Source organism: Pseudomonas sp. LBUM1660 (genome assembly GCF_059695935.1).
The window spans coordinates 4723591-4952417 of the sequence record NZ_CP166795.1 but is presented as its reverse complement, the minus strand read 5'-3'; the positions used below and the strand labels follow the sequence as shown (position 1 = coordinate 4952417).

Below are 228827 nucleotides of genomic sequence, written 5' to 3'. Positions count from 1 at the left end.
CGCCGTTCCCGCGCGCGCAAATCGGGGTGTTTCGCCGACGGCGCGTGCGTGGTTTTTCCTCTCGCCGTCGATGCTGTTTCTGGGCGTGCTGATTGCCGCCAGCCTGCTGGTGCTGCGCATGAGCGTGGGCACCAAAGGCGCAGAGTGGACCGGGTTCAGCCTGGCCAGTTATGCCCAATTGCTCGAACCCTATTACCTCAAATCCTTGCTGCTGACCCTGCGCCTGGCACTGATCAGCGCGGTGATCGCGGTGGTGCTGGCGATCCCGGTGGCCTACACCATGTCGCGGCTGACCTCGCCGTTCGTGCGCCGGATCTTCCTCGCCGCGGTGTTGCTGCCGTTGCTGGTCAATCTGCTGCTGCAAAGCTATGGCTGGCTGGTGATTCTCGGCCCTGGCGGCATGCTCAATCAGGCGCTGCTGGGCCTGGGCCTGATCAAGCGACCGATCATGCTGCTCTACAACCAGAACGGCGTGTTGATGGGCCTGGTGCAAACCGCGTTCCCGTTGGCTGTGCTGCCGATTGCCAGCGCCATGCGCGGCGTCGCGCGCACTTACGAAGAAGCCGCCGCCACCCTGGGGGCGAGTCGCTTCCAGGTGTTCCGCCAGGTGGTGCTGCCGATGAGCATGCCGGGGATCATCACCGGCGCGACGTTGGTGTTCGCCTACAACGCCAGCAGTTTCGTCGTGCCTTTGCTGCTCGGCGGCCGGCGCGTGCCGATGCTGGCGGTGATGGTGCATGACCAGATCGCCCCGCTGATGAACTGGCCCGCCGCGTCCGCTGCCGGTGTGGTGCTGATCGTCACCACGCTGGCGATCATGACCTTGTCCGAATTCATCACTGGCCGTCGTCGGCGCATGCTGGAGGCTTCGCAATGAGCACGTTGACCAAGAAACGTTATGGGCTGCTGCCCGGCGAGACCGGCAAGTTTGCCGGCATCCTGTCGGGCTTCATCCTGCTGCTGGCGGTGTTGCCGATCCTGACCATGATCGTGATGTCGTTCAGCGGTGCGTCGAACCTTGACTTCCCGCCGAGCAGCTACAGCCTGCAATGGTACAAGGCCGCCTGGAACACCTTCGTGTCGCCGGATTCCAGCGATGTGCTGAGCCTGGGCCAAGCCATGACCACCAGCCTGATGGTGGCGTGCCTGACAATGGTGTTTGCCACCATTGTCGCGGTGCCGGCGGCTTACGCACTGACCCGTTGCGAGTTCCGCGGCAAGGCTGTGGCGCTGCAACTGATGTCGCTGCCATTGGTGTTTCCAATGGTGGTGTTGGGCCTGGCGTTATTGCTGGTGTTTGACAGCCTGCCATTTCACATCACTACGTCGCGGCTGGTGATTGCCCACGTGATCCTGGCCCTGCCGTTCGTGGTCAAGAACTGCACGGCGGCGATGCTCTCCATCGGCAGCGAAGTCGAAGAGGCCGCGCAAATGCTCGGCGCCTCACCGCTGCGGGCGATTATCGATGTGGTGGTGCCGTTGATGAAGTCGGGGATTCTGGCGGGCATGCTGCTGGCGTTCATCGTCTCGTTCAACGAATTCACCGTGACCTATTTCCTCTACACCATCGACGTGATGACCGTGCCGATCTGGATGTACAGCCGCACCGTGTCTTCGCTCGACCCCACCGTATTTTCGTTTGCCGTGCTGATCGTGCTGATCGACTTCGTCCTGATCTGGGCGTTGGAGAAGCTGGTCGGTGAAGGTGGCGTTTCGTTCTGATTTCTTGAGGTGCAACATGACTGGTCTGATTCTGGAAAACGTCGAGAAATATTACGGCTCGGCCTGCGCGGTAAAGGATGTAAACCTGCATTTGCCGGAAGGCAAACTGGTGTGTTTCCTCGGCCCGTCGGGCTGCGGCAAAACCACCCTGCTGCGGATGATCGCCGGGCTTGAAACCCTGAGTGGCGGCGAGATTCGCCTGGACGGTGAAGACATCGGCCACACGCCTGCGCATCAACGTAATTTCGGCATGGTGTTCCAATCCCTAGCGCTGTTCCCGCACATGACGGTGGGGGAGAACATCGCCTATCCGCTGAAACTGCGCGGGGTCAGCAAAGCTGATCAGCAGGCGCGAGTGGTGGAATTGCTCGAGCTGATTCAACTGAGCGAGATGATTGATCGCCCGGTGGCCAAACTCTCCGGCGGTCAACGTCAGCGCGTGGCGATTGCCCGGGCGATTGCCGCGCGGCCGAAAATCCTGCTGCTGGATGAGCCACTGTCGGCACTCGACGCCAAGTTGCGCGAATCGATGCAGGTGGAAATCCGCCAGCTGCAACAACGCTTGAACATCACCACGATCATGGTCACCCACGACCAGCGCGAAGCCATGACCATGGCCGATATCGTGGTGGTGCTGGGTGAGCATCGGGTGCAGCAGGTGGGTTCGCCGATTGAAATCTACCGGCACCCGGCCAACGAATTTGTGGCGGACTTTATCGGCTCGGGCAACATCTTCCCGGCCACGGCGCTGGGCAACGGCAAGGTTGGATTGCCGGGTGGCGATGCGCTGGAAGTGCCGATCTGCAGCAGCATTGTGGTCGGTGAGAAGGTGAAGATGCTGATTCGCCCTGAGGACCTGCAACTGTCGCATCCGCAGGCGACGGCGGGTAATCGGTTGCTGGGCAAGGTGACGTTTGTGCGGGATATCGGCGCGACGATTGAAACCACCGTGGAGTGTTCGGGTGTGTCGTTTACCGCGCTGAGCACGCCGTGTCAGGGGTTTGGGTTGAGCATTGGCAATCCGGTGTCGGTGACGTTGCCGGCCGAGGCTTGCCGCGTACTCGGCGCCTGACTCTAGAGGTGTGTTGACTGGACTGGCCTCTTCGCGAGCAAGCCCGCTCCCACATTGGATCTGTGTCGTTCACAAATCCCCTGTGGGAGCGGGCTTGCTCGCGAAAGGGCCAGTAGCCTCACCACAAAAATCAGATCAGACGGACAACCGCAACCGCGCCAAATCCCTTAACGGCGGCGCCCCGAACAACCGGCTGTACTCCCGGCTGAATTGCGACGGGCTTTCATACCCCACCCGATACCCGGCCGCTGACGCTTCCAGCCCTTCGGCCAGCATCAACCGCCGCGCTTCCTGCAAGCGCAGTTGCTTCTGATACTGCAACGGGCTCATCGCCGTCATCGCCTTGAACCGGTGATGCAACGTCGACACGCTCAGGTTCACTTCCTTCGCCAGATCATCGATACGCAGCGGTTGCTCATAGTTGCCGTTCAGCCACTTGATCGCCTGACTGATGCGGTGGCTCTGGCTATTGGCAATCGCAATCTCATACAGCCGATGCCCCTGCTGACTGCGCAATAACCGATAAAGAATCTCCCGGCGAATCAGCGGCGCGAGCATGGCGATGTCTTTCGGGGTATCGAGCAAACGCGCCAGACGCAACACCGCGTCGAGCATCGCCGTATCAATCCGTTCGACATACAGGCCGCGGCCGGTGGGGCGGGTCGGTACGCCCAAAGGGCCGGCGTCGGCAATCAGCGCGGTGATTTCGGCCGGATCAATATCCAGTCGCACCGCGAGGATCGGTTCTTCAGACGTGACATTCACGACGCGCCCGCTCAGTGGCATCGAGACCGACACCACCAGGTAATTCAGCGGATCGTAATTGAAGTATTCATCGGCCAGCCTGACCTCTTTGCGGCCCTGGGCCATGATGCACAACGCCGGTTGCGCCAGCACCGGAGCAAAGTCATGGGACTTACCGTGACGCGACATGAACAGCGAGCCGACCGCTGTGGCATAAGTGCCATCGTCCGTTGTGTTGCGACGGATGATCGTGGCCAGTTCTGCGCGCTGTTTCTCCATGTCGGCATCCAGCGGGGCTTGAAAGTGATCGAACGACGACATGCCGGGCATCCTCGTTGAGGTGTTGGTAATGGGGCGAGCTTAAGTTTGTGCAAGACGCAGCGGTAGACACATCCTGCCTCAAGCTTGCCTGATTCTGCATGGAGTGGATCAGCGGTGCCTCTATGGCTGCACCTGCCAAGGGAAACTTGCTTGAAAGCCTTGTTTCAAAGGTACGAACATTTTTTACAGGTTGTTACAGGTATATCGGAACGCCGCGCAGGATTGTGCAAAAAGCCGGCAGGAATCGACTAACCGCACTTCCCCCTGCGCGCTTAACCTTTGATCCTGTCGCAGCCCGTCCCCCGGCTGCCACTCGACTCCCTGGGAGGGTTGAACATGTCTACGCAGATCCCCGTCAGTCATATGGCTTTTGTCCGTGCCCGCGCCGGGCGTTCGGCGGAGCTCGGTGCGCGCCTGAGCGCCTTGATCGAGCCGTCCCGTAGCGCGCCGGGTTGTCTGAGTTTTTCCCTGCAGCATTCGCAATGTGATCCAGAGTTGTGGCTGGTGTCCGGTTTCTGGACGCACCAGCAAGCGATGACGGCCTATTTCAGCACGCCCGCGATGGAGATTTTCGCCGAGCTGGTGCAGGAGATGGTGGTTAACAGCCTGGATTTTCATACCTTCAAGGACGTGTCGGCCGACCAGGCGCGGGGGCAGTCCCGGTCGTGGGTACACAAAATGGCGGGTTGAGGGTTTAATGGCTCCATTCTCAATCAGCCAGGATCCGCGACATGGCACGTAAAGCCTTTGATCATTTCGAAGCTGTTTCCGCTGTAGTACCGGGCGAGGGGGGTTACCACGCCGCTATCGCCGTCAAAGCCATCGGTGGCACCGGAGCGCCACGTTTTCACAAAGTACTTGAAGGGCAAATCTTCAAGACTGCCAACGAGGCTGATCTGGCCGCCGCCAAAGAGCTGACCCGCCTCAAAGACGTCAAAGAAGACGCCGACCTGCTCTGGTAATCACTTGACCGCCCCCGGGCGGAACATCTTGAACAATGCCTCTGGCCCCAGCTGAAAGTAATCCGCTGGCCCGCCGCCGCGCAGAATCGGTTCTGCCGCGGCGGTGTCGTACACCCCGTCTTTCAACAGCCACTTGGCGATATGCACGGCGACCACTTCGCCCAGTATCAGCCAGCTCGGCACCACGTTCCCGTCCGCCCGCTGCAATTGAATGATCTGCGTGACCTTGCACTCGAAGGACACCGGGCTTTCGGCGACCCGTGGCACCTGAATGATTTTCGAGGCGACCGGGGTCAGGCCAGACAGCTCGAACTCGTTGACCTCGGGCGGGACCATGGCGCAGCTCTGATTCATCTGCTCGGCCAGTGGCCGGGTGGCCAGGTTCCAGGCAAATTCGCCGGTCTGCTCGATGTTGTTCAGGCTGTCTTTACGGCCGACGCTGGAAAACCCGATGATCGGCGGAATGTAGTTGAAGGCGTTGAAGAAGCTGTAAGGCGCCAGGTTCAAGCGGCCATTGGCATCCTGGGAGGAAATCCAGCCGATGGGGCGCGGGCCGACGATGGCATTGAACGGGTCATGCGGCAAGCCGTGGCCGTTGGCGGGTTCGTAGAAGTGGATGTCGTCGGGCATGTAAACAATTCCTGGGCTGCATTCGGGATGCGCCAATAGTGCAAGGACGACCACGTTATTTCCAGCGACACGCCACTGTAGGAGCGAGGCTTGTCCGCGAAGGCGATTTCAAATTCAGCATCGATGTGGCTGACACTACGCCTTCGCGGGCAAGCCTCGCTCCTACAAGGGGATGTGTAGACGCAATTAAAAAGGGGCAGACCCGCTAAGGTCTGCCCCTGTTTTATTGCGCCAGCCGAATCAGTCCGTTTCGATCCGCGAATGTTTGCGGGTGTCTTTCATGGTGATGTACACCAGCAACGACACTGCAATACACGCCGTCACGTACCAGTAGTAACCGGTTTCCATGCCGATGCTCTTGAACCACAGCGCGATGTATTCAGCGGTGCCGCCGAAGATCGACACGGTCAGCGCATACGGCAGGCCGACGCCCAGCGCACGGATTTCGGTCGGGAACAGTTCGGCTTTGACCACCGCGTTGATCGAGGTGTAGCCGCTGACGATGATCAGCGCCGCCATGATCAGGAAGAACGCGCCCCACCAGGATTGAATGGTGTGCAGGGTGGTCAGGATCGGCACGGTGAACAGCGTCCCGAGCACACCGAAGGCAATCAGGATCGGACGACGGCCAACCTTGTCCGACAAGCCGCCGATGATCGGTTGCAGGCACATGAACAGGAACAGCGTAGCGGCGGAAATCGTGGTGGAGTCGGAGATGCTCATGCCGACCGTGTTCACCAGGTATTTCTGCATGTACGTGGTGTAGGTGTAGAACGCCAGGGTGCCGCCCATGGTCAGGCCGACCACGGTCATCAGTTCCTTAGGGTGGCGCATCAAGGTGCGCATCGCGCTTTCCTTGGCCTTCTCTTTCTTGGTGAACGACTCGGTTTCTTCCATGCCACGACGCAGGTACAGCGCGACCACGGCACACAGCGCGCCGATGGCGAACGGGATGCGCCAGCCCCAGGCGTACAGTTCTTCAGTGGTCAGGGTCTGTTGCAGCACGATCAGTACGGCCAAGGCGATGAGCTGACCCGAAATCAGGGTCACGTACTGGAAGCTGGAGTAGAAGCCGCGACGGTCCTTGGTCGCCATCTCGCTAAGGTAGGTCGCCGAGGTGCCGTATTCGCCACCGACCGACAGGCCTTGCAGCAAACGGGCGAAAATCAGCAGGATCGGTGCGCCGATGCCAATGGTTTCATAACCGGGGCTCAGGGCAATCAGCAGCGAGCCGAAACACATCAGATACACCGAAGCCATCAGTGCTTTCTTGCGACCGGCCTTGTCAGCGTACAGGCCCATCAGCCAGCCACCGATCGGGCGCATCAGGAAGCCCACGGCGAAGATCGCGGCGGTGTTCAGCAGTTGGGCGGTGGTGTCGCCTTTGGGGAAAAAGGCCTTGGCGAAGTACAGGGAGAAGGCCGCGTAGACGTACCAGTCGTACCACTCGACCATGTTGCCGACAGAGCCGCTGAAGATCGACTTGATGCGACTGGCGGTGGTTCTTTCTTTGGCAGGCAAGGCAGCCGACCCGAGGGGCAGGGCGTTGGAGTTATCCATTGAAGGATCCTTCGTTTAATTGTTTTTGTGGAGCGCGTTGAAACGCAGCCTGCTTGGGCTATAGCAGGAGGTGTGCCAGATCAAGGAAGGCTGGTTTAGAGGGGTTGCGGGGATTTGGTGAGCGGAAATCCGCTTATGCTGGGTTGGGCGTGAGCGGAAAATTGCTTATCTGGGTTGTGGGTTTGTATTGTTTGTATTGGCCCCTTCGCGGGGAAGCCTCGCTCCTACAGGGTTTGCGTCGTTTGCAGTATTTTCGAGCGACACAAATACCGTAGGAGCGAGGCTTGCCCGCGAAGAGGCCCGTTCAGGCACTACAAGAACATCTCCCGGCTCAACCCATGCCGCTGCATCTTTTCATTGAAGGTCCTGCGCGGCAGTTGCAGTTCTTCAAGCACCGCTTTCACGTCACCCTTGTGCCGGGTCAGCGCCGCGCGCAGGCAATGCGCTTCGAACGCCTCCGCCTGCGCCGCCAGCGACTGGCCGGGGTCGATCCCGACCGGTTCCGGCTCGCCCAACCCCAGCACCTGACGCTCGGCAACGTTCGCCAGTTCGCGCACATTGCCCGGCCAGTCGTGGCTCAGCAGATGGCTCAACTGCGGGCCACTCAACGGTGGAAACGTGCGGCCCAGACGCTCGGCGGCATTCTGCGCAAACGATTCGAACAACAACGGAATGTCTTCACGCCGCTCGCGCAAGGGCGGCAGGCGCAACTCAGCAACGTTCAACCGATAAGCCAGGTCCTCGCGAAAACGCCCCGCCCGTGCCTCATCCAGCAGATCAGGCTTGGTCGCGGCGATGATCCGCAAATCCACGCGAATGCTCTGATTGGAGCCCAGTCGCTCAAGCTTCTGCTCCTGCAGCACCCGCAGCAACTTCACCTGCTGGGCCAGCGGCATGCTTTCGATTTCATCGAGAAACAGCGTGCCGCCGTCCGCGTATTCAAGCTTGCCAATGCGTTTGCCCGAGGCGCCGGTAAAAGCGCCGCTCTCATGGCCAAACAACTCAGCCTCGAACAACTGCTCGGGAATCGCCGCGCAATTGAGCGCCACAAACGGCTTGTCCGCGCGCGGCCCGAAGTCGTGCAGGCAGCGGGCGACCAACTCTTTGCCGCTGCCGGTTTCACCACGGATCAACACATTGACCGGCAATGCGGCCAGATCCAGCACCTGCCGGCGCAAGGTCTGCAAACCGCGTGACACGCCCAGCAGCGTCGCGTCGAGTTTTGCGCGGTTGTCGGCCAGCTCATGCAAGGCACGGTTTTCCAGCACCAGCCGGCGCTTGTCCAGCGCCCTGCGCAAACTGCTCAGCAGGGTTTCCGGGCTGAAGGGTTTTTCGAGGAAGTCATAGGCGCCATCGCGCATCGCTTCGACCGCCATCGGTACATCGCCGTGGCCGGTCAGCAGAATCACCGGCAGGTCGGCATCGCGGCGCTGAACCTCGGCCAGCAACTCCAGGCCGGTCATGCCGGGCATGCTCACGTCGCTGAGGATCACGCCCGGGAAGTGACCTGGCAACTGCGCCAGGCACTCATCGGCTCGGCTGAACAGCTGCACCTCGAAACCCGACAGGCTCAGCCATTGCTCGACGGCGCTGCGAATGCTGCTTTCGTCGTCGACCACCATCACGGAATTCAGCATGGGCCGTGGGCCTCCAGATCGATGGGTAAAGTCACGGTGAACACGGCGCCGTTGGCGTGATTGTCGGCGCTCAGGCGCCCACCCGATTCGTGCACGATGGCAAACGATACCGCCAAGCCAAGGCCCAGGCCATCGCCCACCGGTTTGGTGGTGAAGAACGGGTCGAACACGTTCGGCAAGTGTTCTTCGGCGATGCCGCCTCCGTTGTCGGTGACGGTCAGGCGCCAGAGTTGCTCGTCGGCTTCGAGGCGGATTTCCAGGCGTTTGCAGGGTTTGTCCTGCATGGCATCCAGCGCATTGCGCAGCAGGTTGATCAACACCTGTTCCAGGCGAATCGCATCGCCACGGACCCACGCCGGACGCGTCAGGTGCAGCACGGTGCTGACCTGCTCATCACGCAGACGCGCGTCGAGCAATTGCAGCGATTGGTCCACCACCGCCGCCAAATCCAGCCGTTCGCGCAAACCGCTGGGGCTTTTACGGGCAAAGGTTTTCAGGTGGCCGGTGAGGGCGGCCATGCGCGTCAGCATGTCGTCCACCGGTTTCAACGCCTTGTAGGCGTCGTCGACCCGGCCGTGATCGAGCAGCAGCCTCAGCGTAGCCAACTGCATGCGCTGGGCGGTCAGCGGCTGATTGATTTCATGGGCGAGGGCGGCGGACATCTGGCCGAGGGCCGCCAGTTTGGCCGATTGCACCAGACCGTCCTGAGCGGTGCGCAGGTCGCGGGTGCGCTCTTCCACCAGTTGTTCGAGTTCTTCACGGCTGCGCTGGCGCATTTTCGCCAGGCGCCAGCGTTGATTGAGGAACAGCAACAGAAACACCAGCGCCAGCCACAGCCCGGCAGCGGCGAGCGCGGCGTTGCGGCTGTCCTCGAAGGCGACTTGCGGGCGGCGCAGCAGGTGCAAGGTCCAGCCTTCCGTGCTCAGCGGCAGCGATTCCCACAGGTAATTGGCCGTACCGTCCGGACCGGCGACCCGCGTCAGATCGCTGTTGTCGTCAAAGCGCTGCAGCGATTGATAGTCCAGCGGTGTCAGCGGTTGTTTGTCGTATTGGCGGGTGACCTTGAGCTCGGCGCGATCGCTGTCGCTCAAGGGTTTCAACAGGCGATAGCGCCAGCCCGGCTGGTTGGCGATGAAAATAATGCCGCGTGCATCGCTGACCAGCAACGTGTCGCTGCCCTGGCGCCATTCGCGCTCCAGTTCCGGAAACTCGAGCTTCACCACCATCGCCCCGAGGAATTCGCCACTGTCGCTGGTCACCGCGCTGGACAGGAAATACCCCGGAATGCCGCTGGTCACGCCCACCGCATAAAAGCGCCCGGTGCCTTGGGTACGGGTTTGGCTGAAGTAGGGGCGAAAACCGTAGTTGTGGCCGACGTAACTGCTGGGCAAACGCCAATTGCTGGCGGCCACGGCGAGGCCGGTGCGGTCGAGCAGTTCCAGGGTCGAGGACTGCGCGGCACCGTTGATTTTTTCCAGTTTGCGGTTCAGCGCGTCCTGCTGTTCGGTCGTTACCTGGCCATTGAGCGCGCCGCGCAACTCCGGGTCCAGCGCCAGCACGGCGGGCAGGGCGCGGTAGCGATCAATCAGGGTATGCAGGGAGTTGGCGTAGAGCGCCAATTGCTGATTGGCCCGCGCGGCGTCTTCGACCAACGCCTGGCGTTCGGCGTGACGCAGGGCAAAACCGGCCGCCAGTGCGGCACCGGCGAGGATAAGGAGGGTGTATAGAGTTATGCGTAAAGAGCGAGAAGACTCAAGCATGCCGGGGATTACACAAGTGTGCGGAGGGCGCGAACCATATCACGACGGTGTTGAGCATTCCCACGCTGAAATCCACCACCTTTTTGACATAGATAAATAAAGCAAATAAAAAAGGCGGCAAGAGCATAGCCCCTGTCGCCTTTTTATTTCGTCGTCGACGCGCTTACTGCACTTCGACCGCCAGGCTTTCACTGATCTTTTTCTGCCAGATGGCAGGACCGGTGATGTGTACCGACTCGCCCTTGCTATCCACCGCAACGGTCACCGGCATGTCTTTCACGTCGAACTCGTAGATCGCTTCCATGCCCAGTTCGGCGAACGCCACCACACGTGATTTCTTGATGGCTTGGGCCACCAGGTAAGCCGCGCCGCCGACTGCCATCAGGTAAACGGCTTTGTGGTCCTTGATCGCTTCGATCGCGGTCGGGCCGCGCTCGGATTTGCCGATCATGCCCAGCAGGCCAGTCTGCTCGAGGATCTGACGGGTGAACTTGTCCATGCGAGTGGCGGTGGTCGGACCGGCAGGGCCCACAACTTCTTCGCGCACCGGATCAACCGGGCCGACGTAGTAGATGAAGCGACCTTTCAGATCGACCGGCAGGGTTTCACCCTTGTTCAGCATCTCGACCATGCGCTTGTGCGCGGCATCGCGACCGGTGAGCATCTTGCCGTTGAGCAGGACGGTTTCGCCCGGCTTCCAGCTCTGCACGTCTTCCGGGGTCAGGGTGTCGAGGTTGACGCGACGAGCCGACGGGCCGGCTTCCCAGACGATTTCCGGGTAGGCGTCCAGCGGTGGCGCTTCCAGCGAGGCCGGGCCGGAACCGTCGAGCACGAAGTGCGCGTGACGGGTGGCGGCGCAGTTGGGGATCATGCACACCGGCAACGAAGCGGCGTGGGTCGGGTAATCCATGATCTTCACGTCGAGCACGGTGGTCAGGCCACCGAGGCCCTGGGCGCCGATGCCCAGTTGGTTGACCTTCTCGAACAGCTCCAGGCGCATCTCTTCGATACGGTTGGACGGGCCGCGCTTTTTCAGCTCGTGAATGTCGATGGACTCCATCAACACTTCCTTGGCCATGACGGCGGCTTTCTCGGCGGTGCCGCCGATGCCGATGCCGAGCATGCCCGGTGGGCACCAGCCGGCGCCCATTTCCGGAACGGTTTTCAGCACCCAGTCGACGATCGAGTCGGACGGGTTGAGCATGGCCATTTTCGACTTGTTCTCGGAACCGCCGCCCTTGGCCGCCACGTCCACTTCCACGGTGTTACCCGGAACGATGGAGTAGTGGATAACGGCCGGGGTGTTGTCTTTGGTGTTTTTACGAGCGCCCGCCGGGTCGGCGAGGATCGAGGCACGCAGGACGTTTTCCGGCAGGTTGTAAGCCCGGCGCACGCCTTCGTTGATCATGTCGTCCAGGCCCATGGTGGCGCCATCCCAACGCACGTCCATGCCCACGCGGACGAAGACGGTGACGATGCCGGTGTCCTGGCAGATCGGGCGGTGGCCGGTGGCACACATGCGCGAGTTGATCAGGATTTGCGCCATCGAATCGCGAGCTGCCGGCGATTCTTCGCGCAGATAGGCCTCGTGCATCGCCTGGATGAAGTCAACGGGATGGTAATAGGAAATGAACTGCAGGGCGTCGGCAACGCTCTGAATCAGGTCGTCTTGCTTGATCACGGTCATGAGTCGCGCTCCTCTAAAAGACGGGAACATTCAATAAGGTGCTTGCAGCTTGGGTGCATCGGTCGGTTGCAAGCACCTTTACAAGGCACGCCGGGGCAGCTGGCGCGACGCTAAAAAGGCGCGGCAGTATAACGCGCCTCGGTTCCAGGCACACCCGCCGGCAGTCAATCGTTGGTCGCATATCGGACACACATGGATATTCGCAGAACTGCTGTTGTGGCGAGGGAGCTTGTCGGGACTCCGCACCGTCCCACCCGGCTGCGCAGCAGACGTAAAACCTGCCAGCAAGTCATCACTGAAAGACTGCAGGGGGCCGCTTCGCAGCCCAGCGGGAGCAAGCTCCCTCGCCACAAGATTGTCGCCACTTCGGGACATGCTTTTGACGCCAGTTTTCTGCCCCGAAAATTGAATGGTCATTTATCAGACACCCCACTAAAGTGGCATTCGGTCTGTAGAGTAGGACACTCGGTCAGCCTCCTTTCGCACGGTGAGTCAACGATTGACCCATAACGCCATCCAACGGCTTTTGCTCAAACGCTTTGCCCTCGCAGCCGGCACCTACGCCCTGGCTTTGGTCTTGCTGTGGCTGGCGTTTTTCACCGGGCATTTCGATGAACCGCTGACCAGCGTGGCCATCGGCAGTGCGCTGGTGGTGATCACTCAGGGGACGTTGTTCGCGGTGTTTTACAGCGGCTGCAACCTGCGTTTTTCCGACCCGAGCCTGACCGAAGCGCAAGTGTTGATGGGCCTGGGGTGGCAGACGTGGCTGATCGCCAATCTGGATGAGGCGCGCGGTGCGTTCCTGGTGTTCTACCTGTTGATCATGTTGTTCGGGCTGTTCCATCTTTCCCGTCGTGCGTTTGTGCGATGCACCCTGTTGGTGTTTTTCAGTTTCAGTGCGATCACGCTGTGGGAGGGCTTCCACTTCCAGTTGCACGACCCGGCGCTGGCCGCGTTGCAGGTGTGCGTGCTGTTTATCGTCTTGGTGTGGCTGGAGCTTTATGCCCGTTACGTCCAGGCCTCGCGTCAACGTATGCGGCAACGACGGTTTGCCTTGCAGGCGCACCAGGACACCCTGCGCGGGATGATGCGCCAGCTCGAAGACCTGGTCGCCACCGACGAACTTACCGGGCTGTTCAACCGCCGGCATTTCCTGCGCCTGGCCTCCCGCGAGCTGAATGCGATGGACGCTGGCGTGGTGCATGGCCTGGCGCTGATCGACCTCGACCACTTCAAACGTATCAACGATGTTCATGGTCACGCTGCTGGCGATCAAGTACTGCAAGCCTTTGCCGGTGTGGCCACCGCCTGCCTGCGCGAGGGGGATGTGCTGGCCCGTTATGGCGGCGAAGAGTTCGTGGTGTTGCTGCCCGACTGCAACGCCGAACGCCTGACGTCCTGTTGCGAACGGCTGCGCATCGCGTTCACCGATGTCGAACTGATCGGACTCAACGTCGCCCACCTCAGTTTGTCCGCCGGCATGACCTTGCTGGAGCTGGGCGACGATCTCGACGACGCCTTGCAGCGCGCCGATCAGGCGCTTTACCGCGCCAAGCGCGACGGTCGCAATCGTTGCGCGGCGGCGTGGGAGAACGTCGATGCCTGAGTTGCGGGTCGGCGAGCGCCACTGGTCTGTGGTGCCGGGCAGCAACCTGCTCGATGCCCTGAATCAGAACGGCGTGGCCGTGCCTTACAGTTGTCGCGCCGGCAGTTGCCATGCGTGCCTGGTGCAATGCGTCCAAGGCTTGCCCAGTGACAGCCGTCCCGATGCCTTGAGCGTCGAACAGCGTCAGCAAGGTTGGCGTCTGGCGTGTCAGTGTCAGGTGGTCGAGGACCTGCAAGTGCACACCTTCGACCCACACGTCGACGGCCGCCCGGCGCAAGTCGCTGCCGTTGATTGGTTGAGCGCCAGTGTGTTGCGATTGCGCCTTACGCCGGAACGACCGTTACGCTACAGCGCCGGGCAGCATCTGGTGTTGTGGGCGGGCAACGTGGCCCGGCCATACTCCTTGGCGAGCCTGCCGGAAGAAGACCGCTTTCTGGAATTTCACCTCGATTGTCGCCAGCCGGGTGAGTTCAGCAACGCAGCCCGCCAACTGAAAATCGGCGACCCGATCCGCCTCGGGGAACTGCGTGGCGGAGCGCTGCAATACGACCCCGACTGGAGTACTCGACCGCTGTGGCTGATGGCCGCCGGTACAGGATTGGGGCCGTTGTTCGGGGTGTTGCGCGAAGCGTTGCGTCAGGATCACCAAGGCGCCATCCGCGTCATTCACCTCGCCCATGACGCCAGCGAGCATTACCTGGCCAAACCCCTGCAAGCCATGTGCGATGTGCGTGAAAACCTCAGCGTCGAATGCTGGACCCCGGCCGAGTTGCCACAGGTGTTGGCGCAACTGCGGCTTGTTTCCCGACAAACCCTGGCCTTAGTCTGCGGAGCCCCCGACAGTGTCGACGCCTTTGCCCGGCGTTTGTACCTGGCCGGATTGCCGCGCAACCAACTGCTGGCGGATGTCTTTGTTCCCCGTGGTTGAGCGCTGATCGTTTAACGACGCGAGACTCGCCATGACCGATGCCATCCAGCTTGAACGCGAACGCGGCCTGCTGACCCTGCGCCTGAACCGCCCCGACAAGAAAAACGCCCTGACCCGCGCCATGTACAGCCACTTGGCTGACGCCCTGAAGCTGGCCGACACCGACCCCGAAATCAACGCCGTGCTGATCACCGGCAGCGCCGAGTGCTTCACCGCCGGCAACGACATCGCCGATTTCATCCAGCAACCGCCGAGCAACCTCGACAGCCCGGTGTTTCACTTCATGGTCAACTTGCTAGAGTGCCGCAAACCGGTGATCGCCGCCGTGGCGGGCGCTGCAGTGGGGATCGGCACGACGATGTTGCTGCATTGCGATCTGGTGTATGTCAGCCGTGATGCGCGGCTGCGGATGCCGTTCGTGAACCTCGGGTTGTGTCCTGAGTTTGGTTCCAGCCTGATCCTGCCGCGATTGCTCGGGCACGCAAAAGCGGCGGAGTTGCTGCTGCTCGGCGAAGGGTTCAGCGGTGAACAGGCCGCGGAGTGGGGCATCGCCACCGAAGCGTTGGGCAGTGGTGAAGCGGCCTTGACCAAGGCGCGGGAGATGGCGTTGCGGTTTGAGTCATTGCCACCGGACGCGGTGCGCATCAGCAAGCAATTGATGAAAGCGCCGGACCGGGAATTGCTGCGCAAAGTGATCGAAGAGGAGGGCGCGTTGTTCACCCAAAGGTTGCGTTCGCCGGAGGCGATGGCGGCGTTGTCGGCCTTTATCAAACGGCATTGAATAATGCGGTGACTGGACTGACGCCTTCGCGGGCAAGCCTCGCTCCTACGGTGGATTTTCGGCGCTCACATAACCTGAGCGAGCGGTGCGACGATTCGACTTGCCCGCGAAGAGGCCCATCCAGGCGACACATCTTCCGGATCAAAAACCAAAAAGCCCCGCCATTCACATGACGGGGCTTTTGTTTTTCAGCAACCGGTCAATCAGACCATCTTGTCGCCAACGTGCAGGATTTTCATCCCGTTGGTGCCGCCGATGGTGTGGTAGCTGTCGCCCTTGGTCAGGATGACCCAGTCGCCTTTCTCCACGACGCCGCGTTTGAGCAACTCGTCGATCGCGGCCTGGCTGACTTGCTCAGGCGGCAGCGATGCCGGGTCGAACGGTACGGTGTAGACGCCACGGAACATGGCTGCGCGGGCCTGGGTTTCGCGGTGCGGGGAGAACGCGTAGATCGGCACCGAAGAACGGATGCGCGACATGATCAACGGCGTGTAGCCACTCTCGGTCAAGGCGATGATCGCTTTAACGCCCGGGAAGTGGTTGGCGGTGTACATGGCAGCCAGGGCGATGCTCTGGTCGCAGCTTTCGAAGACCTTGCCGATGCGGTGGCTGGAAGTCTTGCTGGTCGGATGCTTTTCAGCGCCGACGCAGATGCGCGCCATCGCTTGCACCGCTTCCAGTGGGTACAGACCGGCAGCACTTTCTGCCGAGAGCATCACGGCGTCGGTGTAGTCGAGCACGGCGTTGGCCACGTCGGACACTTCGGCACGGGTCGGCATCGGGTTCTGGATCATCGACTCCATCATCTGGGTCGCCACGATCACAGCCTTGTTGTGGCGGCGTGCGTGCAGAATGATCTTCTTCTGAATGCCCACCAGCTCGGCGTCGCCGATTTCCACACCCAGGTCACCACGGGCAACCATCACCGCGTCGGAGGCCTGGATCAGCGCATCGAGGGTTTCGTCATCGGCCACGGCTTCGGCGCGTTCGATCTTCGCCACCAGCCAGGCGGTGCCGCCGGCTTCGTCGCGCAGTTGACGGGCGTATTCCATGTCGGCGGCGTCACGCGGGAAGGACACCGCGAGGTAGTCGACTTCCATTTCTGCGGCGAGCTTGATGTCGGCCTTGTCTTTCTCGGTCAGGGCCGGCGCCGTCAGGCCACCGCCGCGACGGTTGATGCCTTTATGGTCGGACAGTGGGCCGCCGATCAGCACGGTGCAGTTCAGTTCAGTGGCGGTGGCGGTATCGACGCGCATCACCACGCGACCGTCGTCGAGCAGCAGCTCGTCGCCGACGCCGCAATCCTTGACCAGGTCCGGGTAGTCGATGCCGACCACTTGCTGGTTGCCTTCGGTCAGAGGATGGCTGGTGGAAAAGGTGAATTGATCACCGATCTTCAGCTCGATCTTCTTGTTGGCGAATTTGGCGATACGGATTTTCGGGCCTTGCAGGTCACCCAGCAGGGCGACGAAGCGGCCGTGCTTGGCTGCGAGGTCACGCACCAGCTTCGCGCGAGCCTTGTGCTCGTCGGGGGTGCCGTGGGAGAAGTTCAGGCGGGCGACGTCCAGGCCAGCCAGAATCAGCTGTTCGAGAACTTCCGGCGAGTTACTGGCCGGGCCAAGGGTAGCGACGATTTTGGTACGACGGACGGACATGCAAAGACTCCTGAGTTCAAGCGCTGAGTGAGGCTACTATGGTCCGAAGTTGTAGTCATTGTTCATATGCACTACTTATTCGTTTATATCTTTAACCGAACATTCCTGAAGATTTCTGCTCACGGGTCGATACAGAGCTCAAGACAGGAGATCCCCCATGCGATTCGTGCCCATTGCCGCCCTTGCCCTCAGCGTCCTCAGCGTCACGGGCTGCACCCGTTGGTCGATGAACCACCATTTGAACCTCGCCTACAGTGCTTACGACCGTGGCAATTGCGAGCAGGTGATGCTCGAATTGTCGAAAGTCGAGCGCTCCAGCCGTGCGCGGCCTTATGTGTGGCCGGAAGTGTCGATGATGCGCGGCCAGTGCCTGGAGCGGCAGAAGCTGTTCATCGATGCGGCGCAGACTTATCAGTTCATCATGGCGTCGTACCCGCAAAGCGAATACGCATACCGCGCCCGCGCCCGTCTGGAAACCTTGCAGAGCCTGGGCCATTACCCGACTCGCAGCGCAGCAGCAGCCGTGCGCCCGACGCAGTTCTGATTGCCGTTGTCATGCAAAGGCTGGCCGCCCGGCGGTGGTGAGCTATAGTCGAATGGATCGGTTTTAGAGCCATGTCTCTAGATCGAGGTCATACCTGTAACCGGCAGCCGTAAGCGTCAGCGGATTCATGGACTGACGCACCGGGAACGGGGAGAGCGCGCCAGGCTTTTTCAAAAAGAGCAAAAACAGGCACGTTCCGAAGCATTAGTGCGGCCCTGCTTAAGGGCCTTGCTGGGCCAACTGCGCATGTTTACCGACCGCCGGATCAAGCGGCATCAATTGCCGTATTTTCTGAAAGTGTTCAACAGCGTCACCGACAAACCCATCGGCTTTCTGGGCAATGTGTCCACCGACGGGCTGATGCTCATCAGCCAGTTGCCCATGATGGTGGGCGTCGATTTTGACCTGCGATTGAAAATCCCCGCCAGCGACGGTTGCCAGCAGGTCATTGACCTGACGGCGTGTTGTTTGTGGTGCCACGAAGACGAAACCCCCCACCATTACGACGCCGGGTTCAGCCTGCAACGGGCACCGCCGGAGTATGGGCAATTGGTGGAGGCGTTGACGCAGTACTTCAGTTTTCAGCCGATGCCGGCGTCTGCCTGAGTGTTGTGGTGCATCTGCAATGGCCATCGCGAGCAGGCTCGCTCCTACATGGATATCGGCTGTCCACGCATGTTGTGGTCACCGAAGATCCCCTGTGGGAGCGAGCCTGCTCGCGATGGCGTCAGCCCAGACAACAAATAAAAAGACTGAACTTTACGTCGCCTTGATCGCCTTCTCGTTATCCAGCGACCGCTCCACCAGCATCAACCCCAACTCACTCATCCGGTAAATCGCCATCGCCAGATGCCGCGGCTTGTCCTCCAGACTTTCCGCCAGGTCGAGTAGCAGAATGCTGACCGTCGAGAATGTTTCGTAGGTCTCGATGGTCAAGGCTTCGGGGTTGGCATCAGGGACAACGGTGAACATCTTCATGGCGCGTTCCTCGGTGGTGCGTTCGTTAGCAAAGCACGATTTGGTGTTTTTTTGAGCAAGATGGTGGTTCAGCGCTTTTTGGGCGGCGGTATGAAGTTTTTTTGGATCGAAAGTGGCATAGGGTGAGCGCGTAGGCTCGGAAGGGGCAGGTGTAGCCTTCGACATTGGGTTAACTCCTTGTTGGATCGCTGATGAGTAGCGATAGGAGAACCTTAATCGGGGTGACTCTCGCCCGAAGTCAGTCGGGGGCACCGCAGGTTGTAGGCAGAAGCAACTGATTATGTAGCCGTTGTACGGTTTCTTGTATATACGTGTAGGACCAGGGTGAGTGTCGGCATGGGCATGGGCATGGGCATGACCATGCCCATGCCCATTGGCCACAGCAAAGCGAGTCTCTCCACTGCATCACTCTTCGCTTCGGGCAAAGGGACTACAAAACTCGAACACCTATTCTCCTTTGAAGTCAGTTGACACAGAGAGAAGAGCCAACGAGATAAACTCTTGATTTTGATCCAGTGTTTCTAGTGCATCTCTTATGTGGCCTGCGACATTGATCGCACCTTGCTTCTCAGCCCAGATAGTGAGCTCATCTATAGCCGCACCCAACGCTAGTTGGTTCTGGTTGATCTTGATTAGCACTGACGCGAATAGATATTTATCGTCCATGATTTATTCCTTGCTAGCTATTTGGTATTTCGGATTTTCATTGAAAGTACTTACTTCAGCTTTGCTGCATTGCTGAGGCCCGACATCGCCACCTTTTTTATCGCTAAGAAATGGCTTCTTTTACGATTATCGCTATTACATAGCGCCTTCTTTCTTCCACCCCAAATACCGCGTCACCAACTCGGCCCCCAACTCTGAGGGCCGGGCATCCACCACCGGCACTCCATGAGCACTCAACTGCTCATGGAGTTGCGCCCGGTCATTCAAGTAATCCACCGTCCCGCAATAGGTCAGCGCCTCCGGCAAGGTTTGCACCGGTGCGTGGCGCAAACCGTCGAGCAAGTCCTCGCGCAGACTCGCCACCAGCACCCGATGCAGTTTGCTCAGGCGTTTGACGGCGGTCAGCAGTTCTTCGTCGTCTTCGTCGCGCAGGTTGGTGACCAGCACCACCAGCGCACGGCGTTTCTGTCGGGCCAGTAGCTGCGTGGCGGCAGCCTGGTAGTCGGCGGGGCGTTGGGTGCTGTCGAGGTCGTAGACGGTGTTGAGCAATACGTTGAGCTGGCCCGTGCCTTTGACCGGGGCGAGGTAATGCGCTCGATCACTGGCAAAGGTGGTTAGGCCCACTGCATCGCCTTGGCGCAGGGCGATGTAGCTGAGCAACAGACAGGCATTGAGTGCGTGATCGAAATGGGCCAGTTCACCGTCCTGGCTGCGCATCCGTCGGCCGCAATCGAGCATGAAGATGATCTGCTGGTCGCGCTCATCCTGATACTCGCGGGCGATGGGTGTGCGTTGGCGGGCGGTGGCCTTCCAGTCGATCTGGCGCAGGCTGTCGCCTTCACGGAATTCGCGCAGTTGATGGAATTCCAGGCCCAGGCCACGACGTTGGCGCTGGCGCACGCCAAGTTGGCTGAGCCAGTTATCCACCGCCAGCAGTTCACCGCCGTAGAGACGGGCGAAGTCGGGGTAGACGCGAGTGCTGTCGGTCACGTTAAGCAGGCGTTTGTCGGACCATAAGCCCAAGGGGCTCGGCAGGTTGATTTCGCAGTGTTCGAAGGTGAAGTGGCCGCGCTTGATGGGGCGCAATCGATAGCCGACCTGGCTCTGCTGGCCGGGTTGCAGTTCCACCGAAAGCGGCAGGTTTTCGAAGCTCAGGCCTTCCGGAACATGGTCGAAGATCTGGATGTTCAGGGATTGAGCAAAGTCATGCTCGACCTCCAGCCGCACTTCGCTCCATCGACCGAGCGCCAGGCTGCCGGGCATCTGGCGTTGGAGGCGCGGTGAGGGCAGACGTTTGAGGCGAATGGCGTCGAGAATGGCCAGGACCAGCAGTGCCAGCAGCAATCCCCAGTTGATCGACGACAGGCTCGAGGGGACGTCGAATTCCAGTGCCTGCAACGCGCCCAGCACGATGCCGATGGCCAGCAGCACGGCGAGCCAGATCAGCAACAGGCGTGACGGTTTCATCAGCGCACACCTTTTGTGGCAAAAGAGCTTTCTGTGGCGAGGGAGCTTGTCGGAACGCCGCATCGTCCCGCTGGGTTGCGCAGCAGCCCCAAAACCATCCAGCGCAGAGTGTCAGATAAAACGTGCCTTTCTGATTTGCGACTGCTGCGCAGCCGAGCGGGAGCAAGCTCCCTCGCCACAGGGTTTGTGTTGGGCAGGGATGTAATCACAGCCGTGGCGCCGGTACTTGGTCAAGCAACTGCTTGAGCACCTGATCGACGTCCAGCCCTTCGATGTCGAACTCGGGGGCGATCCGTACACGATGGCGCAGCACCGCCAGGGCGCAGCCTTTGATGTCATCAGGTATCACGAAGTCGCCGCCACGCAGCAGTGCGCGGGCGCGGGCGCAACGCACCAGGGCAATGGAGGCGCGTGGCCCGGCGCCGAGGGTCAGGCCCGGCCAGGTGCGGGTGGTGCGGGCCAGGCGCACGGCGTAATCGAGGACCTGATCGTCCAGCGGCAGGTCGCTGGCGATGCGCTGCAAGGCCAGCACGTCCTTGGCTTGCAACACGGTGCGCAGCGGTTGCACGTCGAGCATGTCGGCACGGGTCGAGCGGCTGACCTGACGGACCATGTCCAGCTCTTGCTCGGCGTCGGGGTAGTCCATGCGCACCTTGAGCATGAAGCGGTCGAGCTCGGCTTCGGGCAGTGGATACGTGCCTTCCTGTTCGATCGGGTTTTGCGTGGCGAGCACCATGAACGGTTGCACGATGGGCAAGGCGCGGCCTTCCAGGGTGACCTGGCGTTCCTGCATGGCTTCAAGCAACGCGGCCTGGGTTTTCGCCGGCGCACGGTTGATCTCGTCAGCCAACAGCAAGTTTGTGAATATCGGACCTTTGCGCAGTTTGAACTGCTCGGTGTTCAGGTCGTAGACCGCGTGCCCGGTAACGTCGCTGGGCATCAGGTCCGGGGTGAACTGGATGCGCGCGAACTCGCCGCCAAAGCAGCGGGCGAGGGCACGCACCAGCAGCGTTTTACCCAAGCCCGGCACACCTTCGAGCAACACATGACCACCGGCAATCAGTGCGGTGAGGACGTCGTCGATCACGCTGTTCTGGCCGATCACGGCTTTTTGCAGCTCATTGCGCACAGCCTGGGCCAACTGACTGGCGCGCTGGCGTTGCTGGGCGGCGTGGGTCGCGCTGCCAGGCTCGATCTGTTGACTCATAGCGTGTTCCTCAAAGTTTGCAGGTGGGCGACCTGACGGCTGAAATCAGCGCTGGACAGCCGCTGTTTCGGTCGCGGGCTCATTGCCTGGCTGATGGCGCGTGTGGGTTGGCCGGTCAGGCGCGCGAGCACCAGCCATTGTTCGGCGACGCCGAGTTGTTCGAAACCGGGATGACGGCGCCGCACGCGCCGCAGGATGTCTTGTTGCAAGGCTTGCAGCAGGTGCTGCTGCCCGTTGCGGCGCAACATGAAGTCGGCGCTGGCACGCAGGTGTTCCTGAAGTTGCCGGCGCCCTTTCGACGCCGGTGCCAGCATCGGACCCTGGCGCACTCCGACATGCCATAGCGCAAGACCGATCAGGGCGATGAGGGCGACCAACGCCTGCGGGAAGTTGCGCAGCAGCAAGGTCAGCAGACTGTCGTGATCGGTGTTGAACAGCAAGGTCACGCTCGTGTCGGCGGTCAGGTACCAGAGCAGCCAGGCGTTGTCGTATTGGTCGATGGCGGGGGTTTTCCACAGGTCGGCGTCGGTGACCACGGTGATCGAACCGAGCCCGTGGTTCAGCTGCATCATGTGCGTGGCCTTGCCACTGTTGGCCCAGGCTTGCGCGAGGTTTCTCGGGTCTTCGAGATGGAACGCGGTATCGAAACTGGCGTAGGCCGGCGCGTTCTCGTCTTCCAGATACAGCTTGGTCAGTTTGGGGAACGGGTCGTCAAGGATGTCCGGCGGCGGCTCCTTGAGGTCTTTGCTCAGCGACTGATGCACCTGCACACGATCGAGCAGCAGGTCATTGCTCTGGCCGGTCTTTTCATCCCACAGCGACTGGGCGACAAACAACAGGCGCCCGCCGGCCCGGGTCCAGTTCATCACTTGGTCGATCTGGCGTGGGGTCATGTTGTAGCGGTCGCCGAGCAACAGCAGGCTGTGCTGACGCGGATCGAGGGTGGGCAGCACGTCGAGGCTGTTGGCATGGCCGACGGTCAGGCCTTGTTTGCGCAGGAAATGCTCGGCGGCCAGATAGGGATTGGCCAGGGCTTCGGGTGTCGGGCCGTGATCGATTTCGGCCTGATAGGGCGTGGCCTTCAGGTACAGATAAACACTCAGCGCGCCCACCAGCACGGTGATGAACACGCCGACCGAAAGCCACCAGCGCCGGCTCAACGGGCGGCTCCCGGGCCGAACAAGGTTCGCCAGCCGTCACACAGTTCCTGTTGCAAATGCGCGGGTGGCAGGCGATGTCCGTAGGCCATGTTCTGCCAGTGCCCGGTCAAGGTTTTGCTGAAGGCGAGCAAGGCCGGTTGGTGCAGTTGCTCGACGCGTTGCAGCACCTCGCCTTCGGTGTCGGCGGGTTTCAGCGCCATGTTGTGATCGTGCAACAAATGGCTGAGCAGGGCGCGATAGAGCAATCCGAGGGCCGCGCGCGGGTTGGTTTGCCAGAGAGTTTCGGCGCTGGCGGCAATGTCGGCGGGCAGGGTTTCGCGGCTCAGGTCCAGGCCGAATGCTTGTTGCGGTAACGGACGCTCGGCTCTTCGGTTCAACACCGGCCGACGGCTGACGAATGCCTGCAACCAGTCGCGGTAACGCCAGATCAGCAAACCGATGGCGCTCATTACGGCGGCCCAGAGCAGCACTTCAATCAGGTTGGCTATAAAGCCGAAACGCTGGCTGTCGAGCAGACCGGCCAACGCCTTCAGCCATTCAGGTGTTTTCCCGCCGTCCGGGGTTTTGGTGTCGGGTTTATCTTCGCCAAATCGGTAGCGGGTCACCGTTTCCTTGTTCTTGAACGGGGGCTGATCGAGGATTGATTTGATGCTGTCTCTGGAGGCCTGGCTGGTCAGTGGTTGCTCCAGCAGACGTGGGCTGTCCGGGGTAATGACCGGCTCGGCGGCCCAGACGTTTTGCGTGCTCGGCACCAGCATTATCGCCGCGAGCAGCAGCGTGACCGCCGTGGTGTTGAGGCGTTGGCGCAATCGGCGGAACACCAGTTCGATGTCCCAGGCTTCCAGCACCGTGCGCCGATTCAGATAGAGGCTGAAACCGCAGGCCACGTAGATCGGTTCCCAGACAATCAGCACCAGCACGTAAAAGAAATTGGTCAGGTGTTCCAGCCAGCGCCAATCCTGGGTGGCCACGGCGATCAAGGTCTGCCAGCTCCATTCGAGTTCAACCTGCTGTGGCAGGAACATATAGAACAGCACCATCAGGCCAATCCACAGCGCACTTTCCAGGTGCACGCCAATGATCGTCAACCACTGCGCGGCGCCGGCGTTGCGCTGCAGCAGCACCCGCAAGCGCTGTTGTCGTTCATCACCCTCCAGGCCTTCGAGTTGCACCACCGGCATCAGAAAACTGCGGCTCAGGCTCAATCGTCGCCAGGTCAGGCTGGCCAACAGTTGTGGCTTGAGCAGGCGCGGCCATTGGCGCAATGCCTGTTTCAACGTGGGCGTTTCGCCGAACATGGCTTTGGACAGGATGTACAACGGCAAGCGCTCGAACGCCGGTTTCAACCACCAGAAGATGAACACGGCGAGGGAGGGTGAATCCCACAGGAAAAAGCTGAGCAGCGCGAAGATCGGCAAGGTGATGATGGCCCAACTGGTCATCAGCAACCGTCGGTGGCGCTGGCTCAGCAGCACGCCCAGGTCCATGGCTTCCCAAGAGGTGCGCGGGCGGATCACGACCGTGGCGTCACTCAGGCGCATGGCGGGTCCGTCCGGCAAACAGCAAGTAAGTCGCCACCAACAACCACAGCGCCGCGCCGACCAGGTATTTGGTCGTGGGTGCCGGCGCGGTCATCGACGACCAGTAGGCTTCGATAAACGCGGCAATCAGCAGAAACAACATGACGCCACAGATCAGCAACACGCTTTTGCGCGCCGCCAGTCGCAACGCTTCGGCACGGGGCAGGCGTCCCGGTGCGATCAACGCCCAGCCTAGCTGCAAGCCGGCGGCACCGGCCAGGGCAATGGCGCTCAGCTCGAACGCGCCATGACCGATCACGAACGACCAGAAGGTCTGCCCGAAACCGATGTGCGTCAGGTGTCCGGCCACCGCACCGATCATCAAACCATTGAACAGCAGGAAAAACGCGCTGCCCAGACCAAACAGCAAACCGCTGGCAAAGGTCTGAAAGGCAATGCCGATGTTGTGCATGATGTAGTAACCGAACATCACCCAGTCTTCACTGGCGGCGCGTTCCGCCGAGCGGCCCAAATGGCCGGCGACCGGGTCGTACATGCTTTGCATCTCATTGACCTGCTCGGCCGGGATCAGGTTGTAGACCAGGTCCGGGAACAGATACACCAGCAGCGCGAAGCCAATCAGGCTGCCAAAAAACATCAGGCCGGCGGCGAGCACAAAGCGCCATTGTTCGCGCACCAACCGCGGAAATCCGGCAAGGATAAAGCTCAGAATGTTGGCGCCCAGTCGACTGCGATGTCGGTAAAGCTGTTGATGCCCGCGCAGCACCTGTTGCTGCAAGGAGTCAATCAGGAAACTGCTGTAGCCGCGTTCCTGAGCCAGTGCCAGTTGTTGGCAGAGCCGTCGATAGTCTTTCGGGAAACCGGCAATGCCGGACGCTTCCTTGCCGCGCTCCAGCTGTTCGAGCATCACGGAAAACCGCGCCCATTCGGCCTTGTGGCGATTTTCGAAAAGGCTTTGCTTCATGCGGGCCCCAACAAACCACGAGCGATGGCGTTAAGTTCCGCCACGGCGCGTGGCGTGGGAACCTGCAAAGGTTGGGCAAGGATGGACGCGAGTTCATGGGTCCGCGCCTCGGAAAGGTCGCCTTGGCGCTCGGCAAACCCGAGGACGGCGCGTTGCTCGGGTAGCGTCAGGGCAAAGGTCGGGCGCCGAGGCTGGACGTCGGGCAGTTGCGGTCGGGTCAACGGTTGTTCGCGGTAGATGACCAGCGTGCCGGCGGCCAGGTCACCGAGGCGTTTGAAGGAGGGGTGTTGCAGGCAACTGATGGCCCCGAGGAAGTAGCCAAACGGCAACAGGTCGACGAATCGCAACAGGTTACGCAACAGCGAGGCGGACCATCCGATCGGGGTGCCGTCGTCATGTACCACGCGCAACCCCATCCATTGTTTGCCCGGCGAACGGCCTTGATTCAGCACCTCGAACAGCACCATGTACCACCAGCTCACTCCGAACAACAGGATCGAGCCCAGCCCGGCGCCGAGTTTTCCGAGAAACGCCAACACGATAAACAGCACGCCGAGTATCAGCCCGCGTAACCCGAGGTCGATGGAGAAGGCCAGCGCACGAACCATCAACCCGGCTGGGCGCAGTGGCAAGTCGATGCCTTCGGGCGTTTCGACTTGATACCGCGTGTCCAGTGGCGGGGGCAGCGTCGCTTTCCTTGGCAGTGCTGTGGTCTCGAGCATGGGCAACCTTGATGTGGCCTGTTCGGGATTCGATGTCCGTCCGATGCTAGCAGCCTCTCGGGGTGAAACGACATAACTATGTAGTGCACGTTGCGTAACCAGAGCTGATTGAATGACAAGTTACTGGCCGGGGCGGGATGTGAACGCCTAGACTTTGCCGATCTTCAGTTCAGGAACAGCCCGTGACCTCGATCTTCTGGTACGACTACGAAACCACTGGCATCAATCCCCGATGCGACCGTCCGCTGCAGGTGGCTGGGATTCGCACCGACTTCGATCTCAATGAAATAGACGAGCCGGTCAACCTCTTCTGTCAGCCCAGCGATGACATCCTGCCGCATCCGGCAGCTTGCGCGATCACCGGTATTACGCCCGGTCAACTGGCCGAACACGGTCTGAGCGAAGCCGACTTCATGACCCGGGTGCACGCTCAACTGGCGGCGCCGGGTACGTGTGGGGCGGGTTACAACACGTTGCGCTTCGATGACGAGATGACCCGTTACAGCCTGTACCGAAACTTTTTCGACCCATATGCCCGCGAATGGCAGGGCGGCAACAGCCGCTGGGACCTGATTGATGTGGTGCGTGCAGCCTATGCCTTGCGCCCCGATGGCCTCGTCTGGCCAACCGATGATGATGGGCGGGTGACGCTCAAGCTCGAACGGCTGACCGCCGCCAATGGCATTGACCACGGCAATGCCCACGAGGCGCTGTCGGACGTTCGCGCCACCATCGCCCTGGCTCGGCTTATTCGCGAGAAGCAGCCGAAGTTGTATGACTGGCTGTTTCAGTTGCGCAGCAAACAAAAGGTGATGGATCAGATTCGGCTGTTACAGCCGATGGTGCACATTTCCGGGCGATTCTCGGCGGCTCGCAGTTATGTGGGTGTGGTGCTGCCACTGGCCTGGCATCCGCGCAACAAAAACGCCCTGATTGTCTGTGACCTGCATCTGGATCCCCAGGGGTTGCTTGATCTGGACGCAGAGACCTTGCGTCAGCGCCTGTATACCCGCCGTGATGACCTGGCCGACGGCGAATTGCCGGTGCCCCTCAAGCTAATTCATATCAACAAGTGCCCGGTGGTGGCGCCGCTGTCGGTACTTCGCCCTGATGATCAGCAGCGCCTGGAGCTGGACATGGCGCTTTATCAGGATCGCGTACTGCGGCTAAGTGACGCACAACAAGTTTGGCGAGATAAAGTGTTGGCGATTTATACCAGCGAAGATTTCACCTCGAGTCAGGATCCCGAGCAACAGTTATACGACGGTTTTATCGGTGATCGGGACCGTCGGCTATGTGAGCAAGTCAGGGCCGCCGACCCTGCCCAATTATCACAACAGCAATGGCCTTTCGATGACGAACGTTTACCTGAATTATTGTTTCGTTATCGCGCACGCAACTTTCCCGATACGTTGAATTCCGAGGAGCAAGAGCGCTGGCGAATATTCTGTCAGCAACGTTTGTCGACCCCTGAGTGGGGCGCGCCCAATACGCTTGAAAGTTTCGTAGAAGCCGCAGCCCAATTGAGCGTTACTGCTACAACGTTTCAGCGAGAGGTACTGAATGAATGGCAGAATTATGTCCAGGGATTACGCAAACGTTTGAATCTTTGAAAACGAAAAATGCCCGGGCTGTATTCCGCGCATAAAAAAACGCCAGCATCAGCTGGCGTTATTTTTTGTCGCGGATAAGTCTTTGACAACCTCTTGGGCTTAGCCCAGCAGGGTAGCCCAGCCTTCAACCACGTCACCGCCCCACTTGGCTTTCCACTCTTTCAGAGTCTTGTGGTTGCCACCTTTGGTTTCGATGACTTCGCCGTTGTGCGGGTTTTTGTATTGTTTAACTTTGCGAGCACGCTTGGTGCCAGTAGTTTTTACTGCGCCGCCGCGTGGTGCTTTGGTCTTGGACTCTGGGTCCAGCAACGCGATGATGTCACGCAGGGACTTGGAGTATTCGCCCATCAGGGTGCGCAGTTTGCCTTCGAATTCCAGCTCGGTTTGCAGTTTGTCGTCTTGGGACAGGTTCTTCAAACGGGCTTGCAGCTCTTTGATAGCTTCTTCGGTGGCGCGATATTCGTTGATCAAGGACATGAGGACTACCTTATGTTGGGCACTGGATGGCAGGGTGACAGTGTCGCAATAATAGTCAGGGTGTTTCATCAAGTAAACATTTAACCGGCTTTTTATTTAAATTAGTTGCGAAGAATAGGGCGTAAATTCAACGCAGAGTTAAAAGTGTGATGCAGTCATCACAGATATTCACAATTGAGCGCTTGAAGATTGACTACAAGAACACCATCGCGCGGGTGGTGAGGTGCTGCCGGAATCTGTTCCACTGACCCGCGTGCAGGTCAATGTGTCATCAATACTGCAGTTTTGCTGCGCACTCGCTAGAATGGCGGCCTTTGCGAAGTTCTGGAGTTTCCCCCTCATGCGCACTTTTCGGCTGGTGATTGCTTGCCCGGACCGCGTCGGCATCGTTGCTAAAGTCAGTAACTTTCTGGCGTCACATAACGGCTGGATCACTGAAGCGAGCCATCACTCGGACAATCAGAGTGGCTGGTTCTTCATGCGTCACGAAATTCGTGCCGATTCGCTGCCTTTCGGTATTGAAGCCTTTCGCGAAGCGTTTGCACCCATTGCCGAAGAGTTCTCGATGAACTGGCGCATTACCGACACCGCGCAGAAAAAGCGCGTTGTGTTGATGGCCAGCCGTGAATCCCACTGTCTGGCTGACTTGCTGCATCGCTGGCACAGTGACGAACTGGACTGCGAAATTTCCTGTGTGATTTCCAACCACGACGACTTGCGCAGCATGGTCGAGTGGCACGGCATTCCTTATTACCACGTGCCGGTCAATCCACAGGACAAAGAGCCGGCCTTCGCCAAAGTCTCGCGCCTGGTCAAACAGCACGATGCCGAAGTGGTGGTACTTGCCCGTTACATGCAAATCCTGCCGCCCGCGTTGTGCAGGGAATATGCGCACAAGGTCATCAACATTCACCACAGCTTCCTGCCGTCGTTCGTCGGCGCCAAGCCGTATCACCAGGCCTCGATGCGTGGCGTGAAGTTGATCGGCGCGACGTGCCACTACGTGACCGAAGAACTGGACGCCGGTCCGATCATCGAGCAGGACGTGGTGCGCGTCAGCCACAGCGACAGCATTGAAGACATGGTGCGTTTCGGCCGTGACGTCGAGAAAATGGTGCTGGCCCGCGGTCTGCGTTATCACCTGGAAGACCGGGTGCTGGTGCATGGCAACAAGACCGTGGTGTTCTGATAGCCACACACCACGGTTGAAATTCGAAGGGCCTGGGCGTTCAATCGCTTCAGGCCCTTCGCCGTTTCTGCACTGAGGACATGACCATGGCCGATCCACTCGACAAAGCTACCTCCAAGGCCCCCGCCACAATGGGAGAGGGCTGTTTGAGTCGCTACGACCCGGATGACATGAGCCCCGAAGACGGCACGGAGTTCCCCGGTGCCGCCGAATTGTGGGAGCAGTTGCAGCAACCACCCGACGAAGAAATCGACGAAGCCTGAAAGATTGTCCGAACGTGCTCCCACTTTCGGCAGCGCCCATATGGGATATGCGGTGAATGACCCAACGCCATCGCGAGCAGGCTCACTCCCACAGGGGATCTATGCCACACCGAAGATCCCTGTGGGAGCGAGCCTGCTCGCGATGAGGCCCAAATCGGCGCTACAAATGTCCATGTAGGGGCCGTGAGTTCGGGCCGCGTTCGGACGATCTTTTCAGGCCTGCTTGAACTTCATCAGTTTCTTGAGCAACGGCCGCCCCAGCATCAGCAAAAACACCGGGCCACCCACCACCAGGTAGAAGTAATACGTCACCGCCCGCCAGATCAGTATCGCCGCCGCTGCTGTGGATTTCCCCACCATGGGGGCCAACAGCGCCGCCGAGGTCAACTCTGCCGCACCCGCACCGCCCGGCAGCAGGCTGAATTGCCCGGCACTCAGCGACAGCATCTGGATCAGAAAGCACCAGGCCCACTGCAAGTCTGCCCCCAGCCCGCGCAACGCCAGATACAGCACGCTATACCGCAGGAGCCAATGCACGCAGGTCAGGGCAAACACCTTGATCAACGTCAGAACGGGCAACTTCAGCGTATCAGTGAACGCCGCCAGGAAGTGCAGGAGCTTGCGTGCCCAGCGCAGGCGTGTGGTGCCTTTGACGTTGAGGCGAATGAGCAACCGCCCGCTCAGGCGAATCAGCAATCGATGGTAGCGCGCCACCACCACGCAGCTGAGCAACCCGCCGAACATCGAGATGGCGCTGATAATCAGCAGCCATTCCAGGCGTTCGCTGAGGTGCTGGAACAACGCATAAATCAGAATCCCGCTCAGCGCGCAGAGGAAAAACAACAAATCGCTGAGTTGGTCCATGGCGAACACCGCGCTGCCCCTTGCCGGGCGCACGCCATTGCGCGCCAGCAGCGCCATGATGGTCAGCGGGCCGCCACTGCCACCGGGTGTGGCGCAGTAGGCGAACTCGGCGGCCATCACCACGCCGAGACTCTTGACCCTGCCGACCTTGTCGCACTGATCGCCCAGCAACAGGCGCAAGCGCAGGGTGTTCACCACCCAGCACAGCAAGATCATGCCGAACATGATCAGCAATTCATTCAACGGGAAATTTTGCAGCCGCGACCACGTTTCGTTGCCACCCAGCAACAACGGAATCAGCACCGCGGCGAGCAGGGCGATAAACAGCAGAATCCCCCGGCTCATGCGGCGCGACCGAGACGATTACTGTGCAAGGAGAGCCACTGGGCCTTGGTCATCGGCACTCGCCCCTCATCGAGCAAGCGCTTGAGGGTTTGCAGCCAGTAACTCCGCGAAAATCCATGGCGCATGTCCACCGGGTGCAGACCGAGGCGAATCACCGGTGCTTGCCGCCAGCGCTGTTCACGCTGATCGCTGACGAGTTTCGACAGACCCCGGCGCCAGGCACTGCGCGCACTCCAGACCAGTCCCGGCGCATCGATGGCAGTGAAATCAGGCAGACGATAGAGATGTTGTGGATCGCTGGTGTAGCCCAGCGGTAACTGGCGTAACGCCTGCCGAGTGCCTTCGCTCATCAACCAGGCCGGGGCGACGAAGCCTTCCAGCGGCCAGTGATAACGATGGAACACTTCGATTCCCGCACGCAGGCGGGCGAGGGCGGCGGCTTGCGACAAGCTGTAAAACTCGCCTTCGTGGGTATAGATCCGGCGCATGAACCAGTCTCTGGGATTGTTGGGAGGAGGGCCTTCGTCGCAATGAAAGTAGCCGTGCAATGCCAGTTCGTCACCTCGGGCGACTCGGCTGGTCAGCCACCGACGAAATCCAGGATGCTCGTCCAGATCGTTGTGCTTGTGGAAGTTCGGCACCACCAGCCAGGTCATCGGCACCTCGCCCAGGGCATCGACGGCCTCGACAAAAGGCTGGTAATCGGCCCAGGTCTGCGGCGCAACGTCATGCAGCACGAGTAACAGGCTGGGCGGGTTCATGGGCTCAACCATTCGCAGTCAGCGGCCATTGGCTGCCGAGCACCGCGTGATAGTGCCCCAGCAGACTGTTGACTACGGTGTCCCAGGCGTAATGCTGTTCAACATGTTTGCGGGCGCGTTTGCCCAGGGCCGCGCTGCCCTGGCTGAACAACTCGCGCACCGCGTTGGCCATCGCCAGGGGATTGTTTGGCGCGCAGAGCAAGCCGCATTGATCGGTGACGATTTCCTCGAAGGCCCCGGCTGCGACCGCCACGACCGGAATGCCGCTGGCCATGGCTTCGAGGATCACCAGGCCGAAGGTTTCCTGATCGCCGGCATGCAGCAGTGCGTCGGCGCTGGCCATCAAGCGCGCGACTTGGGCGGCCGGGCAGAATTCATCGACGACGGTCACATTGTCCGGCACCACAGCGGGCATGGAGGAGCCGACTAACAGCAAATGATAACGAGGCCCCAGACGCTTCATGCAACCGAGCAGGACCGGCAGGTTCTTTTCCTTGGAGCCACGGCCGGCGAAGATCAGCAGATGGGTGTTCTCATCAATGCCTAGTTCGGCCCGCAGGCCGCCGTCCCTTGCTTCGGGATTGAATGTTTGCAGGTCGACGCCCAACGGCTGCACGAACACATTCTTCACCCCAAGACCCATCAACTTGTCGGCCATGACCTGACTCGGCGCCAGCACCCGGTCAAAGTTGCCATACAGCTTGCTGACATAGGCCTCGACATTGGGGGTCACCCAATTGCCCATTCGATTGCTGACCAGCAGCGGCAGGTCAGAGTGATAAAAACCGATCACGGGCACATCCAGTTGCCGGCGCGCATCCAGAGCCGCCCAGGCAGTGAGATAAGGGTCGCCGACTTCGATCAGGTCGGGCTGCAAATCCTGCAGGACATTTCGCCATGGCGCCAGGCGGAGGGGGAAACGATAACCCTTGCCGAAGGGCAGGGCCGGGGCTGGAACTGAGTAGACGCCATCCTGCTCACTCAAGTGTGCCCCTGGAATCAGCAAACTGTGGCGAATGCCTGGCTTGATGCTCAGGCGACGGTGCTTGGCATCCAGATACGTGCGCACGCCACCGCTGGCCGGGGCGTAGAACATGGTTATGTCCGCGATATGCACAGTGAGCATCCCTCCGGTCCGTTGTTCTCCCTTGGTTGACCTTTATGAAGGATAGATGTTCGGTTGGGGTTTTGTGGCGCGGGGGATCAGTGTGGTTTTTGCGGTGTATTTCAGACCGCTTTCGCGGGCAAGCCTCGCTCCTACAAGGATTCGTGTGAACCTGTCGGAGCGAGGCTTGCCCGCGAAGAGGCCGGGTCAGACATTAAATACGGAAACTGCCCACCAGCTGCTTGAGACGCGCCGCCTGCTGCTCCAGGTCCGAACACGCCCGCAACGTCGATTGCAGGTTCTCCACGCCTTCCTGATTGAGCGTGTTGATCTCGGTAATGTCGACGTTGATCGATTCGACCACCGCCGTCTGTTCCTCGGTCGCGGTCGCCACCGACTGGTTCATCCCGTCAATCTCACCAATACGCAACGTCACGCTGTTCAAGCGCTCGCCCGCCAGATTGGCGATTTCCACGCTGTCCTGGCTGTGGCGCTGGCTTTCGCTCATGGTGCTGACGGATTCACGGGCGCCGACTTGCAGCTCTTCGATCATGGTCTGCACCTGTTGCGCCGATTCTTGCGTGCGGTGCGCCAGGTTGCGTACTTCGTCAGCCACCACGGCAAAACCACGCCCGGCTTCACCGGCGCGTGCCGCTTCGATGGCTGCGTTGAGCGCCAGCAGGTTGGTTTGCTGGGAGATGCTGGTGATTACTTCGAGAATCTGCCCGATGTTCACGGTTTTGCTGTTCAGCGATTCGATGTTGGTGCTCGAGGCGCTGAGCATGCTCGACAGTTGATTCATCGCTTTGATGCTGCGATCCACCACTTGCTGGCCGTCCTCGGCGAGGCTGCGGGCATCGCTGGCCTGGCTGGATGCCTGGGCGGCGTTGCGGGCGATTTCCTGAGCGGCGGCGCCGAGCTGGTTGATCGCTGCGGCCACGCTGCTGGTGCGCGAGGCTTGCTGGTCGGAGTTGAACATCGACGAGTTTGATGCCGCGACCACACGCAGCGCGACTTCGTTGACCTGGCCGGTGGCTGAGGATACTTCGCGAATCGAGGTGTGAACTCGTTCCACGAAGCGGTTGAACGCCGTGCCGAGAACGCCGAATTCATCGTTGTTGACGATGGTCAGGCGTTTGGTCAGGTCGCCTTCACCGTCAGCGATGTCTTCCATGGCGCGGGTCATGACGTGCAGCGGCTGGATCAGGATGCGGATCAACATGCCCAGCAACGCGATGATGATCGCCACGGCAATGATCGTCGCGACGACTGCCGAGGCGCGGAATTCGCTGAGCATCGAGAAGGCTTTGTCTTTGTCGACCGACAGACCGATGTACCAGTTGACCGATGGCAGGCCTTTGATCGCGGTGAAGGTGACGATGCGGGTCTTGCCGTCCACCTCCACTTCACTGAAGTCGCTGCTGATGCGTGGGGTATTTTTCGGGAACGCCTCGTTCAGGGACTTCATCACCAGTGCTTTGTCCGGGTGCACCAGGATCTTGCCGTCGGCGCTGACCAGGAAGGCGTAACCCATGCCGTCGAAGCCGCGGGCGCTAAGGGTGTCGATCAGGGTTTGCAGGCTCAAGTCGCCGCCCACCACGCCCACGCTTTGCCCGGCCTTTTTCGAGGCGGTGGCGATGGAGATGATGGTCTGGCCAGTGGCCGCATCGATGTAAGGTTCGGTCAGGGTTGCCGTGCTGCTGCTTTCGGCGCCTTTGTACCAAGGACGCACCCGCGGATCGAAGCCGGCGGGCATTTTTGCGTCAGGGCGAATCGTGAAGCTGCCGGTGGCATCGCCCAGGTAGGACGCCATGAAGGTCGACGTCAGGGCTTTCTGCTCAAGCAGACTGGCGACGTTGGACTGTTCAGGGTTGACGGCGATGTTTTGAGCAAGGTTGTCGATCAGCAGGATACGGCCGGCCAGCCAGGTCTGGATGTTGTTGGCGGTAACGTCTCCCATCTCATTGAGGTAATTGTCCAGGTCTTCGCGAATGGCGTTGCGCTGTAAATAGTCGTTGTACAGTGTGAACGAGGCGAAGGCGGCAATGACAATGAGGGCGGCGGCAAGCAAAATTTTATGGCTGAAGCGCAGGTTTTTGTGGATGGGATCTTTCTATTCCCGAATCTGGCTGTAAATAATTCCCAAACGAATGGTATCGAAGTGGGATGAAGCGTGTTTAACCGGGTTGAAGCGGGTTGAAGTGAAGCTTGCTCAGCTGAGGCGAAACTTGGCGAAACGGACTGGGGGACTTTACTCCTCCAGTCCTCCGGGCTCGATGCCGCCCAAATAGTCACTTTTCAAACATGACCATCGCGCTATGAAGGACAAAGCCGTCCTTCATGGTGTCGATTACCCGATACAGCCTTCCTGTGGCGTGACGTCATTTTTTCGTCACGCCCTGTCAAACTTCACCCGCCCATCAAATGGGATGTTTTTTCGTCGACGGATTTAGGGCGATATCAATACAACACGTAAAGGGCGCTTCGTTCTAACTCGTACATTGCTACCCCTTGCATCCATGCCAAAGGTCGCGCAAAATTGCTTCGTCGCTGCAAATTCAGCGGCCTGGAATTGACGTTCTGGAATCTGAGGCGGGTACAACCGCCGCTTATAAGCGGTTTTTTTGTGCCCGCAGCATGGCTAGCCTGTAATGGACGGGCCGTGCGGGGGCTTCTTCGGAAGCACCGGCCCTCAGACCGGTACGTCAACCCTGTACGGTTCCGTCCACCTTGATTGACGTCAGGGGCAAGCGGAAAAACCGCTTCTGAGGTGATTGTCTATGCTCGCCATATCGACGGCTGCGCTGTCTCCAGCTTTATCTGCGCCACTTTTCCCTACTTTGGCTGTTACCTGCACTTCCCCCTTTTGGCTTGATGCCGCAGCACTGGCTTCGCTCGCGGAGATGTCTGAGCGTCAAGCCTGTCAGGTCTTGGCCCAGTCGGCCCAAGGCCAACCTTGGGGCGGCTCGTTGTTGCAGGTGCGCGCCGTGCAAGGCCCAGACGGTTTCTCCGTTCCGCACTACGAAGTGCAGGCCGACAGTTTGCCGGTCGAACTGTTCCAGCGCTGGTTTCAGCGGAACCCGCCACCAACGTCGCCTGCTCCGCATTTTTCTAACCGGTTGTCGTTGGGCGCCGGCCCACAGCCACTCGACCGCCTGGCCGCCAAACACCGCGAACTGGCCCTGTGGAAATGGCGACTGATTCAGCCAGCCCTGGCCTACCCAAAACATTCCGGCGCGCGTGGCGAGACGCTGCGCCGCCTATCCTTGAGCGCACATGCGACGCCCGATGGCCGCCGTCGCCAGGTCAGCCTCGACAGTTTGTACAGTTGGGTTGCGCGCTACGAAGCGCACGGCCTGACGGCCTTGATGCGTCGCCCCCGACGCGACTGTGGGCGCAAGCTCGTCGGCATCACCCGACAGTGGGACAACGCCTGCCCCTTGCCGCAGGACACCCAAACCCTGATCGCCGAACAACTGGCCGAGCAGGTACGCTCGTTATGGGCCGCCGGCGCACCGGGTTATCGCACCGTGGCTGAACTCGGCAGCGCGGTGCTGTTTGATCTGTCGCAGCGGGCGGGCTGGACCGACGTCACCTTGGCGCAATGTCAACTGAGCCGCAGCTACGTTGAGCACTTCCGCCGTTATGCCCTGCTGGCGATGCACGACAAGGACGCTCGGTTGTTTTTCGACACGCGGGTGCCGCGCATTCGCCGCCACCGCGAAGGGCTGCAACCGATGGACATCATCGTCGGCGACGTGCACCCGATTGACATCAAGCTGACCCGCGCCGACGGCACGGCGGTGATGCCACGGGCGATTGCCTGGCTGGACGTGGCCACCCAACGCCTGCACGTGACGCTGATCCAGCTGGAAAAAGGCGAAGGGGTCAAACAGGTGCATGTCGCCCAGTCCTTCGCGGCGATGTGCAGCGCCTGGGGCTTGCCGCGTCAGCTGTACCTGGACAACGGGGCCGAATACGGCTGGCAGGACATGATGGAGGGTTTTGCCCAACTGAGCCGGCTGACCGGGGCCGCATTGGATGCGCGCCTGGAGACGCCAGAGCGCCCGCTTAAGGCGGTGATTCGCGCCTGGCCGTACAACGCCCAGGCCAAACCCATCGAAGGGATTTTTGCCCTGCTCGAACAGCAGGTGCTGGCGATGCTGCCGGGCTGGATCGGCGGCAACCGCATGCGCCAGAAAACCCATAACGTCGGGCGCGCGCCCCAGGCCTTCGGCGGCGACTGGGAAGCCTTTCACCAGTCGTTTGACCAGGCCTTGGCCTACTACCACGCCCGGGCCCAGCCGCGCAGCCGCAACCTCAACGGCCAGAGCCCGAATCAGGCCCTGAGCGCCGCCATCGCGGCGGGCTGGGCCGGTGCACCCGAGGTCGATCCGCTGGCGCTGCGGGTGGCCTTCGCCAGCGAGGAGACGCGGCTGATTCACGATGGCGGTTATGTCCGCTGGAATGGCACTAGCTATTACCATGACGCGCTGATCGCCCGTACCGGTGAGCGTCTGTGCATCCGTTTTGCCAAGTGGGATGAGCGTTACCTGTTTGTCTTTGATGAACGCAATCAACTGATCTGCACCGCCGAGCCGGCCCAGACGTTCGCCTTTTTCGGCGAAGACGGGGCGCGCACCCAAGCCCAGCGGGCCAAGGTGCTGAAACGGCATCTGCGCGACCTGCGCGGCAATACCGTGCGCCTCGATTTGGAAGCGGTGATGCAACGCCGCACCGAACTGGCCGGGCCGGCGCCCACCATACCGCTGGGCCCGCGCGTCGCGTTGACCCCGAGCATGTCGAGCCTGTTGCAGGCGATCAAGGCGCATCAGGCCCAGCAGTTGACTCGGCCCCTGCCGCGTACGCCGATGACGACCTCGCAATGGTCGACCCCGGCCAATCCCCGCCTGCCCGCGCTCAGCCGTACCGAGAGCGACGAGGACTATGAGGACGTTGATCCATCGCCCATCCCCACTCCGGTGACGGCTTCGCTAGGGGGTGAACTATGAGCCCGGTGATCGAAACCCTCGCCGTGCAACAGGCGCTAACCCTGGCACAAACCCTGCTCGACGCTGACAGCAACCGGATCGGCAAAATTGACGGCAAACCCGGCACCGGCAAAAGCACTATTGCCCATTATCTGGTGCAGCAACTGGACGCGGTGCGGGTCTGTGCCTATCAAGGCATGACCACCAAAAACCTGATGCTCGATTTGTGTGGCGCGCTCGGGCTGGACGTCTCCGGCGGCAGTGCCGCGACGCAGATTGCCCGGCTGCGACCGCGAGTGAAGAATCGCTTGGTGATTGTCGATGAGGCCAACCACCTGAAGTGGCCACAACTCGAAGGCCTGCGCTTTCTGGCCGATGAAGCCGGCATGGCCTTGCTGCTGATGGGCACCGACATCATGAACCGGCAGTTTCGTACGCCGCAGACCGGGGTGTACCTGGCGCAACTGGCCTCACGGATTGGCGCCAAGACCTTGCACCTGACGCGCATGCGCCGCATCGATGAAGGCCAAGCCTATATCTTGCAACCGCTGTTCGGCCAGGTCGAACGCGCCGCCGCCAAACGCTTTATGCAGGTCAGTCAGGGCTACTGGCGCGACAGCCTCGAACTGGCCCGTGCCTGCCAGCGGCTGATGGCCCCGACCGGGCTGACGCAACTGACCCTGGAGATCATCGACACGGCCGCCGTGTGGATGGCCGAAGGGCGTCGGGATCTGGGATAATGCTCGGCTGTTGAGTCACTCTTGATCCCTTACCCGAGGCGCATGACGCATGATCGGCTGCACCGAAGCGGAACCCCACACGCCCGCGATTGCACCCACGGTTCGCGAGCAGGTCAAAGCGCATCTGGCGGCCCTCGAAGCCGAGCACGCGGTGCGGGTGCTGTATGCCTGCGAATCCGGCAGCCGGAGCTGGGGCTTGGCGTCTCCCGACAGTGATTACGAGGTGAGCTTTCTCTACGTGCACCCGCTGTCCTGGTACCTGCGCGTCAGCCCTGGGTGCGACGTGATCGAGGTGCCGGTGGGCGATGGCCTCAACCTCCGTGGCTGGGAGCTGCGCAAGGCCCTCGGGCTGTTGAGAAAGGGCAATGCCACGCTGATCGACTGGCTGAGTTCCCCGATGGTGTACAAAACGCACGCGGACTTTTTGCACGCCCTGCGCGACGCGGTCCGCCAGACGCCTCAATCGCAGCGCTTGTTTCAGCATTACGTGCACACGGCGCGCAGGATTTACCGCGAGCAGTTGGGCGGCGAGCGGGTCAAGCTGAACAGCTACTTTGAGGCCCTGCGTCCGCTGCTGGCCTGCCGCTGGCTGGAACAGGAGCACGGCGTGGTGCCGATGCGTTTTAGTGAGCTGCTCCAGGCTACGGTGCTCGACCCGGTGTTGCGTGCGACCATTGAGCAGTTGCTGGTCCGCCAGCGCGCGGCAAACGAAATGCCAGACCTTCAGTTCCTGCCGATACTCAATGCCTTTATCGAGCGCGAACTGACGCGGCTGGAATCTGTACTGCCAGTTTTGCCGGAAGGCGTTGATTGGTCAGGGCTAGATCGCTTGCTGCTGACGACTGTGTTGCAAGCGCGACACTCACTCGGCGAATGATCCGCTGGTCGGTGCGGGCACGAGAAGATTCAAGGTGCACGGCGGGGCGCGTCGCCGGAATGTCAGACCTTCCGCCCTCATTAGTTACGGGCGGGACAGAAGGCTATGCTTTGTCGGCGTAGGCGAGCCATTGGCTGATACGGCATACTCAATGACGGTTGATATAGGTGGAAGGTTTCGCCTTGGAGTACAGCACATGCCTTTGGTAACGCCGGTTGTTGATCCCCAGTATGTGGCCGAGGTGGCTGACACCCTCCATGCCTGGCTGCCGTGTCCCTACACGCGACGCGCGTTAGTGGATTGGGTCGAGGCATCTTTGCTGCTGTGGGACCTCCAGCACCAGAAGTTCGCCGATGTCCGTACAGAGCTGGAACACCTGTTACGCGAGCAGTATCGGGACTGGGTCGAAGCGCACGGTGACGTCGATGCATCGTGACGGCTCAAGCCTTGGTGATTTGTCGTGCTGTGTTGCTTTAGCTTAGGTGTGTGGCTCCGATGCGCACAGCAATTGGGAGCCTCCAACAACATCAGATGGCCGCGGTCGTATCGTGTGTTCGCGCTTAACTTTTGGGCTGCCGAACGTGCCGTCATGGCGCATTGTTGGCACCAATGACCGGCTCGTACAGTGGCTAACGGCGCTCTCCATTGATGGCCTTGTCCACATAGCCATTGCATGTACACATTCGAACCTTCATAGCCGGTGGACAGGCATTGCCCGCCGCGCTGGGACGCCGCGACATCACCTGCCACAACCTGTAGTCGGCAATTAGCTCTCTGGTTTCGGTGAACGGACCGTCGATCACCGTGCGTTGGTCACCCAAGAAGCGTACGCAGGCGCCTTTGCTACTCGGGTGCAGCCCCTCGCCCTCATTGAGGATGCCGGCCTTGACCAGTTCCTCGTCGTACTGGCCCGGTCAGTAGTGCCTCGTTTAGACAATACCACCAGCCTCGCTATCCTGGCTGGCTTTCACAATGATCATGAAGCGCGTCTTATCTCGCAGGATGTGTTGATGCACTTCAATACGCCGAAGGGGCGGCCAACGCCATCCAATCGGGCGGTCAAGTGTAAGCCCCCCCCCTGCGCGGCCTGTAGGACCTTTCTGGTTTTATTGTGAGTGCGCGGGGCTAGTTCATACTCATGGGCTGAGTTGAGGATGCCAACTCGTGGGACCCCATCAGTAGGCTGAGTCTCATTGTCCCCACCTTTCCCTTGTGGTCGAGGCGCAACATCCGAACTTCAGTGGCTCAGCATTCAGCGGTCACGTTCGCCCACTGATTTCAATCGTTTAAAGCATTTTCAGAAGTGTCCTACAGCCTGTGACGATACCGATGTCTAGAATGTAGCCGTTCACCCAGCCTGGCTCTTTACCAGTCCAGGGATGGCAAGGCCGTTAGGGCTGGGTGGGCTTTCTCACTTCGTCGGTTAAGCCGTCAGCAATCCCGTCTTCCGTCATACGCGGTTGCTACCGATGCGACGCCGAGACCCTGGGCGGAACACCGTCCGGGTTCAAAGGCGAGCTGTTCTTGCGATTTGATGGCGACCCAAGCGTGATCGTCAACACCAAGGTAGTGCACAACGACCGTGCCTACGCCCTGTACCACCCCCTCAATTGCTACGCGTCGTCGGGCCACAACAACTGCGGTGGTTAGGAGGTCGCACCAGCCGTGCGCAAGGGTTGGTTCAACAGCAACATCAAGGCCGTCGTTAGCGCGCCAAGAGGTACGCAGCCCGACGAGTCATGCGGCCAATGCACCCAATCAGGTCTGATCGTGGGGCATTATCTAGTCGACGATAACCTTCCTTATAATTACTGAGCACAAGAGATTGTTTACGTCGAAAATGATGCTTCGCCACCAACGCGTTAAAAGGTAACCGTTTGCCGCTCATCTTGAGTAGTACTGTATCACTCGCCCGCTACACGACTAAATTCACGAAATATCTTCCTCATTGGCGTTTTGACCGAATGGTGTGGCGTATGTGGGTTTTGTTCGGTAATTAGCGTGGCTATCGCCCCCCACCTCTTTAGCCGCAGGTATCAATGGTCGTTGATGGTTTTAGCCATTTTCCCACTCGTTTCTATCATTGTTCGTGTTGACGATCAGAAATCCAGCGAGCAATTAGACAGGTGTAATCGGTCATTTCAACCGGAAGTCGGTCAATGGCGTATGCCATGCACCCCTAGTCGTTCATTAACGATGCTGTTACTTCACCAGACAGGCTAGAGCATGACGAAATCATTCCCGAATCAGACCGATGCCTACGACGTTGTCGTCATTGGGGGCGGCGTTGTGGGGTGCGCGATGGCACGGCGATTCACTCTGGAAGGAGCTCGCGTGCTGCTTTTGGAAAAAAGCCCCGATATCCTTTCAGGCGCGAGTAAAGGTAATAGTGCCATTTTACATACCGGCTTCGACGCCCCGCGAGATAGTCTCGAACTCCAGTGCATGAAGGAGGGCTACCGGGAGTACCTGGATATTCACGGAAAGATGTCGCTGCCTGTACTTAAGACTGGCGCGATGGTCGTTGCATGGAATAAGGATGATCTCCAGAAGCTGGAAAGTATTGTTCAGCAAGCACATGACAATGGCATCGCGGACGTTAAGTTGATTGGTCGCCAACGTATACATACCCTAGAGCCGAACTTATCACCGACTGCGCAGGGGGCGGCAGAGGTCCCCGGCGAGTATTTAATCGACCCGTGGTCGGCCCCTTTGGGGTATTTGCTACAGGCGCTGATGCATGGCGCGCAAGTGAAATTCAACACCGAAGTTAAGGCTGGGGAATTTGATGGCGAAATCTGGTCGCTTGAGACCAGTAGCGGTGTGGTTAGAGGCAAAACCATCATCAACTGCGCCGGACTGTTCGGCGACTTGCTGGAGCAACAACTGCTCGGGGAATCGAGTTTCTCCATCCATCCACGTAAAGGCCAATTTGTTGTTTTTGACAAAGCAGCTTCGCGCTATCTGACGAACATCGTGCTACCGGTACCGAACGAGCGCACTAAGGGAATCGTCCTGACCAAAACGGTCTACGGCAATCTCCTCGTTGGGCCTACGGCTGAGGAGCAGGACGATCGCACTCATGCCGGCCTCGATGGTGAAGTTCTAAGGCAATTGGTGGACGCCGCTGTAGAGCGTATTCCCGCGCTTGAGGGAATGCCGGTCACTGCAACCTATGCCGCACTGCGGCCTGCAAGTGATAAAAAAGAGTATCGAATACGCAGGGTTGAAGGTCAGAACTGGATAACGGTCGGAGGCATTCGCTCCACCGGCTTGACGGCTGCGCTTGGTATCGCCAAGCACGTTTTCAGCCTTTACGAAGGTCGTCACCTACCGATCCCTGCGGCCAATCTTCAGTGGCCCTCACTACCGAATCTGGCCGAACACTCGCCCCGAGATTACCAGCGGCCAGGCTACGGGGAAATTATTTGCCACTGTGAAATGGTCACCCTCAGAGAAATAGAAAATGCCTTGTCCAGTGCGCTCCCGCCAGGTGACTTGGGTGGTTTGAAGAGACGGACACGTGCCTGTATGGGGCGTTGCCAAGGATTTTATTGTGGGGCGCGGGTAGCCGAGCTCAGCGCGGGCCGTCTTGCCATTCCTCTTGCTACAGGTGTTTGTCATGAATCCCATTGAAATCGAAAACGTTGATGTCGCCATTATCGGTGGTGGGCCCTCGGGGCTTTCGGCTGCGATAGAACTGCGTAAACGTGGCGTCGATAAAGTCGTGGTATTTGAGCGCGAACAAGAAGCCGGCGGCATACCGCGCCACTGTGGCCACCCTCCGTTTGGATTCTGGGAATACGGCAGGATCTACAGCGGACCCGACTATGCCAAACGTAACGCGGAGGAAGCGCTCAAGGCCGGTGTGGACATTCGCGTGAAACACTCGGTTACGCGACTTGGGAAGGGTGGCCGGCTAGAGATTGTGAACCCTGAGCAAGCACTCATCATCCAGGCAGGTCGGGTGCTTATTGCGACAGGCGCAAGGGAAACACCGCGCTCCGCTCGGTTCGTGGGCGGGGATCGCCCCCTCGGTGTGATAAATACCGGAGCCTTGCAGTCCTACCTCTACTTGGAACAGCTCAAACCCTTTAATCGACCTTTGATCGTGGGGACGGAGCTCGTCAGTCTTTCTTCAATCATGAGTTGCCGTCGCGCGGGGATCAAACCTGTTGCGATGATCGAAACCAATAATCGCGTCACTGCACGTTGGCCTTTGTCGCTATTTCCAAGGCTATGCGGTGTTCCCGTGCATTTCGGTGCGCAACTGCTCGAGATACACGGCACCGGTCGAGTTGAAGGCGTGAGCGTTCGTTTGGCCAACGGGAGCATCAAGGAGTTCGACTGCGATGGTGTGCTGCTAACCGGGCAGTTCATTCCCGAATCCAGCCTTGTCCGATTAAGTGAGTTGAGGCTTGATCTGAAAAGCGGTGGTCCAGAAATCGATCAGTATGGGCGCTGTTCCGACCCGGTTTATTTTGCAGCAGGAAATCTATTGCGTCCTGTTGAAACCGCTGGTTGGTCGTTTCGCGAGGGGCGAAAAATAGCCGCAATGATCGCGCATGATCTGCATGGACAACTTTCCGCAGCAGAACAGGCGATTGCGATTAGCTGTAAGGGGGAGCTGAAGTTCTGCGTACCGCAACGGCTAAGTCTCTCCTCCGTCGTGGGAATGAAGCATCTTCAGATGCGGGTTAGCAAGGCTGCGAAAGGACGTTTGATCGTTCGAGTAGATGGTAAAGAACTTTGGTCGCGCCGAAGCTCCACCTTGCCGGAGCGGCGAATTCTGATACCTATCGCAAGCTTGAAGGTGCCCAAGGGCGCACAGCAACTCGAAGTCGACTTTGTCGGCCAATAACAACAAAAACCTGCCGAGGAGACTTAAAAAATGCGTATTGCCGCTCTCGATCAAGGCACCACCAGCACACGTGTATTGGTTGTGACCCAGAATGGCTCTGCCGACATTCAGCATTCACTTCGTCATCAGCAGCATCATCCTCACCCGGGCTGGGTCGAGCATGATCCGCTTGAGCTGCTAAATAACCTCCAACGCTGCCTGGAATCCACAGGTCGCGTGGACGCTATTGGCATTGCCAACCAAGGTGAGAGCTGCCTGGCGTGGGATGCAAAAACGGGAGAGCCATTATCTCCAGTCATTGTTTGGCAGGACAACCGTACCTCCGCAGAGATTGCCAAGCTACGCAGCAACGGGGGCGGGACATTGACCCTTGAGCGAGCTGGACTTCCGCTTGATCCCTATTTTTCTGCGAGCAAGCTTGGCTGGATAGTGCAAAATCTGCCCGCAGCGCAGAGTGCTCTGAGTGCAGGGAGGCTGCGACTGGGGACCACCGACGCGTATTTTTTAGATCGTCTCGCCGGCGTCTTTGCCACCGACGTCACGACGGCCTCGCGAACTTCCCTGATGAACCTTTCGACCGGACAGTGGGACAGTGAACTGTGTGAGCTATTTGGTGTGCCCATCGAAACGCTACCGGAGATTCGAGACACCGTCGGGTACTTTGGCGAGATTGGCGCCACACCTGTAACGGCGTCCATTGTCGACCAGCAGGCCTCCCTCTATGGTCATGGTTGCCGTGCAGAAGGTGATGCGAAGATAACGTTTGGTACTGGGGCATTTGCTTTGACCTTGACCGGCGAGCAAATTATTCTCGCTCCGGAGAAGGGGCTTTTAGCGACCATTGCCTGGCAAATCGCTGGCAAGCCAACCTATGCCATGGACGGTGGCGTCTACGATGCGAGCGCTGCTGTTGAATGGGCCGGCCGACTCGGATTGTTCTCCGACTTTTCGGAGCTCGCAGGGTTTAACGAGCCGCCTGCTATTTCCCGGCAACTAGCATTTGTACCAGCATTGTCCGGCCTGGGTTGCCCGCACTGGGACCGAAGTGCAGCCGCTCTTTGGGTTGGCATGAATGGCGGCACAACTCGCCAGGATCTGTGTCAGGCCCTGCTGGAAGGTGTTGCACTGCGTAGTGTTGAAGTTATCACTGCCATGGATGCCTTTCTAAGTGTAACCGACCGGTTATCCATCGATGGCGGACTGGCGCGCAGCCCTTATTTTGCGCAGTTTCTTGCCAATGCTCTTCAGCGGTGCATTGTCACTCAACGGTTCGATGAGTTGACCGCTTTTGGTTGTGCCGCGCTTGCCGCTAAAGGGCTTGGTGTTGAATTAACCTCGCCACGCAACACCAGTACAGAGTTCAGGCCGAAAGTTAGCGTCGAAGATGCGATGCAATGGCGAACTACTTTCTCCGATGCGGTGACGCGCTGCAGGGACTGGCGTTAATTTCGTTGCGTCTGGCTGATGAGGAGCCGCGGAGCGGCGCCAAGCCGTGCAGGAGATCAAGAACTGGCAGTGCGTCCCCGAGTAATCCATGAGGCCCGAAATCGGGGCGTAGTGTCCTTCAACACTGAGAGTCAGAGAGTAGCGGATTTATTTCGTTTACTTGAAGCACGCTGGCGCGATAGTGGGGGGCTACACGCCCCCCACTTTGATTATTACCATTCTGATTTACTGATTGGCGGGGCTTCATGAACCTCCACACGGGCTTCTGCTAACGCTTTAGCCAGTTCGCCGACGGGTTTTCGGTCAATGATTAGTCGATCAATACGCTCCAGTGGGAACACCTGAAACAGTGCCCGCTTTCCCATTTTGGATGAGTCTGCAATCACGGTGAGATAGCGGGTACGTGCGATCATCGCCCGGGTAATCTCCGCCTCGTCTATGGAAAAGTCGAAAGCCCCATCTGAGCCCAGGGCGCCAATCGTCACAACGGCGTGCTCCGCATTGAATCTGGAAATTTGCTCCATGGCTAACGCACCGATGTTCTGTTCTGATTCAGGACGATACTCACCCCCGATTATGAATACGCGGTTGCCGCTCGAACCGATACTTCCGGCTATGAGCAACGAGTTGGTGATTACGGTAATGCGGTTGAGCTTGGCTAGTTCGCGAGCAAAAAATAGGGTGGTGGTTCCAGTATCGATGAGGACACTATCACCTGGCGCATAGAGTCCAGCGGCATACCTTGCGACTGCGCGCTTCTCTTGGGAAAACTCGTTCATCCGAGTTTGGAACGCGTTCTCATGCTCACCGCTAGGTGGCAGTGAGGCACCGCCATGGAACTTGGTGATCTGCCCATCCCCAGACAAGACGGTCAAATCCCTCCGGATCGTTTCCTGTGAGGTGTTGAGAGTCCGCGCTAATTCATCCACTGAAATACGTTCTCGTTGACGTAGAAACTCAAGGATATGTTGGCGTCGTTCGGTGGGGCGCATATGTCATTCCTCTGATGCTAGGTGAAGTGCTCCCTGAAAGCGTATTTCTGTTACCGAAAAACACAGGTGATGTGTAGGTAACAGGAGCAATGGCAGCTCAGTTCAATATGAGGAAGGAGCAAGCTTGGCATTCAGGCGAGTTACCTTCAGCGCGAGTCCATTGTGTAACGGGGGCCGGATGAAGAATACGCGGTGGAACTGCCCGATTCCAGTGGGTATAGCATTCAAAACCACAACAAAACAACGATTGGCATATGAAGTGTTTAGTAATGCGACGTGAAGTAGAGAGCGGTGGTTGAGTTAAGGCTACCTCACCGCCGCGTCAGTCCATACGGTCATTCACTATCAGTTACGGCTGATCAAGACACACCTGAAAGTACTCATGAGTTTTTGTATTCAATAGAAGGCGTGGCCGAGATCGGACGCCCCCATACACGCAGTTGACTCTGCACGCATATAGGTAAAGGCAATGGCAGAATTCGGAAACTACGTAATTTACCTGATCATGGTAGGTGCCGTAGTCGGGGCATTCGCCTCCGTGGTCAAGCCGGAAAGTGGACTGGGTAAAGAGTTCGTTAATGGCATCCATTCTATTGGGCCGGTGTTTCTAGCCCAGGCAGGCATCATGGTCGCTATCCCATATCTGTCCAAGTTCATTGAGGTGGCGCTCGGACCGTACTTTGGGGTCATGGGATCAGACGTATCAATCGCAGCCTTATCCATCATCGCCGTAGACATGGGCGGATATCAGCTCGCCGATGCACTTGCTGCAAACCGAGACATGTGGATCACGGCAATGATCGTCGGCTACACATCCGGCGCCACTATCGTTTATCTGATACCCGTTGGCCTGATGATGCTTGATCGTAAAGATCATAAGTATCTAGCTTTAGGTGCTATGGCCGGCCTCATTAGCATTCCCTTTGCCGTACTTGCATCGCTGACGATGATCACTGCTTTTAATCTACCGGTGCGTGAGATTGTGTCTACGACGTCGCCAGCGCTTCACTATTTGACCCTCGATTTCGTTGGGTGCGTCAAATTACTCGCCCCTCTATTCGTCTTCTGCTTCCTGTTGGCCGCCGGCCTACGCTACAGGGCGTCGTTCATGGTGGCCGGTTTTCTGGTCTTCGGCAAGGTGATGGATGCCTTCATCAAGATCATGTTGGCCCTTGCCATCGTGGAGCACTTCACCGGTTTTTTTATGAAAAATTTTGGTGTGTGGGGCTTCGACCCGATGTTCGCAGACCAGAAAGAGCTGTTCCGCGCAATCGAAATTGCCGGCTACATCGGCATCATGCTCGCAGGCACTTTCCCGATCTGCTACTTGTTCCAACGTCACTGTAAAAAACCAATGGAAGTTCTGGGTAAACATCTAGGGCTTTCGGCAGATGGTGCAACAGCGTTTGTGATGGTCTTTGCCAACATCATCGCGGTGTACCACTTGTTTAAAAAAATGAATGCACGGGACAAAGTTCTGTGTGTGGCTCTGGGTGTCTGCGCACAGGCAGCCATTGGCGATCATTTGGCATTTACCGCGAATTTCCAACCAACCCTAATCATGCCAATTTTGCTGGCCAAGCTCTTCGGTGGACTGCTCGCGGTTGCCATCGCAATCAGGATATCCGTACCTGCGGCCCAACGTTTTGAAACGGCGGAAAATGAGCAGGCTCAATCGGCAGCCAAGCGTGGCACCCCAGCAATCCAGGCTATCTGAATCGAGCATTCACTAATCAGGAGGGGCAGTAGGCCCTTCCATTTTTTAATGAGATAAACATGAGAAAGATCTTTCTAGCCTGTCCGTACAGCCATGCAGATGCTTCGGTAACCCACAATCGTTACATTCAATGCAACATAGTCGCCGCGACCATCATTGAGTCGGGCAATGTAGTGTTTAGCCAGGTTTCTATGTCCCATCCAATCAACCTCGCATTTGAAGGCAAAGACAGTGCCGCTATCGGAAAACTATGGGCACCGGTGGATGCTGTGTTCATGGATATGATGGACGAGCTGATCATTTTGGATCTTCCGGGGTGGGATCTGAGCTCTGGTATCAAGCGTGAAATCGAGTTCTACAAAAAACGGGGCCAAAGAGTAAGTCGGTGGTCCGATGTAGAAAGCGAATTCAGCTAACTTGCAAAGAGAGCTCAGCCCTAAATTGATATGATTTTTTATTTTAGTGATGGCCTGAGTTAGACAGGTGTTCTGGCTGATTTCGGCCATCACCGAGTTTGAAACTGGCGAGTCGATCCCAAACGCTCAAATCATTCACTTGTTCTGTCTTTTTAGCCGCTGCAAGCACCTCGCAGCGGCTATTCCCCACATTACAGGCGTACCTCTCCTGCATTGCTCAGTAAATGCCGGTGGGCCATCCATATTCGACAGCGCAAACAGCGTTACCAGCTGTGCCATGGTCTTGAGCAAGCCAGGGAAGCGCGTCTTCACATAACCGAACTCGCGCTTGACCACCCGAAATGGGGGCTCGACCTTGGCGCGCACGTGGGCCTTGCCCTTCTCGATCTTTGCGCTTGGCTTTTTATAGAGTGTTATGCATACCCAGCTTCTTGTAAGTACTGCGGCGGGCCGCGATCTGCCAGATCACCTCGCACTCATCATGCTCGGTACGCTTTTCGACGACGGTATAACCGGCATCGGCGTAGACTTCGTTCTCCGATCGCGGTAGGGACGGCAGTTACCTGCCGCCCCCCCCCCCGCACATAGATCCGTACGTGCGGAACTACCGCATACGGCACTTGATTACACATTCGAGGCACGTGCAAATACCAATGCGCGAACAGCTCGGATTTTCCCTTCGGACAAGACGCAGCCGATGCTCCGCTTGACGTATAGAGATTCGGTACTTGCTCTTCATCCATTTGAGCAGACGCGATTTAGTCTGGAATCACCGCGCCGTGTTGATCGTAGACGGTATAGACGTCATCGTCTTCCCCGTTGGAGGTCACAAAGGTATAGCTCGCTGTTTCGCGATCTTTTGTGGCTGAAGAGCTTCGCAGGGCGCCGGGAAATGCGGCGACAGACCTGTTGTCCGGCGTAATCAGCCGATAAACGTCTGCCTCCGACGTCAACGCCGTTCCGCCCAAAAAATTCCCTGCGCTGTCGTACATGAACGGGACGACCAGCTTGCCCTGGGTGTCGATATAGCCATATTTGTCATTGTTATCTTGGACGGCCGCGAAGCCGTTGGAAAATGGCTTGATCTGTTGAAAGCCGCTTAAGTCAAGATTGGATTTATGGGCCTCGCGATTAATGTAAAAGGTGTTGTCTTTTATATCGGTGACGAGCAGCAGACCGTCTTGGCCAAAGTGATCACTAATGTCTGAGTAGGGCTCGACGTTGAGTCGTTTACCTTCAGCGTTGTAAATGTCAAAGTTGCTATAGACATAATTTCCGTCTCCATCCATGGCTTGGGTTTGCCTGGATTTTAGTTGCTTGGGTGTGCGAATTTGGCTGTGGGTAACAATGATGCCGTCGTTAATCGCGAGGTCATAAAACTGGCCATCAAGAATCATTTTGCCGTTGCTTTGTAGATAAACTTCGCGCTGAAAGACGTCGCTGCTGTTTTGCCTACGGTGCTGGCTCGTGGTAATGAACGGGCCTTCAATGTCAATACTGTCGTATTTCAGCGGCAGAATGACTTTATGGGTGGTCGTGTCGACGAGTCCTTTTACCTGGTTGTGGGTGGGGTCTTTGTTGATCACCACGTAGCGGTTTTGATGCAGCGTGTAATCCATGATGTAAAAAGGCTGTGGGGTCAATGTTTTTGCCGAGTGATCTAACAAGTAGATTTGGCTATCGCCCTTGGCATTGGTGATGCTGTAGTAATCATCAACCACTTGATCGAGGCGAGGATAGGTTGGCTTGATCAGCCATTGCCCTTGCTCATCGATCAGTCCGTAAAAGTCGAGGTGGTCGCCGACAGCTGCAGTCAGCCCGTTGACGTAGTTGTCTCGTGTCTTCGTGACGGTGAAGCGGTACGTGCGCTGATGTGACGTGGGCTTGAGAAAAACAACGACTGAGGTGGGCGTGCCGCTGAATTGATAAGTGGCGAGGGTTTCAGGTGGGTGTTCTTTGGCGATCTCTTCTTTCGAAGGAAGGTGGTCAATGTAGTAGCTGGCCAGTTGCTTTGTATCGCTAATGGTGCCGCTGTCTATACGTTTAATGGTTTCCATTAGGAAGGCATTGTATTTTTCAATGTAGTACGCATCGTTGGTGTACGACGAGTGGCCATTCAGCTTCAGGGCTTTGCCCTGTGCATTAAACGCTTGCACGTTCAATAGCTTGTCGTGTTCACCGGCCGGCATCATCAGGCTGACCTCACCGTCTTTTATCGATTGCAGCGCGATGCCTTCCTGGCGAGCTTTGAATTTCTCGTCAAAGGTCAATTGCTTGACGGCGCCGGGTGACGTGTAAGTAGCCGATAGGTCAACGGCGACAATACGCTTGTTGGCATTGACAATCGTGACATCGTCGCTGTCCTTGGTTTTCGGGATTAATGTGGTGCCATCTTTAAAGTGGACTAATAGGGTCTGAAGTTGTACGGGAGGATACTGGTATTCGTCATAGCCAGGGGCTAAGGCATTGAAGCCGTACTCGCTAAAGTCAGTCTGCACATAAGAAAAATCACCGACAATTTTCTGTCCAAACTCCAACGAGTTTAAATACTGATCAAATTTGGCCTGTATCTGCGCTGCGCTGGGCGAGCTGAAGGGGATGATCTCTTCGCTGTCACTGTCATCCGAGGAGGCCGCTGATATTCGAAGGCTGGCGAGGCTGGATAGGTCATCCAGTGATTCAATCTGCTCGCTGAGCAGCGCTTTTATCTCGGTCAGGGATCTATCCCCGAGTTCGCTTTCCAGTTCTGCTTTTACCGCCAGATTGGCGGCCTGCAAGGCGGCCTGCTCGGATTCACGCTGCACTTGCGTGGCTTGGGTCTGAAGGTAAAGGACTAACAAGCCAATCGAGCAGACTGCGCCCAGCAGTAGCCATAAATACGTTGATTTGAGGCTTTTAAAGGTGTTGGTGATCATGGCAGTCTCCTACAGATCTAATACGGCAGCGTCGTGGGGGCAATCAGCTGCCGTTTCAGACGGTGTGAGTAAGCTGTTTACGTATTCTTTCGCTTTGGTCAGGGCTGAGCGTCGGCTGAGCCAGGTGAGTTCGGCCTGGGCCTTCTGGGAGCTGTTGGCTGCCGCTTTATGGAGCCAGAGGCTTTCCTGTTGTCGATCCATCGGTAAGTCACCGCGACCGGTGTCATAGGCCTGGCTGAGTTCATACTGGGCTTGAGGCAGGTTGCTGAGGGCCGCCCTGCATAACCAATAGTTGGCTTTGGCTTCGCTGCCGGCATAACGTCTCTCTAGGTCGCTGTCGGTGGAAAACTGGATCTGTGTCGAGCCGGCCAAGTAGAGAGTACTCAGGGCATATTGCGCCTGCGCGTGCCCTTGATTGGCGGCCTGCTCATACCAATACATGCCTTGGGGAACATTGCTCTCAACGCCGGCGCCGTTGGCGTATTGATCGGCCAGTTCAACTTGCGCCAGGTCCAGACCCTGTTCGGCAGCGCGCACCAACCAAACTTGGGCTTGTTGATCAGCCCCGCTACTTGCATCCAGCAGTCCGTTGCGATACATCGCAGAGATTATGAGCGCGATACGGCTGTTACCTCGGCTCGCCACTTTTTCATACCACTGCAATGCCTTGCGATAATGCTGCCTGGAGTAATAGAAATTTCCGAGGTTTTCAGCGGCGCACGTATCACCTTTGGACGCATCGGTGAGTAGACTCTGTTCCTGCTCTGTGCTCAGTGCGTATTCAAGCGTACAGGTACCAGTGTCGTCGGCTTGGGCGGTGAGGGCGAACAGTGCGGCGGTGATAGCCATCATGCAGGGGATTGCGACGCGTGTTCTGACAGTTAAGTGGATGGCCGTTTTTTTAAGGACTTTACGATTCATAACGGTCTGCATGATGAAAGTGGAATACCTAAGGTCGGATATCGGTTCTTGGTGCTGCTTGATTTGATCAACATTAATCCAAGGAGCCGTGGGTGGCAGGGTAGCGGTGCTATGAACAAGGGGATGTAAGAAGTTTCCGAAAAGCTAACGGGCCATGCACTTTGGGTTATGACGACGTCAGGCGCACCTTAAAATGGCGGCCCGAGGCGCTGATACCCCCGGTGTCATACATGGACGCTCCAGTTTGCCAAGCCGTCTTTTTGTTAACGCAAGAGCAGGGTTGAGATTGCAGTCATACATCCGGACTTTTACGAGGCCGTCGCCTCTTTCCCTGATAGAATTTGCTGATTGGCGTCTCAATCAGGATATCGCACTCAAGGTGCCCCGGCACCGACCCGAAGCCTCAAGTCAAAACGAACGCCGAGCTTATCTCATTCGATTTACCTGTACTCGCCCTGCCCAAGTAGGCGATCATAGCTATCGGTCGGTATTTTTTAAGAAATAGGCGCCCGGAATGTGCAGTGCTACATGGGACTATATTAATTGAAAGCGTACAAACCAATAGGCCACATATATGTTTGAAGGAATTGTCAAGCTGGCGCTAGTTATTTTTAATATTGCCGTGGTTGTATTGCTTGTCATCCTCAGCGTTAAAATTATTTTATGCGATGATCCCTCTGATCTAGGTAGAGCGGCTGCATTTATACCTAAATTTAGGCTGGTGCTTATCTATATTGTCGGAGCAGTTGGAGTCACCTGGATTGTTGGAAACGTCATTTTAGTTATTTTGTTCAGGGTGGCCGCAAAAAACTGAGTGCAACACCTGACCATTTCGGTACGGTGTTGCCTACCTAAAATCGAGCGCAATACAATGTCTTTGAGTAAATGGAGTTATCTGCTTTGCTGTGTTTGGCTAAGCGGGTGCAGCGATAAAAGGGGGCGATAGAGAAAACGGACAAAATCGTACGCTAAGCATTCGGGTTGTCAGGTTGAGGGTGTCGGCGCTGATGCGATTTTGAACCAGGGCGACTGATTTTGACTAACCCATTTACTGTCTCTAAAATATCCGGCAAAACACCATTTTTTAGCATTCGGGGGGGGCAAAAAACTCCGACAGATTGGTTCAAAATCGCATCAACGACAACAGTGATACTTTCTCGTCGCGTTGGAAGAATGGTCAGGTACCGCACTCAGTTTTCCCGGCTGCCAATTTAAGGAACGTTAATACTATTTTTTATATAAAATATTATTGACTCTTCATTTTCATAAGTAAAGTGCTCCTCTTCACCTTCTACGAATCCTTCAAAACTGCTTAGATGTTCATCAAATTCGATTAATTTGTTAGTGGTCAATTTATTACTAGAGCCTTTTTCATAGCCATAAACCTTATAATAAATTCCATAATGCACAGCAGTACCGTGATCTGTTTGGTCCCAAGAAACCAATACAAGCACGTTCTGTTTTCCTTGGACTGGGTAGAAAAACAGTGACTTGATCTTAGGATTCGCGCCATGTGCAGCGTATTTATCTACAAGACTTCTCTTCTTGCTTTTATCCGCCTCGGCCACTTCTAGTATCAGCGAGATAGGAAGCTCAGCGTCTCCAGTTTCCAAAAACGAAAGCTCGCCATTCTCCACTATTCCCGTCTTAAATGGACCTTCTATTATCTGTCCCTGCGGCAGTGAACTGGCCCGTCACGCCGAAATCACGGCCCACACTGGCATGAAGATTTACTTTGCAGATCCGCACAGCCCATGGCAACGCGGAGTAATGAAAAAACCAATGGCTTGCTGCGCCAGTATCTGCCCAAAGGCACTGATCTCTCACTGGTCAGCCATGAGCGACTGGACGAAATTGCCAACATGCTGAACACTCGACCACGCCAGACGCCGGGTTGGAGATTTCCGATCGAAGTACTGGTTGATTACCTTCAGCTATTAGCGAGCAACAAGCTCGAAACCATTAACTGACTGTTGCACTTGGAACCTGAGGCCGCCGCACCGATCTAACTTACGTAAGACGAGTTGGGCTGACGCTTACACGTCAGTCGCTTTCTGAAGTAACTTGATCGATGAGAACGTAAGTTTAGCTATTGGTGCTCTCACGGTTGTGGTGGACGCAATCATTGTATTCATCCGTTTCTTTTTTTCCATGCATCTTTCCACTTGACCCCATCTGTTGTGCGATAGCTCGCACGTGAAGTACAGCAGCCACCGGCCCCAAATGCTAATCGGCCGAATTCAATCGTGACGGCTCCTTTTTCCACCGTGAGTGACTCTAGATGACAAGTGGAGAAAGGGTAGAAGTCCGTTTCGAAAAGTTTAATTGCCTCCATGCTCTTTGATTCCCCTTTGAGTTCGTAGGCCGCACAGTTGTAAACAACTAAATGGAGGTTCTTCCCCGCCAATGTGCCTTTAAAAATCTGCTCCGGTGGTGCATTACGGAGCAAAAACTCTGCCTTGCTGAGTTCTGGTTCCGCTGGTTCCGCAGCTTTTGGTGCTGGTAGTATGAAAATAGCCGCGCCCAAAACCAACGTATGAACGACAATAGCAATACACAGACGCCGACGCGATGACGTTGTGACACCCTGAAGCGCCACTTCTAGGCATTGCGTCAGCATACTGCGCAAGAACTGACCCTCAGCACCAGACACAACTGTTTCGGGTTCAGTTTGAGATTGTTGCCAGCGGGGCAGAAAATCTGACGGTACTCGTTTTAGTACAAGCCCTATCAAATTACGCACCATCTTACCCTCACCCAATTCAGCACTAAGAGAATCGGCGGAAATCAGATTTTTTATGCGCGAATCCGCCAGCGGGAATGGCATAGACTCAACGCGAGTGACGATAGCGTCGACAAGTTGCGGTCCGAAGGTGCTTGCGTACGCTTTAAATGCCCTCTGTAGATTAACCGCACGCGCATGCATCGTTCCAATTATTAAATAGAGCGGAATGAATAAACAAAGCAACACAAAAAGCATCAGACCAACGAGCGCCAATGGGGAAAATAAGTCGAGCGTAGAAAAGCCCGTTTCAAAAACAAAATAGACAAGTGCTCCGCCTCCTAATAGCAGTGCTAACAGCGCGCCCTGAATGAAGTCGCTCGCAAATGCAGCTACTGACGGGTGGCACGTATATGCGGCGGAAAGGGCCTTGGAAACCATGGAAAGCGCTCTTGATAATGATAGTAATGTGATACATGTGATCCATAACCCGCTCGCTTTAAAAAAGGGGGGCTTATGTATAACGTAACATCCTTTCCGTACAGTTTCGCGACATTAAGGTTTCGTAGCCTTTTACTGACGAGGTCTGAAGCAAGCGCCCCACTGCGAGGCGCAGCCACGAGCTTCACGGGCGGAAACAGATGTCTTTGCCAGACGCTTACTTACATTTAGGTCCTTCGCTGTAAACAGAGCGCCCCGCCTTCGAGCGGGTCGCTCTCTTTGTATTGAGCCCCCCCCTTCGAAAGTGACGTCATGGTCGCAGCTGCTGTTTCCGAGCGGGCTGTATGGCAGGAATGATCACGAAAGGTTTGGGTGCTCCGATGCCCTTTGACGGGCTCTGGTGTGGGGCCTGCCGGAGAGGCTGGTAGCGAGCGGTGGAGTGTGAGTGCGGTGTTTCCTGTAAAGGGCTGCGCTCGGACAAAGCCGTGTCATCTGAGCGCGACCAATGATGAACGCAAAAAAGTGTCGCCGAAAAACTTCCGGATGTTTGCGCACAGCCCTGAATGGTGAGCGCCATTCAATGTGAAATCATCTTGGGATATTTCCCACGATTTTGCCGGAAAGGTCTGATGTCGGGGCCGCTGACAGGTGGCTACTCTGTCCTGCTCAATCAAGGCCCGCTTGTTGGCCCTCTCACTTACGCCACCTTGATGACGTCGCCCTGTGCTTCGAAGGATCGAACATGCTTTCCCCCACCCTCATGGCGATGATGTTCTTTTTGGCGCTGTGCTTATCTGGCCTGAATCTGGCGCAGGCCGCACCCACACCCGCTGACATCGACTTCATCCATGAACGTCAGGATCGCCTGCTCGAGGAGCAGCGTCGACGTCTAGAAGAGCTCAAGGAGTTACCCGGCAAGGCAGCGAAATCGACCCAGTCAGCTGCCTCCGCCGACAGCCGCTGCTTCCCCATCCAGGACATCGAACTCCAAGGCGCCGACAGTCTCTCCTATAGCGAGAAAAATCGCCTGCTCAAGCCTTACATCGGCCGATGCCTGGGCGTCACCCAGCTCAATGAGTTGCTGAAAGTCATCACCGATCATTACCTCGAAAAAGGCCTGGTCACCAGTCGTGCTTACTTGCCGCAGCAGGACCTGTCTGCTGGCCAACTAAAGGTGTTGGTGGTTGAGGGCCATCTGGAAAAGTTGCAGTCCGCCGCGGACTCTGGTCTGTCCCCACGCGAGCTGGCCATGAGTTTCCCGGGGCGCGAGGGTGAGTTGCTCAACCTGCGCGATATCGAGCAGATGGTTGATCAGTTGAACCGCTTGCCGTCGAATCAGGCGCAGATGGAATTGGCCCCTGGCCAGGCCGTCGGCGGCAGCGAGGTGCTGGTCACGAACTCCCTGCAAAAGCCCTGGCGTGTCGGGTTGTCGCGCAGCAACGACGGCCAGAAAAGCACCGGCGAGCAGCAGTGGAGCACGACGTTCGATTGGGACAGTCCGCTAGGGCTGGCCGATCAGTTGCTGCTGCGTGGTGGCCACGATGCGCTGAGCGATCACCAGCACACGTCCAACAACGCGATGCTTTATTACAACCTGCCGTGGGGCTGGTGGAACTTCAGCTACAGCTACAGCCAGAGCGAATACCGCTCCCAGGCGCAAGCCAACGGTTTTAACTTCAAGCAGACCGGCGATAGCCAGAATCACCAGCTGCGTGCCGAGCGGGTGATTCATCGCGACGCGCTGAGCAAGACTTCGCTCAGTGCCGGCCTGACGACCCTGCGCAGCAATAACTTCATCGAAGACAGCAAGCTCGACCTGAGCAGCAACCGCCTCAGCGAAGCGCAGTTTGGTTTCAACCATGGCCGCCGTATCGGCAGTGCCTTCGTCAACCTCGACCTCGGCCTGCAGGACGGCATCGGCGCCTTCGATGCTCAGTCCAACGGTCATCCCGGTCCGGGCGAGCCGGATGCGCGTTACCGCAAATACACCGCGACCCTGAGTGTCTTGCAGCCGTTCAAGCTGTGGGGTGAGTCCTTCAGTTTCAGCAGCCTGATGACCGGCCAGCACAGTGAAGACGTGCTGTTCAGTCCGCAACGCACCAGCCTCGGCGGCCTGTCGTCGATTCGCGGATACCAAGATCAAGCCTTGTCCGGCGACAGCGGCGGTTACTGGCGCAACGACCTGCGCTGGAGCCGTCCAGTGAGCCTGGAATGGCTGCGCCCGGTATTCGCCGAATACGGCGTCAGTCTGGGCTACGACCAAGGCGTGATTCAGCACGACCGCTACAACGGTGACCAACACGGCCGGGTCTCCAGCAACTCGCTGGAACTGTTCGCCCGCGGCCAACACTTGGCCGCCAGTGTGACCTTGGCTCACTCCCTGGAACGCCCAGACGCGCTGACCGAGCACGAAGCGCCGATCTATTTCAGCCTGAGCGCTTTCCTGTAAGTCGCTGATTGAGGTCGGCGCTCGCGGTACCTGAAGCCATACAACCAATAAGAACTAGAGATAAAGGACCATTCACATGATGGGCAATACATCGAGAACGTGGTGTCTCGGGTGGGGCGTACTGCTGACGGTCATGACCCTGACGGGCTGCAAACAAAAACCGGAGCGCCCCCCTGAGAACAGTTATTACCCTCCAGCGCATCTGCAATTCCAGGAAGACGCCGCACAGGAGCAGATCGAGGCTTTGGAGGCAGACGTGGAGGACATCAAGGCGCAAGGCGGTGTGGTGCCGCCCGGTTACTACGCCCAGCTTGGCCTGTTGTATTTCAGCTTGGGAAAAACCGAGCAAATGCGCCAACGGCTCAAGGCAGAACAGGATGCTTTTGCAGACGCCACAGCTTACATGAACGACCTGCTCAACAACACCAAGACGGCGGAGCCTCCTGAGCCGCTCGATACGCCAAATCCGCCCGAGGCGCGGATTGAAACCCCGGCGCGGACCGATGTCAGCCTTGAGCGGTTTTCTTTCGTTTACGCCTTTCCTCGCGGCAACGCCCGGCCCCTTATTTTTTGAGAGATGCACATGGACGTTCGTCAATTTGCTTTGCTGGTTCGCCAACCCTCTGCCGCGTTGTTGCCCCGAGAGCAATTCCTGGGCATACCCAAGCGCGGCTTGGCGTTCCTGCTGGCTAACGTCATGTTCTGGCAGCCCATCTGGGCCCAGGCCGATGGCATTGCCATCAGTGGTCCCGGCACGTCCCTGGACCAGGCCGGCAATGGCGTACCCATCGTCAACATTGCCGCACCGAATGCCAGCGGTCTGTCGCACAACCAGTTCCAAGACTACAACGTCGGCGCCAACGGGGTCATTCTCAACAATGCCACGGTGCGCACGCAGTCGACGCAGCTCGGCGGCATCATCCTGGGGAACCCCAACCTCAACGGGACAGCGGCGCAAATCATTCTGAACGAGGTGAACGGCGGGCGCCCGAGCCAGCTCAACGGCTACACCGAAGTGGCGGGGCAATCGGCACGCGTGATTGTCGCCAATCCGTATGGGATCAGTTGCAATGGTTGCGGTTTCATCAATACACCACGCGTCACCCTGACCACCGGCAAGCCGGTGCTGAATGGCGTCGGTGGTCTCGATCACTATCAGGTCGATGGCGGCAGCGTGACGGTTGACGGTGCGGGACTGAATGCCAGCAACGTCGACCGCTTCGAGATCATCACCCGCTCGGCCAAACTCAACGCCGACCTGCAAGCCAATAATCTGGCGATCATTGCCGGGCGCAACGACGTCAACGCCGAGACCCTCAATCCCACGCCACGCCCCCCTGACGGCAGCGCACCGCCAGAGTTGGCGATCGACAGTTCGGCGCTCGGCGGCATGTACGCCGGGGCGATCAAGCTGGTCGGCACCGAGGCCGGTGTCGGTGTGCGTTTGGCCGGCAACCTCGCCGCCAGTGCCGGCGACATTCAATTGGATGCCAACGGCCATTTAACCCTGGCCCAGGCCGCGTCGGCCAATGCTATCACCGTCAAGGCAGCGAGCCTCGACGCGCAGGGGCCGGTGTATGCCGGTAGCTCGCTCACTGTGCAAAGCCAGGGCAGTTTGAGTAACCAGCAAAGCCTCGCCGCGCGAGACCACATCAGCCTGAGCAGCGCGGGTCAGCTAAGCAACAGCGGCATCATCGAAGCCGGCGTGAATGCCGACAACAGCCGCAACACCAAGGGCGACGTCAGCCTGTCCGCACAAAACCTGCGCAACGCTGGCAGCGTGGTTGCCAGTCGCAACCTCGACGTCGCGGTGAGTCAGGGCGTCGACAACCGCGGCGGCACCTTGAGTGGACAAAGCCGTACCCAGCTCAGTGCGACGACCCTGGACAACCGTCAGCAAGGACGATTGCTCAGCAGGGACAGCCTCACACTGAACGCCAACCAGGTGTTCAACCATCAAGGCTTGATCAACAGTCGTGGCACCCTAGCTACGCAACTGGGCTACCTGGACAACAGCGGCGGCACGCTGAGCGCGTTGTCGGCCCTGAATATTCAACTCGACGGCGCCCTGAACAACCTCAACGGGCTGATCAGCAGCGAGGGTACGCTGACGGTCGGTGCGGGTAGCCTGAACAACCGCCAAGGCAGCCTGTCCAGTGCTGGCCTGCTGAGCCTGAACAGCCGCGGTGCAATCGACAACCAGGGCGGGCAGTTGGTGACGGACGCTGGCCTCGACCTGCACAGCGCCCGCCTGGACAACAGCCAGTCCGGCTCCATCAGCAGCCAGGGCCCGCTGCGCCTCACGACCGGGCCCCTGGACAACAATCACGGGGGGGGCCTGACCAGCAGCAACACCCTCGACCTGACCGCCACGCAAGTGACCAACCAGGACAATGGTCGTATCGCCAGCGACCAGGCGTTGACCGCCAGCGTCACCGGCCTCGACCAGCAAGGCGGGTGGCTGTTCAGTAACAACAGCGTGAGCCTGAACCTCAATCACGGCCAGTTGAACAACCAGAACGGCCTGATCACGGCCCCGCTCCTGGTACTGAGCAATCTGAATGGGGTCAATAACCAAGGCGGTGAAATCTCCAGCGCCCAGGCGTTTACCTTGGCGGCCAATAGCCTGAACAATGACGACGGTCAGTTGCTGAGTAATCAGCCCCTAACCCTGCGCATCAGTCAGGCGCTGAGCAACCTCAAAGGCCTGATCGCCGCCGCGGCACTGGATGTACAGGCTTCCAGTTTGGACAACACCGGCGGCACCCTGACCAGCCGTGGCAACCTGAACCTCCGGGTCAGCGGTCTGCTGAACAACCAGAACCAGGGGCTGATCAACGCCACGCAGCAACTGACGATCAATAGCGCCGCGCTGAATAACCAAAATGGCGGCAGCCTGCTTGGCAGCGCCATTGCCCTCGATTTTGGGGCGGCCGCGGGCGATTTGAACAACGCCGGTGGTTTGATCACCAGCAACGGCCAACTGTCGATCCAGCACCTGCGTGATTTGAACAACCAGGGCGGCGAGATCTCCAGCCAGCAAAGTTTCTCCCTGACCGGTCGTGACCTGGATAACCGCGCCGGCAAGTTGATCAGCAGCCAGCAACTGAACGTCCAAGGCACAAGTCTCACCAACCAGAACGGCCTGTTCTCGGGCTGGAACCGCCTCCAGGTGAGTGCGGCTGAGCTGGACAACCGCAACAACGGCACGCTCTCCAGTCGCAACGGTGACCTGTTGCTCGATGTCAGCGGCAGCCTGCTCAATAGCAGCGGCGGTGCCGTGGTTACCCAAAAGCAACTGACCCTCCACGCCGGCGATCTCGACAACAGCCAGGGTGGCATTCTCTCCAGTGGCGGCAACCAGACCCTGTCCGTTGCCGGTCTGCTCAACAACCGCCAAGGCGGCTTGATCGACAGCGGCGGTGAGCTGACGCTACAAACCACCACCCTCGATAACCGCAGCGGTACGCTCAACGCTCAGCAGGCGCTCGCCGTCACGGGCACGGCAGTGGACAATAGCCAGGGTAGCCTGATTGGCAACGGTGCCGTCAGCCTCACCCTGTTGCAAACACTGATCAACAGCAACGGCAAACTGGCCAGCGCCGGGCCGTTGCAACTGAGCGCGCAGCAGGTCAATAACCAGGGCGGTCAACTGGTCAGCCAAGGCTTGCTGACCCTGCTCACCGGGGGCCTGGATAACCGTAATCGCGGCACCGTCGCCGCCAATAATTTATTGACCTTGACCGCCACGGGCACCGTGGACAACGGGGCCGACGGCCTGATCTACAGCCAACAGGGTGATGTGAGTCTGCGCGCTGCCAGCCTGGTCAACGACCAGGGCACGCTGCAAAGCCAGGGCGCGCTGACCCTGGCGGTGACCGGCGATATCGATAACCAGCGGGGACGTCTCCTCGCCCAGGACGGTGAGCTCACCCTCAATGCGGCGAATCTCGACAATCAGGGTGGCGTTTTGGCCAGCCTGCACGCCACCCTGACCGCCACTCTGAGCGGCTGGCTGCGCAACGGCTTGGACCTGCTTAACCAGCAGGGCGGGATCACCCAGGCCGAGCGCCTGAACCTCACGGCACTGGCCGGAATCGACAACCAGGGTGGGCGCATCGCCGCGCAAGCGGGTGATGTGAGCATCAGCACTGGCAGCCTGGATAACCGCAGTGGCGGTCTGTATGCCGCGCAGCGGATCAACGTCAGCGGCACCGACCTGGATAACCGCAGTGGGCAGATTGCCGGGCAACAGATTGACCTGAGCCTGGCCGGGGCCTTGAGCAATGCTTTAGGCATCGTCGAAAGCGACAGCACCCTGAGCCTCGGCGCGGGCAGCGTCGACAACCAGCATGGCCAACTGCGCGCCCTCGGCACCAGCGGTGCCACGGTATTCCAGATCGGCGGCCTGTTCGACAACCGTAATGGTCGCCTGGAAAGTGCCAACACTGATGTGAGCTTGGCCCTCGGTGGCTTGTTGAACACCGACGGCACCCTGCTGCATGTTGGTACCGGCACTTTCGACATCGCCACGGCCAACGTCATCAATGCCGGGGGCAGCCTGATTACCCGTGGTGGTCTGACCCTCACCGCCGACAACTGGACCAACAACAGCATCATTCAGGCCGGGCGGTTGAACGTTAACGTCAACCACTTCACGCAAACCGCCAGTGGCCAACTGCTGGCCGCCAACAGCCTGGTCGGCACGGGCATGAGCTGGAACAACGACGGCCTGATTGCCAGCGACGGCAGCCTCGATCTGGGGGTGAGCGGGTTGTACAGCGGCAATGGGCGCCTCAGCAGCCTGGGCGATTTGAGCCTGTCCGCCGGGCAACTGGAGCTGGCCGAGCCCGCGAGCATCGCCAGTGGGGGCGACAGCCTGATCACCGTGGACGGTCTGCTGAGCAACCGCGGTCGACTGACCTCAGCCGCCGACCTGACCCTGAGCGCCGGCGGCGTAAACAACTATGGCACCTTGGGCAGCGGGCAAGACCTCACGCTCACGACCTCCACCTTGCTCAACGATCACGGGCTGATCTTCAGCGGCTGGGACATGGGCCTGCGGGTGGGCTCGCTGACCAATAGCTACGCCAGTATTTATAGCCTGGGCGATCTCGCCATCGACCGTGATGGTTTTGGTGGCTGGGCGACGAGCATCGTCAACAGCTCCGGCTTGATCCAGAGCGACGGCAGCTTGAGCCTGGCGGCCAGCACGATTCAAAACATCCGTGCGCTGTTGACCGTGAGCACCGGCGGCATCTACACCGCCAAGATTGAACAGATCCAGTGCATCGAGACCGTTAACGCCGGTGACTGCAGCGGTAAGCAAAACCGTGTCTGGGAGATTACCCAGCGCGACAAGCTCGAGGTCACCGCCGCCAGCGCCGCGTCCAATATCACCGCCGGCGGCAACCTAACCATCAACGGTGGCGATCTGCTCAACGCCAGCAGCACTATCGCCACCAGCGGCAACTTCACCGCCACGCTGAACAACCTGAGCAACACAGGGGTGGAAACCTCCGACACCGAAACTGTGCGTGTATTTATGACCGAGCGCTCCCGGGGCGATAGCTGGTCCGGTCCCGCGCAAGACTTTACCGATCGCTACTGGTTCGAAAGCAGCGGCTATGACGCCAACAACCTCGGCGGCCTTGAACAGGCGATGGCCAACTTTATCGGCACCACCGAACGAGAGTGGACGCAATTTGGCCGGACCACGCAATTGGCCACGGGTGATCAGACCTACGCCGCAATCATTCAGGCAGCGGGCAACGTCAGCATCACCACGCAAAACAACTTCGACAACAGCGTGGTGCGCGGTGGTTTTGACTACGTCGGCAGCGGTCCGCGCACTGATACCACGACACCCAACAGCGAGTTCTCCACCCGCATCACCCTGAACCAACAACTACCGCCGGATTTGGCACAACAGCAAGTCAACCCGTTGGCCCTGCCAGGTTTTGAGCTACCCACTGGGAAAAACGGCCTGTTCCGTCTCAGCGGTCAAGGCAGCACTCAGGGGGATAGCGGTCCCACCAGTTGGAACCTGAGCGGGGCCAGCGTCGGTTCGGCTCAGCGTCAGCAAGATGTGCCAGGTACCTCAGGCCGTGACGTCAACAGCGGCACGCCCGCCACTCCGGGCATGACTGGCCCATTGAGTGTGGCCAAGGTCCAAGGCCTGCCGAGCATCCAGGGGCATTCCAATCCGCATAAATACCTGATTGAAACCAACCCGGTGCTCACCGATCTCAAGCAGTTCATGAGCTCGGACTATTTGTTGGGCAACCTCGGTTATAACCCGGACGACAGCGCCAAGCGTTTGGGTGATGGCTTCTACGAACAGTCGCTGATCCAGCAAGCGGTGGTTGCGCGCACCGGTCAGCGTTTTCTCGATGGTTTGACCTCCGACGAGGACATGTTCCGTTACCTGATGGACAACGCCATTGCTAGCAAGGACGCCCTGCACCTGTCGCTCGGCGTGTCCCTGACCGCCGAACAGGTCGCCGCGCTGACCCATGACATCGTCTGGATGGAAACGGTGGTGGTCAATGGCGAAGAAGTGTTGGTGCCGGTGCTGTACCTGGCCCAGGCCAAGAACCGCCTGGCCGCCAACGGTGCGTTGATCATGGGCAAGGATGTCAGCTTGATCGCCGGCAAAGACTTGAGCAACGCCGGTACGCTCAAGGCCAGCAATAATCTGGCGGCGATGGCCGGTAACAACCTGATCAACAGCGGTCTGGTGCAGGCCGGTAACCGCCTGGACTTGCTGGCTGGCAATGACCTGACCAACAAGGCCGGCGGCATCATTGCTGGACGCGATGTCAGCTTGACCAGTATCACCGGCGACATCCTCAACGAGCGCACGGTCACCGGCTACGACAGCAGCAATGGCTTTAACAGCCAGCACCGCGATTTCGTCGACAACGCCGCGCGCATCGAAGCCGCCAATGACCTGACCCTTCAGGCGGGACGGGACTTCAGCAATATCGGCGGAGTGTTGCAGAGCGGGCGCGATACCCGCATCACTGCCGGTCGTGACGTCACCCTGGGGTCGGCGACAGCGATCGACAGCAACACTTACGGCAGTCATAACCGTGACCTGAGCATCAGTCAAAACGGCTCCAGTCTTGACGCGGGTCGTGACCTGGCGATCAGCGCCGGACGCGACCTCGCGCTCATTGCCAGTGATATAAACGCCAAGCGCGACCTGGCCCTCTCGGCGGCGCGAGACCTCACCGTGGCCTCGGCGGCGGACGAGGAGCACAGCTACAGCAAAACCAAAAAAGTCGAGGCTCAGGAAGACCACGTCAGCCAAGTTGGCTCCAATGTCACCGCCGGTGGTGATGTCCTGATGACGGCGGGTCAGGACTTGATGTTGATCTCCAGCAAGGTCAGCGCCGGTGACGAAGCCTACCTGGTGGCCGGTGGAAACCTGGAGCTGCTGGCCGCGCAGGACAGTGACTACTCGCTGTATGACATGAAGAAAAAGGGCGGGTTCGGCGGTAGCACCAAGACCCAACGTGACGAAGTGACCGATGTGAAGAACATCGGCAGCGAAATTACGACTGGTGGTGACCTGATCCTGGTCAGTGGCGGTGATCAACGTTACCAAGGCGCCAAACTCAACAGTGGCAACGATCTCACCCTCGACAGCGGTGGCAGTATCACCTTCGAAGCGGTGAAGGACCTGCATCAGGAGAGCCACGAGAAGAGCAAAGGCGATCTGGCCTGGAACTCCGCCTCCGGCAAAGGCAACACCGATGAGACGCTGCGTCAGAGCGCGCTGGAGCATCAAGGGCAACTGACGATCAAGGCGACCGATGGCTTGCACATCGACCTCAAGCAAATCGACCAGAAATCGGTGAATGAGACCATCGATGCCATGGTCCAGGCTGACCCAAATCTGGCCTGGTTGAAGGAGGCCGAGGCTCGTGGGGATGTCGACTGGCGCAAGGTACAAGAGGTTCACGACAGCTTCAAATACAGCCACTCCGGTCTCGGTGCGGGCGCTGTACTGGCGATCATGATCGTAGTGGCCGTCTTGACGGCCGGCGCGGCGAGCGCGGCGCTGGGCTCGGCAGCCAGCGCCACGGCCGGTTCTGGCACCGCCATGGCCGCTGCCGGCACCTCCGCTGCAGGAGCAGCGACTGCCGCTGGTTGGGGCAACGTCGCGCTGACAGCGGTGGCGACCTCGGCCGCCGGTGGTGCTGCCGTCAGTACGATCAATAACAAGGGCAACCTCGGTGCCGTCATCAAAGACGTGACCTCCAGTGACGCCCTCAAAGGGTACGCCATTTCGGGTATCACGGCGGGCATGACCGCTGGCTACTTCAATGATTGGACAGGCACCGCCACCGACCCTGTGACCGGCAAAATCACCACCAATCTCAGTACCTGGAAAGGGATTGGTCAGTTCGCGGCCAACCAAGGTTTGCAAAACGGTACCTCGGTAGCGATGAGCAAGATCATGGGGCAAGGCGGCGACCTGGGTGATGCCCTGCAAAACACGTTGTTCAATACCTTGGCGGCGGCAAGCTTCCATGCGGTGGGAGATTACGTTCCAGCTGCCGACGGTAGCCTGCAAAAGATAATGGTTCACGCCATGGTCGGTGGCCTATTAGCCCAAGTCAGCGGTGGCGACTTCAACACTGGGGCGCTGGCAGCTGGGGCTAATGAGGCCGTGGTGGCGGACCTCAATAAGCTGGTTCAAGGCAATCCGAACCTACTGAGCATGAGTTCGCAACTGGTCGGCTTGCTTGCCGCGTCTACACAAAGCGGCGCAGACGAAGACAGCCTTAAAACTGGGGCATGGGTCGCACAGAACGGCACCCAGTATAATTTTGGTGATCACCTGCCCCCAGGTTTGACCGAATATGGACAAGCGGCAACGACCCTTGTGGAGTACATGCAAAACCAGGGGGCTTCAGCCGAAGAGGTTGATCAGGTCGCACGAGCACTCGCGCAAGGCCAAGGATTTGAGGGCGTCCAGCCTGCGAACGAGTTCGTCAAGGCTTGGGGCGAATTCATGGCCGGACAGCTCTCTGGCTTAGGGTTAGCAGCCGTATTGGGGAAGGCCGGTTCGTGGTTTGCCAAAGGAGCAATCAATTCTGAGACAAAAGGTAGTAGTGTTGCTGAGGCCTTAACTGGCGTTACCCAGAAGCAGCTCGATAAAAAGTTCAAACATGCTTCTGATTTTGGAGTGGTGACTACAAAGAAAAATCCTGAAACACTTGCTCAGTATGAATCTGCGATCAAAACTCACATGGCATCCACTTCTACGTCTCAGCAAGGCACATACGGATTTGTAAAAGACTCCAAAGTGTTCTTTAATTCGACCACCAACAATGCTGTTGTGCTCGATGCGTCAGGAAATTTTGTTACGGGATTTAAGCTCTCGCCGGGAACTCAACAGCTTGATAACTTTATTAAAAATGGAGTTCTGCGATGAGTCTTACTATCTTGGAATTTTCAAGATCGTTTGTAGCGGGAAGGCTGACAGCCGAAATTTTTTCTGAGGCATATATTGAACTTTGGAAAATTGAGCGAGATAGGAATGTCCTTCAGCTCGATGAGCCTTCGTTGAGCGAGTGTTTGTCCAGCATTTTTTGTGCTGCGGACATGTACGAGCCAGATGAATCAAGGGAAGAGTATGAACTTGACGATGAAATGCTTAGATCTGAAGTCGCGAGTTTGGTGCAAAAGCTAGTCGCTGATTAGTTTGAAGGATGACATGTCACATGTTGCAGCTAGGAATGGTCTGAAGTAGCCATGTGGGTACTTCAGACCTTCCCTAGATCTCCAATCTGACCTTTTCTAAGGAAGCCCGTAATGAATGCTCAGCGCATCAGCAACGTTCGGACCTTGCTTGAGTGGCAATGGCTCTGCTTACATCGCCGAACAGACTCGACCATTTGCCCGATAGATTGGCTTGCAATCGGGACGGCACCGGTGGAAATAATTCGGCAGGAGCAATCTCTTTCCGCCCCCGATGTATTTTTTAGAAAAAATCTAATGCGAAAACAAGTCTGACACCGGGGGATTTGATTGCAGGGTACAACGAACACCGAGCAGGCCCTGAAAATGCCTTGCAGTAGTCGACCCACCATAATAACGGGGAAGGTTGATAGTGCTGAAGGATCGAGCGGCAAGCGAACTTGGTGAACGCCAGGGTAGTGGAGATGGCATATACAGAAGAGAGCTCATACGAAATGGGGAAGCCTGCCAAGGCGAAATGTCCGTCAGACACGGCCATGCAAGCAGAGCGTCTATGAGGGATGGTGCTAGCTCGGACAGGTGGCGGATGGCTCGTAGTACCGTTGAGGCAGGGTAATGCCGAAGTTGGAAAGGAGCCCTGTGACTGGGGCGCGAGTCCAAGCGGGTACAACGGCGATGATATCCGCGATGTGATGCTGGAACGTATGGAGAAGCGTTTTGGTTATCAACTTCCCATCACGCAGGTGCATGGAGGAGCGGCAACGGCTCGGCATATACCTCCGAGCGGACACGCCTGTTTGCGCGACAGATCTGCTAGCAGCCGGTGCCCCCCCAGTTCGCAACCCGCAGAGCAACCGCATGGCCGAGAACTTCGTGAAGACGATCAAGAGTGCCTACGTGACGCACATACCCCACGCCGGATCGAGAAACGGCGCTGCGCAATCTGCGCCATGGCCTTCGAACACTACAACGAGCAGCATCCCCACAGCGCCTTGAGCTATCGCTCACCGGTAGCCACATAAATTTAACAGGGAATTGGTGTCCGGTTTGTAGGGGAAAATCCAGACCTGTCTGTCTGGGGGGCATTCATCCGGCGGCCTACAACCCGTAAGGCACCATCGTCTAATGTGCCTGGATACACCGGACTACGCTAAGCTGAATGCACACTGCGTTTAACCCTTCTCTTTCTGTACAGCAGGACCTTTTGTGACGCTGAGTAAAGCCTTGCGCGCTAAACGCTCCAGAGCAGAGCCTGACAGCTACGTGGCGATTATGAGCTTGATTCAGTCAGCGCGGATGAATGGGCATGATCCGTATGCGTATCTTAAAGACGTGCTGACGCGGCTGCCTACGCAGCGAGCGAGTGATATTGCGGAGCTGCTGCCACATAAGTGGCAACCGGTTTAGTTGTGGACTGGCCCCTGCTAAACCGGACACCAATACCCCGTTAAATTGATGCCGCTGCCAAACGCCTAAACTCCCGCGGTGAACGGTATTTTAGAGCGCTGTGCGGATGCTCCTCGTTGTAATGCTCAAAGGCAACCGTCAGGTTGCGCAAGGCGGTTTCCCGGTCAGGTTTGGGCATGTGCGCGACGTAGTCGCGCTTCATCGTTTTAACGAAGCTCTCGGCCATGCCGTTGCTCTGCGGGCTGCGCACCGGTGTCGTCACCGGCTGTAAACCGATCTGTCGGGCAAACTGGCGTGTCTGTTCAGCGATGTAGGCCGAGCCGTTATCGCTCAGCCATTGCACCGGGGTGGCAGGCGGTTCTTCACCGAAGCGTGTTTCCACCGCTTCCAGCATCAGATCGCGGATATCGTCGCCGCTGTACCCCGTCGGGCTGGCCACCCAGCCGATGGCTTCGCGGTCGCAGCAGTCCAGGGCGAAGGTCACGCTCAGCTTGTCGCCGTCTTCACAGCGAAACTCAAACCCGTCAGAGCACCAGCGGGTATCGCTGGTGGCCACTGCGATGCGGCCTTCATGGCGGCGCGCCACTCCGGGCTGTTTAATTCGACGCTCCAGCAGTAACTGATGATCGCGCATCACGCGATAGACCCGTTTGACGTTGATTGGCGCCTGACTTTGTTGTTCGCGCCGACGACGGAGCAAACCCCACACACGGCGGTAGCCATAGCTGGGCAACTCACTGACTTCAGACTGAATCTCTTTGACCAAAGCGGCATCGTCCATTCTTGGACGACGCCTTGCGGGCCGTGCAGCTGGCTTGAGTCGAACCGTTAATTGCGAGCGCGCTACACCGAGACTTTCACTGATCAGCTTCACAGGTCGTCCCCCGGCAACAAGGGTGAGTGCGCAATCCATTTTCGCGACCGAGCAATCTCCACGGCTTCCTGAAGGATCTCGACTTGCATGGTTTTCTTGCCCAGCATCCGTTGTAACTCACGGATCTGTTTGAGTGCGTCGGCCAATTCAGAAGCCGGCACTACGGTCTCTCCGGCACTGACCGCCGAGAGGCTGCCATTCTGATAAAGCTTGCGCCATTGGAAGAGTTGGTTGGCATTCACGCCATGGCGCCGGGCCACGACCGAAACACTTTGTCCTGGTTGCAGACTCTCGCGAACCATCGCCAGCTTTTGCTCTGGGCTCCAACGGCGACGACGCTCCTGGCCCAGCAGCTCCCCACCCTTATCACTACTATTAGTCATATACATAACCGTTTGCCTATCCCTTATCTTAAGGGGGAAACGGTGTCCTGTCTTTCATGGGGCTCGTCCAAGTTGCACAAGAATAAAGGTCTGGACGCATACCATTTTGAAACCATTTTCCATTATTGAGTAACATCCGCATGGAAGTATTTCAATGAGATTTTCTTTAGCGTGCCGTCGGCACGCAACTTCTCGATAGCTTGGTTGACTGCCGCTAGTAGTTCAGGTTCGCCTGAGCGCAACACCACACCGAACTCCTCACGAGTGAGGAGTTCGCCGGCAAGAGCAATGCCTTGGAGCTTGTCAATCCCACCCATCATATGGGAGGGCGATCCGTCATATTTCGTAGGGCCATTGACCAATTCAAGAGCTACCAAATGATCTGTTAAGACGGCGTCAGTGAGTCCGTCGTTCAGGTCTTGGTACATAGCCTGCGCGTCGTCGTAGCTCTTAACAGTGGTTCGTGGGACGTATGTCTTGAGCCATTGTTCATTGTTGGTGTAGGCGCTTACGCCAACTTTTTTTCCGGCTAAATCAGCGGCGGTTTTGATGGTCCCTTCATTCTTTTCAAGGGTTAGCGCCTGCATCCCGGAAACGATGTAGGGTTCTGAAAAATCAAACATCTTCTCGTAACCGCTGGTTGTGCTCACATGACTGATCACTATGTCCAGCTGTTTGTTCTTCCAGTAGGGGGAGGGATGGCCATCCAGCAGCGCAAAAATGCTATCTGTCTTGCCAAATATAAATGTGGCCTTTACACCCAATTGTTTTGCTAGCGCTTCGGAGAACTCGACTTCGAAGCCAGTCGGTTTTCGCTCGGCATTATAAAAATAGAACGGTGGTGTGGCCCAATCAGAGCCGATGTTGATCGTGCCCGTCCCCTTGATCGTTTGCAGTCTCTGCCCCGCTGCGGCGTACTCGGACAGACCAAGACAGAGCACCAGCCCAAACCAAACAACCAAAGACGAATTGCTCATTGAATCCCTAAGCTCAGAAACGTGTCGAGCAATCATACATCTGCTTGAGTGATAAATACGCACCAGCTTTATCACCCTGCCGTATAGGAAGGTTTTACACGGGGTGCGAGGTGACTTCACCGCGCGCTTACGATACGGTCTTCGTATGAATACATGAACTACCTCCAGGTAGTCTAAGTTATCTACCGCCCCCCACTAGGTCAGTTTTCGGTCAGCGGCAACACCGGCCCCTTACGTTTTGATAGCAAAGGTCTATCAGGAGCCGATAGCGGGGTAGTGATGAGACCTATTCCCGGATCAACTCAACTGTAAGCGGCTATACAATGGGCTCATCCATAGGAAATCGAGCTTCCCATACTAAGTAGCCTAGAGCTGTAACCTGGATCGTTGACCACAGCCTCATTGAGCAGCAAATGTAAGGAAGCGTCCAAAGAGTGCGGCCACTGAGCGCAAACTCACCATTTTCATCTGTCAAAACCTGATGACTTTTGTGGGCCGCCAATGAGGTGTATTTGACCGTCGAATGCTCAATAGACATCAAAGAATGGCTAATTGCGTATCCTCTCGCTTTTGGGTTGAGCTCAACGAACTAGAAAAAATGAACTCAGATACGTCACCCGCATCTACGGGTATTTCTCTGAAGAATGTTTTCAGAATTTTCCTACATCAATGACTTGCAAAATAGCATTAAATCTACCTTGGGTACTATTGGGGCACAGCCAGCAGGAGCTCTAACCAGTTTGGCTTTTGCTGCCCAAAAGTACTCCTCATCAGCGGAAATATTTTACGAAAATTTTTCGGCGCGACTGTCTCTCCAGGGCCAGTCGCGTTTTTTTCCTCAGATTTAAAGCTGCCGGCAATGTTTGATTATTATTTTTTGTCGTTATCAATTGTCACGGGTTTGACGGGCAGCCTACAGCGTTCGGAAGAATTGTACTTCAGGTAGCCCAATTAGCGAGGGTAAGTAAGCATCGCTGGCTAGCAGTTTCTATCACAACTATAAAAATTCAAGGACGCCCTCATGCATGAATTCGTCAGCGTCAATCATCCTGTTTCGGGACTAATTCTTTCTGGTGGTGGGGCGCGTGCGGCCTATCAGGTCGGGGTTTTAGCATTCATTGCTGAACATCTATCGGACACCACTTATAACCCTTTCCCGGTGATTGTTGGCAGTTCGGCTGGCGCTCTCAATGCCGTAAGGTTGGCGTGCGGTGCGCAAAACTTCAGTGACGCCGTTCGTGGTCTAACCCGTGTCTGGCAGAATTTCCGGACAGATCAGGTGTACCGCAGTGATTGGGCGGGGGTACTGCGCCACGCCAGTCGCTTTGTCGGTCATGGCCTGTTCGGTTTAAGTGGTCGTGAGCCGACATCGTTACTCGATAGTTCTCCGCTTCGCGAGCTGCTAGCTCAGGAGCTGGATTTTAAAGGTATCCATGCCGCAATTGCCCAAGGGTGTCTACACGCAGTGGCCGTGACAGCAATGGGTTACACCTCCGGTCAGGCCGCGACTTTCTATCAGGGGTGTAGCCGTATTGAACCTTGGTTTCGCCATCGACGGCAGAGTGTGCCTACGCCCTTGAGCCTTGAACACCTGATGGCGAGCGCAGCCATTCCTTTGATATTCCCAGCGGTAAAGATCCATCACGAATACTTTGGGGATGGGGCGGTGCGCCAGGCGAGCCCTATCAGCACCGCTTTGCATTTAGGTGCTACGCGGGTACTGGTGATAGGGGGGAGTGGTGATCAGTCGGGAGGCGAGACGCAATGGTCGATGGAGGTTTCCAAAAGTTCGGGACCGCCGGGGTTCGCGCAGATTAGCGGGCATCTACTCAACAGCACCTTTATTGATAATTTGCAGGCTGAGATGGCATGGATAGAACGCCTCAATCATGTGAACCGACATATCGCCCCGGACTGGCACCCTGCTTCTTCAGTGCGGGGACAGGTTGAGGTGCTGGTCATCTCGCCGAGCCAGCCGTTAGAGCGCATTGCTGCACGGCACCGCCACGAGTTGCCGCGAACCTTGCGCATACTCCTACGCAGCTCCGGCCCAACCTCCGCCAGTGCGCTCAGTTCTTTGTTGTTTGAATCGGGTTATTGCAGCGAGTTAATTGAGCTCGGTTACGAAGATGCGATGGTGCAGAAAGAAGCGATACTGCGTCATCTGGGTCAAGATACGACAGGATCGACTGGACCACGAGCACGCGAGACTCGTAGCGGTATAACGGCTTAGCTGATTATTCACCAAAGCGACACAAGTGCGCTTCCGACTGGAGCAACATCAGCTTGGGAGGCCCTCGCGTCCATGACTTTGTTGCTAGAGTATCAAGGGATACAACTTATACAGGCGGAGCCCTGAGTGATGAACGATATCAAGGTCCTGATTCTTGAAGATCATCCCCTGACTCGTCACATGCTCGTCATAGCGCTTCGAGAGCTCGGTTACGCCGATGTGTATACCGCAGAAAGTGGAGAACAGGCTTTCGCAATGCTCGCTGTCGAAGGCCATTTTGATCTGCTCATCTGCGATATTAGGATGCTTGGTATCGATGGCTTGGCTTTTTTGCGGGAGGCCTACGAAATTGGTCATATCACCGCCTTGATCCTTTCCAGCGCCATAGCGGCTGACTTGCGTCTGGCTATTCAACAGCTGGCTCGACTGTCGGGTTATCAGGTTTTGGGTGACCTGGGCAAACCCTTTTCCTGCGACGAACTGGAAATGCTGATGCGGAGGTATCGTCCCGTCGCACAGCATCCGCCGCAACCGCCCCTTGAATTGTCATTTTCGGACATTGACGTGCATACCGGATTGCTTAATGGGGAGTTCGTGCCGTTCTACCAGCCCAAGCTCGATCTGCAGACCCTGAAGATAGTTGGCGCTGAAGTGCTCGTGCGTTGGCAGCATCCGCAATATGGGCTGCTGGCCCCCGGCCTGTTCCTGGATGCAGTGGCGCGGACGGACGCCATAAACACCATGACACGGCTGCTGGCAAAGCAAGCCCTGCAATTTTTGCGAGAGCAGCACTTAATCGGAGAAATGCGCCTGTCGATCAATCTGGAGGCGAGCCAATTGGCGTTGCCCGGTCTGGTCGAAGCTGTTCGTGAGGTACTTGATGCACAGCGGATACCGGTCGCAAATCTAATATTGGAAATTACCGAGGGTGGGTTGATGTTGGCCCCCATTACCAGTATCGAGAACCTGGTGCGTCTGCGCTTGCTCGGCTGTGGGATCTCCATCGATGACTTTGGGGCGGGATTCTCATCCTTACAGCGCGTCTGTGAAATGCCCTGTACCGAGCTGAAGCTGGATGCCAGTTTTATCCGCAGCATGCCGCACAATCCACGAACGCTGGCGGCGGTGGAAAGTTTATTGCATCTGGCTCATCAACTGGGTGTCGTGCTAGTTGCCGAGGGCATCGAGACGCAGGAACAATTGGTTTTGTTGCAGGGCTTGGGTTGCGCCGTTGGTCAGGGTTATCTGTTCTCCCGCCCACTCTCGGGCGAGGCCTTCATGGAATGGCTATGGCAGTACAATAAACGAAGCCGCTAATGGGGACATGCCGATTGAAATCTATGAGAAATCAGAAAATGACAACGATCCTGGCGCCGGGCGAGCCCTCCAGTCACGTGGAGGGTTTGTTCTTTCAGGGTTTAGCTCAATCCTAATATTAGGAAAATAGCTCCCTCCCCTCTATTTGTTCATGGCTTGGGGTTCCGCTAAGGTCTTAATGTCCTGAGCGTGCTTTTATAAAGGCACGCTGAATGGGCAATGTTGAAAAAAAGCTGATATTTCCATCCTCTCCTTAGGGAATTACCGACGCTATTTTCGGATTGGTCTCACAACAATTTGTATCGGCCGTGCAGGATCAAAGATTAACCATGGGTGACAAAATGCCTGACTTATCGCAACTCGTTATCGGCGCTGACCTTGCCGGCCAGCCTATCTCTCAGGCCATGCGCCTGGCGAACCGTCACGGCCTGGTCGCCGGCGCTACCGGGACCGGTAAAACCGTTACATTGCAGCGTCTGGCCGAAGCCTTCAGCGACGCTGGCGTGGCGGTGTTCGCGGCAGACATCAAGGGTGACCTGTGCGGTCTGGGTGCTGCGGGCAATCCTCAAGGCAAAGTCGCCGAGCGGATCGCCGGGATGCCGTGGCTGAATCACAAGCCTGCGGCTTATCCGGTCACCCTGTGGGACATTCACGGTCAGTCCGGTCATCCATTGCGCACCACCTTGAGCGAAATGGGGCCGTTGCTGATTGGCAGCCTGCTGGAGTTGACCGACAGCCAGCAGTCGGCGCTGTATGCCGCGTTCAAGGTGGCGGACCGCGAAGGGCTGTTGCTGCTGGACCTCAAGGATTTGAAGGCGCTGCTCAATCACCTGCGCGACAACCCTGAGTTGCTGGGGGACGACGCGGCGTTGATGACCACCGGTTCCAGTCAGGCGCTGTTGCGGCGTCTGGCGACCCTGGAACAACAAGGTGCCGAAGCGCTGTTCGGCGAGCCGGCGCTGCAACTCGAAGACATTCTGCAACCAACGGCTGACGGCCGTGGGCGCATCCATTTGCTGGATGCCAGTCGTCTGGTCCACGAAGCGCCGAAGGTGTATGCGACGTTTCTGCTGTGGTTGCTGGCCGAGTTGTTCGAGCAACTGCCGGAGCGTGGCGATTCGGACAAACCGCTGCTGGCCCTGTTTTTCGACGAAGCGCATTTATTGTTTGCCAGCACGCCCAAGGCTTTGCAGGATCGCCTGGAGCAGGTGGTGCGGCTGATTCGTTCCAAGGGCGTGGGCGTGTATTTCGTCACGCAATCGCCGGGCGACTTGCCGGATGACGTGCTGGCCCAGCTCGGCCTGCGCATCCAGCACGGTTTGCGCGCCTTCACCGCCAAGGAGCAAAAATCCCTGCGCGCGGTGGCGGACGGCTTCCGGCCGAACCCGGCGTTCGATGCCTTGTCGGTGTTGACCGAACTGGGGATCGGCGAGGCGCTGGTCGGCACCTTGCAAGACAAGGGCACGCCGGAGATGGTTCAGCGTGTACTGGTCGCCCCGCCGCAATCGCGGATCGGGCCGTTGACCGAAACCGAGCGCACGATATTGATCGCCGGGTCGCCGTTCAAGGGGCGGTATGACAAGCCGATTGATCGGGAGTCGGCGTATGAAATATTGATGGGGCGCAAAGGATTGGCGCCGGAGCCGGACGCTGCTCCCGGCAAACCGGCCGCCGAAGAGCCGAGTTTCACCGACAAGGCCGGAGAGTTCCTCGGCACGGCAGCGGGGCAGGCGCTGAAATCGGCGATGCGCCAAGCGGCCAATCAATTGGGCCGGCAGTTGGTACGCGGCTTGATGGGCTCGCTACTCGGCGGCAGCAAACGCCGATAGCCAGCGGGCACGGTCCAAATGTGGGAGCGGGCTTGCTCGCGAAGGCGGTGTTTCAGTCGACATCAACTGTGACTGACACACCGCTTTCGCGAGCAAGCCCGCTCCCACATTGGGTTTTGCGTCATTCCTTGGGTTTGGCGTGCGCCGCAAGGCGTTCCAGCGCCGCTCGCAGATTCGGATCGCTGATGCCATCGGCCGTGGCCTGAATGGTCGCGCCCGCATCCGTCGACAAACTGATGGTATGCCCCGCAGCCCCTTGCTGAACGGTGGGGGGCTGCACTTTGAACAGAATCCGCGTCAGGCTGGCGAATTCGTCGAACATCTGTAACTGGCGTTGCAGACGTTTTTGCTGGTAACGCAGGCGAGTGGCCCAATGACCGTCGGTGACGATCAGCAACAAACTGCCTTCGCGCCACGAGGCCACATGGCAATGCTCGCGCGCAGCAGGCTGCAACTGGCTTTCGAGCAGGCGTTGTAAATGACCCAGGCGTTGAGCATGGCCAAAAATGGCTTTCAGCGGTTTGGCTTCGCGAAGCAGAACGGCGGGTGCTCTGGCCGTGAGAGGGCGAAATGCCATGATCAGACACCTGAAGTAACAGAGCCGCCATGGTAGCAGAAAGCACCCCGCGCACCCGACCCATTGCTTTGCGAGCGCTTTACCCATTAAATCAACAAGTAACTTCTGCCGCGAATGGCTTGAAGTTCAGCAAAAAGCCCTTATTTTAAGTGAGCCCCGTTACAGCGCAGTGCATGCATCGTGGAATAACGCCACTTTCCTCACCATCGTTTCCGGGTAGAATGCTCGTTCGCATGCGGCCATGAGGGCTGCACGGGCGACTCACGGGGCCGCCCTCCATCCCTTTAGTGTGGAAGATCCTGCCGATATGTTTGCGCCTTTGTTAAAGAAACTTTTTGGAAGCAAGAACGAGCGTGAAGTCAAACGCATGCTCAAGACGGTGCAACTCGTCAATGCCTTCGAAGAGCAAATGGTGGCCCTTTCGGACGATCAATTGCGTGCCAAGACAGACGAGTTCAAGGCTCGCATCGCCAAAGGGGAAACCCTCGACAAGCTGCTGCCAGAAGCCTTTGCGGTCGCCCGCGAAGCCGGTAAGCGTGTCATGGGTATGCGCCACTTCGATGTCCAGTTGATCGGCGGCATGACCTTGCATGAAGGCCAGATCGCGGAAATGCGTACCGGTGAAGGCAAGACCCTGGTGGCAACACTGGGCGTTTACCTCAACGCGCTGTCCGGCAAGGGCGTGCACGTTGTGACGGTGAACGACTACCTGGCCCGTCGTGACGCCAACTGGATGCGTCCGCTCTACGAATTCCTTGGCATGTCGGTCGGTGTTGTCACGCCATTCCAGCCGCCGGAAGAGAAACGTCTGGCTTACGCCGCCGACATTACCTACGGCACCAACAACGAATTCGGTTTCGACTACCTGCGCGACAACATGGCGTTCAGCATGGAAGAAAAATTCCAGCGCGAACTCAATTTTGCCGTGATCGACGAAGTCGACTCCATCCTCATCGACGAAGCCCGTACCCCGCTGATCATTTCCGGTCAGGCCGAGGACAGCTCCAAGCTGTACATCGAGATCAACAAACTGATCCCGCAGCTGGAGTTGCACGTCGAAGAAGTGGAAGGCGAAGTCACCAAGGCAGGCCATTACACCGTTGACGAGAAGACCCGTCAGGTCGAACTCAACGAAGCCGGTCACCAGTTCATCGAAGACATGCTGACCCGCGTCGGCCTGCTGGCTGAAGGCGAGAGCCTGTATTCGGCGCACAACCTGGGCCTGCTGACCCACGTTTATGCCGGTCTGCGCGCTCATAAGCTGTTCAATCGCAACATCGAATACATCGTGCAGGATGGGCAGGTCGTCCTGGTCGACGAACACACCGGTCGTACCATGCCGGGTCGTCGTCTGTCCGAAGGCCTGCACCAGGCCATCGAAGCCAAGGAAAACCTGAACATCCAGGCCGAAAGCCAGACCCTGGCCTCGACCACGTTCCAGAACTACTTCCGTCTGTACAACAAGCTGTCCGGCATGACCGGTACCGCGGACACCGAAGCGTTCGAATTCCACCAGATCTACGGTCTGTCGGTGATGGTGATCCCACCGAACAAGCCGTTGGCGCGTAAAGACTACAACGACCTGGTGTTCCTGACCGCCGAAGAGAAATACGCGGCGATCATCAATGACATCAAGGAATGCATGACCCTGGGCCGTCCGGTGCTGGTGGGTACTGCAACCATCGAAACGTCCGAGCACATGTCTGCGTTGCTGCAGAAGGAAGGCATCGAACACAAGGTCCTGAACGCCAAGTTCCACGAAAAAGAAGCCGAGATCATTGCTCAGGCCGGTCGTCCGGGTGCACTGACCATCGCCACCAACATGGCCGGTCGCGGTACTGACATTCTGTTGGGCGGCAACTGGGAAGTGGAAGTCGCGACCCTGGAAGACCCAACCCCTGAGCAGATTGCCCAGATCAAGGCCGACTGGCAGAAGCGTCACCAGCAAGTGCTGGAGTCGGGCGGCTTGCAGGTGATCGCTTCCGAGCGTCACGAATCGCGCCGTATCGACAACCAGCTGCGTGGTCGTGCCGGTCGTCAGGGTGACGCCGGCTCCAGCCGTTTCTATCTGTCGCTGGAAGACAGCCTGATGCGCATCTTCGCCTCTGACCGGGTGAAGAATTTCATGAAGGCGCTGGGCATGCAGTCCGGTGAAGCGATCGAGCACCGTATGGTGACCAACGCCATCGAGAAGGCTCAGCGCAAGGTTGAAGGCCGCAACTTCGACATTCGCAAGCAACTGCTCGAGTTCGACGACGTCAACAACGAACAGCGTAAAGTGATCTATCACATGCGTAACAGTCTGTTGGCCGCCGATAACATCGGCGAAACCATCGCAGACTTCCGTCAGGACGTGCTCAACGCGACTGTCAGCGCACACATTCCGCCGCAATCGCTGCCTGAGCAGTGGGACGTGGCCGGTCTGGAAGCGGCGTTGCAGAGCGACTTCAGTGTGGCACTGCCGATCCAGCAATGGCTCGACGAAGACGATCACCTGTACGAAGAAACCCTGCGCGAGAAGCTCATGACCGAGCTGCTGGCGGCGTACAACGAGAAAGAAGAAGCAGCAAGCGCCGAAGCGCTGCGCACCTTCGAGAAGCAAATCGTCCTGCGTGTACTCGACGACTTGTGGAAAGACCACCTGTCGACCATGGATCACCTGCGTCACGGCATCCACTTGCGTGGTTATGCGCAGAAGAACCCGAAGCAAGAGTACAAGCGCGAGTCGTACACGCTGTTCTCCGAGCTGCTGGATTCGATCAAGCGCGACTCGATCCGTGTGCTGTCTCACGTCCAGGTTCGCCGCGAAGATCCGGAAGCAGAAGAGCAACGCCTGCGTCAGGAAGCCGAGGCACTGGCGGCGCGCATGCAATTCCAGCACGACGAAGCGCCGGGTCTCGAACAACCGGAACTGCTCGGTGAAGAGGTCGATGTCGCCCTCGCCACCGCACCGGTTCGCAACGAACAGAAGCTGGGCCGTAACGAGCTGTGCTACTGCGGTTCGGGCAAGAAATTCAAGCATTGCCACGGGCAGATCCAGTAAAACCCGTTTCATACGCTGAAATACCCGCGCCGCGACCGGCATCAGCCGTCGCGGCGTTTTGCCATTTAAACCACCGTTCTTCCTGAAAGCGGTGCTGACATCATTTAATAAGGAGCGCATTCATGGCTGTTGGTCTTGGTCCTTTGCCAACGTTGCACCCGGTTGCCGGTTTTGAACTCGGTATCGCCTCGGCCGGCATCAAGCGCCCGGGGCGCAAGGATGTCGTGGTCATGCGCTGTGCCGAAGGCTCAACGGTCGCGGGCGTGTTCACCCTGAACGCCTTTTGCGCCGCTCCGGTGATTCTGGCCAAGCAACGTGTGCAAGGCCCGGTGCGTTACCTGCTGACCAACACCGGCAATGCCAACGCCGGCACCGGCGAACCTGGCTTGGCCGCTGCCGAACGCACCTGCGCCAAACTGGCCGAACTGACCGGCGTTGACGCCAGCCTGGTGCTGCCGTACTCCACTGGTGTGATCGGTGAGCCGCTGCCGGTCGAGAAAATCGAAGGCGCGCTGCAAGCCGCACTCGATGATTTGTCGGTCAATAACTGGGAAGCTGCTGCCACCGGCATCATGACCACCGACACCTTGCCCAAAGGCGCCAGCCGCCAGTTCCAGCATGACGGCGTGACCATCACCGTCACCGGCATCAGCAAAGGCGCGGGCATGATCCGTCCGAACATGGCGACCATGCTCGGCTACATCGCCACCGACGCCAAAGTCTCCCGCGACGTGCTGCAAAACCTGCTGCTGGACGGCGCGAACAAGTCGTTCAACCGCATCACCATCGACGGTGATACGTCGACCAACGACTGCTGCATGCTGATCGCCACCGGTCAGGCTGCGCTGCCGGAAATCACCTCCGCCAGTGGCGAGTTGTTCGCCAAGCTGAAACAGGCCGTGTTCGAAGTGTGCATGGACGTGGCACAGGCCATCGTTCGTGACGGCGAAGGCGCGACCAAGTTCGTCACCGTCGAAGTCAACGGCGGCGGCAATCACCAGGAATGCCTGGACGTCGGTTACACCGTGGCCCACTCGCCGCTGATCAAGACCGCACTGTTCGCTTCCGACCCGAACTGGGGCCGCATCCTCGCCGCCGTCGGCCGTGCCGGCGTACCAAACCTGGATGTGAGCAAGATCGACGTGTTCCTCGGTGACGTGTGCATCGCCAGCCGTGGCGCTCGTGCCGCGACCTACACCGAAGCCCAGGGCGCGGCGGTGATGCAGCAGGAAGAGATCACCATCCGTATCGAACTGGGTCGCGGCGATTGCAGCGAAACCATCTGGACCACCGACCTGTCCCACGAATACGTGAAGATCAACGCCGAATACCGCACATAAGACCGAGTCGCCCCCATCGCGGGCAAGCCTGCTCCCACATGACCTGCGCTAACCTGTGGGAGCGGGCTTGCCCCGCGATGACGGACTGTCAGTCGCAACAAGACTGGCCTGCTTCCCTCATCAAAAGGTCCCGAACATGAGCCTCCACCTGATCATCGGCGACAAACTGCTTTCCTCCTGGTCCCTGCGCGGCGCCTTGGCTCTCGAGCTCACTGGCGCCCCGTACACCGAAGAACTGATCAAGCTGAATCAGCCGGACACCCGCGAACGCCTGCTAAAGCACTCGCCGACCGGCAAAGTCCCGTTGCTGAAAACCGGGGGCGGCACCATCGCGGACTCCCTGGCGATTGCCGAATACCTGGCCGAGCAATTCCCCGACGCCGGCCTCTGGCCCAAAGACACCGCCGCCCGTGCCCAGGCCCGTTCGGCTTGTGCGCAGATGCACGCCGGGTTCTTTGCCATGCGCGGCAACATGCCATTCGACCTGAGCCACGATGCACCGCTGTCGCCGACGTCTCCTGAGGTTCAGGCAGACATCGAGCGCATGCTGGCGTTGTGGGCTGAATGCCGTGCGGCGTCGACTGAAATTGGTCCGTTCCTGTTTGGCGGCGCGACCCTTGCCGATGCTTTCTTTGCACCGATTGCCGTGCGCCTGCGCACTTATCAGGTGAAGTTGCCGGCCGTGGACGAAGCCTACGTTGAAACCGTCTACCAGTGGCCAGCGTTCAAGGCCTGGCAGAAGGCTGGCCTGGAGGAGATCGGGCAGTGAAACGAGTACACGTAGCCGCCGCCGTCATCCGTGACAGCAGCGGCAAGATCCTTATTGCACGCCGTGCCGACACCCAACATCAGGGCGGCTTGTGGGAATTCCCCGGGGGCAAGGTCGAGGACGACGAATCCGTCGAAACCGCCCTGGCTCGCGAGCTCCAGGAAGAGCTGGGTATTGTGGTCAGCGCCGCGCGACCGTTGATCAAAGTCCGCCACGATTACCCGGACAAGCAAGTGTTGCTGGACGTTTGGGAAGTCTCGGCCTTTACCGGCGAACCCCACGGCGCCGAAGGCCAGCCGTTGGAATGGGTGGCTCAGCGCGATCTGCTGAACTACGAATTCCCTGCGGCCAACCAGCCGATCGTCGCGGCCGCACGATTGCCTGCACAGTATTTGATTACGCCTGAAGACCTGGAAACGCCGGCGTTGCTGCGCGGTATCCAGAAAGCCGTTGCGGGTGGCATCAAGTTGATCCAGCTGCGGGCACCCAACGGCTACGATCCGAAGTATCGCGATCTGGCGGTGGATGCGGCGGGGCTGTGTGCCGGCAAGGCGCAGTTGATGATCAAGGGCCCGTTCGAGTGGCTGGGCGACTTCCCGTCCGCCGGCTGGCACATCACGGCAGCGCAGTTGCGCAAATACGCAGCGGCGGGTCGACCGTTACCGGCGTCGCGCTGGTTGGCGGCGTCTTGCCACAACGCTGAAGAGCTGGCGCTGGCCGAGCAGATGGGCGTGGATTTTGTGACCTTGTCACCGGTGCAAAAGACCCAGACTCACCCGGATGCGTTGCCGTTGGGTTGGGAGCAGGCTTCAGCGTTGATCGAAGGTTTCAGCAAACCGGTGTTCTTGCTCGGTGGTGTTGGTCCGGCGGAACAGCAAAAGGCTTGGGAAACGGGGGCGCAGGGTGTGGCGGGGATTCGGGCATTCTGGCCGGAGGCTTGAATTACCGGTGATGCTGACGGCCTCTTCGCGGGCAAGCCACGCTCCTCAGGTTTTATGGTGTTCGCGGATTCTGTGAGCAACACAAAAAACTGTAGGAGCGAGGCTTGCCCGCGAAGGCGTCCTGATAGGCGCCGATTAACCGTGAGGCTTAGCGGTCGCCTGCCACAAAATCTCGGCAATCCCTTGTCGCTTGGCAATTAACCGCGCCACCACAAACAACACATCCGACAACCGATTGATATACGCCAAGCCAACTCCGGCCAAGGGTTCGATCGCATTCAACTGCTGACACCGCCGCTCCGCGCTGCGCGCCAGGCTTCTGCACACATGGGCTTGGGCAATCAGCGCTGAACCACCCGGCAGAATGAAATTCTCCAGCGGTCCCAGCTCTTCGTTCCACAGATCAATCGCCACTTCCAGCCGTTCGATTTCCGCTGCATTCAACGCCTGATACTCCGGCATCGCCAACTCGCCGCCCAGGTCGAACAACCGATGCTGGCAGGGCGCCAAAACCTCAATCACCTCGTTCAAGCCCGGATACGCAGCACTTTCTGCCGCCAACCCGGCCAACAGCACGCCCACCTGGCTATTCAGGGTATCGACCTCGCCAATGGCCTCGATCCGCGGGTGGTCCTTGGGCACGCGGCGACCATCGCCGAGTCCGGTTTCTCCTTTGTCGCCGGTACGGGTGTAAATCTTCGACAAGCGAAAGCCCATGGGTTACCTCGATAGCTGATTGAGTTCTTGAGAAATGACGGGGCTGCCCGCCAGCGGCAGGCGCAAGGTGAAACAGGTGCCTTGGCCGAGGGTGGATTGCACCTCCATCTGCCCCTTGTGGTTATTGGTGATGATGAAATACGAGACCGACAAGCCAAGGCCCGTGCCCTGGCCGATTTCCTTGGTGGTGAAGAACGGCTCGAAGGTGCGTTTGCGCACGTTCTCGCTCATGCCGATGCCGTTGTCCTCCACCTGAATTTCGGCCCACGGCGGATTCAGCCGGGTGCGCAGAATGATTCGCCCGGGTTCGCTGTCGTCTTCCCGTTGGTGAATGGCCTGGGCCGCGTTTTTCAGCAAGTTGAGCAGCACCTGCTCCAGTTCGTTGGCCGTGCCGGACACCGGGCCCAGAGCCGGGTCGAACTGACGGATGATCGCCTGGCCCTTGAAGTCGAACCCGATGGCCAGGTCGAAGTCGTTACCGGCGATTTCCACTGCTTGATCGATCAGCGCCGGCAGATCGCACGGCGCCATTTGCCGGGTGCTGCGACGGCTGAAACTGAGCATGTGGGTGACAATTTTCGCCGCCCGAGCGCCCGCCTGTTGAATGCCATCAAGCAGCTGCGGCACTTCGCGCGCTTGCAGGTATTTGTTGACCGTTTCCAGCGGGATGCCGACTTGCTCAGCCTGTTCGAGGTTTTTTGGCAGATCAGGTGACAGGCGTCGCCGAATGTTCTGCACGTTGTGCAGGATCGCACCCAAGGGATTATTGATCTCGTGAGCCATGCCGGCGGCGAGGCCACCGACCGAGAGCATTTTTTCTGACTGCACCATCATTTCTTCCAGCGACAAGCGCTGGGTGATGTCGTCGATCCGAATCACCACACCGCGCCCCGCCCCGCCCATCAGCGGGTAGAAGGTCAGGGCGTAATGCTTGGGTTCATCGTCCTTGAGCCAGGTCACGCGCTCGATCTTCGCCACCGTGTGCTGCTCGACGGTTTGCTTGAGCTGCGGCAGAAACGGTTTCAGCGGCTCGAAAGCGAGGAAAATCGGCTGGTTCAAGGCTTCGTCCAGACGCGTGCCGGACAGGGCGCTGGCTTCCTGATTCCACTGGGTGACGTAGAGTTGCTCGTCGAGGGCGATCAGCGCCGACGGCATGGAGTCGATGATGCTGTTGAGGTAGTTCTGGAAACCGGTGAGTTTCTTCTCGATCTTGCTGCGCACCTGAACTTCGAGTTCCAGTTTGCGATTGGTATGGCGGGTTTCTTCGGCCAGGCCCTGCGCCTGATCGTAAGCCGCCTGGGAGTCGTCCCGGGCACGTTTGAGCTGCTGCTCCCGGGCTTCGATCCGCGAAAGCATGGTGTTGAACGCCTCGGCGAGGCTGCCGATTTCATCGTGGTTGCCACGGGAAGCGCGCAGGGCGTAGTTCTCTTCGCGGGTCACTTGCCGAGACAGCTCTTCGAGTTGATGGATCGGCCGGGTAATCAGGCGTTTGATCTGCCGGGCGATCACCAGCCACAACAGCACACTGAAGATCAGAATGCCCAGGCTGGCGGTCAGGGTCCCGGTATAGAACGCCACTGGCAACTCACTGCTGGCCACCAATAGCAGGTGCCCCGGCGCGGTGCCGGGGCGGGGCAGGGTGATTACCTGGTTGCTGCGAAACTCGGTGGCCTGCCAGGCTTCGATGTGGCGGTAACGATCCGGCAGCTGCAGCTTTTCGCCATTCTGCAATTGCGCCAATCGCTCACCCTTGCCGTCATACAAGGCCGCAGCCCGCAGCGGTGAATAGCTGTTGAGTTCGTTGAGCAGGCGTTCGGCGCTTTGCGGCGACTTCAAGGCGTCGGCCACCAGGCTCGGGTTGGACACCAGTCGGCCGATGGTCTGCAAGGCCTGGGGTGCCATGCTTTCCTGGGAGATGTAATACGCGGCACTGATAAAGGTCAGGTTGGCGACCAGCAGGATGGTGATCAACAGCACGAGCAGGGCGGCCAGCAGTTTCTGGCCGACCGGAAGGTTTTCGAGACGCTGGCGCAATGGCATCAGGTTCATCGCTGAAAAGGAACAAGTGGCCAGCGTAGCCGCTGCTTAGTCGCTGGGCAATCCAAGGCTTTGAAGATGGGCAATCAGCCGCTGCTGTAACTGATTGAGGTGGGGTAGGTTCAGCTGGTGCCGCGAAGCCACTTTGCAGACATAGCCCAGCAGGTAGCTGATTTCGGTTCGGCGCTGGCTCGCGACGTCCTGGTGCATCGAGGAGTAATTGGCCGCCGTGGCATGGATCACCCGTTCGACTTCCTGTTGCAGGTCCTCGGCGGCAGCCGGCTGACCGCAGCGTTTCAGCAAGTCGGTCAGTTCGACGCAAAGGGTGGCAACTTCGCAATGGTGTTCCTGCAAACCGCCGTTGCGGCAATCGTGCAGCACCGTCAGTGGATTGATCGCACAGTTGAGCGCCAGTTTTCTCCACAGCCTGGTCAGGATGTCAGTGCTCCATGCGTGAGGAATACCGGCGGCAGTCAGGTCATCCAGCCAGATCGGCGCGACCGGATGACCGGCATCCCCCAGCCAGGTGTAACCATGACCGGCGAACACCACGCGCCAGTCGCCATCGCGAAACGCGCCCTCGGTGCTGGAAGCGCAAATGCAGCGCGCCTGCGGCACCTGTGCGGCGACGGCGTCCTGACTGCCGAGGCCGTTCTGCAACAGGATCAGCTCGGCGTCGGGCGTCAGGCGCGGCGCCAGTTGGGCGACGGCCTGTTCGGCATCGTAGGCTTTGCAGGCTACCAGCAGGCGGTGGATCGGTTCACTGTTGTGCGGTGTCTCGCCGGGAATGGCGTAGGTCTTGGCTTCGCCGTGCTCCACCAGCGTCAACCCGCCGCCCACCTGATAGGTCTGCAAGCGTTGCTCATCGCGCAGGATCAACCGGACCGGCACCCCGGCCCGTGCCAGACGGGTGGCCCACAACGTGCCGAGGCTGCCGGCGCCCAATACATGCCAAGTGGTGGACATCAGCTTTTTGCTCGGTTTGGCGCAGGCATGTGAGGCTCGCAGTATCGGTTGGAAAAGACCCGTTATAATGAGCCCGATTTTAACCGCAAGCCAAGCGCGCGCCATCGCTATCGAGCGCGCCTTTTATTGGAGAGATTACATGCCGTCGTTCGACGTGGTATCCGAACTGGACAAACACGAAGTCACCAACGCGGTCGAGAACGCCGTCAAGGAACTCGATCGCCGTTATGACCTGAAAGGCAAGGGCACCTTTGAATTCAAGGAAAAGGACCTCACCGTCAATCTTACTGCCGAGGCTGACTTCCAGCTCGAAGCGATGATCGAGATCCTCAAACTGGCCCTGGTCAAGCGCAAGATCGACGTGCAGTGCCTTGAAGTCAAAGATGCCTATGCGTCGGGCAAGCTGATGAAACAGGAAGCCGTCCTTAAAGAAGGCATCGACAAAGAGCTGGCGAAGAAAATCGTCGCTCACGTCAAGGACGCCAAGCTCAAGGTCCAGGCCGCCATTCAGGGCGAGCAAGTGCGCATCACCGGCAAGAAACGTGACGATTTGCAGGAAGCCATCGCGGCCCTGCGCGCCAAGACTTTCGACATGCCGCTGCAGTTCAACAACTTCCGCGACTAAATTCCAAGCGGGAACCTCTTGGCATTTTCGACGTCCGAGGGCCAAGCAACGGCAGAAACGATTGAACCCTTGAGGTTCGATTTTTTCTGCCGCTTATTTTTTCGCGTGCCGGATGGCCGGAAATCAGGAGAAAGTAGATGGATTTGAATACCGAAGTGGACAATCTGGTCAAGGCCTCCCAGGCCTGGATTCCGATGATCATGGAATATGGCAGCCGCGTTTTGCTGGCGGTCATCACGCTGGCCGTCGGCTGGTGGTTGATCAGCAAAGTGGCCCAAAAACTTGGCGGTCTGCTGGCGCTGCGTAATGCTGACCTCGCGCTGCAAGGGTTCATCAGCAGTCTGGCGAACATTATTCTCAAGGTTTTGCTGGTAGTCAGCGTGGCCTCGATGATCGGTGTCGAAACCACTTCGTTCGTCGCGGCCATCGGTGCGGCAGGTCTGGCCATCGGTCTGGCCTTGCAGGGCAGTCTGGCGAACTTCGCGGGTGGCGTGCTGATTCTGTTGTTCCGCCCGTTCCGAATTGGTGACTGGATCGAAGCCCAAGGGGTTGCTGGCACTGTCGACAGCATTCAGATATTCCACACCGTCCTGCGCACTGGCGATAACAAAACCATCATTGTGCCTAACGGCAACTTGTCGAACGGTATCATTACCAATACAAATCGCCAGCCAACCCGCAAAGTCGTGTTTGATGTGGGTGTGGACTACGAAGCGGACTTGCAGAAGGCCCGTGAAGTGTTGCTGGAACTGGCCAAAGATGAGCGTATTTTGGCTGATCCGGCACCTCAGGCAGTGATTTCGACACTGGGTGATAGTTCGATTACTGTTTCTCTGCGAGTGTGGGTGAAGACAGAGGATTACTGGGATGTGATGTTCATGTTTAACGAGCAATCCCGGGATCGTCTGAAAACGGCCGGTATTGATATTCCATTTCCACAGCGAGTCATTCGAGTGGTTCAGGAAGCATCGGTGAATTGAAAATGTTTTACCCAAGCCTGACTTAACAGTCAGGCTTATTGAGTAGCAAGCTAATCATTAATGCACTGTGCAATGGTTAAAAAAAAGGCCCCTCCGAAGAGGGGCCTTTTTTATGCTTGCTAACTAAACCGCTGCGATTACAAGATCGACAGTGGGTAGTCGACGATCACACGGAACTCTTTCACGTCGCCTTCACCTTCGTCGGCGTTAGCAAAGTGCCAAGCTTGACGGAAGCGTACGGACAGGTCTTTTGCCGGGCCAGACTGAACAACGTACTTGGCTTCGAAGTTGGTTTCGTTGTGCTTGCCGTCTTCACCGTACAGACCGGCGTAAGCGCTGCCTGCTGGAGTTTTGGTGCCGTCGATGTCCCAGCCCTTCACGTAACGGGTCATGAAGCTCAGACCAGGAACGCCGTACTCAGCCATTTTCAGATCGTAACGGATCTGGGCAGACTTCTCGTTAGGGGCGTTGAAGTCAGAGTACTGGATGGAGTTGGCGAGGAAGATCGAATCGCCGCCGCGGTTGTTCTTGCCGATACCGATGTAGTCGAATGGGGTATCGCCATTAACCTTTTGGAAGGCCAGGGTGATGGTGTGTGCTTTCAGGAACGAGAGAGCAGTGGCCAGCGAGAACGTGGTGTTGCTGATGTCACCGGCTTTCGCGTCACCGGTATCGGTGGTGCGATAGATGTTGAAGTCAGTGTTCAGCGACGTGTCACCACTAATCGGGGTGGTGAGGTTCACGTTGGCGTAGTACTGGTTCCAGATGTCTTCCAGCTTGGCGCCGTACAGCGATGCGCTCAGGTTGTCGGTGATGCCGTATTTGCCACCGAAATAGTCGATGGAGTTGGCAGCCACGCCGGCGTAGTTTGCGAACAGATCGCCGTCACGGGCGTTTTTGTCCTGGCTGGAACCCGAGTAGAAGTGACCGGCTTCGAGGTCAAGGTCTTTGACTTCGCTGCTCTGCAGTTGGAAACCGCTGGCAACTTGAGGAAGGATACGGGAACCGCCAACAGCAAACACTGGAGAAGTGCTTGGCGACATGTCGCCGAATTTCAGCTCGGTTTTGGAGACGCGGAATTTAACGGCAGCCCCGGCTTTACCCTGGCTGTCGTTGACGTCGCGGCCACCGTTAGCGTTGACGGTGTCGCTGCGGCTCATGTTACCCGAACCGGAAGTGCCATCGCCGCCATCGAGTTTGATTGCCAGGTAACCGAATGCATCAACGCCGACGCCAACAGTACCTTGGGTGTAACCGGAGCTGAAGGTGCCCCAGATACCTTGGGTCCAGTCTTTTACGTCGCGGGCGCCATCTTTGTTGTCACGGTTGAAGTAGTAGTTGCGAACCAGCAAGTCCAACTTGGCGTCGTCAACAAAACCCTTGGCTTCAGCCTGGTCACTTACAAAAGGTGCGGCCGTAGCCATTTGGGTGCTGGCTGCTGCTGCAACTGCCAGTGCGATCATGCTCCACTTCATCACGCGCATCGTGATTTGCTCCTTTGGTTTTAGAAGAGTACTGCCGTCCCACCTGTTTTATTATCTGGGCGGCTCTTTCTTTTTTGAGTCGGCGCAAAGTTATATCACGCAGACCATGTTGGCGATACTTGCGTATCTAACCTTTCAGCTTCTTTACGACGGTGTCGCAAACGGCTGGGTAGATGTCGCAAATTTACTGCCTCGACGCAAGCGTATTGGCAACTTTAGTGTTGTTTTCCAAGGCTTGAGCATCGGTAAAAAGAGTCCCTGGTGAAACGTTTGAATCTCCATTGGGCAACCCTGCCGCTGTTTTTATTTGCCTTGGTGCCTCCACTTCCAGCGGAGGCACCAGGGCGATGTGGGTGTGAATGCAACAAGCGTGCACAAACCGGAATTCTGCTACTGATTTTTTCCGGAAGCCTGCCTGTTGCTGTAAAAACCTCGTAAAACCGGGGGCTTCAAGCGTGTTATTTGTACGCTTGACGCCGTGCATTGCATGGTGTTGCACCCCCGAAACCGAAAGCATGACAACGAAAAATGTTACCGGTTCACCCCTTCGGTGAGTAATTCACGGATGCTGACGCACTAAGCGTAGACGCACTGTGCGGTTTTGGTGCAAAAAATCTTAATCACTGTGCTGAAATCACACAGTGCGCTCATGACGACGACTGGAACTATTCATTGGATATCAGTCATTTCGTCTTTCTGGGTGCGATCTTCGGTTCTGTCTTGGTGCATCTCGATCGAAAACGGCCCATCTCGGGGCGTTCGTTCAGCGTGATGCAAGCGCTGATCACGGGTATGCTGGCGTCCTGTCGCTTGGTGCGCGGCCTGTCTGGATGGGCGCTAAGCTGAAAAATGATGACCTGGCGGGAGTGCGCGCGGTGTTCGCTTTAGATCCACGACTTCAACAAGACACGCTTCCGATTGGCGATTTCCCGCTTTGCCGGTTGCTGTTATCCAATGATTCGAGCTACCCCTGGTTCATCCTGGTGCCACGTCGTGAAGATATCAGTGAGATATTTCAGTTGGGTGTCGCAGATCAACAGCAGCTGTGGCAGGAAACAACTGCGCTGGCGGAACTGCTCAAGGATTCGTTCGACGCCGATAAGCTGAATGTCGCGGCGCTGGGTAATGTCGTCAGTCAGTTGCACATGCATGTCATTGTGCGCAAACGTGAGGACGCCGCCTGGCCAGCCCCGGTCTGGGGCAAACACCCGGCCGTTCCTTACAGCACAGCGCAGATCGCGTCGATTCGCGAGCACCTGCGTCTGGTGTTAACCGAAGATTTCACGTTTCTGGAGGGTTGAATCATGAGCCTGGAAGATCGCGTTACCGATCTGGAGAGCCAACTGGCGTTTCAGGATGACACCATCCAGGCATTGAGCGATGTGCTGGCGACGCAGCAGCGCGCCGTTGAACGCCTGCAATTGCAGATGGCTGCATTGCTCAAGCGCCAGGAAGAAATGGCTGGGCAGTTCGAAACCTTCGAAGAAGAAGCGCCACCGCCTCATTACTAACCGCCCCTGTACTAATAGGCAGGCAATAAAAAACCGCGAACAGCCGGGCTGTTCGCGGTTTTTTTTAGCCTTGAATCAGCGACGCGGCAATGCGGCGATGACATCTTCGGCTTGCAGCCCTTTGTCACGATTCATGACAGAGAACTCAACACGCTGGCCTTCAACCAGAACACGGTGACCTTCGCCACGAATGGCCCGGAAATGCACGAAAATATCATCGCCGGAATCACGGGAAATAAAGCCGAAGCCTTTGGAGGTATTGAACCACTTGACGGTGCCGGTATCGCGGTTACTCATGTCGTAGCTTGGCGAGGCGGCGGCCGGCGAGGATTTGTAGAAGCTGATAGCCAGGTGCATGAGAACGGCGATCAGCGCAGCCACCAGGCTGAACAGAACGGCAGGTTGACCGGCGATGACAGGCATCGGCGCGAGCAGCGTCAGGGTTTGCAGGACGACGGCCAGGACCAGCAGGGCGCTGACCAGGTTTTGCAGTTGATGACGTGGGCCTTTGTTCCAGTAAGGGATAACGGGAGCAAGGGTGAGGTTGAGCAGGCCGAAAAAGGCCAGGTACAGCGCATCGGGTTGTTGCAGGTAAGGGACTGCTTCGGATCGCAGGCTAGGGATGAAGGACAGCAGCAAAGCTGCTGCGCCCATTAGCAGGTGGACGATTTTCAACATTTTGATTAACTCACGTTAAGACGGATCACAAGGAAGAGCTGATGGAGCACGGTTCGCTTCAGAACAATAAGAGGCGTTGGACACGTACCCGGTACCAGCCTATGCGCAGCCCCCGAAAAATAGGCGGTCGCGACACACGGCCTATTTAACAGCAAAGCCTGCAGCTACTCAAATCAGGCAGTCCAGCGGTGCTTCGCGGGGCTATTTGTCGCAGGTCATTGTGCAATCCCATGCTGCGAGGGGGTGGCAGGCTTGCTAGAGTGGTCCTGCACCTGTTGGATGAACTCATCACCTTTAGGGGATAAACATGGCAATCGATATCGGTATCAGTGAAGAGGACCGCAAGTCCATCGTTGACGGGCTTTCGCGTCTGCTGTCGGACACGTATGTGCTGTATTTGAAAACCCATAACTTCCATTGGAATGTCACCGGTCCCATGTTTCGGACCCTGCACCTGATGTTCGAGGAGCAATACAACGAGCTGGCCCTGGCCGTCGATTCGATTGCCGAGCGCATTCGCGCCCTCGGTTTTCCTGCGCCCGGCGCCTATTCGATTTATGCGCGGCTGTCTTCTATTAAGGAAGAAGCCGGCGTGCCCAGCGCCGAGGACATGATCAAACAGCTTGTCGATGGGCAAGAGGCGGTCACCCGTACCGCGCGTGGGATCTTTCCGCTGCTGGAAAAAGTCAGCGACGAGCCGACGGCAGACCTGCTGACCCAACGCATGCAAGTCCACGAAAAAACCGCATGGATGCTGCGGTCTCTACTGGATCAGTAATATCGTCAGTGCGCGAATGATGCCCGCCGGGCGTTGTTCGCGGTCTTTGACTTCTTAAAGTCGCTTTTACACTCGTTAAAAATCGTCTGGTTGCGTAGGAAAATGGCCGGCCTAGGACGGTCTCCATGATCGCCCTTCAGCTGTTGGCTTATCCTACGTCGATGGTCATAAAGTCATCTGGATATACCTTTGCGCCTGCGCTTTTATAAGGCCACGCAGAGTGCTCTTACAGAAGGCAAGGATGACAAAGGAGTGTCAACGATATGGATGACGAAGACAGGCGAAGCGAGGGAAGGGGCGGTCCGGTCAAGGAGATAAGGATTGATCCATTTGTCAGCGAGTTTGATATGGGGCTGGCCCGGCCCTTATCCCGGTCGGTGCGGTTGAACGGCTTTGCCACCTGCTTGCGGCTTGAGCAGGTGTACTGGGATATTCTGGGCGATATGGCCAAGGTCAATTGTTGTACGGTCAGTGCGCTGCTGTCCCATGTGGATCGCGAAGTGCACCTGCGTCATGGCGGGGTCAAGAACTTTACCGGGCTGGTGCGGGTTGTCTGCGTCGTGCACAGCCTGAAAGAAGGGGGCTGCGTCGCAATGCCCTAGCCACGCTGGTGATCGGGCAGAGTGTCGGTCTGTGCAGTCTTACGGCTGCACAGGCCGCATTTAATGGATATAATCCCGCTCTTTGCCGCAAAACCCAGTGTGTGCGGTAGCAATCTGATCGCCGAGACAACCCCATGCCGATGTACGACTATCAATGTGCTTCCTGTGGTCATCAGTTGGAAGCCATTCAAAAGATCAGCGCAGCACCGCTGGTCGACTGCCCTGCCTGCCAGGCGCCAGAGCTTAAGAAGATGCTGTCCATGCCGGGCTTCCGCCTTAGCGGCACCGGCTGGTACGAAACCGATTTCAAGACCGGTTCCAAGAAGAATCTGGCCGGCGGCGACAAAGCTGACTAAGGTCTGGAACCTGAGTTGAACGACACGCGCGAGCTCTTGCAACACCTGCAAGGCCTCCAACCGAATTTCGATTACGAGAAGTGAAACCACTACCATGATGCGCAGCCATTATTGCGGCCAACTGAACGAAGCCCTGGAAGGCCAGGAAATTACCCTTTGCGGATGGGTGCACCGTCGCCGTGACCACGGTGGGGTGATTTTCCTCGATATCCGTGATCGTGACGGTCTGGCCCAGGTGGTGTTCGACCCGGACCGCGCCGAGAGCTTCGCCGCCGCCGACCGCGTGCGCAGCGAATACGTCGTGAAGATCACCGGCAAGGTTCGTCTGCGTCCGGCCGGTGCCACCAACGCCAACATGGCGTCGGGCATGATCGAAGTCCTGGGCTACGAGCTGGAAGTGCTGAACGAGTCGGAAACCCCGCCGTTCCCGCTGAACGAGTTCTCCGACGTCGGTGAAGAAACCCGCCTGCGTTATCGCTTCCTTGATCTGCGTCGCCCGGAAATGGCCGAGAAGCTGCGTCTGCGTTCGCGCATGACCACCAGCATCCGTCGTTTCCTCGACGAGAACGGCTTCCTCGACGTCGAGACGCCGATCCTGACCCGTGCCACACCAGAAGGCGCTCGCGATTACCTGGTGCCGAGCCGTACCCACGCCGGTTCCTTCTTCGCCTTGCCGCAATCGCCACAGTTGTTCAAGCAACTGTTGATGGTCGCCGGCTTCGACCGTTACTACCAGATCGCCAAGTGCTTCCGCGACGAAGACCTGCGCGCCGACCGTCAGCCGGAATTCACCCAGATCGACATCGAGACCAGCTTCCTCGATGAAAAAGAGATCATGGGCATCACCGAACAAATGATCCGCAACCTGTTCAAGGAAGTGCTGGACCTGGAGTTCGGCGACTTCCCGCACATGACCTTCGAAGAAGCCATGCGTCGTTACGGTTCCGACAAGCCTGACCTGCGTAACCCGCTGGAACTGGTGGACGTTGCCGACCAATTGAAAGAAGTCGACTTCAAAGTCTTCAGCGGTCCTGCCAACGATCCGAAGTGCCGTGTCGCCGCCTTGCGCGTACCTGGCGCGGCGAGCATGCCGCGCAAGCAGATCGACGACTACACCAAGTTCGTCGGCATCTACGGTGCCAAGGGCCTGGCGTACATCAAGGTCAACGAGCGCGCCAAAGGTGTTGAAGGCCTGCAGTCGCCAATCGTCAAGAACATCCCGGAAGCCAACCTCAACGTGATCCTCGATCGTGTTGGCGCGGTCGATGGCGACATCGTGTTCTTCGGCGCCGACAAAGCCAAGATCGTCAGCGAAGCCCTGGGCGCGCTGCGGATCAAGGTCGGCAACGACCTGGACCTGCTGACCTGCAAGTGGGCGCCGATGTGGGTTGTCGACTTCCCGATGTTCGAAGAGAACGACGACGGCAGCTTCACCGCCTTGCACCACCCGTTCACCGCGCCGAAGTGCACCCCGGAAGAACTGGAAGCCAACCCGGCGACCGCTCTGTCCCGTGCCTACGACATGGTTCTGAACGGCACCGAGCTGGGTGGCGGTTCGATCCGTATCCACCGCAAGGAAATGCAGCAGACGGTGTTCCGCCTGTTGGGTATCAATGAAGCGGAACAGGAAGAGAAGTTTGGCTTCCTGCTCGACGCCCTGAAATACGGCGCGCCGCCACACGGTGGCCTGGCCTTCGGCCTGGACCGTCTGGTCATGCTGATGACCGGCGCCCAGTCGATCCGTGAAGTGATTGCCTTCCCGAAAACCCAGAGCGCGGCTGACGTCATGACTCAGGCACCGGGTGCTGTAGATGCCAAGGCATTGCGCGAACTGCACATTCGTCTGCGCGAAACGCCAAAGGCTGAGTAAGGCTGACCGCAAAGGCGCATCCTTCCGGGATGCGCCTTTTCTTTAGGTCGAGATTTTTTGTTGCTGGCCGACACAGCGTGCGCGGCGGGCGATGTTTCAAAGAGAAATTCGGAGCGAGATATGGCGGGTCATTCCAAGTGGGCGAACATCAAGCACCGCAAAGAACGTCAAGATGCCAAGAAAGGCAAGATTTTCACCAAGTGGATTCGTGAGCTGACCGTTGCGGCCCGTCAGGGCGGTGGCGATCCCGGTTCCAACCCGCGCCTGCGTCTGGCGCTGGACAAGGCCCTTGGCGCGAACATGAGTCGCGACATCATTGATCGCGCAGTCGCCCGTGGTGCCGGTGCTGCCGACACCGACGACATGGTCGAACTGACCTACGAAGGTTATGGCCCGGGTGGCGTGGCGGTGATGGTCGAGTGCATGACCGACAACCGTAACCGCACCGCAGCCGCTGTTCGCCATGCGTTCAGCAAGTGCGGCGGCAACCTGGGGACTGACGGTTCGGTGGCCTATCTGTTTGAGCGCAAGGGGCAGATTTCCTTCGCGCCAGGTGTCGATGAAGACGCGCTGATGGAAGCGGCCATGGAAGCCGACGCCGATGACGTGGTCACCCATGAAGACGGTTCGATTGACGTGTTCACCTCGTTCGCCGGCTTCTACTCCGTGCGGAACGCGCTGGAAACGGCGGGTTTCAAAGGCGATGACGCGGAAATCGTGATGCTGCCGACCACCAGCGCCGAACTGGATCTGGAGGGCGCCGAGAAGGTGCTCAAGCTGATCGACATGCTTGAAGACCTGGATGACGTGCAGAACGTTTACTCCAACGCGGACATTCCGGAGTCGGTAGCCGCACAGCTGGTTTGATTGATCTGCAATACTCTTGAAGCCGGAAGTGCAGGCGGTGATGTTTTACCGCCAGGCATGTCCGGCTTCTGCCTTTATGCCGAGCAAGCAATTGCCGGCAGGCATCATTTTTGAGCTGCAGGCGTTATGACTTTAATTCTTGGTATCGACCCCGGTTCGCGCATCACCGGTTATGGCGTGGTACGTGATACCGGGCGTGGCTGCGTGTACGTGGCGTCGGGCTGCATTCGCACCGGGGCCGGCGAGTTGCACGAGCGTCTGCAAATCGTCTATCGCGGTGTGCGAGAAGTCATCCAGACCTACGGCCCGGTGACCATGGGCATTGAAAAAGTCTTTATGGCGCGCAATGCCGACTCGGCCCTGAAGCTCGGTCAGGCCCGGGGCGCTGCGATCGTGGCGGGTGCCGAAGAAAGCCTGGAAATCGCCGAGTACACCGCGACCCAGGTCAAGCAAGCGGTGACCGGCACCGGCGCGGCCAATAAAGAGCAGGTGCAGATGATGGTCATGCACATGCTGAAATTGACCAGCAAGCCGCAAATCGACGCCTCGGATGCCTTGGCCATTGCCATTTGTCACGCGCACACCCGTTCCAGTCTGTTACCTCATGGCCTGGGAACGGCACGCAGTCGTGGCGGGCGCCTGCGTCTCTGATAGCATCAGCAGTCATTTTTAGGGAATGAGGGTTTTGCGCCTGTGTTGTCGGCGCAAAACCCTTGTTCTGTCAGTCGCCAGTCATTGATCTGGCCAACGCTCAAGGATCTGAAACGTGATTGGACGCTTGCGCGGCACACTGGCTGAGAAACAGCCGCCGCACCTGATTCTGGATGTAAACGGTCTGGGGTATGAGCTGGAAGTGCCCATGACCACGCTGTATCGCTTGCCGTCGGTCGGTGAACCGCTGACCTTGCACACCCATCTGGTTGTTCGTGAAGACGCGCAGTTACTCTATGGCTTCTTCGGCAAGCGTGAGCGAGACTTTTTTCGCGAGTTGATCCGTCTCAATGGTGTAGGGCCAAAATTGGCCTTGGCGTTGATGTCTAGCCTGGAAGTGGATGAGCTGGTCCGTTGCGTGCAATCACAGGACACCTCGGCACTGACCAAGGTGCCGGGCGTGGGCAAGAAGACCGCCGAGCGTTTGCTGGTTGAGCTCAAGGACCGCTTCAAGGCCTGGGAAACCGTACCAGCGATGTTTGCCCTGGTGCCAAACCAGTCGGGTGGGCCAGATGCGCCGGCCCCGGTCGCCACCGCCGAAAATGACGCGGTCAGCGCGCTGATTTCCCTGGGCTACAAGCCGCAGGAAGCCAGCAAGGCGATTTCTGCGATCAAGGAGAAAGGTTTGAGCAGTGAAGACATGATTCGTCGTGCCCTGAAGGGAATGATCTAAGTGATTGAAGCTGATCGTCTGATTGCCGCCACGCCCGGCCCTCGCGACCGCGAGGAAGTCCAGGACCGGGCGATTCGCCCTGTCAGCCTGGCCGAGTACATTGGTCAGCCGACCGTTCGCGAGCAAATGGAGTTGTTCATCCAGGCCGCTCGCGGGCGTAACGAGTCCCTGGACCACACGCTGATTTTCGGCCCGCCGGGTCTGGGTAAAACCACCCTGGCCAACATCATCGCCCAGGAAATGGGCGTGTCGATCAAGAGCACTTCGGGTCCGGTGCTTGAGCGCCCGGGTGATCTGGCGGCGCTGTTGACCAACCTTGAGCCTCACGACGTCCTGTTCATCGACGAAATCCATCGGCTGTCGCCGATCGTCGAAGAAGTGCTGTACCCGGCCATGGAAGACTTCCAGCTCGACATCATGATTGGTGAAGGGCCGGCCGCGCGCTCGATCAAACTGGATCTGCCGCCGTTCACCCTGGTGGGTGCGACGACCCGTGCCGGCATGCTGACCAATCCGTTGCGCGACCGGTTCGGGATCGTCCAGCGCCTGGAGTTCTACAACACCGCCGACCTGGCGACGATTGTCAGCCGTTCGGCAAACATCCTCGGCTTGCCGCTGGACCCGGAAGGCGCCTTTGAGATCGCCCGTCGGGCCCGTGGCACCCCGCGGATCGCCAACCGCTTGTTGCGCCGGGTTCGGGATTTCGCCGAAGTCCGTGCCAAGGGCCACATCACCAAGCCGATCGCCGACCTCGCCTTGAACCTGCTGGATGTCGACGAACGTGGCTTCGATCACCAGGACCGGCGTCTGCTGTTGACCATGATCGAGAAGTTCGACGGTGGGCCGGTGGGCGTGGACAGTCTGGCCGCTGCGATCAGCGAAGAGCGCCACACCATTGAAGACGTGCTGGAGCCGTATTTGATCCAGCAGGGCTACATCATGCGCACGCCGCGGGGGCGGGTGGTCACCCGGCACGCGTATCTGCACTTCGGTTTAAACATTCCGTCACGAATGGGCGAGATGCCCGTGGTAGACGAGTTCCTCGATGCGGTAGACGATTAATCACCTTTGCGGGCTGATTTATTCGGGATTTGCGCGGTCCTACGACCGTGCTTTTGCCAGAAAACCGTGAATCAATGAAAAACAGTTGCCTGGCCGGATTGGCAACCTGAGGAGTAAGCACTAGAGTATGCGCGCGCAAAACGGGCTTGAGCCTTTCGCACTTCGTTGTCGCGTTTATTACGAGGACACCGATGCGGGCGGCATCGTGTATTACGTCAATTACCTCAAGTTTATGGAACGGGCTCGAACCGAGCGGCTCCGGGATCTGGGTTTTGCCCAGTCCCAGCTGGCAGAAGAGGATCTGTTGTTTGTCGTGCATTCCAGCGAAGCGCGTTACCACGCGCCGGCGCGACTGGACGACGAGCTTCTGGTAAGCGCTGAAGTAATCGAATTGAACCGTGTCAGCCTGCGCTTCAAACAGCAGGTCAGGCGAGCCACGGATAATGCGCTGCTCTGCGAAGGGCAGTTTCTGGTGGCCTGTGTGCGCACTGAAAGTTTAAAACCCCGGGCCATTCCCGAAGCTCTACGTGCGGCCTTTGCCGACGTGAGCGGCGCGGGTACACACTCAAAGCAGGAGATAAAGCGTGGAAGCTAACGTCGTCGACCATTCCTCCATGTGGAGCCTGGTCAGCAATGCCAGTATCGTGGTGCAACTGGTAATGCTGATCCTGGTAGCCGCATCGGTGACCTCATGGATCATGATCTTTCAGCGCAGCAACCTGCTGCGTGCCGGTCGACGTGCCCTGGAGAGCTTTGAAGAGCGCTTCTGGTCCGGTATCGACTTGTCCAAACTCTACCGTCAGGCCGGCAGCAACCCTGACCCGGATTCGGGCGTAGAACAGATCTTCCGTGCCGGTTTCAAGGAATTCTCCCGTCTGCGCCAGCAGCCAGGCGTTGACCCGGAAGCGGTCATGGAAGGTGTGGCCCGTGCCATGCGTGTCGCCATTTCCCGCGAAGAAGAAAAGCTCGAACAGAGCCTGCCGTTCCTCGCCACCGTCGGTTCCGTCAGCCCATACATCGGTCTGTTCGGTACCGTCTGGGGGATCATGAACTCCTTCCGTGGCCTGGCCACTGCCCAGCAAGCGACCCTGGCCACTGTGGCTCCGGGTATCGCCGAAGCACTGATTGCTACCGCGATTGGCCTGTTCGCAGCCATCCCGGCCGTTATCGCTTACAACCGTTTTGCTGCTCGCAGTGAAACCCTGCTGGGCCGTTACTACACCTTCGCCGATGAATTCCAGGCGATCCTGCACCGCAAAGTGCACACCAGCGAAGAATAAGCAGGTAATTTCCAATGGCTTTAATCGCTCGAGCTCGCAAAAAGCGCAAGCCGGTTGCCGAGATGAACGTGGTGCCTTACATCGACGTGATGCTGGTGCTGCTGGTTATCTTCATGGTGACCGCTCCGATGCTCAATCAGGGCGTGAAAGTTGATCTGCCCAAGGTTTCCAGCGAAGCCTTGCCGCAGGACAACAACACCCAGGTCCTGACCATTTCGATCAAGGCTGACAAGACCTACTACTGGAACCTTGGCAGCGAAGTCGACACTGAAAAGCAACAGGACAAGGCCATGACCTTGCCGCAGATGACTGACGCGGTGACCAAGATCATTCGCGCCGGTACCGAAGGCGGCAAGCGCACCCAGGTGTTCATCCGCGGCGACAAGACCGTCGATTACGGCTCCGTGATGGGCGCCATGGGCGGATTGCAGAAAGCCGGGGTCGGTAATGTTGGCTTGATTACCGAGGTACCCTGATGCAGCAAATGCGAGAGCCGTCCGCCTCGGAAAGCTACTTCTGGCCTAGTGTTCTGGCGATTGTCTTGCACGTGCTGGTGTTCGGCATGCTGTTCGTCAGTTTCGCCTTCACACCGGAGCTGCCGCCGGCCAAGCCGATTGTCCAGGCGACCTTGTACCAGCTGAAATCGAAGAGTCAGGCGACCACCCAGACCAATCAGAAGATTGCGGGTGAGGCGAAGAAATCCGCCGCGCGTCAGACCGAAGTCGAACAGATGGAACAGAAAAAGATCGAACAGGAAGCGATCAAGGCCGCGGAACAAAAGAAGGAAGATGCGGCTCAAAAAGCCGAAGAATCCAAGAAGGCCGACGAGACGAAGAAAGCGGACGAGGCAAAAAAGGCTGATGAAGCCAAGAAAGCCGATGAAGCGAAGAAGACCGCCGAAGCCAAAAAGGTTGAAGAGAAACAATTGGCTGATATAGCCAAGAAGAAATCTGAAGAAGAAGCCAAAAAGGCTGCTGAAGAAGAGGCCAAGAAAGCGGCCGCTGAAGAAGCCAAGAAAAAGATTGTCGAAGACGCGAAGAAGAAAGCCGCGGAAGACGCCAAGAAGAAATCTGAAGCTGAAGAGGCGAAGAAGAAAGTCGCCGAAGACGCGAAGAAGAAAGCTGCTGCCGATGCTGCGAAGAAAAAATCGCAGGAAGCGGCACGTAAATCCGTCGATGAGAAAAAAGCTCAGGCCCTGGCCGATTTGCTTTCCGACACGACGGAGCGTCAGCAGGCCTTGGCGGATGAACAGGGTGATGAAGTCGCGGGTAACTTCGACGACTTGATTCGCTCCCGTGCTTCTGAAGGTTGGGCGCAGCCACCGTCGGCCCGTAAGGGTATGAAGGTGATCCTGCAAATCAACATGCTGCCTGACGGAACAATCTCCGGCGTATCGGTTGCCAAGTCCAGCGGTGATGTACCGTTCGACAGTTCAGCGGTAGCGGCGGTAAAAAATATTGGTCGATTGACCGAAATGCAGGGTCTGAAGCCAGCTGATTTCGCACCCTATCGTTCATTCAAGATGACATTCACACCTGAGGATCTAGCCTTGTGAGAAACCTTCTTCGAGGACTGCTTGTCGTCATGTTCTGCTTTGCAGGACTGGCCACCGCAGATGAAAAAAATATCCTGGTCAGCAGTGGTAGCTCCCAGGCAACTCCAATTGCCGTAGTGCCATTCGGTTTCCAGGGCGGCACCGTGCTGCCGGATGACATGGCCGAAATCATCGGTAACGACCTGCGCAACTCGGGTTACTACGCGCCGATTCCAAAGCAGAACATGATCAGCCAGCCGAGCCAGGCCAGCGAAATCATTTTCCGTGACTGGAAGGCGATCAGCGCTCAGTACATTATGGTCGGCAGCATTGTTCCAGCGGGCGGTCGCCTGCAGGTTCAATACGCTCTGTTCAACGTCGCCACCGAACAGCAAGTGCTGACCGGCAGCGTGTCGGGCAGCGTCGATCAACTGCGTGACATGGCGCACTACATCGCCGACCAGTCGTTCGAAAAACTCACCGGTATCAAAGGTGCGTTCTCGACACGCCTGCTGTACGTGACGGCTGAACGTTTCTCCGAGAAGAACACGCGCTACACGCTGCAACGTTCGGACTATGACGGTGCCCGCGCCGTGACCCTGCTGCAATCGCGCGAGCCGATCCTGTCGCCGCGTTTCGCACCGGATGGCAAGCGCATCGCTTACGTCTCGTTCGAGCAGAAGCGTCCGCGTATTTTCATGCAGAACATCGACACCGGTCGCCGTGAGCAGATCACCAACTTCGAAGGCCTGAATGGCGCGCCAGCCTGGTCGCCGGATGGTCAGCGTCTGGCGTTCGTATTGTCGAAAGACGGTAACCCGGACATCTATGTGATGAACCTGGGTTCGCGTCAGATCACTCGCGTCACCAACGGTCCCGGCATCAACACCGAACCGTTCTGGGGTAAGGATGGTTCGACCATCTACTTCACCTCCGACCGTGGCGGCAAGCCACAAATCTATAAAACCAGCGTCGGTGGTGGCGGTGCGGAACGTGTGACCTTTATTGGTAACTACAACGCCAACCCTAAACTTTCGGCTGATGAAAAGACCCTGGTGATGATTCACCGCCAGGATGGCTTCACTAATTTCAAGGTGGCGGCCCAGGATTTGCAGCGCGGTAGTGTAAAGATCCTCACTGATAGCACTCTGGACGAGTCACCTACTGTTGCGCCCAACGGCACCATGGTAATCTACGCCACCCGCCAGCAGGGCCGGGGAGTCTTGATGCTCGTGTCCATTAATGGACGCGTAAGGCTCCCGCTTCCTACCGCACAAGGCGAAGTCAGAGAACCTTCCTGGTCCCCTTACCTGAACTGACGCGGCGCTACACGTTTTACTTAACACACTGGGGTTCATTAGGAGTTTCACGATGGAAATGCTGAAGTTTGGTAAATTTGCTGCGCTGGCTCTGGCCATGGCTGTAGCTGTAGGTTGCTCGTCCAAAGGCGGCGACAACGCCGGTGAAGGCGCTGTTGATCCAAACGCTGGTTACGGCGCAAACACTGGTGCCGTTGACGGTTCCCTGAGCGAAGAAGCTGCTCTGCGCGCAATCACCACCTTCTACTTCGAATACGACAGCTCGGACTTGAAGCCAGAAGCCATGCGCGCTCTGGACGTTCACGCCAAAGACCTGAAAGCAAACGGCGCTCGCGTTGTTCTGGAAGGCAACACCGACGAACGTGGTACTCGTGAGTACAACATGGCACTGGGCGAGCGTCGTGCGAAAGCCGTTCAGCGCTACCTGGTACTGCAAGGTGTTTCCCCAGCTCAGCTGGAACTGGTTTCCTACGGCGAAGAGCGTCCAGTTGCTACCGGCAACGACGAGCAGTCCTGGGCTCAAAACCGTCGCGTCGAACTGCGTAAGTAATTCGTCATGCGAACGTGCCGTCGTGCTGTAACTGTTTTGGCTCTCAGCCTCGCACCGCTTGCGGTGTGGGCTGCGGTTCCTGTGGTCGATAACGACTCCGGCTATAACAATAGCGGGACTAGTAGTCCGCCTGCGGGTTACGGTACGAACGGCGCCTATGCCGGGGGAGGGGTTTCGGCCCCTGTCTCGGCACAGGGCGAGCTGTTCAACCAATTGCAATCCATGCAGGAGCAGATCTCACGCCAACAGGGTGTGATCGAAGTTCTGCAGAATGATGTAGCGCGCATGAAGCAAGAGAGCCTGGAGCGATATCAGGATCTTGATCGGCGCATAGGAACCGGCGTTGCACCAGCCGCGACTCCTGATAATTCTTCAACCGGTGGCAGTTTGAATGCCCCCGGTGCAGCCGCTGGCGCAGGTTCAGGAGCGGCCGCCGCTCAAGCGCCTGCTGCGGGTAGCGAGCCGGCTGACCCGGCGAAGGAAAAACTGTATTACGATGCAGCCTTCGACCTGATCAAAGCCAAGGATTTCGACAAGGCCAGCCAGGCTTTTGCCGCATTCCTGCGCAAATACCCAAACAGCCAGTACGCGGGCAATGCCCAGTACTGGTTGGGTGAAGTGAATCTGGCCAAAGGCGATCTGCAAGGTGCAGGTCAGGCATTTGCCAAGGTTTCGCAGCTGTACCCCAAGCATCCAAAAGTGCCTGATTCGCTGTACAAGCTGGCTGATGTAGAACGCCGCCTCGGTCACACCGACAAGGTCAAAGGCATTCTGCAACAGGTCGTGTCGCAATACCCGGGCACTTCCGCCGCTCAGTTGGCCCAACGCGACTTGCAGCGTATGTAAGGCTGTTTGACCCGTATTGAAGAAACCCGCGCCTGTCGCGGGTTTTTTCGTTAGAATTCACGCCCTTTTTATGAAACACGCTTTTTGGGATCTGCGCGTTGGCGGGGTTCCTTGAAGTGCCTGACGGAGGCGGACAGCCTGTTTAGCTGTTATGCCCGTGGCGACTATGCAAGACACATTGAGAATCACCGAAGTTTTCTACTCGTTGCAGGGTGAAACGCGGACGGCCGGGCTGCCCACTGTTTTTGTGCGCCTGACCGGTTGCCCTTTGCGTTGCCAATACTGCGACAGCGCCTACGCGTTCACAGGCGGCACCATTCGCCCGCTCGACGATATCCTCGAGCAAGTGGCCGGTTTCCGTCCGCGTTACGTCTGTGTCACCGGTGGCGAGCCGCTGGCACAGCCCAACGCCATCCCATTACTCAAGCAGTTGTGTGACGCCGGTTACGAAGTGTCGCTGGAAACCAGCGGCGCGCTCGACATCTCGGCGGTCGATCCACGGGTCAGTCGCGTCGTCGACTTGAAAACCCCGGGTTCGAAAGAAGCACACCGCAACCGCTATGAAAACATCGAACTGCTCACGCCCAACGACCAGGTGAAGTTTGTTATCTGCTCGCGGGACGACTACGACTGGGCCGTCTCCAAGCTGATTCAGTACGGTCTGGACAAGCGTGCAGGCGAAGTGCTGTTTTCGCCAAGCCATCATGACCTGAATGCGCGGGATCTGGCTGACTGGGTGGTGGCGGACAATCTGCCTGTGCGTCTGCAATTGCAGCTGCATAAATATCTTTGGAATGACGAGCCGGGGCGCTGAGATGACTGAACAACTGAACACTTCTGAAAAACGTGCGGTCATCCTGCTGTCTGGTGGCCTCGACTCCGCGACGGTCGTGGCCATGGCCCGTGCTGAAGGTTACAGCTGCTACACCATGAGCTTTGACTACGGTCAGCGCTCTCACGCCGAACTGCACGCCGCAGAACGTGTCGCCCGGGATCTGGGCGTGGTGGAACACAAGGTGATCGGCCTCAATCTGAACGGAATCGGCGGTTCGGCACTGACCGACAGCAGCATCGACGTTCCGGAAGTGGCGGGCGAAGGTATTCCGGTGACTTACGTGCCGGCGCGCAACACGGTGTTTCTATCCCTGGCGCTGGGTTGGGCTGAAGTGCTCGGCGCGCGTGACATCTTTATCGGCGTGAACGCGGTGGATTACTCCGGTTACCCGGACTGCCGTCCCGAGTTCATCGAGTCTTTCGAGCGCACGGCCAATCTGGCGACGAAGGCCGGTGTAGAGGGCAATGGCTTCCGCATCCAGGCGCCGCTGCAGAACCTCAGCAAGGCGCAGATCGTCCAGGCAGGCGTGAAGCTGGGGGTCGATTACGGGCTGACCGTTTCCTGCTATCAGGCGGACGATAACGGCCGTGCGTGCGGCAAATGCGACAGCTGCCGACTGCGTGCAGAAGGTTTTGCAGCGGCCGGCGTGAGCGACCCAACACCTTATTTTTGATTTATTTCAAATTAGGTGTTGAATAGTCCTTAAAAATCAGTATTATACGCGCCACCACACAGCGGGTCGTTAGCTCAGTTGGTAGAGCAGTTGGCTTTTAACCAATTGGTCGTAGGTTCGAATCCCACACGACCCACCATTTTTGTAGCAGTTTTAAAAGTCTGGAAGGCCCACGCAAGTGAGGATTTCCGGATTTTTTTTTGCCCACAATTTGAGCTCGGCTCAACGCAAAGCTGCACTGCGTGACGCAGGTCAGAATCATCTTCTGCATCCACGGAATATTCTGTAGCCTTGCTCAGCTTCATCGCTGTCCGTGCCTGATGATACTCACTCTCCCGGCGGTACCCTGAAGGGTCCGGAGCCGGGTGTATACTCGACTTTCGCGCGAAAGCGCCTGCAGGTCTTGCGAACATGACGCAAATTTCCGAACGCCTTCTGGTTCAAGCCCACCTCGACGCCAAGCAGCCCAAACCGCTGACTGTCGAGGAGGAAGCTTATTACCGCACCGCCATCGCTGCCGAGCTCAAGGCTCAGGACGCGGTACTGGTTGCTCATTTCTATTGCGATCCGGTGATTCAGGCCCTGGCCGAAGAAACCGGTGGTTGCGTCTCCGACTCACTGGAGATGGCGCGCTTCGGCAGTGCTCACCCGGCCAAGACTGTGCTGGTCGCCGGCGTGAAGTTCATGGGCGAAACCGCCAAAATCCTCAATCCTGAAAAACGCATTCTGATGCCGACCCTGGAAGCGACCTGCTCGCTGGACCTGGGTTGCCCGGTGGATGAGTTCTCGGCGTTCTGCGATCAGCATCCGGAGCGCACGGTGGTGGTGTATGCCAACACCTCGGCGGCGGTCAAAGCCCGGGCGGATTGGGTGGTAACGTCCAGCTGCGCGCTGGAGATCGTCGAAAGCCTGATGGATAACGGCGAAACCATCATCTGGGGCCCGGACAAACACCTGGGCACCTACATTCAACGCCAGACTGGTGCGGACATGCTGCTGTGGGACGGTGCCTGCATCGTTCACGAAGAGTTCAAGTCCAAGCAGCTTGAAGACATGAAGGCGCTGTACCCGGACGCTGCGATTCTGGTGCACCCGGAGTCGCCGACTTCGGTGATCGAGCTGGCGGATGCCGTCGGTTCCACCAGTCAGTTGATTGCGGCGGCACAGAGCCTGCCGAACAAGACCCTGATCGTCGCCACCGATCGCGGCATCTTCTACAAGATGCAGCAGCTGTGCCCGGACAAGGTCTTCATCGAGGCGCCAACGGCCGGTAACGGCGCAGCGTGCCGCAGTTGCGCGCACTGCCCGTGGATGGCTATGAACACCCTTGAGCGCACGCTGAAGTGCTTGAAGGAAGGGACGAACGAGATCTTTGTGGATCCGGCGTTGATTCCGCAGGCGATTCGGCCGTTGAAGCGGATGCTGGATTTCACCCAGGCTGCGCGGATGAAGCTGGCCGGTAACGCCTGAGTTGTAAAAAATGTGGGAGCGGGCTTGCTCGCGAATGCGGTGGATCAGTCACTATTAATGTTGACTGATGCACCGCATTCGCAAGCAAGCCCGCTCCCACAGTGATTTTTGTCTGCCGAAATTACTTGGTCTTCTTCGGGATGCGTACTAGCTGGGTGTTCGAATACATGTCATGCCAGCTGCGTTTCTGTTTATCGAACAGCGACCAGAAGAATCCAAGGCCAACGCACAACAGCGACGCGATCGACACCACAAACCGCAGCAGCGCCTGCCACAGGCTGATGGACGAGCCGTCAGCGTTCTGCACGCGAATGCACCACACCTGCATGCCCAGCGTCTGGCCGGACCAGGTCCAGAACTTGGCAAAAAAACCAAACAACACAAACAGCAACACCGTCGATAGCAACGGATCACCGTCCAGCGCGCCGGCTTCGGTCAGGGTGCGCATCTTGTCTTCACCGATGATCGCCATCTGGATCATCTTGTAAACGCCGCTGGTGACGATCAGCAGGGCGGTGCACAGCAGGAAGTCATAGAACATCGCTGCCAGGCGACGACCCAGGGTGGCGGCGGGAAAGTCGCCCTGGGGTTTGAGCAGGTGTTTCGACATGGCAGCCTCTGGACGGAAAAAAGAAGCCATTTTACGGATTTACGCGCACAAAAAAGCCCCTGATGTCAGCATCAGGGGCTTTTTCGTTACAGAAGATTAGGCTTCTGCTTGTACTTCGTCAGCCTGCATGCCTTTCTGGCCTTGCACAGCAACGAAAGTCACTTTCTGGCCTTCTTTCAGGCTCTTGAAGCCGTTGCCCTGAATAGCGCGGAAATGCACGAACAGATCCGGACCGCTTTCTGGAGTGATAAAACCAAAACCTTTCTCGTCGTTAAACCACTTGACGGTACCGCTCTGACGTTGGGACATTTCTTATTTCCTTTGACGCAAAAATTAATGACAGCCTCCTTCTCATGAAAGAGTACTGGGGCTGGTTGCAGGAGAGTAAGAAGACGTCGAACGGGATGTAGCTAACTTGTAGGCTACTGCCCAGGTCACGATTCCAAGCGACCCATGCAAACACAGTGAACAAACTCTACGCCAACTACGGGAGAAAAAACAAGCCCCCGCGAGAGGCCCGGTTTTGCTCAGGTTGATGGCGTTAGTGTGTCCACTAGTGCTGGCTTATTCGATAGGGCTGTTCAATTGTTTTCGAACGTTATAAGCAACGTTCATAAACGAAGCTAGAACCAAAGACATGCACTGTTTTATGGCGGTTGCGTTACACATTAGTGCACTGTTAGCGCAACCGCGTTACTTATAGAAACAGTCAATCAGCCACGATAGTAGCGTTGTGCAACAAATGGCATTTTGCTTACAAGCAAAGGCACCTTTTTCCCACGCACAATCGCCCATACAGGTGTATCGATGGCGATGTAAGCGCTGTCGAGGTAACCCATGGCCAATGGACCACCCAGGGTGGGGCCGAAACCACCGCTGCACACGGCTCCGATGATGTCGCCCGCTTCGTTGACGATTTCTGCGCCTTCACGCACCGGCGTGCGTTCCTGAGGCAGCAGGCCTACACGCTTGCGGCTGACGCCGGCTTGTTGTTGAGCGAACACGGTCTCGGCACCCGGGAAGCCGCCGGCCCGTGCGCCATCAGCGCGACGTGGCTTGGACATGGCCCACAGCAGACTGGCTTCAATCGGGGTGGTCTCGGTGTTCATGTCGTGGCCGTAGAGGCACAGGCCGGCTTCCAGGCGCAGCGAATCGCGAGCGCCAAGGCCGATGGCCGCCACTTCAGGTTCGGCCAGCAGCGCGCGCGCCAGGGCTTCAGCGTTGGCGGCCGGTACGGAGATTTCGAACCCGTCTTCACCGGTGTAGCCCGAACGGCTGACAAAACACTCGACGCCCAGCAGTTTCACACGGGTGAACTGCATGAACGTCATCTTCGCCACTTCAGGCGCCAGGCGCGCGAGCACGGTGACCGCAGCCGGACCTTGCAGGGCCAGCAGCGAGCGTTCTTCGAACAGCGGCTCAATCGTGCACTGGTCGCCGATGTGCTGGCGCAGATGCGCCAGGTCTTGGTCCTTGCAGGCGGCGTTGACCACCAGGAACAGTTCGTCGTTACCCAGGTTGGCGACCATCAAGTCATCAAGAATGCCGCCGGTTTCGTTGGTGAACATGGCGTAGCGCTGCATGCCCACCGGCAGGTCGATGATGTCCACCGGCACCAGGGTTTCCAGGGCCTTGGCGGCATTGGCACCGGTCAGGCGGATCTGGCCCATGTGCGAGACATCGAACAGCCCGGCCTGATCACGGGTGTGCTGGTGTTCTTTCATCACGCCCAACGGGTATTGCACCGGCATGTCGTAACCGGCAAACGGCACCATGCGCGCGCCGAGTTCGATGTGCAGTGCGTGCAGCGGGGTTTTCAGCAATTGTTCGGTGGACATATTCAGCTCCTGAAAAAGTGTGCGGATGCGCGTGAGCATCAGCACTCGATAATGTTGACCGCCAAACCGCCACGGGCGGTTTCCTTGTATTTGCTTTTCATGTCGGCGCCGGTCTGGCGCATGGTGCGGATGACCTTGTCGAGGGAGACGAAGTGCTGACCGTCGCCGCGCAGGGCCATGCGCACCGCATTGATGGCTTTCACCGAACCCATGGCGTTGCGCTCGATGCAAGGCACTTGCACCAGTCCGCCAATCGGGTCGCAGGTCAGGCCCAAGTTGTGTTCCATACCGATTTCGGCAGCGTTTTCCACTTGCTGCACCGTGCCGCCAAGTACTTCGCACAGCGCGCCGGCTGCCATGGAGCAGGCGACGCCGACTTCACCCTGACAACCGACTTCGGCGCCGGAGATCGAGGCGTTTTCTTTATAGAGAATGCCGATGGCGGCGGCGGTCAGCAGAAAACGCACGACGCCGTCTTCGTTGGCGCCGGGAATAAACCGCATGTAGTAATGCAGCACCGCCGGGACGATGCCCGCTGCACCGTTAGTGGGCGCGGTGACGACGCGTCCGCCGTTGGCGTTTTCTTCGTTGACCGCCAGCGCGTACAGGTTGACCCAGTCCAGCACCGACAGCGGATCGCGCAACGCCGATTCGGGGTTCTTGCACAGTTGCCGATGCAGTGCAGCGGCCCGACGTTTGACCTTCAAACCACCGGGCAGAATCCCTTCATTGCGGCAACCGGCGGCAACGCAGTCCTGCATCACTTGCCAAATGTTCAGCAGTCCGGCGCGGGTTTCCGCTTCCGGGCGCCAGGCACTTTCGTTGGTCAGCATGACCTGGCTGATGGACAAGCCGTAAGTGGCGCAGTGAGCGAGCAGGTCTTTGGCGCTTTTGAAAGGGAAGGTCAGCGGCGTGGCGTCTTCGACAATGCGGTCGGCGCCGGCGGCGTCTTCATCGACGACGAATCCGCCGCCGACCGAGTAGTACTCGCGGCTGCGGGTTTGTATGCCCGCCGCGTCGAACGCCCGAAAGATCATGCCGTTGGGGTGATAGGGCAACGGTTTGCGAATCATCGCCAAATGTTCTTTCTCGTTGAACGCAATGCTGTGTTCGCCGAGCAGGTTCAAGCGACCATTGCCGCGAATGTCTTGCAGACGGGCGGCGACGGTTTCGGTGTTCACGGTGTCCGGGTGTTCGCCTTCCAGGCCGAGCAACACGGCTTTGTCGCTGCCGTGGCCTTTACCGGTGGCGCCGAGTGAGCCGTAGAGCTCGACTTTGACGCAGGCGGTTGCAGTCAGCAGCCCTTCACGGCGCAAGCCTTCGGCAAAGCGCGCGGCTGCACGCATCGGGCCGACGGTATGGGAGCTGGAGGGGCCGATGCCAATCTTGAACAGGTCGAACACGCTTAACGACATGGTTGTTCTCCGGTTTCTTGTTATAGGAATGGCGGAATCTAGAGGTGGGCACGAACCCCTGTGGGAGCGGGCTTGCTCGCGAATGCGGTGTGTCAGGCAGCATAGATGGTGACTGATCCACCGCATTCGCGAGCAAGCCCGCTCCCACAAGGGGATGTGTGGTGTTCTTGAGTGGGACGGGATTAACCGCCCCACACTGTTTTAAGCGTAGCTTTCGATCGACGGGCAAGCGCAAACCAGGTTGCGATCGCCAAACACGTTGTCGACGCGACCGACCGGTGGCCAGTACTTGCCTTCGATCAGCGACGCGACCGGGTACACCGCTTGCTCACGGCTGTACGGATGCGTCCACTCGCCCACGATTTCCGCCGCGGTGTGCGGGGCGTTTTTCAGCGGGTTGTCTTCTTTGTCCAGCGTGCCGTTTTCCACTGCGCGGATTTCTTCGCGGATGCGGATCATGGCGTCGCAGAAGCGGTCCAGTTCTTCCTTGGATTCGCTTTCGGTCGGCTCGATCATCAGCGTGCCGGCCACTGGGAACGACATGGTCGGGGCGTGGAAACCGAAGTCGATCAGGCGCTTGGCGACGTCATCGACGCTGATGCCGCTGCTGTCTTTCAGTGGACGCAGGTCGAGGATGCATTCGTGCGCCACCAGGCCGTTGCTGCCGGTGTAGAGCACTGGGTAATGCTCTTCGAGGCGACGGGAAATGTAGTTGGCATTGAGGATCGCCAACTGCGAAGCGCGCTTGAGACCCGCGCCACCCATCATCCGAATGTACATCCAGGTGATCGGCAAAATGCTCGCGCTGCCGAACGGTGCCGCGCAGACCGCGCCTTCCTTGCGCTCCATGGTGCCGTGACCCGGCAGGAACGGCGTCAGGTGCGACTTGACGCCGATCGGGCCGACACCCGGGCCGCCACCGCCGTGCGGGATGCAGAAGGTTTTGTGCAGGTTCAGGTGGGACACGTCGCCGCCGAACTTGCCCGGGGCGCAGAGGCCGACCATGGCGTTCATGTTGGCGCCGTCGATGTACACCTGGCCGCCGTGGTCATGAATGATGCCGCAGATTTCGCGGATGCCTTCTTCGAACACGCCGTGGGTCGACGGGTAGGTGATCATCAATGCCGCGAGATGCTCGCGGTGCTCGATGGCCTTGGCGCGCAGGTCTTCGATGTCGACGTTGCCACGGGCATCGCACGCCGTCACGACCACACGCATGCCAGCCATATTGGCGGTGGCCGGGTTGGTGCCATGGGCGGAGGACGGGATCAGGCAGATGTCGCGACGATCTTCGCCACGGCTCTGGTGATAGGCGCGAATCGCCAGCAGGCCGGCGTACTCACCCTGGGAACCGGCGTTCGGTTGCAGCGAGATCGCGTCGTAGCCAGTCGCGGCGCACAGCATCGCTTCCAGTTCGTCGGTCAGTTGCTGGTAGCCGGCGCTTTGCTCGGCCGGTGCGAACGGGTGCAGGGCACCGAATTCAGCCCAGGTCACCGGGATCATTTCACTGGCGGCGTTGAGTTTCATGGTGCACGAACCCAGCGGGATCATGGTGCGATCCAGGGCCAGGTCCTTGTCGGCGAGCTTGCGCAGGTAGCGCATCAGCTCGGTTTCCGAGTGATAACGGTTGAACACCGGGTGGCTGAGGATCGGCGATTGGCGCACCAGCGCGGCCGGGAGGGTGCTGACCACGGAAGCGGCGAGGGTGGCGAAGTCCGGCAGCGCCTTACCGTCGGCGAACAGGGTCCACAGGGTTTCCACGTCGGCCTGCGAGGTGGTTTCGTCGAGGGACAGGCCCAGACGTTCAGCATCGACCACGCGCAGGTTGATCTGCTGGGCACGCGCCTTGTCGTGCAACGCGACAGTGTTGGCGCCGGTTTTAATGGTCAGCGTGTCGAAGAAGCTTTCTTGCTCGACGTTCAGCCCCAATGCGCTCAAGCCTTTGGCCAGAATCGCGGTCAGGTGATGAATGCGGTTGGCGATCTGGGTCAGTCCTTTCGGACCGTGATACACGGCGTACATGCTGGCGATGTTGGCCAGCAAAACCTGCGCGGTGCAGATGTTCGACGTGGCCTTTTCGCGGCGGATGTGCTGCTCGCGGGTCTGCATCGCCAGGCGCAGGGCCGGCTTGCCGAAGCGGTCCACGGAGACACCGACCAGACGGCCCGGCATGTCACGCTTGAACGCATCTTTCGTCGAGAAATAAGCCGCGTGCGGGCCACCGAAGCCCAGCGGCACGCCGAAGCGTTGCGCGCTGCCGATGGCCACGTCGGCGCCGAACTCGCCTGGCGGGGTCAGCACGGTCAGGGCCAGCAGGTCGGCGGCGACCGCGACCAAGGCGTTGGCGGCGTGGAAGCGTTCGGTCAGTTCGCGGTAATCGAAGACGTCACCGTTGCTGGCCGGGTATTGCAGCAGGGCGCCGAAGAACGGCGTCACGTCAGTCAGTGCTTGCTCGTCGCCGACCACTACGTCGATGCCCAACGGCTCGGCACGGGTGCGCAGCACGTCGAGGGTTTGCGGGTGGCAATGCACGGAAGCGAAGAAGGCGTGGCTGCCTTTGTTCTTGCTCAGGCGCTTGCAGAAGGTCATCGCTTCGGCGGCGGCGGTGGCCTCATCCAGCAGCGAGGCGTTGGCGATCGGCAGGCCGGTGAGGTCGCTGATCAGGGTCTGGAAGTTCAGCAGCGCTTCGAGACGGCCCTGGGAAATTTCTGGCTGGTATGGGGTGTACGCGGTGTACCAGGCCGGGTTTTCCAGCAGGTTGCGCAGGATCGGCGACGGCGTGTGGGTGCCGTAGTAACCCTGGCCGATGTAGGTCTTGAACAGCTGGTTTTTGCCGGCGATGGATTTGATCAGGGCCAGGGCATCGGCTTCGCTCAGGCCATCTTCGAGGCCGAGCACGCTGGTGCCCTTGATGCTGTCCGGGATGACGCTGGCGCTCAGGGCTTCCAGGGAGTCAAAACCGAGGCTGTTGAGCATGGCTTGCTCGTCGCCGGAACGCGGGCCGATGTGGCGGGCGATGAATTCGTTGGCAGTGCTGAGATTTACTTGGGACATGTCGGTTCCTCAGGCTTCGGCGTTGGCTTTGATCAGACGGTCGTAAGCGTCCTGATCCAGCAGTTTGGCGACAGCCGAAGCGTCGGTTGGCTGAAAGCGGAAGAACCAGCCTTCGCCCATCGGGTCTTCGTTGACCAGTTCAGGGCTGCTGTCCAGCGCCGGGTTCACTTCCAGCACGTCACCGTCCAGTGGCATGTACACGCCGCTGGCAGCTTTTACCGATTCCACGGTGGCGGCTTCGGCGCCTTTGTCGTAGGACTGCAGCTCAGGCAGTTGTACGAAAACCACGTCGCCCAAGGCGTTCTGTGCGAAGGCGGTGATGCCGACTGTGACGGTGCCGTCAGCTTCGGTGCGCAGCCATTCGTGATCTTCAGTAAAACGCAACTCGCTCATGGAAACTCCTAAGGGGGCCAGACTCGTCTGGTGGACGCGATTGAATGCTGGGCTAAAGCCCTTCTTTATAGGTGGTTACTAAGCAAGATCGTGGCCAAAGTTGTTTAGTCTTTATAAATCAATGGTTTAAGTGATTTTGGCGTGCGCGAAAGTATTGCGCCTGTAGCGAAATCGCTACAGCCAGAAGCAAAGAAAAAAGCCTAGGAGGATCAAAGCCTTGCGCAGCGGTGTTCAGAGGAGAGTGTATCGTTATCGTTCCGCTGTAGCGCTTTCAGTACAGATGGAGGTGGTTTTTGAAGAGGTTTTGGGCCGGACACAAACCCTGTGGGAGTGAGCCTGCTCGCGATGGCGGTGTGTCAGTCAACACATGCAGCGACTGACACACCGCTATCGCGAGCAGGCTCGCTCCTACAGTGATTTTGTGTGGGGCGGGAGATTGTATTTCCGGCCTCACGGCTTGTTGGGAATCCCGTACTTGCGCAGTCGATGGGCGATGGCGGTGTGGGAGGTTTGCAGGCGGCTGGCCAGTTGCCGGGTCGAGGGGTAGCTGACGTAGAGTTTTTCCAGCAGGGTCTTTTCGAACTCTTCCATCGCCTGCTCCAGGCTATCAACGTCGCTGTCGCTCTGGCGCGCCACCGAGGTGCCGGCGATGTCGAGGTCGCCGATGTCCACCAGGCTGCTTTCGCAAATCGCCGCCGCACGGAAGATCACGTTCTGCAATTGCCGCACGTTGCCCGGCCAGCGGTTACCCAGCAGTGCAGGATAAGTCCCCGGCGCGAGACGACAGACCGGGCGCTGGATCTGCGCGCAGGCCTGCTGCATGAAATAGCGCGCCAGCAGCAGGATGTCCTGACCGCGTTCGCGCAGGGGCGGGACTTCGACATTCAGGACGTTGAGGCGATAGAACAAGTCTTCGCGGAACGAACCTTCGCTGACCATTTTTTCCAGATTGCGGTGAGTCGCGCTCAGGATTCGCACATTGACCTTTACCTCGCGATCACCGCCCACTCGCCGGAAGCTGCCGTCGTTGAGGAACCTCAGCAACTTCGCCTGCAAGTACGGCGACATTTCGCCGATCTCGTCGAGAAACACCGTGCCCTGGTTGGCCAGCTCCATCAACCCCGGTTTGCCGCCCCGTTGCGCGCCGGTGAAGGCGCCGGGGGCATAGCCGAACAGTTCGCTTTCGGCGAGGTTCTCCGGCAATGCCGCGCAGTTCAGCGCCAGGAACGGCGAGCTGTGCCGAGCGCTGATGGCGTGGCAGGCCCGCGCCACCAATTCTTTGCCGGTGCCGGTTTCGCCCTGGATCAGCAGCGGAGCATCGAGTGCCGCCACGCGCTGGGCGCGTGCCTTGAGGGTACGGATCGCCGGGGACTCGCCGAGCAACGCGTCGAAACCTTCTGCGTGATCGTGGTGCAGCGCCGAGAGGCGTTCGCCGATGCGGTTCGGTTGATACAGGGTCAGCAGGGCGCCGGCGTCGGTGATCGGCGTGGCGTCCAGTAGCAGGGTCTGGCCATTGACGGTGATCTCGCGCAACGGCAAGCGAAAGCCATTTTCGAGCAATACGCCGAGCAACGCCGGGTCGGCGAACAGGTCGGCGACGCTTTCACCGGCCGGTTCGCGCCCGTACAACGCGATCAGCGCCGGGTTGGCCAGCAGCACTTTGCCGTCGCTGTCGAGGGCCAGCACCGGGTCGGTCATGGCGGCGAGCAGCGCGTCGAGCTGCAAGTGCCGGCGTTGGCCGGGAAGAATGTCGACCACCGTCATCGCTTGCACGCCACGCACGCTGAGCAACGCATCGCGCAGCTCTTCGAGCACTTCCGGGCTCAGGGTCGGAGCGTCGATGTACACGTTGGGCGGGACCATTTCCACCGCATCCAGATTGAGATTGCGCCCACCGAGCAGGGCCAGGACTTCCTGGGTAATGCCGACGCGGTCGATGAAGCTGACGTGGATACGCATGGGGCGGTTTTCAATCTGGCGAGCGGAGGGGGGCAAGTATGCCTTGGGGCGGGTCTCAGGTGAAATGCACGTGTTCAACCTGTAGGAGCGAGGCTTGCCCGCGAAGAGGCCATCAAGACCGCTAAAAGCTTCGCGGGCAAGCCTCGCTCCTACAGGTCGTGGGCCGCAGTCTTTCAGTCGGCATCCATAGCGAATGAAAGTCCGTCATCGCGAGCAGGCTCGCTCCCATAAGGGGGCGTAGGTTACTCGAAGTTCTCGAGGTTTACCGGGTCGCCGGATTTCATATCCAACTGCTTGCGGATGTCTTCAAACATCAAATCGTAATGCTTGTGAATCGAGCCGATCTGGCTGTGTTTCTTCGGAATTCCGTGTTTCTCGGCGATATTCGTCACGTTGTTGGCGAAGTTGTAAGCCTCCTCCTTGGGCAGAAAGAAGGTCTCTTTCATGTCCTTTCCCTGCATGCTGCCGTGCAGGGTGAACAGTACCCCTTTGCCTTTGTTGGGATCCTGCGTGACCTCATAGTCGAGGTGCACGTTGTAGCTGACATCATCCGGGAGCTGCGCGTGGCGCTCGATGTGCAAGTGACCGGGCTCGAACGTTGCCATTGACGTTTCTCCTTATAAGTAAGTAATGCCAGGTTTCGCCGTGCTGATGCGCGTGCCGGCCCTGCCCTGGACGATCGCTTCGATGTCCGAGAGTGAACCGATCACCGCAGTTTTTCCAGTATGGCGGGCGAACTCGCAGGCCGCCTGCACCTTCGGTCCCATGGATCCGGCGGCGAAGCCGAGTTTTTCCAGTTCGTCGGGGTGGGCCTGGGCGATGGCTTTCTGGGTCGGTTTGCCGAAGTCGATGTAGACGGCGTTGACGTCGGTGGCGATCACCAGCAGATCGCTTTCCAGCTGTTCGGCCAGCAGCGCCGAGCACAGGTCTTTATCGATGACCGCTTCCACGCCTTGCAGTTTGCCGCTGGCGCCATACATTGTCGGGATGCCGCCACCGCCGGCGCAGATCACGATGCTGCCTTTTTCCAGCAGCCATTTGATCGGGCGGATTTCGAAGATGCGTTTGGGTCTCGGGCTGGCCACCACGCGACGGTATTTGTCGCCGTCCGGGGCAATCGCCCAGCCTTTCTCGGCGGCGAGTTTTTCCGCTTCGGCTTTGGCGTAGACCGGGCCGATGGGTTTGGTGGGGTTCTGGAACGCCGGGTCGTTGGCGTCGACTTCGACCTGGGTCAGGAGGGTGGCGAAGGGCACTTCGAAATCCAGCAGGTTACCCAGTTCCTGTTCGATGATGTAGCCGATCATGCCTTCGGTTTCGGCACCGAGCACGTCCAGCGGATAAGGCGAAACCGAGGTGTAAGCGGCGGCTTGCAACGACAACAACCCAACCTGCGGACCATTGCCGTGAGCGATCACCAGTTCGTTGCCGGCATAAATCTTGGCGATCTGTTCGGTGGCGACGCGGATGTTGGCGCGTTGATTGTCCGCGGTCATGGGTTCACCCCGGCGGAGCAGGGCGTTACCGCCCAGAGCAACGACGATACGCATAATGCAGTCCTTCTACAGAGAGCGGGCCAACGACTCGGTCTACTGTGGGAGCGGGCTTGCTCGCGAAAGCGTCCTGTCAGGCAGCATGGATGGTGACTGACACACCGCTTTCGCGAGCAAGCCCGCTCCCACATTGACCATGTTTCGTCAGTGGGAGCCGGATGGGCCGTTAGATATCCGCCAGCGCCGACACCAGGATCGCCTTGATGGTGTGCATGCGGTTTTCCGCTTGCTCGAAGGCGATGTTGGCCGGCGATTCGAAGACTTCTTCAGTCACCTCCACGCCATTGGCCAGGTTCGGGTAGCGCGCGGCGATGTCTTTGCCGACCTTGGTTTCGCTGTTGTGGAACGCCGGCAGGCAGTGCATGAATTTCACGCGCGGGTTGCCCGAGGCTTTCATCATCGCCGCGTTGACCTGGTACGGCAGCAGTTGCTCGATGCGCTCGTCCCACGCTTCCACCGGCTCACCCATCGACACCCAGATGTCGGTGTGGATGAAGTCCACGCCCTTGACCGCTTCCTTCGGGTCTTCGGTGATGGTGATGCGCGCGCCGCTTTCCTCAGCGAAGGCTTTGCACTGGGCGATGAAATCAGCGTGCGGCCACAAGGCTTTCGGTGCGGCGATGCGCACGTCCATGCCGAGTTTGGCGCCGATCATCAGCAGCGAGTTGCCCATGTTGTAGCGCGCGTCGCCGAGGTAGGCGTAGCTGATGTCGTGCAGTGGCTTGTCGCTGTGCTCACGCATGGTCAGGGTGTCGGCAATCATTTGTGTCGGGTGGAATTCGGCGGTCAGGCCGTTGAACACCGGCACACCGGCGAACTTGGCCAGCTCTTCGACGATTTCCTGTTCGAAGCCCCGGTACTCGATGGCGTCGAACATCCGCCCCAGCACGCGGGCGGTGTCTTTCATGCTTTCCTTGTGGCCGATCTGCGACGACACCGGGTCGATGTAGGTGACGTGGGCGCCTTGGTCATGGGCCGCGACTTCGAAGGCGCAACGGGTGCGGGTCGAGGTTTTTTCGAAGATCAACGCGATGTTTTTGCCTTGCAGGTGCGGACGCTCGGTGCCGGTGTACTTGGCGCGCTTGAGGTCGCGGGAGAGGTCCAGCAGGTAATTGAGCTCGCGAGTCGTGTGGTGCATCAGCGAGAGCAGGCTGCGGTTGCGCATATTGAAAGCCATTTTGGATCTCCTTGGGTTTCGGTTATCCGCCTGCTTCGCGCTTTATGAGCGCGAAGCAGGGCATAAAAAATTAATAGTCGATAGGGTCGCGAATGATCGGGCAGGTCATGCAGTGGCCGCCGCCACGGCCACGTCCCAGTTCGCCGGCGCTGATGGTGATGACTTCCACGCCGGCCTTGCGCAGCAGGGTGTTGGTGTAGGTGTTGCGGTCGTAGCCGATCACCACGCCGGGCTCCAGGGCCACCACGTTGTTGCCGTCGTCCCATTGCTCGCGTTCGGCGGCGAAGCTGTTGCCGCCGGTTTCCACCACGCGCAGCGCTTTGAGGTTGAGGGCCTTGGCGACGGTGTCGAGGAAGCTGGTTTCTTCGCGGCGAATATCGATGCCGCCCGGTTTGCTTTCGTCAGGGCGCAAGGTGAAGGCGACGATCTGGTTCACCACTTCCGGGAAGATCGTGACGAGGTCGCGGTCGCAGAAGCTGAACACGGTGTCCAGGTGCATCGCTGCGCGGGACTTCGGCAGGCCGGCGACGATGACCTTCTCGACGGCTTTGTTCTTGAACAGGTTCACCGCCAGTTGGCCGATGGCCTGGCGGGACGAACGCTCGCCCATGCCGATCAACACCACACCGTTGCCGATCGGCATCACATCGCCGCCCTCGAGGGTGGCGTTGCCGTGTTCCTGGTCCGGGTCGCCGTACCAGATTTCAAAGTCGGCGTTGGTGAACTGTGGGTGGAATTTGTAGATGGCGCTGGCCAGCAGGGTTTCCTGACGACGCGCCGGCCAGTACATCGGGTTCAGCGTCACGCCACCGTAGATCCAGCAGGTGGTGTCGCGGGTGAACTGGGTGTTGGGCAGCGGCGGCAGAATGAAGCTGGAGTGGCCGAGGAAATCGCGGAACATCTGGATGGTCTTGCCACCGAAGCTGTCCGGCAGGTCATCGGCGGAGACGCCGCCGATCAGGAACTCGGCGATATGGCGCGGCTCCAGGCTGCGCAACCACGAACCCACTTCGTGGATCAGGCCCAGGCCAACCGAGTTGGCGGTGACCTTTCGTTCCAGAATCCAGTCGAGGGCTTCAGGGATTGCAACGATGTCGGTCAGCAGGTTGTGCATTTCCAGCACATCAATGTTGCGTTCACGCATCTTGGTGACGAAGTCGAAATGGTCGCGCTTGGCCTGGGCCACCCACAGCACGTCATCGAAAAGCAACTCGTCGCAGTTATTCGGGGTCAGCCTCTGATGGGCCAGACCTGGGGAGCAAACCAGGACTTTGCGCAGTTTGCCGGCTTCGGAATGTACGCCGTACTTAACTTTTTCCGTGGTCATTACAGTGATCCTCCAGATGACAAATGAGTCGTGTGTTACAGGGTCAGGAAGCCGTCATACAGGCCGTAGGCCGCCACCAGGGCGCCCACGACAACGGCGGCGAAAATCAGCTTCTCGACGTTGGTGAAAACCGGTTTGTTGACTTCCAGCTTGGCCTTGGCGAACAGGATCGCGCCGGGGGCATAGAGCAGGGCGGAGAGCAGCAGGTATTTGACGCCGCCGGCATAGATCAGCCAGATCGCGTAAATCAACGCAACGGCGCCGATGAACAGGTCTTTGCTGCGTTCGGCCGCTGCGTTTTCATAGCTCTCGCCACGTACCGCCAGCAGCAGGGCGTAAGCCGCTGACCACAGGTAAGGCACCAGAATCATCGAGGTGGCGAGGTAGATCAGCGACAGGTAAGTGCTGGCCGAAAACAGGGTGATGATCAGAAACAGCTGAACCATAGCGTTGGTCAGCCACAAGGCATTGACCGGTACATGGTTGGCGTTTTCCTTGCGCAGAAACGCCGGCATGGTGTGGTCCTTGGCGGCGGCGAACATGATCTCCGCACACAGCAGCACCCACGACAGCAACGCACCGAGCAGGGAAATGATCAGGCCAACACTGATGAACGCCGCGCCCCACGGACCGACCACGTGTTCCAGCACCGCCGCCATCGACGGGTTCTGCAATTTGGCCAGTTCCGGTTGGGTCATGATGCCCAGCGACAGCACGTTCACCAGCACCAGAAACAGCAACACGGTGATGAAACCGATCACGGTGGCCTTACCGACGTCGCTGCGTTTTTCCGCGCGGGCCGAGAAGATGCTCGCACCTTCGATGCCGATGAACACCCAAACGGTGACCAGCATCATGTTGCGCACCTGGTTCATCACACTGCCCAGGTCCGGGTTTTTCACACCCCAGATGTCAGCGGTGAAGATGTCCAGTTTGAACGCGAAAACTGCGATCAGGACAAACAACACCAGCGGCACGATCTTGGCGACGGTGGTCACCAGGTTGATGAACGCCGCTTCCTTGATTCCGCGCAATACCAGGAAGTGCACCGCCCAGAGCAGCACCGACGCACCGATCACGGCGGCAATGGTGTTGCCTTCTCCGAAGATCGGAAAGAAGTAGCCGAGGGTGCTGAACAACAGCACGAAATAACCGACGTTGCCCAGCCACGCACTGATCCAGTAACCCCAGGCGGACGAGAAACCCATGTAGTCGCCAAAACCGGCCTTGGCATAGGCGTAGACACCACCATCCAGGTCAGGCTTGCGGTTGGCCAGGGTTTGAAAGACGAACGCGAGGGTCAGCATGCCGACCGCGGTAATGGCCCAACCGATCAGCACGGCGCCGACATCGGCACTGGCGGCCATGTTCTGGGGCAAAGAGAAAATCCCGCCACCAATCATAGAGCCGACAACCAGTGCAACCAGTGCGCCGAGTTTCAGTTTTCCGGGGGTATCAGACATTGCATGACTCCAATGCAGGAGAAGAGAGACAACAGACTAAATCTATTAACTGTTCAATTAGCTGACATAGATCAGTGCATGGGCACATTCCATTGTTAATGAAAGACTTATGAACTTTTCGCGGGCATAACTGTATAAACGCAAATGCCCTTTCCAGAGGCCTCGGCTAGATTTAATGGGCGTAACCGGAATTACTTGGAGTTTTGAAGCTAGTCTGTTTTCGGGTTTACGCAAATTTTTGATGTCTGTTTTCAGTACGGAATTGCTTTATCAGGAATGACACATAAAACTGCTATGTGCCATTTGTCATAGATTGGTCGGTTATAAATAAAACTCGTTTATAGGCGTTAATTAATAAACGTTACTGCGCTTTATCTATTTGGTTAAATAATTGAACGAAGGGGAGCTCCCAATGTCGCAACCGACGCAAAAGCTTCGCCTGAGTGCGCTGATCGCCCTGGTGGTGGGATCGATGATTGGCGGCGGGATTTTTTCCTTGCCGCAAAACATGGCGGCGCGTGCCGATGTCGGGGCGATATTGATTGGTTGGGCGATCACCGCCATCGGCATGCTGACCCTGGCCTTCGTGTTCCAGACCCTGGCCAACCGCAAACCCGAACTGGACTCCGGGGTGTACGCCTACGCCAAGGCCGGGTTCGGCGATTACATGGGGTTTTCATCCGCGTGGGGTTACTGGATCAGTGCGTGGCTGGGCAACGTCGGGTATTTCGTGTTGCTGTTCAGCACCCTCGGTTACTTCTTTCCGGTGTTTGGCCAAGGCAATACGCCGATCGCCATCGGCTGCGCCTCGGTGTTGCTGTGGGCCGTGCATTTTCTGGTGCTGCGCGGGATCAAGGAGGCGACCTTCATCAACCAGCTGACCACCGTGGCCAAGATCGTGCCGCTGATCATGTTCATCGTCATCGCCGCGGTGGCCTTCAAGGCGGACATTTTTACCCGCGACATCTGGGGCCGCAGCAACCCGAATTTCGGCGGCGTGATGGACCAGGTGCGCAACATGATGCTGGTCACCGTGTTCGTGTTCATCGGCATTGAAGGCGCCAGTGTGTATTCGGCCAGGGCGCAGAAACGCTCGGATGTCGGCCGGGCAACGGTGATCGGTTTTCTCGGCGTGTTGGCGTTGTTGGTGCTGGTGAACGTGTTATCCCTGGGGATCATGAGCCAACCCGAATTGGCCACCTTGCAGAACCCGTCGCTGGCGGCGGTGCTGGAGCATATCGTCGGTCCTTGGGGGGCGCTGCTGATCAGTATTGGCCTGGCGATTTCGCTGCTGGGTGCATTGTTGTCCTGGGCGCTGCTCTGCGCCGAAATTCTCTTCGCCACCGCTAAAGACAAGACCATGCCGGCCTTCCTGACCAAGGAAAACGCCAATCATGTGCCGGTCAATGCGCTGTGGCTGACCAACGTGATGATCCAGATTTTCCTGCTGATCACGCTGTTTTCGGCCGGCACTTACACCAGCCTGATCTACCTAGCGTCGTCGATGATCCTGGTGCCTTATCTGTGGTCGGCGGCGTATGCGGTGCTGTTGAGCGGACGCGGCGAAACCTACGAGCACGCCTCGGCTGAGCGGACCAAGGACCTGATGATCGGCGGCATCGCCCTGGGTTACGCGGTGTGGTTGTTGTACGCGGGCGGGGTGAAGTATTTGCTGCTGTCGGCGCTGTTGTATGCGCCGGGGGTGATCTTGTTCGCCAAGGCCAAGCGTGAGCAAGGCGAGCCGTTGTTTACCCATATCGAGAAAGGGATTTTTACCTGCGTCATCAGCGGGGCAGGACTGGCGGCGTATGGGTTGTACAGCGGGTTGCTGTCGTTGTGAGGTGGCTGCGGGCACCGGTTTTTGTGTTGAGTGTTCCGGCCCCTTCGCGAGCAAGCTCGCTCCCATAGGTTTTGTGCTCGACGCAGATCCAATGTGGGAGCGAGCCTGCTCGCGATAGCTATCTGACGGTCACCACCACTGCGCGCGATGGGCACCCAATTCGGAAGCTGGAAGTGACCATTGCAATGGAGTCCCGGTTATTTTCAGCGGCACATGAAGCCGATGTGCCGGCCCCCAAGGCGTTTGCTCAATCAACATCCCTTGGTCGTTTTCATCTTCAGCTCGCAGCGCCTCACCCGTCCCGGCACCGTTTTCAATCAACAACTTCGCCGTGCGTGCCAACGACAACCTGGCCGACCCACCACGCCCCAACAACGTGATTGCCGCAGCCGCCATCAAATACCCGGTTGCATGATCCAGCGCCTGAACCGGCAGCGGCGTCGGTTTGTCCGCTTTCTTCCACTGCCTGCCCGCGTCGGCAATGCCGCTGCTCATCTGTACCAGGCTGTCGAAGCCGCGACGGTTCTGCCACGGGCCGCTCCAACCGTAGGCGTTGAGGCACACATCAATCAGGCCCGGCGCCAGTTTTTTCCGCTCGGCGACACCGTAGCCCAACTTTTCCAGTGCATCGGCGCGGTAGCCGTGGAGCACGATATCGGCGTCCTTGAGCAAGTTTTCGAACACGGCTCGATCGTCATTGCTGTGCAGGTCCAGCCGCGCGCAGCGTTTGCCCAACGTGACTTCAGGCACCACGCCCGGTTCGTTCCAGGTCGGTGGGTCGATGCGCAACACATCGGCGCCGAGGCCGGCGAGAAAACGACTGGCGACGGGACCGGCCAACACGCGGGTCAAGTCCAGCACCTTGATGCCTGCCAACGGTTGGGCCACAGAACCTTTCCAGGGTTTCGCGTGTTGACCTTCGTCGGCGCTGAACTGAATCAATGGCTCGGCGTTCACCGCCAGACCTTGGGGATGCGCCTGCCATTGTGCCCAGCTGCGCATCTCGGCGGCGCAACCACCGGCATCGACCACGGCCTGTTCCAGATCGGTTTTCGCCCATTGCGCAACCTTGCTCGCCATCGCCGCATGGTCGGCACAGGCGCCGAGCACGCTTTCGGCGGCGGCGCGGTGATGCGGCGTGTTGGTGTGCAGGCGGATCCAGCCATCCTGGGTCGCGTAGTCACCGGCCACCGGGTCCCACAGCGGTGGAACGCTCCAGCCCACGGGGCGGATTGAGGTGGCGAACCAGAAAGAGGTTAGGCGGCGGTCGACTTCAAGGCCGGGTAAACGACCGGTGTGTTGCTGCAGCAACTCGCTGACCGCCTGACCGGCAGCAGCGAGGCTGGCGCAGGCCAGGTCAGTCACGGCAAACGCCGAGGGCAGGGCGCCGCTCGACGTAGAGGGAATTGGCGTGTTAGGCAAGCCGAGTGCGGCTTGAATGGACGTGAGTAAACCAGTCATCGAAGGCCCTCCGGAACGAGAGCCCGAGCATAGATCAAACAGGTGATGAAGCAGATGAAATCTGTAGGAGCGAGGCTTGCCCGCGAAGAACGATAACGCGGTCTCGCAGCGCTCCCTTCGCGGGCAAGCCTCGCTCCTACAGGGCTGTCGCTGTTACACCCGGAACTGATCCATCAATTTCATCTGGTGGGTGGTCAGGGCGTTGAGCTGGCTGCTGATCTGCGCCGATTCGGTGGCCTGGCCGGTCAGGGTTTCGGTGACGGTGCGGATCGCCGAGACGTTGCGGTTGACCTCTTCGGCCACCGCGCTTTGTTGTTCGGCGGCACTGGCGATTTGCAGGTTCATGTCGCTGATCACGGTGACCGCGTCGCTGATTTTGCTCAAGGCCTGGACCGCTTGCTGGATCTGCCCGGCGTTGCTGTGGGCCTGGGTCTGGCTCGAATGCATGGTGGCAACCACGCCGCGCGTGCCAGTCTGGATGCGCTCGATCACGATGCGGATTTCTTCCACCGAATCCTGGGTGCGTTTGGCCAGGTTGCGCACTTCATCCGCCACCACCGCAAACCCGCGACCACTTTCCCCGGCACGGGCCGCTTCGATGGCTGCGTTGAGGGCGAGCAGGTTGGTTTGTTCGGCGATGCTGCGGATCACTTCCAGCACCGAACCGATCTGCTCGCTGTTGACCGCCAGCGCTTCGACTTCGGTCACGGCTTTGCTGACTTCGTCGGCCAGTTGATTGATGTCGCGGGTGCTGCGCTCGATGATCGACATGCCATCGCGCGCCGACTGGTCGGCGCCTTTGGCCGCATTGGCCGCGTTCGAGGCACTGTTGGCCACATCGTGGGCGGTGGCGCTCATCTCGTTGGACGCGGTGGCGACCTGGTCGATTTCGCGGAACTGCACCTGCATACCTTCGCTGGTCTGACGGGCGATTTCCGAAGACTGGTCGGCGGTGCCGCGAGCGTCGGTGATGCTTTGTTTGATCTGCGCGATGGTCGGTTGCAGCTTGTCGAGGAAGCGGTTGAACCAGCTCACCAGTTCGCCCAGTTCATCTTTTTTACTGTAGTGCAGGCGTTGAGTCAGGTCGCCGTCGCCGCTGGCAATCGCCTTGAGCATCTCGGCGACGCTGTTGATCGGACGGGTCACGCCGGACGCAGTGAGCCAGATCAGCAACAGACCGACCAGGCCGGCCGCGACAGCCACCAGCACTGCTTTGATCATGCCGCTTTGCTGGGCGTCATCGAGCACCGCTTGCAGCTTGACCGAATCGGCCAGCAGCACTTGTTTCGGCAGGTCGATCACCACGCCCCAGGCTTTGGAGTCGCTGATCGGGCTGACCGGGTACACCGCACGAATCAAGTCGCCTTGTTCGAGGATCTTTGGCGTGCCGCCGCTGAGCAGTTGCAGGATGTCCTTGCCGTCTGCGCCCAGGGTGGCATCGATGCTCTTGCCGACCTTGCTCGCGTCGACGCTGTAACCCGCCAGCACACCGCTTCCGGAAACGATCAGCATGTGCCCGGCGCTGTTGAACAGATCACGCTGGGAATCGACCGCGGCCGCTTGCAGGGCGTCGAGGGCGATGTCCACGCCGACCACACCGATGGATTTACCGTCCACCAGCAGCGGGACGGAAATGGTGGTCATCAGCATTTCCTTGCCGCCGACGGTGTCGGCATACGGGTCCAGCAGGCAGGTGCGTTTGCTGTCGCGAGGGCAGGTGTACCAGCTGTTGTACGGCGTGCCGCTGAGGCTCAAGGTGGTTTTGGTCATGTCGTCTTCGACCATGATCGTGTTGATCCCGGCCCCACCGGCACGGCTCCAATAACTGGCAAAACGCCCGGCTTCGTTGGATTGGCGCGCGGCATCGTTGGCGAACTCGCTGTCCTTGCCGTCCAGGCTGTTGGGCTCGAACGCCAGCCAGATCCCCAGCACTTTACTGTTGCGCTCGAACGCGGTTTTCAGGCTCTGGTTCAACTCTTCACGCAAGGCGCCGGCCTCAAGTGAGTGCTTGGCGGCCATGTTGCGCATGTCCTTGATCTGATCGGCCAGAGCAGTCACCACCAGCAAACTTTCACCAAAGGTCTTCTGCACCCGCACCGCTTGCTCGGCGGCCTTGGCCTGGAGCAGGTCCTGCACGCTGGTGGTGAGCATCTTGCGGCTGGAGGCGCTGACCAGTTCGTCGTTCTGGTTGGTCTGGTAGAAGTTCATACCGACGATCAACGCGACCACGCCAAGCAGGCACAGGCCGGACAGCAAGACGATTTTCAGGCGGATAGAGAGAGAGTCGAACATTGGGCGAACTCGCGAAAGGATGAAGTGTTGGCTGTGGGCCGATGTCGACCCGGTTCGCCAAATCCATTCAGCGCCATTAAATGCACATCGGCGTGGGACGAGGATGCATGATGGTGGCTCCGACGAGCGGTCATGGTTGAACGTTTGCGCAGAAAAATGTGCCGCAAAGCGGATTTAAAACGGGAATAAATCGCGGCGTCGATCAAGACGGTTGCGGCAATGATTCCGGCCGTGACCAGATCCACAAATTACCCAGGCTCATGCCAGCAATCGCCAGATAGATTGGCCAGCCGTGATCGAGCATCACCAGCATCAGCGTCGCACACAGCAGCATGCTGACAGTGGCACTGACCTTGGCCCGGCGGGCGATGATTTTGCCGTTGCGCCAGTTGCGCAGGATGGAACCGAACAGCGGATGGTTCTCCAGCCAGGCACTCAGGCGCGGCGAACTTTTGGTCGCGGCCCAGGCGGCGAGGAGGATGAATTCGGTGGTCGGCAGGCCGGGGATGACGATGGCTATGAGGCCGATACCCAGGCTCACGTAGGCCAGCAGGCCAAATAGGATTCGGGTGAGTGTTGAAGTGGGGTTCATAGGGCCTACGAAAAACCTGTAGGAGCGAGGCTTGCCCGCGAATGGTACGACGCGGTGCTTCAGGTAGACCGCGTTATCGTTTTTCGCGGGCAAGCCTCGCTCCTACAGGGAGGATGTTGTGTCAGGCGAGTTCTGGGGTGTAGGCCTGTTCCAGCAGCACGGTGAAGCGGTTGAAGGCATCGACGGCGGCTTGCTCGATTTCAGCTTCTTCCTGAGAGCTGAATTCCAGCGCATCGAGGGTTTTGACAAAGCGCTTCCAGCCTTCAGCGCGACCTCCGGCCGGTTCGCCCAGGTGGCGGGCGCCAAACGTTTCGCTCAAGCCCAGACCGATAGCACGCTTGATCAGGAACGCCGCGCCCAGCTTCGAACCTTCGGAGACAAACAGCCAACCCAGTGCTTCGGCTGTGCTGGGGTTCTTCACCGCGCCAGCCACCGGTGCCGGCACTTCAGTGTCCAGATCCGCCAGGTCCGCCTTGGCCGCTTCGGCCCGGCAACGAGCCGGCAAGTCCGGGACGATGGCCGTCAAATCGGCATCGTTGTACAGCGCCACCAATTCCGACTGGAACAAATACTGCGCCACCACAAAACGGGCGAAGTTGGCCTGGGTTTCAAACGGTGCGTGGGCTTTGACCAACGCATCGAGTTTGGTGTGAGGCTCGTTGGTTATCTGGTTCAAGCGTTGCGAACGCAGAGCAGGGCGTTGAGCAGTGTCCTGAGTGGTCATGAGAAATCCTTGAGAAAAAGAGGTGCTTGGTAACGAGACGAATAAGCAGGCGCCTGACAGTAAAAAAACCTCACTGCACCGCTTCTATACAAGCAGCGAAGTGAGCTGTGAGCTGTTCAGCGTCAGATGTCCCAGACCAGATTGATCGCGAAGTTGCGACCCGGTTGGGTCAGGCGGTCGAGGTTGGCCGGTTGTGTCACCGAGGCTTCGCCGACGCTGTCGTAACCGCGCACGTCATCCCACTGCCAGTATTTCTTGTTGGTCAGGTTGTACAGGCCGGCGTTGACGGTCACGTCGTCGGTCACCTTGTAGAAACCCGCCAGGTCGAGCACGCCATAGCCCGGAGTCTTGAACTGGGTGCTGGTGCCGTCCGGGGTTTTGAAGCTGGTGCTGTCGACGCGGGTCTTGCGTTTGACCAGGGTCCAGCTCAACAGGGCGCCGTAGTTATCCTGGTCGTAGCCGAGGCCGAACACGCCAGTCAGCGGGTTGATGCTGTTCAGCGGCTGACCGTTGTCATCGTTACGGCCATACAGGTAGGCCACCGAGCCTTGGGTGTAGAGGCCGGACGGGGCGCCGAAGCTGTCGAGGTTCAGGCGACCCTTGAGCTCGACGCCTTTGATGGTGGCGTGGGCAATGTTGTTGCTCTGGAAGGTGGTCTCGGTGTAGCCGGGGGTGATGGCGTTTTCATCGATGAAGTCGCGGTATTTGTTGTAGAACACCGCCACATCGAACGTGCCTGCCTCGAACTGGCCGCGCAGGCCGGTTTCGTAACTCTTGCTCTTTTCCGGTTCCAGGTCCGGATTTGGCGCGACCTGATAGCCACCCGCCAGGTTTTCGAAACGACCATACAGGGCCTTGGCCGTCGGCGTGCGGAAGCCTTCGGCGTACTGGCCATACCAGGTGTAGTTGTCGTTGAAGCTGTAAGTGGTGCCGAATTTTGGCGACAGACGATGCCAGGTTTTAGTGCTGTCGCTCACCACGCCGTTGCCGCTCTGGTCGGCGGTGGCCAGGAACTCGTCGGTGATGTGCGGCTTGAGTTCGGTGTAGTCGTAGCGTGCGCCAGGCAGGAACGTCCAGTTGCCCCAGCTGATCTGATCCTGGGCGAACAGGCTGTAGCTGTTGATGGTCGGGTCCGGGAAGTCGCTGGCCGGTTTCAGGGTGTCGGCGGCACTCGGTGCACCGATGACCCGGCAGGCACCGGCCACGGTCAGGCACGTGCCGCTGCCGGTGCGCAGGCCGGTGACTTTGTCCTGTTTGAGGGTGGTGCCATAGGTTACGAGGTGCTCGGTGTCGGCAATGGCGAACGACTTTTCAGCCTGGGCATCGAACACCCATTGGCGATCCTTGTAGTTGGTGTCGCGGTTGCGCAGCACGGTACGCGATGGCGCGTAGATTTCTTCGGTGCTCTGGTCGGTCTTGGCGATCTGGTAGTTCAGCGACCACTTGATGTTGTCGGCCAGCACGCTGTCCAGACCGAAGCTGTGCTCCAGGCCAAAGCGTTCGCGGGTGACTGTGTCGTTGCCGTTGCGGGATTTATAGAAGCCGAAACCGCGTCCGGCGTTGAACGGGCCGCCCACGGCACTCAGCTGGTTGGTGTCGCGGTCGTCCTTGTAATGCTCGTAGGTCAGACCGAAGCGTGCGTCTTCGGCGTAGTCCCAGCCCAGTTTGGCCAGCACGTTGGTGGTGCGCACGTCCTCGGGGTTGGCCTCGGTGCGGTTCAGGCCGATGCCGCCGGTTTCGCCGTAGGATTCGGTTTCATGGCCGTTGCGTTGGCTCAAGTGCAGCAAGCCGTCGAAGTCACCGGTGCGACCGGCCACCGTGCCGGAGGTCAGCCAGCTGTCATCTGCCGAGCTGTAACCGGTTTTCAGACGTGCGCCGACGTCCTTGCCCGGCTTGATGATGTCATCCGGGTCCAGCGTGTAGTAGCTGACCGCGCCGCCGATGGCGTTGCTGCCGTAAAGCACCGACGCCGGGCCGCGCAGGATTTCCACACGTTTGACGATCTCGGGATCGACGTAGTTGCGGTTGGTCTGGGCATAAGGGCCGTTGAAGAAGCTGTCGGGCACTTGCACGCCGTCGATCTGGGTCAGTACGCGGTCGCCGTCGATGCCGCGGATGTTGTAGCCCGTGAGACCGGCACGCTGGCCAGCGCCGCCGACCGATACGCCCGGCTCGTAGCGCACCAGATCCTTGATGTTATTGACGTTGTTGCGGTCCAGGTCTTCGCGGGTCTGGACCGTCACCGTGCTCGGCACGCTGCTCACGTCCTGTTCATTTCGGGTGGCGCTGATGGTCACCTGATCCAGGTTGATGGCGCCGCTGTTGCTGCGCTTTTCCAGCACGATGTTGTTACTGCCCAGTTTGCGATAGCTCAGGTTGGTCCCCACCAACAGGCGATCGAGGGCTTTTTCCGGCGGCAACGAACCGCGCACACCCGGCGAGGCGACGCCGTCCGCCAGTTCGGCCGGCAAGCCGACTTGCCAGCCTGTCACCGTGGTAAAGGCATTGAGTGCCGAGACCAGCGACTGCTGCGGGATGGCGAACGAGTAGTCGCCCATGGTGCGCGTCGGCTGCCCGACGGCGGTGGCGGCCATGAGCGGCGCGGCACCGGCCATCAGGATGGCGGCCGTCAGCAGCGACAGCACGCGGGAAGGTGAAGAGGACTGGCGGGTATGGCGAGAGGACATCGATAGCGCTCCGTGTCGCACGAATCTTTATAGGTGCTGATTGGCATGTCGAGATGCGAATCAATTGCATTGGCTATAACGAGACGAACGAGCTTCGGCTATCGAGTAAAAATAATTCTCATTTAGTTCAGGATCACCAAAGCCGGAAATTCCTGGAGTCGGGCGGAGGTGATGTGAGCGAGGGAACGGACCACGTCCAGCGGTTGGTCGAGACGGTAATTGCCGGTCACGGCGACGTCGGCCAGCTGCTCGTTGGTGTTGATGATCCAGCCCGGGTAATAGCGGCGCAGCTCCGTCAGCACCTGGCTCAGCGGGCAGTTCTCGAACACCAGGCGCCCCTGGACCCACGCCAGATCAGTGGCCGCATCGAGCTTGGCCGGGCGATCAAAACCGTTGGGGCCGATGCGCACGCTTTCTCCGGCGGACAAGCGAATCCGCGCGTCGTCGCGAGTCGCTCGCAAGTCGACATCCCCACGCTGCACCCGAACCTGTGCCACACCGTCCAGATAGCGCACCGCAAACGCGGTATCGCGCACGCTGGCCTTGACCGGGCCGGCATCGATTTCCAGCGGCTGGCCGCGATTGGCCGGCACCTCGAAAAACGCCTCGCCCTGATACAACCGGGCCACGCGCTGTTGATCGTTGATGGTGCTGGAGAACGCCGAGTTGGTATTGAGCAGGACTTTTGAGCCGTCCTCCAGTTGCAGGCGCTGGCGTTCACCGACCACGGTCAAGTGATCGGCCTGGAGGCGCATCGGCAGGTTGCTGAAACTGAACAGGCCGAGGATCAACACGGCGGCGGTGGCCAGCGGTTTCCAGTGCGGACGCAGCCGCGACAGGACCGTCACTTTCGGCGGCCGGGCGGCCAGGTTTTGGGCGCATTCCACCACTTGCGGGCCATCCCAGATTGCCTGAGCCTTGGCGAACGCTTCGGCATGCAACGGGGCGGCGGCCAGCCAGTCATGAAACTGTCGGGTCTGTTCTTCGCTCGGACTGCCCAGCACGATCAGCCAGTCCAACGCCTGGTCCATCGCGCTTGCGGGGTCCCGCGCCGGTGAGGGCGGAGGGGGGGCGGGGGGAGGCACTGGAAGCGTGTCCGTCACGGTGTTTCCTCGGCAGTGTCTGTGCACGGCTGTTTTATGAGTGAAGCTTGAAAGTGGGCAAGGGTAGCAAAGCCCGAAAGCCAGCGCAGTCGATCCCGGCAGGTAGAGAATAAACCTACAGACTCAGTCGCCGTTTAACCGCTCTGCGACTCCGATGCAGATCGCCATGATCAGCTTCAGTTCTTTCTGCACGGTGCTCAATGAGACGTTGAGCTTTTCGGCGATTTCCAGATAACTGTGCCCGTGCAGCCGGCTGAGGATGAAAATCTGCTGCTGACGATGGCTGAGTTCACTGAGGCTCACGTTCAAACGCTCCAGCAATTGTTCGGCATGGGCAGTATCCTCGGCACTGCTGGCGGGGGCGGCAACGCTTTCCAGCACGTCCAGTGGCACGTCGTCGAGCATCGTGCGCGACTGAATGCGCCGCGCACGCAAATGGTCCAGCGCCAGGTTGCGGGCGGTCTGGAAAACGAAGGGTTCAAGGTGATCGATGGCCCGTTCACTGAGCGCCCGGGTCACTCGCAGGTAGGTCTCCTGCAAGAGGTCTTCGGCGGTGCTGTGATTGTTGACCATCCGCTCCAGCGTGCGCAGCAGAGAAACTCGCTGGGCGATGAAGACGTGATTGAAGCGAGATTGACTCACGGGAGAACCTGATCCATTTCGAGCGAATGATAATGCTTATCATCCGCTCGAGTGGTCAAGTATTGATTTGTGGTCGCTATGTAAAGCCGTCCAAACCCTGTGGGACCGGTTTACTCAGCGTTGCACAGCGCCAGGCAGTTATCGAGCATGCGGTTGGAGAAGCCCCATTCGTTGTCGTACCAGGCCAGTACCTTGAGCAGCTTGCCGCTGGACTTGGTGTGGTTGGCGTCGAAGATCGACGACAGCGGGTTGTGGTTGAAGTCGCTGGAGACCAGCGGCAGGATGTTGTAGCCGAGAATCTTCGAGTGCTGGGCGGCTTCTTTCAGCAGCGCGTTCACTTCATCGGCCGACGCTTCGCGCTTGAGCTGCACGGTCAGGTCCACCAGCGACACGTTAATCACCGGAACACGTACCGCCATGCCGGTCAGTTTGCCCGCCAGTTCCGGCAGCACCAGGCCGACCGCTTCAGCGGCGCCGGTCTTGCTCGGGATCATGTTCTGGGTGGCCGAACGGGCGCGGTACGGGTCCGTGTGGTAGACGTCGGTCAGGTTCTGGTCGTTGGTGTAGGCGTGGATCGTGGTCATCAGACCGCTTTCGATACCCAGTTCGCGGTGCAGCACCTGCGCCACCGGGGCCAGGCAGTTAGTGGTGCACGAGGCGTTGGAAATGATCTGGTGCGATTGGCGCAGAATGTCGTGGTTGACCCCGTACACCACGGTGGCGTCGGCGCCTTTGGCCGGGGCCGAGATAATCACTTTGCGCGCGCCGGCCGTAATATGTGCGGCGGCTTTGGCACGGTCGGTGAACAGACCGGTGCATTCGAACACGACATCAATTTTTTCCGCGGCCCAGGGCAGGTCGGCCGGGTTGCGAATGGCGCTGACGGCAATACGGTCGCCGTTGACGGTCAGGCTTTCCTGATCGTGTTGGACATCAGCGTCGAACGTGCCGTGAACGGTGTCGTACTTGAGCAGATGAGCGTTCATCGCGCTATCGCCCAGGTCATTGATGGCAACGATCTGCAGGTCTTGGCGATAACCTTGGGTATACAGTGCGCGCAGGACGTTGCGGCCAATTCGGCCAAAACCATTGATTGCGATTCGAAGAGTCATTTAACAGGGCCGCCGTCGTTTTGTTGTTGGAATTACAAGATTATTCGCATAAAAATAGAAAACAAGCCTTTTTAATGGCAATATTTTGTTCAATCTACAACGAGTGACCTGAATCAACTGGTCCGACCGATCAAGAAAACCGTCTGTCATCCCATCGACACCGGCTCTTGCTCAGCATAGACAATCAGGTCGCCATATCCGTTAGCCTGGAGTTCTACACATGCATCCCCGCGTAATTGAGGTCACCGAACGGCTTATCGCCCGCAGCCGTGCAACCCGTGAGGCTTACCTTGCGCTCATTCGCGATGCAGCCAGCGACGGTCCGATGCGCGGCAAGCTGCAATGCGCCAACTTCGCCCACGGCGTGGCCGGTTGCGGCACTGAAGACAAGAACAGTCTGCGGATGATGAATTCCGCCAACATTGCGATTGTTTCGTCATATAACGACATGCTCTCGGCGCATCAGCCGTACGAAGTCTTTCCTGAGCAGATCAAAAAAGCCCTGCGCGAGATCGGCTCCGTCGGCCAGTTCGCTGGAGGCACCCCGGCGATGTGCGATGGCGTGACCCAGGGCGAGCCAGGCATGGAACTGAGCCTGCCGAGCCGTGAGGTGATTGCGCTGTCCACCGCGGTGGCGCTGTCCCACAACATGTTCGATGGCGCGCTGATGCTCGGCATTTGCGACAAGATCGTCCCGGGCCTGATGATGGGCGCGTTGCGTTTCGGTCATCTGCCGACGATCTTCGTGCCGGGCGGGCCGATGGTCTCGGGCATTTCCAACAAGCAGAAAGCCGATGTGCGTCAGCGTTATGCCGAAGGCAAGGCCAGCCGCGAAGAGCTGCTGGAATCGGAAATGAAGTCCTACCACAGCCCCGGCACCTGCACCTTCTACGGCACCGCCAACACCAACCAGTTGCTGATGGAGGTCATGGGCCTGCACTTGCCGGGCGCCTCATTCGTCAATCCGAACACCCCGTTGCGCGACGCGTTGACCCGCGAAGCGGCGCATCAGGTCACGCGCTTGACCAAGCAGAACGGCGACTTCATGCCGATCGGCGAAATCGTTGACGAGCGCTCGCTGGTCAACTCCATCGTGGCGCTGCACGCCACCGGCGGCTCGACCAACCACACCCTGCACATGCCCGCCATCGCCATGGCGGCCGGCATTCAACTGACCTGGCAGGACATGGCCGACCTCTCCGAAGTCGTGCCGACCCTGAGCCACGTCTACCCGAACGGCAAAGCCGACATCAACCATTTCCAGGCGGCGGGCGGCATGTCGTTCCTGATCCGCGAACTGCTGGAAGCCGGGCTGCTGCACGAAAACGTCAACACGGTGCTGGGCCACGGCTTGAGCCGTTACACCATGGAACCGTTCCTCGAAAACGGCGAACTGGTCTGGCGCGAAGGCCCGATCGAAAGCCTCGACGAAAACATTCTTCGCCCAGTCGCGCGCGCATTCTCGCCTGAGGGCGGCTTGCGGGTGATGGAAGGCAACCTCGGGCGCGGTGTCATGAAAGTCTCGGCCGTGGCCCTGGAAAACCAGGTCGTAGAAGCGCCAGCCATGGTGTTCCAGGATCAGCAGGATTTGGCCGATGCCTTCAAGGCCGGTTTGCTCGAGAAGGATTTCGTCGCGGTGATGCGCTTCCAGGGCCCGCGCTCCAATGGCATGCCGGAGCTGCACAAGATGACGCCGTTCCTCGGCGTGCTGCAGGATCGCGGTTTCAAAGTCGCGCTAGTGACCGACGGGCGCATGTCCGGCGCGTCGGGGAAAATCCCGGCGGCGATTCATGTCAGTCCCGAAGCTTATGTCGGCGGCGCTCTTGCGCGGGTGCAAGAGGGCGATATCATCCGCGTCGATGGCGTCAAAGGCACCCTGGAGCTTAAGGTGGACGCCGACGAATTCGCAGCGCGCACGCCAGCCAAGGGCCTGTTGGGCAACAACATTGGCAGCGGTCGCGAACTGTTTGGTTTCATGCGCATGGCCTTCAGCTCCGCAGAGCAGGGCGCCAGCGCCTTTACTTCTGCCCTGGAGACGCTTAATTGAAACTGGCTTTGGTCGGTGACATCGGTGGGACCAACGCACGTTTCGCGTTGTGGAAAAACCAGCAACTGGAAGCGATCCAGGTGCTGGCGACGGCCGACCATGCCAGCCCGGAAGAGGCAATTGCCCTCTACCTGAGCGGGCTTGGCCTGGCGTTGGGTTCGATCGGCTCGGTCTGCCTGTCGGTGGCCGGCCCGGTGAGCGGTGACGAATTCAAATTCACCAACAATCACTGGCGGCTCAGTCGCAAAGATTTTTGCAAGGCATTGCAGGTCGATCAGTTGTTGCTGGTCAATGATTTCTCGGCGATGGCGCTGGGCATGACCCGTTTGCAGCCGGACGAGTTTCGGGTGGTCTGCGAAGGCACGCCCGAGCCGCTGCGGCCTGCCGTGGTGATCGGTCCGGGCACGGGCCTGGGCGTCGGCACGTTGCTGGACCTGGGTGAAAGCCGTTTTGCCGCATTGCCAGGGGAAGGCGGTCACGTCGATCTGCCCCTGAGCAGCCCACGTGAAACTCAGTTGTGGCAGCACATCTTCAACGAGATCGGCCATGTCAGCGCTGAAACCGCGTTGAGCGGCAGCGGTTTGCCACGGGTTTACCGGGCGATTTGTGCGGTGGACGGTCATGAGCCGGTGCTCGATACCCCGGAATCGATTACCGCTGCCGGTCTGGCCGGCGATTCGATTGCGCTGGAAGTGCTGGAGCAGTTCTGCTGCTGGCTCGGCCGTGTCGCCGGCAACAACGTGCTGACCACCGGTGGACGCGGTGGCGTTTACATCGTCGGCGGGGTGATTCCACGGTTTGCCGATTTTTTCGTCGAAAGCGGCTTCGCCCGCTGCTTCGCCGACAAGGGCTGCATGAGCGATTACTTCAAAGGTATTCCGGTGTGGCTGGTGACGGCGCCGTATTCCGGCCTTGTCGGTGCGGGTGTGGCGCTCGATCAGGCCTGAGACCGAGTCGCCTCATTCGCGGGCAAGCCTCGCTCCTACAGAATTGGAGTCGTTCACAAAAATAGCGACCAACCCTATACCTGTAGGAGCGAGGCTTGCCCGCGAAGAGGCCGGAACAGACAACCTGGATTTACGCTCGATCAGGCATAATCCGCCCAATTCAAACAACAAGGACGCCGCCCCGTGAGCTCAGTCAACAAGTCGATTTTGTTGGTCGATGACGATCAAGAGATACGCGAGTTGCTGGACACCTACCTGACCCGCGCCGGTTTCCAGGTCCGTACCACGCCCGATGGTGCAGGCTTTCGCCAAGCGATGAACGACGCGCCGAGCGATCTGGTGATCCTCGATGTGATGCTGCCGGACGAAGATGGTTTCAGCCTCTGCCGCTGGATCCGCCAACACCCGCGTCAGGCGCAGGTGCCGATCATCATGCTCACCGCCAGCTCCGACGAGGCCGACCGCGTCATCGGTCTGGAACTGGGTGCCGATGACTACCTCGGCAAACCCTTCAGCCCTCGTGAATTGCAGGCGCGCATCAAGGCTCTGTTGCGCCGCGCGCAGTTCGGTCAGGAGCGTTCCGGCGGTGAAGTGCTGGCGTTCGATGACTGGCGGCTGGACATGGTCAGTCACCGGTTGTTTCACATCGATGGCGAAGAAGTGATTCTCTCCGGCGCCGATTTTGCGCTGCTGAAACTGTTCCTCGATCACCCTCAGGAAATCCTCGATCGCGACACCATCGGCAACGCCACCCGTGGCCGCGATCTGATGCCGCTGGATCGTATCGTCGACATGGCGGTCAGCCGTTTGCGTCAGCGCCTGCGTGATACCGAAAAACCGGCGCGACTGATCCGTACGGTGCGTGGCAGCGGCTACCAACTGGCCGCCAATGTGGTTGCCAGCAATGGCCACTGAGTTTTTCCGCACGCTCGCCGCCCGCGTACCGGTGCCGCGATCGTTGCTGGGGCGCATGTTGCTGCTGACCTTGTTGGCGGTGCTGTTCGCGCAGACCTTGTCGAGCGTGATCTGGGTGTCGCAACTGCGTGCCACGCAGCTTGAAGGCCTGGTGACCAGCGCCCGCAGCCTGGCCCATTCGATGACGGCCAGCGTCAGTTATTTTCGCTCGTTGCCGGTCGCGTTTCGTCCCTTGGTGCTCGACCAATTGCGCAGCATGGGCGGCACCCGTTTCGTGGTGACCCTCAACGACAAGCCCTTGGGCATGGACGTGCTGCCGATCACCCCGCGCAAGGAAGCCGTGCTCAAGGCGGTGGACCAAGTGTTGCGCGAGTCCCTCGGCCAAGACACGGATATCTCAGTGACCTTCGTCAGCCCCGAAGACCTGCGGATCTTCAACAGCGGGCTGAAACTCGATGAACTGCCGCGCTCCTGGGCGCATTACGCGCTCACGCTGGAGCCGGTGAACCCGCCGGTGCTGGTCACGCAAATCCAGATGGCGCCGGGCGAGTGGCTGTACATCGCCTCGCTCTTGCCCGAGCCTTACACCAGCCTTGAAGAGCAGGGCCTGCCGGCGCAGCAGGTGTGGTTCATCGTGCTTACCAGCGGCTTTTTGCTGTTGTTCATTGGCCTGCTGGTGCACTGGCAGAGTCGTCCGCTCAAGCGCCTGGCGCGGGCGGCGCGGGACATGTCCCTTGGTGCCGAAGTCGAACCGGTGGCCGAAGGCGGCGGCAGTGAAGTGGTTGAAGTGGGCCGCGCTTTCAATGCGATGCGCGAACGGATCAGCCGTTACCTGACTGAGCGCAGCCAGTTGTTCAGCGCGATTTCCCATGACCTGCGCACGCCGATCACCCGCTTGCGGTTGCGGGTCGAATTGCTTGAGGACGAACAGCTGCAAGCCAAGTTCGGCCGTGATCTGGATGAGCTGGAGCTGTTGGTCAAAGGCGCGCTGCAATGCGTGAAAGACACCGATATTCACGAAAACATCGAGCCGGTGGATCTTAACCATGTGCTCGATTGCCTGGTGGAACCGTACCTGGCGCCCAACGGCAATGGTCGCGTAACCCAGCAAGGGCGGGCGTTGGCGGCGTACCCGGGCAAACCGCTGGCGCTCAAGCGCTGCATCGGCAACCTGATCGACAACGCGTTGAAGTATGGGCAGAACGCGCATTTGCATATTGATGACGACGAGAGCGCCTTCATCCTGCATGTCGATGACGAAGGGCCGGGCGTGCCGGAGCAGCGGATGGAGCAGGTGTTCGAACCGCACTTCCGGTTGGCCGGGCAGCAGCAGGGATATGGTTTGGGGTTGGGAATTGCGCGCAACATTGCCCACAGCCATGGTGGCGAGGTCAGCCTGCAAAACCTGCGTGAAGGCGGGTTGCGGGTGACGTTGCAGTTACCTCGTTCGATCGATTGACGCAGACCCTGTGGTGAGGGGATTTATCCCCGTTGGGTGGCGTAGCCGCCCCAAAAACTGCAATTGCGGTGTATCTGGTATATCGAGTGCAATGGTTTCACGGCTGCTTCGCAGCCGAACGGGGATAAATCCCCTCACCACAGGTTCATCACTCGCCGTAGAACCCGGCTGAATGTCACAAGCCGGTGACATAACTCGCCCCCTTCGTTACAAGCCCCGCACTGCCCGTTGTTTAGACTGCCCCCAGTCAAAACAACAAAAAAGGCACCTCATGGACACCTTCCAACCTGCATTCAGCAGTTGGCTGAACGCACCTGCCCATCAGCAATGGCTCGCGGCCGAAGGCCTGCGTCTGCTGGCGTTTGCCAAGGCTTCAAAGCTTGCTGAAGGCTTCGGCAATCTCGATGAAAAGGGCCGTCTCCCGGCCAACGCCCACGCCGAAACCATGAACACCGCACGCATGACCCACAGCTTCGCCATGGCGCACATCCAGGGCTTGCCGGGTTTTGCCGAGCTGGTCGATCACGGTATCCAGGCGCTCAGCGGCCCATTACGCGATGCCGAACACGGCGGCTGGTTTGCAGTCGCCCATCACCGCGATGACAACACCGGCAAGGCGGCCTACCTGCACGCCTTCGTGGCTCTCGCGGCGAGTTCGGCGGTCGTCGCTCGGCGCCCCGGTGCACAAGCGTTGCTCGATGACGCGATCAACATCATCGACACGCATTTCTGGAGCGAGGAGGAGGGCGCGATGCGCGAATCCTTTGCTCGCGACTGGAGCGGTGAAGAAGCCTACCGCGGCGCCAACAGCAACATGCACGCCACCGAAGCCTTTCTCGCCCTGGCGGATGTCACCGAAGACAAACGCTGGCTGTGCCGTGCTCAACGCATCGTCGAGCGAGTGATTCATGGTCACGCCGCTGCCAACGACTATCTGGTGGTCGAGCATTTCGATCGCGATTGGCAGCCGCTGCGCGAGTACAACCACGACAACCCGGCCGACGGTTTCCGCCCCTACGGCACCACGCCTGGTCACGGTTTCGAATGGGCGCGGCTGTTGCTGCACCTCGAAGCGGCACGCGTGCAAGCCGGCATGCTCACGCCGGGTTGGCTGGCCACCGACGCGCAAAAACTCTTTGACCACAACTGCCGTCACGGTTGGGATATCGACGGTGCGCCGGGCATTGTCTACACCCTCGACTGGGGCAATCGCGCGGTGGTTCGCCATCGTTTGCACTGGACCCATTGCGAAGCCAGCGCCGCCGCCAGCGCGTTGCTTAAACGCACTGGAGATACGCAATACGAAACCTGGTACCGGCTGTTCTGGGAATTCTGTGACAGTCATTTCATCGACCGCTGCGATGGCAGTTGGCACCATGAACTCGACCCGCAAAACCGCCCGAGTGCTGATATCTGGGCCGGTAAACCGGACCTGTATCACGCCTGGCAAGCCGTCCTGATCCCGCGCCTGCCGCTGGCGCCGAGCATGGCCACGGCCTTGGGGCAGTTGTCCCAGAGCGCTCCTGTGTAACCATGTGGTGACATTCAAGCGTCCCTTCGTTACCTGCGAGGGGATAACTCCTGTTTAAAATCCTATGCAGCGCAAGCACCAGACTTGCATGCATAACAACAAGAAAGGTAATTCTAGATGAATGCGATTTCTCGCCTCGCTACTGTCATTTCTCTTGCCTCATTGCTTCCAATCTCTGCATTCCCTCTCAGTGCACTTGCCGCCGATTCCAAAGGTTCGGTAGAAGTCGTTCACTGGTGGACCTCCGGTGGCGAAAAAGCGGCCGTTGATGTCCTCAAGGCCCAAGTCGAAAAAGACGGTTTCACCTGGAAAGACGGCGCCGTCGCCGGTGGTGGCGGTGCTACTGCCATGACCGTACTCAAAAGCCGCGCCGTGGCCGGTAACCCGCCGGGCGTCGCACAGATCAAAGGTCCGGACATCCAGGAATGGGCCAGCACCGGTTTGCTCGATACCGACGCGTTGAAAGACGTTTCCAAATCAGAGAAATGGGACAGCCTGCTCGACAAGAAAGTCTCCGATACCGTGAAGTACGAGGGTGACTACGTGGCCGTGCCGGTGAACATTCACCGCGTCAACTGGCTGTGGATCAACCCGGAAGTCTTCAAGAAAGCGGGCATCGAAAAAGCTCCGACCACACTTCAGGAATTCTACGCAGCGGGCGACAAGCTCAAGGCTGCAGGCTTCATTGCGCTTGCCCACGGTGGCCAGCCTTGGCAGGACAGCACCGTGTTCGAAGCGGTGGTGCTTTCGGTCATGGGCGTCGACGGTTACAAGAAAGCCCTGGTCGACCTGGACAACGCTGCACTGACCGGTCCTGAAATGGTCAAGTCATTGACCGAGCTGAAGAAAGTTGCGACCTACATGGACGTCGACGGCAAAGGCCAGGACTGGAACCTGGAAGCGGCCAAGGTCATCAACGGCAAGGCCGGCATGCAGATCATGGGTGACTGGGCCAAGAGCGAGTGGACAGCGGCCAAGAAAGTCGCCGGCAAGGACTACGAGTGCGTAGCGTTCCCGGGCACCGACAAGGCCTTCACCTACAACATCGACTCCCTGGCCGTGTTCAAACAGAAAGACAAGGGCACTGCTGCCGCTCAGCAGGACATTGCCAAGGTCGTGCTGGGTGAGAACTTCCAGAAAGTCTTCAGCATCAACAAGGGCTCGATCCCGGTTCGAATCGACATGCTGGGCGACATGGAGAAGTACGGTTTCGACGCCTGCGCCCAGACCGCTGCCAAGGACTTCCTGGCGGACGCCAAGTCTGGCGGCCTGCAACCGAGCATGGCGCACAACATGGCGACCACGCTGGCGGTACAAGGCGCGTTCTTTGATGTCGTGACCAACTTCATCAACGACCCGAAAGCCGATCCGGCCACGGCCGCCAAGCAACTGGGCACGGCCGTCAAAGCTGCCAAGTAATGCTTGGCCCCTGTAGGAGCCGGCTTGCTGGCGATAGCGGACTGTCAGTCAGCGGATTTATTAACTGACACACCGCATTCGCCAGCAAGCCGGCTCCTACAAGGGATCTGCGCATAACCTCTTTTCCCTATACTGGATCTTCCCATGAGTTCTGTTGCTGTGTTCAGCAAGGCCTCGCCGTTCGATGCACTGCAGCGCTGGCTCCCGAAACTGGTGCTGGCGCCCAGCATGTTCATCGTCCTGGTGGGCTTCTATGGCTATATCCTGTGGACCTTCGTCCTGTCGTTCACCACGTCGACCTTCCTGCCGACTTACAAATGGGCGGGCCTGGCGCAATACCAGCGGCTGTTCGAAAACGACCGTTGGTGGGTAGCGAGCAAGAACCTGGCGGTTTTCGGTGGCATGTTCATCGGCATCACGCTGGTGATCGGTGTGCTGCTGGCGGTGTTTCTTGACCAGCGCATTCGTCGCGAAGGTTTCATTCGCACCATTTACCTGTACCCGATGGCGCTCTCGATGATCGTCACCGGTACCGCCTGGAAATGGCTGCTCAACCCGGGCATGGGCCTGGATAAATTGCTGCGTGACTGGGGCTGGGAAGGCTTTCGCCTGGACTGGCTGATCGACCCGGATCGCGTCGTGTATTGCCTGGTGATCGCTGCAGTCTGGCAAGCCTCGGGCTTCATTATGGCGATGTTCCTCGCCGGCCTGCGTGGTGTTGATCAATCGATCATCCGTGCTGCCCAGATCGATGGCGCGAGCATGCCGCGCATTTACCTCAAAGTGGTGTTGCCCAGCCTGCGCCCGGTGTTCTTCAGCGCGGTCATGATCCTGGCCCACATCGCGATCAAGAGTTTCGACCTGGTGGCGGCAATGACGGCCGGTGGCCCGGGTTACTCCTCCGACCTGCCTGCGATGTTCATGTATTCCTTCACCTTCAGTCGCGGCCAGATGGGCATGGGCTCGGCCAGTGCGATTCTGATGCTCGGTGCGATTCTCGCAATCATCGTGCCTTACCTGTACTCCGAGCTGAGGACCAAGCGTCATGACTAATTTCGCTGCCAAACCATCCATCAGCCTGAGTCGCATCGCCATCTACGGCGTGCTGATCCTGGCGGTATTCCTTTACCTGATACCGCTCGTGGTCATGCTGTTGACCAGTTTCAAGACGCCCGAAGACATCAACTCCGGCAACCTGTTGAGCTGGCCGACTGTGGTCAGCGGCATTGGTTGGGTCAAGGCCTGGGGCACGGTTGACGGGTACTTCTGGAACTCGATCAAGATCACCGTCCCGGCGGTGCTGATCTCCACCGCCATCGGTGCGCTGAACGGCTACGTGCTGTCGATGTGGCGCTTCCGTGGCTCGCAACTGTTCTTCGGTCTGCTGCTGTTCGGTTGCTTCCTGCCGTTCCAGACCGTCCTGCTGCCGGCCTCGTTCACCCTCGGCAAGATGGGCCTGGCCAGCACCACCACCGGCCTGGTGTTCGTGCACGTGGTCTACGGCCTGGCGTTCACCACGCTTTTCTTCCGTAACTACTACGTCAGCGTTCCCGATGCGCTGGTGAAGGCGGCGCGGCTCGATGGCGCGGGTTTCTTCACCATCTTCCGCTTGATCATCCTGCCGATGTCCACCCCGATCATCATGGTCTGCCTGATCTGGCAGTTCACCCAGATCTGGAACGACTTCCTGTTCGGCGTGGTGTTCTCCAGCGGTGATTCGCAACCCATTACGGTGGCGTTGAACAACTTGGTCAACACCAGTACCGGGGCCAAGGAATACAACGTTGATATGGCGGCGGCGATGATCGCCGGGCTGCCGACCCTGCTGGTCTATGTGGTCGCAGGCAAGTATTTCGTGCGCGGGCTGACGGCCGGCGCAGTCAAGGGGTAATCATGGCTACGCTCGAACTTCGCAATGTAAACAAGACTTACGGTCCCGGCCTGCCGGACACCCTCAAGAACATCGAACTGTCGATCAAGGACGGTGAGTTCCTGATCCTGGTCGGACCTTCGGGTTGCGGCAAGTCGACCCTGATGAATTGCATCGCCGGCCTGGAAACCATCACTGGCGGCGCAATCATGATCGATGACCAGGACGTCAGCGGCATGAGCCCGAAAGATCGCGACATCGCCATGGTGTTCCAGTCCTACGCGCTGTACCCGACCATGAGCGTGCGCGAGAACATCGCGTTCGGCTTGAAGATTCGCAAAATGCCCGCCGCCGACATCGAAGCGGAAGTGGCGCGGGTGTCCAAGCTGCTGCAGATCGAACACCTGCTCAACCGCAAGCCCGGTCAGCTCTCCGGTGGTCAGCAACAGCGTGTCGCCATGGGCCGTGCCCTGGCGCGTCGGCCGAAGATTTACCTGTTCGACGAGCCGCTGTCCAACCTCGACGCCAAGCTGCGCGTCGAGATGCGCACCGAAATGAAACTGATGCACCAGCGCCTGAAAACCACCACGGTCTACGTGACCCACGACCAGATCGAAGCAATGACCCTGGGCGACAAAGTGGCGGTGATGAAGGACGGGATCATCCAGCAGTTCGGCACGCCGAAAGATATCTACAACAACCCGGCCAACCTGTTCGTGGCGAGCTTCATCGGTTCGCCGCCGATGAACTTCATCCCCCTGCGTTTGCAGCGCAAGGAAGGTCGTCTGGTGGCGCTGCTCGACAGCGGCCAGGCGCGTTGCGAATTGCCGATGGGCATGCAGGACGCTGGTCTGGAAGACCGCGAAGTGATCCTCGGCCTACGCCCGGAACAGATCGTTCTGGCGGGCAACGAGCCGAACGGTTTGCCGACCATTCGCGCCGAAGTCCAGGTCACCGAACCGACCGGTCCCGACACCCTGGTGTTCGTCAATCTCAACGACACCAAAGTCTGCTGCCGCCTGGCGCCGGACGTCGCGCCGAACGTGGGCGAGACCCTGACCTTGCAATTCGATCCATCGAAAGTGCTGTTGTTCGATGCCAAGACCGGTGAGCGCCTGGGGGTGGCCGGTCAACCAAAAGCCGAGAGCCACAGCGCGAACGTCGCCCAATTCAAAGGCCGCTGAAGATCAAAAACTGTAGGAGCCAGGCTTGCCGGCGAAGGCGATTTCAGGGACGCCTTCGCCGGCAAGCCTGGCTCCTACAGGGGGGATATGCGGTGAGCGGCCTGTCGCGCATCGCACCTGATGTAACCGCGTTAAATAAAAACAGTTAATAACAATAAAACGAGGATGTAGGGATGAAGAAGAACAACAACGCTCAGCTTATCTGCCAGTTGTCCGCGGTTGCGGCCATGATGCTGGCCGGTAGTGTGCACGCGGCTGACGCGTTCAGCGCCGATTCCGAATGGATGACCGGTGATTGGGGTGGCGAGCGGACCAAGCTGATCGAGCAGGGTATCGACATCAAGATGGACTACGTCGGTGAAGTCGGCGGGAACCTTCACGGCGGATACAACAACGACAAGACAGCGCGTTACGCCGACCAGTTTGGCCTGGGCGTGGCTCTGGACCTGCAAAAGCTGTGGGGCTGGGATAACACCCAGGCCAAGATCCAGTTCACCAACCGTAACGGTGAGAACATCTCCAATGACCGTGTCGGCGATCCGCGTGCCGGCACCTTGAGTTCCTCCCAGGAAGTCTACGGCCGTGGCCACATGGTCCGTCTGACCCAACTGTGGATCAAGCACCAGTTCCTCGATGGCAAACTGGACGTCAAGGCCGGTTACTTCGGCGAAGGCGAAGACTTCAACACCTTCCCTTGCGAGTTCCAGAACCTGGCGTTCTGCGGTTCCCAGGTCGGTAACTGGGCGACCAACATCTGGTACAACTGGCCGGTCATGCAGGCTGCGGTTCGCGTGAAGTACAACATCTCGCCTGAGTTCTATGCGCAGATCGGCGCGTACAACCAGAACCCGTCGCAACTGGAGCACGGTAACGGCTTCAAGCTCAGCGGCAGTGGTACCAAGGGCACCGTGTTGCCAGTCGAACTGGTCTGGTTGCCGAACCCTGGCAACCTGCCGGGCGAATACCGTGTCGGTTACTACAAAAGCACAGCCAAGGCCGATGACGTTCGTGAAGACGACAACGGTAATGACGCCGCAACCAGCGGCAACGCCTATCGCAGCCACAGCAGCAAATCCGGCTACTGGTTCGTGGCGCAACAACAACTCACCACCCACAACGGTGACGCGTCTCGCGGTCTGAACATCGCAGCCAATGCCACGTTCCACGACAAGGACACCAACGTCGTCGACAACTACCAGTCGCTGATGCTGGTGTACAAGGGCCCGTTCGATGCACGTCCGAAGGATGACTTCGGTATTGGTGCCGCCCGTATCCATGTCAACGATGACGTGAAGAAAAACTCAGAGTTGGTCAACGTCTCCAACAACGTCACGGACTATCAGGACCCGCTGTTCGCGCCGCTGCGTAACACTGAGTACAACTACGAGATCAACTACGGCTTCCACGTTACCAACTGGCTGACCGTGCGTCCCAACCTGCAATACATCACTCACCCGGGCGGTGTGGATGAAGTCGACAACGCGCTGGTGGCCGGCCTGAAAATTCAGTCGGTGTTCTAACGCTGTTGCGATAAGCTCCTCTCTATGTGCGCATTTTTGCGGACAGCCCAGGCTGTCCGCTTTTTTTTGGGGCGGCGCACCCCGGGTGATTTTCAGGACAGTGGCACATGCATGAGCATCCGCTACAACGCTTCTTCAAATCCTTGCGCGAACGTCCGGTGTTTGCTTGGGAGCGCTATCAGAAGCGCGACGTGCTGGTGATCGACCATCCGCTGTGTCAGGCGGTGTTCAGCCGGCAGGGCGCGCAGTTGCTGCACTTCCAGCCAAAGGGCCAGAAACCCTGGCTCTGGTGCGCGGCGAAATGGCCGCAGGTCGGTGCGATTCGTGGCGGCGTGCCGGTGTGCTGGCCGTGGTACGGCCGTCATCCGAGCGAAAACGCCTGGCCTTCCCATGGCTGGGCACGGTTGATCGATTGGAAGCTGCTCGACAGCAGCCATGACGACGAGGGCGTGCGGCTGCATTGGCAACTTCAGCTCTGCGACTGGCAAGTGGACCTGCACGCCCACTTGGGCGAACGCATGGAATTACGCCTGAGCACCGAGCATCAGGACAGCCTGCCGTGCCAATTGAGCCAGGCGTTGCATGCGTATTGGCGTATTGGTGATGTGGGTGAGATAGCGCTGTCCGGGCTCGATGGTGCCCACGGTTACGACCAGTTGAACCGCCAGGTTTGCCAGCAGGAAGGCGAGTTGAGAGTCGAAGGCGGGTGTCAGCGGGTGTTCCAGCATGACGGTGAATTGCAGCTCAAGGACCATGCCTGGCAGCGCGAGTTGTGCATCGACACCGGTGACCATGCGGACACGGTGGTCTGGCATCCAGGGACGCGCCCACTATTGGGTGTCAGCTGGAACGAGATTTCCGGGTTTGTGTGCGTGGAAGCGGCGAGTGGCGGGACTGATAGCGTGAGTTTGGCGCCGGGGCAGAAGGCGCATTTGAGTTTGCAGGCGCGGGTTGGAGCATGATTTTTCGGTGTTGCGGCTGACGCCTTCGCGAGCAAGCCCGCTCCCACAGAGGAATGCATTTCATGTGTGGGAGCGGGCTTGTTCGCGAAGACGCAGTGCCAGTCAGCGAAAGTGTCGGGTTAATTGAACTCGTCGCCCACCGGATATCGACTCGCGTTCAGGCTCTCTTTGATCTTGCGCAAATGCGGCTGGAAATCCACGCCCCGGCGCAAGGTCATGCCGGTGGCTAGCACATCCAGCACGGTCAGCTGGATGATCCGCGACGTCATCGGCATATAGATGTCGGTGTCTTCCGGCAGCGGAATGTTCAGGCTCAAGGTGCTGGCCTTGGCCAATGGCGAACCCTCGGCCGTCAGCCCCAGCACCGAAGCCCCGTTCTCCCGGGCAATACGCGCCACTTCCACCAATTCGCGGGTGCGGCCGGTGTAGGAAATGATCACGAACAATTCGCCGGTATGCGCCACCGACGCAATCATGCGCTGCATCAGCACGTCGGCGTGGGCGGTGACCGCCAGGTTGAAGCGGAAGAATTTGTGCTGCGCATCCAGGGCTACCGGAGCCGAGGCGCCGAGGCCAAAGAAATGGATCTGCCGGGCCTGGATCAACAGGTCGACGGCGCGGCTGATAAGGTTCGGGTCCAGCGCCTGCAAGGCACTGTCCAGCGACGCGATGGCGCTGCCGAAAATCTTCTTGGTATACGCCTCCGGATTGTCATCAGCCTCGACCGCACGGCTGACATACGCCGCGCCGCTGGCCAGGCTCTGGGCCAGTTGAAGCTTGAGCTCCGGGTAGCCACTGACGCCAAACGAACGGCAGAAACGGTTGACCGTCGGCTCGCTGACTTTAGAGGCCTGGGCGAGGGCGGCGATGCTGAACCGGGTGGCCTGCTCTGGGTTGAGCAGGATCACTTCGGCGACTTTGCGTTCTGCCTTGTTCAGGTCTTCAAGGCGATTCTGGATTTGTTCCAGTAAATTTCGCACGCGGTCCATATGGTTTCCTAGGTTCGCCTACAAGAGTGCTCTGCGATGCAAGCAAGCGTGCTGCTATGCAAATTGGGACTTTGATACGGCCCCAAACGGTGGCCTATCCTACTGATGGCTCCGACCGACCACCACTCGGAATCTGTATTTTGCGAAAATGTTGTGGTTATTACTACATTTTCCCTTGAGTGATGCCTTGAAAAAAGGTATTTGTAGCTTAACTTGATAAAAGAACAAACATCATGCCTTCGATTACGGTTGAACCGTGCACCTTTGCCTTGTTCGGCGCCCTCGGCGACCTGGCCCTGCGCAAACTGTTTCCTGCCCTTTATCAACTCGATGGCGCAGGCCTGCTGCATGAGGATACGCGGATTATCGCGCTGGCCCGTGAGCCTGGCAGCGAGCAGGAACACTTGGCGTTCATCGCCACCGAACTGCGCCGTTATGTAGGTGCCAAAGAGCTGGACGAAGCTGTGGTCGAACGCTTCCTGGCCCGTTTGAGCTACCTGCATGTCGACTTCCTCAAGGCCGACGATTACGTCGCCCTGGCCGAAATGGCCGGCAGCGCCCAGCGTGTGATTGCCTACTTCGCCACGCCGGCCGCCGTTTACGGCGCGATCTGCGAGAACCTGTCGAAGGTCGGTCTGACCGAAAACACCCGCGTCGTGCTGGAAAAACCCATCGGTTCGGACCTGGAATCCTCGCGCAAGGTCAACGACGCCGTGGCGCAGTTCTTCCCGGAGAACCGCACCTACCGCATCGACCACTACCTGGGCAAAGAGACCGTCCAGAACCTGATCGCCCTGCGTTTCGCCAACAGCCTGTTCGAAACCCAGTGGAACCAGAATTACATCTCCCACGTGGAAATCACCGTGGCCGAGAAGGTCGGGATCGAAGGCCGCTGGGGTTATTTCGACAAGGCCGGTCAGCTGCGGGACATGATCCAGAATCACCTGCTGCAACTGCTTTGCCTGATCGCCATGGACCCGCCGGCCGACCTGTCCGCCGACAGCATCCGTGACGAGAAAGTCAAAGTGCTCAAGGCCCTGGCGCCGATCAGCCCGGAAGGCCTGACCACGCAGGTGGTGCGCGGCCAGTACATCGCCGGGTACAGCGAAGGTAAATCGGTCCCCGGTTACCTGGAAGAGCCCAACTCCAATACCCAGAGCGACACCGAAACCTTCGTCGCCCTGCGTGCGGATATCCGCAACTGGCGCTGGGCCGGCGTGCCGTTCTACTTGCGTACCGGCAAGCGTATGCCGCAAAAGCTGTCGCAGATCGTCATCCACTTCAAGGAACCGTCGCACTATATTTTCGCCCCCGAGCAGCGCCTGCAAATCAGCAACAAGCTGATCATCCGCTTGCAGCCGGACGAAGGCATTTCCTTGCGTGTGATGACCAAAGAACAAGGCCTGGACAAGGGCATGCAGCTGCGCAGCGGTCCGTTGCAGCTGAATTTTTCCGACACCTATCGCAGCGCACGGATTCCCGATGCCTACGAGCGGTTGTTGCTGGAAGTGATGCGCGGCAATCAGAACCTGTTTGTCCGTAAAGATGAAATCGAAGCCGCGTGGAAGTGGTGTGACCAGTTGATCGCCGGGTGGAAAAAATCCGGTGATGCGCCCAAGCCGTATGCGGCTGGGTCCTGGGGACCGATGAGCTCCATTGCTCTGATCACGCGGGATGGGAGGTCGTGGTATGGCGATATCTGAATTGAAACTGCCTCAGGGCGTCAGCGCCCATGAGTTCAAGAGCCCGGTGCTGCTGGCCGATGGTCTGGCGCTGAATGTAGCCAAGCAACTGAGTGACGCCATCGACGCTCGCGGCACCGCGACGCTGGTGGTGTCCGGTGGCCGCAGCCCGGTGGCGTTCTTCCAGAACCTGGCCAAGCAGAAACTGGACTGGTCCAAGGTGGTCGTCACCCTGGCCGACGAGCGCTGGGTGCCGGTCGAGCATGCCGACAGCAATGCCGGTCTGCTCAAGCGTTATCTGTTGCAAGGCCCGGCGGCCAAGGCTCAGTTTCTGAGCCTGTACAGCGCCACCGCGAACCTTGAACTGGCCGCCGAGCAGGCCGACCGTTTGCTCGCCGAGTTGCCGCCGATCGACGTGCTGATACTCGGCATGGGCGATGACGGTCACACCGCTTCGCTGTTCCCCAACAGCCCGAACCTGATCGATGCCTTGAAAGCCGACGGCACCCGTCGGTGCTATCCGATGCTGGCGCCAACCGTGCCGCATCAGCGCCTGACCATGAGCCGCGCGCTGCTGGCCTCGGCCAAGACCACCGTTTTATCGATTTCCGGTCAGTCCAAGCTGACCACTCTGAGTGCCGCATTGGCCGGTGACGATGTCGCCGCCATGCCGATTCGCGCGTTTCTGCAACCTACGTTAGAGATCTACTGGTGCCCATGAGCCAAGGAACAGCCGCTATGACAACCCCATCCCCGACCGTTTCCATGGCGGACAAAGTTGCCCTGATCGACAGCCTCTGCGCCAAGGCGCGGATCCTGCCGGTGATCACGATCGCTCGCGAGCAGGATATCCTGCCGCTTGCCGACGCCCTGGCTGCCGGTGGCCTGACTGCCCTGGAAGTGACGCTTCGTTCGCAGTTCGGCCTCAAGGCCATCCAGATTCTGCGTGAGCAGCGTCCGGAGTTGGTGACCGGTGCGGGTACTGTGCTGGATCGCACGATGCTTGCCGCTGCCGAAGCGGCGGGTTCGCAGTTCATCGTCACGCCGGGCATCACCCGTGACCTGCTCGAAGCCAGCGTCGACAGCCCGATCCCGCTGTTGCCAGGCATCAGCAACGCGTCCGGCATCATGGAAGGCTATGGCCTGGGTTATCGCCGCTTCAAGCTGTTCCCGGCGGAAGTCAGCGGTGGCGTCGCGGCCATCAAGGCCCTCGGCGGCCCGTTCGGTGAAGTGAAATTCTGCCCGACTGGCGGCGTCAGCCCGGCCAATATCAAGAGCTACATGGCGTTGAAAAACGTGATGTGCGTGGGCGGTAGCTGGATGCTTGATCCGGAGTGGATCAAGAACGGCGACTGGGCCCGCATTCAGGAATGCACCGCCGAGGCATTGGCGCTGCTGGACTGATCGGCTTTTACCAAACACTTCGTTGTGTGTTCTACGGCTTTACGGTGCGCTTGGTCGGTGCACCGTTTTTTTTTGCCTGATGAAATACCACTTGTAGGAGCGAGGCTTGCCCGCGAAGGCGTCAGTACAGTCAGCATTGAAGTGACTGGTCTGGCGCCTTCGCGGGCAAGCCTCGCACACAAGGGACATCAAGCGATACATAGTTACCGCCTCTCGCCGCCCATCCAGCGTTAACCTGCGTTCATCTTATGGAAGAGAGAACGTCATGGACGACAACAACTCCGTTGCACCCCCACCCCCGATTCACCTGCTGTCTCCCGAGCAAATTGCCGGCCCGTATTTCCGCAATCCGAAACTGATCCGGCGCAACATCAGCGAAAGCGCCGATGGCATTCCCCTGGTGCTGCGACTGGCGATTGTCGATGCCATGACGGGGGAGCCGGTGACCGGGGCCTTGGTCGATATCTGGCATTGCAATGCCCGTGGTGCGTATTCGGGCTGGAGCAAGGTCAACCCGGACCAGGAAGTCGATGTCGGTGACATCGGCTCGGTTCCGCGCACTGACGACGACACCTACCTGCGTGGCGGGCAATTCACCGACAAAAAGGGCGTGGTTCGGTTTACCACCATCTACCCGGGGTTCTATGCCGGCCGCACCTTGCACATCCATGTCGCCGTGCGCATCACGTCCGGCAACAATTTTCTCGAGGAGCGGCATGTTGCCTGGGTCGGTCAGCTCTACTTTCCCGAACCCGCCTCGCGTTCGGTGCTCAACGTCCGGGAGTACAGCGGCCGATCGGTCTCGCCGCTGAGCAACAATGAAGACACGTATTACCGGGATCAGGGCGGCGAGGCCTCGACATTGACGGTCCACACCCTCGGTCGAGACTCGAACGAGGATGGCTTTTTCGGGCATACGACCATCGGTATCGACACGTTCGCCGCTTCGACGCAAATCAAACCGGAGGACTTCGACAAATACACGGTATGACGTCAGCGCAACTCGCTCAGCGCACGGGCCAGCAGATCCATGTCGGCAGCGGTGGTTGTGAGCCCCGGTGTAATGCGAATGCATGGCCCGCTCGCCGCGCCGCTGCGGACCACGGTGAACAGGTTGTAGTCGCTGAGCAGCCGCTCGGCCATTGCCTGTTGATCGGTATGCCGGGTAAAGCGCATCGAGGTAATGCCGCAATACAGTCGCGGGTCATCGGGTGTCATGACCTCGATCTCCGGTAGCTCGCGAACTGCGTTGACCCAACGGTTGCGCAGGTAGTTGAGCCTTGTGCTCTTGGCAGCGGCGCCGCCCATCGCGAGATGCTCCTCGAACACCAGGGGCAGCGTCAGCAAGGCCGGGATGTTCGGCGTGCTGTAGGGCGTGCGGGCGCGAATATCGGTGACCGGGAAGTGCATCTCGCCCATGTCCGGGTCGATGTCGGCCAGGCGCTCTGGGGCAATGTAGATAAAGCCCAGCGTCAGGGGCGCGCCGATCCATTTGTGCAGATTGAAACCGGCGAAAGAAACGCCTAGCTCATCCAGGTTGAACTCAATCTGGCCGAGGGCATGCGCGCCATCGAGGATCACGTCGATGCCGTGTTCTTTGGCGGCGGCAACAATGGCCTGCACGGGCATGACCAATCCAGTGCGATGGGTGACATGGGTCAGAGCCATCAATTTGAGCTTTGGATAACGCGCGAAGGCGTCACGATAAGTGGCCAGCAAGCTGTCGAAAGTTGCGGGATGCGCGTGGTCGATTTCGATCACTTCGACGCCGTGATGCCGCGCCAGCCAACGCATCGCGCCTTTGACCGTGTCGTACTCCAGATCACAAATCAGCACCTGATCGCCCGGTTGAAGGCGATTGTAATTGCGGATCAGCGACTGCAGGCCGTCCGAAGCGTTGCGGGTGAGGGCCACGGTTTCGACTGGAACGTCGATCAGGCTGGCGAGCTGCGCCCGGATCTCAAGACTATCGATCTGTTCGAAACGCTGGCGCACATACACCGAGTTGCTTCGGTTGATCAGCTCGATGTTGCGCTGGTACTCCTCGACCACGGTGCGCGACATACGCCCGAAGTACCCGTTTTCCAGGTTGATGGGCCCGGGTTCGACAGAGTAGCGGTCGGCAAAGGTCTTCCAGAAATGTTCATCACGGGCGCGACGGGTGTTCTCGGGCATGAGCTACTCGGCTTTTTTGATTGCAATGTCAGTGGCGCGGGGCAGGTTTGCCGTGTTTGGCGCGCAGCGGTTCGAGCAGGTCCGACAGACCGTTGTGGTCGATCTCCTGCATCAGGGCCAGCAATCCGCCCAGTTCGCCATGCGGGAAACCTTCCCGGGCGAACCAGTTCAGGTATTGGCCAGGCAAGTCGGCAATGATTCGACCTTTGTATTTGCCGAAGGGCATTTCACGGGTGATCAACAGTTCGAGCTTTTCAGGGTTCATCAATCGGTCGTCTTGATTCATCAGGCTGGAAAAATACAGGCATTCTGCATGCAGGCCAATTGACAGTTCATGCAAAAAAAGCGGATACAGATTTCTTTGTTTGGCATAAGTGATTGAAATATAACGGATAAATTATCAGTTCGAAGCTGGCATGCCGGGTGCAACAGCTATTGCATCTTTCATCAACCCGCAAGGAATTGAAAAATGACCGACATGAATAAAGAAGCGATCTCTGTACTCAACGACCTGATTGAAACCAGCAAAGACGGTCAGGAAGGGTTCAAGACTTGCGCTGAAGACATCAAACACCCTGAACTCAAAACCCTGTTCGTGCAACGCTCCGCCGACTGCGCCACCGCTGCGGCCGAACTTCAGAGCGCCGTGCGTTCGATGGGTGGTGATCCGGAAACGTCCACCAGTGTCAGCGGTGACCTGCACCGTCGTTGGGTCGACGTTAAAGCGATGTTCACCGGCAAGGATGAAGAAGCCGTGCTGAACGAAGCTGAACGCGGTGAAGACCATGCGCTGAAGGCTTACAAAGAAGCCATCGAAAAAATCAACAAGCACAACCTGGTGGGCATTCGTGACCTGGTTGAACGTCAGTACCACGGCGTGCAACGCAATCACGACCAGGTAAAAGCCCTGCGTAACCAGGCTCGCGCTCGCTCTTAAGCGCTCGTAGCCTGTCAAAAACGCCAGCCAGTCTGGCGTTTTTTTGTGTCTGGGATTTAACGCTGGACGGGAGATAGATAGCTCGCTAATAATTTGTTTTTCAAGTGACTTCAGTGAACCCGACTATCGTTAAAAACGTCCTTTCAAGAGTCTTCTACGTGCCTATCACTTTGCAGGCTTTGTTTGCGCCTGACCGTCGCGCTCTACAGTTCGCAATCAAAACCTTGATCGGTGGTGGCCTGGCCCTGTGGCTGGCATTGCGCTGGGGTCTTGAGCAACCCGCCTGGGCACTGATGACGGCGTTCATCGTCGCTCAGCCATTGTCTGGAATGGTGGTGCAGAAGGGGCTGGCGCGGCTGCTGGGCACATTGGTCGGAACGATCATGTCGGTGGTGTTCATGGGGTTGTTCGCCCAGACGCCTTGGCTGTTTTTATTGGCATTGGCGTTGTGGCTCGGCCTGTGTACGGCGAGTTCGACATTGCTGCGCAGTGCCTGGTCCTATTCATTTGTGCTGGCCGGTTACACGGTGGCGATCATCGCGTTACCGGCCATTACCCATCCGCTGACGGTGTTCGACCAAGCCGTGGCGCGCTGCACGGAAATCTGTCTGGGCATCCTGTGCGCCACGGCGGCCAGCGCGTTGCTGTGGCCGATGCGCGTCGAACGACAACTGGCGGATCAGGCGCGATCCGCCTGCAACAGCGGGATGATTGCTGCGCGAGCAACGCTGGCCGGCGATGCCCAGGCACGTAAAGGTTTGCTGGAAATCCTCGGGCGGATCGTCGCGGTCGATGCCCAGCGCGAACATGCCTGGTTTGAAGGTGGCCTGGGTCGGCAACGCGCACGAGCCATCAGCGGCTTGAGCCAGAAGCTCTTGATGCTGCTACGCATCGCCCGTTCGGTGCGCCGTCAGTGGAAGCAGCTGGAACCACAAGAAGCCGAGCAACTGTTGCCGTGGATGACCGAAGTTCAGGTTGCGCTCAGCGGCGACGATACGGCGACCCTGCAAGCGTTGCGGCCGAGGTTGCTCGATGCCTCCCATGACCCGCACATCAGCTGCGCGCAGAGTTACTGCCTGGCCCGTTTCACCTTGCTGCTCGATACCGCGATGGCGGCCACTGCGGCGATGAAAGCGGTGGAGGAGGGGCGCGAAACGGTCGATCCGCCACGCACCCTGGCGCCGCACCGCGACCTGTCATTGGCGCTGGTGTTCGGCGCGCGCAGTGCCTTGGCGTTTCTGGTGGTGTCGTGCTTCTGGCTGGCGACGGCCTGGCCCGCCGCGTCGGGCGCCTTGTTGCTGACGTGCGTGGTGTGCAGCCTGTTTGCCAGTCGCGAGAACGGTGCACAGATCGGCATGAGTTTCATGCGGGGCATTTTTCTGGCGATTCCGACGGCGTTTTTCGTCGGGCAGATTCTGCTGCCGCAATGGAGCGGATTTGCCTTGCTCTGCATGGGTATGGGCGTGCCGTTGTTTTTCGGTGCGCTGGGCATGGCCAAGCCACAGATCGGCGCCACGGCCACTTCGTTCTGTCTGCATTTCATCGTGCTGGTGTCGCCGCTGAACGCGATGAAATTCGACGTCGCCACGTTCTTCAACAGTGCCCAGGCGATGGTGGTCGGTGTCGGCGCGGCGGTGCTGGCGTTTCATTTACTGATTCTGCGTAACCCGACGTGGCATGGCCGCCGCTTGCTGGCAGCGACGCTCGACGATCTGGTGCGGTTGACCCGACGTAACCTGCGGGGTGCCGAAAGCTGGTTTGGCGGACGCATGGCCGACCGCTTGCTGCAACTGGCGCGGCACTATCCCGAGTTGCCGGAGCCGGCGCGCAGTCGCTGGGATGACGGCTTGCTCGGCCTCGATATCGGCGATGAATTGTTGCATCTGCGGTTGAGCCTGGCGGTGGCGCAAGTGCCGGTCAGCGCACCTCAACGGCGTTATCTCGAGCAGCTGGAAAAAGTCCTTGAGCAGGGCCCTGCGGGCAACCGCGCCGATGCGCTGGAACAACCCAGCGAAGCTTTCTTGAAGACCTTGTACGCGTTGCCGCCCAGCGACGCGGTGAAACTGGCTCAGGGCGCCGTGCTGCAATTGCAAAGCAGTTGGCGCGCCTGGTGCCGTCAACAGGAGCAAAGCCATGGGTTTGCATGAGTGGTCGGTGGGCGGTGTGCTGCTCAGTCCGTTTCTGATTTATGTGCTGCTGGCACTGCTGGTCACCGCAGCCTTGCGCATGCTTTTGCGCCTGACACCGGTCGGCCGCTGGATCTGGCACGAAGCATTATTTGATTGCGCCTTGTACGTTTGTGTATTGACCGTGATCACCGTCGTCCTCGGACCTTTGTAAGGAGTTGAAAATGCGTACTCCAGTACGTGTCGCGGTAACCCTGTGCCTGGTGGCGGTGGCGATCTTTGCCGGCTTTCATTTGTGGCAGTACTACATGCTCACGCCCTGGACCCGGGATGCGCGGATCCGCGCCGATGTGGTGGTCATCGCCCCGGACGTCTCGGGGTGGGTGCGTGAGCTCAAGGCGTTCGATAACCAGCGGGTCAAGGCGGGCGATCTGTTGCTGAGCATCGATCGTGATCGTTTCGAAGCGGCGCTGGAGAAGGCCCAGGCGGTGGTGCAGACCCGCCAGCAACAGCTCAATCTGCGCGAACGCGAAGCCAGTCGCCGTGCCAGCCTCGGGCCGCAAGCCATCAGTGCCGAGCTGCGTGAGAACGCGCAAATCAACGCCGGCATCGCCCGTGGTGAATTGCGTGAAGCTCAGGCGGAAGCCAAGGTCGCGGAACTCAATCTGGCGCGCAGCCAGGTCCATGCGCCTCGCAGCGGTCACATCACTAACCTGCGCCTGGCCCAAGGCAATTACGTGAATGCCGGGCAACCGGTGATGGCGTTGATCGATGATTCGACCTTCTATGTACAGGCGTATTTCGAGGAAACCAAGTTGTCGCGGATTCGGGTTGGCGATCCGGTGAAGGTCTGGTTGATGAGCGCGGGCGAAGCGCTGGACGGGCATGTGGAAAGCATCAGCCGCGGGATTACCGATCGCAATACCACCCCGGACGGGCAGTTGCTGGCGGAGGTAGAGCCGACGTTCAACTGGGTGAGGCTGGCGCAGCGGATTCCGGTGCGGATCAAGATTGATAAATTGCCGGAGGGAATGAATCTGAGTTCGGGGATGACGGCGAGTGTGCAGGTGCAGGAAGGGCAGTGATACCGAGGTGTCGCCCTTCGCGAGCAAGCCCGCTCCCACATTTGACCGCATTCCCATGTTGGACACGGTCAAATGTGGGAGCGGGCTTGCTCGCGAATGGTGCAGACAACACCTTAGCCGATGCTGATCGCCGGCAGCTTCGGCAGCGTTACCGTCTGCTGCTTGCGCGGTGCAAGAATCTCGGCCTCGCCATCCACCACCAATTCATCGCGCTGGTTAAACACTTGAGTGGCAATCCGAACACGAAATTTCGGCAGTTTCTCGAGAATTTCCAGGCGCACGGTCAGGGTGTCGCCAATCTTCACCGGCTTCTGAAAACTCATCTGCTGACTGATATAAATAGTCCCCGGCCCAGGCAACTCGCAAGCCACGGCAGCGCTGATCAGCGCACCGCTGAACATGCCGTGAGCGATGCGCTCCTTGAACATGGTGCCGGCGGCGAATTCGGCGTCCAGGTGCACCGGGTTGTGATCACCCGACATCGCGGCGAACAACTGAATGTCGCGCTCTTCGACGGTCTTGCTGTAGCTGGCGGTCTGGCCTACTTCGAGGGCTTCGTAAGGGGTGTTGGTAACCTGGGTCATCTGTTTCAATTCCTGTGACAAATAAAAAATCCACAAAAAAACTATTCCGATCTGGGTGGCCGGCGGTGGCTCAGCGCCTGGGCGATCCAGTTCAACACGTCATTGATCACTTCATCGCGGTTGCTCTCGTTGAACAGTTCGTGCCTTGCCTGCGGGTAAATAGTCAGTTGCAGGTTCTGGCTCCCGGCCGCGCGCAGCGCATCGACCAGACTTTTCAGACGTTTGCCTTCGCTCACCGGATCACATTCACCGCCAATCACCAGCAACGGCAGGCCCGGATCAATCTGAGCGAGATTGGACGCTTTGCTGATTTGCTGCAACCCACCGAGCAAATCGATCCACAGCTGATTGGTGCAACGAAAGCCGCAGAGCGGGTCGTTGGCGTACAGATCGACTTCCGCCGGATCGCGGCTGAGCCAGTCGAAACGCGTGCGTACCGGTTTGAATTTTTTGTTGAACGAGCCAAACGACAGCCACTCGATCAGCGCGCTGCGGCCTTTGGGACCCTGGCGCGCTTTTTCGACACGGGCAATCTGACGTGCCGCGCGATAGAGCGCGATGGGCTGGAAGTTCGAACCGCTGAGCACCGCACCGTGCAGGCTGGCGCTGTGATGCAGCAGGTAGGCCTGGGCGATGTAGCTGCCCATGCTGTGGCCGAGCAACACGATCGGCACGCCGGGATGTTGCTGGCCGATGTGTTGGTTGAGGCTGGCCAGGTCGCCGACCACTTTGCACCAGCCATCGTCGTCGGCGAAATGGCCGAGTGTCCCGTTTTCGGCAGTTTTGCCATGTCCACGCAGGTCTGGCGCGTAAACGCCGTAACCCTGCGCGCAGAGTTTTTCCGCCAGGCGGGCGTAGCGACCACTGTGTTCGGCCATGCCATGGGCCAGCAGGATCACGGCTTTCAAAGGCGGATCGGGCAGCCACTGGTTGACGTAGAGGCGGCTGCGGTCACTCGCGGTCAGCCAGAAAGTGTCGTGGATCATGGCGATTCCTTTGCATGGGGCTGCCGTGTGGGAAAACAGCTTCGATGCATTGTATAGCGCATCCTGCGCTTGCCGTCTGATCAGGCCACGCCGCTGCAGCAAGATTCACGCGGTCAATGACGGCCATTGGCATATTTGCCTGATTCGCCATAACTGCTAGTGTCCGTGAAGCCCCGCTTTTCAGAAGTGACAGAAAAGCGGCCCCGGATAGGCTCAGGTAAAGAGGACAAGAACAATGCAACCTGATTTCTGGAATGACAAACGCCCGGCCGGCGTGCCCCTGGATATTGACCTTGGGGCCTATAAGTCGGTGCTTGAGGTGTTCGAGCGTTCCTGCAAGAAATTCGCTGATCGCCCCGCCTTCAGCAACATGGGCGTGACCCTGACCTACGCCGAACTGGAACGCTACAGCCTGGCGTTCGCCGGCTATTTGCAAGCTCACACCGATCTGGTGCCGGGGGATCGCATTGCGGTGCAGATGCCCAACGTCCTGCATTACCCGATTGCCGTGTTCGGTGCCTTGCGCGCCGGGCTGATTGTGGTCAACACCAACCCGCTGTACACCGCGCGGGAGATGCGTCATCAGTTCAAGGATTCCGGTGCCCGGGCGCTGGTGTACCTGAACATGTTCGGGCAGAAGGTCCAGGAAGTCCTGCCCGACACCGATATCCAGTACCTGATCGAAGCGAAAATGGGCGACATGATGCCCGGCGCCAAGGGCTGGCTGGTCAATACTATGGTCAGCAAGGTCAAGAAGATGGTCCCGGCGTATGCCTTGCCGCAGGCGATTTCCTTCAAAAGCGCGCTGCGTCTGGGCCGGGGACTGGGTATCAAGCCGCTGAACGTCAGCCTCGACGACATCGCGGTGCTGCAATACACCGGCGGCACCACCGGCCTGGCCAAGGGCGCGATGCTGACACACGGCAACCTGGTGGCGAACATGCAACAGGCGCGGGCCTGCCTCGGGCAGTTCGGCAGTGACGGTCAGCCGTTGTTGCGCGAAGGTCAGGAAGTGATGATCGCGCCGCTGCCGCTGTACCACATCTATGCCTTCACAGCGAACTGCATGTGCATGATGGTGACCGGCAACCACAACGTGCTGATCACCAATCCGCGCGACATCGGCGGCTTCATCAAGGAGCTGAAGAAATGGCGGTTCTCGGCGCTGTTGGGGCTCAATACGCTGTTCGTTGCGCTAATGGACCACCCGGACTTCAAGACCCTGGATTTCTCCAGCCTCAAACTCACCAACTCCGGCGGCACTGCGCTGGTCAAGGCCACCGCCGAGCGCTGGGAGCAGCTCACCGGTTGCCGCATCACCGAGGGCTATGGCCTGACCGAAACCTCACCGGTGGCCTGCACTAACCCCTACGGCGACAAATCGCGGATCGGCACGGTCGGCCTGCCGGTGCCGGGTACCACGCTGAAAGTGATCAACGATGAAGGCGTCGAGCAGCCGCTGGGCGAGCGTGGCGAACTGTGCATCAAGGGCCCGCAGATCATGAAGGGCTACTGGCAGAAACCGGAAGCCACCGCCGAGGTGCTGGATGCCGAAGGCTGGTTCAAGTCCGGTGATATCGCGGTGATCGACCCGGACGGTTTTGTGCGCATCGTCGATCGCAAGAAAGACATGATCATCGTCTCGGGTTTCAACGTGTACCCGAACGAGATCGAAGACATCGTGATGGCTCACCCGAAAGTCGCCAACTGCGCGGTGATCGGTGTGCCGGACGAGCGTTCGGGGGAGGCGGTGAAGCTGTTTGTGGTGGCCCGTGAATCGGGGGTCAGCCTTGAAGAACTGAAGGCGTACTGCAAGGAAAACTTCACGGCGTACAAAGTGCCCAAGCACATTGTGTTGCGTGAGTCGTTGCCGATGACGCCGGTGGGCAAGATCCTGCGGCGGGAGTTGCGGGATATCGCGTAGTCGGTGAATGGCCGCGCTTCGCGCGGATCGCGGGCAAGCCACGCTCCTACAGGTTTTGTGCCGTTCACCGATACTGTGAACACCATCGAACCCGTAGGAGCGAGGCTTGCCCGCGAAGCTTTTAAAGATCTGAAGCCCCCGGTTTCACGGGCTTTCGGGGCTTATATAGAATTTTTGCTCTAAAATGACTGCTAGCAATTCATGAGTCACAATTGTGACCATAGAGGCCGCTTTTGGCTCTGGTCGACCCTTGGCAAAGCTGCTACTCTCGGCGCGCTTTGTGACGTCTCGGGCTTATAAAAGCGCAAGATTCACCGACAAACACACACCAATAATAATCGCATCAAATGCGGTGCAGAATTCGCGTTGCTGAGGAGTGGGCTTCCATGAACGAAGACTTTTGGAAGGATAAGTACCCTGCCGGGATTGCTGCCGAGATCAATCCAGACGAGTATCCGAATATTCAGGCAGTGTTGAAACGTTCCTGCCAGCGCTTCGCCGACAAACCGGCATTCAGCAACTTGGGCAAGACAATCACCTACGGTGAACTGTACGAATTGTCCGGTGCCTTTGCCGCTTACCTGCAACAGCATACCGACTTGCAGCCGGGCGATCGAATCGCCGTGCAACTGCCCAACGTGTTGCAGTACCCGGTCGCCGTATTCGGTGCCATTCGCGCCGGGCTGATCGTGGTCAACACCAACCCGCTGTACACCGCGCGGGAAATGGAACATCAATTCAACGATTCCGGTGCCAAAGCGCTGGTCTGCCTGGCCAACATGGCGCATCTGGCGGAAATCGTCGTGCCGAAAACCGGCGTCAAGCACGTGATCGTCACCGAAGTGGCCGACCTGCTGCCACCGCTCAAGCGCCTGCTGGTCAACAGCGTCATCAAGTACGTGAAGAAGATGGTCCCGGCGTATCACTTGCCCAACGCGATCAAGTTCAACGACGTGCTGAGCAAGGGCCACGGCCAGCCAGTGGCGGAAGCCAACCCGGTCAGCAGCGACGTTGCCGTCCTGCAATACACTGGCGGCACCACCGGCGTGGCCAAGGGCGCGATGCTGACCCATCGCAACCTTGTCGCGAACATGCTGCAGTGCAAGGCGCTGATGGGTTCCAACCTCAACGAAGGCTGCGAGATCCTGATCACACCGCTGCCGCTGTACCACATCTATGCGTTCACCTTTCATTGCATGGCGATGATGCTGATCGGCAACCACAACATCCTGATCAGCAACCCGCGCGATTTGACGGCGATGGTCAAGGAACTGTCGAAGTGGAAGTTCAGCGGGTTCGTCGGCCTCAACACCCTGTTCGTGGCGCTGTGCAACAACGAAGCGTTCCGAAAGCTGGACTTCTCGGCGCTGAAAGTCACCCTGTCCGGCGGCATGGCCCTGCAACTGGCTGCCGCCGAGCGCTGGAAAGCGGTCACCGGTTGCGCCATCTGTGAAGGTTACGGCATGACCGAAACCAGCCCGGTAGCCACCGTGAACCCGATTCAGCACATTCAGATCGGCACCATCGGTATTCCGGTTCCGTCCACCGTGTGCAAAATCATCGACGATGCAGGCGTTGAACAGCCGCTGGGCGAAATCGGCGAACTGTGTGTGAAAGGTCCGCAAGTGATGAAGGGCTACTGGCAGCGTCAGGACGCCACCGATGAAATGCTCGACAGCGAAGGCTGGTTGAAAACCGGTGACATCGCGCTGATCCAGCCGGACGGCTACATGCGCATTGTCGATCGCAAGAAAGACATGATCCTGGTGTCCGGTTTCAACGTGTACCCGAACGAACTGGAAGATGTGCTGGCGACCCTGCCGGGCGTGCTGCAATGCGCGGCCATCGGCGTGCCGGACGAGAAGTCGGGCGAGGCGATCAAGATCTTCATCGTGGCCAAGCCGGGCGTGACGTTGACCAAGGAGCAGGTGATGGAGCACATGCGTGCGAACGTGACCGGCTACAAAGTCCCGCGCTCCGTGGAATTCCGCGATGCGCTGCCGACCACCAACGTCGGCAAGATCCTGCGCCGCGAATTGCGCGACGAAGAGCTGAAGAAGCTCAACGCCAAGAAAGTCGGCGCGTAACAAACAAGAAGCCCCGCAGATGCGGGGCTTTTTTTATAGCGCTATCAGGACCGCTTTTGTGGCGAGGGAGCTTGCTCCCGCTCGACTGCGAAGCAGTCGCAAACCCGGCGTATGCGGTGCATCTGACGAAACGGGGTTGCAGGTTTCAGGGTTGCTTCGCAGCCCAGCGGGAGCAAGCTCCCTCGCCTCAGGGGATGTGTTATTTACAGGCGAAACGGCGCGAAATTGACGTTGGTGCCCGCCGGGCGCATGTCCTGCAGGTATGAGTCCTTGTCCGCACTCAGTTCCAGGCTCAAGGCGGCTTTGCGCTTGCCTTCGTTGCGCACCACCAGGCCTTCAAGCTTCTCGCGCAGGAACACCGTCGGCACTTTCAGGTGCAGCAGTTCGTCGGTTTCCGGCGTGTGCATCAGCAGGTGAACCCATTCGTACTGACCAATGGCCAGGCGCGCCACCGGGATATCGAACCACCAGATGTTGCGGTTGCGGTTCAGTTCGGTGAAATGGCAGTTGTTGACGCCAAGCACAGCACCGCCGAGTTCCTGGTTTCTGCGGGCAATGGCCTGCTTTTTATCGAGTTTCATAACATTCCTACGGGATTGGATCTTCAGCGCCATGGCCTGAATACGTTGCGCATTCTCGGGGGTTGGTCGGCAAACATAAAGCCCAACCTGCACTGAACGATGAAATGTGTGGCTGAAAATAAATGAAACTCCGCGCAAACGCCTCCGGTCAACCTTGTGTAACGACTTTTCTCGTTCAATTGTTCACAGGAGAAACACCATGAGCAGCACTGGCGATAAAGTAAAAGGCATGGCCAACGAAGCCGTCGGCAACGTCAAGCAAGGTGTCGGCAAGGCAACTGACAACACCAAGCTGCAAACTGAAGGTAAGGTCCAGGAAAGGAAAGGCGAGGCCCAGCAAGCGGTCGGTAAAGCCAAGGACGCAATCAAGAAAGGCGTCGACAAGGCGTGATTCGGCCTTTGCTGAGCAACAGGAACGGCCATCCACGGATGGCCGTTTTTGTGTCAGCCTGAACTTGCGCACGGAAATTGTTTCAAAGTCGCCAAGTAGGCTACTTTGATGTAGAAAACGGTCCTTGAGTCGCCTCGACTTCAACCCTTTTTGCGGCGAAAGGAGACGCTAATGTTTTTCCCACACATGAAAGGCCTGCGCCTGCACCGTGTCATGGTGCGCACGGTCACCGAGTTCGTTGACGACGAGATGTCGACCTATGCCTCGGCGTTGGCCTATCAGATGCTGTTCTCGCTATTTCCCTTCATTCTGTTCCTGATCGCCCTGATCGGTTTCCTGCACCTTCCTGACTTCTTCTCCTGGCTGCGCCTGCAATCGGAACTGGTCCTGCCGCCTCAGGCGCTGGAGCAGGTGAACCCGGTCATCGACCAGCTCCAGCAATCCAAAGGTGGGTTGCTGTCGGTCGGTATCGTGATTGCGCTGTGGACCGCGTCTGCCGGTGTGCGGCTGATGATGAGCGCGATGAACGCCGCCTACGACGTGGTCGAAGGCCGGCCGGCGTGGAAGCGTTTCCCGCTGTCGATTTTCTACACCATCGGCATCGCCGGCATGCTGCTGCTGGCCGCCGCGTTGATGGTGCTCGGGCCGCAGGTGATGGGCTGGATCGCCTCGCAAGTCGGCCTTGAAGAATTCATCGTGACCCTCTGGACCATCGTGCGCTGGCCGGTGGTCGTGATTCTGTTGATGATGGCGGTGGCGTTGATTTATTACGTCATGCCCGACGTCAAACAAGAGTTTCGCTTCATTACCCCGGGCTCGGTGCTGGCGGTGGTAGTGTGGATCATCGCGTCGCTGGGTTTTGGTCTGTACGTCAAGGAGTTCGCCAACTACAACGCCATGTATGGCAGTATCGGCGCGATCATCGTGCTGTTGCTCTACTTCTATATTTCCGCCGCAGTGCTGTTGCTCGGCGCGGAGATGAATGCCGTGATCGAACACATGTCGACCGAAGGCAAGGACCCTGGCGAAAAAGTCCCCGGTGAACTCGACCACGAACCCAAACACCACGTTTCTGGACTGGGTCGAGATCACTCGATCAAGCCGCACACTGACGAAGCCATCAAATGATCCGTGAAATTCTGAAAATGGGCGATGAGCGCCTGCTGCGTATTGCTCCGCCGGTGCCGGCCGAGATGTTCGACAGCCCTGAGTTGTGGCTGCTGATCGACGACATGTTCCAGACCATGGAAAGCGTCGGCGGCGTTGGCCTGGCTGCGCCGCAGATCGGAGTCGATCTGCAACTGGTGATCTTTGGGTTCGAGCACAGCGAACGGTACCCGGACGCAGAAGCGGTGCCGCAGACCATTCTGATCAACCCGCTGATCACGCCGTTGAGCCCGCTGATGGAAGAGGGCTTTGAAGGTTGCCTGTCAGTGCCTGGCCTGCGCGGCGCGGTGGATCGTTATCAGCAGATTCGCTACGAAGGGTTCGATCCCAAGGGCCAGCCGATTGTGCGGATCGCCGAGGGATTCCATGCGCGGGTGGTGCAGCATGAATGTGATCACCTGATCGGCCGGTTGTACCCGTCGCGGATTACCGACTTCAGTAAATTCGGGTTCACCGAAGTGATGTTCCCGGACCTCGATCCTAACGCAGACGACTGAAACCACCACAAATCAAATGTGGGAGCGGCGGTGCGACGATTCGACTTGCTCGCGAATGCAGAGTGTCAGTCGACATCAATATTGACTGACATGGCCCCTTCGCGAGCAAGCCCGCTCCCACAGGTGATCTCCATCAGTCTGACGTCGGTTGTTTGGCCAGGCCCATGGCAATCATCGGTTTGCTGCGCGCGTAACGGCTCAAGCGTTCGACCATCGCATAGGGCAGGGCTGGGTCGAAGGTAAATCCACGACGCTCATAAAAGCCGCGCAGGTCCGGATGACAAAATAACCACACCGGACCTTCGACCTCCTTCACCGCCTCAGCGATCAAGGCGCCGGCGATCCCTTGTTCGCGACAAGCCGGATCGACGAACAAACCCGTCAACCAATGCCCGCCTGCCACCGGCCGTAAACACAGCGCGCCAATGATCTCCTCGCGTCTGGCGACCCACAGCTGAGCGTCGCGAACCGCTTTCATCGACGATTGGTGGGCGCGATAAAACTTGTTCATCAATGGCCATAATGGCTCGGCGAGCAGGGAGTACTGGGTGTCGGGCATGGGTTTGATCTGTCAGTGCGCAAAGCGGGCGATTATAAAAGAACGCGTGGCGGGGGATAGGTGTATACCTGATCTCACATCCCGTATGAGTGGAGTACGTATCATGGCCAAAGGCATGGATTCAAAAAAAGCGGCAAAGAAGAAACCGGCGAAAACCGCCGATGAAAAGCGCGCAGACAAGAAGGCCAAGAAGGTGGATGTGTTCGGTCATTGAGGTCCAGTCACCTTCCGTTCCCCCTGTAGGAGCTGTCGAGTGAAACGAGGCTGCGATCTTTTGATCTTCCGTATCAAGATCAAACGATCGCAGCCTCGTTTCACTCGACAGCTGCTACAGGTGATTGTCGAAACAAAAAAATAATCTGCAAGATTTCCCTGCGCCATTGCACAGAGGGGGACTGGTCCCCGATCTGAGCAACGCCATGCCCCATTACTTCGATGCCGCCCACCGAGAAGAAATCGAAACCCTGCGCCAACGCCTCACCGCTCGCACCGAATGGCCGACCTGGCTGTTGCTGGTCGGCGTGTATGTCGGTTGGTTCAGCATTGTCCTGACCAGTGATCGGTTGGGGCTGTGGTGGAGCACATTGTTGCTGATTCCGCTGGTGGTGCTCTGGTTGTCGGTGCAGCACGAATTGCTTCACGGGCATCCGACCCGTTGGACTTTGCTGAACAAACTCCTCGGCTACGCACCATTCGCCGTCTGGTATCCCTACACCCTGTATCGTGACAGCCATTTGCTGCATCACCGCGACGAAGACCTGACCCTGCCCGGCCACGACCCGGAAAGCCGTTACCTGACGGCCGAGCAGTGGCAGGGCAGTTCGCTCTTCGAACAAAGCCTGCACTGGCTGAACAAAACCGTGCTCGGGCGCTTCATGCTCGGCGCGCCGCTGGCGTTGCTGGCGCTGGCGAAGGAAGAATTTCAGCGGCTGATCCACGGTGAGCGACAGGCGTGGCTGATGTGGCTGACCCACGGCGCGCTGACCTTGCTGATGCTGGTGTTCATTGCGCGCTACAGTGTGTTGCCGGTCTGGCATTACCTGTTGCTGATCAGCGTGCCGGCGCTTTCGACAGCGATGATTCGCTCCTACTATGAACACCGTCCGCACCCCCAGCCCGAGCAACGCACCGTGCTCAACGAGGCGGCCTGGCCGTGGCGCTGGCTGTTCCTGAACCTCAATTTTCACCTGGTGCATCACGACTTGCCGGGCCTGCCCTGGTACGACTTGCCACGCGCCTACTACGCGCGCCGCGAACAATGGGTGGCGCGTAGCGGCTGGTTTCTGGTGCAGGGGTATGGGCAGTTGTGGCGGGAGAATGGAGTGAAAGCCATCGATAGCCCGCGGCATCCATTCCATTGATTTTTCATGATCGACACCTGACCCCTGTGGGAGCTGTGGCGAGGGGATTTATCCCCGCTGGACTGCGAAGCGGGCCCAAGATTTTGGGGCGGCTGCGCCACCCAGCGGGGATAAATCCCCTCGCCACAAGGGCTCGCTCCCACAAGGGCGTTTCGTAGCCGGGGAGATTTTTGATGACTGAACACATCGCCGAGCTCCTGATGTACGTCGCCCCCGAGCCGATCCGCGCGGCGAACGAGCGTTGGCTCTCGCGCATCCTCGAACACCTGGGGCACGCCCGCATGAGTGCCGAAGGTCTGTCGCTGCCCGAACTCTGGTTATCGCCGGATCTGCTGCTGACCCAAACCTGCGGCTACCCGCTGATGACCGCATTGCGCGGCAAAGTCCGGGTCATCGGTCGGCCCCGTTATGAACTCCCCGACAGCAACGGTGGCAACCATTGCAGCCTGCTGCTGAGCCGCGCCGATGATCCACGGCTGACCTTGCCTGAGTTGCGCGGCAGTCGCGGGGTGATCAATGGCGAAGACTCCAACAGCGGCATGAACCTCTTGCGGCACAGCCTGGCGCCGCTGCATCGCGACGGGCAATTTTTTTCCAGTGTCGCCATCAGCGGCAGCCACCGCGAAAGCCTGCGCTGGCTGCGCGAAGAGGGTGCAGACCTGGCGGCCATCGACAGTGTGACCTTCGCCTATCTGGCGCGGCATGCCGACAAAGAAGTCGCCGGTCTACGCGTCGTCGCTCGAAGCGCGTTCAGTCCGACCTTGCCGTACATCACGGCCGCGACGCTGACCGATGAACAGGTTGAAGCGTTTCGGCAGGTGATCAACACCTCATTGAATGAGTTGCCCGATGTCGCGCAAATCCTCGGCCTGGAAGAAGTGCTGCCCGCCACCGAGACCGACTATCAAGTGATTCTCGACTATGAGCAGGAGGCTGAAGCGTTGGGATATGGGCGGTTGCGGTAGGGGCGTGGAAGAACGCAGCCTCGTTTCACTCGACAGCTGCTACAGATGGACACCAATCTCCTGTAGCAGCTGTCGAGTGAAACGAGGCTGCGTTCTTTTAACTGATTAATGCATTAATAGAATATAAAAATGCATTTTAAGTATTTTTAAAGAATAAAGGCCCTTGCTAGGATCGCGTCACCGGATCACCGGACATTCAGCGACCCCTAACCCTTGGAGCCTCTATGTCCGGCGCCGACGCTTCCCATCGCAACAACGTGGGCGGATTGTTCCGCGCCCATTACCCTTGGCTGTGCGCACGCCTGCGCCGACACCTGGGCAGCAATCCCAGTGTCGAAGACATCGCCGCCGAAACCTTCGTGCACCTGCTCGAGTCGCCAGCGCTGACGCCAATCCGCGAGCCTCGCGCCTTGCTCACCACCATCGCCCGTCGCCTTGTTTATCAGCTCTGGCGTCGCCGCGATCTGGAGCGCCAACACCTGGAACACCAGCAGCAAACCGACCTTGTCGGTGGGCGATCGCCTGAAGAATTGCTGCAGTTATCCCAAACCCTGAACAGCCTGGACCGAACCCTCGATCGCTTGCCCGGCAAAGTCCGGGCGACGTTCCTGATGTCCCGCATCGACGGTCTGACGTACCCGCAAATCGCCGCCGAGTTGGGCATTTCCCAGCGCTCGGTCAGCGTCTACATGACCCGCACCCACGCCTTGTGCGCCCAGCACAGCGCTAACCAATCCTTGACCCAGAGGTCCGCATGAGATCGATCAAAACCCTGCTCGGCAGTTCGTTGCTGGCCCTGAGCCTGGTGGCTTCCCAGGTTCCGGCAGCCGAAAAAGCCGCACCGATTCACTTCGGTGACATCACCTGGGAGAGCGGAAGCCTGATTACCGAAATCCTGCGACTGATCGTCGAGAAGGGCTACGGCTACCCGACCGATACCTTGCCGGGCAGCACCGTCAGCCTTGAAGCGGCATTGGCCAAGAACGACATTCAGGTGATCGGCGAAGAGTGGGCCGGGCGCAGTCCGGCGTGGGTCAAGGCGTCCGCCGAGGGCAAGGTGTTTGGTTTGGGCGACACGGTCAAAGGCGCCACCGAAGGTTGGTGGGTGCCCGAGTACGTGATCAAGGGCGACCCGGAACGCGGCATAAAACCGTTGGCCCCAGAGCTGAAATCCGTCGCCGACCTGGCCCGTTACAAGGACGTGTTCCGCGACCCGGAAGACCCGAGCCGCGGTCGTTTCCTCAACAGCCCGACCGGCTGGACCTCGGAGATCGTCAACAGCCAGAAACTCAAGGCCTATGACCTGACCGCCAGCTACGTCAACTTCCGTACCGGCTCCGGCGCGGCGCTGGATGCCGAGGTCGCTTCATCGATCCGTCGCGGCAAACCGGTGCTGTTTTACTACTGGTCACCTACTCCGCTGCTCGGGCGCTTCAAACTGGTAAAACTCGACGAGCCGCCGTTCGATGCCGGAGCCTGGAAGACCCTGGCCGATGCCAATCACCCGAACCCAAAAGGCACGCGCTCGATGCCGGCAAGCCTGGCGATTGGCGTGTCCGCGCCGTTCAAGGCGCAATACCCGGACCTGGTGGCGTTCTTTGAAAAGGTCGATTTTCCGATCGATCTGCTGAACCAGACGCTGGGGCAAATGAGCGAAAAACGTCAGCAACCGCGACAAGTGGCCGAGGCGTTTTTACGCGATCAGCCGCAGATCTGGAAAGCCTGGGTGCCGGGGGAGGTGGCAACCAGGGTGAGTGCGAGTCTGTAAGTTTTCCTGATGTTTTAGCGGTGCTTGAGCGACCTCATTCGCGAGCAGGTCGCACCGTCGCTCCCACAGCGGATCTCGGGTGTACACAAATACGTTGTCCACTGACGATCCTTCTGTGGGAGCGAGCCTGCTCGCGATGGTCTTGAGACCCGCACCGACTCAGCCACCAACGCCAAATTTCCTCGCTGAACCGATTTTGTCCTCAGTACTGGCCGACTAGTGGCCTTGCTTCCCTGTACCGACTGTCTACGCTAACCCGTAGTTATCCATGTCGCTCGTCATATGACGATGGCGTCGCAAGAGTGCACACCCAAGGCACCGACACGGATCAACTAAGGAGCTGTTCGGCAAAGGGAGTTACTTATGAATACGTTAGGGCTGGCCCGGTCCCGGGCTATCAAGAGAAGGATGTCTTGATAAGAGCGTTGCTGCATGGACTCTCCGATTGAACATCATTGATCACCTGACACTTCCTCCCTTGGAGGAACGCGTGTGCCTGTTCCATAGAACGTTGTGGTGGATCCGTTGAAAGACCTAAGAACTTTCTTCAATCAAAGAACGCGCTGAAGGTGATACGACCATGTTTAACCTACATCACAAGGCTGACCTGCTGGAAATCCAACGATTCAGCTGTGCGCTGACCGAGGCCAGCGCCAAGTTGGCGGCGGTCAGTCGATCAATGGCGATGATCGAGTTCACCCCGGAAGGCATCGTGCTCGAGGCCAACGACAACTTTTGCAGTGTCATGGGCTACAGCGCCGACGAAGTGCGCGGCAAACATCATCGGATTTTTTGCGAAGAAGCTTTTTATCGCAGCGAGACTTACGCAAAGTTGTGGCGGGACCTGGCCCGTGGCGAACCGGTGAGCGGGACTTTCTTGCGCTTGAACCAGAGTGGCAAGGAGGTCTGGCTCGAGGCCAGTTATATGCCGGTGTTCGGTGCTGATCGCCAGGTTAAAAGCGTGATCAAAGTCGCCTCGGACATCACTGCTCGCATCAATCAGGAGCATGAAAACGAAAGCCTGCTGGCTGCCATCGGTCGTTCCATGGCCGTGATCGAATTTACCCCCGATGGCAAAGTCATCACGGCCAACGAAAACTTCCTGAAGACGATGCATTACTCGCTCCACGAAGTGGTGGGCCAGCACCACAGCCTGTTTTGCCACCGCGCCGAAGCTGAGTCGACGGCTTACAAGGCGTTCTGGGCGTCACTCAATCGCGGCGAATATCACTCGCATCGATTCGAACGCAAAGACAAACACGGCCATACCGTATTTCTCGAAGCCTCTTACAATCCCTTGTTCGACGCCAAGGGTCGCTTATACAAAGTGGTGAAGTTTGCCAGCGACATCACCCAGCAAGTCACCACCTTACAAACGGCTGCGGAGTCGGCGCACAGCACCTCGGTACAAAATGACGCCTGTGCGCAGAAAGGTTCTCAGGTGGTGCAGCAAACGGTGCAAATCATCCAGGACATTTCCCGGGACCTGAACGAAGCCGCGCTCAGTATCGATGCGGTCAGCAAACAATCCGACATCATCGGCACCATCGTGCAGACCATCCGCGGCATTGCCGACCAGACCAACTTGCTGGCGCTCAACGCAGCCATCGAAGCCGCACGGGCGGGGGAGCACGGTCGAGGTTTTGCGGTGGTGGCCGATGAAGTGCGCAGCCTTGCGGCACGCACGAGCCAGGCGACGCTGGAGATCGTCGATGTGGTGCGCAGGAACCGCGATCTGTCGTTGAGCGCGGTGTCGAGCATGCAGTCGAGCTTGAGCCGAACCGGACTTGGGGTGGAACTGGCGAACGAAGCGGGAGAGGTGATCCTCGAGATTCAGCAAGGGTCGCGGCATGTGGTGGATGCGATCAGTCAGTTCAGCTCGACGTTGCAGATAAACTAATTGAACGTAAACCGCCCCTCAACGAAGTTTGTTCGTCCAGGGGCGGGTGAAGGTGCGAGTTCGGCGGTTTTAGCTCGTTTGTGTTGGTGGCGTGTTTCCTAGATTAAAACGGCCTTTGATCTCTGCTGTTTTCTTAGGATCGCCCTCCCATACAGCAGTGAATTCAAACACTCCTTTAGCTCTTTTATTTTTCGAATCGTACTCGGTTATTTGGATGTGCCCTGCAGTCCCGAGCCAGGAGTTTTCTTCTCGGTCAGGGTGATAGTGGCCACCATAAGCAGGGCGGTCGGGGTTGTCGTTGTTAGGGAAATCGTATCTCTTGGCGGTTATTGGGCCTGATTTATCCCTAATATAGATTGCGACTAAACGAAGGGAGGGAGGCACCTGTCCGACGACCTCAAATTGGCTGCCGGTGATGATGGATTCAGGAACTTGTGTAGTGATTTTATGCTCAGTACCATCCGCGTTTTCAACGATGGTTGCTTCAAAAGCGTAATCGACCTGGCTCATGACTGGTTACCCTTCCTTCGGTATTTGGATCCAAAGATGTTGTGAATTAACTTCCTGAATTCGCTTAGGCAAGCGCATATGCGAAATCGAAAGCAATTCATGAACTAACTTTCAGATCAGGAGTAGGTATGATTTATCGGATCAAGACAGACGACTACTGTCAGAAATTACAGGTTGGGACGATTAGATGAAAAAAGTCGACGGATGGTTGTCTTTCGGTGGATAAGGAGAGGGCCCGCTCCAAGGGCCCTTCTTGTAGTTGAGCGCCGTTAAAGCGAAGCAAGAAACTTGTCGACCACCTGGCTGCTGCCTTTTTCACTGTTAGCGCTTTCTTTCTCGGCCTGCGCCAGTTTGATCTTGTCCTCCATGCGCTCGGCCATCTCTTTAGCGATCGCCTGCTGTTTTTCCGGTGGCATTTGCTCCACTTCTTCTTTCGTCAAACCCATCTCTTCCAGAATGGCGTCTTGCATGCGCTCTTCCGGGGTTTTGCTCATGTATTCCTTGAAGGCGTCCGAGGCTAATTGAGTCTCAGCTGGAAGTTTGGCCGACGAGGCTTGCAGCCCCACGCGTGTTTTCGCGAACGCTTCATCCACGTTGTCGCTGATTCTGCTCGCCTCACTGACTTGCTGCGTGGCGTTTTGGGTGGCCGATTGCTGTATCTGCGCGGCTTTCGCCTGAGCGTTGATTTGCATCGTTTGCAGCATCGCACCCTGAAGTCCGGCAGCGGCTTCGGCGGTAGGATCTTCGCCGGGCTTCTTGGGGAGCGGCACCGTTAACGTTTGCTGTTTAGCACTGACCAACATGATGAGTAGACCTTGTAGGCATTTGTGGTGCGGTGCTTCGAGCAAATAGTATGCCTGTAAGGAAAAATCACTATAAATCAGTCAGTTAATACGTAATGGCCGAGTGGGCTACGTGGGTTTTGCGGTCAGCCTTTGCCGCCTGACGGCAAACAGGGCGGGCATCAAGGCAAGCCGTTGCAGCCGTACTTGAGGAAGCCCGGACGTTGGGCCAGTCGTTGAAAGTACTCGTCGATGGCCGGGTAGTCGGGCCGCTCCATCGGCGTCATCAGCCAACGGTTGACGGACAGCCCGATGACAATGTCGGCAAGGGTGAAGCGTGGCCCGGCGACGTAAGCTTTGGTTGCCGCGAGCTGATGTTCGAGGATGCCCATCTTCTGGTTCCAGCCGCGCACGCCGGCCGCAATGTGATGCGGGTCCTGGAACTCCGGATCCTTGCGCACCAATGCCGTGAATGCGTAGCTCCATGAGGCATTGAGTTCGGTGGCTTGCCAATCCATCCATTGCTCGACCCGAGCGCGCGCGGCCGGTTCGTGGGGTAGCAGATCGGTGTTCTGGTGTTTGCCGGCCAGATAACGGCAGATGGTGTTGGACTCCCACAACACACCGGCGTCGTCGATGATCACGGGCACCAGCGCGTTGGGATTGAGCCGGAGAAACTCCGGCGTGTGGGTGGACGCATAACCGCCGCCCCAGTCCTCACGTTCGTAGGCAATAGCCAGTTCTTCACAGGTCCACAGGACCTTTCTGACGTTGATGGACGACGCTTTACCCAGAATTTTCAGTGCATGTTCCATTGAGCTACTCCGTTAGCGATTCGACGCTTCAGGAATCTGACAGACATTGCGCGGTTTTCAAACCGGATCCGGCAGCGCCGAGGCGGGCAAACCAAACGTGCGATCAAACAGCCAGTTGAACGCGAAGGTGTAGCACGGGATGAAAATGATCAGCGCCAAGTCCAGAAGGAAGGCCTGCACCAGGCTGATGTTCATCCACCAGGCGATCAGCGGGATGAGAAACACTATCAAGGTTAGTTGAAATCCCACGGCATGGGCGATGCGCCGTTTAACGGTGCGCGCGCGCGATGGCTGACGACTTTCCCAGCGCTCGAACAGCGTGGTGTAGATGAAATTCCAGGTCACCGCGATTGTGGTGATGATGACCGCCAACGGGCCGGTGCTGCCAGGTGAGGTGCCGGACAGCAGCGCCAGGCCCAGCGCCGAGAAGGTCATGCCAAAGACTTCGAACAGCGACACGTAGACCAGTTTGCGTTTAACGCCTTGCATGGAGTTTTGCCTCTTTCTTGCGAACTTGAAGCCAGTAGCACTGGCGAAGGCGACGAAAGATAGCTTCAATAGGCCTGACAGAAAAAGTCAGCAGCTTTCAGTTTTATTGATAGGAAGAGGAATGAATTTCAACAGTGACAGCATCGAGTTGTTCCTGGCCGTGATCGAGCGCGGTTCGTTTTCGGCGGCGGCGCGTGCGCTGGGTAAAGTGCCGTCGGCGGTGAGCATGGGCATTGCCAATCTGGAAGCCGAGCTCGGATATCCGCTGTTCGATCGCAGCCATCGCGAACCGGTGCCGACGGCGATGGCCAGTGCGCTGGTGCCGCACGCGCGGTTGATCGCCGAACAGCTCAAGCAGCTGCAGGTGCATGCAATCGAACTGTCGCTGGGGTTGGAGAGCAAGTTGTCGATTGGCGTCGTAGCGGACCTCGACAAGCGCCGTTTGCTGGCCGCGATCAAGGTCATCGCCGAGCGTCATCCGCTCCTGGAAATCGAAGTGCTCAGCGCGCCCCAGGACGATGTGCTGGCGATGCTCCACAGCGGTCGCGTCAGCGTTTGCCTGGCGTTCGCGGGGTTGAGCATGAACGTACTGGAGCGATTCCAGTTCGTCGGCACCGAGAGCGTGATCGCCACACTGGCGGCGGACAACCCGCTGTTTCAGGGCGAGGATTTGTTTCTGGAGGATCTGGTTCACGTGCGGCAAATCATCGTTGCCGGTCGCGACCTGCCGATCAGCGAAACCCGGCCTTTGGTGGGCGAATCCTATTGGCGCACCGACACCCTCGCCATGGCCCTGGAAATGGTTGAAGCCGGGTTGGGCTGGGGCAATTTTCCGCTGTCGGTCGTCCAACCGCTGCTTGCTGCCGGAAGACTCAAACGCCTGAGTTTCCGCAACATCGAGAACGGGTTGGTGCTGCCGGTGCATGCGGTGTGGCTCAAGAGCCAGCCGTTGCAGAAAGGCGCGATGGCGTTTGTGGAATTGATGGGTCGCTGAGGCAATCCCTTGTGGGAGTGAGCCTGCTCGCGATTTGGTCCTGACAGTCAACATTGATGGTGACGGACCCACCGCCATCGCAAGCAGGCTCGCTCCAACATGGGTCAGGTACTCTCGCGCACCTTCAACTCAAACCCCATGTCCTGCACCGGTTTGGCCACGGTGTTCCCCGCCAGCAAGGTCAGCATCAACTCCGCCGAGCGTCGGCCAATCGCCTCGCGCGGGGTGCTGATGCTGCTCAGGCGCGGGACCATGTGCGCCGAGGCGGGCAGGTCGTTGAAACCGAGGATCGCCACTTGTTCGGGGATTTTGATCCCGCAGCGCATGGCTTCAAGCAGGGCGCCCTGGGCCAGGTCGTCGTTGCCGAAGAAGATCGCATCCACGTCGGGATGACTCGCCATCAGTTGCAGAAACAGTTCGCCGCCCAGGCCGACGGACGACGCTCGTGGGGTCAGCACTTCCAGGTCGGGGTCATACAAACCGGCCTTTTGCAGGGCTTTGCGGAAACCTTCGCCGCGCAACAACGTGCGTTGATCCAACTGCGCGCCGATGTAGGCCAGGCGTTTACGCCCACGAGACAGCAAGTGTTGCGCCGCCGTTTCACCCGCCGCGAGTTGCGAAAAACCAACGCAATTGAGCCCGGCGGCGCTGTCCAGTTCCATCATGTACACGCACGGAATGTTGCTCGCCTCGATCATCCTCCGCGAACTTTCGGTGCGGTCGAAACCGGTCAGCAGCAAGCCACGGGGCTGATAGGCCATGTAATTGCGCAACAGGTTTTCTTCTTCATCACGCGAGTAATGGAAGTTGCCGATGAGCACTTCGAAGCCCTTGGGGCGCAAAACCTGATGAATGGCTTCTAGCGTATCGATGAACAGCAAGTTGGACAGCGAAGGCACCAAAACCACCACCGAATGGCTCTGGGCCGAGGCTAAGGCGCGGGCGGCAGGGTTGACCACGTAATTCAGTTCAAGGGCCGCTTTCTGCACTTTTTCCACCAGTTCGGTGGCCACCGTGCTGACGCCGCGCAAGGCGCGGGAGGCGGTGATCGGGCTGACACCAGCCAGGCGCGCAACTTCGTTCAGGGTAGGGCGGCCAGTGGTGCGCGTATTTTTATCGTTTTTAGGGGAGATCATCGGACGGCTTGCCAAACAAAATTCGAGGCACTAAGGTAGCGCTGTCTCGATGCAGCTGCAAATGCGTGAGCGGGGTTTGCCTGAACCTCGCTTTTTGGCCTTGGGTCCGAACATGCTGCAACCCACAAAAATGACAAGAAGGCGTCGGCAACTTCTGCTTTTGATCCAGTGTCATAACTGGCAAAGGTAGCGCTGTCTGCGCGCTGAGGTGTTACATGAATAATTCCATCACCGCCCTGGTCATCATGGGCGTTGCCGGTTGCGGCAAGACTTGCGTCAGCGAGGCCTTGTGCCAACTCAGCGGCGCGACCGCCATTGAAGGCGACACTTTCCACCCTGCCGCCAATATCGAAAAGATGAGCGCGGGGATCCCCCTGAACGACGAAGACCGTGCCGGCTGGCTCGACAGCCTGTGCGATGAACTGCGCCGCGTCGACGCTAAAGGCCAGCGCCCGGTGCTGACCTGCTCGGCCCTCAAACACAGTTACCGTGAACGTCTGCGCAGCGCCTTGCCGGGCCTGGGCTTCGTGTTTCTTGAGCTGACCCCTGAAGTCGCCGCTGACCGTGTCTCCCATCGGCCGGGCCACTTCATGCCTTCGACACTGATCGACAGTCAGTTCGCCACCCTTGAATCCCCCGTTGGCGAGCCCTTGACCCTGGCTCTGGACGCGTCGAACCACAGCGTCGAGCAATTGGCGAAGCAAGCGCATGTCTGGTGGCAGGCCCATGGCCTGAAACAGGCCGTATGAGTTTTGCTCGAAGAGATAGCGCTGTCCTGTTGGCTTGCGAATTACCCGCTTTAATAACAACAACAACCAGGAGACACCCCTAATGTTTGGCATGTCCCACGAGACGTTCCTGCTGCTCGATGCAGTGGTCACGGTGATCGGGCTTATCGTCCTGATCACCAAGTTCAAGTTTCACCCGTTCATTGCCCTGATCATTGCCGCAGCCTTTCTCGGGCTGACCTCCGGCATGCCGATCGGCACCGTCATCAAGGCGTTCCAGGACGGCTTCGGTGGGGTGCTCGGTTTTGTCGGGATCATCCTCGCGCTGGGCACGATGCTCGGCAAAATGATGGCCGAGTCGGGCGGGGCGGATCAGATTGCCCAGACCCTGATTCGCGCGTTCGGCAAGGACAAGGTGCAGTGGGCAATGATGTTCGCGGCCTTCCTGGTCGGCATTCCGCTGTTCTTCGAAATCGGCTTCGTGCTGTTGATCCCGCTGGTGTTCATCGTCGCCCGGCGCACCGGCGTGTCGATCATCAAGATTGGTATCCCGCTGCTGGCTGGTTTGTCCGCGGTCCACGGTCTGGTGCCACCGCACCCGGGCCCGTTGCTGGCCATCGGCGTGTTCGGTGCCGACATCGGTAAAACCATTCTGTACGGCCTGATCGTTGCGCTGCCGACCGCCATTATTGCCGGTCCGATCTTCGGTACGTTCATTGCCAAGTACATTCCGGGCCATGCCAATCAGGAACTGGTGGATCAACTGGCTCGCGAGCCTCAGGCCGACACGTTGCCGAGCTTCGGTATCACCCTGGTCACCGTGTTGCTGCCGGTGTTCCTGATGTTGCTCAAGACGTTTGCCGACGTGGTACTGCCGGAAGGCAATTTCGCGCGCTCGTTCATGGACCTGATCGGTCACCCGATCTCCGCGCTGCTGCTGGCGTTGCTGCTGTCGCTGTACACCTTTGGCTACAAGCAGGGCATGGGCTCGAACACGATTCTGAAATTGCTCGACGCCAGCCTGGCACCGACCGCCGCGATCATTCTGATCATCGGTGCCGGTGGTGGCTTCAAGCAGATGCTGGTGACCAGCGGTGTGGGTGACGTGATCGGCCACATGGCGGTGAACGCGCAGATTTCGCCAATCCTGCTGGCCTGGCTGGTCGCAGCGGTAATTCGCGTGGCCACCGGTTCGGCCACCGTGGCGACCATTACCGGCGCTGGCATCGTGGTGCCGGTGGTGGGGATGATTCCAGGTGTAAACCGTGAGCTGCTGGTGCTGGCCACCGGCGCCGGTTCGCTGGTGCTGTCGCACGTCAACGACGCCGGTTTCTGGCTGGTGAAGCAATACTTCAACATGACCGTGGCTGAAACCTTCAAGACCTGGACCGCGATGGAAACCATCCTGTCCATCGTTGCGCTGGGCTTTATCCTGCTGTTGTCGATGTTCGTTTAAAAGCTTCGCGGGCAAGCCTCGCTCCTACAGGGATGTGTGAGACTGTAGGAGCGAGGCTTGCCCGCGAAGGCAATTTAGTTGGCGCTGGTTTTCTGAACCAACCCATCCGCCCGAAACATCCCGCGAATCCCGCGCACAGCCTGACGAATCCGGTCCTGGTTTTCGATCAGCGCAAAGCGCACATGATCATCCCCATACTCACCAAACCCGACACCCGGCGAGACGCAGACTTTCGCTTCGGCGAGCAGTTTCTTGGCGAACTCCAGCGAACCCAAGTGCGCATAAGCCTCGGGAATCTTCGCCCAGACGTACATCGACGCTTTTGGATTCTCGACCATCCAGCCCAGTTCATGCAGGCCTTTGACCAGCACGTTGCGACGCTGCCGATACTGCTCGGCGATGTCTTTGACGCACTGCTGATCGCCTTCCAGCGCCGCAATTGCTGCGACCTGCAACGGCGTGAAGGTGCCGTAGTCGTGGTAGCTCTTGATCCGCGCCAGGGCGTTGACCAGTTCGGCATTGCCGACCATGAAACCGATGCGCCAGCCCGCCATGTTGTAGCTCTTGGACAGGGTGAAAAACTCCACCGCAATGTCCTTGGCGCCCGGCACCTGCATGATCGACGGGGCTTTCCAGCCGTCGTAGACGATGTCGGCGTAAGCCAGGTCGTGCACCACCAAGACGTCGTACTGCTTGGCGAGGGCGATCACCCGCTCGAAGAAATCCAGCTCCACGCATTGAGCGGTGGGGTTCGACGGGAAGCCGAGGATCATCATCTTCGGTTTCGGGATCGAGCCGCGAATCGCGCTTTCCAGTTCGGCGAAGAAGTCCACGCCCGGGATCAGCGGCACCGAACGCACCTGGGCGCCGGCAATCACGGCACCGTAGATGTGAATCGGGTAGCTCGGGTTCGGCACCAGCACGGTGTCGCCCTGGTCGAGGGTGGCCAGCATCAGATGCGCCAGGCCTTCCTTGGAACCGATGGTGACAATGGCTTCGGTTTCCGGGTCGATGTCGACCGCGTAACGATCCTTGTACCAGTTGGAAATGGCCCGGCGCAGACGCGGAATACCCTTGGACGTTGAGTAACCGTGGGTGTCTTCGCGCTGGGCGACGGTCACCAGTTTTTCGACGATGTGCGGCGGAGTAGGGCCGTCAGGGTTGCCCATGCTGAAGTCGATGATGTCTTCGCCGCGACGACGGGCGGCCATCTTCAGCTCGGCAGTGATGTTGAATACGTAAGGGGGGAGTCGATCTATGCGCGCAAAGCGGCGCGGCGAACCTGGGTTAGCCATTGTTGCCTCGGTAACGTGAGCGCCCGGAACCGTCCGAGCGACGCTGGCCACTGCGGTGGCCTGTGGCGGAATGTAAGGGCTGTTGTGGCACACTGTCCAGCGACTCTGTAAACAAATTTGTCCGAAGGAACCCGGTTGATGGAATTTACCAGCGGCTTTCTGCTGAGCCTTTCGCTGTGCCTGGATATCGGCGTGGCCAACATCGCGATGATTACCCTGGCGATGCAACGCGGCTATTTTCAAGGCTTCGCGCTGGGGCTGGGAACCTGCGTCGGCGACCTGATTTACGCGGTGCTGGCGTTGGCGGGCATGACCGTTTTGCTGCAATACGAGACCGTGCGTTGGGTGCTGTGGATCGGTGGTTCTGCGTTGCTGGTGTACTTCGCGGCGAAGATGATCTACTCGGCGATTCACCATGAGGCAGTGCTGGCCCAGACCGCCGAGGTGGGGCAGAACTCTCACCGGAAAGAATTTTTCCGCGGAATCTTCCTCGCCATGTCGTCACCCAGCGCCATTCTCTGGTTCGCGGCGGTGGGCGGCACGCTGATCGCGCGTTCCGGTGGCGGCGGGGCCGTCAGCTCGGCGCTGTTTCTCGGCGGATTTCTCTGCGCCGGTCTGCTCTGGAGTGCCGGTTTGTGCTTCGCGGCCAGCCACGGTGGCAAGTTGCTGGGTGACAAGTTGCTGCGCTACTCCTACATGGCATCAGCGGCGATCTTCTGCTATTTCGCGGTGTACGTGATTCTATCGGGTTACAACGAGTTCATCGTCAAGGCTGCCGTCGAGCAGGTGCCGGGGCTCTGACTGGGCGAATCGGGTTTGGCTTCTATACTCCCAGCCGAACCCACTTTTTCGTCTCAGGAGTTGAGTCATGGATGAATTAAAAGACGTAAAACCGGCCGAGCCACGCTTCGAAAACGGGCACTTCTTGCTCATTGCCGGGCTTGGCGGACGATTTACCCAGGAAACTTCCAAGAAAATCCCCGAACTCTGGGAAAAATTCATCCCCGAAATCGGACAGATTCCCGGTCAAAAAGGCGAAGTGACCTACGGCATTTGCTGCAATCCGGATGGGAAGGGCGGTTTCGAATACATTGCAGGCGTCGAAATCAGCAAGCTCGACGACCTGCCGGAGAAGTACCGCTGGGTCGAGGTTCAACCCCAGCATTACGCGGTGTTCGAGCACAAAGGCACACTGGAGCAGTTGCCCGCGACCTTTCAGTACATCTGGAAAACCTGGCTGCCACAGTCCGGCCATCAAGCGGCAGACGCCCCGGAATTCGAACGCTACAGCGAAGACTTCAACCCGAAGCTCAACACCGGCGTGCTGGAAATCTGGCTGCCGCTCAAACAGAAATGAACCGAGCCCCGGACGGGCACTTCACCGTGCCCGTTCGTGGCTGTCGCTGACGCCTCGCATCACCCCCGCACAACCTCCGTTCCGCTCGATCTATACGCCGTCTTAATACCGCTGCCCCCAATCAGTGTCCGTCCTTGATACCCCCTCACCTAACCTGCACGGCGCAGATAAGAGCGCGTATCCAGTGCGTTTTTTGCTCTGGCGCGCTCTACCGGGACCCGATCGCGGGTGCCTTCGTTTAGTCAGGGGGAGCTGTCTTGTTATCACTCGAGTTCATCTACATCGCCAGCGGCCTGTGTGCCGCCCTGTTGTTCGCCTACCTGGGTTACGCCCTTATTCGTGCAGAAAAGTTCTGATGGCCGCAGTCATTGCGGCACACGCTTTTTTATCAGCCCGCCAGGGCGGTCTTGAGAAAGGAAATCGGCAATGTACGACCTGATTTTTATGGGGGTTAGCGTGGTGTTTTTTGCTGCGACAGCCATGGTCATCGTCGCCATGGGCAAGATTTGAACGGAGCATCGACATGTTGAGCACTATGCTGGAATTTGCGGTGATTCTCGGGTTGATGACCGGGCTCGCCGTATTGATGGGGAAGTGGCTGACGCGGGTTTTCACCGGGCAAAAGCATGCCTTGGCCGAGCGCGCCACTTATCGTTTGCTGGGGATCGATTCGACCGAAACCATGGGCTGGGCGCGTTATGGCTCGGCCCTGTTGCTGTCGAACGCGGCAATGATGTTGCTGGGTTACATCGTGTTGCGCCTGCAAGGTTTCATGCCGCTCAACCCCTTGGGGCTGAGCGCGCAAACACCGGATCTGGCGTTCAACACCGCGGCGTCGTTTATCACCAACACCAACTGGCAGGCGTATTCAGGTGAAACCAGCCTGTCCAACTTCAGCCAGATGGCGGTCATTACCTTCCTGATGTTCGTCGGCGCAACAGCGGGCGTTGTGGCGGCGGCGGGTTTTATTCGCGGCCTCAGTCGGTCGAATTCCGCTGATATCGGCAATTACTGGGTGGACTTCACTCGCACGCTGTACCGGGTGATGTTGCCCCTGTGTTTCGGCATGGCGCTGGTGTATGTCTGGCAAGGCATGCCCCAAACCCTGAGCTCCCAGGCCCTGGCCACCACCCTGGAAGGCGCGCAACAGCAATTGATCGTCGGCGCGGTGGCGAGCTTTGAATCCATCAAGCACATCGGCACCAACGGCGGCGGCTTCTTCAGCATGAACGCTGCGCACCCGTTCGAGAACCCGACGCCACTGACGAACATGCTGCACATCCTCAGCATGCTGCTGATCCCGTCAGCGTTGACATACACCTTCGGCAGCATGCTGATGCGTCGGCGTCAGGGCTGGGTGTTCTTTGGCACGTTCCTGGTGATGTTCGTCGGTTTTCTGAGCATCGTTTACACGGCCGAACAAAGTGGTAACCCGCTGCTGACCCGCGTGGGCGCGGACCAAGTGCTGTCGGCCACCCAGAGTGGCGGCAACATGGAAGGCAAGGAACTGCGTTTCGGGATTGCCGACACCAGCCTGTTCGTGACCACCACCACCGGCGCAACCACCGGCTCGGTGAACGCCATGCATGACTCGCTGACGCCCATGGGCGGCTTCGTACCGCTGGCGCAGATGATGCTCAACTGCGTGTTCGGCGGCGACGGCGTGGGCTTTATCAACCTGATCCAGTACGCCCTGCTGACAGTGTTTCTGGTGGGCATGATGATCGGCCGCAGTCCCGAATTCCTCGGCAAGAAGATCGAGGCTCGGGAGATCAAGCTGGTCATGCTCTCGGTACTGGCGCACCCGATCTGCATTCTCGGCTTTACCGCCCTGGCGGCACTCTGGCCGGACACCTTGAACAGCCTCAACAACCAGGGGCCCCATGGCTTCAGTGAGGTGTTGTATGCCTACACCTCGGGGACTGCCAACAACGGTTCGGCGTTCGCCGGATTGAATGCCAATACGCCGTTCTTCAACACCACCATCGGTCTTGCCATGTTGCTCGGACGCTTCTTCACCATGCTGCCGATGCTCGCGGTCGCCGGCTCCCTGGCCATGAAAAAGAACATCCCTGCCGGTGCCGGCACCATCCCGACCGCCACACCGCTGTTCATGTTCCTCGTGGTGTTCGTGGTGCTGGTCGTGGGCGGCCTGACTTTCCTGCCGGCGCTCGCGCTCGGCCCACTGGTCGAGCAACTGCAGTTGCTGTCTGGCCAGACCTACAAGTGAGGGCGCAGTGATGACTCAAATTCAACCACAAACCAAAGTGCAGTTTCTGTTTGTCGGCCTGTTACGCCCGGTGCTGATATCGGCGGCGTTCTTCATGCTGCTGACCGGGCTGGCCTACCCGTTGTTCACCACCCTGGTGGCCAACGTGCTGTTCCCGTTTCAAGCCCAGGGCAGTCTGGTTGAACGGGACGGTCTGGTGATCGGTTCGGCGGTGATCGGCCAGCATTTCACCCGGCCCGAGTATTTCCAGGGGCGCGCAAGCATGACACTTGGCGCCGATCCACTGGACCCGAGCAAGAGCGTGGTGCAGCCGTACAACGCCGGTTCCAGTGGCGCCAGCAACCTTGGCCCGACCAGCCAGAAGTTGATCGACACCGTGGCCCTGCGCGTCGAAGCCTACCGCCGACAGAATGGCCTGGCAGCCGATGCACAGGTGCCGGTGGATGCCGTCACCTCGTCGGCTTCAGGCCTGGACCCGCACATTTCGGTGGCCAACGCACAGATTCAGGCGGCGCGCGTCGCACGTCTGCGCCACCTGCCCGAAGCCGACCTGTTGAAACTGGTGAATACCCACACCGAGCAACGCACCTTCGGCCTGCTCGGCGAGCCACGGGTCAATGTGCTGCAACTCAACCTCGCGCTGGATGCTTTGAAGCCTGCGCATCAGCCACCCCTTGCGGCCAGTGAGTAAGAGAAACAACCATGAGTAAGCAAGCTCGTTTGCCTTTGTTCGACCGTGGGTTGTTGCTCACGGCGTGCCTGGATGCCTTCAAGAAGTTGCTGCCCCAGGCGCAGTGGAAGAACCCGGTGATGTTTGTGGTGTACCTGGGCAGCATTCTCACCACGCTGTTGTGGTTTCAATCACTGGGCGGCAAGGGTGAAGCCCCCAGTGGTTTCATTCTGAGCATCACGTTGTGGCTGTGGTTCACCGTGCTGTTCGCCAACTTCGCCGAAGCCCTGGCCGAGGGCCGCAGCCGGGCGCAAGCAGCCAGCCTGCGTGGGATGAAGCGCCAGACCCTGGCCAAGCTTCTGAAACAACCCCGGCATGGCTCCGCCTGGATGCCGATGCCTTCCGGCGAACTGCTCAAGGACAATGTGGTGTTGATCGAGGCGGGCGATCTGGTGCCCCTCGATGGGGTGGTGATCGAAGGCGTGGCGTCGGTGGATGAAAGCGCGATTACTGGCGAATCGGCACCGGTGATCCGCGAGGCAGGCGGCGACTTTTCATCGGTCACCGGCGGCACCAAAGTGCTGTCGGACTGGCTGGTGGTGCGTATCAGCGTCAATCCCGGCGAGTCGTTTCTGGATCGCATGATTTCCATGGTCGAATCCGCGAAACGCCAGAAGACACCCAACGAAGTGGCACTGACCATTTTGTTGGTGGGCCTGACGTTTCTGTTTCTGCTGGTGATCGTGACCCTGGGCCCGTACTCGATGTTCGCGGTGGGCATGAGCGGCGGCGACGTGGTCAGCGCAACGGTTCTGGTCGCGTTGCTGGTCTGCCTGATCCCTACGACCATTGGCGGTCTGTTGTCGGCGATCGGCGTAGCGGGCATGAGCCGGATGATGTCGGCCAACGTCATTGCCACCTCCGGGCGAGCCGTGGAAGCGGCGGGTGACGTGGATGTCTTGCTGCTGGACAAGACCGGCACCATTACCTTGGGTAATCGCCAGGCCAGCGGTTTCCTGCCGGCACCCGGGGTCAAGGAATCGGAATTGGCGGACGCGGCGCAACTGGCCTCGCTGGCCGACGAAACACCGGAAGGACGCAGCATTGTGGTGCTCGCCAAGCAGAAGTTCGACCTGCGTGCGCGGGACCTCAATGCCCTGGGGGCGAGCTTCGTACATTTCACCGCGCAAACCCGCATGAGCGGCGTCGATCTGGCCGGTGGCCGGAGCATCCGCAAGGGCGCGGCAGATGCCATTCGCCAGCACGTCGAGGCGCTGGGCGGCAGCTTTCCGCCGGGATTGCAGATTAAGGTCGACGAAGTCTCGCGCCGGGGCAGTACGCCACTGGTCGTGTGCGATGGTGAAAAGGCATTGGGCGTGGTCGAGCTCAAGGACATAGTCAAGGGTGGCATCAAGGAGCGTTTTGCCGAGCTGCGGCGCATGGGCATCAAGACGGTCATGATCACCGGCGACAACCGCCTGACGGCGGCTGCGATTGCCGTGGAAGCCGGGGTTGACGACTTTCTTGCCGAGGCCCGGCCGGAAGACAAACTGCAACTGATCCGCGACTACCAGGCCCAGGGCAAGCTCGTGGCGATGACCGGCGACGGCACCAATGATGCGCCGGCACTGGCCCAGGCGGACGTGGCGGTGGCCATGAACAGTGGGACTCAGGCCGCCAAGGAAGCGGGCAATATGGTCGATCTGGACAGCAACCCGACCAAGTTGATCGAGGTGGTTGAAGTCGGCAAACAGATGCTCATGACGCGCGGCGCGTTGACCACCTTCAGCGTGGCCAACGATGTGGCCAAGTATTTTGCTATCGTACCGGCCGCATTCGTCGCGACCTATCCGCAACTGGGCGCCCTGAACGTGATGCACCTGAGCAGCCCGAATTCGGCGATTCTCAGCGCGGTGATTTTCAATGCCCTGATCATCGTGTTTCTGATTCCGCTGGCGCTCAAGGGCGTGACCTACCGAGCCATCGGCGCGGCGGCGTTGCTCAATCGCAACCTGCTGATCTATGGCCTGGGTGGCGTGCTGGTGCCGTTCGCGGGGATCAAGGTGATCGACATGCTGTTGGCCGGGCTTGGCTTGGTTTGAAAGGACTGACGGCCCGGCGCCCTCTGTGGCGCCGGGCCGTTTAAAAGGATTGTCATGCTCGAAACTGATACGTCCACCGCTTCACGTGACGGCCGTCCTGATCCCGACGCGCTGCTGGAGAAGCTGCAACAAGACGAACAGGCTGCCCTGCGCGGGAAACTGCGCATCTATTTCGGTTCCAATGCCGGGGTAGGGAAAACCTGCGCCATGCTCACCGCGGCCCAACGCGAAGTGGCCCAGGGCCGTGACCTGGTGGCTGGGGTGATAGAAACCCATGGCCGGCGGGAAACCGCTGAACTGCTCAACGGTCTGGAACTGCTGCCGCGCTACAACGTGATGCATCGCGAGTGCGCCCTCAGCGAGTTCGATCTGGATGCCGCGCTGGCGCGGCGTCCGGCGGTGCTGCTGGTGGATGAATTGGCCCACAGCAATGTTCCCGGTTCGCGTCACCCCAAGCGCTGGCAGGATGTCGAAGAACTGCTGCGCGCCGGCATCGACATCTGGACCACCCTGAACGTCCAGCACCTGGAAAGTCTCAACGATATTGTCAGCGGGATCATCGGCACCCGGGTGCGTGAGACCGTGCCCGATCATCTGTTCGACGCTGCCCATGAAGTGGTGGTGATCGACCTGCCACCCGATGACCTGCTGCGCCGGCTCAAGGAAGGCAAGGTCTACCTGCCGCCCCAGGCTGAGCGCGCGTCCCGGCATTTCTTTCGCAAGGGCAACTTGCTGGCCTTGCGTGAGCTGGCGCTGCGGCGCACCGCCGATCGTGTCGATGCACAGATGCGCGACTATCGCCGCGAGCGGTCCATCAACACCCTTTGGCCCGCGCGCGAGCGTTTACTGGTGGGCGTGGCAGGGTACCCTTCGGATGAGCGACTGGTTCGTGAAGCAGCGCGCTTGGCACAAAAGCTCGAGGCAGACTGGATTGTCGTCCATGTGCCTTCGGCGCAGCGTCGTGGTGCGGGGGCGAGCCGTTATGCCGCCGCCATGAAGACCCTGGCGCTGGCCGTCGAATTCGGCGCCGACACCGCCACCTTGTCGGGCATGGACGTCGCCGAGGCCTTGGTGGCGTTTGCCCGTGAACACAACGCCAACCGCCTGGTGCTGGGGCACTACCCGCGCAAGGTTTGGCAGTTCTGGCACCAGTCGGTCAGTGACCGCATCAGCCGTCGGCATCCCGAGATCGATCAGATTGTCATCGCTCATGGCCCGTTGCCCATCGTGGTTGCGGTGGCGGTCAATACTGACGCCGCGCTGCCGCCCAGCAGGGCGCCGGCGTATCTGTGGGCCAGCCTGGCCTGTTTCGCCGCCACGGCAGTGGCAGCCTTGCTGTTGCAGGTGTTCGATCTGGCCAACGTGGTCATGCTGTTTTTGCTCACGGTGGTGCTGGTCGCCTTGCGCTATGGGCGAGGGCCGGGTGTCTGGGCGGCGATGCTGGCGGTGCTGTGTTTTGATTTCTTTTTCGTCCAGCCACGCTGGTCGTTCACGGTCAACGACACCCAGTACTTTTTTACCTTCGCCCTGATGCTGGGGATTGCGTTGATCACCGGCCAGCTCACGGCACGCTTGCGCCATGAGGCTCGCACGGCGGCCGGACGTGAGCGGCGTGCGACTTCGTTGGCGAGGCTGGCGCGAGATTTGTCGGCGGCGCTGACGGTGGAGCAGATCACGGAGGTGGCGCTGCGTACTTTCAGCGGCGTATTTGAAGCGCGGGTCGGGCTGACACTGCCGGACGCCGCAGACAGTGTCCGTGCTCGTGGCGCGGGTGCATTCCCGATTGATGAAAGCATTGCCCAATGGGTTTACGACCATGGGCAACCCGCTGGCCAGGGCACCCATACGCTGGCGGCCGCGCAAGGCCGCTATTTGCCGTTGAAGGCCCCCATGCGCGTGCGCGGGGTATTAGTGCTGGAGCTGGCTGAACCCGAACGGTTGAACGAGCCTGAAGAGCAGCGTTTGCTCGAGGCCTGCATGAGCCAACTGGCAATCGCGCTGGAACGGGTGCATTTCGTCGAAGTGGCGCAAAGCACGTTGGTGCAGATGGAGGGCGAGCGCATGCGCAATACCCTGCTGGCCGCAATCTCTCATGACCTGCGCACGCCGCTGACCACCATTATCGGTGCGGCCGATGCAGCGGCGCCCCATGCGCCGCCCGGACCGCTGACACCGTTGCTGGACGGTATCCGCGATCAGGCCAGCGCCATGCAGCGGTTGATCGAAAACCTGTTGGACATGGCCCGGATGCAGGAGCGCGGTGTGCGCCTGAACCGGCAATGGCACTCGCTGGAGGAAATCGTCGGCAGCGCCTTGCGTCAACTGCGCGAGCCGTTGGCGCGGCATGTGGTGCGCACCGCGTTGTCGCCGCTGTTGCCGTTGGTGGAAGTCGATGCGCTGTTGATCGAACGCGTGCTGGTCAACCTGCTGGACAACGCTGCCAAGTACACCCCGGCCGGAACGCTGGTGCAGGTTACGGCCCGGCAAGAGCAGGACAGCATTGTGCTGGAGGTGATCGACGCCGGTCCCGGTTGTCCTCAGGGCAGCACCCCTCAGAGTTTGTTCGAACCGTTCACCCGGGGTCAGCAGGAGTCGGCCGTGGCCGGTATCGGCCTTGGGCTGGCGTTGGTCAAACGGATTGTCCTGGCCCATGGCGCAACGATCGAGGCGCAACCCCAGGCCACCTCGGGCATTCGCTTTGTCATCACACTACCGGCGGGTCACCCGCCTTCCATGGAATCGCTATGACCAGTGCACGCATCCTCATTGTCGAGGACGAGGCCAATATCCGCCGCTTCATCGGTATCGCGCTGCAGGACGAAGGTTTTCAGGTGTTCGAGGCCGACAACGTCAAACGCGCCCTGATCCACGCCGCCAGCCGTCAACCGGATCTGGTGATTGTCGATCTGGGCTTGCCCGACGGTGACGGCAAACAATTGATCAGCGAGTTGCGGGGCTGGATGACGGTGCCGATTCTGGTGCTGTCGGCCCGTGATCGTGAAGAGGAAAAAGTAGCGGCACTGGATGCGGGGGCGGACGATTATCTGGTCAAGCCCTTCGGCGTGCCCGAGCTGCTGGCGCGTATCCGCGCCCAGTTGCGCCGGCATGTACAGAACGGGACCGCCGCCGTCACCAGCAAGGTGACATTCGGCCTGATCGAAGTGGACCTGGCCACGCACGAGGTCCGGCGCGAGGACCAATCGGTGCATCTGACACCCATCGAGTATCGCTTGCTGTGCGCGCTGATTCGCGGGCAAGGCCGGGTCATGACTCATCGTCAGCTACTGCTGGAAGTGTGGGGCCTGGATTACGTCGATCGTGCGCACTACCTGCGGGTGCACATGGCGCACTTGCGGCAAAAACTGGAGGCCGATGCGGCGCAGCCGCAGCATTTCATCACCGAATTGCAGGTAGGTTATCGCCTGGTGGGGCTGTAAGGCACGGCGGGCGCTGGCTGCAGCGCCTGGCCGTGGGTCGCTCACTTGTCTTTCTTGATCCGGCGCTCGTGCAGGAAATCGATGTACAGCGTGATGAAGCCGAACGAAGAGATGCTGAATAACACGAGAAGGCCGATTTGAGTCGTGCTCATGATCAAAGTCCTGTGAGTGGGACGAGGAGCGCTCAACCTGCCGTGGCTGGGCGTCGTCAATCGTCGAGGCACAGATAAATAGTACGAACCCGGGGCCTTGGGTAGCGGTTATATGAAAGCTTTACGGCGCCGTCCTTGAACCCTATGCACTTCATACGAGAGGTGGATAGGGAGCGTTCGAAAGGAAGCAAGTGTTGCTAGAATCCGCGAGCGTTATCCTGTCATCTCACTCGCCCCAAGGTCGCTGCGATCCACCATGAACTCGTCGAACCCTGTTATCCGAAACGTCCTGCCTGCTGATCTGGACCGCTGCTACGCCATCGAAATCGTTGCCTACGAAGGCGACGAAGCCGCCACCCGGGAAAAAATCGCCACGCGTATCGCCACCTGGCCCGACGGTTTTATCGTGGCCGAAGTGGACGGCGTTGTAGCCGGTTTCATCAACTCCGGTGCGGCGTTTCAGGTTGAAATGTCAGACGAAGCGTTCAAGGAACTGATTGGCCACGACCCGGCCGGGCCGCACGTCGTGATCATGTCGGTGGTGGTGCACCCGGATTATCAGGGGCAGGGGCTGGCGAAGCGGTTGATGGGCGAATTCATCGAGCGCATGCGCGCGATGGGCGAGGCCAGCATCCACCTGATGTGCAAGGAGCGGCATATTGCGCTGTATGCCGGATTCGGCTTTGCCTACATCAAGCCTTCTGCCTCCGACCATGGCGGCATGGCGTGGCATGAGATGGTGTTGGAGTTGTAACCAACCTCTACCCAGCACCGAAGATCCAATGTGGGAGCGGGCTTGCTCGCGAAGGCGGAGTGTCAGTCACGAATGATGTCGTCTGACACTCCGCCTTCGCGAGCAAGCCCGCTCCCAGATTGATTTGTGTCGTGTCAGTAGAGACTGTCCCGCACCCGCTCCGGCGCTTCCCGGTCATACGTTTCGGCATCGAACTGCCCGTCGTTCAACCGCTTGTGAAACGCTCCCGCCGTCGGCAGTGCCGAGCGATCCAGATGCTTCTCGGGGTTCCACACGTCCGAACGCACCATCGCTTTCGAGCAATGGAAGTACGCCGCGTCCACCGTCACCAGCATCACCGTGCGCGCCGGTTTGCCGTTCACCGCGAAGCTCTCCAGTAACGCCGGCTCAGCGCTGATCTGCGCCGTGCCGTTGACCCGCAACGTCTCGCCGATCCCGGGAATGATGAATAGCAGCGACACCCGCGAATCGAGCACCACATTGCGCAGCGTATCGATGCGGTTGTTGCCCGGACGATCCGGGATCGCCAGGGTCTTCGGGTCGATGATCCGCACAAACCCCGGTGTGTCGCCCCGGGGCGAACCGTCCAGGCCGTCGGGGCCGACCGAGCTGATGATGACCAGCGGCGAGGCGCGGACCATTGCCTGATAGTCCTCGTTCAGAAAGGCAATCTGTTTGCGTACGGCGCGGTCGTGGGGTTGGCCGTAGATCGCTTCCAGTGCTTCGATGCTGTAGAGCATAACCACCTCAGAAAATCAGACTCATGCGCCGTTCATAACCGATCCGGCCCCTGTACGCCTCGCCGCTGTCGACCCAGCCGAATTTTGCATAGAGCGCGATGGCGGCCTCATTGTCCGCATCCACTGAGAGTTCCAGCGCCTTTATTTCCGGAAACGCCTGCCGAGCCACGTCGGGCAGGGCTTGCAGGCAGGCTTTCCCATAACCTTTGCCCTGCGCGCGGTGATCGACTTGCAACGCATGCAAGGTCGCACTGTGTTCATCGGCCCAGGCCGGCAACACGGGCGGGCGTTTGAGCAGCAGGAAGGCCACGGGAGTCTCCTCGGCCAGCAGCGCAAATCCCTTGACGCCGGGGCCGGGCTTGGACAGCAAAGTGTGCAACGCACCGTGGATGTCGCCGGAGAACTTGATCTGCTCTTTATTAACTTCGATGGCCTCGACCTGCTGGCGCTGGCGCACGTTCAGGCTTTCGTAAGGCACGAGTCGGGTTGTCACTGGAGTGTCCTTTTTCCAACAAAATAGGTGTCGGATTCTAACGAGTTTGCGTTCATGGATTATTTTTATTTCGACTGTCGATCTGGCGGTGCGCCAGACGACTAAGGGAGTCTTCACAACAAAAACCACGGAGAACCACCATGAATGCTACCCACGAAATCCAGGCCCTGATCGACACCTATCGTGAAGCGGTCATCGCCAAAAACGTCGAGAAACTCATGCCGTTGTATGCCGACGACATCGTCTCCTACGATGCGGTCAAGGCCCTGCAATTCCGCGGCAAGGCGGCTTACCGCGCGCATTGGGAAGAGTGCATGGAAATGTGCCAGGGCGCGCACAAATTCGACTTCGACCACATGAACATCGTCGCGGACGAGCACATCGCCTTCGCCCACTGGTTGGCCCATTGCGGCGGCACCAACGAGCAAGGTGAAACCCAGGCCTGCTGGATGCGCGTCACCGCCTGCTATCGGCGCGTCGACGGACAATGGCGCATCGTCCACGAACACTGGTCGGCCCCGTTCGACATGACCAGCGGCACGGCGCTGTTCAATCTGGAACCCTGATCGCCGGCTGTTTATCGGGAAGCAGCGCTAAAACGTCAATCAGCAGCCATAGTTGATCAGTTCGATCCGGGAGAGCCCACATGAAGTATCTATGCCTGGTCTACAGCAACGAGCAGGAATTGCACTCGCTGCCGGACAGCCCCCATGACGCCGAGTGCATGGCCTACGCCGAGGCGATCGAGGGCAGCGGCCGGATGATCGCGGCCGAGGCGCTGGAGTCGGTACAAACCGCGACCACGGTGCGTATGCGCAACGGCAAGCTGTCGATCACCGACGGTCCGTTCGCCGAAACCAAGGAGCAGTTGGCCGGCTTCTACCTGATCGACGCCAAGGACCTCAACGAAGCGATCCAGGTCGCCGGCAACATCCCGGCGGCCCGGGTCGGCAGCGTCGAGGTGCGTCCCGTTCGCCAATTGAATCCTTGAGTAAAAATCACAAGACAGGAGACCTGCATGAGTCCGCAACCCTATAAGCATCAGCCTGCCGAATTCGAGTTGTCCATCAGTCGGCTGATCGACGCGCCGCGCCGCAAAATCTTCCGCGCCTGGACCGAGCCGGCCCTGCTCGTTCAATGGTGGGGGCCGCACGGTATGACCACGCCGGAATGCGAAATGGACCTGTGGGTTGGCGGCCAGTTTCGCACCCTGATGCGCGCGCCGGACGGGTCTGAGTATCCGACCATGGGGGTGTTTCTGGATATCGTCGCGCCTGAGCGCCTGGTGTTCACCGACGCGTTCACTCCTGGCTGGATTCCTTCGGGTAAACCCTTCATGTCGGCCGAAGTGACCCTCGAAGACAGGGACGATAAAACCCTCTACACCGCCCGGGCCATGCACTGGTCCGAAGAAGACCGCCAGGCCCATGAGGCCATGGGGTTTTACGATGGCTGGGGACAGAGCCTCGATCGGTTGGAGACGCTGGTGACTGAAGGCATGCCGGACTGATGATTGACGCTTCGGTCACGGCTCGGGTCGAGCAGGTCTACCGCGAGGACTCGCGGCGGATTCTGGCGACGCTGATCCGTTTGCTCGGCGATTTCGACCTTGCCGAAGAGGCCTTGCACGAGGCATTTTTCGTCGCGGTCGAGCGCTGGCAGCGTGACGGCGTGCCGGACAACCCGCGCACCTGGCTGGTGTCCACCGGGCGCTTCAAGGCCATTGATGTGCTGCGTCGGCGCGCGCGTTTTGCCGCGTCCCGGCCGATGTTGATCGCTCAACTGGAGGAGCTGGAGCAGGCCGACTGGAGTGAGGAAGACGTGGAAGATGATCGCTTGCGGCTGATCTTCACCTGTTGTCACCCGGCCCTCGCGTCGGATGCCCAGGTGCCGCTCACGTTGCGCGAAGTGTGCGACCTGACCACAGAGGAAATTGCCCGCGCCTTTCTCTCGGCACCGGCAACCATCGCCCAGCGGATCGTGCGCGCCAAAGCGAAAATCCGTGACGCCAAAATCCCTTATCAAGTGCCGACGCTGGCAGAACTGCCCGAGCGTCTCGACAGTGTGCTGCGGGTGATTTACCTGGTGTTCAACGAAGGTTACTCGGCCTCTGTCGGCGCCGAACTGACCCGCGAGGACCTGACACGCGAAGCGATCCGGCTCGGGCGGTTGTTGATGGAGTTGCTGCCGGAATCGGAAGTGATGGGGCTGCTGGCGTTGATGCTGTTGCATGAATCACGACGCCCGGCCCGGACGTCGGCGAGCGGTGAGTTGATTGTGCTGGATGAACAGGACCGCTCGCTGTGGGATGCCGGGATGATTGCCGAAGGTTGCGCGCTGGTGGAAGCGGCGCTGACCACCGGAACCTTCGGGCCTTATTGCCTGCAAGCCGCGATTGCGGCGGTGCACGCCGAGGCGCCCACGGCGGGGGAGACTGACTGGCAACAGATTGTGGGGTTGTATGACGTGCTGTTGGCGGCGGTGCCTTCACCGGTCATCGAGTTGAACCGGGCGGCGGCGATCTCCAGGCGGGATGGGCCGTTGGCGGGGTTGGTGTTGGTTGACGGGATTCTGGATCGGGGTGATTTGCTGGATTACCACTTGGCGCATTCGGCAAGGGCGGATTTTTGTCGGCAGTTGGGGAGGAGTGAGGAGGCGCGGGCGGCGTATGAGCGGGCGCTGGAGTTGACGCAGCAGATGCCGGAGCGGCGGTTTATCGAGGCGCGGATCAAGGCGTTGAAGTGATGTGAATGTGCGGACCTCTTCGCGAGCAAGCCCGCTCCCACATTCAATCCGGTTGATTCAGGAGGAACTCGGTCAAATGTGGGAGCGGGCTTGCTCGCGAATGGCGGCACCGCTATTCCAGCATCTTGCCGAGCAACCAGCTCCCCGCCGGCCCCGGCGGATGCAGCCGCGACCACAAGGCATCGACAAACACCGGTTTTGGCCAGCCGCGCACGTCCAGTTCCACCAGTGACCCGGCGCCAAACCTCCCCACCAACCACCGCGGCAAGGGTGCCCAGCCAAACCCGCCCTGGGCCATTTCCAGCAGCATCAGGTAACTCGGCGCCGACCAGACGCGGCCCTTCGCGCGGCTTTCATACGGATTGACGATCGTCGCCAGGCGCAATTCCCGGTGCAGTTGCAACACGTCCTGATTGAGGTTACTCAGCGCCGCCAACGGATGCTCGCGGGACACGAACAGGGCAATTTCCGTGCGTTCCTCCACGGTCGAGCTGACCAGGTCCGGCGGGTAGCTGTCTTGTTTTTCCGCAAAGGCCACATGCGCCCGACCGCTCTGCACCAGCGCCATCAGGTCGTCGCATTCGGCGATCAGGCATTCGAGTTCTAGGTCCGGATACCGCTGCTCGAACGCACTGAGCGCCGCTTCGAAACGGTCGGACTGATAGGTGTCGGAAATCGCCACCGTCAGCTTCGGTTCAACCCCTTGAGAGAGTTGGCTGGCGGTCATTTCCAGGCGGCTGGTGGCGGCCAGGATCTCCTCGGCCCGTTGCAGCATCACGTGCCCGGCCGGGGTCAGGCTCGGTTTGCGGCTGCTGCGGTCGAAGAGCGTCAGGTTCAGATCGATTTCCAGGCTGGCCACCGCGGCACTGATGGTCGACTGACTGCGCCCCAGTTTGCGCGCCGCCGCAGAAAACGAACCCTGCGTCGCCGCCTGGACAAACGCCTGCAACACTTCCTGAGATGCCATGAACTATCGCCTTGATCGATGGTTATTGGTTATGAAGTATCGGCGCGAGGCTGGATCATGGCAACCACAGTCACTCAGGGAGCCCTGATCATGAGCGCCAACAAATCCATCACTGAACGTATTTTCCAGGCCATCGGTTTCGAGGTGTTGGCCATTTTGATCTGTACGCCGCTACTGGCGTGGATCATGGACAAACCGATGCTCGAGATGGGCGTCGTCACGTTGGTCATCGCCGCCCTGGCGCTGGCCTGGAACGTGGTCTTCAACGGGTTGTTCGACCGTTTGCTCAAACGCTACGGCGTCGTGCACAACGCTTGGGTACGGGTTGTCCATGCGCTGTTGTTCGAAGGCGGGCTGGTGGCGATGGGGGTGCCGCTGATTGCCTGGTGGCTGAACGTCAGCCTGTGGCAGGCGTTCGTGCTGGATATCGGCGTGTTGCTGTTTTTCCTGCCGTACACCTACGTTTATCACTGGGCGTATGACGTGGTGCGTGAGCGCATGTTGATGGTGTCTACTGCTCGCTAATCCAGAGTGAACCGTTTTTGTGGCGAGGGAGCTTGTCGGATCGCCGCACCGTCCCGCTCGAGTGCGGAGCGCTCGCAAAATCTTCGACAGTTACCGAGATTTTGGGGCTGCTTCGCAACCCAGCGGAAGCAAGCTCCCTCACCACAGGTTTAGGGGTTACAGGAACATTCCGCCGGACGCTTCCACGCGCTGGCCGTTGATCCACTGGCTGCCCGGCGCCAGCAGTAAAGCAATCGCAGCACCGATGTCATCCGGCTGACCCACCCGACCCAACGCGGTATTGCTGGCGACGTAGCTGTTCACGTCGCTGTTATCGCGCACGGTGCCGCCGCCGAAATCGGTTTCGATGGCGCCCGGTGCCAGGGTGTTCACGGAAATGCCGCGGGCACCGAGTTCCTTGGCCTGGTAGCGGGTCAGCACTTCCATCGCGCCTTTCATCGCTGCGTAAGCGCCGTAACCCGGCAAGCTGAAACGGGTCAGACCGCTGGACACGTTGAGGATGCGCCCACCGTCCGCCATCAGCGGCAGCAGGTGCTGGGTGAGGAAGAATGGCCCTTTCAGGTGGATGTTCATCAGTAAATCGAACTGGGCGACAGTGGTGTCAACGAAGTTTGCATTCAGGCCGATACCGGCGTTGTTGAGCAAGAAGTCGAAGTGCTGGCGATCAAACCGGCTGCGCAACACATCGGCGACCTGGGTGGCAAACGCTTCGAAGCGATCGCTTTGGCTCACATCGAGTTGCAGCATCACCGCCCGAGCGCCGAGGCTTTCGATTTCGGCGACCAGGGCCTGCGCCTCATCGGCCTTGCTGTTGTAGGTGCCGATAATGTCAACGCCTTGGGCGGCCAGATGCAGGGCTGCGTTTTTGCCAAGGCCGCGGCTGGCGCCAGTGATCAGTGCGATTTTAGTGTTCATGGGGCTTGCTCCAGAGCAGTGAGTGACGGTGTGGAGGAAGTTTATTTATCCGCCCTGAAGTGATAAACAGGATGAAATCGGAATCACTGGTCGGTTAATCCGAACAATACAGGGGCGGCTCATGAACAAGCTGGAACTGCTGCGCACCTTCGTTCGCGTCAGCGAAATGTCGAGTTTTACCTTGGCGGGCGAGAGCCTGGGTCTGCCCCGATCCACGGTGTCCGAGCATGTTCAGGCATTGGAAGCGCTGTTGGGGGCACGCTTGCTTCAACGCACTACACGCCGGGTTCAAGCCACTCAGGACGGCCTGGTGCTGTACGAACGCAGCAAGGATTTGCTGTCACACATGGACGACATCGAAGGCCTGTTTCGCCAGGACCCGGCGTCACTGGTCGGACGCATTCGCATCGACATGCCGAACTCTCTGGCCCGCCAGGTGGTGATGCCGCAGCTGCCGGACTTCATGGCGCGCCACCCCAGCCTCGAACTGGAAATCAGCACCACTGACCGGCGAGTGGATCTGCTTCGGGAGGGCTTTGATTGCGTGTTGCGGGTAGGGTCGCAGCCGGACCAGTCGGTGGTCGCTCGCCGCGTGTGTGATTTCGCCATGGTCAACTGCGCGAGCCCGGCGTATCTGCAGCGCTACGGGATTCCCGAAACGCTCGAAGACCTGGCGCAGCACCGGATGGTGCATTACGTCGGCGTATTGGGGTCGCGGTCGGACGGGTTTTTGTACGAGGTCGAGGGCAAGCCGCAGCAACTGCCGATGGCGGGCAGCGTCACGGTCAACAGCACCGATGCTTATGAGCTGGCGTGTCTGGGGGGATTCGGTTTGATTCAGGCGCCGGTCAAGGGCATGCAATCGCACTTGAGCCGCGGTGATCTGGTGGCGGTGTTACCGCAGTTCAGTGCACCGTCGATGGAGGTCTCGCTGCTCTACGCCCGGCAACGGCATTTGCCGCTGCGGGTGCGAGCGTTCATGGACTGGCTGGCCAATGTCATCCAGTCCACAACCTGAAGAAGTACTCGGTCAACTGTGGGAGCGGGCTTGCTCGCGAAGGCGGCGTGTCAGTCAACTCATCTGTTGAATGTGAATCCGTCTTCGCGAGCAAGCCCGCTCCCACAGGGTTTTGTGTCAGACGTGGAAATAACCTACGCAGCTATCAAACGGCAGGCGTTTGAGCTCGATCTTGTTCAGGTCCAGCACTTCACGCAGGGCTTTGGTTTCGCCCGGGAAGTTGCGGTAGGCCACTTCGTCCAGGACCACGATGGCGCCTTTTGGCATGTACGGCAGGAAGGTTTCCAGCGCGACTTTGGTCGACTCGTACAGGTCGGTGTCGAGGATCAGCATGGCCACGACCAGGTCCGGACGGGTCTTGACCCACTCTGGCACGGTCTTGACGATGTCGCCTTTGACCAGTTCGCAACGCGGGATGCGGTTGACCGGGCGCAGCAGGTCGTTGGCGTCGATCATGTCCTGGATCAGCGACTGGTCGGTGTCGGAGAACATGGTCTCGTTGACGTCGGCCGGGTCTTCTTTTTTGTCGATGCTCTGGAAACCTTCGAACGTGTCGAAGCCCACGATCGAACGGTTGATCGCGTAAGGCTCGAGAATCATCGACAAGTGCATGTACAGCATCAGCGAGTTGCCCTTGTACACGCCGCACTCGATGATCGCGCCCGGTACTTCAGCGACTTTCTTGAACAGTTCCATGCGCGACAGCGCAGCGGTCACGCCGATGCGGTTGGCGAAGACGAACGGTGCGTCGGCCACGTACTCGGCATCGACCCTTTTCAGAACGTTGGCACGGGTTTCGTTGTACTGGGCCTCGGCAGGCGTGATGCGACGCTTGGTCATTGCTGGATTCCTTGGAAATTCGAGAAGTCGTGGGCGTGGAAATAGTCTTTGAAACCGGCGCCGACATCAGGGCAGGCGCTGTCGACGTTGATCGCGCCGCGCTTGTGCTTGAGGTCGTCGAGGTGCATCAGGCGGAAGTCCACACTGAAGCGGGTTTGATTGGTGTGGTTGGCGACCGTGCCGTGCAGGTGTGAGCCGGAGAAAATCAGCATCTCACCGGTGTTGCCGGCGATGCGCACTTCCGACGCGGTGTTGATCGCTTCCATCGGCACCGGGTGCACGCGGACTTCCTCTTTGAGGTTGTCCTTGGCCTTGTGCCGCTGGTTGCTGATCCAGTCGTTGAGGCTCCATTCGCTGGAGGTGTTCTTCACCGGCACGTCGAAGTAACCGGCGTTGATCATCATGGTCTGGTCGGGGCTGATGGTGTGCACCGGCATCCAGGTGTTGATCTGGCAATCGACGCTGCCGTACCACGTGTCGCGATGCGGTTTGTAGGCATAGCTGACACCGGCGTGCAGATAGTCATAGTTCGGCACCACGCGAATGCGCGGCACGTCGAAAATGTATTCGTGCGGGTCGACGCCGATCTCGTCGATAAACGACAGGATCAGGTCCTTGGCGCGCTGGCTGTTGGTGAATTGGCCCTTGAGGCGTGTCACCAGAACCACGAATTCTTCCACCGGCATCAGCGTGTGCAGGGCCTTGTGGTTGGTCTCACCGTCGAAGGCGGCGGTGATGCTTTCCTGGGCGAACTCACACAGCTCTTTGGCCGCACGCAGTTGAGTGTTCAGGAAAATGTCGCCGGCGTAGATGGCTTCTTTGAAGTCAGCTTTGTGTTGAAGCTGATTGATGTACAGATTCACGATTCCACTCCTGAATGCATCGAGTCTCTTAAGAGTCGGCCACACGTTAGCAAACTGAAGTGCAATCCGGCGGGTGGTGGATCAATAAAAACGCAAACACCTGAATTTGCGACGAAATGCGTTGTCCCGCGCAAAAAAATCCCTGTAGGAGCGAGGCTTGTCCGAGAAGGCGGTGTGTCATTCAACGATATTGTCGACTGACACACCGCCTTCGCGGGCAAGCCTCGCTCCTACAGGGGTATGTGTTGACTAGAAAAGTTGGGTAAACAGCCAGTACAAACTGCCCGACAACAGAATCGCCGCCGGCAAGGTCAGCACCCAGGCCATCAGCAGGTTGCGGATGGTCTTCATCTGCAAGCCGCCGCCGTTGGCGACCATGCTCCCGGCCACGCCCGAGGACAACACGTGAGTGGTCGACACCGGCAAGCCGAACATGTCCGCTGCGCCGATGGTCAGCATGGCCACGGTTTCGGCCGAGGCGCCCTGGGCGTAGGTCAGGTGGGTCTTGCCGATTTTTTCGCCAACGGTCACCACGATGCGCTTCCAGCCGACCATGGTGCCCAGCCCGAGCGCAATCGCCACGGCGATCTTCACCCACAGCGGAATGAAGCGCGTCGAGTTATCGATCTGTTGCTTGAACAGTTGCAGTTTGCCGGTGGTGTCGGCGTCGAAGTTACCGACCTTGTTTTTGTCCATCAGGCGAATGGTTTCGCTGGTCAGGTACATGTCGTTACGCACGTTGCCCACGGCCTCGGCCGGTACTTTGGACAGCGATCCGTAACCCTTGACCTGCGCGCCGATGCTGCCAGTCAGGGCGGCGAGGGCCGGGATCAGTTGCGGCGTGGCTTCCTTGCTGCGCACGTATTCGGAGAGCACCGGACGCGGATCGGCCGGGGCCGGCATCGGCGCGCTTTTCACCAGCGCTTGCTGGGTGACTTCGGCGACGGCGGCGAACTGCAGCGCCTGGTCGGCCGGCATGGTGCGGTTCAGCGCATAGGCCATCGGCAGCGTGCCGACCAGAATCAGCATGATCAGGCCCATGCCTTTCTGGCCGTCGTTGGAACCGTGGGCGAACGAGACGCCGGTGCAGGTCACGATCAACATGCCGCGAATCCACCACGGCGGTGGCGTGTTGCCAACCGGCGCCTTGTACAGCGCGCGATTCTTGACGAACGCACGCAAGGCCAGCAGCAACAGCGCGGCAAAGCCGAAGCCGACCAGCGGCGATAACAGCAACGCGTACCCGATCTTGGTCGCCTGTGCCCAGTCCACGCCGCTGGTGCCGTCGTGGCCGTGCATCAGGGCATTGGCCACGCCGACGCCGATGATCGAACCGATCAAGGTGTGCGACGACGAGGCCGGCAAGCCCAGCCACCAGGTGCCGAGGTTCCACAGGATCGCCGCTATCAACAGGGCGAAGATCATCGCGAAACCGGCGGATGACCCGACCTGCAGAATCAGCTCTACGGGCAGCAGGGCGATGATGCCGAACGCCACCGCGCCACTCGACAGCAGCACTCCGAGGAAGTTGAAGAACCCGGACCACGCCACCGCAAAGTTCGGCGGCATCGAGTTGGTGTAAATCACCGTGGCCACGGCGTTGGCGGTGTCGTGGAAACCGTTGACGAATTCAAAACCCAGTGCGATCAACAGCGCCACGCCCAACAGCAGAAACGGCGTCCAGGTGGTGACCACCGTGCCGAGTTCGTTCATGTCGTGCATCAGGCTGTAAGCGGTGAACAACAGCCCGCTGGCCAGCACCCCGAAAAACACCACGAGGGTGAACAGGCTGGGTTTTTTATCGAGCTGCGGTTTGGCGCTACTGGCGGGAGCCTGGGTTTTGGCGGTGTAGGAAGGCGTGGCCATGGTGGACAATCCTGAGGAAGGAAGGAGTGTCCGTCATGATCGTTGCCAAATGTTACAGAGGAACTGCCTTGGATCAGGGTTTGGGGTTTTTGCATTCGCGTTAATCAGAATTTACCCCGGGTTTGAGGCAGGGCACGACTGTGGCGAGGGAGCTTGCTCCCGCTCGACTGCGAAGCAGTCGCAAAACCTGCTGGCAGGGTGTGGCTGGAAGAATGCCGGGGCCGCTGCGCGACCCAACGGGAGCAAGCTCCCTCGCCACAGGGGGGCGAGGGTGTCCCGAAAATTAGTAATCCTGGCGCTTTCGAAACGCCCAACGCCCCGCAATCACGGTAAACGTCGCGACCAGCGCTACCAGAATCCAGAACCCCTCCGGATCCCCCGACAATGGCACCCCACCCACGTTCATGCCAAAAAAACCGGCAATGATGTTGATCGGCAGCGCCAGCACCGTCACCACGGTCAGGGTGAACAGCGTGCGGTTGCTCTGCTCGTTCAGGTTGGCCGCGATCTCTTCCTGCAACAGTTTGATCCGCTCGCCGAGCGCCGTGAGGTCGTTGATGATCAGCGCAAACTCCTCGGTGGACTTGCGCAGCTCCTTGACGTCATCCTTCTGCAACCAGGGCGGCGGCCGGTTGAGCAACCGCAATAACGAGCCCGGCTCCAGCGCCAGCAAGCGTTGCAGACGCACCAGCACCCGGCGATTGGCACCCAGTTCTGCTCGGTTGCTCGACAGTCGCGAAGACAGCAACTCATCTTCGATGTGATCGACACTGAGGCTGGTCTTGCGCACGATCTGGGTCAGCACCTCGCCCTGATCGCGCAGCAAATGCACGAGCAATTCCAGCGGTGAGCGAAAGCACTCACCGGCCTTTACTGACGAGCGCAGCTTGTCCACCGAGTGCAGCGGTTGCAGGCGCGCGCTGATGATCAGCCGGCTGCGGGCGCACACCCACAACGTCGATACATCCGACGACACCATGCTGCTGAGGTTGAACACCACGTCGTTGACCACCGCGAGCAACGCCGAATCCACATGTTCGATGCGGGTGGATCGCGAGCCTTCGTGCAAGGCTTCGAAAAACTCGTCCGGCAGTTCCAGATGGCTTTTCATCCAGCGCTCGCACGCCGCATGCGCGAGGTTCAGGTGCAGCCACAAGAATTCGTCGCTCTCGTCCGGCTGTTGCAGGCATTGCAACGCCTTGGCCGAATCAATCTCCCGGCCACGCTCGCCGGGGCGAAAACTGAAACCGTAGAGCAGACCGAACAAGTCCGGATCGCGATGGCTTTGGTCGATGCTGTGGTTCATGAGGGCTCGCAAGGGGAGGCGCCTGTCGCGGGTTTCACAGGTTCACTTGAGCCGCATCATCGCAAGCCCGGATGACGGTTGTGTGACGGAAAAATAACCGCAAACGATTGCATTACCGGTGGTCGGAATTGATTCAAGAACCGCTCTGGCATGCCGATCCCGCTTAAGTTACCTTGCGCGGCTTCGGCCATGAGCCAAGTTTCAGACAGGGATGTCCGCACACCTTTCACGCTGTGTTTGCTGCGTGTCTCACCCCCTGTCATGAGTATCACTCGATGCTGCAAAAATCCCTGAGAGCACAAATCCTCGCCTTGTTGAGCGGCAGCCTGCTGGCCATGCTGTTGATCGCCCTGGCTTGCTTTCACTTTCTGTCCAACGGCGTTCAGAACTACGCGAACCTGATCGAAGGCCCGTTGCGCACCTCGCAGTTGATCGACGAAGCCAACCTGCAATTCAAGGTGCAGGTTCAGGAATGGAAAAACGTCCTGCTGCGTGGCAAGCAACCGGCCGACCTGGACAAATACTGGAAGCAGTTCGAAGACCGTCAGCGCGATGTACAGGGCATTCTCGGCGAACTGGCCGCACAGAAGGGCATCGAGCCACAACTCAAGACCCGCATCGAACGCCTGCGTGACGAACACCGTTTGCTGGGTGCTGCCTATCAAAAGGGCCGTGATGCCTATGTGGCGGCCGGTGCCGACCCAACGGCTGGCGACGCTGCGGTCAAGGGTGTCGACCGTGCCGCCAGCGAACAGATGACCGAGTTGGTCAGCGAATTGCGCAAGCAGGGGACCGAGCAATCGAAGCAGATCAGCGCCGAAGCCGATCGCACCGTGTTGCTGGGGCTCATTGTGATGCTCGTCTCGGGGCTGCTGATCGGGCTGTTGAGCCTGTGGCTGGTCAACCGCTACCTGGTTGAACCGATCCGCAAACTGATCGACTACGTAGCGCAACTCAGCCAGGGCAAGTTTGCCGACCGTGTGGCCAGCACCCGTCAGGATGAGCTGGGCAAGTTGGCGGTCGCGGCCAACACCTTGCGTGATTTCCTCGCCGAAACGTTCAGCCGTTTGCAGCGCAGCGCCAAGGACCTGGACAGCGCCAGCGGTGAATTGAATTCGATCGCCGGCCTCATGGCCAGTGGCACCAACGAGCAGTTCAATCGCACCGATCAGGTGGCCACGGCGATGACCGAAATGTCGGCCACCGCACAGGAAGTCGCCCGTCACGCCGCCGATGCGGCACGTGCCGCCGACGATGCCGACCAGTCCGCCCAGCAAGGCGAAAAAGTCATGCAGGGCACCATCCACACCATCACCCGGATGCGCGGCGAAATTGCCAATACCGCGACGGTCATCCGCCAGCTGGAAACCGACAGCGGACGCATCGGCAAGGTGCTCGAAGTGATTCGCGGCATCGCCGAACAAACCAACCTGCTGGCGCTTAACGCGGCAATCGAAGCGGCCCGTGCCGGTGAAGCCGGGCGCGGTTTTGCGGTGGTCGCCGATGAAGTGCGCAGCCTTGCCCAGCGCACGGCGGCGTCGATCATCGAGATCAACCAGATCATCCAGACCGTGCAAACCGGTGCGGTGGACGCGGCCCAGGCAATTGAAAGCGGTCAGTCGCGCAGTGAAGAAAGTGTTGAGCAAGTGACCCAGGCCGGCGCCATGCTGGAGCGGATCACCCACGCCGTAGAGGCCATCCGCGACATGAACCGCCAGATCGCCACCGCCGCCGAAGAGCAGACCTCAGTGGCCGAGGACATTTCACGCAACCTGACTGAAATCACCAGCATCGCCAGCACCAACCTGGACAACGTGCAGCGAACTGAAGCGGCTGGCCGTAATTTGCACGGGTTGTCGGGGCAGTTGAATGAAGTGACGGCGCGTCTGAGCGCGTAATGGAAATGGTTGTGTAGCGGTTTGCTTGCGCAGTCGTTACACCGTCGATTCCAAGTCCGCTCCATGGGACTGCGCAAGCTTCACTGTCTGAAGCCGACAGGCAAAAAAAAGCCGCACGATCCGAAGATCGTGCGGCTTTGTTTTTTGCGTGTATCAGGTGTCTTGTTTGTCGCTCAGGACTTTGCCGGTGGTGGCATCGAAGTCCACGTCGAATTCTTTGCCATCAGCGGTTTTCAGTTCCACTTCGTACTCGTAGTTGTTGAAGTGGTTGTCCAGATCGGTGTCGGTGATGGTCGCACCCGGGTGCAGTTTCAGAGCAGCCTGGTTCATTTCTTCCAGTGGCTTGATCTTGCCGCTCTTGACCAGCTCAGGGATCTGGTCGACGCGAACGTCAGCCTGAGCCAGGCCAGCGGTGAGGGTCAGGGTAGCGGCAGTGAACAGGGCAGTCAGGGTTTTCATGGGGTTCTTTCCTTGGGGTGATCTGTTTAAGTGAGTCCAGATTAACTGTGGCAACTTAATTCACCCTTAATTCCAAAAACCGTGTCGTTTGGAAGGTTTCGCGGGCAATCCGACTTGCCCGCGAAGAAAACGACGCGGTGTCGTGCCAGCTACCGATCAGTACCCGTTGTTCTGCAGCAACTGCGCCACCGTCCCGGCCGCCGGGCGTTTGTAGAACTTGAGCAATTCGCTGGCGCGGTTGGTGAAGATGCCATCGACGCCGGCGTCCATGACTTTCTGGTAATCAACCGCTTCGTCGATGGTGTAGACGTGCACCAGCAGGCCCTGATCGTGGGTGTATTGGTTCATCCACGGTTTCACCAGGTCCGAATAGCTCTGGTCGCCACCCTTGGTCAACGCAGCCGAAGGACCGGTGCCGATCGCACCCTGCGCCTTGGCGTACTCGACCCATTGCTGGAATTCGGCTTTGTCTTTCGGTTCCTGTTTGGCGTAGTAAGTGGCCTTGTCCTTGTCGCCGGACTCGGCAAACGTCACTTTGGATTTCGGCTCGATGCTGCCTTCGCCGACCCACAGCAGCAGAATCTTCGGCACTTGCGGCATTTCCTTCTCGAGCAGTTCGAGGCTGCTCTTCTCGAAGGTTTGCAGCACGACCTTGCCTTTGCCCTGGCCGACCGCCAGATTGCTTTTCGCCAGTTTGGAACCGGCCGGGCTCAGCCAGCCGCGATCCTGCAATTTATCCTTGAGGTCGCGCTCGAGGCCGGGGAATTGCTTTGGCTCTTTGGTCTCGATGTACAGGCCGGGCTTGTGCAGCGGATTGCCCTGGGCGATGTCGATGATTTCGTCGAGGGTCAGGATCTTCAGGCCGACGTAGGAAGGACGTGCGCGATCCGGGTACGCGGCGTTGAACCAGCTGCCGGCATCCAGGGTTTTCAGTTCGGCGAGGGTGAACGCGTTGGCCGGGCTGTCCTTGCGATCGGGGAATTTGGTGGCGACGTCGGTGGTGCGTTGCAGGTTGTTGTCGTGCAGGGCGAATAGCACGCCGTCCTTGCTGCGTTGCAGGTCCAATTCCAGGTAATCGGCGCCCAGGTCACGGGCCAGTTTATAAGACGCAGCGGTGGATTCAGGTGCATCGTAGGACGCGCCGCGGTGGGCGATCACCGCAGGGTGCGGGATGCCCAAATGGGTGGCCAGGGCAGTCGGGCTGGGCTCGTTGGCGGCCTGTGCCTGGCCGAAGCCCAGCAGCATGCTCAGCAGCAGGGCGCTTTTGGTGAAGGTAACAGGCATGGTCGAGGTCCTTTCGCGATGAGTTTTCAAAGACGTCTCTTTTAACAACTGAGCGCCGCCAGCGCTATCGCCAGACCGACATAAACGTGTTTAAAGCAGATTTTTTCAGCGCTTTTGTGCGGTTCTTTGCAGTACTCTTGGCCTCGGCGTTTCCCCGGCAGAGGGAAATCCGATTGGTTGTCCTTGCGTGTAAACCATCGTTCACCGGTCGTTAACGACCTTTTGTGAGGTTTATATGCGCATCACTTCCGAGCTTATCTGCCAGGCCGCCGACCAACTCAAAGGCTTCGTCGGCCTCAATCGCAAGACCGGCCATTACATTGTGCGTTTCAGCGAAGACTCGTTTGGCATGGACGTGGCTGATGACGGGATCATTCCCACCAGTGAGTTTGTCTGGGCGTCGGGGCCGGGGCAGGCAATGACGCTCAAGCGTGAGCTGATTCAGTTGTTGCTGGACCAGAATATTGATGACCGGATCAACGTGACCGAGCCGTTGCGGGTGTACATGAATCGGCGGGAAGTGCCGGAGATTTCGGCGGTGCGGAGTCTTGTTCAGGGCTGAAGTTTTGCTGTGTCTGGACTCGCCTCTTCGCGGGCAAGCCTCGCTCCTACGGGTTATCGGTGCCCTCTGTAGGAGCGAGGCTTGCCCGCGAAGGCGGCCTGAATAGCACCGCATCATTCACTGCTTGAACGCATACGCCCGCTCCACCTTGCACACCCGCGTATGACACGCCGAATACCACGTCGACCGCCCCCGCTCACGAATCTCACTGTGCTCAGGATGATGTTTCCACGCCAGAATCGCCGCCTCGCTGGCCCAGTACGACACCGTAATCCCCACCCCCTCTTCGCCCCGAGCCGATTCAATACCAAGAAACCCCGGTTGCTCGCGGGCCAGTTCCACCATGCGTTCGGCGGCCTCGGCGTAGCCTTGATCGCCGTCGGTGCGCAGAGAGGTAAAAATCACCGCGTAGTACGGCGCTGATGGCGTATCGGCAATCATGCTTGTTGCCTTTTGCAGGCTTCGACCAACCCCCGGGCCAGCGGCGGTAGCGTGCCGTTGAGCGCGGCGCGTTCGGGCTGGAACAGGGTGGCGATGAAAAACGGATGACCTTGGAGCTCCACCGCCCGCAAGTCGCCGGTTGAATCATGGCCAACGGCGCACAGCTGTTGGGTCAACAGCTCACGCTCGAACGCCGGATTCACGCCATAGCGGCAGCGGTATCCCTCAATGATCTCAGCGCTTTGGTACACGTTGGCGATCAACGAGCCTTCAACCAGGTGAATGCTGTCCGTTGCTTCCACCAATGAACAGGTCAGCGGCGTGAGTAATGCGCGCGCTGAATCGGGATGGGTTTCGCCGTGCTCGGCGTCTTTCCAACCCAATACGTTTCGAGCGAACTCAAGCACCGCGTGTTGAAAACCGCCGCAGGTGCCGAGGAACGGTCGCTGCTGTTCACGGGCAAAACGAATCGCCCGTAATGCGCCGTCCATGTCGCGGTAAGGGCTGGCAGGCACGCACCAGAAACCGTCGAAGTGGTGTAAAGGGGTGGCGGCGTTTATGTGATCGGTGGCCAGCCACTGAAATTGCACGTCCAGTTTCAGCTGTTCGGCCGCCAGGCCGAGCGCAACGGGGATGGCTTGGTGGGCGGTGACCTGAGAGTCGTAGTCACCGATCAGGGCGATGCGGATGGCGGTGCTTTCCATGAGTGATCTCGACGCTTGTTGATACCTGGCGGCCACTATAGATTGGCGTTCACGCATTCAATATTGGCGTTATCCCAAGTGATCAATGCAGCGACGCACTATCGACTCGACTACCCAGACCTGGCGCTGATTCTCGCCTTGGTGCGCGGCGGCTCTCTGGCCCGGGCATCGGCGTTGTTGAAGGTGGATGTTTCGACGGTGTTTCGCGCCGTTCGCCGACTGGAAGCCGCGCTGGGCCAGCAACTGTTCGAAAAGAGCCGCGCCGGCTACCTGCCGACCACGCTTGCACAGACCCTGGCCGAGCAAGCTGAACGGGCGGAACAAGCGCTGGACGCGGCGCGCATTGGCGTGGAGCAGGGCGGTGAAGTCATCAGCGGCACGGTGCGGCTGACCTGCACCGACTCCGTTCTGCAAGGCTTGCTGCTGCCAGCACTGGCGCAGTTCATGCCATCCTACCCGGCGCTGACCCTCGAACTGAGCACCTCCAACGACTTCGCCAACCTCAGCCGCCGGGATGCCGACATCGCCTTGCGACTGACTCGCACACCGCCCGAGCATTTGGTCGGACGACGTCTGGCGGATATTTCCTATCGGGTCTGTGCCAGCGCGGCGTACCTGAAATCGGTCGATCCTGAAGACCTGGCCTCGCTGACCTGGATCGCGCCAGATGACTTTCTTCCCGACCATCCCACCGTTGCGTGGCGGCGCCAGCAACTGCCCGGCGTCACGCCCGGTTATCGCTGCAACAGCATGTTGTCGGTGACCGAGTTGGTACGTGCCGGGCTGGGCGTCGCGGCGTTACCGGACTTTTTGATCGGTGACCACCTGCAACCGCTGACCGGTCCGTTGCACGGCTACGACACCGCGCTGTGGTTGCTGACCCGTCCGGACTGCCGAGCGTTGCGCTCGGTGGTGACCTTGTTCGATGAGCTGGGGCGGGCGCTTCAATTACCGTGACCGGGTGCTAATTCTTCGGATGATCTTTCACTAAATGCTGATGCATTTCCGAGGTGAGGTTTTCAATGCGCTCGGTCAGGGTCTTGGTCATTTCCGTCAGCCGGGTGTTCTGCTCAAGCAACTCCAGCAGTTGCGCGGTGTTCTGTGCCGCTTGTGCCTGTCGTTCGCTGTTGGCCACGGCGAGGGATTCCCGGTGCAGGGCGTCGGCATCGGACTGGGCTTTGTCCCGCGCCGCCTGACGGGTCTGGGCCAGCAGAATCAGGGGGGCGGCATACGCCGCTTGCAGGCTGAACGCCAGGTTGAGCAGGATGAACGGATAAACGTCGAACTGGGTCACGCCAGAGACGTTAAGGCATATCCAGACCGCGACGATCAGCGTTTGGGCGCCCAGGAAAGTCGGTGTACCGAAGAACCGCGCAAAGGCCTCGGCGCGCAGGGCAAACTTGTCGTTGCCGAACGTCGGCGCCAAGTGAGCGTGGGCGCGGTGAAAGCGCAGGTGATCGACGGCAGCGACGGGTTTGGTTTCGTGGGTCGGGGTGGTCATGATGCTCTCTGCATGGCGCTGGGACTGACGCTCACTATAGCCCCCGCGCCAGTTTCATTCTGAAACACATTGCCGCGTTTTATTCAGCGCGTCCCGTGATCGATCTTCCGGCAGAGATTGTCATTTATGGCAGCTCGATTCAGCGCTGATAACAGGCCAGGAACATGTCCAGCGCCGACTCCACCACGGTGCTTTGCATTTCGTCTGAAAGCGCCGGAAGCCCCATGGAAATCTGCGGCCAGAACGCAAAGGATTTGAGCATTCCCTGGATCTGCTGCGCGGCAAATTCGGGGTCGACCGGCTTCAATCGACCGTCCGCCTGGGCGGCTCGGATCCACACGGTCAGGCCCTCTTCACGCTCACCCATCCGGGCCACCATGTTCTGCGCACGCTCGGGAGAATGGATGGTGGCAGCGATCGCCACCCGCGCCAGGTCGAGAAAATTGTCATCGCCCAGCATCTGCAACTTCGCCTGCAACATCAGGCGCATTTGCTCGCGCAGAGGCAGGTCAGGGCGGTAGGACGTTTCCTGTTCGGCCGTCACCCTTGCCCACAGTTGATTGAGGATCTCGGCGAACAATTCTTCTTTGCTGGGGAAGTGGTTGTACACCGTGCGCTTCGACACGCCGGCGGTGGCGGCGATCTTGTCCATGCTGGTGATGTCGAAACCGTTGGCACGGAATTCGGCAATCGCCGCCTGGATGATGGCTTCGCGTTTTCGGTCGGTGAGGCGCTGTGGAGCTGTCATAAGTACGCTTCGGCAGTGGGCAGAGAAGAATTACACTCGGCAGTTTACTTGTGATCGGCTTTGATGCAACCTAGAAACTACACTGTGCAGTGTAATGTTTCGTTAATCCTGCACAGTGAACAATAGAATCTCCGGCTGATGCGTGCGTGCTTTGGCCATTTATCGTCCCACCGTGAAACACCGCTCTGTGCGGTTTTTCTGGAGTTCCTCAGTCATGGCCAATTCAATTTCCCCTGCGGACAACGCCTCCACGCCTGAAGCTTCCCGTCAGGCACAAGGGCTGTTTCAAAATCATGTGCCTGTGCAACGTGAAGGCTTCCGAAAAATGCTGCGCATCATGTGGAATATGATTTTCCACAAACCGCGCGACACTCGCCCGACGGCGCCCGTCCCGGTGCAAGCCCTGACCCAGGCCGCGTTGATTGCTGCCCCCAACCACAGCGTCTATCGCCTCGGTCACTCCACCGTACTGCTGAAACTGCGGGACAAATTCTGGATCACCGACCCGGTCTTCGCCGAGCGCGCCTCACCGGTGCAGTGGGCCGGCCCCAAGCGTTTCCACCAGCCACCGATCAGTCTTGAAGAATTGCCGCCGATAGAAGCGGTGATCCTGTCCCACGACCACTACGACCACCTCGATTATCAAACGGTGCTCAAACTGGCGGACAAGACCAACTACTTCCTGACACCACTGGGCGTGGGCGACACCCTGATCAAGTGGGGCGTCGATGCGAGCAAAGTGCGCCAACTCGATTGGTGGCAGGGCACGGAAGTCGATGGCATCCAGTTTATTGCCACACCGTCGCAGCACTTTTCCGGGCGCGGCCTGTTCGATGGCAACAGCACGCTCTGGGCCTCGTGGGTGATGATCGATGGCGACACGCGGATCTTCTTCAGCGGCGACAGCGGTTATTTCGATGGCTTCAAACGCATCGGCGAACAGCACGGCCCGTTCGATCTGACCCTCATGGAAACCGGCGCCTACAACATCGAGTGGCCGCACATTCACATGCAGCCTGAGGAAACCCTGCAAGCGCACATCGACCTCAAAGGACGCTGGTTATTGCCTATTCACAACGGCACCTTCGATTTGTCGATGCACGCCTGGTTCGAGCCCTTCGACCGGATCCTCGCGTTGGCCTGGGAACGTAATGTGTCGATCACCACGCCGCAAATGGGCGAGGCGTTCAACGTCATGTATCCGCAGCGGGGGAGAACCTGGTGGTCCGGATTGGAAAATGAAAGCGATCTGGTCGTCACTCAGAACGCCTGATCCTCTGCCGTCGGGCCGCTCGCCATGGAGCGGCCCGCGATCTTCGCCACCGTCAGATCGCGAACGTTCCCGTCGAGAATTTCATCCATTTCCCCCGCCGACAGCCCTAGCCTTTGCGCCGCTTCCACCTTGCCCAACTGACCGGTGTCGAGCAGCATGCCGATCTTCATGAGGAACTCGGCCTTGGCCCTCATCTCCCCCGCATCCGCATCACCCGAAGACGGATGACCGTGCCTGTCGCATTCATCGATTCCATTCATCTGCTGACTCCTCACTCAACCATCGCGTAGTCCGCCCGACCCACCGGATCAGGCGTCGACCCTTTCACATTCATCCCCCGACCCGGCGCAAATCCCGGGAAGAACACCAGGCCTTCGGATTCAAACCGATACGCCAACGCCAGTCGGGTGACGTCCAGCACATCGCGTTCATCCTCAAATCGCACAATGGCGTCCACGGAGACACCGGATTCCTCCGAGAGCTCCTCCACACTCCAACCCAGCATCGCTCGGGCCTGGGCACAGTGGGCCGGGGTGAATTGGAAAAGGGCGATACGTTCCAAGGTGATTTTCATCGCAAGAGAGGCCATGGTGTTCTCCGGGCTCGAGAGTGCTAATCCAAAAAGTACTGTGATTTTGTACAGTTGTTTTGCGCCCGGATCAAACTCATTTTTTGATTTTTACTGTTTCGCCCCCTCCATCCAGACGGACGGTGCCTGTCCCAGCACACGGCGAAACATCGTCGAGAACGCCGCCGGGCTGTCATAACCGAAATCCAGCGCAATGCGCGTTACCGGCGTCCCCGCCGCCAACCGCGCCAAAGCCAGCACCACACAGGCCCGCTGGCGCCATTGGCTGAAACTCAACCCCGTCTGCTGGCGGAACAGCCGATTGAACGTGCGCAAGCTGATGTGCAAATGATCAGCCCATTGTTGTGGCGATTGATGCGCGTCGGGCCGCTGCAAAAAGCCTTGGCACAACCCCAGCAACCGCACATCGACCGGTAGGGGAATGTGCAACGGCAAGTGAGCACTGCGCGCCAGCTCATGCAGCAACAAGTCGATCAGCGCGCCATCGCGCCCGGCCTCGTCATACGCCAGCGGGACCTCCACCGCCTCCATCAACAAGTGCCGCATCAACGGCGACACACTGATCACCTGGCAACGAGCCCCCAGATCAACCGCGCCAGGTTCGATGTACAAACTGCGCGTGCTCACCCCCAGCATCAGCACTTCATGCGCCACTCCCGCCGGAATCCACACCGCCCGCTGCGGCGGCACAACCCAGTTGCCGTCATGCGTGCTGACCTGCATCACCCCCGTGGCGCCATACAGGAGTTGTGCCCGCCGATGTGTATGACGGGGCAACACATGGCCGTGGGAATAATCCGTACCGATCGCCACCACCGAGCGGGGCGTGTCGTCCAGCAGATTGATCGAAACATTGCGCATTGAGCGGATTCTCGCGGTTGGCGTAAACGCGAACATTATTGGCTGACTTGCTGAAGCAGGCCAAGGCGCATCGCTCTATTGTCGACCGCTCTCACTCAATGGACGACGCGTGATGTTTTATCTCTTATTGGCATTTTTCGGCTGCATGACGGGTGTCACCGCGGTGTTGTTCGGTTTTGGTGGCGGCTTCGTCGTGGTGCCATTGCTCTACCGCCTGCTCACTGCCAGCCACGGTGTCGACGACCCTATCGGCCAATCGGCGATGCACATTGCAGTGGCCACTTCGACTGGCGTGATGATCGTCAATGCGTTGATCGCCACCCGAAAACATCACCGCGCCGGTCATCTCATTCGCCATTACCTGTGGCCGTTGGGCGCATTCATCGGCCTGGGCGCAATCGTCGGAGCGGGCGCCGCGATGTGGGTGAGTGGTGGGTTGATTCGTTATGCGTTCATCGCGTACCTGGGCGTAACCATCTTCGACTGCCTGTTCCGACGCGGTTTTCTAACAGCGTCCGACACCGCAATCCCACGGCGATTGGGGAGGGCGGAAGTGTCGGGTGGTGGCGCAGGAATCGGCGCGGTCGCGACGTTTCTCGGCGTGGGTGGCAGCGTCATGACCGTGCCGTTGTTGCGACGGTGTGGGTTGAGCATGAGTCAGGCGACGTCCATGGCCAATCCGTTAAGCCTGCCGGTGGCATTGACCGGGACGCTGACTTACATGGCGATGGCGGGGTTCAGTGAGTTTGATCTGGGACCGTGGTTTATCGGCTATGTGGATCTGTTGGCGTTTGCGGTGTTGACGATGGGATCGTTGGTGGGGATTCGGCTGGCTACGCCTTGGATCGGGCGGATTCCGGATCGGGTGCATGCGCGGGTGTATGTGGGTTTGCTGCTGTTGGTGATGCTGAGTATGTGGGCCAGCTAAATCACCGCTCTATTTCAGGGTTGGTATCCGCAGTTTTTTTCGCAAGAATGAATCTTTGCGCTGACACCATTTTTCGCGGGAGGATGTCATGTCCGTGCGAGAGGACTGACCATCACACACAGTATTAATCACAGGACCAGGGATGTTGATCTTCAATTGCACCGAAGCTGCCAGCAACTTTTTCAGTCGCGTCCACAAGGGCAAGAAAATCAGCCCTGTGGAGAAGCCACCATCGCCCGTTATCGAGGACGATGAGCCGGTTGAATTTGCCGAACAGTGGCTGGTCCACGCCATCACCGTTCAGCGCAAGCACGTGTTGTTCGTCATCCATGTGCAAACCCGTTATTGCATGATTTTCGCGGACGCGAAAAAAGCGGATATCGAGGGTTTTGTTCACCGCTTTGCCGATCGTTGGATAAACGGCCTGATGCGCCATGCGGTGCAGCACGACATCCTTCGCTGGGTCGATGACGAGCCGATGATGGAGCGTTTCCTGAAGAGTTGCGGTGAGTACGTATTTTACAAACGCGGTCATCGCGGTGCGCAAAAGCACATCAATGAAATTTCCTGGATATTTGAGGATTGCGCCGCTGAATGGGGAACGTTGCCCTCGGACGAGTTCTCGGCTGCGCGCTTCGATGGCGATATGAACGACACCCCACGAAGTAGCAAAGGGCACAAGGACTATTACTACCCCGATGAGGAAATGATCGTTCATTGGTTGCGCCGTTATGGCGGCCTTGATGAGCCTAAGGTTCAGGCAGCCCGTGAACGGCGCATGGAAGTGAAACGGGAAATATGGGCGTTCGAAAGGCAGCTTAATCTCGAAGCGCAATGAGCCGTCGTGATAACGCCGTGATCCGGTTTCTTAACCCTTGAACCCCGGCGCTTCCCGAATAATGAAGTGATCCAGGTTCTCAATATTCGCACTGAACACCCCGAACGTCTGCTCGGGGTTTTTCTTGCTCGGCACCTGTTTCAGCTCCGGCGTCACGCCATAAAAGAAGCAATACAACTCCGCCTCACTGTCGATGGCATGCTTGATCTCTTCCAGAAACGCTTTGCGCTTGCGGTAGTTCTCGATCAGCTTCTTGCTCAGGTAAACGTTGACTGAATAAGGCTTCTTCTTCGCCTCATCCGCCTGCTTGAACCAGACCTTCTGTTCGAAATCGATGCGAAAGCTCTGGGTGTAATCCTTGATCTCCTTGATCTTGCCCCAGTAAATCAGCCCCTTATTGTCCGTCAGGTATTCGATCTTCTTGAAGAACGACCCATAAGGCGCCGTGTGCTCGCCAATCTTCAGCGGCATGCGCTTGAGCAGGTCCTTGTCCTCGAAGTTCGACACAAAACACTCCACCGGGTGGGCGAAGACGCTGGTCTTGTCCGGTGCCGTTTCGCGGCTCGGGTGCTCTGTGTGGCTAGCCACAGTGGTTGGCTTCGGATCGTCCCGCACCACATCCGCCGCCACCGCCGGGTTCGACGGCTTACGCACATACTCACGCCGAGTCAGCAACAACTCCGACGGGAAATGCTCCTCGCGGCTGTCATCCGTTTCCGCACCGTCCGCGTCCACACCTGACGTCGACGCCTTGAGACTGACATAAGGACACTCCGCCACATGCCGAGTACTGGGCGTGTTCTTGAAGTGCGGGGTGCGCACGTAATTCACGTTCTTGGCGTTGAACGTCGTCAGCACATTCGCCGTATCGAAGGCCAAGCGGCAGGCATCGTTGGGGCATTGGAAGTGTTCCTTGGCGGAATCGAACTCCATGGTTTCGTCGAAATTCAAATCGCGCACGTCATAGATCGACAGCTTGTCGTCGAGGCTGAGGCAGTAGGCGAGGTCGAATTTCATGGTGGGCTCGGGTCCTTGAGTGGGGGAGGGTATTAATAGCGGGAGGCGGGGCGGGTTGCACTGACTGATTTCAACACACCGCAAAATGTGCGGTAACACACCAAACCTGTGGGAGTGAGCCTGCTCGCGAAGGCGATTTCCCATTCAATAACAGCTTCATCATGAACAATGAGCTTGAGCATCAACGCCAATTACTCACGCTTCAACCGCTTCACTGTCTGATAAAGCGACTCAGTGAATTCCTCGCTGTCATTCGAGTGGTGACAGCGTCGATGACAGTTCGGACAAAGCGCCACAGCGTTGCGTGTTCGATCAGAGCCCTTATTCGCCAAGTGCTTAACATGGTGGACTTCAAGATAGGGCGAGTCATTTTTGGTGAAGGGTGCTGGTTGACGGCATCCTTCGCATATACCTTTGGCTTTCTTACGAACCCAGGCTCTAACTTTGGGGTCACGTATGAAGGAAGTGCCTTGGGCAGGAGCTCGCTTCGGCTTCAAAATTCCTTCAGGCTCATCTTCAAGAGGTAGTTTCTCCAGCGCGGCCGCTCTTCGTTCCAGCGTTTCTTCATCAGCTGTCGGAGCCGTGGGATCGCCGGGTTTAACGCCTTTTTCAATGAGCACCGCTCGGATTGCCTCTTCGACGTTCGAACCGACGTTTCTGGCAGGCTTGTATCCTCTGATGAACTCCCGCTCCATTTTCATCAGAACAGCGGAGATGTTCTGCATACGGAATTCAACAGAGCCTTCGGTGCGAGTGGGTAAGGCCGCTTCGCGGAGCGCAAGATTTTCTACAGTCTTCATGAATTTCTGACCGCTTAGCTCTAGCGCGAGCATCTTCAAATACGCATCCACCGCAGCCCTAATCTCGGGAATGCTCCAATCGCTTTCTTTTTTCTTTACGCTCATAAAATCGCCGAAGGTTGAAAACCCTCGGACGATACTGAGTGGCCATTACGGCTGTCTACGAAAATTCCTACAGAAAAAAGAGATGTTTCGTGCTGGCGATCCTACGAAGCCTAGCCGACTGAATGCTTTGAAAATTGAAACAGCTCCAAAACCCTTCGCCACCAGGGCTTAACCACCGGCACCCGCCGCCGTGTGCGATTCAGCAACAGATAAGGCATATCCCGTAGCCGAATCCAGCCTTCATCCTGCCAATGCAACAGACTCAACGACATCTCCGGCCAATCCAACAAACTCAACATCGGCCGATCCGAATTTTTCGACTGTCCCGCATCGCGCAAGGCCGGCACTACCTGATGAGTCAGCCACTCTCGCAACAACCGATTCCCTGGCGCGTAGTGATACACCAGTAACGCATACACGCCTGATTCGCTGAGCATCAGCCACTTTTGCGGTTGGCCGTGGTAGTCGATCAGCAACGTGTGCCGCTGATCTTCATCCAGTTTGCTGACTATGCGATCACTCAGGTGGAAACCCATCAAGCGCCCCAGATCGCGGGCGCAGAACCATGGTTGATTTTCTAGGAGGAGAGCGTGAAGGTCGAGGTTTTGGCGGATGAAGACGGTGGGGATGAAGGGATCAGACATGACCGGTCTCCAAAGAGGCGGGAGAGCTGATGGGTTGTTGTATGGGCATATCCATTACCTCTACGAATGAAAATGGGTAGAGCCAGAGCCCGACGTAGAGGATGTAAGAAATCCCAACAAGCAATCTCTTCACACAAGGTCTCGCAGATGTCTTGGAGACAACATGCGGTTCTGTGTGAATAGTCAGCTTCTACGTTGGGCGTTTCTTAGGCACCTCCATGTAGCTTAATAATGGTAGGAATACGACGTCAATGTCTTGATGTACTGTTTTTGTGTAGGAAAGATCCTCTAAATCTAGGCGACTTATCGTATTCGCCTAGATCCTAGAAACGAATGCTTAATCTGGTTTTTTAAGAGATAAGAGCAATGCGCCTGCAGTGCTTTGTGGAATAAGTCCTTGAGCGATTTTCTTTTGCAAGTACGCTGGAAATTTTTGAGGGAGGTATGTTGTTTCTAACCAGATCCTAAACTCACCCAAGGCACTGAGGGGATAGATATTTGCCTCGGTTTTCGCTGCTGATTGGGGAAAGTAGTCGGGATACTCGTGAGGGTGCTTTTTTCGTTCCCCATGTACCTCTTCGAGATTTTCCGCTGCCCAGTGCCTCGCCCACATCTGTCCAACGCTAATGTCTGGAACTGTATGTGTGTCAATAATCAGTCCAGATTCAATTGCAGATATTACAATATCTGCGATTTCTCTGAAAACGCTAAAAAACCCTGTAGGTAGCTTATTTAATAAAATCCGATCGTGGTAATGACGCCATGAATCTAATTTTAGTGTCTCGGGTGAAAACCCAACTCCCTCGTAGATGAAGGCTCTAAGTGTTCTTCGTGCTAAGAGTCTATAATTTCTTTGCGCTATTTGAGGGTCTGTGCTGTCGGAGTCAAATGCGTAATATTCTAAAATCGCCATGCAGACGGTGTCTGGGTAGGCGCTAATTTTTTGGCCGTTTTGTTCTGTTTTGACAACTATTCGTTCAGCAGTAAAATTTTGCTGAGTTAATAGCTGTTTGATTCTTTTTCCTCTGGGCTTGAAAACTTCATCGTGCCAGTTGTTAGCTAAATCACTGATCGTTTTTGGATTTACGCCACAAAGCCTGGCTAGCCCTCTTTCTGTAAGGTATGGGGTTGTGTCATTCAAAACCCCCATCTGTATCCCATCGATTTCTGCAAATGACGCTGAAGGTAGTTCTAATGGTAGTTCTGACTGCATTAGTTCGCCCATCATTAGCTCCGTATTAACTTTATGGCTTCATTGATTAGTAAGGATGGATACAGATAATCCAAGTGTATTTCAGAGTTTTTCTTTTTGGTGTAAGCGATGTTTTGCTCCAAACACAGCTTTGCACACATGGCTCTCAAGTGTTTTTGGTCAATAGTTATATCTTTCTCTAAACAATAGTTTTCGATATCTATAAGGTCGGAATTGTCATTGGGAAGTGAAATTGTCTCAATTTTTTGATTTATCTCTTCCAGTTGTCTCTCAGTTTCTTCAAATCGAAGTCTAGTTTCGTTGGCGAGTTTCTCCCGCTCTTCTATTTCTTTTATAAGTAAGTTGGTGTGTTGTGCAAGGTTCTGGGCGAGAGACATTATCTCGGAGCCGCCTTGCTTAACTGGTGCTGGGTATGTTCCATGCTTTCTTACAGAAGGTATTACTTCGTGGAATATCCATCTTTGGAATAGTTTGCTTGCTGGGGTGCTGTCGCGTGAAATGATTCTGTATAAACCAGGTTCCGTTATGAAAACTTCGGTTCTTGGAGATGTGGATAAGTCATCACTGGCCGGGAAGTGCTTGTATTCATCGCTATCTAGAACATCGCGTTGCGCTTGTACTAATTGACCGAGACCAGTTTTCCCACTTTCATTTATTGCCGAATTTGTTTTTGCTAGCGTGAGAACAACATCTTCCAATGAAATGTAGAGATTTTCGTCAATGTAAAAGCTTCTAATTTTCGACGTGCCATGAGGAGCATGGTAGTCAAGTAATATTGGTGTGTGCATTTTAATCTCCTATAAAAAAGCCCCGCACTTGCGGGGCTTTTATTTATACAGCTAAGCATCCATTAGGCTTTCACTGTTATAGCATGGCGCTACGCCACCATCAATCCCAGCTCAACGCCCCACCAGTCTGATACTCAATAACTCTTGTCTCAAAGAAATTCTTCTCTTTCTTCAAGTCCATAATCTCGCTCATCCACGGAAACGGGTTAGTCGTTCCTGGATACTCTTCCTTCAACCCAATCTGCGACAGACGACGGTTAGCGATGAACTTGAGGTAGTCCTCCATCATCGCCGCATTCATCCCCAACACGCCGCGAGGCATGGTGTCACGCGCGTATTCGATCTCCAGCTGAGTGCCTTGCAGAATCATCTGCGAAGCTTCTTCCTTCATCTCGGCATCCCACAAGTGCGGGTTTTCGATTTTGATCTGGTTGATCACGTCGATGCCGAAGTTCAGGTGCATGGATTCGTCGCGCAGGATGTATTGGAACTGCTCGGCGACGCCGGTCATTTTGTTGCGGCGGCCCATGGAGAGGATTTGGGTGAAGCCGCAGTAGAAGAAGATGCCTTCCAGAACGCAGTAGTAGGCGATCAGGTTGCGCAGCAACTCTTTGTCGGTTTCGACGGTGCCGGTTTCGAACTTCGGATCGGAGATCGAACGGGTGTATTTGAGGCCCCAGGTGGCTTTTTTCGCGACCGATGGGATCTCGTGGTACATGTTGAAGATCTCGCCTTCATCCATGGCCAGCGATTCGATGCAGTACTGGTAGGCGTGGGTGTGGATCGCCTCTTCGAAGGCCTGGCGCAGGATGTACTGGCGGCATTCCGGGTTGGTGATCAGGCGGTACACGGCCAGCACCAAGTTGTTGGCAACCAGGGAGTCGGCGGTGGAGAAGAAGCCGAGGTTGCGCATCACGATGCGGCGCTCGTCGTCGGTCAGGCCTTCCGGGTCTTTCCAGAGGGCGATGTCGGCGGTCATGTTGACTTCTTGCGGCATCCAGTGGTTTGCGCAGCCGTCCAGGTATTTCTGCCAGGCCCAGTCGTACTTGAACGGTACGAGTTGGTTGAGGTCGGCGCGGCAGTTGATCATGCGCTTTTCGTCGACGGCGACACGGGCGGAGGCGCCTTCGAGTTCGGCGAGGCCTTCGGCGATGTCGAGGTTGTCCAGGGCAGCTTTGGCACGGGCGATGGCGGCAGAGTCGGTCGCGGTGACGGCGCGAGCTTCTTGAGCGGCGACACCACCAGCGGTGTCGAGTCGGTCCATGTTGGCTTCAGTCGCGTGGCCGGCGTTGGCGCCTTTTACCACGGTCTCGCCGCTGTCTTCTTTGTCGAATTCGTCCCAGCTCAGCATGACGTGTCGTCTCCTGCGTGAGGGCCAGATGCCCGTGTGAAAACTGATTGGTTGTTTTTCACACGGCCGTACTGGCCGCGTTGGATAGCGTTTTTTGCAGCGGTACACGCAGGCAAATAAACATAATTTTGTACGGGGTTCCGAGAGCCTCTGAGGGGCGCAGAAATCGGTGAGGACTTCGGCGTGGGCTTCAGACTGGCTTTTCGTCCCTGTAAGGGAATATTGCAGGCCCGTTTAAGCCGGCATTATAGGGAAATTTTTGCCGGCGTGGTGCGGCGAATCGGCTCATGGAGTGGCCGAAAGGGATGGTTTTTGGAGCAAACCGAGGTATTACAGGGCTTTGGCCGGTGCAGATTTTTTTTCGTTAATTTTGACGCTGAATCGAATTTGTTCAAAAAACAGCCAAAAACTGCGTTTTTCACTACATCTTGTGTTTTGCAAGGGGTTTCACCGCTTCAAAACACAACTGAGCCCGGCCGAAGCCGGGCTGGAATCGACCGTTAGCGATCAGCTGACAGGGTCCGATTCGGTGCAGTCACGATCAGCCGTTGGTGCAGCCGTTACCCATGATGCTGTAGCGCAGGATGTGGCGTTGACCTTGGGAGTCGTCGTATTCCATTTTTACCGGAACAACTTCGCACACATTGGGGACTTCACTCATGGAGATAACTTTGGCGACGTCCAAGTGAGTCGAGTAAGTGTATTCCTCGATGGCTGGTTTCTGCTGTGCGACATCAGTCGGGACCTCGTCTGCCATGGCGGTTGCGCACAGGCTGCTGAGGGCCAGAACTAATAAAGCTTTCATTTCAGATTTACCTTTTAGAGGTCGAATGGGGTCACGCAACCTTTTTGGGGTTGCGTGTGGAGCTTGATTAAAGAGTCTTGGATTAACTGCCTTCGTGGGGGCTGCAACTTGGTTAATCACGTTGCCTTGTTGGCGAGGCGGATTTTAGGCGTGGGGGGTGCATTCATATAGGTGGGGTTTTGATAAACACCTTTGACGGATTTCGTAACAATCAGCGAATAAGGTGGTAGGAAGGAATAAATGGCGGTTTCGGCGGAGGGGTTATTCAGGGAGACCGCGTTATCGTTTTTCGCGGGCAAGCCTCGCTCCTACAGGGGTTGCGGTGTGTTTGGGAGGTGTGTTCTGGGCTTATCACGGTAATTTGTAGGGGCTTGTTACTACCATCGTCGAATGGTTCTATAGGCGCGGCCCGGCTACAACTGGAGCCATACAAAAACAACTATTCCACCGAGGTAAGAAAGATGAGTGCGGCTTCTCTGTATCCCGTTCGTCCCGAGGTTCTGGCCAATACGCTGACTGACGAGGCAACCTACAAAGCCATGTACCAGCAGTCGGTCGTCAACCCGGACGGCTTCTGGCGCGAGCAAGCCAAGCGCCTCGACTGGATCAAGCCTTTCACCACGGTGAAACAGACGTCTTTCGACGATCACCATGTCGACATCAAATGGTTCGCCGACGGCACCCTCAACGTTTCCTACAACTGCCTCGACCGTCATCTGGCCGAGCGCGGCGATCAAGTCGCGATCATTTGGGAAGGGGATGACCCTGCCGAAAGTCGCAACATCACCTACCGCGAGCTGCACGAACAAGTCTGCAAGTTCGCCAACGCCTTGCGCGGTCAGGATGTACACCGCGGCGACGTGGTGACTATCTATATGCCGATGATCCCCGAAGCCGTGGTCGCCATGCTGGCCTGCACCCGGATCGGCGCGATTCACTCGGTGGTGTTCGGTGGTTTCTCGCCGGAAGCCCTGGCCGGTCGCATCATCGACTGCAAATCCAAAGTGGTCATCACCGCTGACGAAGGCATTCGTGCCGGCAAGAAGATCCCGCTCAAGACCAATGTCGACGACGCGCTGACCAACCCGGAAACCAGCAGTATCCAGAAGGTCATCGTGTGCAAGCGCACCGGTGGCAACATCAAGTGGAACCAGCACCGCGACATCTGGTACGAAGACCTGATGAAAGTGGCGGGCAGTGTCTGCGCGCCGAAAGAGATGGGCGCCGAAGAAGCGCTGTTCATCCTTTACACCTCCGGTTCCACCGGTAAGCCCAAGGGCGTGCAGCACACCACTGGCGGTTACCTGCTTTACGCCGCCATGACCCACGAGCGCGTGTTCGACTACCGCCCGGGCGAAATCTACTGGTGCACCGCCGACGTCGGCTGGGTCACTGGCCACAGCTATATCGTCTACGGCCCATTGGCCAACGGCGCGACCACGCTGCTGTTCGAAGGCGTGCCGAACTATCCGGACATCACCCGGGTGGCGAAGATCGTCGACAAGCACAAGGTCAACATCCTCTACACCGCGCCGACTGCGATCCGCGCGATGATGGCGTCGGGTCAAGCCGCTGTTGAAGGTGCTGATGGCAGCAGTTTGCGCCTGCTCGGTTCGGTGGGTGAGCCGATCAACCCGGAAGCCTGGGACTGGTACTACAAGAATGTGGGCAAGTCCCGTTGCCCGATCGTCGATACCTGGTGGCAGACCGAAACCGGCGGCAACATGATGAGCCCGCTGCCGGGCGCTCACGCCCTCAAGCCGGGTTCGGCGGCACGTCCGTTCTTCGGTGTGGTGCCAGCGTTGGTCGACAACCTGGGCAACATCATCGAAGGCGTCGCCGAGGGCAACCTGGTGATTCTCGATTCGTGGCCAGGCCAGGCGCGCACGCTGTACGGCGACCATGACCGCTTCGTCGACACCTACTTCAAGACCTTCCGTGGCATGTACTTTACCGGCGACGGCGCACGTCGCGACGAAGACGGTTACTACTGGATCACGGGGCGCGTGGACGACGTGCTCAACGTGTCCGGCCACCGCATGGGCACCGCCGAGATCGAAAGCGCGATGGTCGCTCACCCGAAAGTCGCCGAGGCTGCCGTGGTCGGCGTGCCGCACGACATCAAAGGGCAGGGCATTTATGTCTACGTCACGTTGATTGGTGGCGAAGAGCCGAGCGAGCAACTGCGTCTGGAATTGAAAAACTGGGTACGTAAGGAAATTGGCCCGATTGCTTCGCCGGATGTGATCCAGTGGGCGCCGGGGCTGCCGAAAACCCGTTCGGGCAAGATCATGCGCCGGATTCTGCGCAAGATTGCGACCGCCGAATACGATGGGTTGGGGGATATTTCGACCCTGTCGGATCCGGGTGTGGTGCAGCATTTGATTGATGAACACAAGATCATGAACGTCGCGTAACCCGCCGTTCCTGAGTCATCGAAGCCCCGCCGGCATTGCGCCGGGTGGGGCTTTTTCATGTCTGGTGTTTTTGTGTGGGTAGTTCGGGCCTCTTCGCGGGCAAGCCTCGCTCCTACGGGGCTGCGTCGTATGCAAATGAAATGATCAACCAAACCTCGTAGGAGCGAGGCTTGCCCCCGAAGAGGCCCGTTCAGACACCGCATAAACAACGCCCAATAATTATCGGCTTCACTTGTAGGCGCTTTCCCACTGTTACCCACCCCTATTCAAGTAACTGAATGTGTAACCGTGCGCTCCGAGACGGGGCATTGGGAAACGCCAACCCCCATTGCCGGGGCTCTCCAGCCCAGCCAAAAAATAAGAGATAACGCTGCGCTTGCCGGATTAGAAGGGTTTGCCAATAATAGGCCCGCAATTTGCAATGTAGATCGGTTCACTGTCTTTTGCTCTTGCATGAATTTGCAAGGCTGTCAACGCGCTCAAACGGCTTTCTCAGTGCTTCTGTAATTAGTTGTCGCATTGAAGAAATATCGGCTTCGGGCCTGTCGTTAGAATGCCGATCACTCGCTCGTTGTGGCTCGCGTTGAAAAAAGCGCGCGATTCCTACGACGCAGCATCGCTTACCGGTTCCACTCATTCGCATATTGGGCTGTCGCTCACTCTGCCGTTTTAGCCCTTTACCGATGGAGTCCCAAGATGAAGAAACTCGTGCTGCTTGGCGCACTGGCACTGTCCGTGCTGTCCCTGCCGACTTTCGCTGATGAAAAACCTCTGAAAATCGGTATCGAAGCGGCTTACCCTCCGTTCGCGTCCAAAGCAACGGACGGCAGCATCGTTGGTTTCGACTACGACATCGGCAACGCCCTGTGCGAAGAGATGAAGGTCAAGTGCGTGTGGGTCGAGCAAGAGTTCGACGGTCTGATCCCGGCGCTTAAAGTGCGCAAGATCGACGCGATCCTGTCGTCCATGTCGATCACTGAAGACCGCAAGAAATCCGTGGACTTCACCAACAAGTACTACAACACCCCGGCTCGCCTGGTCATGAAGGCTGGCACTCAAGTCAGCGAAGGTCTGACTGAGTTGAAGGGCAAAAACATCGGCGTGCAACGTGGTTCGATCCACGAGCGCTTCGCCCGCGAAGTCCTGGCCCCGCTGGGTGCCGAGATCAAGCCTTACGGTTCGCAGAACGAAATCTACCTCGACGTGGCTGCTGGCCGCCTCGACGGCACCGTGGCAGACGCTACGCTGCTGGATGACGGTTTCCTGAAAACCGACGCCGGCAAAGGTTTCGCCTTCGTTGGCCCGGCCTTCACCGACGTCAAATACTTCGGCGACGGCGTGGGTATCGCGGTTCGCAAGGGCGACGCGCTGAAAGACAAGATCAACACCGCGATCGCTGCCATTCGCGAGAACGGCAAGTACAAGCAAATCCAGGACAAATACTTCGCCTTCGACATCTACGGCAAGTAACACGTCCCGGCGACAAGTCCGAAATGGCGCAAGCAACAGGATCTCTGAGGTTTGCGCCATTTTTTCATCCCAACATTCGAGGACCTGAATCATGTTGAAAGGCTACGGGGCTGTCATCCTCGATGGCGCATGGCTGACGCTTCAGCTCGCCTTGTCGTCCATGGTCCTGGCCATCTTTCTGGGCCTGATCGGCGTTGCATTGCGTCTGTCGCCGGTTCGCTGGCTGGCCTGGCTGGGCGACCTGTATTCCACGGTAATCCGCGGTATTCCCGATCTGGTACTGATCCTGCTGATTTTTTACGGCGGTCAGGACCTGCTCAATCGCGTGGCGCCGATGCTCGGCTTTGACGATTACATCGACCTGAACCCGCTGGCCGCCGGTATCGGCACCCTGGGCTTCATCTTCGGTGCGTACCTGTCGGAAACCTTCCGTGGCGC

Annotated in this window: 206 protein-coding genes, 1 tRNA gene and 8 pseudogenes (2 of these 215 only partly in view); 120 read left to right on the top strand and 95 right to left on the bottom strand. The window is 58.7% G+C overall.

Going from position 1 to position 228827, the window contains the following annotated elements:
• The 3 genes in view from ACA068_RS23000 to ACA068_RS22990 are tightly spaced (at most 16 nt apart) and all read left to right on the top strand, a layout consistent with a single transcriptional unit that may run on beyond the window.
• Positions 1-877: the 3' portion of an ABC transporter permease gene (locus ACA068_RS23000; protein ID WP_497305014.1), read on the top strand. Its footprint begins 32 nt before the window's first position; only the last 877 of its 909 coding nucleotides appear in the window; the start codon falls outside the window, past its left edge; it ends in the stop codon at positions 875-877.
• Positions 874-1722, top strand: coding sequence for an ABC transporter permease (locus ACA068_RS22995; protein WP_497305012.1), 849 nt, complete (start codon positions 874-876; stop codon positions 1720-1722). The genes ACA068_RS23000 and ACA068_RS22995 overlap by 4 nt, the downstream gene beginning before the upstream one ends.
• Positions 1723-1738: 16 nt before the next feature.
• On the top strand, positions 1739-2794 hold the full coding sequence (locus ACA068_RS22990; RefSeq protein ID WP_497305010.1) for an ABC transporter ATP-binding protein: 1056 nt from the start codon (positions 1739-1741) through the stop codon (positions 2792-2794).
• A 135-nt stretch (positions 2795-2929) separates the two neighbouring features.
• Here the strand turns inward: ACA068_RS22990 and ACA068_RS22985 are convergent, their stop codons facing one another.
• Complete coding sequence (locus ACA068_RS22985; protein ID WP_497305008.1) at positions 2930-3859, bottom strand: AraC family transcriptional regulator; 930 nt, start codon at positions 3857-3859, stop codon at positions 2930-2932.
• Positions 3860-4195: 336 nt separating this feature from the next.
• Between ACA068_RS22985 and ACA068_RS22980 the strand changes: the two genes are divergently transcribed.
• Both ACA068_RS22980 and ACA068_RS22975 read left to right on the top strand, forming a co-directional pair.
• A complete protein-coding gene (locus ACA068_RS22980; RefSeq protein ID WP_497305006.1) occupies positions 4196-4549 on the top strand; it encodes a putative quinol monooxygenase in 354 nt (117 codons plus the stop codon).
• A 41-nt stretch (positions 4550-4590) separates the two neighbouring features.
• Entirely contained in the window at positions 4591-4821 is a 231-nt protein-coding gene (locus ACA068_RS22975; protein ID WP_083375873.1) for a hypothetical protein, read from the top strand.
• Here ACA068_RS22975 and ACA068_RS22970 read toward each other — a convergent pair whose 3' ends face one another.
• From ACA068_RS22970 to ACA068_RS22950, 5 genes are all read right to left on the bottom strand, one after another.
• The gene (locus ACA068_RS22970) at positions 4822-5451 is read right to left on the bottom strand and encodes a flavin reductase family protein (protein WP_131063247.1); all 630 of its coding nucleotides are present in this window, start codon (positions 5449-5451) and stop codon (positions 4822-4824) included. It abuts the gene before it with no gap.
• Between the two features lie 240 nt (positions 5452-5691).
• A complete protein-coding gene (locus ACA068_RS22965; protein ID WP_497305004.1) occupies positions 5692-7011 on the bottom strand; it encodes an MFS transporter in 1320 nt (439 codons plus the stop codon).
• A 311-nt stretch (positions 7012-7322) separates the two neighbouring features.
• Complete coding sequence (locus ACA068_RS22960; protein WP_497305002.1) at positions 7323-8648, bottom strand: sigma-54-dependent transcriptional regulator; 1326 nt, start codon at positions 8646-8648, stop codon at positions 7323-7325.
• Positions 8642-10408, bottom strand: coding sequence for a sensor histidine kinase (locus ACA068_RS22955; protein WP_497305000.1), 1767 nt, complete (start codon positions 10406-10408; stop codon positions 8642-8644). The genes ACA068_RS22960 and ACA068_RS22955 overlap by 7 nt, the downstream gene beginning before the upstream one ends.
• Positions 10409-10571: 163 nt before the next feature.
• On the bottom strand, positions 10572-12095 hold the full coding sequence (locus ACA068_RS22950) for a fumarate hydratase (RefSeq protein WP_008156025.1): 1524 nt from the start codon (positions 12093-12095) through the stop codon (positions 10572-10574).
• A 499-nt stretch (positions 12096-12594) separates the two neighbouring features.
• Between ACA068_RS22950 and ACA068_RS22945 the strand changes: the two genes are divergently transcribed.
• From ACA068_RS22945 to ACA068_RS22935, 3 genes are read left to right on the top strand one after another with little or no spacing between them, the layout of a single operon-like run.
• Positions 12595-13701, top strand: coding sequence for a GGDEF domain-containing protein (locus ACA068_RS22945; protein ID WP_497304998.1), 1107 nt, complete (start codon positions 12595-12597; stop codon positions 13699-13701).
• A complete protein-coding gene (locus ACA068_RS22940) occupies positions 13694-14629 on the top strand; it encodes an iron-sulfur-binding ferredoxin reductase (protein WP_497304996.1) in 936 nt (311 codons plus the stop codon). Before ACA068_RS22945 ends, ACA068_RS22940 begins: the two co-directional genes overlap by 8 nt.
• Before the next feature lie 31 nt (positions 14630-14660).
• Positions 14661-15410 (top strand): enoyl-CoA hydratase-related protein, encoded by a 750-nt coding sequence (locus ACA068_RS22935; protein ID WP_497304994.1) that lies wholly within the window; start codon positions 14661-14663, stop codon positions 15408-15410.
• Between the two features lie 203 nt (positions 15411-15613).
• Here ACA068_RS22935 and pyk read toward each other — a convergent pair whose 3' ends face one another.
• On the bottom strand, positions 15614-17065 hold the full coding sequence (pyk, locus tag ACA068_RS22930) for a pyruvate kinase (RefSeq protein ID WP_140667576.1): 1452 nt from the start codon (positions 17063-17065) through the stop codon (positions 15614-15616).
• Between the two features lie 157 nt (positions 17066-17222).
• Here pyk and ACA068_RS22925 point away from each other — a divergent pair, with 157 nt between their 5' ends.
• Positions 17223-17609, top strand: a complete 387-nt coding sequence (locus ACA068_RS22925) for a tetratricopeptide repeat protein (RefSeq protein ID WP_403100402.1) — start codon at positions 17223-17225, stop codon at positions 17607-17609.
• 246 nt (positions 17610-17855) lie between these two features.
• Entirely contained in the window at positions 17856-18215 is a 360-nt protein-coding gene (locus ACA068_RS22920) for a PilZ domain-containing protein (RefSeq protein WP_497304992.1), read from the top strand.
• A gap of 153 nt (positions 18216-18368) precedes the next feature.
• On the opposite strand, the gene ACA068_RS22915 is transcribed toward ACA068_RS22920, so the two are convergent.
• The 8 genes from ACA068_RS22915 to ACA068_RS22880 form a co-directional block, all read right to left on the bottom strand.
• Entirely contained in the window at positions 18369-18752 is a 384-nt protein-coding gene (locus ACA068_RS22915; RefSeq protein WP_497304990.1) for a DUF6124 family protein, read from the bottom strand.
• 282 nt (positions 18753-19034) lie between these two features.
• Complete coding sequence (locus ACA068_RS22910) at positions 19035-19253, bottom strand: hypothetical protein (protein WP_497304989.1); 219 nt, start codon at positions 19251-19253, stop codon at positions 19035-19037.
• 135 nt (positions 19254-19388) lie between these two features.
• Complete coding sequence (locus ACA068_RS22905) at positions 19389-20720, bottom strand: DUF58 domain-containing protein (RefSeq protein WP_497304987.1); 1332 nt, start codon at positions 20718-20720, stop codon at positions 19389-19391.
• 205 nt (positions 20721-20925) lie between these two features.
• Positions 20926-21927, bottom strand: a complete 1002-nt coding sequence (locus tag ACA068_RS22900) for an AAA family ATPase (protein WP_219095516.1) — start codon at positions 21925-21927, stop codon at positions 20926-20928.
• Positions 21924-23087 (bottom strand): DUF4350 domain-containing protein, encoded by a 1164-nt coding sequence (locus ACA068_RS22895; protein ID WP_497304986.1) that lies wholly within the window; start codon positions 23085-23087, stop codon positions 21924-21926. Before ACA068_RS22895 ends, ACA068_RS22900 begins: the two co-directional genes overlap by 4 nt.
• Positions 23084-24628 carry a DUF4129 domain-containing protein gene (locus tag ACA068_RS22890; RefSeq protein WP_497304985.1) on the bottom strand — a complete coding sequence of 515 codons (1545 nt, stop codon included), beginning with the start codon at positions 24626-24628 and terminating at the stop codon, positions 23084-23086. Before ACA068_RS22890 ends, ACA068_RS22895 begins: the two co-directional genes overlap by 4 nt.
• The gene (locus ACA068_RS22885) at positions 24615-25592 is read right to left on the bottom strand and encodes a stage II sporulation protein M (RefSeq protein WP_497304983.1); all 978 of its coding nucleotides are present in this window, start codon (positions 25590-25592) and stop codon (positions 24615-24617) included. The genes ACA068_RS22890 and ACA068_RS22885 overlap by 14 nt, the downstream gene beginning before the upstream one ends.
• Positions 25589-26314: an RDD family protein gene (locus ACA068_RS22880; protein WP_497304982.1), complete on the bottom strand. Its 726-nt coding sequence runs from the start codon at positions 26312-26314 to the stop codon at positions 25589-25591. Before ACA068_RS22880 ends, ACA068_RS22885 begins: the two co-directional genes overlap by 4 nt.
• 182 nt (positions 26315-26496) lie before the next feature.
• Here ACA068_RS22880 and sbcB point away from each other — a divergent pair, with 182 nt between their 5' ends.
• Entirely contained in the window at positions 26497-27927 is a 1431-nt protein-coding gene (gene sbcB, locus ACA068_RS22875; protein WP_497304980.1) for an exodeoxyribonuclease I, read from the top strand.
• A 99-nt stretch (positions 27928-28026) separates the two neighbouring features.
• Here the strand turns inward: sbcB and mvaT are convergent, their stop codons facing one another.
• Positions 28027-28404 (bottom strand): histone-like nucleoid-structuring protein MvaT, encoded by a 378-nt coding sequence (gene mvaT / locus ACA068_RS22870; RefSeq protein WP_007933316.1) that lies wholly within the window; start codon positions 28402-28404, stop codon positions 28027-28029.
• A gap of 340 nt (positions 28405-28744) precedes the next feature.
• Here mvaT and purU point away from each other — a divergent pair, with 340 nt between their 5' ends.
• The gene (gene purU, locus ACA068_RS22865) at positions 28745-29593 is read left to right on the top strand and encodes a formyltetrahydrofolate deformylase (RefSeq protein ID WP_497304978.1); all 849 of its coding nucleotides are present in this window, start codon (positions 28745-28747) and stop codon (positions 29591-29593) included.
• Between the two features lie 86 nt (positions 29594-29679).
• Positions 29680-29856, top strand: coding sequence for a hypothetical protein (locus ACA068_RS22860; protein ID WP_497304976.1), 177 nt, complete (start codon positions 29680-29682; stop codon positions 29854-29856).
• Between the two features lie 213 nt (positions 29857-30069).
• Here ACA068_RS22860 and gpgF read toward each other — a convergent pair whose 3' ends face one another.
• The 5 genes and pseudogenes from gpgF to ACA068_RS22835 form a co-directional block, all read right to left on the bottom strand.
• On the bottom strand, positions 30070-31065 hold the full coding sequence (gpgF, locus tag ACA068_RS22855) for a glucosaminyl phosphatidylglycerol flippase (RefSeq protein ID WP_497304974.1): 996 nt from the start codon (positions 31063-31065) through the stop codon (positions 30070-30072).
• Positions 31062-31838, bottom strand: coding sequence for an N-acetylglucosaminyl phosphatidylglycerol deacetylase (gene gpgD, locus ACA068_RS22850; protein ID WP_497304972.1), 777 nt, complete (start codon positions 31836-31838; stop codon positions 31062-31064). Before gpgD ends, gpgF begins: the two co-directional genes overlap by 4 nt.
• Positions 31831-32952, bottom strand: coding sequence for an N-acetylglucosaminyl phosphatidylglycerol synthase (gpgS, locus tag ACA068_RS22845; RefSeq protein WP_497304970.1), 1122 nt, complete (start codon positions 32950-32952; stop codon positions 31831-31833). Before gpgS ends, gpgD begins: the two co-directional genes overlap by 8 nt.
• A 193-nt stretch (positions 32953-33145) precedes the next feature.
• Positions 33146-33910 carry a methyl-accepting chemotaxis protein gene (locus ACA068_RS22840; protein WP_497310650.1) on the bottom strand — a complete coding sequence of 255 codons (765 nt, stop codon included), beginning with the start codon at positions 33908-33910 and terminating at the stop codon, positions 33146-33148.
• Between the two features lie 93 nt (positions 33911-34003).
• Positions 34004-34891, bottom strand: a pseudogene (locus tag ACA068_RS22835) (HAMP domain-containing protein); the annotation flags it as partial.
• 943 nt (positions 34892-35834) lie between these two features.
• On the opposite strand from ACA068_RS22835, the gene ACA068_RS22830 reads away from it, so the two are divergent.
• The 4 genes from ACA068_RS22830 (at position 35835) to ACA068_RS22815 (ending at position 39975) form a co-directional block, all read left to right on the top strand.
• Complete coding sequence (locus ACA068_RS22830) at positions 35835-37943, top strand: Mu transposase C-terminal domain-containing protein (protein WP_497304968.1); 2109 nt, start codon at positions 35835-35837, stop codon at positions 37941-37943.
• A complete protein-coding gene (locus ACA068_RS22825; RefSeq protein WP_497304966.1) occupies positions 37940-38662 on the top strand; it encodes an AAA family ATPase in 723 nt (240 codons plus the stop codon). The genes ACA068_RS22830 and ACA068_RS22825 overlap by 4 nt, the downstream gene beginning before the upstream one ends.
• A 49-nt stretch (positions 38663-38711) precedes the next feature.
• Entirely contained in the window at positions 38712-39539 is an 828-nt protein-coding gene (locus ACA068_RS22820) for a nucleotidyltransferase domain-containing protein (protein WP_497304964.1), read from the top strand.
• A 196-nt stretch (positions 39540-39735) separates the two neighbouring features.
• Positions 39736-39975 carry a hypothetical protein gene (locus ACA068_RS22815; RefSeq protein WP_497304962.1) on the top strand — a complete coding sequence of 80 codons (240 nt, stop codon included), beginning with the start codon at positions 39736-39738 and terminating at the stop codon, positions 39973-39975.
• 256 nt (positions 39976-40231) lie between these two features.
• Here the strand turns inward: ACA068_RS22815 and ACA068_RS22810 are convergent.
• Positions 40232-40519 (bottom strand): annotated as a pseudogene (locus ACA068_RS22810) (YciI family protein); the annotation flags it as partial.
• Positions 40520-41765: 1246 nt separating this feature from the next.
• Between ACA068_RS22810 and ACA068_RS22805 the strand changes: the two are divergent.
• Genes ACA068_RS22805 through ACA068_RS22795 form a run of 3 tightly spaced genes read left to right on the top strand, consistent with a single transcriptional unit; the run spans position 41766 to position 45846 of the window.
• Positions 41766-43175 carry an NAD(P)/FAD-dependent oxidoreductase gene (locus ACA068_RS22805; protein WP_497304960.1) on the top strand — a complete coding sequence of 470 codons (1410 nt, stop codon included), beginning with the start codon at positions 41766-41768 and terminating at the stop codon, positions 43173-43175.
• Complete coding sequence (locus ACA068_RS22800) at positions 43162-44400, top strand: NAD(P)/FAD-dependent oxidoreductase (protein WP_497304958.1); 1239 nt, start codon at positions 43162-43164, stop codon at positions 44398-44400. Before ACA068_RS22805 ends, ACA068_RS22800 begins: the two co-directional genes overlap by 14 nt.
• Before the next feature lie 30 nt (positions 44401-44430).
• Positions 44431-45846, top strand: a complete 1416-nt coding sequence (locus tag ACA068_RS22795; protein ID WP_497304956.1) for an FGGY family carbohydrate kinase — start codon at positions 44431-44433, stop codon at positions 45844-45846.
• A 212-nt stretch (positions 45847-46058) separates the two neighbouring features.
• Here the strand turns inward: ACA068_RS22795 and ACA068_RS22790 are convergent, their stop codons facing one another.
• Positions 46059-46838 (bottom strand): DeoR/GlpR family DNA-binding transcription regulator, encoded by a 780-nt coding sequence (locus ACA068_RS22790; RefSeq protein ID WP_497304954.1) that lies wholly within the window; start codon positions 46836-46838, stop codon positions 46059-46061.
• Positions 46839-47307: 469 nt separating this feature from the next.
• Here ACA068_RS22790 and eutH point away from each other — a divergent pair, with 469 nt between their 5' ends.
• Complete coding sequence (gene eutH, locus ACA068_RS22785; protein WP_497304952.1) at positions 47308-48555, top strand: ethanolamine utilization protein EutH; 1248 nt, start codon at positions 47308-47310, stop codon at positions 48553-48555.
• Between the two features lie 59 nt (positions 48556-48614).
• Positions 48615-48971: a DUF1937 family protein gene (locus ACA068_RS22780; RefSeq protein WP_497304950.1), complete on the top strand. Its 357-nt coding sequence runs from the start codon at positions 48615-48617 to the stop codon at positions 48969-48971.
• A 191-nt stretch (positions 48972-49162) separates the two neighbouring features.
• On the opposite strand, the pseudogene ACA068_RS22775 reads toward ACA068_RS22780, so the two are convergent.
• From ACA068_RS22775 to ACA068_RS22765, 3 genes and pseudogenes are all read right to left on the bottom strand, one after another.
• A pseudogene (locus tag ACA068_RS22775) lies at positions 49163-49509 on the bottom strand (transposase); the annotation flags it as partial.
• Positions 49510-49729: 220 nt separating this feature from the next.
• Positions 49730-51886, bottom strand: coding sequence for a WG repeat-containing protein (locus ACA068_RS22770; protein WP_497304948.1), 2157 nt, complete (start codon positions 51884-51886; stop codon positions 49730-49732).
• Positions 51887-51895: 9 nt separating this feature from the next.
• Positions 51896-52807, bottom strand: coding sequence for a tetratricopeptide repeat protein (locus ACA068_RS22765; RefSeq protein WP_497304946.1), 912 nt, complete (start codon positions 52805-52807; stop codon positions 51896-51898).
• A gap of 574 nt (positions 52808-53381) precedes the next feature.
• Between ACA068_RS22765 and ACA068_RS22760 the strand changes: the two genes are divergently transcribed.
• On the top strand, positions 53382-53621 hold the full coding sequence (locus ACA068_RS22760) for a hypothetical protein (RefSeq protein ID WP_497304944.1): 240 nt from the start codon (positions 53382-53384) through the stop codon (positions 53619-53621).
• A 397-nt stretch (positions 53622-54018) separates the two neighbouring features.
• Here ACA068_RS22760 and ACA068_RS22755 read toward each other — a convergent pair whose 3' ends face one another.
• Entirely contained in the window at positions 54019-54444 is a 426-nt protein-coding gene (locus ACA068_RS22755) for a hypothetical protein (RefSeq protein ID WP_497310690.1), read from the bottom strand.
• A 40-nt stretch (positions 54445-54484) separates the two neighbouring features.
• On the opposite strand from ACA068_RS22755, the pseudogene ACA068_RS22750 reads away from it, so the two are divergent.
• A pseudogene (locus ACA068_RS22750) lies at positions 54485-54777 on the top strand (IS30 family transposase); the annotation flags it as partial.
• A gap of 161 nt (positions 54778-54938) precedes the next feature.
• On the opposite strand, the gene ACA068_RS22745 reads toward ACA068_RS22750, so the two are convergent.
• Positions 54939-55970 (bottom strand): hypothetical protein, encoded by a 1032-nt coding sequence (locus tag ACA068_RS22745; protein ID WP_497304943.1) that lies wholly within the window; start codon positions 55968-55970, stop codon positions 54939-54941.
• 742 nt (positions 55971-56712) lie between these two features.
• On the opposite strand from ACA068_RS22745, the gene ACA068_RS22740 reads away from it, so the two are divergent.
• The 6 genes and pseudogenes from ACA068_RS22740 to ACA068_RS22715 all read left to right on the top strand — a co-directional run.
• Positions 56713-58419 (top strand): ShlB/FhaC/HecB family hemolysin secretion/activation protein, encoded by a 1707-nt coding sequence (locus tag ACA068_RS22740; protein WP_497304941.1) that lies wholly within the window; start codon positions 56713-56715, stop codon positions 58417-58419.
• Positions 58420-58495: 76 nt separating this feature from the next.
• Entirely contained in the window at positions 58496-58993 is a 498-nt protein-coding gene (locus tag ACA068_RS22735) for a DUF4810 domain-containing protein (RefSeq protein ID WP_497304939.1), read from the top strand.
• Between the two features lie 9 nt (positions 58994-59002).
• On the top strand, positions 59003-67867 hold the full coding sequence (locus ACA068_RS22730) for a two-partner secretion domain-containing protein (RefSeq protein ID WP_497304937.1): 8865 nt from the start codon (positions 59003-59005) through the stop codon (positions 67865-67867).
• On the top strand, positions 67864-68136 hold the full coding sequence (locus ACA068_RS22725) for a colicin immunity domain-containing protein (RefSeq protein ID WP_497304935.1): 273 nt from the start codon (positions 67864-67866) through the stop codon (positions 68134-68136). The genes ACA068_RS22730 and ACA068_RS22725 overlap by 4 nt, the downstream gene beginning before the upstream one ends.
• A 557-nt stretch (positions 68137-68693) precedes the next feature.
• Entirely contained in the window at positions 68694-69155 is a 462-nt protein-coding gene (locus ACA068_RS22720; protein ID WP_497304933.1) for an integrase core domain-containing protein, read from the top strand.
• 244 nt (positions 69156-69399) lie between these two features.
• A pseudogene (locus ACA068_RS22715) lies at positions 69400-69540 on the top strand (transposase domain-containing protein); the annotation flags it as partial.
• Positions 69541-69580: 40 nt separating this feature from the next.
• Here the strand turns inward: ACA068_RS22715 and ACA068_RS22710 are convergent.
• Both ACA068_RS22710 and ACA068_RS22705 read right to left on the bottom strand, forming a co-directional pair.
• Positions 69581-70797 (bottom strand): IS3 family transposase gene (locus ACA068_RS22710; RefSeq protein ID WP_497304932.1). Its coding sequence is split into 2 segments (ribosomal slippage): positions 69581-70452 and positions 70452-70797, totalling 1218 coding nucleotides; the frame shifts between segments, so codons are not numbered across the junction.
• A 122-nt stretch (positions 70798-70919) separates the two neighbouring features.
• Positions 70920-71774 (bottom strand): transporter substrate-binding domain-containing protein, encoded by an 855-nt coding sequence (locus ACA068_RS22705; RefSeq protein WP_497304930.1) that lies wholly within the window; start codon positions 71772-71774, stop codon positions 70920-70922.
• A gap of 1021 nt (positions 71775-72795) precedes the next feature.
• On the opposite strand from ACA068_RS22705, the gene ACA068_RS22700 reads away from it, so the two are divergent.
• The 3 genes from ACA068_RS22700 to ACA068_RS22690 all read left to right on the top strand — a co-directional run bounded on the left by ACA068_RS22700 (position 72796) and on the right by ACA068_RS22690 (position 77153).
• Positions 72796-74007, top strand: coding sequence for a patatin-like phospholipase family protein (locus ACA068_RS22700; protein WP_497304928.1), 1212 nt, complete (start codon positions 72796-72798; stop codon positions 74005-74007).
• A 129-nt stretch (positions 74008-74136) separates the two neighbouring features.
• Entirely contained in the window at positions 74137-75324 is a 1188-nt protein-coding gene (locus ACA068_RS22695; RefSeq protein WP_497304927.1) for an EAL domain-containing response regulator, read from the top strand.
• Between the two features lie 341 nt (positions 75325-75665).
• Entirely contained in the window at positions 75666-77153 is a 1488-nt protein-coding gene (locus ACA068_RS22690; RefSeq protein WP_497304925.1) for a helicase HerA-like domain-containing protein, read from the top strand.
• A gap of 121 nt (positions 77154-77274) precedes the next feature.
• Here ACA068_RS22690 and ACA068_RS22685 read toward each other — a convergent pair whose 3' ends face one another.
• Positions 77275-77730 (bottom strand): DUF721 domain-containing protein, encoded by a 456-nt coding sequence (locus tag ACA068_RS22685; protein ID WP_109634314.1) that lies wholly within the window; start codon positions 77728-77730, stop codon positions 77275-77277.
• Positions 77731-78037: 307 nt separating this feature from the next.
• Between ACA068_RS22685 and secA the strand changes: the two genes are divergently transcribed.
• The 4 genes from secA to ACA068_RS22665 all read left to right on the top strand — a co-directional run bounded on the left by secA (position 78038) and on the right by ACA068_RS22665 (position 83823).
• The gene (gene secA / locus ACA068_RS22680) at positions 78038-80773 is read left to right on the top strand and encodes a preprotein translocase subunit SecA (protein ID WP_497304923.1); all 2736 of its coding nucleotides are present in this window, start codon (positions 78038-78040) and stop codon (positions 80771-80773) included.
• 122 nt (positions 80774-80895) lie between these two features.
• The gene (argJ, locus tag ACA068_RS22675) at positions 80896-82113 is read left to right on the top strand and encodes a bifunctional glutamate N-acetyltransferase/amino-acid acetyltransferase ArgJ (RefSeq protein WP_497304922.1); all 1218 of its coding nucleotides are present in this window, start codon (positions 80896-80898) and stop codon (positions 82111-82113) included.
• Between the two features lie 136 nt (positions 82114-82249).
• Positions 82250-82882 carry a glutathione S-transferase family protein gene (locus tag ACA068_RS22670; protein ID WP_497304920.1) on the top strand — a complete coding sequence of 211 codons (633 nt, stop codon included), beginning with the start codon at positions 82250-82252 and terminating at the stop codon, positions 82880-82882.
• Complete coding sequence (locus ACA068_RS22665) at positions 82879-83823, top strand: Nudix family hydrolase (RefSeq protein ID WP_497304918.1); 945 nt, start codon at positions 82879-82881, stop codon at positions 83821-83823. The genes ACA068_RS22670 and ACA068_RS22665 overlap by 4 nt, the downstream gene beginning before the upstream one ends.
• A 135-nt stretch (positions 83824-83958) precedes the next feature.
• On the opposite strand, the gene ACA068_RS22660 is transcribed toward ACA068_RS22665, so the two are convergent.
• From ACA068_RS22660 to ACA068_RS22650, 3 genes are read right to left on the bottom strand one after another with little or no spacing between them, the layout of a single operon-like run.
• A complete protein-coding gene (locus ACA068_RS22660) occupies positions 83959-84540 on the bottom strand; it encodes a cob(I)yrinic acid a,c-diamide adenosyltransferase (protein ID WP_497304917.1) in 582 nt (193 codons plus the stop codon).
• A gap of 3 nt (positions 84541-84543) precedes the next feature.
• Positions 84544-86580, bottom strand: coding sequence for a sensor histidine kinase (locus ACA068_RS22655; protein WP_497304916.1), 2037 nt, complete (start codon positions 86578-86580; stop codon positions 84544-84546).
• Between the two features lie 45 nt (positions 86581-86625).
• On the bottom strand, positions 86626-87543 hold the full coding sequence (locus ACA068_RS22650) for a putative 2-dehydropantoate 2-reductase (RefSeq protein WP_497304914.1): 918 nt from the start codon (positions 87541-87543) through the stop codon (positions 86626-86628).
• A 139-nt stretch (positions 87544-87682) separates the two neighbouring features.
• Here ACA068_RS22650 and ACA068_RS22645 point away from each other — a divergent pair, with 139 nt between their 5' ends.
• Together ACA068_RS22645 and ACA068_RS22640 are read left to right on the top strand one after the other, a co-directional pair.
• Positions 87683-88168, top strand: a complete 486-nt coding sequence (locus ACA068_RS22645) for a YajQ family cyclic di-GMP-binding protein (RefSeq protein WP_007906601.1) — start codon at positions 87683-87685, stop codon at positions 88166-88168.
• A 137-nt stretch (positions 88169-88305) separates the two neighbouring features.
• Complete coding sequence (locus ACA068_RS22640) at positions 88306-89148, top strand: mechanosensitive ion channel family protein (protein WP_497304912.1); 843 nt, start codon at positions 88306-88308, stop codon at positions 89146-89148.
• 137 nt (positions 89149-89285) lie between these two features.
• Here ACA068_RS22640 and ACA068_RS22635 read toward each other — a convergent pair whose 3' ends face one another.
• Complete coding sequence (locus tag ACA068_RS22635) at positions 89286-90632, bottom strand: OprD family porin (RefSeq protein WP_403100474.1); 1347 nt, start codon at positions 90630-90632, stop codon at positions 89286-89288.
• Here ACA068_RS22635 and ACA068_RS22630 point away from each other — a divergent pair.
• The 3 genes from ACA068_RS22630 to ACA068_RS22620 all read left to right on the top strand — a co-directional run bounded on the left by ACA068_RS22630 (position 90610) and on the right by ACA068_RS22620 (position 92143).
• On the top strand, positions 90610-90897 hold the full coding sequence (locus ACA068_RS22630) for a hypothetical protein (protein WP_403100477.1): 288 nt from the start codon (positions 90610-90612) through the stop codon (positions 90895-90897). The genes ACA068_RS22635 and ACA068_RS22630 overlap by 23 nt on opposite strands.
• A gap of 610 nt (positions 90898-91507) precedes the next feature.
• Positions 91508-91933 carry an HIT domain-containing protein gene (locus ACA068_RS22625; RefSeq protein ID WP_497310649.1) on the top strand — a complete coding sequence of 142 codons (426 nt, stop codon included), beginning with the start codon at positions 91508-91510 and terminating at the stop codon, positions 91931-91933.
• A 3-nt stretch (positions 91934-91936) separates the two neighbouring features.
• Positions 91937-92143, top strand: a complete 207-nt coding sequence (locus ACA068_RS22620) for a SlyX family protein (RefSeq protein ID WP_056741397.1) — start codon at positions 91937-91939, stop codon at positions 92141-92143.
• A 75-nt stretch (positions 92144-92218) separates the two neighbouring features.
• Here ACA068_RS22620 and ACA068_RS22615 read toward each other — a convergent pair whose 3' ends face one another.
• The gene (locus ACA068_RS22615; RefSeq protein ID WP_497304909.1) at positions 92219-92821 is read right to left on the bottom strand and encodes a cold-shock protein; all 603 of its coding nucleotides are present in this window, start codon (positions 92819-92821) and stop codon (positions 92219-92221) included.
• Positions 92822-93128: 307 nt separating this feature from the next.
• Between ACA068_RS22615 and ACA068_RS22610 the strand changes: the two genes are divergently transcribed.
• The 19 genes from ACA068_RS22610 to nadA all read left to right on the top strand — a co-directional run bounded on the left by ACA068_RS22610 (position 93129) and on the right by nadA (position 108247).
• The gene (locus ACA068_RS22610) at positions 93129-93599 is read left to right on the top strand and encodes a Dps family protein (protein WP_094470990.1); all 471 of its coding nucleotides are present in this window, start codon (positions 93129-93131) and stop codon (positions 93597-93599) included.
• A gap of 263 nt (positions 93600-93862) precedes the next feature.
• Entirely contained in the window at positions 93863-94201 is a 339-nt protein-coding gene (locus tag ACA068_RS22605; RefSeq protein ID WP_497304907.1) for a ribbon-helix-helix domain-containing protein, read from the top strand.
• Between the two features lie 134 nt (positions 94202-94335).
• Positions 94336-94557 carry an FmdB family zinc ribbon protein gene (locus tag ACA068_RS22600; RefSeq protein ID WP_010457489.1) on the top strand — a complete coding sequence of 74 codons (222 nt, stop codon included), beginning with the start codon at positions 94336-94338 and terminating at the stop codon, positions 94555-94557.
• 94 nt (positions 94558-94651) lie between these two features.
• The gene (gene aspS / locus ACA068_RS22595) at positions 94652-96427 is read left to right on the top strand and encodes an aspartate--tRNA ligase (protein WP_497304905.1); all 1776 of its coding nucleotides are present in this window, start codon (positions 94652-94654) and stop codon (positions 96425-96427) included.
• Positions 96428-96547: 120 nt separating this feature from the next.
• A complete protein-coding gene (locus tag ACA068_RS22590; RefSeq protein ID WP_497304903.1) occupies positions 96548-97294 on the top strand; it encodes a YebC/PmpR family DNA-binding transcriptional regulator in 747 nt (248 codons plus the stop codon).
• Between the two features lie 126 nt (positions 97295-97420).
• The gene (gene ruvC, locus ACA068_RS22585) at positions 97421-97945 is read left to right on the top strand and encodes a crossover junction endodeoxyribonuclease RuvC (protein WP_497304901.1); all 525 of its coding nucleotides are present in this window, start codon (positions 97421-97423) and stop codon (positions 97943-97945) included.
• 115 nt (positions 97946-98060) lie between these two features.
• The gene (gene ruvA, locus ACA068_RS22580; RefSeq protein WP_497304899.1) at positions 98061-98678 is read left to right on the top strand and encodes a Holliday junction branch migration protein RuvA; all 618 of its coding nucleotides are present in this window, start codon (positions 98061-98063) and stop codon (positions 98676-98678) included.
• The gene (gene ruvB, locus ACA068_RS22575) at positions 98679-99740 is read left to right on the top strand and encodes a Holliday junction branch migration DNA helicase RuvB (RefSeq protein ID WP_219095501.1); all 1062 of its coding nucleotides are present in this window, start codon (positions 98679-98681) and stop codon (positions 99738-99740) included.
• A 127-nt stretch (positions 99741-99867) separates the two neighbouring features.
• Positions 99868-100335, top strand: a complete 468-nt coding sequence (gene ybgC / locus ACA068_RS22570) for a tol-pal system-associated acyl-CoA thioesterase (RefSeq protein ID WP_497304897.1) — start codon at positions 99868-99870, stop codon at positions 100333-100335.
• Positions 100325-101020, top strand: a complete 696-nt coding sequence (tolQ, locus tag ACA068_RS22565) for a protein TolQ (RefSeq protein WP_008147369.1) — start codon at positions 100325-100327, stop codon at positions 101018-101020. Before ybgC ends, tolQ begins: the two co-directional genes overlap by 11 nt.
• Positions 101021-101043: 23 nt before the next feature.
• Positions 101044-101496, top strand: coding sequence for a protein TolR (gene tolR / locus ACA068_RS22560; protein WP_497310648.1), 453 nt, complete (start codon positions 101044-101046; stop codon positions 101494-101496).
• Positions 101496-102575 (top strand): cell envelope integrity protein TolA, encoded by a 1080-nt coding sequence (gene tolA, locus ACA068_RS22555; RefSeq protein ID WP_131059802.1) that lies wholly within the window; start codon positions 101496-101498, stop codon positions 102573-102575. Before tolR ends, tolA begins: the two co-directional genes overlap by 1 nt.
• 29 nt (positions 102576-102604) lie before the next feature.
• Positions 102605-103873 (top strand): Tol-Pal system beta propeller repeat protein TolB, encoded by a 1269-nt coding sequence (tolB, locus tag ACA068_RS22550; protein WP_497304895.1) that lies wholly within the window; start codon positions 102605-102607, stop codon positions 103871-103873.
• 52 nt (positions 103874-103925) lie between these two features.
• Positions 103926-104423 (top strand): peptidoglycan-associated lipoprotein Pal, encoded by a 498-nt coding sequence (gene pal / locus ACA068_RS22545; RefSeq protein WP_003178634.1) that lies wholly within the window; start codon positions 103926-103928, stop codon positions 104421-104423.
• Between the two features lie 6 nt (positions 104424-104429).
• Positions 104430-105269, top strand: a complete 840-nt coding sequence (gene ybgF, locus ACA068_RS22540; protein ID WP_497304893.1) for a tol-pal system protein YbgF — start codon at positions 104430-104432, stop codon at positions 105267-105269.
• Positions 105270-105435: 166 nt separating this feature from the next.
• Positions 105436-106083, top strand: coding sequence for a 7-carboxy-7-deazaguanine synthase QueE (queE, locus tag ACA068_RS22535; protein WP_219095497.1), 648 nt, complete (start codon positions 105436-105438; stop codon positions 106081-106083).
• A 1-nt stretch (position 106084) separates the two neighbouring features.
• Positions 106085-106777 carry a 7-cyano-7-deazaguanine synthase QueC gene (queC, locus tag ACA068_RS22530; protein ID WP_497304891.1) on the top strand — a complete coding sequence of 231 codons (693 nt, stop codon included), beginning with the start codon at positions 106085-106087 and terminating at the stop codon, positions 106775-106777.
• 63 nt (positions 106778-106840) lie between these two features.
• Positions 106841-106916, top strand: a tRNA-Lys gene (locus tag ACA068_RS22525).
• Between the two features lie 272 nt (positions 106917-107188).
• Complete coding sequence (nadA, locus tag ACA068_RS22520; RefSeq protein WP_497304889.1) at positions 107189-108247, top strand: quinolinate synthase NadA; 1059 nt, start codon at positions 107189-107191, stop codon at positions 108245-108247.
• A gap of 121 nt (positions 108248-108368) precedes the next feature.
• Here nadA and ACA068_RS22515 read toward each other — a convergent pair whose 3' ends face one another.
• From ACA068_RS22515 to arcD (ACA068_RS22460), 12 genes are all read right to left on the bottom strand, one after another.
• Positions 108369-108857, bottom strand: a complete 489-nt coding sequence (locus tag ACA068_RS22515) for an RDD family protein (protein ID WP_497304887.1) — start codon at positions 108855-108857, stop codon at positions 108369-108371.
• A 96-nt stretch (positions 108858-108953) separates the two neighbouring features.
• Positions 108954-109166 carry a cold-shock protein gene (locus ACA068_RS22510; RefSeq protein ID WP_003175786.1) on the bottom strand — a complete coding sequence of 71 codons (213 nt, stop codon included), beginning with the start codon at positions 109164-109166 and terminating at the stop codon, positions 108954-108956.
• A gap of 404 nt (positions 109167-109570) precedes the next feature.
• Positions 109571-110695: a glycine cleavage system aminomethyltransferase GcvT gene (gene gcvT, locus ACA068_RS22505; RefSeq protein ID WP_497304885.1), complete on the bottom strand. Its 1125-nt coding sequence runs from the start codon at positions 110693-110695 to the stop codon at positions 109571-109573.
• A gap of 38 nt (positions 110696-110733) precedes the next feature.
• Positions 110734-112110 (bottom strand): L-serine ammonia-lyase, encoded by a 1377-nt coding sequence (locus ACA068_RS22500; protein WP_497304883.1) that lies wholly within the window; start codon positions 112108-112110, stop codon positions 110734-110736.
• Between the two features lie 201 nt (positions 112111-112311).
• The gene (gene gcvP, locus ACA068_RS22495) at positions 112312-115164 is read right to left on the bottom strand and encodes an aminomethyl-transferring glycine dehydrogenase (RefSeq protein ID WP_497304881.1); all 2853 of its coding nucleotides are present in this window, start codon (positions 115162-115164) and stop codon (positions 112312-112314) included.
• Positions 115165-115173: 9 nt separating this feature from the next.
• Positions 115174-115557, bottom strand: coding sequence for a glycine cleavage system protein GcvH (gene gcvH / locus ACA068_RS22490; protein WP_497304879.1), 384 nt, complete (start codon positions 115555-115557; stop codon positions 115174-115176).
• A 450-nt stretch (positions 115558-116007) separates the two neighbouring features.
• A complete protein-coding gene (gene gcsR, locus ACA068_RS22485; protein ID WP_403107280.1) occupies positions 116008-117516 on the bottom strand; it encodes a transcriptional regulator GcsR in 1509 nt (502 codons plus the stop codon).
• A gap of 242 nt (positions 117517-117758) precedes the next feature.
• On the bottom strand, positions 117759-118121 hold the full coding sequence (locus ACA068_RS22480; protein WP_497304877.1) for a DUF5064 family protein: 363 nt from the start codon (positions 118119-118121) through the stop codon (positions 117759-117761).
• A gap of 12 nt (positions 118122-118133) precedes the next feature.
• On the bottom strand, positions 118134-119063 hold the full coding sequence (gene arcC, locus ACA068_RS22475; RefSeq protein ID WP_497304876.1) for a carbamate kinase: 930 nt from the start codon (positions 119061-119063) through the stop codon (positions 118134-118136).
• Between the two features lie 169 nt (positions 119064-119232).
• Positions 119233-120243: an ornithine carbamoyltransferase gene (locus ACA068_RS22470; RefSeq protein ID WP_150639427.1), complete on the bottom strand. Its 1011-nt coding sequence runs from the start codon at positions 120241-120243 to the stop codon at positions 119233-119235.
• 70 nt (positions 120244-120313) lie between these two features.
• Positions 120314-121570, bottom strand: coding sequence for an arginine deiminase (gene arcA / locus ACA068_RS22465; RefSeq protein ID WP_497304875.1), 1257 nt, complete (start codon positions 121568-121570; stop codon positions 120314-120316).
• 35 nt (positions 121571-121605) lie between these two features.
• On the bottom strand, positions 121606-123033 hold the full coding sequence (gene arcD / locus ACA068_RS22460) for an arginine-ornithine antiporter (protein ID WP_497304873.1): 1428 nt from the start codon (positions 123031-123033) through the stop codon (positions 121606-121608).
• 412 nt (positions 123034-123445) lie between these two features.
• On the opposite strand from arcD (ACA068_RS22460), the gene arcD (ACA068_RS22455) reads away from it, so the two are divergent.
• Entirely contained in the window at positions 123446-124873 is a 1428-nt protein-coding gene (gene arcD, locus ACA068_RS22455) for an arginine-ornithine antiporter (protein ID WP_497304871.1), read from the top strand.
• A 129-nt stretch (positions 124874-125002) separates the two neighbouring features.
• Here the strand turns inward: arcD (ACA068_RS22455) and ACA068_RS22450 are convergent, their stop codons facing one another.
• The 9 genes and pseudogenes from ACA068_RS22450 to gap all read right to left on the bottom strand — a co-directional run bounded on the left by ACA068_RS22450 (position 125003) and on the right by gap (position 135486).
• On the bottom strand, positions 125003-126334 hold the full coding sequence (locus ACA068_RS22450) for a CoA transferase (protein WP_497304868.1): 1332 nt from the start codon (positions 126332-126334) through the stop codon (positions 125003-125005).
• Between the two features lie 153 nt (positions 126335-126487).
• On the bottom strand, positions 126488-127243 hold the full coding sequence (locus ACA068_RS22445) for a methyl-accepting chemotaxis protein (protein WP_403107341.1): 756 nt from the start codon (positions 127241-127243) through the stop codon (positions 126488-126490).
• A gap of 102 nt (positions 127244-127345) precedes the next feature.
• Positions 127346-128353 (bottom strand): annotated as a pseudogene (locus ACA068_RS22440) (methyl-accepting chemotaxis protein); the annotation flags it as partial.
• A 475-nt stretch (positions 128354-128828) separates the two neighbouring features.
• Positions 128829-129218 carry a YbaN family protein gene (locus ACA068_RS22435; protein ID WP_497304867.1) on the bottom strand — a complete coding sequence of 130 codons (390 nt, stop codon included), beginning with the start codon at positions 129216-129218 and terminating at the stop codon, positions 128829-128831.
• Positions 129219-129339: 121 nt separating this feature from the next.
• Positions 129340-129942 (bottom strand): biliverdin-producing heme oxygenase, encoded by a 603-nt coding sequence (locus tag ACA068_RS22430; RefSeq protein WP_497304865.1) that lies wholly within the window; start codon positions 129940-129942, stop codon positions 129340-129342.
• A gap of 122 nt (positions 129943-130064) precedes the next feature.
• On the bottom strand, positions 130065-132629 hold the full coding sequence (locus ACA068_RS22425) for a TonB-dependent receptor (protein ID WP_497304863.1): 2565 nt from the start codon (positions 132627-132629) through the stop codon (positions 130065-130067).
• 122 nt (positions 132630-132751) lie between these two features.
• Positions 132752-133660 (bottom strand): FecR family protein, encoded by a 909-nt coding sequence (locus ACA068_RS22420; protein WP_497304861.1) that lies wholly within the window; start codon positions 133658-133660, stop codon positions 132752-132754.
• Positions 133661-133855: 195 nt separating this feature from the next.
• Positions 133856-134374: an RNA polymerase sigma factor gene (locus ACA068_RS22415; protein WP_403107308.1), complete on the bottom strand. Its 519-nt coding sequence runs from the start codon at positions 134372-134374 to the stop codon at positions 133856-133858.
• A 110-nt stretch (positions 134375-134484) separates the two neighbouring features.
• Complete coding sequence (gene gap, locus ACA068_RS22410) at positions 134485-135486, bottom strand: type I glyceraldehyde-3-phosphate dehydrogenase (RefSeq protein ID WP_497304859.1); 1002 nt, start codon at positions 135484-135486, stop codon at positions 134485-134487.
• 220 nt (positions 135487-135706) lie between these two features.
• Here gap and edd point away from each other — a divergent pair, with 220 nt between their 5' ends.
• The 11 genes from edd (at position 135707) to ACA068_RS22355 (ending at position 149340) form a co-directional block, all read left to right on the top strand.
• Positions 135707-137533 carry a phosphogluconate dehydratase gene (gene edd / locus ACA068_RS22405; protein ID WP_497304857.1) on the top strand — a complete coding sequence of 609 codons (1827 nt, stop codon included), beginning with the start codon at positions 135707-135709 and terminating at the stop codon, positions 137531-137533.
• Positions 137530-138480, top strand: coding sequence for a glucokinase (locus tag ACA068_RS22400; RefSeq protein ID WP_497304855.1), 951 nt, complete (start codon positions 137530-137532; stop codon positions 138478-138480). The genes edd and ACA068_RS22400 overlap by 4 nt, the downstream gene beginning before the upstream one ends.
• A gap of 183 nt (positions 138481-138663) precedes the next feature.
• Positions 138664-139395 carry a response regulator gene (locus tag ACA068_RS22395; RefSeq protein WP_497304853.1) on the top strand — a complete coding sequence of 244 codons (732 nt, stop codon included), beginning with the start codon at positions 138664-138666 and terminating at the stop codon, positions 139393-139395.
• Positions 139385-140854, top strand: a complete 1470-nt coding sequence (locus ACA068_RS22390; protein ID WP_497304851.1) for an ATP-binding protein — start codon at positions 139385-139387, stop codon at positions 140852-140854. Before ACA068_RS22395 ends, ACA068_RS22390 begins: the two co-directional genes overlap by 11 nt.
• Positions 140855-141125: 271 nt before the next feature.
• Positions 141126-142385, top strand: a complete 1260-nt coding sequence (locus tag ACA068_RS22385; protein WP_497304849.1) for a D-mannose isomerase — start codon at positions 141126-141128, stop codon at positions 142383-142385.
• A 117-nt stretch (positions 142386-142502) separates the two neighbouring features.
• A complete protein-coding gene (locus ACA068_RS22380; RefSeq protein ID WP_497304847.1) occupies positions 142503-143804 on the top strand; it encodes an ABC transporter substrate-binding protein in 1302 nt (433 codons plus the stop codon).
• Positions 143805-143948: 144 nt separating this feature from the next.
• Positions 143949-144857: a carbohydrate ABC transporter permease gene (locus tag ACA068_RS22375; protein ID WP_427635767.1), complete on the top strand. Its 909-nt coding sequence runs from the start codon at positions 143949-143951 to the stop codon at positions 144855-144857.
• A complete protein-coding gene (locus ACA068_RS22370) occupies positions 144850-145695 on the top strand; it encodes a carbohydrate ABC transporter permease (RefSeq protein WP_077748691.1) in 846 nt (281 codons plus the stop codon). Before ACA068_RS22375 ends, ACA068_RS22370 begins: the two co-directional genes overlap by 8 nt.
• Positions 145696-145697: 2 nt before the next feature.
• The gene (locus ACA068_RS22365) at positions 145698-146858 is read left to right on the top strand and encodes an ABC transporter ATP-binding protein (protein WP_497304845.1); all 1161 of its coding nucleotides are present in this window, start codon (positions 145698-145700) and stop codon (positions 146856-146858) included.
• Between the two features lie 173 nt (positions 146859-147031).
• Positions 147032-148378 carry a carbohydrate porin gene (locus tag ACA068_RS22360; RefSeq protein ID WP_497304843.1) on the top strand — a complete coding sequence of 449 codons (1347 nt, stop codon included), beginning with the start codon at positions 147032-147034 and terminating at the stop codon, positions 148376-148378.
• Between the two features lie 107 nt (positions 148379-148485).
• On the top strand, positions 148486-149340 hold the full coding sequence (locus ACA068_RS22355) for a D-hexose-6-phosphate mutarotase (RefSeq protein ID WP_497304841.1): 855 nt from the start codon (positions 148486-148488) through the stop codon (positions 149338-149340).
• A 119-nt stretch (positions 149341-149459) separates the two neighbouring features.
• Here the strand turns inward: ACA068_RS22355 and ACA068_RS22350 are convergent, their stop codons facing one another.
• The gene (locus ACA068_RS22350) at positions 149460-150320 is read right to left on the bottom strand and encodes a MurR/RpiR family transcriptional regulator (RefSeq protein WP_172825977.1); all 861 of its coding nucleotides are present in this window, start codon (positions 150318-150320) and stop codon (positions 149460-149462) included.
• Between the two features lie 242 nt (positions 150321-150562).
• On the opposite strand from ACA068_RS22350, the gene zwf reads away from it, so the two are divergent.
• The 4 genes from zwf to ACA068_RS22330 all read left to right on the top strand — a co-directional run bounded on the left by zwf (position 150563) and on the right by ACA068_RS22330 (position 154406).
• Positions 150563-152032: a glucose-6-phosphate dehydrogenase gene (zwf, locus tag ACA068_RS22345; RefSeq protein WP_497304840.1), complete on the top strand. Its 1470-nt coding sequence runs from the start codon at positions 150563-150565 to the stop codon at positions 152030-152032.
• Positions 152019-152732, top strand: a complete 714-nt coding sequence (gene pgl / locus ACA068_RS22340) for a 6-phosphogluconolactonase (protein ID WP_497304838.1) — start codon at positions 152019-152021, stop codon at positions 152730-152732. Before zwf ends, pgl begins: the two co-directional genes overlap by 14 nt.
• Before the next feature lie 17 nt (positions 152733-152749).
• Positions 152750-153415: a bifunctional 4-hydroxy-2-oxoglutarate aldolase/2-dehydro-3-deoxy-phosphogluconate aldolase gene (locus tag ACA068_RS22335; RefSeq protein ID WP_497304836.1), complete on the top strand. Its 666-nt coding sequence runs from the start codon at positions 152750-152752 to the stop codon at positions 153413-153415.
• Positions 153416-153680: 265 nt separating this feature from the next.
• Positions 153681-154406, top strand: coding sequence for an intradiol ring-cleavage dioxygenase (locus ACA068_RS22330; RefSeq protein ID WP_497304834.1), 726 nt, complete (start codon positions 153681-153683; stop codon positions 154404-154406).
• Between the two features lie 2 nt (positions 154407-154408).
• Here the strand turns inward: ACA068_RS22330 and ACA068_RS22325 are convergent, their stop codons facing one another.
• Together ACA068_RS22325 and ACA068_RS22320 are read right to left on the bottom strand one after the other, a co-directional pair.
• Positions 154409-155590, bottom strand: a complete 1182-nt coding sequence (locus ACA068_RS22325; RefSeq protein ID WP_497304833.1) for an aminotransferase class V-fold PLP-dependent enzyme — start codon at positions 155588-155590, stop codon at positions 154409-154411.
• Between the two features lie 28 nt (positions 155591-155618).
• Positions 155619-155855 (bottom strand): DUF3820 family protein, encoded by a 237-nt coding sequence (locus ACA068_RS22320; protein WP_010457368.1) that lies wholly within the window; start codon positions 155853-155855, stop codon positions 155619-155621.
• Between the two features lie 204 nt (positions 155856-156059).
• On the opposite strand from ACA068_RS22320, the gene ACA068_RS22315 reads away from it, so the two are divergent.
• From ACA068_RS22315 to ACA068_RS22300, 4 genes are all read left to right on the top strand, one after another.
• Positions 156060-156527 (top strand): ferritin-like domain-containing protein, encoded by a 468-nt coding sequence (locus ACA068_RS22315; protein ID WP_497295586.1) that lies wholly within the window; start codon positions 156060-156062, stop codon positions 156525-156527.
• Positions 156528-156685: 158 nt separating this feature from the next.
• Entirely contained in the window at positions 156686-158674 is a 1989-nt protein-coding gene (locus ACA068_RS22310) for an FUSC family protein (RefSeq protein ID WP_497304831.1), read from the top strand.
• Positions 158661-158867 (top strand): DUF1656 domain-containing protein, encoded by a 207-nt coding sequence (locus ACA068_RS22305; protein WP_497304829.1) that lies wholly within the window; start codon positions 158661-158663, stop codon positions 158865-158867. The genes ACA068_RS22310 and ACA068_RS22305 overlap by 14 nt, the downstream gene beginning before the upstream one ends.
• Before the next feature lie 10 nt (positions 158868-158877).
• The gene (locus tag ACA068_RS22300; protein ID WP_497304827.1) at positions 158878-159738 is read left to right on the top strand and encodes an efflux RND transporter periplasmic adaptor subunit; all 861 of its coding nucleotides are present in this window, start codon (positions 158878-158880) and stop codon (positions 159736-159738) included.
• 113 nt (positions 159739-159851) lie between these two features.
• On the opposite strand, the gene ACA068_RS22295 is transcribed toward ACA068_RS22300, so the two are convergent.
• Positions 159852-160322, bottom strand: coding sequence for a MaoC family dehydratase (locus ACA068_RS22295; RefSeq protein ID WP_497304825.1), 471 nt, complete (start codon positions 160320-160322; stop codon positions 159852-159854).
• 41 nt (positions 160323-160363) lie between these two features.
• Positions 160364-161308, bottom strand: a complete 945-nt coding sequence (locus ACA068_RS22290; RefSeq protein WP_497304823.1) for an alpha/beta hydrolase — start codon at positions 161306-161308, stop codon at positions 160364-160366.
• A gap of 235 nt (positions 161309-161543) precedes the next feature.
• Here ACA068_RS22290 and fadD2 point away from each other — a divergent pair, with 235 nt between their 5' ends.
• Both fadD2 and fadD1 read left to right on the top strand, forming a co-directional pair.
• A complete protein-coding gene (gene fadD2 / locus ACA068_RS22285) occupies positions 161544-163232 on the top strand; it encodes a long-chain-fatty-acid--CoA ligase FadD2 (protein WP_497304822.1) in 1689 nt (562 codons plus the stop codon).
• A 386-nt stretch (positions 163233-163618) separates the two neighbouring features.
• The gene (fadD1, locus tag ACA068_RS22280) at positions 163619-165319 is read left to right on the top strand and encodes a long-chain-fatty-acid--CoA ligase FadD1 (protein ID WP_497304820.1); all 1701 of its coding nucleotides are present in this window, start codon (positions 163619-163621) and stop codon (positions 165317-165319) included.
• Between the two features lie 203 nt (positions 165320-165522).
• Here fadD1 and ACA068_RS22275 read toward each other — a convergent pair whose 3' ends face one another.
• On the bottom strand, positions 165523-165900 hold the full coding sequence (locus ACA068_RS22275; RefSeq protein ID WP_010457352.1) for a hypothetical protein: 378 nt from the start codon (positions 165898-165900) through the stop codon (positions 165523-165525).
• 199 nt (positions 165901-166099) lie between these two features.
• Here ACA068_RS22275 and ACA068_RS22270 point away from each other — a divergent pair, with 199 nt between their 5' ends.
• From ACA068_RS22270 to def, 3 genes are all read left to right on the top strand, one after another.
• Positions 166100-166291: a CsbD family protein gene (locus ACA068_RS22270; protein WP_403108416.1), complete on the top strand. Its 192-nt coding sequence runs from the start codon at positions 166100-166102 to the stop codon at positions 166289-166291.
• Between the two features lie 171 nt (positions 166292-166462).
• Positions 166463-167419 carry a YihY/virulence factor BrkB family protein gene (locus ACA068_RS22265; RefSeq protein WP_497304818.1) on the top strand — a complete coding sequence of 319 codons (957 nt, stop codon included), beginning with the start codon at positions 166463-166465 and terminating at the stop codon, positions 167417-167419.
• Complete coding sequence (gene def, locus ACA068_RS22260; RefSeq protein WP_497304816.1) at positions 167416-167955, top strand: peptide deformylase; 540 nt, start codon at positions 167416-167418, stop codon at positions 167953-167955. The genes ACA068_RS22265 and def overlap by 4 nt, the downstream gene beginning before the upstream one ends.
• A 133-nt stretch (positions 167956-168088) precedes the next feature.
• Here def and ACA068_RS22255 read toward each other — a convergent pair whose 3' ends face one another.
• Entirely contained in the window at positions 168089-168514 is a 426-nt protein-coding gene (locus ACA068_RS22255) for a GNAT family N-acetyltransferase (RefSeq protein ID WP_497304814.1), read from the bottom strand.
• Between the two features lie 419 nt (positions 168515-168933).
• Here ACA068_RS22255 and ACA068_RS22250 point away from each other — a divergent pair, with 419 nt between their 5' ends.
• The 6 genes and pseudogenes from ACA068_RS22250 (at position 168934) to ACA068_RS22225 (ending at position 174508) form a co-directional block, all read left to right on the top strand.
• A complete protein-coding gene (locus ACA068_RS22250; RefSeq protein WP_497304812.1) occupies positions 168934-169875 on the top strand; it encodes a fatty acid desaturase in 942 nt (313 codons plus the stop codon).
• A gap of 173 nt (positions 169876-170048) precedes the next feature.
• Positions 170049-170840: a phosphate/phosphite/phosphonate ABC transporter substrate-binding protein gene (locus tag ACA068_RS22245; protein ID WP_497304810.1), complete on the top strand. Its 792-nt coding sequence runs from the start codon at positions 170049-170051 to the stop codon at positions 170838-170840.
• 224 nt (positions 170841-171064) lie between these two features.
• On the top strand, positions 171065-171598 hold the full coding sequence (locus tag ACA068_RS22240) for a sigma-70 family RNA polymerase sigma factor (protein ID WP_497304808.1): 534 nt from the start codon (positions 171065-171067) through the stop codon (positions 171596-171598).
• Positions 171595-172608, top strand: a complete 1014-nt coding sequence (locus ACA068_RS22235; RefSeq protein WP_497304806.1) for an ABC transporter substrate-binding protein — start codon at positions 171595-171597, stop codon at positions 172606-172608. The genes ACA068_RS22240 and ACA068_RS22235 overlap by 4 nt, the downstream gene beginning before the upstream one ends.
• 580 nt (positions 172609-173188) lie before the next feature.
• A pseudogene (locus ACA068_RS22230) lies at positions 173189-173965 on the top strand (PAS domain-containing protein); the annotation flags it as partial.
• A complete protein-coding gene (locus ACA068_RS22225) occupies positions 173939-174508 on the top strand; it encodes a methyl-accepting chemotaxis protein (protein WP_497310647.1) in 570 nt (189 codons plus the stop codon). The pseudogene ACA068_RS22230 and the gene ACA068_RS22225, both read left to right, overlap by 27 nt.
• A 69-nt stretch (positions 174509-174577) precedes the next feature.
• Here ACA068_RS22225 and ACA068_RS22220 read toward each other — a convergent pair whose 3' ends face one another.
• The 4 genes from ACA068_RS22220 to ACA068_RS22205 all read right to left on the bottom strand — a co-directional run bounded on the left by ACA068_RS22220 (position 174578) and on the right by ACA068_RS22205 (position 177104).
• Positions 174578-175018, bottom strand: a complete 441-nt coding sequence (locus ACA068_RS22220; protein ID WP_497304805.1) for a hypothetical protein — start codon at positions 175016-175018, stop codon at positions 174578-174580.
• 269 nt (positions 175019-175287) lie between these two features.
• The gene (locus ACA068_RS22215) at positions 175288-175821 is read right to left on the bottom strand and encodes a hypothetical protein (RefSeq protein ID WP_497304804.1); all 534 of its coding nucleotides are present in this window, start codon (positions 175819-175821) and stop codon (positions 175288-175290) included.
• A gap of 161 nt (positions 175822-175982) precedes the next feature.
• Positions 175983-176615, bottom strand: coding sequence for a glutathione S-transferase family protein (locus ACA068_RS22210; RefSeq protein ID WP_497304802.1), 633 nt, complete (start codon positions 176613-176615; stop codon positions 175983-175985).
• Positions 176616-176672: 57 nt separating this feature from the next.
• Positions 176673-177104, bottom strand: coding sequence for a PACE efflux transporter (locus ACA068_RS22205; protein ID WP_497304800.1), 432 nt, complete (start codon positions 177102-177104; stop codon positions 176673-176675).
• 121 nt (positions 177105-177225) lie between these two features.
• Between ACA068_RS22205 and ACA068_RS22200 the strand changes: the two genes are divergently transcribed.
• The gene (locus ACA068_RS22200; RefSeq protein ID WP_497304798.1) at positions 177226-178098 is read left to right on the top strand and encodes a LysR family transcriptional regulator; all 873 of its coding nucleotides are present in this window, start codon (positions 177226-177228) and stop codon (positions 178096-178098) included.
• A gap of 104 nt (positions 178099-178202) precedes the next feature.
• On the opposite strand, the gene gntR is transcribed toward ACA068_RS22200, so the two are convergent.
• Positions 178203-179234, bottom strand: a complete 1032-nt coding sequence (gntR, locus tag ACA068_RS22195) for an HTH-type transcriptional regulator GntR (protein WP_497304797.1) — start codon at positions 179232-179234, stop codon at positions 178203-178205.
• 215 nt (positions 179235-179449) lie between these two features.
• Here gntR and ACA068_RS22190 point away from each other — a divergent pair, with 215 nt between their 5' ends.
• Both ACA068_RS22190 and ACA068_RS22185 read left to right on the top strand, forming a co-directional pair.
• Positions 179450-179983, top strand: a complete 534-nt coding sequence (locus tag ACA068_RS22190; protein ID WP_497304795.1) for a gluconokinase — start codon at positions 179450-179452, stop codon at positions 179981-179983.
• 82 nt (positions 179984-180065) lie between these two features.
• Complete coding sequence (locus tag ACA068_RS22185) at positions 180066-181418, top strand: GntP family permease (RefSeq protein ID WP_497304794.1); 1353 nt, start codon at positions 180066-180068, stop codon at positions 181416-181418.
• Between the two features lie 74 nt (positions 181419-181492).
• Here the strand turns inward: ACA068_RS22185 and alaC are convergent, their stop codons facing one another.
• Positions 181493-182713: an alanine transaminase gene (gene alaC, locus ACA068_RS22180; RefSeq protein WP_497304792.1), complete on the bottom strand. Its 1221-nt coding sequence runs from the start codon at positions 182711-182713 to the stop codon at positions 181493-181495.
• A gap of 138 nt (positions 182714-182851) precedes the next feature.
• Between alaC and ACA068_RS22175 the strand changes: the two genes are divergently transcribed.
• The 9 genes from ACA068_RS22175 to ACA068_RS22135 all read left to right on the top strand — a co-directional run bounded on the left by ACA068_RS22175 (position 182852) and on the right by ACA068_RS22135 (position 193415).
• Positions 182852-183514: a LysE family translocator gene (locus ACA068_RS22175; RefSeq protein ID WP_497304790.1), complete on the top strand. Its 663-nt coding sequence runs from the start codon at positions 182852-182854 to the stop codon at positions 183512-183514.
• A 67-nt stretch (positions 183515-183581) separates the two neighbouring features.
• Positions 183582-184070, top strand: a complete 489-nt coding sequence (locus ACA068_RS22170; protein ID WP_497304789.1) for a GyrI-like domain-containing protein — start codon at positions 183582-183584, stop codon at positions 184068-184070.
• Positions 184071-184327: 257 nt separating this feature from the next.
• Positions 184328-184426 (top strand): K(+)-transporting ATPase subunit F, encoded by a 99-nt coding sequence (gene kdpF, locus ACA068_RS22165; protein WP_497304787.1) that lies wholly within the window; start codon positions 184328-184330, stop codon positions 184424-184426.
• A 167-nt stretch (positions 184427-184593) separates the two neighbouring features.
• Positions 184594-186300 (top strand): potassium-transporting ATPase subunit KdpA, encoded by a 1707-nt coding sequence (gene kdpA, locus ACA068_RS22160; protein WP_497304786.1) that lies wholly within the window; start codon positions 184594-184596, stop codon positions 186298-186300.
• A 10-nt stretch (positions 186301-186310) separates the two neighbouring features.
• Positions 186311-186991: a K(+)-transporting ATPase subunit C gene (gene kdpC, locus ACA068_RS22155; RefSeq protein WP_497304784.1), complete on the top strand. Its 681-nt coding sequence runs from the start codon at positions 186311-186313 to the stop codon at positions 186989-186991.
• A gap of 11 nt (positions 186992-187002) precedes the next feature.
• Positions 187003-189072 carry a potassium-transporting ATPase subunit KdpB gene (kdpB, locus tag ACA068_RS22150; protein ID WP_497304782.1) on the top strand — a complete coding sequence of 690 codons (2070 nt, stop codon included), beginning with the start codon at positions 187003-187005 and terminating at the stop codon, positions 189070-189072.
• 54 nt (positions 189073-189126) lie between these two features.
• Positions 189127-191820, top strand: coding sequence for a DUF4118 domain-containing protein (locus ACA068_RS22145; protein ID WP_497304781.1), 2694 nt, complete (start codon positions 189127-189129; stop codon positions 191818-191820).
• The gene (locus ACA068_RS22140; RefSeq protein ID WP_497304779.1) at positions 191817-192509 is read left to right on the top strand and encodes a response regulator; all 693 of its coding nucleotides are present in this window, start codon (positions 191817-191819) and stop codon (positions 192507-192509) included. Before ACA068_RS22145 ends, ACA068_RS22140 begins: the two co-directional genes overlap by 4 nt.
• Before the next feature lie 408 nt (positions 192510-192917).
• On the top strand, positions 192918-193415 hold the full coding sequence (locus ACA068_RS22135; RefSeq protein WP_497304778.1) for a GNAT family N-acetyltransferase: 498 nt from the start codon (positions 192918-192920) through the stop codon (positions 193413-193415).
• A 134-nt stretch (positions 193416-193549) separates the two neighbouring features.
• Here ACA068_RS22135 and ACA068_RS22130 read toward each other — a convergent pair whose 3' ends face one another.
• Together ACA068_RS22130 and ACA068_RS22125 are read right to left on the bottom strand one after the other, a co-directional pair.
• Complete coding sequence (locus tag ACA068_RS22130) at positions 193550-194155, bottom strand: pyridoxamine 5'-phosphate oxidase family protein (protein ID WP_497304776.1); 606 nt, start codon at positions 194153-194155, stop codon at positions 193550-193552.
• A gap of 7 nt (positions 194156-194162) precedes the next feature.
• Positions 194163-194648, bottom strand: a complete 486-nt coding sequence (locus ACA068_RS22125; RefSeq protein ID WP_497304774.1) for a GNAT family N-acetyltransferase — start codon at positions 194646-194648, stop codon at positions 194163-194165.
• A gap of 140 nt (positions 194649-194788) precedes the next feature.
• Here ACA068_RS22125 and ACA068_RS22120 point away from each other — a divergent pair, with 140 nt between their 5' ends.
• The 4 genes from ACA068_RS22120 (at position 194789) to ACA068_RS22105 (ending at position 197393) form a co-directional block, all read left to right on the top strand.
• On the top strand, positions 194789-195214 hold the full coding sequence (locus ACA068_RS22120) for a YybH family protein (RefSeq protein WP_497304772.1): 426 nt from the start codon (positions 194789-194791) through the stop codon (positions 195212-195214).
• An 80-nt stretch (positions 195215-195294) separates the two neighbouring features.
• Entirely contained in the window at positions 195295-195639 is a 345-nt protein-coding gene (locus ACA068_RS22115) for a YciI family protein (RefSeq protein WP_497304770.1), read from the top strand.
• 27 nt (positions 195640-195666) lie between these two features.
• Positions 195667-196158: an SRPBCC family protein gene (locus tag ACA068_RS22110; RefSeq protein ID WP_497304768.1), complete on the top strand. Its 492-nt coding sequence runs from the start codon at positions 195667-195669 to the stop codon at positions 196156-196158.
• Positions 196158-197393, top strand: coding sequence for an RNA polymerase sigma factor (locus ACA068_RS22105; protein WP_497304766.1), 1236 nt, complete (start codon positions 196158-196160; stop codon positions 197391-197393). The genes ACA068_RS22110 and ACA068_RS22105 overlap by 1 nt, the downstream gene beginning before the upstream one ends.
• A 112-nt stretch (positions 197394-197505) precedes the next feature.
• On the opposite strand, the gene ACA068_RS22100 is transcribed toward ACA068_RS22105, so the two are convergent.
• A complete protein-coding gene (locus ACA068_RS22100; RefSeq protein WP_497304764.1) occupies positions 197506-198360 on the bottom strand; it encodes a LysR family transcriptional regulator in 855 nt (284 codons plus the stop codon).
• Between the two features lie 90 nt (positions 198361-198450).
• Here ACA068_RS22100 and ACA068_RS22095 point away from each other — a divergent pair, with 90 nt between their 5' ends.
• Positions 198451-198885: a multidrug/biocide efflux PACE transporter gene (locus tag ACA068_RS22095; RefSeq protein ID WP_497304763.1), complete on the top strand. Its 435-nt coding sequence runs from the start codon at positions 198451-198453 to the stop codon at positions 198883-198885.
• Between the two features lie 156 nt (positions 198886-199041).
• Here ACA068_RS22095 and ACA068_RS22090 read toward each other — a convergent pair whose 3' ends face one another.
• Complete coding sequence (locus ACA068_RS22090) at positions 199042-199800, bottom strand: SDR family NAD(P)-dependent oxidoreductase (RefSeq protein ID WP_497304761.1); 759 nt, start codon at positions 199798-199800, stop codon at positions 199042-199044.
• A gap of 121 nt (positions 199801-199921) precedes the next feature.
• On the opposite strand from ACA068_RS22090, the gene ACA068_RS22085 reads away from it, so the two are divergent.
• A complete protein-coding gene (locus ACA068_RS22085) occupies positions 199922-200818 on the top strand; it encodes a LysR family transcriptional regulator (RefSeq protein WP_497304759.1) in 897 nt (298 codons plus the stop codon).
• A 117-nt stretch (positions 200819-200935) separates the two neighbouring features.
• On the opposite strand, the gene ACA068_RS22080 is transcribed toward ACA068_RS22085, so the two are convergent.
• The 4 genes from ACA068_RS22080 to ACA068_RS22065 all read right to left on the bottom strand — a co-directional run bounded on the left by ACA068_RS22080 (position 200936) and on the right by ACA068_RS22065 (position 205693).
• Positions 200936-201658 carry a TylF/MycF/NovP-related O-methyltransferase gene (locus ACA068_RS22080; RefSeq protein ID WP_046031989.1) on the bottom strand — a complete coding sequence of 241 codons (723 nt, stop codon included), beginning with the start codon at positions 201656-201658 and terminating at the stop codon, positions 200936-200938.
• On the bottom strand, positions 201655-202521 hold the full coding sequence (locus tag ACA068_RS22075) for a 2OG-Fe(II) oxygenase family protein (RefSeq protein ID WP_497304757.1): 867 nt from the start codon (positions 202519-202521) through the stop codon (positions 201655-201657). Before ACA068_RS22075 ends, ACA068_RS22080 begins: the two co-directional genes overlap by 4 nt.
• A gap of 249 nt (positions 202522-202770) precedes the next feature.
• The gene (locus ACA068_RS22070; protein WP_497304756.1) at positions 202771-204387 is read right to left on the bottom strand and encodes an inorganic phosphate transporter; all 1617 of its coding nucleotides are present in this window, start codon (positions 204385-204387) and stop codon (positions 202771-202773) included.
• A gap of 283 nt (positions 204388-204670) precedes the next feature.
• Positions 204671-205693, bottom strand: a complete 1023-nt coding sequence (locus tag ACA068_RS22065; RefSeq protein ID WP_497304754.1) for a transporter — start codon at positions 205691-205693, stop codon at positions 204671-204673.
• A 275-nt stretch (positions 205694-205968) separates the two neighbouring features.
• Between ACA068_RS22065 and ACA068_RS22060 the strand changes: the two are divergent.
• Both ACA068_RS22060 and ACA068_RS22055 read left to right on the top strand, forming a co-directional pair.
• Positions 205969-206706 (top strand): annotated as a pseudogene (locus ACA068_RS22060) (HAMP domain-containing protein); the annotation flags it as partial.
• A 117-nt stretch (positions 206707-206823) separates the two neighbouring features.
• Positions 206824-207591, top strand: a complete 768-nt coding sequence (locus tag ACA068_RS22055; protein ID WP_497310646.1) for a methyl-accepting chemotaxis protein — start codon at positions 206824-206826, stop codon at positions 207589-207591.
• A 153-nt stretch (positions 207592-207744) separates the two neighbouring features.
• On the opposite strand, the gene ACA068_RS22050 is transcribed toward ACA068_RS22055, so the two are convergent.
• A complete protein-coding gene (locus ACA068_RS22050; RefSeq protein WP_497304753.1) occupies positions 207745-208050 on the bottom strand; it encodes a PepSY domain-containing protein in 306 nt (101 codons plus the stop codon).
• A gap of 156 nt (positions 208051-208206) precedes the next feature.
• Positions 208207-209334 carry a glycerophosphodiester phosphodiesterase gene (locus tag ACA068_RS22045; protein ID WP_497304752.1) on the bottom strand — a complete coding sequence of 376 codons (1128 nt, stop codon included), beginning with the start codon at positions 209332-209334 and terminating at the stop codon, positions 208207-208209.
• Positions 209335-209569: 235 nt separating this feature from the next.
• On the opposite strand from ACA068_RS22045, the gene ACA068_RS22040 reads away from it, so the two are divergent.
• A complete protein-coding gene (locus ACA068_RS22040; protein ID WP_497304751.1) occupies positions 209570-209896 on the top strand; it encodes a DUF2025 family protein in 327 nt (108 codons plus the stop codon).
• Between the two features lie 117 nt (positions 209897-210013).
• Here the strand turns inward: ACA068_RS22040 and ACA068_RS22035 are convergent, their stop codons facing one another.
• Together ACA068_RS22035 and ACA068_RS22030 are read right to left on the bottom strand one after the other, a co-directional pair.
• Positions 210014-210337: an antibiotic biosynthesis monooxygenase family protein gene (locus ACA068_RS22035; RefSeq protein ID WP_497304749.1), complete on the bottom strand. Its 324-nt coding sequence runs from the start codon at positions 210335-210337 to the stop codon at positions 210014-210016.
• On the bottom strand, positions 210334-211041 hold the full coding sequence (locus ACA068_RS22030) for a CTP synthase C-terminal region-related (seleno)protein (RefSeq protein ID WP_497304747.1): 708 nt from the start codon (positions 211039-211041) through the stop codon (positions 210334-210336). The genes ACA068_RS22035 and ACA068_RS22030 overlap by 4 nt, the downstream gene beginning before the upstream one ends.
• A gap of 15 nt (positions 211042-211056) precedes the next feature.
• Here ACA068_RS22030 and ACA068_RS22025 point away from each other — a divergent pair, with 15 nt between their 5' ends.
• Complete coding sequence (locus tag ACA068_RS22025) at positions 211057-211998, top strand: LysR family transcriptional regulator (RefSeq protein WP_497304745.1); 942 nt, start codon at positions 211057-211059, stop codon at positions 211996-211998.
• Between the two features lie 7 nt (positions 211999-212005).
• Here the strand turns inward: ACA068_RS22025 and ACA068_RS22020 are convergent, their stop codons facing one another.
• Together ACA068_RS22020 and ACA068_RS22015 are read right to left on the bottom strand one after the other, a co-directional pair.
• On the bottom strand, positions 212006-212542 hold the full coding sequence (locus ACA068_RS22020; protein WP_497304743.1) for a DUF1003 domain-containing protein: 537 nt from the start codon (positions 212540-212542) through the stop codon (positions 212006-212008).
• A 139-nt stretch (positions 212543-212681) separates the two neighbouring features.
• A complete protein-coding gene (locus ACA068_RS22015) occupies positions 212682-213290 on the bottom strand; it encodes a TetR/AcrR family transcriptional regulator (protein WP_094471087.1) in 609 nt (202 codons plus the stop codon).
• Positions 213291-213504: 214 nt separating this feature from the next.
• Between ACA068_RS22015 and ACA068_RS22010 the strand changes: the two genes are divergently transcribed.
• The gene (locus ACA068_RS22010; RefSeq protein ID WP_497304741.1) at positions 213505-214563 is read left to right on the top strand and encodes an MBL fold metallo-hydrolase; all 1059 of its coding nucleotides are present in this window, start codon (positions 213505-213507) and stop codon (positions 214561-214563) included.
• Here ACA068_RS22010 and ACA068_RS22005 read toward each other — a convergent pair.
• The 3 genes from ACA068_RS22005 to ACA068_RS21995 all read right to left on the bottom strand — a co-directional run bounded on the left by ACA068_RS22005 (position 214551) and on the right by ACA068_RS21995 (position 216013).
• On the bottom strand, positions 214551-214823 hold the full coding sequence (locus ACA068_RS22005) for an XRE family transcriptional regulator (RefSeq protein ID WP_497304740.1): 273 nt from the start codon (positions 214821-214823) through the stop codon (positions 214551-214553). The two genes, ACA068_RS22010 and ACA068_RS22005, sit on opposite strands and share 13 nt — an antisense overlap.
• An 11-nt stretch (positions 214824-214834) precedes the next feature.
• Positions 214835-215152 carry a helix-turn-helix domain-containing protein gene (locus ACA068_RS22000; protein WP_497304739.1) on the bottom strand — a complete coding sequence of 106 codons (318 nt, stop codon included), beginning with the start codon at positions 215150-215152 and terminating at the stop codon, positions 214835-214837.
• 90 nt (positions 215153-215242) lie between these two features.
• Positions 215243-216013: an AraC family transcriptional regulator gene (locus ACA068_RS21995; protein WP_497304737.1), complete on the bottom strand. Its 771-nt coding sequence runs from the start codon at positions 216011-216013 to the stop codon at positions 215243-215245.
• Between the two features lie 112 nt (positions 216014-216125).
• On the opposite strand from ACA068_RS21995, the gene ACA068_RS21990 reads away from it, so the two are divergent.
• Complete coding sequence (locus ACA068_RS21990) at positions 216126-216941, top strand: sulfite exporter TauE/SafE family protein (protein ID WP_497304735.1); 816 nt, start codon at positions 216126-216128, stop codon at positions 216939-216941.
• A 142-nt stretch (positions 216942-217083) separates the two neighbouring features.
• On the top strand, positions 217084-217779 hold the full coding sequence (locus ACA068_RS21985; RefSeq protein WP_497304733.1) for a DUF6933 domain-containing protein: 696 nt from the start codon (positions 217084-217086) through the stop codon (positions 217777-217779).
• Positions 217780-217809: 30 nt separating this feature from the next.
• Here the strand turns inward: ACA068_RS21985 and ACA068_RS21980 are convergent, their stop codons facing one another.
• From ACA068_RS21980 to ACA068_RS21945, 8 genes are all read right to left on the bottom strand, one after another.
• Positions 217810-218796 carry a hypothetical protein gene (locus tag ACA068_RS21980; RefSeq protein WP_497304731.1) on the bottom strand — a complete coding sequence of 329 codons (987 nt, stop codon included), beginning with the start codon at positions 218794-218796 and terminating at the stop codon, positions 217810-217812.
• A 191-nt stretch (positions 218797-218987) separates the two neighbouring features.
• Positions 218988-219701 carry an HNH endonuclease gene (locus ACA068_RS21975; protein WP_497304729.1) on the bottom strand — a complete coding sequence of 238 codons (714 nt, stop codon included), beginning with the start codon at positions 219699-219701 and terminating at the stop codon, positions 218988-218990.
• Positions 219702-219811: 110 nt separating this feature from the next.
• Complete coding sequence (locus tag ACA068_RS21970) at positions 219812-220345, bottom strand: BRO-N domain-containing protein (protein WP_497304727.1); 534 nt, start codon at positions 220343-220345, stop codon at positions 219812-219814.
• Positions 220346-220682: 337 nt separating this feature from the next.
• Positions 220683-221570 carry a BstA C-terminal domain-containing protein gene (locus ACA068_RS21965; RefSeq protein ID WP_497304726.1) on the bottom strand — a complete coding sequence of 296 codons (888 nt, stop codon included), beginning with the start codon at positions 221568-221570 and terminating at the stop codon, positions 220683-220685.
• 2 nt (positions 221571-221572) lie between these two features.
• Entirely contained in the window at positions 221573-222346 is a 774-nt protein-coding gene (locus tag ACA068_RS21960) for a BRO-N domain-containing protein (protein ID WP_497304724.1), read from the bottom strand.
• Positions 222347-222446: 100 nt separating this feature from the next.
• Complete coding sequence (locus tag ACA068_RS21955; RefSeq protein WP_084322765.1) at positions 222447-223697, bottom strand: ribonucleotide-diphosphate reductase subunit beta; 1251 nt, start codon at positions 223695-223697, stop codon at positions 222447-222449.
• A 541-nt stretch (positions 223698-224238) separates the two neighbouring features.
• Positions 224239-224502: a DUF2790 domain-containing protein gene (locus tag ACA068_RS21950; RefSeq protein ID WP_094471096.1), complete on the bottom strand. Its 264-nt coding sequence runs from the start codon at positions 224500-224502 to the stop codon at positions 224239-224241.
• A gap of 116 nt (positions 224503-224618) precedes the next feature.
• The gene (locus tag ACA068_RS21945) at positions 224619-224801 is read right to left on the bottom strand and encodes a hypothetical protein (RefSeq protein ID WP_497304722.1); all 183 of its coding nucleotides are present in this window, start codon (positions 224799-224801) and stop codon (positions 224619-224621) included.
• A 162-nt stretch (positions 224802-224963) separates the two neighbouring features.
• Here ACA068_RS21945 and acs point away from each other — a divergent pair, with 162 nt between their 5' ends.
• From acs to ACA068_RS21930, 3 genes are all read left to right on the top strand, one after another.
• A complete protein-coding gene (gene acs, locus ACA068_RS21940; protein WP_497304720.1) occupies positions 224964-226919 on the top strand; it encodes an acetate--CoA ligase in 1956 nt (651 codons plus the stop codon).
• Between the two features lie 696 nt (positions 226920-227615).
• Positions 227616-228389 (top strand): ABC transporter substrate-binding protein, encoded by a 774-nt coding sequence (locus tag ACA068_RS21935; protein ID WP_497304718.1) that lies wholly within the window; start codon positions 227616-227618, stop codon positions 228387-228389.
• Between the two features lie 91 nt (positions 228390-228480).
• Positions 228481-228827, top strand: the 5' portion of a protein-coding gene (locus tag ACA068_RS21930; protein WP_010457254.1) for an ABC transporter permease. 343 nt of this gene lie beyond the right edge of the window; only the first 347 of its 690 coding nucleotides appear in the window; the start codon lies at positions 228481-228483; the stop codon falls past the right edge of the window.

Coding starts and splice junctions, on each gene's coding strand:
- kdpC (WP_497304784.1), top strand. CDS start 186,311: ATGACTCAAATTCAACCACAAACCAAAGTGCAGTTTCTGTTTGTCGGC.
- ACA068_RS22965 (WP_497305004.1), bottom strand. CDS start 7,011: ATGGATAACTCCAACGCCCTGCCCCTCGGGTCGGCTGCCTTGCCTGCC.
- ACA068_RS22695 (WP_497304927.1), top strand. CDS start 74,137: ATGAACGATATCAAGGTCCTGATTCTTGAAGATCATCCCCTGACTCGT.
- ACA068_RS22985 (WP_497305008.1), bottom strand. CDS start 3,859: ATGTCGTCGTTCGATCACTTTCAAGCCCCGCTGGATGCCGACATGGAG.
- ACA068_RS22390 (WP_497304851.1), top strand. CDS start 139,385: ATGGCCACTGAGTTTTTCCGCACGCTCGCCGCCCGCGTACCGGTGCCG.
- gpgS (WP_497304970.1), bottom strand. CDS start 32,952: ATGCTCACTGTGCATATCGCGGACATAACCATGTTCTACGCCCCGGCC.
- ACA068_RS22450 (WP_497304868.1), bottom strand. CDS start 126,334: ATGACTGGTTTACTCACGTCCATTCAAGCCGCACTCGGCTTGCCTAAC.
- gpgD (WP_497304972.1), bottom strand. CDS start 31,838: ATGGTTGAGCCCATGAACCCGCCCAGCCTGTTACTCGTGCTGCATGAC.
- ACA068_RS22515 (WP_497304887.1), bottom strand. CDS start 108,857: ATGTCGAAACACCTGCTCAAACCCCAGGGCGACTTTCCCGCCGCCACC.
- ACA068_RS22380 (WP_497304847.1), top strand. CDS start 142,503: ATGAATGCGATTTCTCGCCTCGCTACTGTCATTTCTCTTGCCTCATTG.
- ACA068_RS22360 (WP_497304843.1), top strand. CDS start 147,032: ATGAAGAAGAACAACAACGCTCAGCTTATCTGCCAGTTGTCCGCGGTT.
- ACA068_RS22480 (WP_497304877.1), bottom strand. CDS start 118,121: ATGGCAACGTTCGAGCCCGGTCACTTGCACATCGAGCGCCACGCGCAG.
- ACA068_RS22900 (WP_219095516.1), bottom strand. CDS start 21,927: ATGAGTCAACAGATCGAGCCTGGCAGCGCGACCCACGCCGCCCAGCAA.
- ACA068_RS22435 (WP_497304867.1), bottom strand. CDS start 129,218: ATGAACCCCACTTCAACACTCACCCGAATCCTATTTGGCCTGCTGGCC.
- gcvT (WP_497304885.1), bottom strand. CDS start 110,695: ATGTCCACCGAACAATTGCTGAAAACCCCGCTGCACGCACTGCACATC.
- ACA068_RS22090 (WP_497304761.1), bottom strand. CDS start 199,800: ATGAACACTAAAATCGCACTGATCACTGGCGCCAGCCGCGGCCTTGGC.
- ACA068_RS22980 (WP_497305006.1), top strand. CDS start 4,196: ATGTCTACGCAGATCCCCGTCAGTCATATGGCTTTTGTCCGTGCCCGC.
- ACA068_RS21960 (WP_497304724.1), bottom strand. CDS start 222,346: ATGCACACACCAATATTACTTGACTACCATGCTCCTCATGGCACGTCG.
- def (WP_497304816.1), top strand. CDS start 167,416: ATGATCCGTGAAATTCTGAAAATGGGCGATGAGCGCCTGCTGCGTATT.
- arcD (WP_497304873.1), bottom strand. CDS start 123,033: ATGTCTGATACCCCCGGAAAACTGAAACTCGGCGCACTGGTTGCACTG.
- ACA068_RS22205 (WP_497304800.1), bottom strand. CDS start 177,104: ATGCAAGGCGTTAAACGCAAACTGGTCTACGTGTCGCTGTTCGAAGTC.
- ACA068_RS22030 (WP_497304747.1), bottom strand. CDS start 211,041: ATGGAAAGCACCGCCATCCGCATCGCCCTGATCGGTGACTACGACTCT.
- pal (WP_003178634.1), top strand. CDS start 103,926: ATGGAAATGCTGAAGTTTGGTAAATTTGCTGCGCTGGCTCTGGCCATG.
- ACA068_RS22300 (WP_497304827.1), top strand. CDS start 158,878: ATGCGTACTCCAGTACGTGTCGCGGTAACCCTGTGCCTGGTGGCGGTG.
- ACA068_RS22880 (WP_497304982.1), bottom strand. CDS start 26,314: ATGCTCGAGACCACAGCACTGCCAAGGAAAGCGACGCTGCCCCCGCCA.
- pgl (WP_497304838.1), top strand. CDS start 152,019: ATGGCGATATCTGAATTGAAACTGCCTCAGGGCGTCAGCGCCCATGAG.
- ACA068_RS22210 (WP_497304802.1), bottom strand. CDS start 176,615: ATGGAACATGCACTGAAAATTCTGGGTAAAGCGTCGTCCATCAACGTC.
- ACA068_RS22685 (WP_109634314.1), bottom strand. CDS start 77,730: ATGGCATTTCGCCCTCTCACGGCCAGAGCACCCGCCGTTCTGCTTCGC.
- ACA068_RS22290 (WP_497304823.1), bottom strand. CDS start 161,308: ATGATCCACGACACTTTCTGGCTGACCGCGAGTGACCGCAGCCGCCTC.
- ACA068_RS22170 (WP_497304789.1), top strand. CDS start 183,582: ATGGATGAATTAAAAGACGTAAAACCGGCCGAGCCACGCTTCGAAAAC.
- ACA068_RS22955 (WP_497305000.1), bottom strand. CDS start 10,408: ATGCTTGAGTCTTCTCGCTCTTTACGCATAACTCTATACACCCTCCTT.
- ACA068_RS22095 (WP_497304763.1), top strand. CDS start 198,451: ATGAGCGCCAACAAATCCATCACTGAACGTATTTTCCAGGCCATCGGT.
- aspS (WP_497304905.1), top strand. CDS start 94,652: ATGATGCGCAGCCATTATTGCGGCCAACTGAACGAAGCCCTGGAAGGC.
- ACA068_RS22605 (WP_497304907.1), top strand. CDS start 93,863: ATGGATGACGAAGACAGGCGAAGCGAGGGAAGGGGCGGTCCGGTCAAG.
- ACA068_RS22055 (WP_497310646.1), top strand. CDS start 206,824: ATGGCCAGTGGCACCAACGAGCAGTTCAATCGCACCGATCAGGTGGCC.
- ACA068_RS21970 (WP_497304727.1), bottom strand. CDS start 220,345: ATGTCTGATCCCTTCATCCCCACCGTCTTCATCCGCCAAAACCTCGAC.
- ACA068_RS22275 (WP_010457352.1), bottom strand. CDS start 165,900: ATGAAACTCGATAAAAAGCAGGCCATTGCCCGCAGAAACCAGGAACTC.
- ACA068_RS22445 (WP_403107341.1), bottom strand. CDS start 127,243: ATGCAGGTGCAGTTCCGCGAAATCGACCAGGTCGCCACCGCGTCCAAC.
- ACA068_RS22745 (WP_497304943.1), bottom strand. CDS start 55,970: ATGGTTTCCAAGGCCCTTTCCGCCGCATATACGTGCCACCCGTCAGTA.
- ACA068_RS22245 (WP_497304810.1), top strand. CDS start 170,049: ATGACTGAACACATCGCCGAGCTCCTGATGTACGTCGCCCCCGAGCCG.
- ACA068_RS22135 (WP_497304778.1), top strand. CDS start 192,918: ATGAACTCGTCGAACCCTGTTATCCGAAACGTCCTGCCTGCTGATCTG.
- ACA068_RS22305 (WP_497304829.1), top strand. CDS start 158,661: ATGGGTTTGCATGAGTGGTCGGTGGGCGGTGTGCTGCTCAGTCCGTTT.
- ACA068_RS22065 (WP_497304754.1), bottom strand. CDS start 205,693: ATGAACCACAGCATCGACCAAAGCCATCGCGATCCGGACTTGTTCGGT.
- ACA068_RS22145 (WP_497304781.1), top strand. CDS start 189,127: ATGCTCGAAACTGATACGTCCACCGCTTCACGTGACGGCCGTCCTGAT.
- ACA068_RS22335 (WP_497304836.1), top strand. CDS start 152,750: ATGACAACCCCATCCCCGACCGTTTCCATGGCGGACAAAGTTGCCCTG.
- ACA068_RS22920 (WP_497304992.1), top strand. CDS start 17,856: ATGTTTACCGACCGCCGGATCAAGCGGCATCAATTGCCGTATTTTCTG.
- ACA068_RS22045 (WP_497304752.1), bottom strand. CDS start 209,334: ATGCCTGTTACCTTCACCAAAAGCGCCCTGCTGCTGAGCATGCTGCTG.
- ACA068_RS22000 (WP_497304739.1), bottom strand. CDS start 215,152: ATGGCCTCTCTTGCGATGAAAATCACCTTGGAACGTATCGCCCTTTTC.
- queE (WP_219095497.1), top strand. CDS start 105,436: ATGCAAGACACATTGAGAATCACCGAAGTTTTCTACTCGTTGCAGGGT.
- fadD2 (WP_497304822.1), top strand. CDS start 161,544: ATGCAACCTGATTTCTGGAATGACAAACGCCCGGCCGGCGTGCCCCTG.
- eutH (WP_497304952.1), top strand. CDS start 47,308: ATGGCAGAATTCGGAAACTACGTAATTTACCTGATCATGGTAGGTGCC.
- ACA068_RS22255 (WP_497304814.1), bottom strand. CDS start 168,514: ATGCCCGACACCCAGTACTCCCTGCTCGCCGAGCCATTATGGCCATTG.
- ACA068_RS22935 (WP_497304994.1), top strand. CDS start 14,661: ATGACCGATGCCATCCAGCTTGAACGCGAACGCGGCCTGCTGACCCTG.
- ACA068_RS22620 (WP_056741397.1), top strand. CDS start 91,937: ATGAGCCTGGAAGATCGCGTTACCGATCTGGAGAGCCAACTGGCGTTT.
- ACA068_RS22330 (WP_497304834.1), top strand. CDS start 153,681: ATGGACGACAACAACTCCGTTGCACCCCCACCCCCGATTCACCTGCTG.
- ACA068_RS22185 (WP_497304794.1), top strand. CDS start 180,066: ATGTTTGGCATGTCCCACGAGACGTTCCTGCTGCTCGATGCAGTGGTC.
- ACA068_RS22140 (WP_497304779.1), top strand. CDS start 191,817: ATGACCAGTGCACGCATCCTCATTGTCGAGGACGAGGCCAATATCCGC.
- gntR (WP_497304797.1), bottom strand. CDS start 179,234: ATGATCTCCCCTAAAAACGATAAAAATACGCGCACCACTGGCCGCCCT.
- ACA068_RS22995 (WP_497305012.1), top strand. CDS start 874: ATGAGCACGTTGACCAAGAAACGTTATGGGCTGCTGCCCGGCGAGACC.
- purU (WP_497304978.1), top strand. CDS start 28,745: ATGCGCACTTTTCGGCTGGTGATTGCTTGCCCGGACCGCGTCGGCATC.
- ACA068_RS21980 (WP_497304731.1), bottom strand. CDS start 218,796: ATGAAATTCGACCTCGCCTACTGCCTCAGCCTCGACGACAAGCTGTCG.
- gap (WP_497304859.1), bottom strand. CDS start 135,486: ATGACTCTTCGAATCGCAATCAATGGTTTTGGCCGAATTGGCCGCAAC.
- edd (WP_497304857.1), top strand. CDS start 135,707: ATGCATCCCCGCGTAATTGAGGTCACCGAACGGCTTATCGCCCGCAGC.
- ACA068_RS21965 (WP_497304726.1), bottom strand. CDS start 221,570: ATGGGCGAACTAATGCAGTCAGAACTACCATTAGAACTACCTTCAGCG.
- gpgF (WP_497304974.1), bottom strand. CDS start 31,065: ATGAGCCGGGGGATTCTGCTGTTTATCGCCCTGCTCGCCGCGGTGCTG.
- ACA068_RS22070 (WP_497304756.1), bottom strand. CDS start 204,387: ATGGCCACGCCTTCCTACACCGCCAAAACCCAGGCTCCCGCCAGTAGC.
- ACA068_RS22615 (WP_497304909.1), bottom strand. CDS start 92,821: ATGTTGAAAATCGTCCACCTGCTAATGGGCGCAGCAGCTTTGCTGCTG.
- arcA (WP_497304875.1), bottom strand. CDS start 121,570: ATGACCACGGAAAAAGTTAAGTACGGCGTACATTCCGAAGCCGGCAAA.
- ACA068_RS21950 (WP_094471096.1), bottom strand. CDS start 224,502: ATGAAAGCTTTATTAGTTCTGGCCCTCAGCAGCCTGTGCGCAACCGCC.
- ACA068_RS22500 (WP_497304883.1), bottom strand. CDS start 112,110: ATGTCGTTAAGCGTGTTCGACCTGTTCAAGATTGGCATCGGCCCCTCC.
- ACA068_RS22190 (WP_497304795.1), top strand. CDS start 179,450: ATGAATAATTCCATCACCGCCCTGGTCATCATGGGCGTTGCCGGTTGC.
- ACA068_RS22115 (WP_497304770.1), top strand. CDS start 195,295: ATGAAGTATCTATGCCTGGTCTACAGCAACGAGCAGGAATTGCACTCG.
- ACA068_RS22815 (WP_497304962.1), top strand. CDS start 39,736: ATGCCTTTGGTAACGCCGGTTGTTGATCCCCAGTATGTGGCCGAGGTG.
- ACA068_RS22725 (WP_497304935.1), top strand. CDS start 67,864: ATGAGTCTTACTATCTTGGAATTTTCAAGATCGTTTGTAGCGGGAAGG.
- ybgF (WP_497304893.1), top strand. CDS start 104,430: ATGCGAACGTGCCGTCGTGCTGTAACTGTTTTGGCTCTCAGCCTCGCA.
- zwf (WP_497304840.1), top strand. CDS start 150,563: ATGCCTTCGATTACGGTTGAACCGTGCACCTTTGCCTTGTTCGGCGCC.
- ACA068_RS22730 (WP_497304937.1), top strand. CDS start 59,003: ATGGACGTTCGTCAATTTGCTTTGCTGGTTCGCCAACCCTCTGCCGCG.
- ACA068_RS22110 (WP_497304768.1), top strand. CDS start 195,667: ATGAGTCCGCAACCCTATAAGCATCAGCCTGCCGAATTCGAGTTGTCC.
- queC (WP_497304891.1), top strand. CDS start 106,085: ATGACTGAACAACTGAACACTTCTGAAAAACGTGCGGTCATCCTGCTG.
- ACA068_RS22080 (WP_046031989.1), bottom strand. CDS start 201,658: ATGACCAAGCGTCGCATCACGCCTGCCGAGGCCCAGTACAACGAAACC.
- arcC (WP_497304876.1), bottom strand. CDS start 119,063: ATGCGTATCGTCGTTGCTCTGGGCGGTAACGCCCTGCTCCGCCGGGGT.
- ACA068_RS22325 (WP_497304833.1), bottom strand. CDS start 155,590: ATGCCCGAGAACACCCGTCGCGCCCGTGATGAACATTTCTGGAAGACC.
- ACA068_RS22425 (WP_497304863.1), bottom strand. CDS start 132,629: ATGTCCTCTCGCCATACCCGCCAGTCCTCTTCACCTTCCCGCGTGCTG.
- fadD1 (WP_497304820.1), top strand. CDS start 163,619: ATGAACGAAGACTTTTGGAAGGATAAGTACCCTGCCGGGATTGCTGCC.
- secA (WP_497304923.1), top strand. CDS start 78,038: ATGTTTGCGCCTTTGTTAAAGAAACTTTTTGGAAGCAAGAACGAGCGT.
- ACA068_RS22650 (WP_497304914.1), bottom strand. CDS start 87,543: ATGTCCACCACTTGGCATGTATTGGGCGCCGGCAGCCTCGGCACGTTG.
- tolB (WP_497304895.1), top strand. CDS start 102,605: ATGTTCTGCTTTGCAGGACTGGCCACCGCAGATGAAAAAAATATCCTG.
- ACA068_RS22970 (WP_131063247.1), bottom strand. CDS start 5,451: ATGCCCGACGACATCCACTTCTACGAACCCGCCAACGGCCACGGCTTG.
- ACA068_RS22005 (WP_497304740.1), bottom strand. CDS start 214,823: ATGAATGGAATCGATGAATGCGACAGGCACGGTCATCCGTCTTCGGGT.
- ACA068_RS22630 (WP_403100477.1), top strand. CDS start 90,610: ATGCTCCACTTCATCACGCGCATCGTGATTTGCTCCTTTGGTTTTAGA.
- ACA068_RS22690 (WP_497304925.1), top strand. CDS start 75,666: ATGCCTGACTTATCGCAACTCGTTATCGGCGCTGACCTTGCCGGCCAG.
- ACA068_RS21955 (WP_084322765.1), bottom strand. CDS start 223,697: ATGCTGAGCTGGGACGAATTCGACAAAGAAGACAGCGGCGAGACCGTG.
- arcD (WP_497304871.1), top strand. CDS start 123,446: ATGTCGCAACCGACGCAAAAGCTTCGCCTGAGTGCGCTGATCGCCCTG.
- ACA068_RS22385 (WP_497304849.1), top strand. CDS start 141,126: ATGGACACCTTCCAACCTGCATTCAGCAGTTGGCTGAACGCACCTGCC.
- gcsR (WP_403107280.1), bottom strand. CDS start 117,516: ATGCGTATCCACGTCAGCTTCATCGACCGCGTCGGCATTACCCAGGAA.
- ACA068_RS21985 (WP_497304733.1), top strand. CDS start 217,084: ATGTTGATCTTCAATTGCACCGAAGCTGCCAGCAACTTTTTCAGTCGC.
- ACA068_RS22825 (WP_497304966.1), top strand. CDS start 37,940: ATGAGCCCGGTGATCGAAACCCTCGCCGTGCAACAGGCGCTAACCCTG.
- ACA068_RS22910 (WP_497304989.1), bottom strand. CDS start 19,253: ATGGACGATAAATATCTATTCGCGTCAGTGCTAATCAAGATCAACCAG.
- ACA068_RS21990 (WP_497304735.1), top strand. CDS start 216,126: ATGTTTTATCTCTTATTGGCATTTTTCGGCTGCATGACGGGTGTCACC.
- ruvC (WP_497304901.1), top strand. CDS start 97,421: ATGACTTTAATTCTTGGTATCGACCCCGGTTCGCGCATCACCGGTTAT.
- ACA068_RS22020 (WP_497304743.1), bottom strand. CDS start 212,542: ATGACCACCCCGACCCACGAAACCAAACCCGTCGCTGCCGTCGATCAC.
- ACA068_RS22770 (WP_497304948.1), bottom strand. CDS start 51,886: ATGATCACCAACACCTTTAAAAGCCTCAAATCAACGTATTTATGGCTA.
- acs (WP_497304720.1), top strand. CDS start 224,964: ATGAGTGCGGCTTCTCTGTATCCCGTTCGTCCCGAGGTTCTGGCCAAT.
- ACA068_RS22635 (WP_403100474.1), bottom strand. CDS start 90,632: ATGCGCGTGATGAAGTGGAGCATGATCGCACTGGCAGTTGCAGCAGCA.
- pyk (WP_140667576.1), bottom strand. CDS start 17,065: ATGTCCGTCCGTCGTACCAAAATCGTCGCTACCCTTGGCCCGGCCAGT.
- gcvP (WP_497304881.1), bottom strand. CDS start 115,164: ATGTCCCAAGTAAATCTCAGCACTGCCAACGAATTCATCGCCCGCCAC.
- ACA068_RS22830 (WP_497304968.1), top strand. CDS start 35,835: ATGTCTGAGCGTCAAGCCTGTCAGGTCTTGGCCCAGTCGGCCCAAGGC.
- ACA068_RS22590 (WP_497304903.1), top strand. CDS start 96,548: ATGGCGGGTCATTCCAAGTGGGCGAACATCAAGCACCGCAAAGAACGT.
- ACA068_RS22270 (WP_403108416.1), top strand. CDS start 166,100: ATGAGCAGCACTGGCGATAAAGTAAAAGGCATGGCCAACGAAGCCGTC.
- ACA068_RS22240 (WP_497304808.1), top strand. CDS start 171,065: ATGTCCGGCGCCGACGCTTCCCATCGCAACAACGTGGGCGGATTGTTC.
- mvaT (WP_007933316.1), bottom strand. CDS start 28,404: ATGTCCTTGATCAACGAATATCGCGCCACCGAAGAAGCTATCAAAGAG.
- ACA068_RS22035 (WP_497304749.1), bottom strand. CDS start 210,337: ATGATTGCCGATACGCCATCAGCGCCGTACTACGCGGTGATTTTTACC.
- ACA068_RS22015 (WP_094471087.1), bottom strand. CDS start 213,290: ATGACAGCTCCACAGCGCCTCACCGACCGAAAACGCGAAGCCATCATC.
- ACA068_RS22790 (WP_497304954.1), bottom strand. CDS start 46,838: ATGCGCCCCACCGAACGACGCCAACATATCCTTGAGTTTCTACGTCAA.
- ACA068_RS22265 (WP_497304818.1), top strand. CDS start 166,463: ATGTTTTTCCCACACATGAAAGGCCTGCGCCTGCACCGTGTCATGGTG.
- ACA068_RS22740 (WP_497304941.1), top strand. CDS start 56,713: ATGCTTTCCCCCACCCTCATGGCGATGATGTTCTTTTTGGCGCTGTGC.
- ACA068_RS22510 (WP_003175786.1), bottom strand. CDS start 109,166: ATGTCCCAACGTCAGAGCGGTACCGTCAAGTGGTTTAACGACGAGAAA.
- ACA068_RS21995 (WP_497304737.1), bottom strand. CDS start 216,013: ATGCGCAATGTTTCGATCAATCTGCTGGACGACACGCCCCGCTCGGTG.
- ACA068_RS22765 (WP_497304946.1), bottom strand. CDS start 52,807: ATGAATCGTAAAGTCCTTAAAAAAACGGCCATCCACTTAACTGTCAGA.
- ACA068_RS22760 (WP_497304944.1), top strand. CDS start 53,382: ATGTTTGAAGGAATTGTCAAGCTGGCGCTAGTTATTTTTAATATTGCC.
- ACA068_RS22940 (WP_497304996.1), top strand. CDS start 13,694: ATGCCTGAGTTGCGGGTCGGCGAGCGCCACTGGTCTGTGGTGCCGGGC.
- kdpA (WP_497304786.1), top strand. CDS start 184,594: ATGTTGAGCACTATGCTGGAATTTGCGGTGATTCTCGGGTTGATGACC.
- ACA068_RS22175 (WP_497304790.1), top strand. CDS start 182,852: ATGGAATTTACCAGCGGCTTTCTGCTGAGCCTTTCGCTGTGCCTGGAT.
- gcvH (WP_497304879.1), bottom strand. CDS start 115,557: ATGAGCGAGTTGCGTTTTACTGAAGATCACGAATGGCTGCGCACCGAA.
- ACA068_RS22355 (WP_497304841.1), top strand. CDS start 148,486: ATGCATGAGCATCCGCTACAACGCTTCTTCAAATCCTTGCGCGAACGT.
- ACA068_RS22860 (WP_497304976.1), top strand. CDS start 29,680: ATGGCCGATCCACTCGACAAAGCTACCTCCAAGGCCCCCGCCACAATG.
- ACA068_RS22220 (WP_497304805.1), bottom strand. CDS start 175,018: ATGAGCCAGGTCGATTACGCTTTTGAAGCAACCATCGTTGAAAACGCG.
- ACA068_RS22295 (WP_497304825.1), bottom strand. CDS start 160,322: ATGACCCAGGTTACCAACACCCCTTACGAAGCCCTCGAAGTAGGCCAG.
- kdpB (WP_497304782.1), top strand. CDS start 187,003: ATGAGTAAGCAAGCTCGTTTGCCTTTGTTCGACCGTGGGTTGTTGCTC.
- ACA068_RS22250 (WP_497304812.1), top strand. CDS start 168,934: ATGCCCCATTACTTCGATGCCGCCCACCGAGAAGAAATCGAAACCCTG.
- ACA068_RS22420 (WP_497304861.1), bottom strand. CDS start 133,660: ATGGACCAGGCGTTGGACTGGCTGATCGTGCTGGGCAGTCCGAGCGAA.
- ybgC (WP_497304897.1), top strand. CDS start 99,868: ATGCGCGCGCAAAACGGGCTTGAGCCTTTCGCACTTCGTTGTCGCGTT.
- ACA068_RS22655 (WP_497304916.1), bottom strand. CDS start 86,580: ATGCCATTGCGCCAGCGTCTCGAAAACCTTCCGGTCGGCCAGAAACTG.
- ACA068_RS22365 (WP_497304845.1), top strand. CDS start 145,698: ATGGCTACGCTCGAACTTCGCAATGTAAACAAGACTTACGGTCCCGGC.
- ACA068_RS22610 (WP_094470990.1), top strand. CDS start 93,129: ATGGCAATCGATATCGGTATCAGTGAAGAGGACCGCAAGTCCATCGTT.
- ACA068_RS22960 (WP_497305002.1), bottom strand. CDS start 8,648: ATGCTGAATTCCGTGATGGTGGTCGACGACGAAAGCAGCATTCGCAGC.
- nadA (WP_497304889.1), top strand. CDS start 107,189: ATGACGCAAATTTCCGAACGCCTTCTGGTTCAAGCCCACCTCGACGCC.
- ACA068_RS22430 (WP_497304865.1), bottom strand. CDS start 129,942: ATGACCACTCAGGACACTGCTCAACGCCCTGCTCTGCGTTCGCAACGC.
- ACA068_RS22320 (WP_010457368.1), bottom strand. CDS start 155,855: ATGAACCCTGAAAAGCTCGAACTGTTGATCACCCGTGAAATGCCCTTC.
- ACA068_RS21935 (WP_497304718.1), top strand. CDS start 227,616: ATGAAGAAACTCGTGCTGCTTGGCGCACTGGCACTGTCCGTGCTGTCC.
- ACA068_RS22640 (WP_497304912.1), top strand. CDS start 88,306: ATGGATTTGAATACCGAAGTGGACAATCTGGTCAAGGCCTCCCAGGCC.
- ACA068_RS22105 (WP_497304766.1), top strand. CDS start 196,158: ATGATTGACGCTTCGGTCACGGCTCGGGTCGAGCAGGTCTACCGCGAG.
- ACA068_RS22990 (WP_497305010.1), top strand. CDS start 1,739: ATGACTGGTCTGATTCTGGAAAACGTCGAGAAATATTACGGCTCGGCC.
- ACA068_RS22800 (WP_497304958.1), top strand. CDS start 43,162: ATGAATCCCATTGAAATCGAAAACGTTGATGTCGCCATTATCGGTGGT.
- ACA068_RS22705 (WP_497304930.1), bottom strand. CDS start 71,774: ATGAGCAATTCGTCTTTGGTTGTTTGGTTTGGGCTGGTGCTCTGTCTT.
- ACA068_RS22370 (WP_077748691.1), top strand. CDS start 144,850: ATGACTAATTTCGCTGCCAAACCATCCATCAGCCTGAGTCGCATCGCC.
- ACA068_RS22010 (WP_497304741.1), top strand. CDS start 213,505: ATGGCCAATTCAATTTCCCCTGCGGACAACGCCTCCACGCCTGAAGCT.
- ACA068_RS22050 (WP_497304753.1), bottom strand. CDS start 208,050: ATGAAAACCCTGACTGCCCTGTTCACTGCCGCTACCCTGACCCTCACC.
- ACA068_RS22600 (WP_010457489.1), top strand. CDS start 94,336: ATGCCGATGTACGACTATCAATGTGCTTCCTGTGGTCATCAGTTGGAA.
- argJ (WP_497304922.1), top strand. CDS start 80,896: ATGGCTGTTGGTCTTGGTCCTTTGCCAACGTTGCACCCGGTTGCCGGT.
- ACA068_RS22840 (WP_497310650.1), bottom strand. CDS start 33,910: ATGTTCAACTCCGACCAGCAAGCCTCGCGCACCAGCAGCGTGGCCGCA.
- ACA068_RS22645 (WP_007906601.1), top strand. CDS start 87,683: ATGCCGTCGTTCGACGTGGTATCCGAACTGGACAAACACGAAGTCACC.
- ACA068_RS22975 (WP_083375873.1), top strand. CDS start 4,591: ATGGCACGTAAAGCCTTTGATCATTTCGAAGCTGTTTCCGCTGTAGTA.
- ACA068_RS22040 (WP_497304751.1), top strand. CDS start 209,570: ATGCGCATCACTTCCGAGCTTATCTGCCAGGCCGCCGACCAACTCAAA.
- ACA068_RS22885 (WP_497304983.1), bottom strand. CDS start 25,592: ATGAAGCAAAGCCTTTTCGAAAATCGCCACAAGGCCGAATGGGCGCGG.
- ACA068_RS22660 (WP_497304917.1), bottom strand. CDS start 84,540: ATGGGCTTTCGCTTGTCGAAGATTTACACCCGTACCGGCGACAAAGGA.
- ACA068_RS22820 (WP_497304964.1), top strand. CDS start 38,712: ATGATCGGCTGCACCGAAGCGGAACCCCACACGCCCGCGATTGCACCC.
- ACA068_RS22470 (WP_150639427.1), bottom strand. CDS start 120,243: ATGGCTTTCAATATGCGCAACCGCAGCCTGCTCTCGCTGATGCACCAC.
- ACA068_RS22235 (WP_497304806.1), top strand. CDS start 171,595: ATGAGATCGATCAAAACCCTGCTCGGCAGTTCGTTGCTGGCCCTGAGC.
- ACA068_RS22925 (WP_403100402.1), top strand. CDS start 17,223: ATGCGATTCGTGCCCATTGCCGCCCTTGCCCTCAGCGTCCTCAGCGTC.
- ACA068_RS22720 (WP_497304933.1), top strand. CDS start 68,694: ATGGTGCTAGCTCGGACAGGTGGCGGATGGCTCGTAGTACCGTTGAGG.
- ACA068_RS22100 (WP_497304764.1), bottom strand. CDS start 198,360: ATGGCATCTCAGGAAGTGTTGCAGGCGTTTGTCCAGGCGGCGACGCAG.
- ACA068_RS22215 (WP_497304804.1), bottom strand. CDS start 175,821: ATGTTGGTCAGTGCTAAACAGCAAACGTTAACGGTGCCGCTCCCCAAG.
- ACA068_RS22805 (WP_497304960.1), top strand. CDS start 41,766: ATGACGAAATCATTCCCGAATCAGACCGATGCCTACGACGTTGTCGTC.
- ACA068_RS22120 (WP_497304772.1), top strand. CDS start 194,789: ATGAATGCTACCCACGAAATCCAGGCCCTGATCGACACCTATCGTGAA.
- ACA068_RS22905 (WP_497304987.1), bottom strand. CDS start 20,720: ATGAAACCGTCACGCCTGTTGCTGATCTGGCTCGCCGTGCTGCTGGCC.
- ACA068_RS22130 (WP_497304776.1), bottom strand. CDS start 194,155: ATGCTCTACAGCATCGAAGCACTGGAAGCGATCTACGGCCAACCCCAC.
- ACA068_RS22890 (WP_497304985.1), bottom strand. CDS start 24,628: ATGCGCCTGAGTGACGCCACGGTCGTGATCCGCCCGCGCACCTCTTGG.
- ACA068_RS22735 (WP_497304939.1), top strand. CDS start 58,496: ATGATGGGCAATACATCGAGAACGTGGTGTCTCGGGTGGGGCGTACTG.
- alaC (WP_497304792.1), bottom strand. CDS start 182,713: ATGGCTAACCCAGGTTCGCCGCGCCGCTTTGCGCGCATAGATCGACTC.
- ACA068_RS22795 (WP_497304956.1), top strand. CDS start 44,431: ATGCGTATTGCCGCTCTCGATCAAGGCACCACCAGCACACGTGTATTG.
- ACA068_RS22780 (WP_497304950.1), top strand. CDS start 48,615: ATGAGAAAGATCTTTCTAGCCTGTCCGTACAGCCATGCAGATGCTTCG.
- ACA068_RS22915 (WP_497304990.1), bottom strand. CDS start 18,752: ATGTCGAAGGCTACACCTGCCCCTTCCGAGCCTACGCGCTCACCCTAT.
- ACA068_RS22085 (WP_497304759.1), top strand. CDS start 199,922: ATGAACAAGCTGGAACTGCTGCGCACCTTCGTTCGCGTCAGCGAAATG.
- ACA068_RS22670 (WP_497304920.1), top strand. CDS start 82,250: ATGAGCCTCCACCTGATCATCGGCGACAAACTGCTTTCCTCCTGGTCC.
- ACA068_RS22700 (WP_497304928.1), top strand. CDS start 72,796: ATGCATGAATTCGTCAGCGTCAATCATCCTGTTTCGGGACTAATTCTT.
- tolA (WP_131059802.1), top strand. CDS start 101,496: ATGCAGCAAATGCGAGAGCCGTCCGCCTCGGAAAGCTACTTCTGGCCT.
- ACA068_RS22315 (WP_497295586.1), top strand. CDS start 156,060: ATGACCGACATGAATAAAGAAGCGATCTCTGTACTCAACGACCTGATT.
- ACA068_RS21975 (WP_497304729.1), bottom strand. CDS start 219,701: ATGAGCGTAAAGAAAAAAGAAAGCGATTGGAGCATTCCCGAGATTAGG.
- ACA068_RS22200 (WP_497304798.1), top strand. CDS start 177,226: ATGAATTTCAACAGTGACAGCATCGAGTTGTTCCTGGCCGTGATCGAG.
- ACA068_RS22375 (WP_427635767.1), top strand. CDS start 143,949: ATGAGTTCTGTTGCTGTGTTCAGCAAGGCCTCGCCGTTCGATGCACTG.
- ACA068_RS22950 (WP_008156025.1), bottom strand. CDS start 12,095: ATGACCGTGATCAAGCAAGACGACCTGATTCAGAGCGTTGCCGACGCC.